Here is a 230,686-nt window from a genome sequence, read left to right as displayed (position 1 = left end):
ACAGCCGGCAGGCAGTCAGTGGTGAATTAAACCGGACAGGCATAATCAGGGAAAGATCAAAATGAGCGGAGGGAAACGCACTCAGAGAGGTTTAAACAAGGGGGAGTGTTTCTTGAACATCCGCATCGCTACACCGCACAGCATAAGGCTTCAGGATCGAAAAGGCGGTCTCTTATATTTTTTTTATTTTCTGAACCTTTTCGGAAACGCTGCATAACGAAAATTTTATGACAGGTAGATTAAGGCTTTCTTAAGATTTGATGAATATTCTATTGGATATTCGTTTCTATCGTTATGTTTCCCTCACATCAACGCTGCTACCACCATCCTGTTGGGAGTTTTCATTGCGCTCTATATTCCCGAAGATTAGCTACTTTACGCTGACTTTACTGCTGACCCTGTATTTTACCTTTATCGTTAATCTGCCGATTTTGCTGCATTTTTATCGCATCTTACAGGCACTGCCCGCGTACAACCTGGCTTTTGCCCTGAGCATTCCGGTTGCGCTGTTTGCCGCACTGAACTTTGTGTTCACCCCTTTCAGCTTTCGCCCATTGCTTAAGCCATTCTTTATTATCGTGCTGCCGGTCAGTGCCCTCGCCAGTTTTGCGATGATGACCTTCCAGGTCGTATTTGATCGCGGCATGATCGAAAATATTCTCGAGACGCAATCGGCTGAAGCGTCGTCTTACCTGAATCTGAAAGTGATACTGTGGTTTGTCTTCACCGGCGTTTTGCCCGCTATTTTGCTTTTCCTGACACCGGTCAGCTATGAAAAAACGCCGTTACGCCGTCTCGGTGTCCGTCTGGTGTCGATGATGATTTCATTGCTGGTGGTTGCCTCCATTGCCGGGATTTTTTACAAAGATTACGCCTCTGTGGGCCGTAACAACCGCACCCTGAATCTGGAAATTGTGCCGACAAACTACCTCTACAGCGCGTTCCAGTACATCAATCACCGTTACTTCACGCCGAAAATGCCGTTCCAGACTATTGGCAACGATGCAAAACTGGTGCAGCAACCGGGGCAGAAACCAAATCTGGTGTTCCTGGTGATTGGGGAAACCGCGCGGGCGCAAAATCAGTCATCTGAGGGGTACGCCAAACCGACTAATCAGTACACACAGGCTATTCCTGACGTGGTGTTCTTTAATAAAATGACGTCATGCGGCACGGCAACGGCGATTTCTGTGCCGTGCATGTTCTCGAATATGAAGCGCACCCGCTACGACGCCAACCGCGCCCGTAACAGTGAAGGCTTGCTGGATATCCTGCATAAAGCCGGTGTTTCAGTGTTCTGGAAAGACAATGATGAAGGCTGTAAAGGCGTGTGCGACCGCGTGCCGAATATCACCATCGATACAAAAAAAGACGGTAAATACTGTGATGGCGATACCTGCTACGACATGGCGCTGATGCAGAATATCGATGACGACATCAAACCTGACGGCAAAAATACGCTGATTGGCTTACATCTGATCGGCAGCCACGGCCCGACCTACTACAAACGCTATCCGCAGGAATTCCGTAAGTTTATACCTGACTGCCCGCGCAGCGATATTGAAAACTGTTCTCAGGAACAACTGGTGAATACCTACGATAATACCCTGCTTTACACGGATTACACGGTGTCGCAGGTGATTGAGAAGGCGAAGCAGTATCAGGATAAGTACAACGTGGCCGTGATTTATCTTTCTGACCATGGCGAATCGCTGGGTGAAAATGGCCTGTATTTGCACGGCACGCCTTACAGCGTGGCACCGGCGCAACAGACACACGTGCCGATGCTGTTCTGGTTATCCAGCGGTTATGTGAAAGCGCAGGGAATTGATCTGCAATGCCTGAAATCGTATGCCGTGAACAAAGACGTTTCGCAGGATAACCTGTTCCACACCGTGCTGAGCGCGATGGACGTGCAAACCTCGGAACGTGATCCGCAACTGGATATTCTGGCGGGCTGCCGTACATCACAAAGGTAATCACGTCCCTGTTGAAGCGGTTTGCTGCCAGAACGTTATGGCAGCAAACCGCACTCCGTCAGAATGCTTTTTGCCAGCGTGCTGACCGTTTTATCAAACCGCTCAGATTCATTATCCATCACCATATACAAAGCCGTTTGCCGCACCGTTCTGGCTGATAATTCCAGTCGTCGGAGTAAACCGCTCTCCAGCGCTTTTTCCACACTTTCCAGCGGCAGCCAGCCGTACCCCACGCCCACCGCAATGGCTTCCATCGCGGCCCCGACAGTGGTGAATGTCCAGCTGGCAACAGGGCCGGATGACACATTTTCTGCACGCGGCGCGTGCCGGTCGGCCACGCTAATCAGCGGAAAACGCGCCAGATCCTGCGCAGTCAGCGGAACGGTGAGGCTCATCAGCGGATGATCGCTTTTGGCCACCGGCACAAAATCCACGTCAAGCAGGAAGCGCCCCTGTATCGCATTTTCCGGTGCCAGCGTGGTGATGTATAAATCCGCTGATCGTTCATTTAATTGCTTAAGGCTTTCGCCGCGCAGAATTTCTGTCAGATGAACACGGGTATCGGGAAACTGCTGTTGAAAATTTTTGAGTGCGCGAAACAGACGGTATTTGGGAAAGACACTGTCGACAACCAGGCTCAGTTCGGTGCGCGTCCCGTCTTTCAGCCCGGCGGCGCGGTGCTCAAGTTGCAAAAAGGCGGAAATCAGCGGCGTGGCCTGCATCAGCAACGCCCGCCCCTGTTCCGTCAGCGTCGCTTTACGGCCATGAATCTCCAGCAACGGCAGACCGAGACGTTCCTGTAATCCACTCAGGGCATAACTGACGGAAGACTGACTGCGGTTCAGTACCTCTGCGGCCTGCGCGTAACTTCCTTGTTCAATCACCGTTTGTAATACCACCCACTGCTCAAGTGTGGTGCGTGGAAGTGCCATATTTTTACTCCCTTTAGGTAAAACACATCGGAATTTTAGATTATTTCCATCTGAAATCAGCGTTTTTTTATCAATTTTTTAGCGCGTAATATTCTCCTCATCGAAACAAAACATTTCACCTGTTACTGCGTTAAGGAGAATTACCATGAGCAACTTTGATAAACATGACCTGAGCAATTTCATCGGCAAACACGTTGTTTACACTTACGACAACGGCTGGAATTATGAAATCTATGTGAAAAATGCCGAAACGCTGGATTACCGCATTCATAGCGGGCTGGTCGGCAACCGCTGGGTGAAAGACCAGAAAGCCTATATCGTGCGTGTGGCTTCTGATGTGTACAAAATTTCCTGGACAGAACCGACCGGTACAGATGTCAGCCTGATTGTGAATCTGGGCGACAACGTGTTCCACGGCACCATTTTCTTCCCACGCTGGATCATGAACAATCCGGAAAAAACCGTGTGCTTCCAGAACGAACATATTCCATTGATGAATGCTTACCGCGATGCCGGACCCGCTTATCCGACTGAAGTCATCGACGAATTCGCCACCATTACCTTCGTGCGTGATTGTGGTGCGGATAATGACACCGTGATTGACTGCGCTGCCAGCGAGTTACCGGCTAACTTCCCGGACAATCTGCGTTAATCGTTAACCCGCAGACATAAAAAAACCGCAGTTCAGTCATGACTGCGGTTTTTTCATGAATACCGTTTCAGGGGGACAGGAACATCAGCGCGCCAGCGTTTTCAGCAGCGTCGCATTGAATCTTTCCGGTTCTTCCATCTGCGGTGCGTGGCCCAGACCTTTAAACTCAATCAGTTTCGCGTGCGGAATAAGCTTCGCAACCTGTTTACCCAGCACGTTGTAATGACCGATTTTTGCTTTTACCGCAGGCGGCGCAATATCGCTGCCGATGGCTGTGGTGTCAGCCGTGCCGATCATCAGCGTGGTCGGTACACGCAGGTTTTTGAATTCGTAAAAGACCGGCTGCGTGAAAATCATGTCGTATATCAGTGCCGAGTTCCAGGCCACCAGTTTATGCCCCGGCCCGTTGTTCAGCCCTGCCAGCATATCGACCCAGCGGTCGTATTCCGGTTTCCACTTATTCACGTAATAGGTTTTGAGTTCGTACTGTTTAATGCTTTCCGCCGAGGTTTTCAGCTCACGGTCGTACCACTGATCGACGGTACGATACGGCACGCCCTTAGCTTTCCAGTCTTCCAGACCAATCGGGTTCACCAGCACCAGTTTCGATACTTCCGGCGCATACATCAGGCTGTAGCGCGTCGCCAGCATACCGCCGGTCGAATGCCCGACAATCACCGCTTTGGTAATCTTCAGACTTTTAAGCAAATCATGCGTGTTGGTTGCCAGCTGCTGGAAACTGTACTGGTAATGCGAAGGTTTGGTCGACGAACAGAACCCGACCTGATCGGGCGCGATAACCCGGTAGCCTTTACTCACCAGCGCCGAAATAGTGTCACCCCAGGTCGCGGCACAGAAATTCTTGCCATGCATCAGCACCACGGTCTGACCATTTTTATGCCCGGTGGGCGGCACATCCAGATACCCCATTTGCAGCGGGGCACCCTGGGAATTAAAAGAGAATTGTTTCAGCGGGAACGGATAATCAAATCCCTGCAATTGCGGACCGTAAGAAGGCGCATCGGCAGCCATTGACGCGCCGGAGAAGGAGAACGATAAAACAGCAGCACAAAAGAGCAGTTTAAAACGGGGAAGCATGGGGTTGTCCTGGTGGTGTTCACGGAACCGACGGCGTAAAGCCTTATGCTACAAACTTTACGCCGTCAGGAAAACCACTTATCCAACATTCCGGATAATTGTGATATGGCGTTATTCTCAGACATATTTCACACCTTATGATTGACCCATCACTTAACGTTAATAAAGGTCTTTCGTCAGTGTGAAGCAAAGATATTTTTCATTTCTGACTTAAGACACCTGTTGAGATAATTATTCATAAGGACAGGGAATATTCCATCTTTCTTAACATAATAAATATCACATATTCCCCGGCGGGGTATAAACACAAACATAATGATATAAAAAACCCATCATTTAATTAAAAAATTATTTTTATATATTGTCAGGGTAGAAATATCGGTTCAGATAGGTATTTTTGAGCAAAACGTCACCTTTAAATCAGTGCCATAACGAATCTTCTTCGCAAAGCTCCACAACGCAGAGCGGGATTATGAGGTATATTAACGGGACAAAATGCCGCTCTCTGACTCTCACTGGGGGATACCCTTGGCCCTAAACTGGTTAACCCGACGCTCTGTCCGAATATGCCTTTCACTACTCGCATTCCTTGTTGTTGCTGCTCTCGGCATACTGGCGATCTCGTGGCAAACTTCTCAGGGATTACGCCGTGATACCAGTGCAAACCTGCAACAGTCGGTGAGGCTGGTGGATATGACGCTGGATAATGCCGCCATTGCCACCAGCGCCGTTGAGAATCTGATTGGCGTCCCCTGCGATGCCAACACCGTGCAGGCGCTACGCTGGCAGGTAGCCAAAGTGCCCAATGTCCGCACGGTCAACCTCTACCGCCAGAATACGATTTACTGCGCCTCCTTATTCGGCCCGCGTGCTGACAATATCTCGACCGACAAATATATCGACGGACGGTTAATGCTGATGCGTGGCAACAGCATCACGCCCGATCATCCTCTTATTGCGTATCGTCATGACGTCAACGGCAGCGGCGTGCTGGTTGGTGTGGATGGCTATTTTCTGCACAATATCCTGTCGTTGCTCAGCACTCACGCTTATCTGGTATTGCAGGTAGGCGACCAGTGGATGGACAGCAATGGCAGCATTCACACCGGTGAAGGCTGGCCGGATGGTGAACGTATGGAGCTTGCTTCTCAGAACTACCCCTACGCGATTCGCTTAGTGATCCGGCCCAGTGACCACTGGGGTTATGTTTTTGATTACGCCACCGTCAGCCTGATATTGTTCCCGCTGCTCAGCTTATTTATCGCTTTCATGACCTACAGTCTGCTCGGTCGTGTCGGCAGCCCGACGGCGGCGCTGAGAGAAGCGCTGGAGAAAAAACAGTTCATTCCTTATTTACAGCCGGTGGTGGATGGCACCACGCATGAGGTGACTGGCGCTGAAGTGCTGATGCGCTGGCAGCATCCGCAATCAGGGCTGATCCCGCCTTATCAGTTTATCCCGCTGGCAGAAGAGAGCGGCCTGATTGTGCCCATGACGCGCCTCATCATGACGCAGGTACGTGAACAGTTCGGCCCGCTGGCAGCACAGTTGCCTAAAAATTTCCATTTCGGTTTCAATATCTGCGCCAGCCATTTCAAAGACCTCTCACTGGCTGAAGACTGCAAAGCGTTTATTGATGCCTTCAGGGAGAACCCGATCAATCTGGTGCTTGAGCTGACTGAACGTGAATTAATCGAGCCGGGTGAAATCACCTCCAGCCTGTTTCACACACTTCGCCAGATGGGCGTGCTGATCGCGCTGGACGACTTTGGCACCGGGCATTCCAGCCTGGCGTACCTGCAAAAATTCCACATCGATATTCTGAAGATTGACCAGAGTTTCATAGGCCGGATTGGTACAGACGCGCTGGCCGGGCACATTGTTGATAACGTGATTGACCTGGCTAAACGTCTGCAAATGATCATCGTGGCCGAAGGCATTGAAACCCAGACACAGGTAAATTATCTTGCCCCGTACCGGCTGGAATTCCTGCAAGGTTACTTTTTCGGAAAGCCTGTACCGCCCGCCGATTTTATCCGGAAATGGCTCTGATTTTCATGCTGCCTGTGGCGGGCGCTATCTCTTCATGCTGCAGGCACATTCGTGACTCAGTGACTAGACTAATAACGTGAGCTGCGTCTTATAAGATGTCTGTGCTTTTTGCTAAAAAACTGCCGGTGTGTAACATCCATACAGGATGAGTCCGATAACTAAGCTAACTTGTTGAAGTTACTTGTATTGGAGTACTCTGGCGGAGAACCCTGCTGACAATCAGAATGATCACTTTGCGAGCAAGATGATGATTAAGTGGCCGTGGAAAGCGAATGAACTGAAAATTGAGAAATCAGACGCCTGGAATGACGCGCTGAATATCCCACTTTTATCTTGCCTCAACGAAGATGAGAAACTGCGTCTGATTCAGGTCGCCAGCCAGTTGCTGCAACAAAAAAGGCTGGTTCCTCTGCAAGGCGTTGAGCTGACTGAACTGATGCAGGCGCGTATCGCGCTGCTTTTTGCGCTGCCGGTGATGGAACTCGGCGCTTCCTGGCTCGATGGCTTTCACGAAATCCTGCTCTACCCTTCCCCGTTCGTGGTTGATGCTCCCTGGCAGGATGAAAACGGGCTGGTGCATGCCGGTTCACAAATTCATGCCGGACAAAGCTGGGATCAGGGCCCGATTGTGCTCAACTGGCAGGACATCGAGGACTCATTCGACAATTCTGGTTTTAACCTGATCATCCACGAAGCGGCGCATAAACTGGATATGCGCAACGGCGGCGAAGTCACGGGTATTCCGCCTATTCCGCTGCGTGAGGTGGTGTCATGGGAACACGATTTACACGCCGCGATGCAAAATCTGCAAGATGAAATCGACACTGTCGGCGAAGAAGCTGCCAGCATGGACGCCTACGCGGCGACCGATGCGGCCGAATGTTTTGCGGTACTGTCAGAGTATTTCTTTAGTGCACCAGAATTACTTTCAGAACGTTTTCCGCTGGTATACGGCCATTTCAGCCGTTTTTATCAACAGGACCCGCTGGCAAGGCAACTTCGCGGTCAGCGCTGCGATTGTTAAATTCCATTTTGACGGACGTTTTTCCGCAGTAAAGTACCCTTTTATGGCGACATTGATTAGTTGCTGAGCAGTCGGACGTTTTTGACGAATTTAGCGTTGACACTCCGCAGCCCTCTGGATATTATGCGCCCCGTTCCAACGATTCCTCTGTAGTTCAGTCGGTAGAACGGCGGACTGTTAATCCGTATGTCACTGGTTCGAGTCCAGTCAGAGGAGCCAAATTAGAAAGGCCCGCTTAAGGAAACTTAAGCGGGCCTTTTGCTTTTTATACGCCGGAGCCCATGCCTGTATGGCGTTGAGGCAATCAGTGAGCATGAAAACCTTCCCGATGCATTTTCAGTTTTCCCTCCGCATCGGGAGCATTTGGTGGTCAGATTTGGGGTCATGTTGGTTCGATGACGGAGTGACCCCCAAATATCTCTTAACGACACAAAAATCCGCAACTTAAAACCATACGCAAAAATCCTTTAAACACGTTGCCCCGGCATCCGTAATTTCTATAAACCAATGAGTGAAAATACGGTTAATAAGGCGCTGAGGCTGATTGAACTCACAAGTGAACCAGTCCGCCATCCACAGCGTACTGGCTTCCGGTTACGTAAGACGCATCATCTGAGAGCAGAAAAAGTGCGACGGCAGCCGCTTCATCAGCTGTACCGGCTCGTCTGAGAGGCACCTGGCTTACTACAAAATCTTCAAACTGTTGCCGCGACTCCTCGGGCATGAAGTGTCTAAAATTAGTCTCGACAGGCCCTGGCACCAGCGTGTTGGCGCGAATGTTGCGCGCAGCCAGCGAGGCGGCCCAGCTTTTTACCATGGCGACAACGGCACCTTTTGTTGCAGCATATAAGCTCGTCATTGGCGCACCTTCATAGACTGAAGACGATGCAGTGACCAACACTGATGCACCTGGGTTCAAAATGTTGGAAAGTGATGCAAGCTGGAGCATAGGCCCGCGAACATTGGCATTCATCATGCGATTAAAGGCGTCGGCCGTAACGGATTCCGGTGCACCAACCTCTGCGTAACCCGCATTCAGCCACAACCCGTCGAGATGCCCCCAGCCGCTGACTGCCGTTGCGAGCGCATCAATATCTGCCTCACTTGCTGCATCACTTTTCAGGATCAGTGCAGTGTCCGGCAACAGCTTACGGGCCCGGGCCAGACGTTCTTCACTCAGCCCTGTGATGGCAACTTGTCCACCCTCTTTCACAATTCGCAGCGCTCCTGCCAGCCCCATACCGCTGGTGCCCCCCGTTATAAGTACACGTTTACCGTGAAATCTTCCCATAATGACTCCCCTTTAATCGTTATAACCGCCATTTACCTTACGAAAGAACTCCATTACTGCCCATCCCTTCTGAGGGCTTCACAACTACCGGCAGTTAAAGCCGGAGAAGTACTGTTTCCTTTGCTTAATGATCTGAAAGACTGAATTCCAAATACCCGGGCGATCCGCAAACCAGCAACATAACAGATGCGGACACCCGCAATCTGATTTCAGCTCCTCTCACTGCACTCGCAGAAATGAGCACGACAGGAATGAGGTCGAGGCCTTTCTCGGTCAGCGTGCAGAAATCTTTGCGCCTGTCGTCGGGGCCGGGCACCCTCGCAAGAATGCCCTGCTGCTCAAGAAAAGCCAGCCGGGACGGGAAAAACCACAGACCCTTGCCCTGTGACAAGGATCTGTGGTGAGACTGCACGACAAAAATACGCTTCAGCCATTCGTCCGGGACTGCTTACGCTAATTCCGTCCGTGCGTTCTGCTGCTGTTCATCGGGCTGTATCCTGAACCAGATGGCATACATTGCCGGCAGGAAGACCAGCGTGATGATGGTGCCACCAAACGTCCCGCCAATCAGCGTATAAGCCAGCGTTCCCCAGAACACCGAATGGGTCAGCGGGATAAACGCCAGAATGGCCGCCATCGCCGTCAGCAACACCGGTCTGGCCCGCTGCACCGTTGCCTCCACCACCGCATGGAATGGCGGCAGCCCTTCCTGTTCGTTGTGATGGATCTGCCCTATCAGGATAAGGGTGTTACGCATCAGGATGCCCGACAGCGCGATTAAGCCGACCAGCGCATTGATGCCAAACGGCTGGTTAAAGAGCAGCAGCGTTGGCACCACCCCAATCAGCCCCAGCGGCGCGGTGAGGAAGACCATCACCATCGCCGACATCGACCGCACCTGCAGGATAATAATCAACAGCGTCATGGCAATCATGATCGGGAACAGCGGTGCCATCGCCTGGGTGGCTTTCCCGGATTCTTCAATAGAACCCGCCTGCTCGATACGGTATCCGGCCGGGAGCGTATCAATGACTGGCTGTAACGCTTTGATCATTGCCGTGGAGACATCCGGCGGCTGCAGGTTTTCGGCAATGTCCCCCCGCACGGTAATGGTCGGCGTACGATCGCGACGGCGCAGAACAGGATCTTCCATTTGCACCTCAACCTCCCCGATCTGCGACAGCGGAATGCGCTGGCCGGAAGAACCCACTAAGGTAAAACCGGCGATTTTTTCCGGATCAAGCCGGATATCTCCTGCCGCCCGCCCCATCACCTGCACCGAACGGATATCTTCACGCACCGAGGTGATCGGAACCCCTGAAAGCAGGAACTGAAGCTGCTGTGCGACCGCATTCGATGTCAGCCCCACCGCCTGAAGACGGTCCTGATTGAGCGTGAAATGCAGCGCCGGTACACGCGGCCCCCAGTCGGTGTTGACGGTCCTCATCATCGGGCTGGCCTGCATCACCTTTTCGACCTTGTCTGCAATTTCGCGCAGTTTATCAGGATCCGGCCCCATCACCCGGTAGGCCACCGGATAAGGAGAATACGGACCGAACACCAGTTGGGTCACACGCACGCGCGCCTCAGGTGCCAGGCCGCTGGCCGCCGCCTCACGTAGCCTGAACTTGAGCGCCTCGCGTGCTTCCTGACTGTCCGTCAGCACGACAATTTTCGCAAACGACGGATCGGGCAGCTCAGGCGCCATAGCCAGATAAAAACGCGGTGAACCCTGCCCGATATAAGACGTGACGATTTTTGCCTCTTTCTGCTTTCTCAGCCAGGCTTCGATTTTCGCCGTGATGGCGCTGGTCTGCTCAATAGAAGTGCCATAAGGCATCTGCACTTCAACCAGTACTTCCGGGCGGTCAGAGGTCGGGAAAAATTGTTTTTTCACCAGCCCCATGCCGAGGATAGCGACCGTAAAGACGGCAATAACGGTACCGGCGACTATCCACTTGCGCGCGATGACGCGGGTCAGCACCCGGCGAAAACGGTTGTAATGACGGGTGTCGTAAATCGCCGCATGCCCGCCCTCCACCGTTTTGATTTTCGGCAACATTTTCACGCCCAGATAAGGCGTAAACACCACCGCCACAATCCAGGAAGCAATCAGGGCGATACCGACAATCCAGAACATGTTGCTGGTGTATTCACCAGCAGTGGACTGGGCAAAACCGTTGGGCATGAACCCGACGGCGGTGACCAGCGTGCCTGCCAGCATCGGGGCCGCCGTGTGACTCCAGGCATAGGCCGAGGCTTTGATGCGGTCGTAGCCCTCTTCCATTTTCACCACCATCATCTCGATGGCGATGATGGCATCATCGACCAGCAACCCGAGCGCCAGGATCAGCGAGCCCAGGGTAATACGGTCAAAGTTTTTGCCGGAAGCCTCCATCACCACAAAGACAATCGCCAGTGTCAGCGGCACCGCGGCGGCCACCACCACGCCCACGCGCCAGCCCATACTGACGAAGCACACCACCATCACCACCAGCAGCGCGACGAAGAATTTGATCATGAACTCGTCAACGGCGGAGCTGATGTTGACTGACTGATCGGTGACCTTGGTCAGGGTCATGCCCAGCGGCATGCCCTCATTGATTTTGGCCGTTTCCGCATCCAGCGCCTTCCCCAAATCCAGACCGTTCCAGCCGTCGCGCATAACGATGCCCAGCAGCAGCGCCGGTTCACCCTGATTGCGGATCAGGAAGGTCGCAGGATCTTCGTAGCCCCGCTCAACGGTTGCCACGTCAGAAAGCTGCAAGGTTCTGCCCTGAACGACGATGGGCGTTTCGCGGATTTTCTCCAGTTTATCGAAGGCGCCATCCAGGCGGATAAAGACCTGCGGCCCCTGGGTATCAATCGAACCGGCGGGCGTCAGGACGTTCTGGCTGTTGAGGGCGGAGAAAATATCCTGAGGCGAAATACCCAGCGTGGCCAGCCGGTCATGCGAGAACGACACAAAGATGCGTTCGGCCTGTTCGCCGATGATATTGACCTTCTTGACCCCCGGCACATGCAGAATTTGCTGGCGCAACGATTCCGCATCGCGTACCAGCAGTCGCTGTGGCTCCCCTTTGGCCTTCAGCGCAAAGAGCGCAAAGGTCACGTCGGAGAATTCATCATTGACCATCGGCCCGATGACGCCTGCCGGCAGGTTTTTGGTCTCATCCCCCAGCTTCTTACGTGCCTGATAAAACTCTTCCTGCACCTGTGAAGGCGGTGTGCTGTCCTTCAGCGAAAGCATGGTAAAAGCCAGACCGGGACGCGTGTACGTCTCGCTGCGGTCATACCACTTCAGCTCCTGCATACGCTTTTCCAGCGGTTCAGCCACCTGATCCTGCATTTCCTGTGCGGTGGCACCCGGCCAGGCAGAAATAATGGTCATCTGCTTGACCGTAAACGGCGGATCTTCAGCCCGTCCCAGTTCAAAAAACGAAAGAATACCGGCCACGGTAATCAGGATAATCAGGAACAGCGTGATTGAGCGCTCACGCACGGCGAGCGCTGAAAGATTGAATCGCCCCCCGCTCATGGCTGGCTCCCGGCGACGCTGGCATCGCTTTGTTCGGCCAGGCGTACGGCCTCACCGTCATGCAGCAGATGCGCCCCGAGAGCGACCACCTGCTCTCCCGGCTTAAGGGAACCGGTCACCCTCGCCGCATCGTCACCCAATCCCTGCACCTGCACGGGCCGCCATGACACTTTGGCGGGCTTACCCGAAATCTCCCAGACCCCCGGCCCTTTGCCCGGATCATAGATGGCCGCTAAAGGCACCTGCATCACCTGGCCCGGTAATTTATCGTCTGCAATATGCAGCGTCACGGTGGATCCCAGCGGGGCATTCGCCAGTGCTCCCTCAAGTACATATCTCGCCTCGAAGGTACGGGTTAGCGGATCTGCCGCATCGGAAAGGAGCCGCAGTTTCGCAGGGACAGCCTGTTTACCCGTACCGTACAACGTTGCTTCGGCCTCGCTTCCGGCAGCCGGGCGTAACGTCTCAGGCAACTGCACGATGGCCTCGCGCTGCCCTGCTCTGGCCAGCCTGACCACCGGCTGCCCGGCACTGACAACCTGACCGGGTTCAGCCAGCGTATCCATGACCACGCCGTCGGCGTCAGCCAGCAGCACGGCGTAGCCCGTGGCGTTTTGCGCCACATTGGCCTGGGCCTGAGCCGCACTGAGTTCCGCTTTGGCCGTATCGGCGGCGGCCTTTATCTGATCGTAGGCCGATGCCGACACTGCGCCTGCCGCGACCAGACCGCGATAGCGCACCTCGTCATCAGTCGCTTGTCTTGCACGAGCCCGTGCTGCGGCGACGGTCTGTTGCTGAGCCTGTGCCTGCAGACTCAGGTCAACCGGATCCAGACGCATCAATGGCTGACCGCGTTTAACGGTCTGGCCGGTATCGACCAGGCGTTCAAGGATTTTTCCCTGCACTCTGAAACCGAGGTCGCTTTGAATCCGGGCGACAACAACGCCGGTAAATGCGCGGGAGGCATCGGCAGCACTCACCACGGTCGCAGACCTGACCAGAGGAGGCTGAGTACGGGGATCGTCGGTGCCGGAAGAGTCGCCGCAGGCCACAAGGGCAAGCGGCAACAGGCAAACAGCAAAGGTGGCAGGATTAAGCCTGAGCATGGGTTCCCTTAATTGAATTAGCAGGACAGTAACCGCATTCTCAGACTAGTGACCAATAATGTCAATAGTCACCACTCAGGGTGACAGACTTCTCAGTATCAGTGAGGACAGGAGTGCCGCAGCCGCCGGTGCCGTTTCCAGATTGTATTGCAACTGTACCGGACTGATGTAAGGCCGCATGACCAGATATATCGCGTGCGCCGCCTCATCCAGCGGCGTTTTTCGTTCAAACTCGCCCGCCTGCCGCCCTTCAACAATGATTTGCTCAATCAGTGTTCTCAGACGCTCTTCATGAGCCTCTGCCGACGGCCACTTATCCCGCGCCGCCACGGCAGCAATGTCATAAAGCTTGCGATCGTGAAAAAACAAATCACTGCCGGCTTCAGTCAGTGCCCTGAATAAACGCCGCAATTTTTCGGAGGCCGACGGGGCATCTGCAATCGCTGAATTGACAATCGCCATGATCATCGCCAGCCGGTTAGTGCAGATCACCTCGCCGATCGCTTGCTTGGAATCGAAAAATTTATAGATGTAGGATTTTGAAAAACCTATAGATTTAGCCAGTTCTGACACCGTGGTTTTCTCGTAACCAAAATGCCCGAAATGCTCTGTGGCAGCGTCAACGACCTGATCACGCACACTGTGATCTGATGGCCCCCTTGGGGGATGTACATTTATGTGTTTAGTCATTTTTCCAGCTTAGCTCAATGAGCCCTGATTGACAACGAGTGACCACTTGGTAATGTAGTCACACTTCAAAACTGACTCAAGGAATATCAATGTTCCCCCTCCGAACTCTTGCACTGGTGGTGAGCAGCGTCTTACTGGCGGGTTGCGCCGTCGGGCCGGATTACCATCGCCCGGATGCCCCCCTTCCTGAACGCTATCAGGCACAGTCTGCCGTCCAGCAGAGAAGCGCCTCCAGACCCGCCAGTTTTGCCGTCTGGTGGGACGGCTTCGGCGATCCCCTGTTAAGTCAGTATGTTACCGACGCCCTCGCGCAGAATCTTGATCTCGCGCAGGCCACCGCCCGCATGGCCCAGTCCCGCGCCGGACTGGGCGCGGCCACAGCAGCGCTGTTACCTTCAGGGAACGTCAGCGGGCAAGCGGCACGCGCGTATCAGTCGGCCGAAACCCCGCTGGGTCAGGTTCTCAGCGCAACGCCGGATTATAATCGCTACGGCAATAGCTATGAAACCGATCTCAACGCAAGCTGGGAGATTGACGTATTTGGGGGGCTGCGACGCGGGCGTCAGGCTGCACTGGCTGACTATCAGGCTTCCGAAGCGGGCGTCGCCGCAACCCGTCTTGCCGTCGCGGCTCAGACTGCCGATACCTATATCACCCTGCGCGGATTACAGACCCGGCTGTCCATCGCGGAGAAACAGGTCAGTACGCAGCAGGAGCTGCTGGAAAAGGTACAACTCCTGAATGCTAAAGGACTGGCTCCGGCGTATCAGGTTCGCCAGACCGAAGGGGAACTGGCGCAGGTTCAGGCAACCGTACCGGTTCTCCGTACGGGGCTTGATGCGGCCATGAATGCATTAGATGTCATGCTTGGCACGCCTCCCGGCACCCATCGCAGTCAGTTAGCGTTGCCGGGTGCCATACCGCAGGCTCCGCAGATAGCCTCAACGGGCACACCTGCCGACCTGTTGCGTCGCAGACCCGATATTATCGTGGCGGAGCGCCATCTCGCGGCGTCGAGTGCACGTATCGGCGTGGCCGTCAGTGAGTATTATCCGAAGTTTTCACTCAGTGCCCTGCTCGGCAGCGCAACGGCTGTGTCGGGCGACAACCTGTTCTCCGGCGGTGCCAGCCAGTCGGCAGCCGTGCTGGGACTGCGCTGGCGGCTCTTCGATTTTGGTCGCATCAACGCCCAGATAGATCAGGCGAAAGGCCAGGAAGCCGAAGCGCTCGCGGCCTATCGCCTGTCGGTATTACGCGCCACCGAAGACGTCGAAAATGCTTTCTCTGCCCTGGTCAATCGTGAAACACAGGCCGCCACGCTGACCCGAGGTGAAACCGCCCTGGCCAGCGCCCGCCAGTCATCTTTTATCGCTTACCGGCAGGGAACGGCCAGCCTGATGGACGTCCTGCACAACGATGAAACCCTGTTACAGGCTTCCGACGCCAGGGCGCAGGCGCAGACAGAATCTGCGCGCGCGGCTGTTGCAACGTTCAGGGCGCTCGGCGGAGGCTGGCAGCCGCCGGAAACGGCCACACCATAAGATGCCGCGGATCTTCCCTTACTTGTGTCACAGACGTGACGACCTTTTTACCGTTGATAACACGACAGAGCCGTACTGATAACCGGGGGACTGGGGCAAGATATGTCATCTGCGGCACCCTGTAGTCACAGGGGATTGGAGTTCTTGCGCGACTGGGGGCGATTCACCTGAACGATTATCTCCTGTCGCAGATGTCACCCCCTGTTGTTATCACGCGTGAATATTCCGGTTGGGATCATGTTATCAATCGGGTTCAGACCCACAGCGTAAACGTTAACCAGCATTTCATCAGCAGCGGGGGCTGGATAATCGATGTTATCGAATCCCGGCTCAGGAGATTTACCGTAGCGTTTAAACGTAAATGCTTACATCGTCTTATTCTTCATTTATTTTTTCGCATCAAGCTGAAGACTTTTGCGCACCACCTTATCCAGGAATGATGCAGGGGCGAATCTGAGAATAAAATTCAACTGACCAGCCAGCTTTCCCGCCGTATAGCGAATCTTCGGACGTGAAGTCTGAGCCGCTTTAACCACCACGTCAGCCACCACCTCCGGACTTTCCGCTTCAGCCATTGCCTTGCTCACCACTTTCGTCAGCTTAGCCCGGATCTGGTCATACTCCTGAAGCCTGGCATCCGGCTCGATGTTATTGGTTTCAAACTGTGTTTTCATGTAAGCAGGTTCGATGACCGAAACTCTGATGCCCTGCGTGCGCAGTTCATGATCCAGTGCGCCCGAATACCCTTCCACCGCATGCTTACTGGCCGCATAAAGTGCCACATACGGCAACGGAACGATGCCGAGTATCGAACCGATATTGATGATGCGCCCGCTGCCCTGACGGCGCATATAAGGGATCACTGCCCGGCTCAACCTGACGATGCCCAGAAAGTTGGTGTCGAAAATGTGTTTGGCCTGATCGACAGAACTTTCTTCCGCCGCCGCCGGAGCGACCCCAAAGCCCGCATTGTTCACCAGAACATCGATCCGCCCCTCCAGACCCAGCAACTCCTCAATGGCGGCCCCGACAGAAGCGTCGTCGGTCACATCCAGCGTCAGTAACGGAAACGGATGTTTTCCCGCCTGTGAACCACGCCGGCTCGTGCCATATACAGTAAATCCAGCGGCTAAAAGTTTACGGGCAGACGCTTCGCCAATACCTGAGGACGCACCGGTAACCAGTGCTACACGTTTTTTTGTCATGCTGAATAAGGCCTTCATGATGTGTTTAAGGTTTCTCATCGCTGATGAGAGGACAGGCTGTAAGGGATTTATGTTGGATTTACCGCTGTGCAGAACAGCCGGAAGACCGTTCTGCACAGTGCACCTCATTGATTACTGTGCTTTATATCGTTCAGCGGCTTCATCTTGTTTGATGTCTGAAAGCAGCGCCTGACGTGAAGCATCGAGGGTGTCCCAGCGGGCAGCATTATGTAAAGGCGGGATGGTGACCAGTTCACGACGGTCAAAGCCCACCAGTGCGGCATCCACTAACTCGCCCACTTCCATGAATTTTGCCGAGTTAGTGATGTCGATACCCGCCCGGTCCCAGATTTCCGTGTAAGTGCCGGCAGGGAGCACCGCCTGGATATAAATGCCTTTAGATGACAGCTCGACATTCATTCCCTGAGACAGGAAAAGCACAAAGGCTTTGGTTGCACCGTAAACCGTCATGGCAAATTCCGGGGCGAGTCCGACGATGGAACTGATGTTGACGATCGATCCTTCCCCCGCTTGCACAAAGCGTGGTGCCACGGCGCTGGCCAGTCTGGTCAGGGCGGTGACGTTAAGTGCGATAAGGCTTTCTATCGAATCAGGCGTCTGCTCGGTAAAACTGCCGGACTGCGCGATACCCGCGTTATTGATAAGGATGCCAATCCGTGTGTCTTCACGCAGACGGGATTCGACCGCGGCTAAATCACGCGTTTGCGTGAGGTCGGCAGGCAGAACGTCGACAGAAATGCCATTTTCCTGTCGCAGACGCGCGGCCAGTGTTTCTAACTTCGCTTTGTCGCGGGCGACCAGAACCAGGTCGTGGCCCCGGCGGGCAAACCGTTCCGCGTAAACAGCACCAATACCCGTGGATGCGCCTGTGATGAGAACTGAAGCTTTAGTCATAAGTTGATCTTCTTTCTTAATGTGTAAACAGAATCCGCAATGTGCGATGTATGTAGGGCTTTACTTGCTGGTCTCCGTCAGCGACGGGTAATCGGTATATCCCGCTGCGCCACCGCCATAAAGAGTTTCAGGATTGAGTGAGGCCAGAGGCGCGCCCGTCTTCAGCCTTTCGACCAGATCCGGGTTGGAGATGAACGGACGACCGAACGCGAACAGATCGGCTTTGCCTTGCGCAAGCTGAGCGGACGCCAGTTCCAGGTCATAGCCATTGTTACCGATGTAGGTGTTTTTAAAACGCCGGCGCAGGGAGTCGTAATCGAACGGTGATACATCACGCGGGCCGCCCGTCGCGCCTTCAACCACATGGAGGTACACGATGCCCAATGCATCGAGTTGTTCAGCGAGGTAATCATATTGTGGCTGCGGATCACTGCATGAAATCGCATTAGCAGGTGACACCGGTGAAATGCGTACGCCAGTACGTTCTGCGCCGATCTCATCTTTTACGGCCGCCGTGACTTCCAGCAGCAGGCGCGCACGATTCCCGACAGAGCCGCCGTATTCATCTGTACGCTGGTTTGCGCCGTCTTTCAGGAACTGTTCCAGCAGATATCCATTCGCGCCGTGGATCTCTACGCCGTCAAATCCGGCGGCAATGGCATTGGCTGCTGCCTTTCTGAAATCGTCGATAATCCCCGGTATTTCCTGCAACGCCAGCGCACGTGGTTCAGAGACATCAGCAAAACCGTTATTCACAAAGGTCTTGGTCTCAGCACGGATGGCGGACGGCGCAACCGGCGCAGCGCCACCGGGCTGTAAATCGACATGCGAAATTCGTCCTACGTGCCATAGCTGTACAAATATGCGCCCGCCTTTGGCATGCACGGCGTCAGTCACTTTGCGCCAGCCATCGATCTGAGCTTGTGTATAGATCCCCGGTGTATCCTGATAACCCTGCGCCTGTGGAGAAATCTGCGTCGCTTCGGTAATCAGTAATCCTGCGGTGGCACGCTGGGCGTAGTAGGTCGCCGCCAGTTCGCCCGGCACCAGCCCCGCTCCGGCCCGGTTACGTGTCAGCGGTGCCATCACGATGTGGTTGGCCAGTGTTATTGAGCCAAGATCATAGGGTTGAAATAGTGGTCGGTTGGTCATGTTTATTCGCCTGCTAAGTGGTGGGTCAAAGGTCAATATAATGATGATGATCATCATCTATAAAGTCAACCGGTTTGATTATGGTCATCATCAATGTATACTTAAACCCTATTTTTGAGAGGGGCAGGAAAGCATGAAAGTGTCAAAAGAGCAGGTTCGGGAAAACCGGATGCGCATTGTAGAAACGGCCTCAGAACTTTTTCGTGAGCGCGGTTACGATGGCGTGGGCGTGGCGGAACTGATGTCTGCGGCAGGCTTAACCCACGGCGGGTTCTACAAACACTTTGGTTCCAAGGCTGATCTGATGTCGGAGGCGATGAGCTGCGGTTTCAGGCGATCCGCAGAAAGCACGGCAGGTGTGGACCGGGAAAAATTTATTGAATACTACCTCTCCCGACAACATCGGGCTGATATGGGAAAAGGTTGTGTGATGTCGGCACTGGGCGCCGATACAGCCCGTCAGTCTGCGTCAATCAGGGCGGCATTTGCCGCCGGAATTGAACGTCAGCTGGCAGTTTTAGGAAACGAAAAAGAGGTGGAAGGCAGCACGCGTGCCGACCTGATTGACACGATTGCCCATCTTGTCGGTGCGCTGGTGTTATCCCGCGCCTGCCCTGATGATTCGTCTCTTGCGGATGAGATTCTGGAGGTTTGCCGCAGCCGGATTTTAAGCACCGGGATGTCTGGTGACTCATGAGCCTGAACTGAAACCTATTTCCCGTGGCTTATGCGAAATGTCACCCGCTGGGGATGGTTTACTGACACTAAATATTCAACCGGTTGATTCAAGCGGTCAGTAATCCCCCCCGATGAGAGTACCTGGCCTGGGCGATAACGGGCAAGCGGAACTACCACATCAAATCATCAGGCACTTTGAAATCAGCATACGGATCTTCTTCATCCTGCTCTTCCTGACTCAGCGCGCTGTTTAATACAATACTGCTGGCATCGCGCTGGGCAATTTTATCCGCAACGCTTGCGGGGATAATGGCATATTGCGTCTCGCCGCTGTGATCAGCAACCAGACGCGCGATGGCAAGACGACCACTAATCAACTGAGACTGGGTGGTCTTATCCACCACCATTTTTTTAATCAGATTATTATCGGTGAAGTTAAAATCAATATTGCCTGTTGAAATGACGATTTTGTTCATTTCAATCAGTTGCTTCACCTGCGCTTTATACTCTTTAGATAAGGCAGCTTGTTTTTGTTGTTCGCTCAGTTGCTTATCACGCTCCATCTGCGCTTTTTTATTTTCTTCCACCGCCTCTCTGGCCTCGCGCGCCTGAACGCGTGATTTTTTCGCCGTTCTCTGCACTTTGTCCATTTTTTTGCTGGTGACTAATCCTGCTTTCAGCAGTTGCTCTTGTAAGGAGAGTTTTGTCATTTTCGTTTCTAAATCCGTTGAATAATTTGTGCGATTATAACCGTAATTCCTGAGGCGATACAGGCTACGGAGCCTTTTCCACTTGCGTGCGGAATCGGAGCGTCTTTAAGCGGCTGCTCCGTCAGCAGTATTTATCGCTACAGTTATTACGGAAACTGCCGATAACCTTTCAGTTTCACGCCCGCATCAGTTCCTTTTATGTTGTACCGAACAGGAGAACAAAATGGATGTTTCGCAAATTGCATCGCTGGCGACCGGCCTTAATAGTCTGGATACCAGCACTCAGGTCAACAATATCCTGCTGAAAAAGTCGCTGGATAGTCAGCAGACGGCAGTGACCAGCATGATTGACTCGATCCCCGCGTTACCTGCTAATCCGGCAATCGGTCGCAATATCAATACCACCGCCTGACAGAGACAAAAAAGCCCGCGTGAGTAAACTCAGCGGGCTTTTTGTTTTTTATGAACGCTTACCCTTTGGCGAAGTTCGCCTGAATACGCTGTTGCAGATAGTCTTCGGCACTGATGGCCGGATACTTCGCCTGCGGCCCCAGAATTTCGACGTCTTTATTAGCCTGACAGAAAAACGCCAGGCTGTAGCGCGCGCCCTGATATTCGCCGGGCAGCGGACTTCTCACCCGATGGAAATTGGAGGGTAACTGATCGTCGCTCCAGCGCATCAGCATGTCGCCGATATTACAGGTGATCACGTCTTCGCGCGGTTCGATACTGGTCCACTGCTGGCTTTCGCGATCCTTGCCCGGACAAACCTGCAAGCCGCCCTGACCGGGACGCTGGAACAGCAGCGTCAGACAGTCAAAATCCGTGTGCGCACCGGCACGCCACATCCCTTGTTCCGATTGTTCAGTGGCATAGTAATGCAACATGCGCAGCGTACTCTGATAGGTTTGCTGATCAGGATTGTGCGCCTGCTCGAAAAAGTGTTCGGGGAAACCCAGTCTGAGCGCAAAACAGGAAAGCAATTTCATGCCCAGTTGCCAGCATTGCGATTCAAAACTCAGCATGGTGTCTTTAAAGGCTGGCAGTTCCTGTTCGCCCGGCCACAGCGACTCCATCAGCGGACGAGTGATCTGATAGGACTCTTTCTGATCCGGCGTTCGGGTTGACGGGCGTACCTGAGACTTATTTTCCCAACCGGCGTTACGCGCCAGCGGATACTGCGCTTTAACTTCGTCGGGCAGCGAGAAGAAATCTTCTGTCATGCTGAATGCCTGACGGATATCGTCCAGCGCAATGCCGTGATTGCTCACCTGAAAGAAGCCGATTTCCACCGCTGCACGCCAGAGTTCGTCGGCGATCTCACTTTTACGGTTTTCGAAATCTGAAAGATCGATGCAACGCACTTCGCGGGTAAATGTCTCTTCGCCCATCGCGCCCATTCCCGCTTCTTTTTCCAGTTCCTGCAATGCATAGCCTTGTGTTTCAACTGATGATGTGTGAGTGGATTGTGTCATTTTTTTATCCTTCAGAATCAATTAGGTTGACCCGCAGCGCGCTGTTGCAGGGTACGAACGGCAGACATTGCCTCATAGCGCATGGCGTCCAGATCGAGACCGGGAATGACGTCGTTTTCGACGATAACGCGGCCATTGACCATCAGCGCCTTCAGTGAGGCGCGACCGCCGCAGGCCACCGGACCGATTGCCATGTCGTGCAAACCGAAGTAACGCGGGTCGTCCAGCCGGTAAATGGCGATATCCGCCAGCATGCCCACCTGCACGGTGCCGCTCTGTTGCAGGCCGAGGATCTGCGCCCCGCCCGCGCTGCCCCAGCGCACTACGTCTTCGATGGATGCCGCATCGCCGCCGCCTTCAAAGGTGCCGCCGTCATAGCGCGGCTTCGCCAGCATGCCTTTTCGGGCGCGCTGCAACAGCCAGGCGGCATGCGCTTCACTTTGCATATCCGCGGCTTCGTTGGATGCCGCGCCGTCAACACCCAGCGAAACCGGTACGCCTGCCTGTTCCAGCGCCAGCAAATCAGCGATGCCGCTGCCCAGACGCCCGTTACTTTGCGGGCAGTGCGCGATACCGGTACGGGTTTGCCCCAGCATCGCAATCTCCTGCGGCAGTAACTTAACCAGATGCGCAAACCACACGTCGTCCCCCAGCCAGTCGTGTTCCGCACAAAACTGCACCGGCGTCATGTCGAATTTAGCGCGCGCCGCATCGAGATAATCCACGGTTTCTGACAAATGGCTGTGCAGCCGGATACCTAAACTGCGCGCCAGTTTCGCCATTTCACGCAACTGCGCACCGGGCGCAGAATGCAGCAGCGTCGTCGGTGCCATGACCACCCGGCGCAGAGACGTCGGTTTCGGATCGTGATAGCGGCCAACCAGCCGTTCCATATCCGCCATGTAATCATCGAAATTTTCAGGTCGCAGCGCCTGCGGTAAATCCTGCTCAATCGACCGTCCCTGCGTTGCGCCGCCCCGGCACAACACAATGCGCATGCCCAGCGCCTCCCCTTCACTGAACAGGATTTCCGAGGTATCGAACGGCATATCCGGCCAGTAAAGATAATTGTGATCCGCCACGGTGGCGCAGCCGGAACGCAGCAGTTCGGTCAGGCCGATACGCACCGAGAGGCGAAAGGTGGATTCATCAAACGTGGCGCGAAAGCGGTAAGGCGTCGCGCTTAACCATGCAGTGAGACTTTTGTTCAGCCCCTGCGGTTCGCCTTTGAGCAATGACTGAAACAGATGATGATGCGTATTGACCCAGGCCGGATAGACCACACAATCGCGGGCATCCATCAGGCGCTCGCCGGGCAACGCCGTCAGGGAACCGATCGCCTCGATGACGCCATCACGCACACGGATATCCGGCCCGGCGTGACGCGCGGCTTCTCCCGGCAGACCGGTGAGGATGGCGTGCGCATTTTTAATCAGTAAAGAGTCAGATGACATCGCAACACTCCTCAGGGTTTAACCTGCATGTGCTCAACAAATTCGGTGGTATACGCCTGCTTCCAGTCGGTATCCGCGTTTAGCAGTTTGGCGTTCACCATGAAATCACGGGTTTTCTGCCAGCGGGCTTCGGTCATGGTGCCCCAGCCCTGCGTCGCCGCGTCGCCGCCATCAATCAGGTGGTGCGCCTGGATTTGCTCAACACCCCAGGCCAGCAGGTCGTCGGTCATCTTCGGGTTATCCTTTTTGATCAGCGCATTACCCGCCGCCGGGTTTTGCAGATAACTCACCCAGCCTTCCATCGACGCCTTTACGAACTTCGCCATCGCGTCTTTCCGGCTGCTGATAAGTTCCGGGCGGGTGATCAAAATGCCACCGTAAGGCGGATAGCCGTGCTCCGAGAACAGGAAGAAATTGGATTTCACGCCAGCCTTCTGCGCCTGAAACACTTCAGAGCTGACATACGCCTGTTGCGCCACGTTCCCGTCGGCGACGAAAGGCTGAATGTTGAAGGTATACGGACGAACCTGAGAATCACTGAGCTGATAACGCGCCTTAAGCCACGGCCACCAGGTCGATTGCCCGGAGCTGGACACCAGAATGGTTTTGTCTTTCAGGCCGTCGAGCGACGTCACGGACGCATGCGTCAGTAAACCCTGCGGGTCGAACTGGAAAGGGGCGGCGATAGCTTTGGCCTGAAAACCACGCTGCACGGATTCGAGCAACTGGAGGTCATAACCGATGATCACATCCGCGCGTTTTGACAACAGTAACTGCATGCCGTTGATCTGCGGGCCGCCGGACTGAATACTGACATCCAGCCCGTAACGTTTGTAAATGCCTGTCGCCAGCGCCTGATAATAGCCGCCCTGTTCAGCCTGCGCGTACCAGGAAGTCAGCAGCGCGATTTTCTCATCGGCCTGCGCCGACAGTGAGAAAGCACCAGCAATCAGCGTGCTCAGCACGCAGCAAGACAGGGGAATGCGGGAAATTGACTTCATTGCTCCTCTCCTAATCATCGCCGGAGGGAGGATAAGCAAACGCGGCTCAGCCCCCCTGACCGGCTCAAAATGAACCGCGAAATGGTTGCTGAGCAATGTCCCGCGCAGTTGCCTGCACTGACCGCTTCTACTCACGTTTAACTATACAAAAACGATGCCAACTTCGCAGACCCGCTTTCCCTGCGCCTTGTCGGGATAAACAGACATCACACCCTGCAACCTTTGATTCATCACAGAGCGCCAGGCACCAAATCAGTGCAAATCAGTGCCGGTCGCGCCCCGGCGTCTGGATCTGGCTGAATAACATCTCCAGTTGTTTGAGCATCATCGAAGCGGCCAGAGAAAGCTGCCGTGAAGGGGCAACGCACAGGGACAGCGTAAAGGTTTTTAACTGCGGATCGGTCAGCGGAATAAACTGCAGTTCGTCGCTTTCCACCTCATCCATGATATCGAGCCAGCACAGAATACCGATGCCCATTCTCTCCTTAATCAGCGAGCGGATCATGTGGATGTTATTCGATACCGCGACCTCATGAATCATGTCGCCGTTGATATTCATCAGCGCCTGTACCGGCTCGGCCAGCATCAGCGGCGCGGCGGGCAGGATAAACGGATATTCCATGCACTGATTAAAACGCACGCCGCTTCTGCCCCCGAGCGGATGCCCTTTGGGCACAACAACACCCAAATCGATTTCGGCAAAAGCCCGCACCTGCAACTCGCGGGAGCTTTGCGGATTCAGCATCAGTCCGAAATCAGCATCGCCCGACATCAGCGCCTGCTGGATGTCCACGTTGTTCATGGTGGTCAGTGTGAATGAAATGTTCGGATACTCGAGATGCACCTTTTTGAGCATCGACGAGAAAAACTGCCGGTTGATGGCATCGATGGTGGCAATGCGCACGTGTCCGCGCCGTAACCCGCGCAGATCGTCGAGCTGTTCGCAGACACGCGAGAAATCCTTTTTCCAGTTATTGGCAGCATGCAGTAACAGCTCGCCCGCCGCCGTCAGCCGCAGCCCGGTGGGATGTCGCTCAAACAGCGGCATGGCTAATTCTTTTTCAACCCGCAATATCTGCCGGTCAATTGACGATGCGGCAACGTGCAGGGTTTCCGACGCCTTACGGAACGATCCCTGGCGGGCAACCTCAGTGAAGTACAGCAGAAACCGGGAGAATGCGAACATAATGAGTGCTCTCTTTTATGCAACGGGACGTGCGAATCAAAGCGCTGGACGCAACAGTTTTATAACAATAACGTAGCTTTCATTGCAACGGGAACAATCGTTTCACCGCTCATCAGGCCGGCTCCGCGCAGTAATGCGCGTTAGGACAGCGGGTTATGCGGCAAACGGACCGACTCCCCTTTTTATGAATGTTTCACCCGAGTCAATACGGTAAATGACGATGAAAGATGCCGGATTAATCCCTGTCAAAATTAAAACCGCCAATATCAACGGTGTCGGGAATATTTCCCTGCAGCTGGTTGCGCAGCAAGGAAGTTTATTACCGGCTTATTTACCGGGAGCACACATTGACGTTTTTATTCCCGAACTCGGCCCGCGCCAGTATTCTTTGTGCAGTGAAAACAGCAGCGGCGAATATTATGAAATTTGCGTCAAACTGGCGGAAAACTCCACCGGCGGCTCGCACTTCATTCATCATCATTTCCGCCCCGGCGATAACCTGATGATCTCGGCACCGCGCAATCATTTTCCGCTGCCACAGGCCGGGCGATATTTACTGTTTGCCGGGGGGATCGGCATCACGCCGTTGCTGGCGATGGCGGAACACCTGGCTGAGCAACAGATTGAATTTGAACTGCATTACTCTGTTTCAGACAGGGAGCACATTGCGTATCTGCCGCGTTTAACCGCGCCTGCCTTAGCGAAACACGTCTTTTTTCATGACAGCAGCGCAAACGATTCCCTGCGCCATACCACGCCACTGAGTTTGTTGCAGCCGGATGAGAATACGCGGGTGATGGCCTGCGGCCCGGACGGATTTATTCAGCGGCTTAAAGACATTATGCAGACCCATCACTGGCAGGAAAATCAATTATCTTTCGAACGGTTCAGTAATGCGAATCTGAATAATGAAGCCGACAGCCAGGCATTTCACATTCAGCTTAACTCCACCGGACAACGTTATTTAGTCGGCCCGCACCAGACGATTGCTGAAATCCTATTAAGTGCCAGAGTCGATATTATGCTGTCGTGCGAACAGGGTATTTGCGGCTCCTGTATTACTGACGTGATCGACGGTATTCCCGATCACCGCGACTGCGTGCTGACTGAAGAAGAGAAAGCGGAGAATACGCAGATAACGCTGTGCTGTTCGCGATCCAAAAGTCCCGTTCTGGTCCTCGACCTGTAATGTCCACGCGGAGCCTGACGATGAACATTCCCACCCCCGCTGCAACACTTAATGGCATCGCTAACGTGCGCCTCCCCGCGTGGTTGCTGCCCGCGAGCTGGCCTTTGCAGGCAGGCGAACCGGTGACGGCAGATGTGCGTTTTGATGCAGGCAAAATTGCGTCCGTGACGCCTTATCAGCCAGAACAAGATGATTTGTGGAACGCACACGGCGCACTGGCGTTGCCGGGGCTGGTGGAACCCCATGCGCATCTCGATAAAACCTTCACCCTTGCCCGCAGCCGCCCGTCAAAACCCGGTCTGCTGGCGGCCATTGAAACCCTGCATCAGGACCGTCAGCACTGGACGGCGGCTGACATTCGCCAGCGTGCCCGTAAGGCACTGACCTGGGCGGCCACGAATGGCGTGACCCGTTTGCGCACTCACATTGACTGGTTTGACGTGGAGCCACCGCAGGCCTGGCCTGAGCTGGGCGGGATGGCGCAACCGGGTGTCACGCTGGAGCGGGTGGCGCTGGCACCACTGAGCTTTTTCGCCGATGCCGAAGCGGCTGACCGCATCGCCCGCGCGGTGGCACAAAGCGGAAAAGACTGCCTGCTGGGCGGATTTATCCACTCCTCGAACTGGGATCCGGCGGCGATGACTAACCTGATGCACAGCGCCGCACGCTGGCAACTGAATCTGGATTTGCATATCGACGAGGAGCTTTCGCCGGTGGCATACGGCCTGAGCTGGCTGGCGGATTACCTGTCGGAGAGCACATTCAGCGGCCATATCTGTTGCAGCCACGGCTGTGCGCTGGCTTCCGGCAGTGAACAACAGGCGCAGGAGATTTTGAGTGTGCTGGCGGCGCAGCGCGTCACGCTGATTGCGCTGCCGATGACCAACCTGCTGTTGCAGGACGCCGTCACAAGTCGCACGCCGCGCCAGCGCGGTATCACCCTGCTGAAAGAAGCACAGGCGGCGGGTATTCCGATGCTGCTTGGCTGCGATAACGTGCAGGACGCCTTTTGTCCGGCGGGCAGTTATGACCCGCTGGATACGCTGAGCTGCGCCCTGTTCGCGCTTCAGCTTGAAAACGTTTTTGATCAGCAGTCACGGCTTATTTGCGATGTCGGCGCGCTGACCGGTGAGGCTCAGAACGTCCTGCCGCTTGCGCCCGGCAGCGACGCCACGTTGGTTCTCTTTCCGGGCAGCGACAGCCTGACCTGGCCTTTACACAGCGCGGCCCGTCTGGTTATTCACCACGGCAGGCTGACGCACCAACGTACCTGGAATCAGGAGTTATCCCATGAGTCTTGAAGCGGGAGCGGGAAAACCGCTCGCCAAATATGCCGCGTGGCGTCGTGCCGGTGATTTCGTTTTTCTCTCCGGCATTATTCCCGTTAACCCGCAGACGGCGACCATCGTGCGCGGTTTTCAGGATATCCCCGCCGAAGCACGTCTGCTGCTGGGCGAAACCGGCGAATTCTCCACTGACGCCAAACAGGGGCCGGTTCTGGCGCAAAGCTGGTATGTGCTCGAAAGCATCCGCCACACCATTGAAGACGCAGGCGGGCAAATGAGCGATGTGATCAAGCTGGTGCAGTATTTTCGCAATCTCGATCACTTCCCGTATTACAGCCGGGTCAGAAAACTCTTTTATCCCGGGCAGCCGCCGGTTTCCACCGTGGTGCAGGTCAGCGAAATGCTGCCAGATGCAGGGGTGCTGATTGAGGTGGAAGCCACCGCCTGGTTACCCCAGTCCCGCTAACCCTAAAATGTCCGACCACGAGGCACAGCATGATTAACGGTTATATTCCCGCAGCGCGTTTTCTCCCTTTTCTGAGCTGGACGGCCATTGCCGCTCTGCCCGACAAAGCCAACACCGTGATCGTCTTACCGACCGGTGCAATTGAGCAGCACGGGCCGCATCTGCCGTGTTCGGTTGACAGCGTAATCTCCTCCGGCGTGGCGGGCCATGCCCTGGCGCGGCTGCCGGAAGATATTCCGGCTTACGCTATTCCGCCCATCACCTACGGCAAATCTGACGAACATTTAAATTTCCCCGGCACGCTGACCTTAACCGGCGACACGCTGTTGCAGACGGTTTTAGAAATTGCCGAATCCCTGTATCGCGCCGGATTCCGCAAGCTGCTGATGATTAACGGTCACGGCGGACAACCGCAGGTGCTGCAAATGGCTTCGCGGGAAATGCGCCTGCGTCACGGCGACATGATCATGATCCCTCACGACGTGTTCCGCGTGCCCAACGTGGAAAATCAGTTCCTGAGCGCGCAGGAGCAGAAAATGGCGATGCATGCCGGTCACAGCGAAACCGCTGTAATGCTGGCGCTGGCACCGGAATGTGTTCACATCGAACATGCCGTCGCCAATTATCCGCCGGAATTCCCGTGCCCGACGCTGTCATCGGGCCGCCCTGCCGCTGCCTGGGCTTCCTATGATTTTGGCCCGAGCGGCGTCATTGGCGACCCGACCGGCGCAACCGCTGAACAGGGTCACGCGATCCTCGATTCGCTGGCGGCAAGCTGGGCGCAGGCGATCACCGAAATCCATCACATGCAATGGAAAGCCCGCAGCGAGCCAACCTGGGGAAAACACCACTGGAACGGCTTTGTGCAAACCAGCTTCACTCCTCCTTCGTCTTCTCTGGCCTCTGAATAAAGGAATTCTCAAGATGAAAACACAGCGTCCCTTCACTTACAGCCTGCTGGCCGTGCTGCTGGCCGGGGTTTCTACCACCAGCATGGCGGAAGAGAAATTTACCTTCCTGACCAACTGGTACGCGCAGGCGGAGCACGGCGGTTTTTACCAGGCGCAGGCCAAAGGGTTGTACAAAACCGCCGGTCTGGATGTCAGCATCAAAATGGGCGGCCCGCAGGTCAACGTGATGCAACTGATGGCCGCCGGACAGGCTGACTGTACGCTTGGCGATAACGGCCAGGCGCTGGAAACCTGGCAGGCAGGCGTGCATGCGGTGACCGTCGCGACGGTATTCCAGCATTCGCCGACGGTGTTTATCAGCCACGACAAAGTGGAGAAAGGTCAGGAACTGAAAGACAAAACCTTCCTGCTGGCCACCGAGGCATATACCTCTTTCTGGCCGTGGGCGAAGAGTGAACTGGGGCTGGGGAGTGCCAAAATCCGCCCGTACACCTTCAGCGTGCAGCCGTTCCTGGCGGACAATAATCTGGTGCAACAGGGTTATGTCACCTCCGAACCTTTCTCGATCGAAAAAGGCGGCAAACCGTTCTACGTCTACATGCTCAGCGACTGGGGTTACCCGCCGTACGGCAACTCGATTATCTGCATGGCGGATACCGTTAAAAAACGCCCGGCAGCGGTGGCCGCTTTCGTGAAAGCGTCGATGCAGGGCTGGAAGGAATACTTGCAGGATCCGGCCGCAGGCAACCAGCTTATCACTCAGGCCAACCCGCGTATGGGGGCAGACCAGATTGCCTTCGGCATCGCACAGATGAAGAAGTATGAGCTGGTGACCGGCGGCGACGCACAAACCGGCGGTATCGGCATCATCACTGAACCGCGTCTGAAAAAGACCTGGGACATGCTGGTGAAAAACAAGCTGATCGACGCGGATAAAGTGCCGTTTGAGCAGACTTATACCCTCGACATGATCAAAGACGCGAAGGTTATGCCATGAATTCAGCCCCTAAACTGACCGTGATGAGCGATGTCCGCTCAGCCAATCCGCCGCCCGTGCCTGCTATCGAAGTGCTGTCGGCGGAGAAAATTTACAGCAACGGCACCCGCGCCCTTTTGCCGGTCAATCTGACCATCAATCAGGGTGAATTCGTCACCCTGCTCGGCCCGTCGGGCTGTGGCAAAAGTACGCTGTTAAAAATGGTCGCCGGGCTGACGGAACCCAGCGACGGCAAACTGGTGCTGTGGCGGCGCGACAGCCGTGAAAAAGCGCAGGTGCCGCTGTCATTCGTGTTTCAGGAAGCCACGCTGATGCCGTGGAGCAACGTGCAGAACAACGTGCGTTTGCCGCTGGATCTGGCGGGCGTGCCGCGAGCCGAAGCCAATACCCGCGTCAGTGAAGCGCTGGAACTGGTGGGGCTGGGGAAATTTGCCAAAGTCCTGCCGCGCGAACTGTCAGGCGGCATGCAGATGCGCGTCTCCATTGCCCGCGGGCTGGTGACGCGTCCGAAACTGCTGCTGATGGATGAACCTTTTGGTGCGCTGGATGAAATCACCCGCAACAAGCTCGACAGCGATCTGCTGCGCCTGTGGCGGGAACAGGGGCTGACGGTGGTGTTCGTCACGCATTCGATTCACGAAGCGGTATTTCTGTCGCAGCGGGTGATCATGATGGCCGCCCGTCCGGGGCGGGTAGTGGAAGATATCGCCATTAACGAACCCTTCCCGCGCAGCGAAGATTTCCGCGTCAGTCCGGCATTTTCACGCTATGCGAAGCAGTTGCAGGACAGCCTGCTGCAAGCCAGCCAATCGGGTATGGAGTAACGCTATGCAAACTCAAAAATCCTCTCCGTGGATCAATAACCAGACCTTTCGCAAGGTGCTGTATCCGGCTGTGGTCGCGATTGTGGTGGTCTTACTGTGGCAGGGCTGGGTGAGTTATTTCAAAATTCCCCAGTTTCTGGTGCCTTCGCCGGTAGTGATGCTGGAAAGCCTGTGGACCAACTTCGGTACGCTGACCATGTCACTGCTGTTTACGCTGAAAATCACTTTGATCTCGTTTTTACTCTCTATCGTCATCGGTTCGGTCGTGGCTTTCGTGCTGGTGCAGAACCGCTTTGTTGAAACCGCGTTGTTCCCGTACATCGTGTTTTTACAAGTGACGCCGATTGTCGCTATCGCGCCGCTGATCATCATCTGGGTCAAAGACACCACGTTGTCGCTGGTGGTGTGTTCGACGCTGATGGCGGTGTTCCCGATCATTTCTAACACCACGCAGGGGTTGCGCAGTGTCTCGCCCGGCCTGCTGAGTTATTTCCAGCTCAGCCGCGCCAGCCGTCTGCAAATCCTGATCCGCTTACGCATCCCTTCTGCGCTGCCGTATTTTTTCGGCGCACTGCGCATTTCCAGTGGCCTGTCGCTGATTGGTGCCGTGGTGGCTGAATTCGTGGCGGGCACCGGTGGCAATAACACCGGTCTGGCCTACCAGATATTGCAGGCGGGCTATCAGCTCGACATCCCGCTGATGTTTGCCGCCCTGCTGTTAATTTCACTCACCGGTATCGCGCTGTTTGGTGTGATGTCGTGGATTTCGAGACGCGCCCTGAGCGCCTGGCATGAAAGCGAAGTCGTGCAATCTCATTAATCTCATTCATTTTGGCAGGAAGAATATGGACAGCGAACAACGTCAACAGGCGCTCGCCCTGATTCAGCAGGCGCTGCCTGATCTCGACTGGACTTTACAGGCACCGAAGGTTAAACGCCTTTCCCGTGATTTTCACTGGTTCAGCCCGGTGCTCAAGCGGCAACTGGAAGACAAACACGCCGATGCCGTGGTCAGGCCGCGCAGCGAAGAAGAGCTGATTTTGCTGGTGAAAGCCTGCGTTCAGCACCAGTTACCGCTGATTTTGCGCGGCGGCGCGACCGGCAACTACGGCCAACTGGTGCCGCTGGAAGGCGGAATTCTGGTGGACATGACCGGGTTTAATCAGGTTTGCGAACTGGCTAACGGCGTGGTGCGGGCACAGGCGGGGATCCGGCTGGCGGAGATTGAAACCCTGACCCGTCCGGCAGGCTGGGAACTGCGCTGCATGCCCTCCACTTACCGGCTCGCCAGCCTGGGTGGCCTTTACGGCGGCGGCTTTGGCGGTATCGGCTCCATTAACTACGGCCCGCTCGGCGCGCCGGGCAATGTGCTCAGTGTAAAAGTCATGACCATGGAAGCCGAACCGCGCATTCTGCATGTGCCCGCTCCGCAGGCGCTGCTGCTGCATCACGCGTATGGCAGCAATGGCATTGTGCTTGAGGTTGAACTGGCGCTGGCACCGGTTCATCAGTGGATTGAACGGCTGGACGTGTTCGACGACTTCACCGACGCACTGGATTATGCCAACGCCTTTGCCCGTTCACCGGGGCTGGTCAAGCGCCAGCTCGCGCTGTTTGCCGCGCCGATCCCGTCTTATTTCAGTCATCTGAACGGACATTATCAGGCCAGCCAGCATGCAGTGATCAGCGTGATTGCGCAGGAAAGCGAAGGCTTCTGCGCCCATCTTCTGGAAAAGTACCACGGGCACAGCGCAGTGCGTCAGTCTGCCGACGCGGCGCGTGAGGCTAATGCGTCGCTGATGGAATATTGCTGGAACCACACCACGCTGCACGCGCTGAAAATTGACAGCACCCTGACCTATTTACAGACGGCGTTTAATTATACGAATTATCGCCAGCAGATTATCGATATGGCGGCTTTGTTCGGCGACGAGGTGATTTCGCACATTGAGTTCCTGCGTGACAATGACGGCAATATCACCGCCAGCGGTTTACAACTTGTGCGTTATTCCACCGAAGAAAGACTGAACGAAATAATGAAAATCTTCCGTGATAATGACGTGAAAATAAATAACCCGCATGTTTATCGCATTGAAGAGGGTAAACAGGGAGAAATTAAACCTGACGTCGTTTCGGTTAAAAAGTGTCTTGATCCCGACGGATTACTTAACCCCGGCAAGCTCAGGGGCTGGGATGTCCGCGACACCCTGGTATTAGATAACGATCCCCTGTTATTGCGTGACTGAAAAAAAGCCCGCTTAATAAAATTTAAGCGGGCTTTTGGCTTTCAAACGGTCAGTTCAAACAGTTCAGATCAAAGCTCGAATCTGTCCAGATTCATCACTTTGGTCCAGGCGGCGACAAAGTCTTTCACGAACTTCTCTTTGGCGTCACTGCTGGCGTAAACCTCCGCGTTGGCACGTAATATGGCATTCGAGCCGAACACCAGATCGGCACGCGTGGCGGCGAATCTGACTTCTCCGCTGACGCGATCACGACCTTCAAAACGCTCACCGGAGCCATCAACAGGTTTCCATTCGGTACGCATATCCAGCAGATTCGCGAAGAAATCCGTGTTCAGCTCACCGGTTTTTTCCGAGAACACGCCCAGATTGCTGCCGTCGTAGTTAGCCCCCAGCGCACGTAATCCGCCGACCAGCACCGTTAATTCCGGCACGGTCAGGGTCAGTTGCTGAGCCTTGTCGATCAGAAGATTTTCAGTCGATGTATTGGCCGTTTCGCCACGGTAGTTACGGAAACCATCCGCTTTAGGCTTAAGCAGTTCGAACGACTCAATATCCGTCTGATCCTGACGCGCATCCACCCGACCCGGCGTGAAAGGCACGTCGATGTCGATATGAGCCGCTTTCGCCGCCTTTTCAACACCAACCGAACCGGCTAAAACGATCACATCCGCCAGAGACACCTTCTGGAATGACTGCTGGATAGCTTCCAGAGCAGGCAGTGCGCGGGCAGCAATGGCATTCACTTCCCAGTCTCTTTGCGGACGCAGCGCCAGACGCGCACCGTTCGCACCGCCGCGTTTGTCGCCGCCACGGAAGGTCGACGCTGACGCCCACGCCACCGAGACCAGTTCACTGACGCTCAGGCCGGAAGCGGCAATTTTCTCTTTAAGCTGCGCGATATCGCCAGCCGTCGGGTGATAGACCGGCACCGGCAACGGATCCTGCCAGATTAAGTCTTCCTTTGGCACTTCCGGCCCGATGTAACGCGCTTTCGGCCCCATATCGCGGTGGGTCAGTTTGTACCATGCACGGGCAAAAGCTTCGTTAAAGGCCTGCGGATCGCCGTGGAAACGACGGGAAATTTTCTCGAATTCCGGATCAAAACGCAGCGTCAGATCGGTCACCAGCATGGTCGGTTTGCGTTTTTTTGAGGTATCGAACGGATCAGGAATAATGTCCGGCGCATCGGCGGCTTCAAACTGAATCGCCCCTGCCGGGCTGCGGGTCTGCACCCATTCATATTTGAACAGGTTCTCGAAGAAGTAATTGCTCCACTGCGTCGGGGTTTGCGACCAGATAACTTCCAGGCCGGAGGTGATGGCATCTGCGCCGACACCGGTTCCGTGACTGCTTTTCCAGCCCAGGCCCTGCGATTCAATCGGTGCGGTTTCCGGGTCAACACCCACATTATCGGCCGGACCTGCGCCGTGCGTTTTACCCAGCGTATGCCCCCCGGCGATGAGCGCGACGATCTCTTCATCATTCATGCCCATATTACCGAACGTGGCACGAATGGCCGGCGCAGCCGACGCCGGATCACCACTGTGATTCGGCCCTTCCGGGTTGACGTAAATCAGCCCCATTTCCGTTGCGCCCAGCGGAGATTTGGCCAGCTCTTCAGGATGGCGGTGTTCCAGCCAGGTGGTTTCATCACCCCAGTTAATGTCCAGATCCGGTTCCCAGACGTCTTCACGCCCGGCACCAAAACCAAAGGTGCGGAAACCGGAGTTTTCCAGCGCGACGTTCCCCGCCAGAATATACAGATCGGCCCAGGAAATTTTCTGACCGTATTTTTGTTTCACCGGCCACAACAGACGGCGCGCTTTATCCAGACTGACGTTGTCCGGCCAGGAGTTTAACGGGGCGAAGCGCTGCTGACCACGACCGGAACCGCCGCGTCCGTCGACGGAGCGATACGTCCCGGCGCTGTGCCATGCCAGACGAATGAACAGACCGATGTAGCTGCCCCAGTCCGCCGGCCACCAGGGCTGCGACGCAGTGAGCACCCCTTTGAGGTCGGCTTTCAGTGCGGAGTAATCTAATTTGGCAAATTCTTTACGATAATCAAAGGATTCGCCCAACGGGTTTGAGCGATTTGAGTGCTGATTCAGCAGGTCAACCCTGAGCTGGTTAGGCCACCAGTCACGGTTAGTTGTCCCGCCGCCAGAGGCTTTATTTGAGTTTCCTTCATGGAAAGGACATTTACCGGCACCGGCTTCTCTGTCTGCTTCAACAATTGGCTTTGCGTCGTTTGCTTCTTCATCAATAGAACTGCTCATGCTCACACTCCTGTTATGTAGTCTCATTGCTACTCTATACGCGGATTGAAACCAGTCACATCTGAATCACCCTATGTATTTGATAGATTTTGCCTTAGGACTTATACGCGCTTTTTGCGGGTTTTATCACCAAAATGCCACCCGCTCTGATTATAGAATAGCCCCTGACTGACAGAGGTTTCTCTGTCAGCGTCTCAAAATGCAAAAAGCCCGCCTGAGTTTCCTCATGCGGGCTTTGGGTTTCTGAAACTTTCTTCAGCGATTATTCACGCCAGCCCATTTCAGGGGCGACATATTTGAGGATTGACTCAATCACATGCACGTTGTAATCGACGCCGAGCTGATTCGGAACGGTCAGCAATAAGGTGTCGGCTTCGGCGATCGCTTCATCCTGCTTCAGCAATTTGATCAATCTGTCCGGTGTCGCCGCATAGCTGCGGCCGAAAATCGCCCGGGTTTTCTCATCGAGGAAGCCGACTTTGTCGCCATCATCGCCGCTGCCGCCAAAATACGCGCGGTCGCGGTCATCCATCAGGGCGAAAATACTGCGGCTGACGGACACACGCGGTGTACGCTCATGCCCCGCCTCAGCCCAGGCCTGACGGTAAGCGCGAATTTGCTGCGCCTGCTGAATATGGAACGCCTCACCGGTTTCATCATCTTTCAGCGTGGAGCTTTGCAGGTTCATGCCCAGTTTCGCCGCCCAGACGGCGGTAGCATTCGAGCCCGCGCCCCACCAGATACGTTCACGCAGCCCGGCAGAATAGGGTTCAGGGCGTAACAAACCCGGCGGATTCGCAAACATCGGTTGCGGATTAGGTTTCGCAAAACCTTCGCCGCGCAGGACATCAAGCAGTTTCTCTGTATGACGGCGCGCCATATCGGCTTCCGTTTCGCCTTCTTCCGGCTGATAACCAAAATAGCGCCAGCCGTCGATGACCTGCTCAGGCGAACCACGGCTGATACCGAGCTGTAAACGCCCCCCGGAAATCAGATCCGCAGCGCTGGCGCTTTCCGCCATATACAACGGATTTTCATAGCGCATATCGATAACGCCGGTACCGATCTCAATCTTGCGGGTTTTCGCGCCGATGGCTGCCAGCAACGGGAAAGGCGACGCAAGCTGGCGCGCAAAATGATGCACCCGAAAATAAGCGCCATCGGCCCCCAGTTCTTCGGCTGCGACAGCCAGATCGATAGATTGCAATAAGGCATCAGCCGCCGAGCGCGTGCCCGACTGGGGGGATGGCGTCCAGTGCCCGAATGATAAAAATCCAATCTTTTTCATAGCGTCTTCATCCTCATAATCTGTAAACCGGTGCCCTGTCTCTGTCATGCGGAACAGGGCTTAGTGATGGGTTTACTTTACGCGACTCAGGATGAGAATAAATATCATTTGTTTAACATACTGATTCAGTTTATTTGATTAACAACAGGGGATTTTTGCGGGTTCTGGCAACAGATGCCTCGCCACGGCGCATTGAAGGTCATCGTCCGCGGGCCAGACCGCCCACAAGGTAGTGGGTTATTTTGAGGAAACGAAAATGCAGCGTATTCATATCGGTAGCACGGCAAAAATCGTGCTGATGGGATATGCACCTGCGCTGACAGGCCACGTGGAAAGCATTGGTCGCGGGATAGATGATAGCAATGACGCACCCGGTAGCCAGGGCCTGCCGGATGTAGAGTCCACGTTTAGCTGGGTGCGACTCGCTCAGCGTATTCCGGTACGCATCCATATTGATCATCTGCCCAACGGGTTACCGGTGCAGGCGCAGCATACTTGAGACAGAAGATAGCGCAGAGATAAGACAGGCCAGCCCGAAGACATAGACGGCGAACTGTGCCCCCGCCTGCCCCGTCAGTCCGTTCAACAGTGCAATAACCATCGCGACCAGCGCCGCACCAATGGATTGCCCTGCTGTCCTGGCGGTCGACAATACCCCCGAGGCCGTGACCGTTCGGTTCGGTGCCACATTCGAGAACATCTCTTTATTATTCGGCGGCAGGAACAGTCCATAGCCAATCCCGCAAACCGCCACGCGCCAGAGAAAATCATTCACCGTCGCTGCTTGCGGCAACAGAGCCAGAGATCCTAAACCCAGAGAGAAAATCACCACGCCGGCTGTCGATATCTGGGTAGGATTTAAACGATTGGACAGCCTGCCCGCCACCGGGGCGCAGATTGCAACGGCAACCGGCCACGGTGTAAAGATGAACGCCGATTCCAGCACCGAATAGTGATAGGCATGCTGCAGTACAAAGGGCAACCCCACCAGCGCCATCCCCTGTGCCACAAACATTGAGACAGAAGAGATCACCGCAAAGGTATACCGCCTTGAACGGAATATATCGAGCGGCAACAACGGGCTTTTTGAGCGCGTCTGCACGCTGACAAAGATGGCCAGCAGCAGCACCGAGGCGACGCCGCAAAGCATGAGTATGCGGCTATCCCAGCGCCCGATCTGATCCACAGCAATGACCATCAGCCCTAAAGCGACGGCTGAGGTCACCGCACCTCCCCAGTCGAAGCCTTTTTCCTTCTCAGTATCGACGCCCAGGGAGATCAGGGAGAAGACAATGGCAAGTGCACCCAGCGGGAGATTGATATAGAACAACCATGGCCAGTCCAGATAAGAGATGATCAGGCCGCCTAACGCCGGGCCGATGGCCGTCCCCACCGCAAAAGCCAGCGCGTTCAGCCCTAAAATGGTGCCCAACGTATGCGGCGGAAAGATAACCCTGTACAGACCCAGCCCGACGCTGATCATGACCGCATAGCTCACCCCCTGAAGTATACGCATGGCAACCAGCATGCCGAAGGTCGGGGAGAGGCTACAGCCCAGCGATGCCAGCGTAAACAGCACCATGCCCGCGGTGTAGAAGCGCCGCTCCCCTATCCTCGAACCCAGCGATGCACAGATCAACATCGTTGCAGCGCTGGCAACCTGATAGGCGTTGGTCACCCAGATGACAGAGGCTGAATCTACCCGTAAAGCCTCCGCAATAGAGGGCAAGGAAATATTGACGATGGAACTGTCCAGCGCCGCCATAACCACGCCAATCAAAATGGCGGCAGCCGCCAGATAGCGCCTTGGCGCCTCAAATCCTTGCTCTAAGGGACTACTGCTTACCAGCGACATATCCTTATCATCCTATATTGAATTGAAATTACGCACAGAGGCTTTCAGCCTCAGCAACCGGTCCTTCGAGGTAGGCCAGCAGGCCCAGCATCAGCACTTCTTCCGGGCTGGCAACAACGGGAGAGCGCGGCGCTTTCCAGGGCTGTTTACTGCCGTTGATGCGGATACTCCTCAGGAAACAGTAGGTGGTGAGAACATAGAACCGGTTGCGCATACTTTCCCCCATCAGCGGCAGCAGGCCGGAAATACCGCCTAACTCAGGGATCTCGCTAAGAATGCTGCCGTAGTCCGGTTTCGCCAGCACGAACATCAGTGCATCCGCCATCGGGACCATTTTGACTGCATCCTTTACCTCTGCCGCAAGCTCATGCCAGAACGAAAAAGCAAACCGCGAGAAGCCGAAAAGCGGATCCAGCCCGCGTACGGAAAAGTCAGGGTCAATGAAACGTGTCTGAGCATGCTCCTCGTTATAGAGCACATTGCCGAAGTGAAAATTGAAATGGGCTTTTTCTACCGATCTGAACTCTTCAGTCCGGGCCAGCTCCAGCGCTCTTTCATAGACTTCCCGGGCCGTGGTACTGAAACGCACCCCGTTAAGCAGAATAGGTTTATCAAACAGCTCATGAGCGAAGCGCGTGCCTTCCCACTCTTCCTGTAATCTGGCGGGCATCTCGTGGGTTATTGCCGACGAGGTTTCTGATTCCAGGCTGATCGCTTTCTGTACATTCTCCAGTGCGTTTCTGACGATCATCCTGCGCTCAGCCAGCGACCGTTGTTCGTCAAAGACGATCCTGGACAGCGGAAGGGAATCCATCTTCTCGAGAATATAAAATTGCCGCCCGGCGGCCAGTCCGTCGTGCAAGACCGGCACCATCAGTTCCGGATAAATATCGTGCAATGCCCGGATCTGTTCGACTTCGGCTTTCAGTTTGCCATTGAACATTTCGGACATGGCCGTCTTCACAACGAAGCCTGAACTCAAAAAATCTACAGTATGTGAGCTTGTCATTTTTCAATCCCCTGGAAAGTTGCCACTGGCAGGCCAAGCGCGAGGCTGCGCGCTACAGCACGTACCACAGCGCTGTAGCCGACGGTGTTGTTAACAAACGACTGGATGATGACCTCACTCAAATTCTGACTGGCCAGATAGGCTGGCCGGAGAATGAGCAAGTGATTCTGATCGGAAAGAATGGTTGAACACCGGCGCTCGAAGGCATATGCACGGCTTCCTAACGGCGACCGCGATGCTTTCACAACATGAGGATGCGTCCCGCTCACCCGCTCAATCGCCGCCTCAATGAGACCGGGGGTTAACGCACCGCCATCCTTAACGATGAAACGGTTAATCTGATAGCCGGGGGCATGCACAGGCGCGCGTAATGAAACGGTATTCACTAACGGTGCCCAGGGCATCACCTTGTCCTGACTCATGGCAATTTGTGAGAAGCTCGGACGGAGATTGTCGCGCGCATCCTGCAGGCGTCCTTCAAACGATCGGGTGCCGAGTACACCGTTAGGCGTATCCGGATGCACAATATCGGTTTCAACCGACACAATATGCGAGGCGTTGCATTGGATAGATCTGAGCGCCTCGGTGAGTACACGCAGTGAGGCATGCATACCATTGGTCTGGCAGGAGCCGAGGCAATACATGCCCGAACCGACCACCTGGCGTTGTATCGTGTCGATATCATCGCGGGTCAGATCTTCCAGACAGCCATAGATACTCGGCAGTTCGTTGGCCTCTGCAACGCCCAGCACCACGTCCGCGAGTTCTTGCATGTTGCGGGCGACAGGGCTGTTTTTGTCCATATCCAGCTTGCTGGTTGCGATAAAGCCAATGTCGAAGCGACCTGTCTGCGGAGGAAGATCCTTGGCAAGATCGCCAAAGAAAAAGTGAACCTCACGACCGTCGATCCGCAGGGTGTCATTATCGATAATGTCGATGTGAGACTGGATGCCGGGATGCGCCATCGCCAGACGGGCCACGATGCCATCTATCGGACGCAGTTCAGGATAATGTTTATCTAAAGAAGGAGGATTCGTGACGACGGTTTGAATAACAAAACCATCCTTCGCCGGATCATTCTGAATCAGCAAATTCGCGCCGATCTCCGCTCCGCAACCCACTAATATGGCTTTTTTCACTTCATCACCTCGCGCTAAATGAATATAGGTAAGTGTGTTAAATGCGGCCTAGTCCCAGGAGAACATTTTCAGCAAATCAGTGACGGACATGGCATCAAGCTTCGATTCCGAAATCAGGGTTTCGGCCAGAATATGGGCGCGGTCACGCAGCGGGCTGTCTGAAAGATTCAGATGGAATTTCGTCAGCAGCGCCCCGAAACACTCTTCACGGCGACGAACATGGCCGAGCGGATATTCAATGGTTTCGGAGATCTCTTCAGTCATGCCATGACACTTCAGATAGAGCGCATTGGGAATGGCGCGCTTATCAGGGTCGTAATAGCTCTCTGTAAAGGAAGGGCGTTCAGTGCAGGTGATTTTCAATCGCAGTGCATCCAGTTGAGGATCGCTGGCGAGCGGTTCGTGGAAATCTTTAATCGTCAGATTTCCGGTCTGCAGCCCCACGGCAACCATGTACTGGAGACAGTGATCGCGATCGGCGGAGTTATTCAGCGGCCCTGATTTATCAATAATCTGAATCGCCGGTCGGGTTGTTTCTACCCGCACATACTCGATGCTCTCAGGCGTAAACCCGGCTGCCAGTATCCGTTCCCGAAGGTTAATGGCCGCTTCTACAGCAGTCTGGGCGTGGTACTCAGCGGGATTGGGAACCTTGAACAAGATGTTCTTAATGACAAAATCTGACAGGTTGCGCGACAGATTGAAGGGTTTGCCCCGCAAAACAGCATCATTGAATCCCCACCGGCTGACCGTCAGCGCGGTGGGATAACCCATTTCGCCGGTTTGCGCGAACAGCGCCAGTTGCAGGCCACGCGCCGTGGCGTCCCCGGCGGCCCATGACTTACGGGTACCGGCATTTGGCGCATGCCGGTAAGTTCGGAGAGAGTGACCGTCGATAATAGCGTTGGACAGTGCACTCAGTGCCTGGTCTTTTGACAAGCCGAGGAGTTGAGCTGAGGCGATGGCAGAAGCCACTTTAACCAACACCACATGGTCAATCCCCAGCGCATTAAAACAGTTCGACAGACACAGCACGCCGTGGATCTCATAAGCACGAATCATCGTATTCAGGACGGCTGTCATATCAGCGGGCGGCTGATTACCGTCAGTCAGGCTATGCCAGGTTGCGGCAGCCAGGATGGCCCCCAGATTATCGGACGGGTGCCCCCACTCCTGCGCAAGCCAGGTGTCATTGAACTCCAGCCAGCGGATCATCGAACCGATATGAAAGGCCGCCTCGATCGGTCCCAGTCTGAGTCCGGTACCGACAACCGGGACACCAGCCTGACTCTTGCTGAACTGAGCGCTGCCCATTAGTTTCAGACAGTCGTGATCGGCAGAGGCGGCAATTGCGCAACCTATCGAATCCAGCAGACAATAACGCGCCAGGCGTAAAGTCTCATTATCAAAGGTTGTCTGCTCATAGGCGTAGTCAACCAGCTCAACCATTACCTCATCAAACTTTGCATGCGCCATATTTCACCCCATAAACAAAAATGAATTGTTGAAATACACGTAATTGAGATCCGGTAATATATATATCCAGATAATAGAAATAGACAACGCGTTGATTTATATGAGAATACTCTCCATCACTCATAAAATCGTAATGGGCATGGCAATAAAAGACCAGCGAATAAAATCGAGGCATTCATCGAAAGTATTGATGCCCTGACAAAATGCCTGCTGAGGAGGACGGGAAGTTCAGGGAAATGAGCATGAGTTACAGAGCGTGAAAATAAGCACAGTCTGTTGTTGAAATTCGTAATTCAGAATTAATGTCTGCCGGAAAGGTAATAATAATGACACGCACCCTGATGTGGCCACGCAGTGCCCGCAGTTGTAGCCCGGAGCGGAGATTTTAAAACATAGTGACAAACTCACTAATACAGAATATAAATAATTGTTGTGACGGTGAACTAATTTTTAGCATGAGGTCTCAAATGAAGCTAAGTGAACTTCTTGCGTTCGTGACAGTCGTGGAGACAGGGAACATAACCCAGGCAGCCGAGCGTCTGAATCGCGTGCAATCGAGTATTTCCCACCGAATCAGGAGCCTGGAAGATAATCTGGATGTCACCCTGTTAGATCGAAAAACCGACGGGTGCTCACTGACTGCGCAAGGCCAGATACTTTATGACTACGCACTTAAAATATTGAATCTTGCGGATGATTGTAAAAACAACATTTCCCACTCCAAAAATAGCCAGCTGAATATGCGTATTGGCATAATCGAATGTCTACCCCCCTATATTGTCAGTTCACTGATCGATTTAGGTCATGATTTGGGCTGGAATATCGATATTTCGATTGGGAACACTATAAGCTTGCTTAATGCCTTCGACCAAAACGAATTTGATGCGGTAATAATCGGTGCAGGTTTTTCAAACACGCAACATGCGCGCTCCATATTACTCTCCAGCGAACTGGTTATTATTACAGAGAAAAATTACCCCACCATTAAAGACATCTCCAGTCTGGATGGCGAAGTTTTTTTACTCAGCAGCAAAAAATGTGCAACCACTACCCGCAATTATAATGTTCTGTTTAATGAAGGGCATATCACGCCTAAGCGGGTGGTAGAATGTGGTTCCTATCCCGTACTGTTCTCCAGCATTGCCGCCGGCAAAGGCGTATCGTTAGTTTTACGTTGTTCGATCAGCGGCGAGGTACAAAATAAGATAAAAATTCATGAACTCAGTGGCCAGTTCAATGACTTCAAAATAGAGCTTGTTTATCGTACAGATTCACCTTATCTGGATAGCACTAAATTCAGAGGCATAATGACCTCACTTTTTCAGGATCCCCGGCTGCACAATATCGGTTATTAGGGCATTCGTAGCCCACACGTACACTCCCCATGTTAGTGAAATTCCCTCATCTCAAATACAAATGGGAGAGCATACATCTGCCGTATGCCCTCCCATCCCATAAGCCTGCGCTCCCCCGTTCGTCGTATTCTGACGACAAGATGATCAATACTCCGTTATCCGTTATGAAGGTTTACGCAGAGCCACTAAGGCTTTCGCTCTGCACTTCTCCAGTATTAATTTCATCACGGGCACTTCAAAGTACTTATATAAAAAAGAGGCAAATGAGACGGATAAAACCAACGCGACGGCGATAAGCGCAATTCCCTCCGGTAAGCTAAACTTTCTTCCGGCCGTAAGATTCAAAAAATAAAAGAGCACTAAGAAATGAACCATATAGAAGGAATAGGATATTTCTCCTAACCACACCGATGTTTTACTGTTTAACAGAGTGTTTCGGTATTTTAAATCATCACCCGCAATCGAAACGATTAATAAACACACCGGGATGATGAAAACCACGCTCATACTGAACTGGTAAGGGATATACATGGAACCGATGTAAGTTGCTGCAAGCAGGGTAAACGACGCCATTTTCGTCAGCACGAGCATACGTCCGTTCATCAGCAACCGGGCTGCAAACATACCGGCAAGGAATTCAAATATGCGTGATGGGGGAAAAATATACGAAACCCAAAAGTGTTGCTGAGAAATCGGAAACGCCCCCATCATCTTGTCCGGCTCAACCCAGATGTAAATATATGTTTGAACCAATAAGGATGCCGCCGTTACTATTATTAATCCGGGTATATCGAATTTTTCAGGTATTGTCTTCATTACCCTGAAAAGAAAGGGGAAAGAAAGATAAAACATCGCTTCTATACAAAGAGACCAGCTGGGTCTGTTACCGACGAAAAAATAGTGAACATCATCAACCCAGGTATTCAATAACAGAAGGTTTGATGACCAAAGTTTATATTGATAGATACTCATGGCACCAATAATGAACGCTATAGCCCAGGTCAGACAATGCGTAGGGTAAATCTTTGCAAAACGTCGCAGGTAAAAATCTCCCACGGTGTCATTATCTCTCGCAGACCACACCATAATGAATCCACTGAGTATGAAGAAATATGAAACGCCGAGCCAGCCCGCTTTACCCACAATAACGGTGAAAATGTGCTGTATGGTTGGATCTGAAAAGGGAGCGAGATCGCTGGGTAGCGATGAATGAAATAAAAAAACTAATAAAGCCGCCCAGAATCTGCTTCCGGTAAGCGACGGAAGTTTGGTCTGCGGGGGTAATTTCCCGGTTGTTATTGGCTGACTCCCCGCCATTTCAATGGCGTCAGCATGAATAGCATCAATACTTATTTCTCTGTTTATTGCAGGATTCATGGTGTTCCCCCTGAGGATAGTATTTTATACCGGAAGATTTATTCAGTAGCATAGCGACAATGTTACACAGCAAAAATAAATAGCGGCAAAGCAACTTAAGCAGAGCCTGACCGGTTACCAATAATTAACCGTGCGTTGCCGGTCAGGAAATAAAGTATTTTCAGAGCAGAACGTTCTGATGAAAGTTTTAACTAGTGGATATCGACGGTCACGTATCCGGATTTACGTTTTTCAATATAACCAAATCCTTGTTCGCCAAAATGCATACCACCGACAAGAACGCTGTCCGAGCTCACGCTTTCAAGTATGCGGGAACGTGTCTCTGCCGCCATTTGAGGGTCATAGTCAAAGGCAATGGCAACATCCGGTTTTAGCAGTTGAATATGAGGAAAATGAACAATATCACCCCAAATCAACAGGCTATCTCTGTTACCCTCAATCCGGTAACCTGTATGACCCGGCGTGTGACCTTTCAGCGGGATCGCAAAAACACCAGGAAATACCTCGCCTTTATCGATGAGACGAAGATTTTTCTGATACTTTTTGAATATACTTCGCGCCAGCAGGAAATTGCCTTTTACGCGGTCACTGACGGCAGCGAAATTTTCATCATCTTGCAGATAATTAAATTCATCGCTGCTTATGATCAATTCGGCATTAGCAAATACAGCCTCACCTTCTGCGTTTAACAATCCGCCAATATGATCAGGATGGGCATGTGTGAGTAATACCGCGTCAATATTGCCAGGTTGTATCCCCAGCAGGTCGAGATTAGCAACCAGTTTGCCGCCCCAGCCTTTAACGCCTCCTGCCCCGCTATCGATAAGAATATTTTTACCCTTCTGGCGGACTAAAAAAGTATTAATATGCACCGCATTGAGTTCACTGACTTGTGCACTGCGCTGAATTTCCTTGCACTCGTCCTCATCCACATTTGAAAGCATCCCGAAGTCGACATGCAGATATCCATCACTTACCGCAGTAACTGATATATCGCCGAGATCTCTTGTTGGAAAATTAACATTCATAATCCGTTCCTTAGTTCTTTGCATAAATATTACCCGCTTCAAAAGAGAAACAGCGAATTCTCGCTATGACTCCTGTCTTCTCCTTAATTAATAAATCAACCTGATGCATGAATTCATCCAACACCGACAGGGTTCGGAAAACTTCCTGTCGTAGTCTTGCTTCGAAATAGACCGGTGTGCCAAAACCTATCTCTGCGGTGAGGTAGCTGATGTGAATATTATTTTCTTTCGCTTTCAGGATCTCTATGGCGAGACGGGCTAAAGCCGTTGAAAATTCCGCAAAAGCCTCTGCATCTAACCGGTGGCTTGCAGCGGTATAGAGAGTAATACTGGGCATCTTCGACTCCTTCGAATGGATATTTACGCCGTCAGGTTGTTTTATACGGCTCTGACAGACACTAATCGCATGCTTTTTATGACATCGGGATTGACCACCGTGCCAATGTCCGAAGCCCCCCGGCGGAGTTGGTCAATTAACTCGATGCCACTCGTGACTTTCCCAAAAGCAGTGTAATTCTGGTCTAAAAAACCTGCCCTTGCGGAGGTGATGAAAAACTGATGACGGGCGCTGTGCGGATGCCGTGATCTGGCCATGCCGACGGTACCGCGTTCAAAAGGCAATCGGTTAAACTCTGCGGCCAGCGCCGGTAATTTCGTGTAATCCAGCCCTGTATCTTTTATCGGGTCACCCGTTTGTGCCATAAAGCCTTCTATGACCCGGTTAAACGGCATGCCATCATAAAATCTGGCCTGTACCAGCGATTTTATGCGTTCAACATGCCCGGGGGCCAAATCGGGAAATAAGCTGATGCTCACGGTTCCACTCTCCAGTTGCATCTCGATAATATCTCTCTGAGCCATTACCCCTTTGAAGGCAGCCGGAAGCATTGCAACACCCGCGCACAAGCCCAGGCTTCCACCAATAAATAACCGACGATTCATAGAATTTACTCCGTTCGCGCATCAGACTTTTCATCGTCTGCCATGCCAGATTTGCTCATTAACAGCGCCCGTACGTCCTTACAGGTGCTGACTTACTGCGCTGATTGTTAATGCGTATTCTTGTTATCAATGAACGAGATGATTTCATCAGTGAGCGCTTCGGGTTGCTCATAATTCGGTAAATGGGCGGCGCCGGGTAGGGTATGCAATTGGGCATTGCGCTTGTCGGCCAGACGTTGCGCGTAGTCCGGAGGCGTAAGTTGATCCTCACTTCCTCTGACCACCACAGCCCTTACCCCCGGAATATTCATATCGGTCAGATCGGTGTCGGCGATGGCATAAGAGCAACCCGCGAAGGCTTCAACCGAAGTGCGGCGCAGCATCTGTTTCATACCCTCCGCGTAGGGCGAGTCGATAAATTTCGGTGTGACCCATTTGCTCAGAATCCCCATTTCGAGATGCTCAACACCGTGGTGAAATACATCTTCAGCCCGGGCGCGCCAGAGCGAAGGCGGAGCGGCATTCACCAGTGCAGTATCCACAATGATCATTCCCTGAACTCGTTTGGGGATCTTGAACCCAATCCATTGCGCTATTGTTCCGCCGATTGAGACCCCGGCAACATAGAACTCGTTAATGTGAAGATGATCCAGCGCCGCCACGACATCGTCGGCCAAATCTGACATTGAAAACTGCAGAGAATCGACTGCGCTTAATCCATGCCCACGGATGTCCAGGCGAATAACACGATAACGCTCACTCAGACGCGGCATTTGCAAATCCCAAAGGTGCAAATCCGTCCCCAAAGAATGAAGAAGTACCAATGTCGTTGCATTTTCAGAACCCTGCACATCGACGTGCTGAGTTAATTTAAGTGGCCGGATAAACATTTAATACTCCATATTCTTTATGCTTCTGTTTCGTCGGCTCTCCGTCACGCATTACCTGATCCGACGTCTCGTCCTGCTTATAGAACCATGAATTCTGCTACGCCATAGTCGTAACGTATCCATAACGACATGCTGATATTATTTTTTCAGTTTCATGCAAATAAATTTTTTCGTTATGAGGGTCAGCCTTAAATACGTTGTTAACGCTGTTATTATTAAAACAATTCTTATCGTCGCTCTAATGGATAATTTCGATATCACTATCGAAATTGTAGATACGGGGCGGATCTTAATAGGGGAAAACGTGGCGAAGGAACAGACTGACCGGGGAAATGCTGCGCAGCAGGAAATGCAGGCAATAATTTTTCTGCACGTTGTTCGGTATGCCGCTGATAATAAAAAGCCCGCACAAGAGAACGGGCCTTTTATACATCAGTGTTTGATGAAATTACACATGGGCGATTTTCTTCGCATCCAGCGCTTTATGAATAGCCGCTTCCAGTTCGTTGATTTCAAACTTCGCCACGTAACCGTCTGCGCCCACTTTACGCACGTGATCTTCGTTGGCGCTGCCGGATAATGAAGAGTGAATGATCACCGGAATATTTTTCAGGAATTCATCACGCTTGATATTGAGTGTCAGCGTAAAGCCATCCATTTCCGGCATTTCCAGATCAGTTAAGACAAAGGAGATTTTATCGGAAATGGGCAGCCCCTGGGCTTTGCATTCTTCGGCCATTTTGCGGATTTTATTCCAGGCTTCCAGACCAGTGACATGCATCTGCGCCGGAATCTCCATCATGTTCAGGCCTTTTTCCAGCATCTGACGGGCAACTTTAGAGTCTTCGGCGACAATCGCCACCGTACCCGGCTTGAGTTTAAACGCGCTGGTTTTCTTCTTATCCATGTTGATATTGCTGTTGGGAATAATGTCATGGAGAATTTGTTCAACGTCGAGCACCAGCGCCAGACGGTTACTGGATTTATCGCTGTCCAGACGCGCAATACTGGTGATGTTGCGGCTCTTCACACCGGCTTCGGCGGCCAGCACCTGACTCCATTCAAGACGCACAATGTCGTCTACGGATTCCACTGCAAATGCCTGGGTGCTGCGCGCATATTCGGTGACCAGCAAAATGTTCAGGCCGGTTTTTGGTACGCATCCCACCACCGCAGGCAGGTCGATGACCGGAATAATTTCGCCACGGATGTTCGCCATGCCCATCATCGGCGAGACCATTCCGGCGGCTTTGGTCAGCGTGGGCATCGGCACGATTTCGCGCAATTTAAAAACGTTGATACCAAAAAGTTCAGATTGCTCATCATCCGGAGAGGTCCCCAGACGGAACAGCAAAAGCTCAAACCGGTTTGATGAAGTGAGATTGGTTCTCTCATCAATTTCTTTCTGAAAATTATCCATACTTTCCCCATGCCTGTTGTTATTCGTTTTTGACTATGTTCGCGCTGTACGTCATTCGGAAAATAAGGAATTCCATTCTCTTTTTTCTCAGAGGGACATTCTTTATATCGGCCGCTCAGGAGGAATTCTTTATAGCGGGGAGAAAATTGAAGGGAAAGCACCCGGTATCACGGAAATACCGGGCAAAAAGGGTCAGCCGCCGATTTTCACCAGCGTCCGGCCCTGAATTTTATTGTTCAGGAAATCGGCTGCGACAGCCGGAGCTTGTTCCAGGGTAATTTCCGTCGCGGCCTGCTGATAAAAATCATCCGGCAGTGTATTCAGTAAACGCTCCCAGACGGCAGCACGGCGTTCAGCGGGAACCGAAACCGAATCCACCCCCTGCAAACGGACGTTGCGCAGAATAAACGGCATCACGGTCGTCGGCAAGTTGAAGCCCCCGGCCAGACCGCAGGCCGCCACGCAACCGCCGTAGTTGGTTTGCGCCAGCAGTTTAGCCAGCACTTTGTCACCGACGGTATCGACCGCACCGGCCCAGACTTGTTTTTCCAGCGGACGGGTCTCTGCAAAATCATCGCGGGAGAGAATTTCGCTGGCACCCAGTTTACGCAGATAGTCATGCGTAGATTCACGGCCCGTCACCGCAGCCACGGTGTAACCGAGTGTATGCAACAAGGCCACCGCCGTACTACCCACGCCGCCGCTGGCACCCGTCACGACCACGGTGCCGCTTTCGGGTGTCACGCCCGCTTCTTCCAGCGCCATGACGCACAGCATGGCAGTGAAACCGGCGGTGCCGATAATCATGGCATTGCGCGCAGCCAGACCTTCCGGCAGCGCGACCAGCCAGTCACCTTTGACGCAAGCCTGCTCCGCCAGACCGCCCCAGTGCGTTTCGCCAACGCCCCAGCCGGTGAGAATGACGGATTGCCCGACGGAGAAACGCGGGTCGTTGCTGCGGCTGACATGGCCCGCAAAATCAATGCCCGGCACCATCGGAAACTGACGAATGATTTTGCCTTTCCCGGTGATGGCCAGTGCATCTTTGTAATTCAGCCCTGACCAGCTGATATCAACCAGTACGTCGCCTGCCGCCATGTCCGGCAGCGCAATCTCTTTCACTTCGGCCAGCGTGGCCTTGTCTTGTTGTTCCAGAACCAATGCTTTCATTTTTTTCCCTTTATGATTTCAGGAGATTAAAGTTTTTGTCATGAGGTATGCGATGACTCACGTAATGATTGCAGGTGCTATTTTTTGAATTTATGACCGACGAGTTTATGGATGAACAGGTGACTGCAGCGTATGACGGAAATACGCCCAGAACTGATCCAGCGGTTCGGCCGAGCGGTACAGTTTTGCGCGCATCACCGCGCCTTCCCAGCCAGACCAGAAAATCTGCGCCAGTTGCGCAGGCGGCATGTCTGATGCGATATCTCCGGCCTGCCGGGCTTCTTCCAGACAGGTGGCAACACGGCCTTCCCATTCGCCCAAAATCGTTTTGAGTTGCTGCGAAAAATCTTCCGGCAACAGCGGGGATTCCTGCAATAAATTGCCGACCAGACAGCCGCGTCTGAACTCAAACTTCGCCATTCCCTCACCGGCATGGGTCACAAACGCACCGATGCGTTGCAGCGGTGACAACTCAGCCCTGAGCAGAAACTTGTCGAGTTTGTGGGCGAAAAATGAGCCGTAAGCCGTCAGAACGGCCATGCCGAAATCCTGCTTACTTTTGAAATAGTGATAAAACGATCCTTTCGGCACCGCGATGTTTTTAATCACCGCGTCGATGCCTGCTGACAGGTAGCCCGTTTCGGTGATCACTTCAAGCCCCGAACGGATCAGCGCTTCACGCGTATCATCAAACTCGCGTGCCGTTCTCGGCGGACGCCCGCGGCGCGGTTTGACTGGCACGTCAGGTTCAGTAGAAAACTCAGCACTCATCATTTAGACCGATCGTTTTTTAATTGCAGAAAGCCTACGCCCAATTTTTTAGACGGGCAAGTCCGTGAATGTTTTTACAGGGTAAAAAGTCCCGGACCTAAAAAACCTGCAAAGCAAAAAGCCCGCCCGGAGTTACCGGAGCGGGCCTGTGATACAGCATGAGTATGTTGTAACTATTTTTCGTTCACTGTCTCGCGGCGGGTTTCCTGCACGCTATAACGGTTGGTTTTGAACGGAATATTCAGGCGCTCACGCAACGTCGTTGCCTGCGAGGGATGCCAGTAGCCACGGGCTTCCAGCACCGGTAACACCAGCCGGGTAATGTCGTCCAGCGCTTCGGTCAGTACCGGTCCGCTGATGATAAATCCGCTGGCACCGCCCTCTTCCACCCAGCGGATCAACTGGTCGGCGACCTGTTCTGGCGTGCCGAAGAATTCGCCGCGCGGCAGCGTGGTCTGATACGCCACTTCACGCAGCGTCAGGTTTTCCTCCCGCGCCAGCTTCTTGATGCTGTCGGTGGTGGAGCGGAAAGTGTTTTGGCCTAAATCGCCCAGTTCAGGGAACGGGCCGTCCGGCGGATACTGGCTGAAATCATGGTGATCGAAAAATCGCCCGAGATAGGCCAGCGCATCGTCAAGTGACAACAGCGACAGAAGATACTGATATTTGGCCTCGGCTTCCTCTTCGGTTTTGCCGACAATCGGGCTGATGCCAGGGAAAATACCCACCGGATGGCGGCCATTTTTGCTGACCTGCGCCTGTAATTTTGCCGAATATTCCTGTGCTTCTTCCAGCGTCCGGGCGTTAGTGAAAACGGCATCGGCAGATTTACCCGCCAGCGCGATACCGGCATCCGACGCGCCAGCCTGGAAAATCACCGGCTGCCCTTGCGGTGAACGCTGGATATTCAGCGGCCCTTCGACCGAGAAAAACTGTCCCTGATGATTCAGTTTATGCAGCTTCGCCGCGTCGAAGAACACACCACTTTCGCGGTCACGCACAAACGCGCCGTCTTCCCACGAATCCCACAGTCCCTGCACCACGCTGATGTATTCTTCGGCAATCTGATAGCGCAGCGCATGTTCAGGATGGTCTTTGCCGAAGTTTTTCGCCGAACCGGCCAGCGGCGAAGTCACCACGTTCCAGCCCGCCCGTCCCTGACTGATGTTATCTATTGACGCCAGCTGACGTGCGACGGTAAAGGGATCGCTGTAGGAAGTGGAAATAGTGCCCGCCAGCCCGATGCTGTGGGTAGCCGAAGCCAGCGCAGACAGCAACGCGACAGGTTCGAAACGGTTGAGGAAATGCGGCAGTGATTTTTCGTTGATGTGTAATCCGTCGGCCACAAACAGGAAATCAAAACCAGCCGCTTCGGCGCGCAAGGCTAAATCACGGAAATAGGGGAAATTGACACTGGCATCCGCAGGCGCTTTTTCGTGACGCCACGAATTCATGTGGCCGCCGGCACCGTGCAACATCAGACCCAGCTTGATACTTTTTGAATGGCTCATGAAATCTCCTTAAAGCTGGCCAGCCAGCAATTCGATGGACTTCAGCCGCACACCGGCTTCAGTCAGTGGAGTGTGAATAACAAATTCGTTCACGCACAGGCGGCGCTGAATATCGCGCAGTTGCTCGTGGATATCGCCCGGCGTGCCGTGCAGCACGCTGATTTGCTGCTGTTCGATATGGTATTGCGTCGCACCTGACTGCCGCACAAAGGCTTCAGCCTGTTCGCGGGAACCCACCGTAACGTGCCGGTCGCCCAGCGTGACGCGAAAATTATGCTGGCCGGTCACCAGTTCAGCGGCCTGCTCGCGGGTTTGTGCCGCCAGGGCCGCCAGACTGACCAGCGCCTGCCCTTGTCCGGCGGAATATTCGTGGAAGGCCAGCACCGATTCGGTCATCACTTGCGCTGAAGCATTGATAAAACCGGCGAAGACAAAGTTCCAGCCCAGTGACGCGGCCAGACGCGCGCTTTCTTTGCTGGCACCGAGTAAAAATCGCTGCGGTGCCACCGGTGGACGCGGCAACGCACGGGCTTCTGTGCCCGCCAGATGGTCATCCAGATGCGTGAGATAATGCGTCAGTTGCTGTAACTGCGCCGGGAAACCAGGCGATGATTCGGCCGGTGCATGGGCACGCAGCGCTTTGGTTGACAGGGGTAAACCACCGGGCGCTTTGCCGATGCCGATATCCACGCGATCCGGCGCCAGTGATGACAACAGATGGAAATTCTCTGCCACTTTATACGGGCTGTAATGTTGCAGCATCACACCGCCGGAGCCGATCCGCAGCCGGGAAGTGCGCGCCAGCAGCCAGGCGATCAACACTTCCGGCGAGCTACCGGCCAGCTTTTCAGTATCGTGATGTTCTGACACCCATAAACGGTGATAGCCCAGTTTTTCTGCTGCCAGCGCAAAAGTCAGCGTGGCGTCTAGCGCCTGCGCAGCGGTCTGCCCGTCATTAATCGGGCTTTGATCTAATAAACTCAGTCGGTAATTCACCTGCGCATCCCTTTTTATCCGTTGTGATAAAAAGAGTTCCACGAAATAAGTTCAAAGCTAAATAATAAAAACACGTTTCTATAGTCAGTATTTTGCTATGCAAGGCACTGTGCAAAACGACTATAAATTATAGCGACTGAGTATTTAGTGATTGGCTTCTGTCTGACTAGCATGGAATGACTTGCTACATATCTTTAACAATCATTTTCAGACAATAAGGTTATTTCGCCATGAGCATTTCACTTGCCGAAGAAACAAATAGCATTGCCCCCCGACATGAGACAGGACTGGAAGAACAACTCATCGCTTATCGCCGTGAATTACATCAGCATCCTGAATTATCCAATCAGGAATTTGTGACCACGCAAAAAATTACCCAATGGCTGAATGCTGCCGGGATCCGCATTTTATCGCTCGGGCTGAAAACCGGCGTGGTGGCTGAAATTGGCCCGGAACACGGCCCGGTTGTTGCCCTGCGCGGTGACATCGATGCCCTGCCGATTGAAGAAGCCTCCGGTGTGCCGTTCAGTTCGCAACAACCCGGCGTGATGCACGCCTGCGGCCACGATTTTCATACCTCTGTTATTCTCGGCGCGGCCCATCTGCTTAAAGCAAGGGAAGACCAGCTACCGGGCCGCGTACGGTTGTTTTTCCAGCCTGCTGAAGAACGGTTTGGCGGTGCGTCGCAACTGATTAAAGCCGGTGCACTGGAAAACGTTGATGCGATTTTCGGCCTGCATAATGCGCCAGAACTGCCGGTCGGCACCTTTGAGACAAAAGGCGGCGCATTTTATGCCAATGTGGACCGCTTCCAGATAACCGTGACCGGCAAAGGCGCGCACGCCGCACATCCGGAAGAAGGTACCGACAGCATTGTCACCGCCAGCCACATTGTGACCGCGCTGCAAACGGTAGTCAGCCGCAACGTCAGCGCTCAGGAGGCGGCGGTAGTCAGCGTCACCCGTATTGAAGGCGGCAACACCTGGAACGTATTACCCCAAACCGTGGAACTGGAAGGCACGGTGCGCACCTACAGCAACGGGATCCGCGAGCAAATCCCTCAGCGGATACGCAAGGTGATCACCGGGGTGGCAGATGCGCTGGGGGCGAAGGCTGAACTGCACTGGTTTGGCGGGCCGCCAGCGGTGGTGAATACACCGCGCTGGGCAGACTTTGCCTTACAGGCCGCTGCGGAATTTGGCTATAACGCGCAAGTAGCGCAGGCACAAATGGGGGGCGAGGATTTTGCATTTTATCTGCATCATGTGCCGGGTGCGTTTGTCAGCATCGGCTCTGCCAGCGATTTCGGCTTGCATCATCCGCAATTTAATCCTGATGAGTCGGCTATTTACCCGGCGGCGAATTATTTCCAGCAACTGGCAGAAAAAGCGCTGAGTGAATTAACCGGAAAATAACCTTTTCATACCTGACTTTATTTCCTCACGCCCGGATATTCCGGGCATTTTTCGTGCAAAATTTCCGGCGCAATGTATTTCCACTTTATCTCTTTGATTATTTAATTTTGTTGTTTTACATCCCTGTAACACTCGGGAATAGTGAAAGCGTCACCTCACGGTCATCACCACTTAAAATAAGAATGCAGGGTAAAAATAATAATGATGAAACATAGCGTAACCATCACAGCCACCGCCATCGCGGCAATATTAAGTTTTTCATCAGCGGCATACGCCGCGCCAGGTATTGATCTGATTGCCAATGAAACGCCGGTGAATACACCGAAAAGCCCGGAAGCCGTGGCAAAAATCCCGGCCAACTTTAAGTTTGTCGAACCGGGTACGCTGACCGTGGCGCTGGCTGTGCTCGGCAGCGCCCCACCCTTCGGGCTGTACGCCCGTGACAATAAAACCGTGATCGGCAGCGAGGCGGATATCGCCCGTCTGGTCGCCGACGGTTTAGGTCTGAAGCTCAAAGTGGTTCCGGCTTCGTGGGAAGACTGGCCGCTGGGCGTGACGTCGGGGAAATACGATGCGGCCATCTACAACATTACCGTCACCAAAGACCGCAAAACCAAGTTTGATTTCGCCACCTATCGTCAGGACACGCTGGGCTTTTACGTGAAAAGCGACAGCAAAATCACATCCATTACTTCTGCACCGGATATCGCCGGTAAACGCATTATTGTCGGCTCCGGCACCAATCAGGAAGCCGTGTTGCTGGCGTGGGACAAAGAGAATCAGGCCAAAGGATTACCGGCGCTGAAACCGCAATATGTCACCGATGACGCTGCCGCGACGCTGGCTATCCAGTCCGGTCGCGCCGATGCCACGTTCGGCCCGAACGTCACCGGCGCGTATAAAGCGTTGCTGACCGGCAAAACCAAACTGGTCGGCACGGTGCCGGGCGGCTGGCCGAAAACCGCCAATATCGCTGTGACGCTGAAAAAAGGGAATGGCCTGGTGGATGCCGTGCAGGCGTCGCTGAACAGCGCCATTGCCAGCGGGGCTTATATCAAAGTGCTGGACCGCTGGGGCGAAAGCGTCGAGAAAATCGATCACTCTGAAATTAACCCGCCGGGGCTGGGCGACTGATCAGGAGCAGAAACGATGAGCGAAGATATTTTCATTCAGACCGTGCCGGAAGACCCGCTGATTGCGCCGGTCATCGAAGGATTATTCGGTGAATACCGCGACCGTTACGGCGATTTCTTCTCGAGCCAGCCGCCGGAAGATGACAGCGTGTTTTCCGCGCCCGATGGCACCTTCATTGTTCTGCTGAGAAACGGCGCGCCCATTGCAATGGGCGCGTACAAACGCTACGACGAGCAGACTGCCGAACTCAAACGCATCTGGACTCACCGCGCGCTGCGCCGTCAGGGACTGGCACAAAAAATCCTGCATGAACTGGAACGTCGCGCAGCCGCGTACGGTTACCGGCGGGTATTTCTCACCACCGGATTCCGCCAGCCCGAAGCGGTCGGATTGTATTTGTCCCGCGGTTATCAGCCGCAATTCGACACCCGCCTCGATCCGGAGGTCTATTCCCGGCCACCGTATGACGGGCGCCTGCCGTTTACCAAAACGCTGAAAGCGGACGTGCCGGTCACGTCATCTGCAACGTAACAGAAAGAGAAAATGATGAGCGAAAATGCCCCTTCATCTGTGAATCATCCGCCGCTGAAAGTGGTGCCCGCGCGCTATCCGTGGCGTCTTGCCGGTGCGGTTTTTTCGGCGTTTATTCTGCTGGGCATCATCCAGTCGATTGCCACGAATTCCCGCTGGGAATGGGGCGTATTTCGTCAGTGGTTTTTTGATCCGGTGATCCTGTCCGGGCTTGGCAAAACCCTGTTGCTCACGCTGCTGGGCACCCTTTTTGGGGTGATTTTCGGCACGGCACTGGCCCTCGCCCGCCTGTCGAAATCCTATTTACTGAACGCACTGGCCTGGGGGTATATCTGGCTGTTCCGTTCCCTGCCGTTGTTGCTGGTGCTGATCATTCTCTACAACTTTTCCTATCTCTACGACAACCTTTCGCTCGGCATTCCGTTCACCACGATTTCCTTTTTCAGTACCCCGACGGTGGATTTGCTGGATCAGTTTTCCGTTGCCGTGCTCGGTCTGTCGCTGGTGCAGTCGGCCTATACCGCCGAGATCATTCGCGGCGGTATTTTAGGGGTAGAACACGGCCAGCATGAAGCTGCGGCCGCGCTGGGATTACCGGCCTACCGCCGGACCTTCCGCATCATTTTGCCGCAGGCGTTACGTTCAATTCTGCCGACCGGTTTTAACGAAGTGATCAGCCTGGCGAAAGGCACATCGATTGTTTACGTCCTGTCGATGCCGGAACTGTTTTACACCGTGCAGGTGATTTACAACCGCACACAGCAGGTGATCCCGCTGCTGATGGTCGCCACCATCTGGTATCTGCTGATCACCACCGTGCTGTCGGTTTTGCAGTATTACGTCGAACGCTATTTCTCCCGCGGCACCGTGCGTCAGGTCGCGCCGACACCCTTGCAGCGCCTGCGTCAGTGGCGCGTCGCCCGTTCTTAATAAAGGGAAAGCACTATGTCAGAAGCCTTTGATTTATTCGTTAACCGCCCGCAGGAAGCGCCTGTTGAGCAGCTGTTTCCACGCAAACCTCAGGCTGCTACCGTCGGGCGCATCGAAATCAATAATTTGAGCAAATACTACGGCGCGCACAAAGCGCTGGATAACGTGAGTCTGTGCATCGAACCGGGCACCGTGACCGTGATCCTCGGCCCGTCCGGCTCGGGGAAATCGACCCTGCTGCGCACGATTAACCATCTTGAGCGCGTCGACGAAGGTTTTATTCAGATTGACGGCGATTACATCGGCTACCGCCGCAAAGGCGATACGCTGTATGAACTGAAAGAGCGCGCCATCCTCAAACAACGCACACATGTCGGTTACGTTTTTCAGAATTTCAATTTATTCCCGCACATGACGGTGCTGGATAACATCATCGAAGCGCCGGTGGTTCACGGTCTGCTGAGCCGCAAAAACGCCATCGCCCGTGCCTATGAACTGCTCGACACGGTCGGTCTGCGCGAAAAAGCGCACGCATGGCCGCGTCATTTGTCCGGCGGACAGCAGCAGCGCATCGCCATCGCCCGTGCGCTGGCGCTGAATCCTAAAGTCATGCTGTTTGATGAACCGACGTCCGCCCTCGATCCCGAACTGGTTGGCGAAGTGCTGGATGTGATTAAGAAGCTGGCGCAGTCGGGCGTCACGCTGGTGGTCGTCACCCATGAAATCGGCTTCGCGCGCCAGGTGGCGGATCAGGTGGTGTTTATGGTGGATGGTCGCGTGGTTGAAAGCGGCGCTGCCGCACAGGTGCTGGAACGGCCGGTTCATGCCAGAACCCAGGCTTTCCTGGAGAAGGTGCTTTAAGACTGGCAAATTTAGTATTTCTTAAGACCGGGAATATTTCGGTTTCTTACGTGCAGTGCTCATTTGACGCGCTGCGCCGAAACCGCCCGGGAGGGAGAAGTGCTTTTCCCTCCCGGATCTCCCTTCGCTTTTTCAACCAGCGCTCCGCTCGCTGGCTATGTTTCAGGTATCACCGCGACAGGCTGGAACCTCTCATTCAGCAAGCTTTCTGAATCGCCCGCAACCCACAATCCGTATTTTCCCCGTTTACCAAACGCCATTTTGGAATACACTTCATTCCTAAATTTCATACTCCGTTTTGTGGCGCAGATCACATCTTAATTGTATGATGAATACATTATTCAACTGGGTGATACACCATGAGCACCGCAATCTCTCTGTTATTCCAATATGTTCGGGCGTTTATTCTGATTTATCTCTGTTTATTCGCCGGGAATGCGATTTCATCTCTTTTACCGCTCACCATTCCCGGCAGCATCATCGGCATGCTGATCCTGTTTGGTTTGCTTTCAACCCAAATTCTGCCGTTCAAATGGGTCAAACCGGGCTGTAATGTTCTGATTCGCTATATGGCGTTACTGTTCGTCCCTATCGGCGTCGGGGTCATGAATTATTACGAGCAACTGCGCACGCAGTTCGGGCCGCTGGTGGTGTCGTGTCTGGTCAGTACTCTGATTGTATTGCTGGTTGTCGCCTACTGTTCCCACTATATCCATGGCGAACGCGGTGCGGTGACGGATAAAGCGGAGGATAAAAATGATTGATATATTGTGGTCGCTGCCGCTGACGCTGGTGGTGTTTTTCGCCACCCGTAAGCTCGCTATTAAACTTAAAATGCCGCTGCTCAACCCGCTGCTGATGTCGATGGTGGTGATCATTCCGCTGTTGCTGGTCACCCATATCCCTTACGCGCGCTATTTCGCGGGCAGCAAGATCCTCAATGATCTGCTGCAACCCGCCGTCGTGGCGCTGGCGTTTCCCTTGTACGAACAACTGCATCAGATCCGCGCCCGCTGGAAATCCATCATCAGTATCTGTTTTATCGGCAGCGTGGTGGCGATGGTGAGCGGCACCGCGATTGCATTATGGATGGGAGCAACGCCGCAAATTGCCGCATCGGTATTACCGAAATCCGTCACCACGCCGATTGCCATGGCCACCGCGCAGTCGATCAATGGTATTCCGGCCATCAGCGCCGTATGTGTGATTTTCGTCGGCATCCTCGGCGCGGTCTTTGGTCATACAATTTTGAATGTTCTGAAGATCACCACCAAAGCCTCACGCGGGCTGGCGATGGGTACCGCATCACACGCACTGGGTACCGCCCGCTGTGCAGAAATGGATTATCAGGAAGGCGCATTCAGTTCACTGGCGCTGGTGATTTGCGGCATCATCACCTCCCTGCTCGCCCCGTTCCTGTTCCCCGTCCTTCTCGCCCTCTTCGGTCATTGACCAATAACAATAACGAGCACAGATTCCTCTAACGGATTCAAATTGTATCAAGGCGGCAACTGAGCGAATCCCCGGGAGCTTACAATAAGTAAGTGACTGGGGTGAACGAAGGCAGCCAACGCAGAGACAATTTGAAGCAGGACGAGGAAAAAGTGTATGTCACTTAAACCTTAGAAAAAGTGACATACAAAGCTGAAAGTACCCGGTTTAAGTACAGTCAGAAAAGAATCTGCCGGTCTGCCGTAAAAGCAGACAGGCAGCGATAACGAAGAGATGGAGCCTGGCGCGTAAGCTTACGCGCCGGAGAGTATTACGAATTCATCTGGAACAGTGACATACCCTGCATGGCGCTGTAGGTCTTATAGGATGCCTGAAGCGCAACCTGCTGCAAGGTGTAGGTCGAAATTGCTGAGGTCCATTCGGTATCGACCAGATTACTGAGTTTGGTCGAGTTCGATACATCGCGGTTGTCGCCCAGTGTATCGAGATTATCCAGTTCGGACATCTGCGTACCCAACTCTGAACGCACGGAAAGCACGTTGTTGAGTGAGTTACTCAGGCCACGGTTAGCTTTATCGATGGCATCGGTGTATTGCGTATCCGTGGTGTTATCCGCCGATGGCGTTCTCAGCGCAGTCAGCGCACCGTCGATGGTTTTGAATAAATCTGATTCGCTCGGAGAACCGTCCGGTTCGGCTTTCGCATCACCGGTTAAGGCATTAAAAATCTGGTTACCGGTATGGTTGATGGTCATGGTACGACTGGTATCAACCTGCTGAGTAATCGACGTCGTGCCCCCGGAATAGGTTACCGCACCCGTTGTGGCGTCCTGTGTATAAGGCGGAGTATCACTTTTGTAACCGGCGAAGATGAAGCGGCCGTTACCGTCGGTGCTGTTCGCCAGGTTCACCAGTTGCGATTTCAGGCTGTCCAGTTTAGTCGCCAGAGAAGAACGGTCGTCATCGCTTAAAGAACCGTCACCGGCCTGAACGATCAACGTCTGTGCATCCTGAATCGTCGAGGTCACGCTGCTTAAAATCGACTCTTCCTGACTCATACTCTGGTTAGCAAAGGTACGGGCCACGGAAAACTGGCTGTTCTCCGATTGCGCCTGCCGTACCAGCACCGCCTGCGACGCCGCCAGCGGGTCATCCGAAGGCTTGCTCACTTTGCTGCCGGTCGACAACTGTAAACCGGTCGCCTGGAAACGGTTCTGACCATCCAGTACCGCATTCATGTTTTGGTTGTAAATCATATTGGTACTAAGACGCATGGCATCAGTTCCTTATCAGTTCTGGGATCAGCGAATGTTGATGATCGCGTCGAATATCGTCGAAGCCGTCTGCACGACCTGCGCGTTCGCCAGATAATATTGCTGGTAACGTTGCAGATCGCCGTATTCTTCATCGAGGTTAACCCCGGAGATAGACTGCTGTTGAGCGGTGAGCTGCGTGACGATATTCGCCTGTGAGGTGCTGGTGGTGGTCAGCGTGGAAACCTGGTTACCCACGTTACTTACCATGCTGGCGTATGCGCCCGACAGGGTGGATTTACCTTCCACCAGTTTCGCGGTTTGCAGATTCAGCAGTTTCTGCGCGTTGGTGTTGTCACTCACGCCGCTGTCTGCCGCACCCGCTGCGGCGATCAATGAAGAATCACTGATAGCCAGATTCATGCTGCCCGCAACATTGCTGACCGTTTTGATGGTGATGCTGTCATTGGTATTCGGCGTGCCGGTGACGGAAACCGACAAGCCATCGAAATTCATCGTCGGATCACCGTTGCTGTCGGTGCCCGCCGTCGGGGTGATTTTTGCCCCGTCGGAAACGCGGGTTACATCCCAGCTGGTGCCGTTGTAAGCCATGGTGTAATCGCTGGCCTTCACCGCTGCCGTGTCGGTATATGCCACGCTCAGTTGGGCGCTGCCGGTATTTTTGGTGTTGCTGACCGTGGTAGCACCGGTGAAGGAGAAGAAGTCCGTCCCCGCGTCACCGTTGAGGTCAAAACCGGCTTTGTTGGTGGTGTTGAAGCTGTCAGACAGCGCCAGCGCCAGTTGCCCGAGCTGGTTAATGGCCGGTTCCAGGTTGTCTTTACGGAAAGTCAGCGTGCCGCCGAGCGAACCGGTGGTCAGACGGCTTTCCTGAATTTCAGAAACCGAACCGTCCGGTTGGGTCATGCCGACCGTCAGTTTGGAAGGATCGGCACTGGACGGCATCGCAACCACCGTTTTGGCGTTGCCGCCGCTCACCAGCGGCGTGCCGTTGGCGAATGAAATATTGTAAGTATCGCCGTCCTGCTGGGTCACGACCACACCGGTGACGTTGTTCAGCTGACTGACCAGTTGGTCACGCTGATCGAGCAAGGCGTTAGGTTCCTGTCCGGTGCTGCCACGGGTCGCGGTGATCTGACTGTTCAGTTTGGCAATCTGCGACGCATAGGTGTTGATCTGGTCAACATTCTGCGTGACTTGCTGGTTAACGGCGGTATTCATGTCGTTCAGGTATTTGGCTGAACTGTTGAACTGCGCGGTTAAACCCTGTGCCTCACCCAGCACTGCCTGACGAGCCGCACTGTCGCTGGCATTGCTGGTCAGCGTTTGCAGGCCTTTAAAGAAGGTCGACATGGTGGCATCGATACCTGTGGAACTGTCGCCGAGCAGGTCATCGATAGAGCTGGCCTGATCAAGCTGCGTTGACAGCGCGCTGCCGGTTGCGCTGGCACCCAGAAGCTGCTTCACCACGAAAGAGTTGTACTCACGATTCACACCGGTCACCGTCACACCGTTGCCGATATAACCGGCAGGAGTAGAGATGCCATTACTTTGCGTAATAATGGCGGTCTGGCGGTTATAACCGGCCACACTCACGTTAGCGATGTTGTTCCCGGTGGTACTGAGCGCCGCCTGCGCTGCGTTCAGTCCGCTCATTGCGGTATTAATTAAGCTACTGGACATGAGTGACCTTTTGGCTGCCGGTGACTTTTTACCACCGTGTAATTAAGGAAGCTGAGCCGGGGGTTTCCCCTTTTCCCATTCTGATCGTGTTATCGGCCTGCACCGCTAAAACTTGAGAAAAAAAACGAGGATTTGCGGGTCTAGAAGATATCTTTTAAATCATGGCTATAGGCTTTCACCGCCTGCTCGCCCGCGCCTTTGATTTTCTGGATCACACTCACCAGTTTGTCGGCATAATTCGGGTCGGTCGCGTAACCTGCACGTTGCAAGGCATGCGCGGCTTGTTCAGGAGTACTGGCCGAGGCAACCTGCGCATAACGCGGGTTGTTGGTGAGCAATTTGATGTAGTCGCTGATGGCTTCCACATAGGAGCCGTACACGCGGAAACTGGCCTGCACTTTTTTCGCCACGCCGCTGGTATATTCCGTGGTGGTGATTTGGGTGGTCGGACCGTCCCAGCTGCTGCCCGCTTTGATACCGAACAGGTTGAAGCTGCGTTTGCCGTCGGCAGTCGGGATCTCGCGCTGCCCCCAGCCAGATTCCAGCGCGGCCTGCGCCATGATCAGCTGATGCGAAATCCCGCTGTCTTTACTGGCGACCTGTGCCGGAATGGTGAGGCTGGAAACGAACTGTCCGCTGTCGGCTGGCAACGGTGCGCCGCCGGTGGTGCGGTCCGGCGCAGTCGGAATGACTTTGCGCAGATACTGTTCCATCGCCTGCAACGGCATGGTTTTCAGCACTTCGCCGTCCAGCGCCATCGGCACCGTTCCCGCCAGTTCTGACGGTTGCTTGCTGCCACCGGTCAGTTGTTCGACCATCATGTCGGCCATCCCCAGCCCTTTGTCGGACATGTCCTGAGCAATTTGCTGATCGTACATCGATGTATAAAGTTTGGTGGATTCGTTATCCAGAATCCCCCCTTGCGGCAGTGCCTGACGCATGCTTTTCAGCATCATCTGCACGAACACCCCTTCAAACTGCTTCGCCACTTCTTTGATGTGCGCCTGAGGATCCTGCGCCACATCCCGCTTCAGTTTGTTAAGGGATTGCGTGTCATACGCCGCCCCTGACATCGACATCAGATCGCTCATCAGATAATTTCCAAATCAGCACGCAGGCATCCGGCTGTTTTCATCGCCTGCAGAATGGACATCAGATCGATAGGCGTCGCGCCTAACGCGTTCAGGGTACGGACAACGTTGTTCAGGCTGGCACTGGAGCGTACCTGCTGAATCGACCCGCCGGACTGGCGTACGGAAATATTGGTGTTCGGCGTCACTACCGTCTGACCGCCGCCAAATGGCGTATTCGGCTGGCTGACATCGTTCTGGCGATCAACCACCACAGACAGATTGCCCTGTGCAACCGCACAGTTATCCAGGGTTACATCGCGGTTCATGACCACCGAACCGGTACGGGAGTTGATGATGACTTTCGCATCCATCGGCCCGACGTTCACTTCGATATTTTGGATCTGCGCCAGAATGCGCACCTGAGAGGTGTTGCCACGCGGCACCACCACCTGAATATTGCGGGAATCCAGCGCTGACGCCACCCCCATTCCCTGACGGTTGATGGCGTCACTGACCTGCTGCGCCAGGTTGAAATCTTCGTCGTTAAGTTGCAGGCTGATCACGCCTTCGGTGCCGAACGTACTCGGCAATTCGCGTTCAATGGTTGCCCCGCCGGTAATACGCCCACCTGAAACCTGGTTAACTGTCACGCTGCTGCCACCGGAGGAAGCGCCTGCACCGCCGACCAGCACGTTACCCTGCGCCAGTGCGTAAACCTGATTATCCACCCCTTTCATCGGGGTCATCAGCAAGGTGCCGCCGCGAATACTTTTGGCATTACCCATGGATGAAACCACCACATCGATGGCCTGACCGGCACGCGAAAACGGCGGCATTTTGGCGGTGACCATCACCGCTGCCACGTTTTTCAACTGCATGTTGGTGCCTGCCGGTACTGTGATACCGAGCTGGGACAACATGTTAGTCAGCGTCTGGGTGGTAAAAGGTGTTTGTGTGGTCTGGTCACCGGTACCGTCAAGGCCCACCACCAGCCCGTAGCCGATCAGGGCGTTATCACGCACACCCTGTACCGTCGTCAGATCACGAATACGGTCGGCGGATGCGGGCAGTACCACCAGGGCGGACATCGCCAGACAGAGAATACCGGAAAGGAGTTTTCGCATGATTGCCTCGTTATAACGGCGATAAGTTTAAGAAGAACCGCTGCAACCAGCCCATGTTCTGCGCTTCATTGATGTAGCCATTCCCGACGTACTCGATGCGTGCATCTGCCACCTGCGTGGAGATAACGGCGTTCGAACCGCTGATGGTGCGCGGGTTGACCACACCGGAGAACCGGATAAATTCAGTTCCCTGATTAATTTCGATTTGTTTCTCTCCGACAACTTTCAGGTTGCCGTTTGCCAGCACTTCCCCAACCGTCACGGTCAGGGTGCCGCTGAAGGTGTTATTGGCCGCTGCGCCGCCTTTACCGGCAAAGGTGTTGGCACCGGTCATATCGAGGTCGGCACGGGCATTACCGAACAGACCTTCCAGATAACGTGGCGCTGTCGCTGCGCCAAAGCTGGTCGCGCCGTTGCGGCTGGCGTTCGCTGAGGAGCTTTTGCTTGCACTGACATTTTCCTGCAAGACAATGGTCAGCGTGTCGCCGACATTACGTGGACGGCGGTCTTCAAACAGAGGCTGATAACCGTAGTTCATCGGCTGAACTGACTGGAAAATCGAACCGTTAGGAACCGGCGGTGCCGCAGGCGCAGGGGTCGCTGTGGTTGCTCCGGGTACCAGCGGGGTATGCGGCATATACGCGCAGCCATTCGCCAGTAACGTGATTAACAGCGGCAGCACCAGCTTGCCTGGTCGGTCTTTAGAAGAAGTCATTACCGACGTGTTTTTTTTGGTCACCACAGTTATCGCCTTTAAAAAATCGACCTGGTAGGGATCTGAACCGGTTCAGGACAGAAGCGTTTCCGCCCCTGCCCTCTTGTTTTCAATCAACCGCCAAACATTACAGCTGGGAAAGTTTCTGTAGCATTTCGTCCGAGGTGGACACGGCTTTACTGTTAATTTCGTAAGCACGCTGGGTCTGGATCATGTTGACCAGTTCTTCCGCCACGTTGACGTTAGAGGTTTCCACATAACCCTGATACAGCAGACCCGCGCCGTTCAGACCCGGTGTGCTTTCGGTTGGTGCGCCGGAGCTTTGGGTTTCCTGGTACAGGTTTTCACCGAGTGATTCCAGGCCGCTGTTGTTGATGAAGGTGCTCAGCGTCAGTTGCCCCACCTGCTGTGCCGCCGTCTGACCTTGCGTGGTCACACTCACGATACCGTCACGCCCGACCGTCATGCTCAGCGCATTCGCCGGAACGGTGATCGCAGGAATAACCTGATAACCACTGGAGGTCACCATCTGACCGTTCTGGTCAACCTGGAAAGACCCGTCACGGGTATAGGCCGTCGTGCCGTCCGGCAACTGAACCTGGAAGAAACCTTCCCCTTTGACGGCAATGTCTTTGCTGTTGCTGGTCTGCGACAGGTTGCCCTGCGAGAACAAACGCTCAGTAGAAACAGGACGCACACCGGTACCAATCTGTAAACCGGATGGCAGGTTGGTTTGCTCAGAAGACTGCGCACCAGGCTGACGGACTGTCTGGTAAAGCAGGTCTTCAAATACCGCACGCTGGCGTTTAAAACCGTTGGTGCTGACGTTCGCCAGGTTGTTGGCGATTACATCCATATTGGTCTGCTGGGCATCCAGACCGGTTTTCGCAATATACAGCGATGGGATCATGTCATTACTCCTCTGCCATCATCAGCTCATTGACAGCAGATTGTTGGCACTCTGTTCATTTTCATCGACGCTGTGGATGACTTTCATCTGCATCTCAAAGCGGCGGGCGTTGGCGATCATGTCAACCATGGTTGAAACCGGATCCGCGTTACTGCCTTCAAGCGTGCCGGGCATAACGTGAATCGTCGGGTCAGGCTGTAAAGCCGCACCCCGTGCCTGAACGGTCGCCGGCGTTGGCCGGAACATACCATCATCGCCACGGGTGACTTCATTGTTGGCCGCTTTCACCAGCTTGAGCTTACCGAGCTGGCCCATGGTGTTGGGGTCAGCACCGGCTTCAAGCACGGCAATGGTCCCGTCCGCAGAAACCGTGAGCTGAGAATTCGGCGGAACTTCAATCGGGCCGTTATCCCCCATCACCGGATGACCCTGAACGGTCAGCTGGTTAGTCGGTGACACTTGCATGTCACCGTTACGGGTATACGCTTCAGAGCCATCAGGCATCTGCACCGCAAGGAAACCGTCCTGCTGTAAAGCCACATCCAGCGGACGGCCGGTGTAGTTCAGCTTGCCCTGCGTCATATCTGCGCCCGGCGTGGATGCCGTGACCAGCGTGCGGGTTTGCAGGCTTTCACCGTCTACCGGCACTGCGCGCATCGCTAAAAGCTGCGAGCGGAAGCCCGGTGTATTGGCGTTAGCCAGGTTACTCGACGTCACCGACTGCTGAACCAGCGTCTGGCTGGCTGCGCCGCCTGCGGTGTAGATAGCGTGATCCATAATGCTGCCCTGTTCTCAGGTGATAAAACGCGTATTAACGCAGGTTAACCAGCGTGTTCAGGATGGAGTCCTGAGTTTTGATGGTCTGCGCATTCGACTGGTAGTTACGCTGAGCAACAATCATGTTGACCAGTTCCGCACTCAGATCGACGTTGGAAGATTCCAGCGCGCCGCTGGTCATTGACGCTAAACCGCCCTGACCCGCGATACCGGTTACAGCCTGGCCGGAAGACGCGGTAGCCGTCCACACGTTGTCGCCTTCAGATTTCAAACCTTCCGGGTTGGAGAAGTTACTCAGCACAATCTGGCCCAGTAACTGGGTTTTGTTGTTGGAGTAAGTGCCGGAGATTGTGCCGTCGTCATTGATGGTGTAACCGGTCATCTGACCCGCTGCATAACCATCCTGAGTCTGGGAACCGATGCTGTCGCTGCCGGTGCTCTGCTGGATACTGCCGGTGAAATCCAGGGAAACGGTTTGTGGCGTCACCGTCCCGTTAGTCGCGGTGTTCATTGGCAACGTCAGTGCCAGACCGGCATTGGCGACGCCTGCGGCGTTAGTGGTACTCACCAGCGCACCACTGGTATCAAATTGCATTGCACCAATTTTGCCGGCTGTTGAACCTGTGACGCTGCCGTCTTGCGCGTAAACATCCCAGTTGTTCGCAGAGGTTTTCACGAAGTAGACGTTGTTATCGTGGGCATTACCCTGTGAGTCATAGGTGGTGATGCTGTTCACGTAGTTGTAGCTGGTGTCATCGCTGCTGCTGAACGTTTTGGCGGCCGGGATCGCCGTATCCGTTGAGTTCAGGTTGGCCACCATCGTACCCACCGTGGTGGCTTTCGCGCTCATCAGAGTGGTCGGGATGTTCAGGGCAACCGGCTGTGCGCCTGCGGCGATAGTCGGGGGGGTGCCGGTGGCCGGAAAACCGGTGACACTCAGACCCTGCATGTTCACCAGATTACGGTTGGCATCCAGTGAGAACTGACCATTGCGGGAGTAATAAACCGCGCCACTGGTGTCCGTCAGACGGAAGAAACCGTTGCCGCTCAGGGCCACATCCAGACCGCGGGAGGTGTTGGTGGTCGTACCGTCATTGAAGTTCTGAGTGACAGCGGCGACTTTAACGCCCATACCGGTTTGGGAACCGGCAAACATATCGGCAAAAGAGGCGGTGGCTGTTTTAAAACCGACGGTCGCGGAGTTGGCAATGTTGTTACCAATCACATCGAGGTTAGTCGATGCCGCGCTCAGGCCGCTGACTGCTTGGGAAAAGCTCATGTTAGCTCCATTGTACTGTGTGTAGTGTTTTTAGCTCCTGCCCCGGCGAAGGGGAGGGAGCGGTCTGAGTGACTCACTTACAAAATCTGGCGTACAGAATCGACTTTCGCGGTTCCGCGTACGCCCAGATCCAACGCGGTATTCCCGGCTGAATCTGTCGTTACACCATTGACCAGCGCATAGTTCAGCGGTGTTGCCACCATTTGCTGACCATTGTTCAGGGCATTGATGCTGAAGGTGTAGCTGCCATCCGGTGCTTTGGTGCCATCGTCCTGTGTACCGTCCCAGGTATAGCTGTGCACACCGGCAGTCTGGGAGCCCAGCGTGATGGTTTTCACCACTTTACCGGTGGCGTCGCTGACTGTAGCGGTGGTGGTATCGGAGGCCGTTTCCAGTTCAAATCCGAATGGCGTGGTGCTGACAGTGCCGTCAGTGTCGCTGCCGACCAAAATTGCGCTGCCGGACACCATCACGCCGTGACCGATCAATGAACTTGCCTGAACAGATGAACCACTGGTGATTTGTCCGGAAATGCTGCCCAGCGTGGTATTGAGTTTTTCAATCCCGCTGACGGTGCTGATCTGCGCCAGCTGACTGGTCAGCTGACTGTTATCCATCGGATTGGTGGGATCCTGGTTTTTCAGCTGGGCGACCAGCAGAGTCAGGAAACTGCTGGATAAATCATCCGCAGAACTGGTTCCGGTTGTGGACGAACCACCGGAACTGGTGCTGGCGATCGTGGTGTTATCAGTGGTGTCATTAATCGACGTGGTAATTGCCATGATTCGCTCCGCTATTGCCCCAGAGTGAGGGTTTTCATCATCAACGACTTGGTGGTGTTAAGCACTTCGACGTTGGCCTGATAACTGCGGGAAGCGGAGATGGTGTTCACCATTTCGCTGACCACATCTACGTTTGGCATCTGCACATAGCCTTTTGCATCCGCCATCGGATTGCCCGGCTCATACACCATGCGCATGGGTGCCGGGTCATCAACGACCTGCGCCACTTTCACGCCGCCGGTTTCCTGACCCGGTGCCGCATCCACCTGGAAAACCACCTGCTTCGCTTTATACGGCTTACCGTCCGGGCCGGTGACGCTGTCGGCGTTGGCCATGTTACTGGCGCTGACGTTCAGGCGCTGAGACTGCGCGGCCAGCGCAGAACCGGCGATATCAAAAATACCAAGCATTGACATGGGCTATTATCCTTGCAGCACCGACATCATCCCTTTGATTTGCCCGCCGAGAACGGTCAAATCGGTCTGATAGCGCACGCTGTTATCCGCAAAATTGGTACGTTCACGGTCCATATCGACCGTGTTGCCATCTGCCGATGGCTGGTCAGGGATCCGGTACATCAGATCCATATCAGCAGGCTGTACGTTGGACGCCGGGATATGGCGGTCAGACGTCAGAGACAAGGAGATGCCGCTGCCGCTCGCACGTCCCTGCTCCATCACCTTCTGCAACTGACTGGCAAAATCGATATCGCGCGCCTGATACCCTGGGGTGTCGGCGTTAGCGATATTGGCTGAAAGAATTTCTTGCCGCTGGGCGCGCAGGTTGAGCGCTTCCTGTTGGAACTGTAGTGCGGCGTTCAATTTGTCGAGCATGCGCCCTCCGCAAAGTGAGATTTTGGAGTCGACAGCATAAATGCGAGTGTCAACTGGCTATCGTCTGAATAAGCATGAAATCGGGCGCTATTTGTCCCTTTAGGAATTGCAAAGTGAGCGTAGACTTGTGGCCAGTAGTAGGTTGGCACAAAGGTAAAACGCGAATGAACATGCTGAAAATATGTCGTACAGGCATTACGCTGGGCTGCATCATGACCGGTGCGACGTCTGGTGCTGTGAGCTATGCGCAGTCTTTGCCAGTGCAAGTCAAAAGCGTGCCGGCCTCGTCCAATAGCGATACACTGCTGTCCTCGCAAATTCAGCAGTTCTTCCGCCAGCAATATGCTGAAAGCGGAATGCAGGTGACCGTGGTCGTGAACACCCCGGCGGCGCGTCAGCCCCAATGTTTATCACCACAATTTATGCTTTCACCGAACAGTCGCACCTGGGGCAATGTCTCCGTGGCGGTGAACTGTAACGGCAAGAAAAGTTACGTACAGACCAAAGTGCAGGTCAGCGGAACGTACTGGGTGGCGGCGAAGAACGTGCCAGCGGGCGCTCACCTGACACAAACCGATATGCAACAAAAAACCGGGCGACTGGATCTGCTGCCACCGAAAACCATTCTTGACAGTCAACAGGCGGTGAATGGCATCACGCTGCGAAACATCAGCATCGGCCAGCCGTTAACCTTATCCATGCTGCGCCGTCCTTGGATGGTGCATGCGGGGCAGGAAGTTCAGGTTCAGGCAACAGGCAGTGGTTTTAATGTATCGAGTGCCGGTAAGGCGATGAACAATGCTGCAGCGAATGAATCAGTGCGGATCAGAATGCCGTCAGGTGCAATTGTGAACGGAACAGTAGGCTCAGATGGGTCTGTGACAGTGACGATATAATCCTAAAGTGCAGCCGTTGTTCTGCAAAAAGCTGCAATAAAAGCTAAAGTTATTTCGCCACATGTCGATAACACACGTATCAGAGTCGTCCGCGACGGCATTTTTAAGGGTTTTCATGAGATGTTCAAAACCCTGATCCCCATACTGGAGAAGAAATTTATGGCTATCGATCGTACTCAAGGTGTTTCACCTTTAACCTCGATCCAGCAACGCGAACCGTCTGAAGCTTCAGTACAGAACACGCGTAAAGAAGGCACTGTTTCTGGCACCACCACCAGCGGTACGGCGGTGACCCTGAGTTCAGCACAGGCATCTCTGACTCAGTCAAGTGCGCAGGACATTAACACGGCACGTGTCGAAGAACTGAAACAAGCTATCCGCGACGGTAAACTGACGATGGATACCGGCAAAATCGCTGATGCTTTGTTACAGGACACGCAGGATTATCTCAAAGGTCTTTAAGCTGAAGACCTCAGTGTGAAGACAAAAAGTTGGAAGGTAATAAGGCCCGATGAAGAACTTTATCAAGACCATGACTACCTTGGTTGAAACGTTGCAAGCGCTGGATCAGGTGATTAATCACGAACAAACGATACTGTGCTCAGGCCGCGTAAATGGTGCAGCCTTGCAGCATATAACCGAGCAGAAAAGTTCATTGTTAGCCACGGTAGACTATCTTGATAAACAGCGTCGTCAGCATGACGAACGCCTCAGACAAACCGCACCCTACTCAGATCCACAAGGGCAGAGTCAGCCGGAAATCGCCGCGATGTGGCAAGATATTGTGCAAATGACCGCCAGGCTGAGTCAGATAAATCGTCACAACGGCATGTTACTGGGCAAACAAATCGCCTATAACACCGAGGCGCTGGCGATCCTTAACGCCAGTCAGACGCAGAAATTCTACGGACCGAACGGGCAGGAAACCGTATCGGGGCAAACCGTCAGGAAGATCTCCGTTTAACGCCAGACGAGGGGAACGGTTTCCCCTCCGTATTCGTATTTCCCCCGCGATTCACATCCCGACCTCTGCTGATACCTCTGTCAGATTAGCCAGTCTTCTGATTTATCCCGATCTGTTTCCACCCGTCTGATGAGCAGAATGGCTTGCCTGCTGGGCTTTGCCCTGCCCCCGGTTCAGATAAGTTGTCAGCGCGGCTTGCCTGGCTCCTCCCCCTGCGAAGGGGGAGGTTGGGAGGGGGTTTTAAGGGCTAACACCTGGTCAGTGCAAACTTCAACATATTGATTTTTATTTAATACCCCACCCCAACCCTCCCCTTCGCAGGGGAGGGAGCCGTTCTCAGTTACAGGTGATCCTGGTGTAGCGACCCGGCCAGATGAGTTCCGGTGATAGCTGAACATCCATACAGATAAAATGGGCAAACATTGAGAATGGGAGACGGCGTCCGGAAGGTTTTCAGGGATTACTAGAGCCGGTGGAGGGCTTACTGATAGTTCACGATCACTTCATTACTGATCACCCGCAGCGGCGTATTCATTGCGCCAGCGCCGGGGACAAAATAAACCAGTCTTAATGGTGAAGTGGCGGACTGGCCGTAAAACGATTTTGTCACCCCGCCTTCGGCGTCCAGATTGATGCAGTGATTCATGGTGTTGCAGAGTCTGACCTGTAAACCGGCGGGTCTTGCGCCGAGCACTTCATATTTCCAGCTTAGGGTTGTGATGGTTGCGGAACCTGAACTGCGCACGGGCGCGGATGCCGGCGGTGCTAACGCGCCCGACGACATCATCACGCCACGGTTTTGCAGCACCACGCCGCGCTGGGTATCGGACCATGAACCGGACGCGGCCAGCGCGGGCAGGCTCAGTGTAGTCAGCAACAACAGTGTGGCGCGGCGCATGTTATTCACCGCCGATGGTGGCGGTCATGCGGATCTGGCGGCTGTCGCTCATTTCCAGATTCGACATCACGACGATATTGGGCAGTGAACGGCGCAGGAAGCGTGACAGCAGCGGACGCAGTGCGTGGTTCACCAGCAGAACCGGTGGCGCACTGAGCATATCCTGACGTTGTAATGCCGCCTCGGACTGGGTCAGCAAACGTTCAGCCAGACCCGGTTCCAGACCACCGCCGCTTTGCAGCGCCTGTAACAGCAGACGTTCCAGGGAGGTATCCAGTCCGATAACCTGCACTTCACCGCTGCCCGGGAACCACTGCTGGGTAATCGCCCTGCCGAGCGCAACACGCACCACGGACGTCAGTTCGTTAGGATCCGGCTGGTTCGGGGCATATTCCGCCAGTGTTTCAACAATGGTGCGCATATCGCGGATCGAAACGCGTTCAGATAACAGGTTCTGCAACACTTTGTGCATATTGGTCAGGGAAATGATGCCCGGAATGAAATCTTCCGTCAGCTTCGGCATTTCTTTAGTGACACGTTCCATCAGTTCCTGCGTTTCCTGACGGCCAAACAGTTCTTTGGCGTGCATGCTGATCAGGTGATTCAGATGCGTTGCGACCACGGTACTGGCTTCCACCACGGTATAACCCTGAATTTGTGCCTGCTCACGCATAGCAGGTTCAATCCAGACCGCCGCCAGCCCGAATGCCGGATCAACCGTCGCTTCGCCTGGCAATTCGCCAATCGCGCTGCCCGGGTTGATCGCCATCCAGCGGCCCGGATGCGCCGCACCCGTGCCGATTTCCACGCCTTTCATCAGGATACGGTAGCCCGCTGGCGGCAGTTCGAGGTTATCGCGAATATGAATAACCGGCGGCAGATAGCCCATTTCCTGTGCGAATTTTTTACGGATACTGCGGATACGTCCCAGCAGCTCGCCGTTTTGGGCGAAGTCCACCATCGGGATCAGACGGTAGCCCACTTCCATACCCAGCGGGTCTTCAAGCTGAACATCCTGCCAGCTGGCTTCTACCATTTGTTTACCGTTGTCTGCCACGGCCGGTGCGGCCGCTGCGGTGGTCGGTTTTTTCAGCTCCTGACCGCGAGTCCACCACGCCAGCGCCAGCAGCCCGGCGGTGAACATCAGGAAGACAAAGTTCGGCATGCCCGGCACCATACCGAGTAACCCCAGAACACCGGCACTCAGCATCATGACGCGCGGATTGCGGAACAACTGGGTGACCATCTGCTCGCCGACGTCTTCGTTGGTGCCGACGCGGGTGACGATAACACCGGCTGCAGTAGAGATAACCAGCGCCGGGATCTGCGCAACCAGACCGTCACCGATGGTCAGCAGCGTATAGCTTTCAGCCGCATGGCCGAGATCCATACCGTGTTGCAACACACCCACCAGCAGGCCGCCGACGACGTTGATGATCATGATCATCAGACCGGCAACGGCGTCACCCCGCACGAATTTACTTGCACCGTCCATTGAACCGTAGAAGTCCGCTTCCTGCGTCACGTCGCTGCGGCGTTTTTTCGCTTCGTCTTCGCCAATCAGACCGGCGTTCAGATCCGCATCAATCGCCATCTGTTTGCCGGGCATCCCGTCAAGCACAAAACGCGCGCCCACTTCGGCAATACGCCCGGCACCTTTGGTGATAACCATGAAGTTGATCAGCACCAGGATGATAAACACCACGATACCGATGGCGAAGTTGCCGCCGACCAGGAAGTGACCGAAGGCTTCAATCACCCGCCCCGCGGCCGCGCCGCCGGTATGCCCTTCCAGCAGGATCACACGGGTTGAGGCAACGTTCAGCGACAGGCGTAATAAGGTGGAAAACAGCAGAATGGTCGGGAATGCCGCGAAATCCAGCGTGCGCTGGGTAAACATTGCCACCAGCAACACCATGATGGATAACGCAATGTTAAAGGTGAACAGCAGGTCAAGGATGAACGGTGGTAACGGCAACACCATCATCGACAGGATGATCAGGATAAGAATTGGGCCTGCCAGTACCTGCCATTGTCCGGACTTAAAGTTGGCGGGTAAACGCAGTATCGCGGCCAGATTAGCCATGGGTATCACTCTCTCCTGCTGCAAAATCCAGACCTTCAGGGACTGGTAAATGTTGAGGTTTTTTCGGGATCAGCCCGCCTTCGCGCTTCCAGCGTTTCAGCTGATAAACCCAGGCCAGAACTTCAGCCACGGCGGCATACAGCGTCGCCGGAATTTGCTGACCAATGTCACTGTGCCGGTAAAGCGCACGCGCCAGAGGCGGCGCTTCCAGCATCGGAATTTTGTGCTCGACACCGAGTTCCCTGATGCGCAGCGCCACGTCTCCCGCGCCTTTCGCCAGTACTTTCGGTGCACTCATTTTGTTTTCACTGTATTGCAGCGCAACGGCGTAGTGCGTCGGGTTGGTCACGATAACGTCCGCTTTGGGCACATCGGCCATCATGCGGCGCCTGGCCATCGCACGTTGCTGCTGGCGGATACGCCCTTTAACGTGCGGGTCACCTTCCTGACTTTTATGTTCGTCGCGGATATCCTGCTTGCTCATGCGCAGCTTTTTCAGGTTGCTCCAGATTTGCCAGAACACGTCGAAACCCACCATCGGCGTTAATCCCAGTACCACCATCAGCCCGCAGAACACCACCATGTTCAGCGCTTCACCCAGTGCGGGAATGGTCGGTTGCGCCATGAGGCGCATCATGTCCGGCCATTTATGCCACAAATACAACCCGGCGACGGTGCCGACCAGCAAGGCTTTCAGAACGGCTTTCAGCAGTTCCGCCAGCACCTGACCGGAGAATAAACGTTTCAAACCGGCAATCGGATCCATACGGCTGAACTTGAACTCAAAGGATTTGCCGCTGAACATCAGGCCGCCGAGTAACAGCGGCGCGGCGAGTGCGATCAAAATCAGGCCGCCGATCACCGGCAATAATGCCCAGACTGCGCGGCCCAGCAGCGTCGCCATCTGCTGCAAAACCTGCCGGTCATCGCTGACCATGCCGTGATCAAACTTAAGCCCTTGCGAAATCATCACGCCAAGCTGCCGCGCCATGGATTCGCCCGACATCCACAGCAGCGTTAAGCCGCCTCCCAGCATCAGAATTGAGGTCAGTTCGCGCGAGCGCGGTATCTGCCCTTCCTCACGCGCTTTTTCAAGCCGGTGTGCGGTGGGGGCCTCACTTTTTTCGAGATCGCTTTCTTCAGCCACCGGCGGTTCCTGTCAGGGTTTACCCGGCATGTAAAACACGACGGGCACAATTTCATGCAAACTCCCAACGTCACTGGAGTTGTAGCAAGGCAGCAAGCGAGAGGATCCCGATGAGCTGATATGAGTCAGTGATTCGGGTGAACGAACGACGCTACAGATTCAATGACGCAGGGATAGCATGACAAAAGCGGCGAAGTCTTATTGGTGAATTAGAGAGGAAAAATGGCGGCTATTCAGCAGATGAATTTATTTGTAAAAATTCCAGATAAGGAAAACACCCCTCAGTGCGAGACGGAGAGGTGTTTATTGCTGACGTGCTGGCACATCAAAAACCTAATGAATCCAGCAGATCGTCTACCTGTTCTTGTGAGGCCACAACACCGACACCGTTGGAATCGAGTTGCGGGCCGTTCAGCAGGCTGTCATTTTCACGCTTCGCTTTAGCCTGTTGTTCAGGAATATTTTCCATCAGCACCATTAACAGCTGATTTTCGATTTCCTGTACCACGGTCATCATGCGTTTAATGACCTGACCGGTCAGATCCTGGAAGTCCTGTGCCATCATGATTTCCATCAACTGAGCATTGGTAAAACTGGTGTGCTCAGGGATTTCTTTCAGGTAGCTGCGGGTGTCCGTGACCAGCTCGCGGGCATCCGATAATTCAATCGGATTTTCAAACCATTCATCCCAACGCTTATCAAGTTTCTTCGCGGCAGATTCAAGTTTGTTCTGACGAGGCTGCGCAGCCTCAACACAGTTCAGGGCGCGTTCAGCCGCCTGAGCCGTCATGGTGACAACATAATCAAGACGATCGCGGGCATCCGGAATTGCTTCGGCTGCCTGAGCAATGGCCTGATCCAGACCAAGTTCACGCATGCTGTCACGCAACATACGGGTCAGTTGCCCAATGCGGGCGATAATTTCGCCCGCGGTTGCTGCATCATTTGCAGGCATTGGTATCTCTGCCATATACGGACTCCTACATGCCCAGTTTTTCGAAGATTTTGCCCAGTTTTTCTTCCAGCGTGGCGGCGGTAAAGGGTTTAACCACATAACCACTGGCCCCGGCCTGTGCGGCGGCGACGATGTTTTCTTTCTTCGCTTCTGCGGTTACCATCAGCACCGGCAACTTGCCCAGCGCAGCGTCAGCACGGATGGTTTTCAGCAGATCCAGACCGTCCATGTTGGGCATGTTCCAGTCGGATACCACGAAGTCAAAGCCCCCGGCGCGCAGTTTGTTCAGCGCATCAACACCGTCTTCTGCTTCTTCAACGTTGTTGAAGCCCAGCTCTTTCAGCAGGTTGCGCACGATACGACGCATGGTAGAGAAATCGTCTACTACCAGAAATCTCAGATTTGGATCGGCCATGTTTTATCTACTCCTAAGGTTTGCTACCCAGCACAAGGCTGAAAAATTAAATACGTAATGCCTGACCGGCTGATATTTGCGCCAGCATCCGCTGGCTGATTTGGCTGAGATCCACCACTTCGTTTACGCCACCGGTGGCGATAGCCTCACGGGGCATACCGAACACCACACAACTGGCTTCGTTTTGTGCAAGGGTGTAAGCCCCTGCGCGGTGCATCTCAAGCATGCCGGCGGCGCCGTCATTGCCCATTCCCGTCAGGATCACCCCAACGGCATTGCGTCCGGCAAACTGCGCCACCGAACGGAATAAAACGTCGACCGACGGACGATGGCGGTTCACCGCCGGACCGTCGTTCAACTTAACCTGGTAGTTGGCGCCACTGCGCGTGAGTTCCATATGTCTGTCACCCGGTGCGATATACGCATGGCCCGGCAAAACACGCTCTCCGTCTTCCGCTTCTTTCACCGTGATCTGACATAACTTGTTCAGACGGTCGGCGAAAGAACGGGTGAAACCCGGTGGCATATGCTGGGTAATCATCAGCGCCGGACAGGTCGGCGGCAGCGGTTGCAGCACGTGGCGGATAGCCTCTGTGCCGCCTGTTGATGAACCGATGGCAATCAGTTTTTCACTGCTCAGCAGCGGCGTATGGCTGAGAATACGCGGCTGATCAATGTTGACGCTTTTGTTCAGACGCGCTTTTGAGGCCGTGCGGATTTTATCGGCAATCATCTCGCTGTAGGCCAGCATACCTTCACGGATACCCAGTTGCGGTTTGGTCACAAAGTCAATCGCGCCAAGCTCCAGTGCACGCAGGGTAATTTCCGAGCCTTTGCCGGTCAGTGAGGAGACCATCACCACCGGCATCGGACGCAGACGCATCAGCTTTTCGAGAAAATCCAGGCCGTCCATACGCGGCATTTCAACATCCAGCGTCAGCACGTCCGGGTTGAATTTCTTGATGAGATCACGCGCCACCAGCGGATCGGGGGCGGTCGCGACCATTTCCATATCCGGATGGCTGTTGATGATTTCCGTCATCAGCTGACGCATTAACGCCGAGTCATCGACGCTCAACACTCTGATTTTATTCATTACCTCTCCTTGGCGAGGCCATAGACAGTCTGACCGCGCAAATAAAATTCCCGGCTGATTTGGCTGAAGTTTTCGGAGTGTCCGGCAAACATCAGGCCACCCGGTTTAAGTAACGGAACAAATCGGCGTAAAATTTTCTCCTGCGTTTCTTTATCGAAATAAATCATCACATTACGGCAGAAAATTGCATCAAACGGACCGTTCAGCTGCCACTGGTTCGCCAGCAGATTCAGTTGCTGGAAAGCCACCATCTGCGCCAGTTCGGGACGCACACGCACCAGGCCACTGTGCGGGCCTGTGCCTTTGAGGAAAAATTTCTGTAACTGCTGCGGGCTGAGCGTGCGCAGTTCTTCGAGGCGGTAAACCCCGGCGGTGGCTTTCTCAAGCACCTGCGTATCGATATCACTGGCCTGAATGCGGCAGCTTGCCATCCGCGGCCCCAGCGCTTCACTCAGCGTCATGGCGATGGAATAGGGTTCTTCGCCGGTCGACGCCGCCGTGCTCCAGACGCTGTAACTGTTCGGACGCGAACGGGCATGCTCTGCCAGGATCGGGAAGTGATGCGCTTCGCGGAAAAACGCCGTCAGGTTAGTGGTCAGCGCATTAATAAACGCCTGCCATTCCGGACTGTTGCTGTCGTTTTCCAGCAGCGCCATATAGCTGGTGAAATCATTAAGCCCGAGTATCCGCAACCGCCGGACCAGGCGGTTGTAGACCATTTCGCGTTTGTGATCCGCCAGCACAATACCCGCGCGCTGATAGATAAGCTCACTTATCCGGCGAAAATGGGTATCGGACAGCGGTAAACGCTGGATCATCTGTGCCATGATCGAAGTGTTATCAGCACTCATTGGCGAGCCTGGTTGATTCATGGTGCAGCTCCATTAGAGGGACAGGTGGTGTAACGGGTACCCAATTCACTCTTCATCTGGTATCAGAATGTTTCCCAGTTATCTGCCGATACCGCGCCTGCGGTTGCCGGAAGTAATGCGGGTTGGGCCACCTGGCGGGATGTCAGGCCCTGAGCCTGTCCGCTGCGGCGTTGACCTGCGCCGTCAGTGGTGGCAAGGCGAAACACCGATACCGCACGGGTCAGATTTTCAGACTCGATTTCCAGCGCATGCGTGGAAGAAGCGGCCTGCTGAACCAGCGTGGCGTTTTGCTGTGTAACCTGATCCATTTGGGTCACGGCAATCGATACCTGTTCGATGCCACGACTTTGTTCGTCAGACGCCGAGGCGATTTCGCCCATGATGTCAGTTACGCGGGTGACAGCACGAACGATGTCATCCATGGTATTTCCGGCGGATTCAACCAGTTGGGAACCCTGACTGACGCGGCTGACAGATTCATCTATCAGTGCTTTGATTTCTTTCGCGGCCTGTGCGCTGCGTTGTGCCAGGGTTCGTACTTCACCGGCCACGACCGCAAATCCACGGCCCTGCTCACCGGCACGTGCCGCTTCAACCGCCGCGTTCAGCGCCAGAATGTTGGTCTGGAATGCAATGCCATCAATAACGCTGGTGATTGCGCTGATTTTCTTCGAGCTGCCTGCAATATCATTCATGGTTTTCACCACGTTGCCGGTCAGTTCACCGCCTTTTTCTGCGGTATTCGACGCATCACGTGCCAGTTGTGTGGCCTGACGGGCATTCTCGGCATTCTGTTTCACGGTGGCGGTCAGTTGTTCCATGCTCGCTGCGGTTTCTTCCAGCGCCGACGCCTGCTGTTCAGTCCGTGAAGACAAATCAGTGTTGCCCGCCGCGATCCCTTTCAGGCCGGAGAACATGGTGTCAGCGCCGTGACGCACGGTGCGGACGGTGTCTGCCAGCGACGTTTGCATCTGCTGCAGGCTTTCCAGCATGACTTTAATTTCGTAGCGCCCTTCTGCAACGATGGGCGAAGAGATATCACCGGCCCCGATGCGGTCGAAATGTCCGCGCATAATGGTCAGCGGGGTAAACAGAATGCGGCGGGTCACGACCAGCGCCAGTGCCGTCAGGGCAATCAGCAGAACCAGGGCGACGGAGGTGTTGATCATGACATTCTGGTAAGACGCTGCGGTTTGCGTTTGCGCTTCCCCGAAGCGGGCACTGACGTAGGCAGTGTAATCACCGACATCTTTCTGGAACTGATCCTGATACTTTTGCGCCGGACCGTTCAGAAAACCGTTCATGTCGCCGCTGGACAGCAGTTCAGTCAGCGTCTGCAACATATCGTGCAGTTGCTGATAACTCGCCTTGTTCACAGCGGTCAGTGCCACCGCTTTTTCTGTTCTGCGGGGCAGAGCCAGAAATGCAGCGTAAGCGTCTTCGGCCTTTTTCAGGCTGGCTTTGGCATCCGACATCAGCTGAGTGATGTTTTCCTGGGGCTGTTTCAGCGCCAGACGCGTTGCCGCGCGGTTAAGGGTATTACGGGTCTGCAACAGATAAGACCAGGACTGGCTGAGCGCATCACGCTGTTCAGCGGTGTTGGATATCTGCTCAAAATTCAATTTATCCGTGTGGGCGGCCTGCAGCGATAACCCGCTGTTAACCAGTTGCATAACAAAGAACACTATCAATAACAAAAACATGCAGGTGGACACACGGATGTGCTTAAACATGGATAACCTCATTAGGTGCCAGCCCAGACCGGCACCTTTATTCTTATACCCTTCAGACTCGGGACTGCCTTTGCGTTAACGGCAAACCTGACTCTTTCGGGTCGCGATGTTATGTACGTGCTTAGAAGGTTTCCCAGTTTTCGGTTAAATCTGTTCCCTGCGCTCCACCCTTACCGGCTTTAGAACCAGAAAGGTTCGGAGTCAACAGAGACAGCCTCGCCGAAGATGCCGGATTCTGGCGCACGTTGTTATTTGCGGTCTGGCTCAGCGTAAACACGGCCACTGATTGCGTCAGCAGGCTCGCCTGCTCTTCCAGCGCCGCAGAAGCGGACGCGGATTCTTCAACCAGTGAGGCGTTCTGCTGCGTCACCCGATCCATTTCAGTGATGGCTTGTGCGACCTGCTCAATCCCGCGGCTTTGTTCATCCGATGCCGAGGTGATTTCGCCCATAATGTCAGTCACACGCGTAACGGCATTCACCATGTCATGCATGGTTTCACCGGCACTTTCCGCCAGCACTGAACCGGTATTAATGCGGCTGACAGAATCATCAATCAGCCCTTTAATTTCTTTTGCTGCCTGCGCGCTGCGTTGCGCCAGGGTACGGACTTCACCGGCCACGACCGCAAATCCACGGCCCTGCTCACCTGCACGCGCCGCTTCAACGGCGGCGTTCAGCGCCAGAATGTTGGTCTGGAAAGCAATCCCGTCGATCACACCGGTAATGTCGGTGATCTTTTTCGAGCTGCTGGCGATGTCATTCATGGTATCGACCACGTTTGCTACCACTTTCCCGCCCTTCTGTGCGGTTTCGGACGCGCTCAGTGCCAGCTGGCTGGCCTGACGGGCGTTTTCGGCGTTCTGTTTCACGGTCGCAGTCAGCTGTTCCATACTGGCGGCGGTTTCTTCCAGCGCAGACGCCTGCTGTTCAGTACGTGAAGACAAATCACTGTTGCCTGCGGAGATCTCGCTCGCACCGCTGTAAATTGCATCAGCGCCATGACGTACACCGGAGACCGTGCGGATCAGTTCGTCCTGCATGTACTTGAGACTATCGGCAAGCTGGCCGATTTCATTACGGCTTTTCACGACTATTTCGTGCGTCAGATCACCGGTTGCAATTTTACGGATGGTATCGACGATATTTTTCAGCGGATGGATCAGGATGCGTTGCACGCCAGTCCAGGCCAGCAGGATGAAAATCGCCAGCACAATCAACACGGTACCCAGCATCCATATGGCATGCGTAAAGGAATTCTCGCTCACTTTCACCGCCTCGTTATACAGACGGTCGTTCTGATCGATATAGGTGACGAAAGCTTTTTCGAAGTTGTCCTGATACTGCTGAGTCGGTTGTTCGAAGAAGTCATTGATACGCCCCAGACCAATCAGCTCAATCAGTTCCGAAAGCGCGTCATGCAGCACCTGATATTGCTTTTTGGCGTCGGCAGCAAATTGCGGGTTCTGGCTGGCATCAGCGGGGATTTTTTGATAACTGGCAAAGTGCTGATCGGCGATTTGCAGATCTTTGGTGGCGGTATCAATCAGTTCTTTGACCGTTGCACCGCTGCCCATCTGGTTGGCGTCGAGCATGAAACGGATACCCGCGCGGTTCAGGGTGTTGCGGGTTTGCAGCAGATAAATCCAGCTGGCGTTAAATTCTGCCTGTTGTAAACGGATTTGCTGAGACGTGGTGAAATTATCTTTGTCTGTCTTTAACGATTTAAAGAACAGGCCACCGGATACCAACTGTAAAGCACCGAAGACCACCAGTAAGATCACGATGCCCGTGACCACTTTCATACGGTTAAACATGTTGTTCCTTTTCAAATGAGAATTATCTGGAACAGTTATCGGCAGGAAGAACAGGAACTTTATGTGATGGGGGTCAAATTTTTTCGGGGGAAGTGATCAGGCAACGGTGGCGACAAAACTCTTTAAAACTGCGATGCGATGGGCATCCGGATTGACCAGAAGGTCGTGATGAATCATCAGCACCACGCCTTTAAGTAACTCTGTGGTGTTGTCGATCTGGGACAGGGATTTGAGTTTTTCGATATCATTACCGATCTCGCGCCCTTTCAGGGAAAGGCGCTTATTGGCCAGACCGGTCGCCAGTTCGGACGTCAGCAAGGTCACCAGGCGCAGGGCCGCTTCAGGGTTTGATGCCAGCTGATGAATATAATATTTGAGCAGTAACGGCACGAAATCAGGGGTTGCCCCCAATTCCGCACTCGCCATATTCAGCAGATCAATCATGTGCGCAGGCACACGGGTTTCCACGGCTTTGCGTTGTATCTGCAACTGTTTTTTGATGGCAGGCACAGACTGAAAAGGGATCACCGCAACGCTGTCGCAGGTTTTACATACGCCCGCGATGATATTTTTCACCATACCGCTGCCGTCATCAAACGGCACATCGCGCAGCTGATAGCTGACAATGCGAAAAGCCTCACAGACGCCACACATCGCCTTTTTCTCGTCTCCGACTTTATAAATAATCATATTCTTCCTTAATGATGAACGCTGATAAAAACACTGGTGGGCTCTGTAAAATACCACTTGATGTACTAGGGTACTCCGGCACTACTGACGGTGATGATGTGGACATCAATACTGCTGTCAAAATGGTAGGGGCGAACCTGATAATTATCTCCGGATGCCCTGCCGATTAAGGCCGCCACTTCAAAGGGCGAGATGTCACCCGTACTTAACAAATTCTTAAGCTGAATCCCGCGTCTTGCCTCAAATTCAATATTTCCATTCTTCAAACATTCGATCACCTTCCATTTGATCTCTCTCAAACTCATGAGCCCTCAATGTACGCCAGTTGTCGTACTTAATCAAATTATCATTTTGCATCACGACTATTTCCGTGAAGCCCCGTCCCGCAGGGCTATCACGCCATATTCAGTAAAAAGATGCGCAGGAAAAATGATTATTTTTCAGGTAAATGGAAGACATTACGCAAAAACGCGCTGCACGATATGCAACGCGGATTTGTAAACTCAGGACGGCTCGCAAGACACCGTTTTACGCCGCCCCCTGCCGTTAAAAAGCAAATAACTGAGAAGTGCCAGTACCCAGACGCCTGCCGCGCCATAGAGCAGAATGCCTGCAAAGCCATCAGTCAGTGCCTGCGCAATCAGTCCGCTTTGCAGGGTTTCAATGGCTGAGCCGCCTGCAATACGTTCTGCCAGCAAAGATAGATCCCCTGCTGCGGGCATGACTTTTTTCAGGCTCCCGGCAATTCCCGCCACCAGCAGGTTTCCCATGAGCGCAATGTTGATCGCCAGGGTAATCAGGCGCGCACTGATATCAATCCCCGACGCCATTCCCGCGCGGTTGGCCGCAACAGAGCCGGTTGTGGTGTTGGTGACCGGCGTATTGGTCAGCCCCAGCGCAATGCCTGCCAGCAGCGCGCCCGGCAATAAGCTGAGGTGATGAACGACGGCGATTTGCATCAGCATAAAACCTGCGCCTATTGTGAATAATCCCAGCGGGATCAGACGTGACGCGCCAAAACGTGTTGTCAGTTTTTCACCGAGCGGTGGCATCAGCAACGTGGGTAACGTATAAGCCAGCAGGGCCATACCGGTAGCGACACTGCCATAACCCAGCCCGCCCTGATAATACACCGGCAGATAAATCATCAGCGGCCAGAAGCTGAAATTCATCCCTACCGACCCCATCAGCGCACCAGAAAATGCCCGGACGCGGAAGACCGAAAAATCAAACATCGGGTGCGGATGGTGTTTTTCAATGCGGATGAACATCACCGCGCTGACGGCGGTAGCCAGCAGAACGGCGCCTGCTGTGACACTGTTCCAGCCCAGACTGCTGCCCTGAGTAATGAGGAACGTCGCGCCCAAGACCGTGACCGAAAGGGTAATCAATCCCCCCAGATCCAGTTTTTTAGCCTGTCCGTCACGGGATTCCACCACGTTTTTCAGCGCCAGAATCAGGGTCAGTACGGCGATAACAACGTGGATCAGAAACACCCATCGCCAGCTCAGCCAGGCGACCAGCGTGCCGCCGATGATCGGGCCGAACCCTAACCCGAAACCAAACGTAATCCCCCATGCGGCAAACGCCTGACTGCGCGCTTTACCTTGCGGAAACTGCGACGAAAGGATCGCAATCAGGCAGGTCAGCATTGCGCCGCCGCTCAGTCCCTGAAGAAAACGTCCTGCGATAAGCCATTGTGCGCTACCGGCGAGACCGCACATCAGCGAGGTCAGCCCGAACGCTGTAATGCTGATGATAAAAACACGTTTCCGTCCATAGCGGTCTGCCAGCGTACCGGTCGCCATCAGTACCGTGGTGCAGGCGAGCGTGTAAGCGTTCATGATCCACTGAAGCTCGCGGAAACTGGCATGCAGTTCCTGTTCGAGTACCGGTGATAATACGGGGACGCTGGAAATTTCCAGCCCCGACATCAGGGCGGCCAGACAAACCGCCATCAGTGCGAGTGTGTTTTTCATGATTAAATCCTGCGGGGATAAGAGACGCATAGCATGGAAGATTGGCGTCAGAGTAGAAATCTGCCGGTATGCCATGTATCGTCAAGATCGTGCCAACCTGAGGGTTATCCTTTCATGCAAAAAGTTGATCTGCCGCTGATGTCTTCCTCCCGCCATCCCGCTGCGCCCAACCGGCGACTGGTGCTGCTGGCTTATGAATGTCTGTGTACCTTCGAGTTTGGCATCGCCGTCGAAGCCTTTGGCCGTGCCGATGAACTCACGGGCGAACCGCTGTACGAGTTAGCCGTCGCGTCGGTAGAAGAAGGGACTTTCGGCGCGCAAGGTGGCGTGCGGCTGGTGGTGGATGGCGGGCTGGAACTGCTGGAAGACGCCGGTACGATTGTGATCCCCGGCTGGCGAAGCATTCACGAACCGGCGTCTGAGCGGCTGATTGCTGCGCTGCAAAAAGCCCATCACAACGGGACAAGAATTGTGTCGATCTGCGCGGGAAGTTTCGTGTTGGCCGCTGCGGGTTTGCTGGACGGTAAACGCGCGACGGCGCACTGGAACAGCACCGATGTCCTGGCGCAAAAATTCCCTGACGTGCAGGTTGAGCACGGCATGATTTATGTCGATGAAGGCAGCATCATCACTTCTGCCGGAGGTGCGGCGGGCGTCGATTTGTGTCTGCATCTGATCCGCCGTGATTATGGTATCGAAGTCGCTAACCGTACGGCGCGCCGCATGGTGACGCCGCCGCTGCGCGAAGGGAATCAGGCTCAGTTGATCCAGCAACCGGTACCACGGCATCAGACAAAAACGCTGGCGCCCTTGCTCGATGACTTACGCGGCCATCTCAATACACCGCTGGTGATTGATCAGCTCGCCAGACAAGCCGGTATGAGCCGCCGCACCTTCCTGCGCCGCTTCCATGATGCTACCGGCACCACACCGGGAGAATGGATGCTGACCGTGCGGCTGGAAAAAGCCTGCGCCCTGCTGGAAAACGGCACACTGAGTATTGACCGCGTTGCCGAACAGGCCGGTTTCGGATCGCCGGAAACTTTACGTCATCATTTCCGCCAGCGGCTGGGCATGTCGCCGACACAATGGCGCAAGACGTTTGTTGAACGGGATTTGGTGGGGTGAGTTTTGGGGGGCTGGCGGCAGTGGACTTCCGCCGCCCTGGTGATGCATTTCTAAGCTGCCTGTCCGGCAGTGAACTGGATTCTTCTTTTGTGCGCGTGCTTGTCGTTTTTCTAAGCTGCCTGTGCGGCAGTGAACGCAGGGTTTCGTTAACAAACGATTTGCACACTTTTCTAAGCTGCCTGTGCGGCAGTGAACCGTTATCCGGCTGTTCCATCTTCGCCACTGAGTTTCTAAGCTGCCTGTCCGGCAGTGAACTGTTGGGTTTTCAGGTTTACGCTTTGAACGGCAAGAGATTATCCCTGTTTTAGCAGAAATACCCTCTTTTTTTGTGTGTTCGCGTGCACTCATTAAATCAATGAGTTAGGAGCAGTGCAAAAAAGAGGGTCAGTCTGGAGATGTCATTAATACCCCATCCCGGCCTTCCCCTTCGCCGGGGAACGAGCAAGAAAAAAACTTCTGCCCTTATTTTTAACAGGAAGAATCAGAACGAGGGTTTTATTCGATCGAGACTGGCGTGATCAAAAATCTTGCTGAACGGAGCGGCCTGAAGACCGGGGGCTTCAGGACCGGGAGAAGGCATCGCGGAGCGACAAGATTTTGCGCCACACGCTACGGTGACAGAACATGTCCGTCGTGCCTGCGACAGCGCGCAGTGAAAAAAACGTGGAGTCCAGAGGCCCGCGCGATTGCGGGTCTCTGGGCCAGTGTGGGCGGCGAGGCCACGACCTTGACCTTGACCTTAAAAACGAAAATCAAATTTTCGTCACACTATCAACGAGTGCCATTTCTTCACTGCTCAGCAGCTTCTCAATATCCACCAGGATCAACATACGGTCACCCAGCGAACCCAACCCCGTCAGATACTCCGTCGACATGGTCACGGCGAATTCCGGTGCCGGGCGGATCTGATCCTGGCTCAGCGACAGCACGTCTGATACGCCATCAACCACGATCCCGACAACGCGGTTTTCGAAGTTAAGTACAATCACCACCGTGTTTTCGTTGTAAATCACATCTTCCTGAGCGAATTTCACCCTCAGGTCGAGGATCGGCACGATGACGCCGCGCAGGTTGGTGACACCTTTAATAAAGGCCGGGGTGTTAGCAATACGGGTTACCTGATCGTATCCACGGATTTCCTGCACTTTGAGGATATCGATGCCGTATTCTTCATCGCCTAAAGTAAAGATCAGAAATTCCTGACCTACTGTTTCGCCCGCAATTTTCGCCACGGTTGCAAGTCCTGCCATGTTGTTCACCTTTGCTTTTATCTTTAAATCGGCCTGAGTTTTTCACACCCGGCAACCATGCGGTCACCGGCAGCTTTGCTTGTTATGCGGCGGAGGAGCCTGTTGCTAATTTATCGCGGTTCAGTGACTGCAGTGCAGACACGTCCACGATCAGCGCCACACTGCCGTCGCCCAAAATAGTGGCGGCGGAAATGCCCGGTACTTTGCGATAGTTGCTTTCCAGGTTTTTCACCACAACCTGATGCTGACCAATCAACTGATCAACCAGCAACGCGTAGCGACGCCCTGCACTCTGCAAAATCACCACAATGCCCTGCGTGGCTTCGGTTTTGGCGTCTTCAACATCAAAGACGTTGTACAACTCAACCAGCGGCAGGTATTCACCGCGCACCTGCAGAACACGTTCGCCACCGGCCATCGGATGCAAATCCTCTGACAGCGGTTGCAGAGATTCCATCACCGCGTTCAGTGGCAGAATGAAGACTTCTTTACCGACTTTCACTGACATCCCGTCGAGGATCGCCAGCGTCAGTGGCAGCAGGATACGGATGGTGGTGCCTTTGCCCTGCTGGGAATGGATTTCAACGTGCCCACCCATTTCCTGAATGTTTCGTTTCACCACGTCCATGCCGACACCACGGCCTGAAACGTCAGTGACTTTTTCTGCGGTCGAGAAGCCAGCGGCAAAGATCAGCATGCCGACTTCTTCATCGCTCATGTTGTCATGGACGTTCATGCCCTGCGATGCGGCTTTCGCCAGAATACGTTCGCGGTTCAGACCGGCACCATCGTCGATCACTTCGATGCAGATATTGCCACCCTGATGTTCCGCAGAAAGCGTCAGGTTACCGGTGGGTTCTTTACCATTGGCAATACGCACATCCGGCGTTTCCACACCGTGATCCAGACTGTTACGCACCAGGTGCGTTAACGGATCGATGATGCGTTCGATCAGGCTCTTATCCAGTTCGGTCGAGCTGCCAAGCAGTGTCAGTTCGATTTGCTTATTCAGTTTGCTGGCCAGATCTCGCACCAGACGCGGGAAGCGGCTGAACACGAATTCCATCGGCATCATACGAATCGACATCACCGATTCCTGCAAATCACGGGCATTACGTTCGAGCTGGCCCATGCTGTTGAGCAGGTCACTGTGGACAACCGGATCCAGCAGATCTGAACGCTGTGCCAGCATGGACTGGGTGATCACCAGTTCGCCCACGAGGTTGATCAACTGGTCAACCTTTTCAACAGCAACACGGATGCTGGTGGATTCAGGGGCTTTAGGTGCACGGGCTTTCGCCGGTTCGCTGTTCGGCACTGCCGTCAGTACCGGAGCCTGACGGGCGACGACCGCCGGTGCTGCGGCCACTTCCGCCACAACAGGCGCGGATGCGGCAACCGCAACGGCTTCAGAAGCAACCGCTGCCGGGGCGTGAGTGAAGCTGATTTGTTCCGGCTCCAGCACAAAACACAGCACGGCAATAATGTCGTCTTCGCTAACCGTGGTGACCAGGGTGGCTTCCACGCTGTCATCAGTCTGAACCGGATCTTTTATCTCGCCAAGATTGCCGAGTTCCTCCAGCATCACAGGAATTTCCTGTGTTTTCAGGCCGGAGAGACGAACGCGCAAATCGCCCTTCCCGGCAGCGGGTGCAACCGGCGCTGTCGCGACAGATTGTGCCGCTGTCTGGTCTTCAACCACGTGAAGATCAGGCACAGGTTCACGCGCCTGTTGCGCTTCGAGGGCCAGTTGTCTCAGGGCCGCACAGATATATTCAAAGCTTTCTGCGTCAGGATCCCGGGAAGATTTATAGGCGTCGAGTTGCTCCTGCATAATGTCTTTTGTTTCCAGAAACAGGTTGATGATGTCGGTGCTCAGGCTCATTTCAGCGCGACGAGCACCGTCGAGCAGGTTTTCCAGTAAGTGAGTCGTTTCCTGTAAAACCGTAAATCCAAACGTGGCTGCACCGCCTTTGATTGAGTGCGCTGCGCGGAAAATCGCATTCAGTTGCTCAATGTCAGGCGCCTGCGGATCAAGTAACAACAGATGTTGTTCCATGTCCGCCAGCAACTCGTCTGCTTCATCAAAAAATGTCTGATAAAAATCAGTAATATCCATGCTCACGTGATCACCTCTGCTGTGAATCGCGGCTTGTTAATGTGTCGCAGGTGCCGTGCCCGCCGCGGCAGCCGGAGCTGCCGTCGCAGGTTGAGCGCCTGCCGAGGGTGTCACTGGCGTCTGCGTCTCAATCCCGGGTATTGATGGTGCTTTCTCTGGTGTGGCCGGTGCCGGGTTTGCCTGTGGCGCTAACGCCGGAGCTGCCGGAGCCGAACTCATTTTTGGTGCTAATGCCGGCACTTTTTGTGTGCCTTGTACTTGTCTTTGCAGCTCGCCAGCGTCACTGATCGTGATCGCCTCGCCCTCGCTGTTTTCCCGTTCAATCGCTTCTTCCGCGTGTTTGTTCAGGACCAAAATACTGATACGACGGTTGATGGCGTCACCTGCCGGGTGGTTTTTCAGTTGCATGGAAGACCCCATGCCCATCACCCGCAGGACTTTCCCTTCGCTGAGGCCGCCGCTCATCATCTCGCGACGTGAAGCATTCGCGCGCTCAGTCGACAGTTCCCAGTTGCTGTAGCCACGTTCACCTGTGGCATACGGCATGTCATCGGTATGCCCCGCCAGACTGATCTTGTTCGGAAAACCATCCAGTACCGGGGCAATCGCCCTGAGGATATCGCGCATGTACGGCTCAACAATCGCGCTGCCAAGCTGGAACATCGGGCGGTTTTTGCTATCGATAATCTGAATGCGCAAACCCTGCTCGGTCAGGTTAATCATCAGGTGTGGACGTAAATCTTTCAGCCGCGGATCCGACGCCAGCATGTCTTCCAGCTTTTGCTGCAACCGCTGTAAATCGTCCGACTCACGCTTACTCGCCCCCTGCGACTGCTCCATTTTATGGACTTCCCCGTCCTGTACGGTCGGGTCTTCGCCACCGCCCGGGATCGGGCTGGTAGCATCGCTGCTGCGCGGCCCGCCGGTGATCGCCACCGCAAGGGGGGTACGGAAGTATTCGGCAATTTGCACCAGTTCTTTAGGGCTGGAGATCGAAATCAGCCACATCACCAGAAAGAAAGCCATCATCGCTGTCATAAAGTCAGCGTAAGCAATCTTCCACGAACCGCCGTGATGCCCTCCGCCGTGCTTATTCTTTTTCTTGCGTACAACAACGATTGGATGGCTCTGATGCTTCATACTTTTTCTTCTTCAGTTTGTTTCTGACCCGGCGACTTGACCTGGCGAACGTGTTCCTCCAGTTCAATAAAGGAAGGCCGCTCCGAGGTGTACAACGTTTTACGGCCAAATTCGACGGCAATTTGTGGCGCATAACCGTTAATGCTCGACAGCAATGTCACCTTGATGCACTGCATCATTTTGGCGTTTTCAGCACTCTTCTGGCGTAACACGCTGGCCAGCGGAGAAATAAAACCGTACGCCAGCAGGATACCGAGGAAGGTGCCGACCATCGCGTGGGCAATCAGTGCCCCGAGTTCTGCGGCAGGTCGGTCAGCAGCGGCCAGGGTATGTACGATCCCCATTACCGCAGCGACGATACCGAATGCCGGGAGTGAGTCACCCACCAGCGCCAGGCTGTTCGCCGGCACTTCACTCTCGTGCTCGTAAGTTTCGATTTCCTCGTCCATCAGCGCTTCAATTTCAAAGGCATTCATGTTGCCGCTGACCATGAGGCGCAGATAGTCAGTCAGATATTCGACTAACTGTTTATCGGCAAGGATGCGCGGATAATTAGCAAAAATGTCGCTTTCGGCCGGATTGTCGATGTCATTTTCCAGCGACAGCATCCCCTGTTGGCGTGATTTGGCTAATACCCGGTAAAGCAGCGCCATCAGATCCATATACAACGCTTTATTGTATTTTGATGCGCGGAACAACTGCGGCAGCGCGCGCATGGTGGATTTGATCGCTTTGCCGTTGTTACCGACGAAGAAGGCACCGATGCCGGCACCGCCAATAATGAGCAATTCTGCGGGTTGGTATAACGCGCCCAGCTCACCGCCGACGAGCATGAAACCGCCGAACACAGAGCCCAACACCACGATGTAACCTATTATCACTAGCACGATGAATCCTTAATTCGATGTGGTTTTAGGGCGAGGTTAAGCGCGCGCCATGTGCCTGACCGATTTGTGCCGTAGAAACGTGCATAAAAAGTGTCAGAGAATGGCTGAGATGTTAGGGGGGAATTGATGAGCGGTGGTAGCCACCGCTCAGAACGACTTACTGCAACCCAACTATCTCAAACTGCGTGCTTGACCTGTTCGTCCAGCTCTTGAGATGTTATATCGGCAACCTGCGGGGAAAGTTTACGTTTTTTTACTGCTCGGGACGGGGGCTGGCAAAGACTGCAAACAAACCCGTGGCGGGGTTGGTGTGCATGGGTAATAAATGAGCCATCACAGCAGTTACACGCTGAAAGCTGCAACATGCCGCTGTCGACAAAACGTACTAACGTCCAGGCACGGGTCAGCGCAAGGATCGGCGCTTCCCCCGGCTGCTCAGGACACTGTTCCAGATATAAACGATAAGCCTTGATCACCGCCTCCACGCCATTACAGTGGCCGCTCTTTAGCAGGAAAGAGTAAGCGTTGTAAAACATGGAGGAATGGATGTTCTGTTCCCAGGTCATGAACCAGTCAGTAGAGAACGGCAACATGCCTTTCGGGGGAGGACTTCCTCGCAACTCTTTGTACAATTTAATCAGTCGGCCACGACTTAATTGCGTTTCGCTTTCCAGCATCTGCAATCTGGCACCCAGCGTAATCAGTTCCATAGCCAGCTGAATGTCCCGTGCTTCCTGAACAATACTTTTTTCTGCTGGCTTGGTTGACGCATCTTTACCAGACATAGCTACGCCCTTTTCTTCATCGCGCCGCTTTCTTTCGCGGCCAGGCCTTTCAGCAGATGGCTGGACAACAAGATACCGGTATGGATTTGTTGTAAGTCATCCACCCGCGATTCCTGGGTCAAGCGTTCAATTGTCTTGCTGTCATCAAAGCGGAACTGACACAAAAGCTGGTTCGTTTCAGCTAACTTCACCATCTGAGGCAGCGTCAGCTGTCTCAGGGTATCTGCCATAACGTCATCGATCCCCAGGCGAAACATCGCCGAGGCCTTTTCGTCGTTAATCAAACGCTGTGCCAACAGTAAATATGACAGGTTGATATCATATATGTGCTTAAGCAATTCGGACATTCTGTTCTACCCCATTACCGATGCCGTTTTTTTAAGACGGCGGATTGATAGACATATTCCATGCAGCAAGAGTTTTACCCGGCGTGACAGGAGTATTTTTTACTATCAAAACAATTGGATCATTGGCTGATTAATAAATCTCACGATGATTATTAGATTTATCACGCGGTATTTACTTCACCGCCAATACAAAGTTGTTCCTGATGTAAACTAAATTAATTGTGACAATTGCACTGCTAAGTAATCGAAAAACACTTTAGTTTTGGTGTACTGGCAGAGTCCGTTGCTGTGATGGCGCCTCATTCAGTGAAACGCTTTTACATACATTATTAGGAATAATCTTACTACGCTGCAACTCTAACCCCGTTTCCTTTATACATACAATCTTACCGTTGACGAATTTTGAATAAAGTGTGATGGAGATCACACTTTATGACTTTATTTTGCTTCTGAAAGTGCAATTTATCGTAAAAATTTGCGCATTTTTAAGCCAAAAGTAAAAAAGCGTCTAAAAAGCTCTCTTCAGACAGCCTTTTTTAGCCTTTTTTAGATCAATTTGTACAAAGGCCAACCAAAGCCAAATGAACAGCACAGATAATAATTAATAACTTCTCATGCAGCTATTTATGCTGGAAATTTCAAATAGCATGATCATTGTGCTAAATACACTCAACCCAGTCAGCACAAGGGTTTTCGGGGAGTTGTCCTAATGGTTTGTGAGGAAATTAAGCGCGAATTGTTCTTAAACCGTGAGCAAGCACGCGGTTTAAGAAATAAAAAGACAATTATTGTAATAATTTATGATCGGACATGCGGAAACATCCAGCAACAAGGCCGGATTGATAAGAAGAAGTGATGGAATGGCATAGTGGTGCCGAACTTAACCTATCGGCAACTGTTCAGGAAAACTTTAATCATTGTGCTTAAAAAAGTGCTTTATACCGCGCAATAGCAAATAAAAAGCGCGTGACTAGGAATTTTATTACCAGACCAGCATCTGTCGCCAGTTTCACCTGCAGATTAGCGATTAAAACGCATTTTTAACTACGCTGTCAGAAGAATATTAGACAGCAAGCTTAAAAAATGTACCGCCATTAAGCCGGCTAATTAAACGGAAGGATAAAATAGGCGTTGCAGGATAAATGAATAATTTCCTGCACATGAGAAAGGGGTTTTCCGAACGTTAATGCAGCAGACACTTAACAACCTGCCGAAATTTCCGGCAGGTCATAACGTGAAATTATCTACACCGCGTTTGGTGATTAAAAAGGCATGGTTCGCGGATCAGGATGCTGATATTCAAAGCCAAGTTCTTTGCAGATCCGCTCACCATCGACGATTTTGCCCTTCTCTGCTGAAGCTTGTTCAGCAAAAGTCGGCGGCTCCAGCCCCATCTGTCTGGCCAGCGCCGGATAAAACTCCGCTTTGGCAGGATGAGCAGGTGCGCACAGGTTATATGTATGGCCGCCTTTCGGCAGACTGAGTAACAACGCAATCGCGGCAATCACATCATCCTGATGCACCAGGTTGACGCCATGCTGACCGCCTTTCACCTGCGTCTTTCCGGCCATAAAACGTCCCGGATGGCGATCGCCGCCGACCAGACCGGCCAGACGCAGTACATCGACAGACGTATTGGGTAAACCATGGAGCCAGGTTTCGAGTTCTTTGAGCACCTTTCCGCTGGTCGTGACCGGTTCAAGCGACGACCCCTCACGCACCACCCCCTCTCCTTCGCCATAAACAGATGTCGAGCTGGTGAAAATAATGCGTTTGACGTTATGCGCCAGCGCGCTGTCGGTTAACAGCTGTACCGCCTGGAAGTACAGTTCACTGCCTTCCACCGTCCGGCGCGCAGGCAGGGTAATGATCAGCGCATCGACATTCAGCAACTGATCGAGATCTTCCGCCGCACATTCCATCTGCGGCGTAAACACCAGCGGGAAACACTCGATCCCCACGGCTCTGGCGGCATCTACCCCATCCGGCGTGGTTTTACTGCCGACCACCTGATAACCTTTTGAAGCCAGCGCCATCGCCAGTGGCATTCCCAGCCAGCCCAGTCCGATAATCGAAACCTTCTTCATACTTCGCTCCGTTGTTTCATTGGCATGTGGCATCACATCACCCACTGCTGATACTGCTTCCTTTATACTAGCAAATGTCACCTTTTCCCGGTTCAGCCTGCGTAAGGTTTTCTCTGCCTCTGTTAACAGATCATTCATTTATTCGATGAAAACCCTGCTGCGGATAAGAAAAACTCATCATCGGAAAAAAAGGTTGCGCTGTTACCGCCCGATAGTTTAGTTTTATTGGCAGCGAATTTGATATGTGTGGCGAATGATTCAAATCTGAATCACGCGGCATATAAATGAACATACTGAGACACTGACATGACAAACGTTCTGATTAACCACCGTCATCACCATCACCCTGACTAGTCTTTCAGGCGATTGGTGCTGGGAGACTGTTTAGATCTTCCAGTGGCGCAGAACGCAGAGATAGCCCCCGGAAGATTTCTTCCGGGGGCTTTTTTTTGGCCTGACGGATTGAAGTTAACGCCTTTAAACAAACGATTTTTACGATAAATAATTAAGAAACTGAGGTCATCATGCTGGATAAAACACGTTTACGGATAGCAATGCAAAAGTCAGGTCGCCTGAGCGATGAATCACGCGAACTGCTGGCCCGCTGCGGGATCAAAATCAACCTGCAGGAACAGCGTCTGATCGCCTTCGCAGAAAACATGCCGATCGACATTTTGCGCGTGCGTGATGACGATATCCCGGGGCTGTTGATGGACGGTGTGGTGGATCTGGGCATCATCGGTGAAAACGTGCTGGAAGAAGAGTTGCTGAGCCGCCGCGCCCAGGGCGAAGACCCGCGTTATTTCACCCTGCGTCGTCTGGATTTTGGCGGTTGCCGTCTGTCACTGGCGACGCCACTGGACACGGAGTATACCGGTCCGCAAAGCCTGCAAAACGCCCGCATCGCCACCTCGTATCCGCACCTGCTCAAGCAATATCTCGATAAAAAAGGCGTCGATTTCAAATCCTGCCTGCTGAACGGTTCTGTGGAAGTCGCCCCGCGCGCCGGTTTGTCGGATGCGATTTGTGACCTGGTCTCTACCGGCGCCACGCTCGAAGCCAACGGCCTGCGTGAAGTGGAAGTGATTTATCGCTCCAAAGCCTGTCTTATCCAGCGCGACGGCGAAATGCCACAAGAGAAACAACTGCTGATCGACAAAATGATGACCCGTATTCAGGGCGTTATTCAGGCACGCGAATCCAAGTACATTATGTTGCACGCGCCGAGTGAGCGTCTTGATGAGATCGTTGCCCTGCTGCCGGGCGCTGAGCGTCCGACCATTCTGCCGCTGGCAGGCGATCAGCAACGTGTGGCCATGCACATGGTCAGCAGCGAAACCCTGTTCTGGGAAACGATGGAGAAACTGAAAGCGCTCGGCGCCAGCTCCATTCTGGTTCTGCCAATCGAAAAAATGATGGAGTAAGCCATGAAGCCTGACGCGTTCACTACCCCGATTGACTGGCAGCAATGCGACGAACAACAGCGTCGCGAGCTGCTGACACGCCCGGCAATTTCGGCGTCTGACCGTATTACCGAATCTGTCAGTGAAATCCTGCGCCGCGTGCGCAGTGAAGGTGACAGTGCGCTGCGCGAGTTTTGCGCCCGCTTTGATAAAACTGAAGTCCAGGAATTGCGCGTCACTGCACAGCAAATCGGGGCAGCGGCCGCGCGTTTAGGTGAGGATGTTAAACAGGCGATGGCACATGCCGTGCGCAATATCGATACTTTTCATCAGGCACAAAAACTGGCTGTGGTGGATATCGAAACCCAGCCAGGCGTACGTTGCCAGCAACTGACCCGCCCTATTCAGTCCGTGGGCCTGTATATTCCGGGCGGTTCTGCGCCGCTGGTGTCCACCGTATTAATGTTAGCGACCCCGGCGCGTATTGCCGGATGCCAGAAAGTGGTGCTGTGTTCTCCGCCGCCGATTGCCGATGAAATTCTGTATGCCGCGCAACTGTGTGGCGTGGAAGAGGTGTATCAGCTTGGCGGTGCGCAGGCAATTGCCGCGCTGGCCTTTGGCACCGAAACCGTGCCGCGCGTGGCGAAAATCTTCGGGCCGGGCAATGCCTACGTCACCGAAGCCAAGCGTCAGGTCAGTCAGAGCCTGGACGGCGCGGCAATCGATATGCCAGCCGGGCCTTCAGAAGTGCTGGTGATTGCCGACAGTGGCGCAACACCTGACTTTGTCGCCTCTGATTTGCTTTCTCAGGCAGAACACGGCCCCGATTCTCAGGTGATTTTGCTGACGCCGGATTTGAAAATGGCGCAGGCGGTCGGCGAAGCCGTTGAACGCCAGTTGCAGACATTATCCCGCAGCGAGATTGCCCGTCAGGCACTGGCAAGCAGCCGTCTGATTGTGGCGAAAGACATCGCACAGTGTATCGAAATCAGCAATGCGTACGGTCCGGAGCACTTGATTTTGCAAACCCGTGAGCCGGAGCAACTGGTCGACAGTATCACCAGCGCCGGTTCAGTATTTCTCGGTGACTGGTCACCGGAATCCGCAGGCGATTACGCTTCCGGCACCAACCACGTCTTGCCGACTTACGGTTACACGGCCACCTGTTCCAGCCTCGGTCTGGCAGATTTCCAGAAACGCATGACCGTTCAGCAGTTAACGCCTGAAGGTTTGCTCGGTCTGGCAAATACCATCGAAACCCTGGCGCAGGCTGAACAACTGACCGCACACAAAAATGCCGTGACTTTGCGCGTTAACGCTTTAAAGGAGCAACGCTGATGAGCAATGAAAACACCCTCAGCGTTCAGGCGCTGGCACGTAAGAATGTGCAGGAACTGACCCCGTATCAGTCCGCACGTCGTCTCGGCGGCAACGGTGATGTGTGGCTTAACGCTAACGAATACGCCATCGCGCCACAGTTTGAACTGACGCAGCAGACCTTTAACCGTTATCCGGAATGTCAGCCTGCGCTGGTCATCAACCGTTACGCAGCTTATGCGGGTGTTGACCCGGAACAGGTGCTGGTCAGCCGTGGCGCAGACGAAGGCATTGAACTGTTGATCCGCGCATTCTGTGAACCGGGCAAAGACGCTATTCTTTATTGCCCGCCGACTTACGGCATGTACAGCGTCAGCGCCGAGACAATTGGCGTGGAAGGCCGCACCGTGGCCGCAAAAGCCGACTGGTCTTTGGATCTCCCGGCCATTGAAGCCGCGCTGGATGGCGTGAAACTGGTTTATGTGTGCAGCCCGAATAATCCGACCGGCAATATCATCGATCCGCAAGAGATTCGTGCTGTGCTGGAAATGACCCGCGGACGCGCCATTGTAGCGGTCGATGAGGCCTATATTGAATTTTGCCCGCAGGCGACAGTGTCGGGCTGGTTGCAGGAATATCCGCACCTGGCGATTTTGCGCACGCTGTCCAAAGCGTTTGCCCTCGCCGGTTTGCGCTGCGGCTTCACGCTCGCCAACAGCGACCTGATTGGGTTATTAATGAAAGTGATCGCGCCTTATCCTTTATCTACGCCTGTAGCCGATATCGCTGCACAGGCGCTGAGCCCGGAAGGGCTGGCGATAATGCGTCAGCGGGTGACTGAAGTGACGGAAAACCGCGCGTGGTTGCGGGAAGAAATGGAAAAATGCGCCTGCGTTGAAGAGGTTTTTGCCAGCGACACTAACTACGTCCTCGTCCGCTTCTACGCTTCAAGTGCCGTCTTTAAAAACCTCTGGGATCAGGGCATTATCCTGCGTGACCAGAACAAGCAACCGGGACTTTCCGGCTGCCTGCGGATCACAATCGGTACCCGGGAAGAACTGCAACGGGTGATCACCGCCCTGCAGCCTTTACCTGGCGCTACCGCATTCACTCTTAATGATAATCAAAATAGCCCCCGCAAGGAGCACATGTGAGCCAGAGTCCGTTATTGCAAAAAACACTGTTTATCGACCGCGACGGTACCCTGATTTCCGAGCCACCTGAAGATTTTCAGGTCGACCGTCTGGACAAACTGGCCCTCGAGCCGGGCGTCATTCCGGCACTCTTAGCGCTGCAAAATGCCGGTTTTAAACTGGTGATGATCACCAATCAGGACGGTCTGGGCACCGCCAGTTTCCCGCAGGAAACCTTCGACCCGCCGCACAACCTGATGATGCAGATCCTGACTTCACAGGGCATCGTTTTCGACGAGGTGCTGATTTGTCCGCACCTGCCAGCCGATCACTGCGATTGCCGTAAACCAAAAACCAAACTGGTGGCGGGTTATCTGGAAAGCGGCGTACTGGACACGGCAAACAGTTATGTGATTGGCGACCGTGACACTGATATCCAGCTGGCGGCCAATATGGGTATCGCCGGGCTGCGTTATCAGCGCGATACGCTGAACTGGGCGACGATTGCAGAGCAACTGACTCAACGTGACCGCCATGCAAAAGTTAACCGCGTAACGCGTGAAACGGCCATTGATGTGGATGTCTGGCTGGATCGCGAAGGTGAAAGCAAAATCCGTACCGGCGTCGGTTTCTTCGACCATATGCTGGATCAGATCGCTACGCACGGCGGTTTTCGTATGAACATCGAAGTGAAAGGCGATTTGTATATCGACGATCACCACACGGTGGAAGATACCGCACTGGCGCTGGGCGAAGCGCTGAACAAAGCGCTGGGCGATAAACGTGGCATTGGCCGTTTCGGATTCGTACTGCCTATGGATGAATGTCTGGCTCGCTGTGCACTGGATATCTCCGGGCGTCCGCACCTGGAATACAAAGCTGAATTTAACTATCAGCGCGTCGGCGACCTGAGCACGGAAATGGTCGAACACTTCTTCCGTTCACTGTCTTATGCGATGGCCTGTACCCTGCACTTGCGTACTAAAGGCAAGAACGATCACCACCGTGTTGAGAGCCTGTTCAAAGCCTTTGGCCGCACACTGCGCCAGGCAATTCGTGTGGATGGCAACACCCTGCCGAGCTCGAAAGGAGTGCTGTGATGAATGTCGTTATCCTTGATACCGGCTGTGCCAACCTCTCTTCCGTGAAATATGCAGTTCAGCGTCTGGGCTATGAGCCAACGGTGAGCCGTGAACCGGAGATTGTGTTGCAGGCTGACAAATTGTTTTTACCGGGCGTCGGCACGGCGCAGGCGGCGATGGAACAGCTCGAACAGCGTGAGCTTATTGACCTGATCAAAGCCTGCACCCAACCGGTGCTGGGGATTTGTCTGGGCATGCAACTGCTGGCTTCATCGAGCGAAGAAAATGGCGGTATCGATACGCTGGGTATTATTGAGACGCCGGTGCGGCGCATGCCAGACCTTGGTTTGCCGCTGCCACATATGGGCTGGAATCAGGTCACCGCCAACGCCGACAGCCATTTATTCCGCGGCATTGATGAAAATGCTTACTTCTATTTCGTCCACGGATTTGCCATGCCGGTATGCGAAAACACGGTCGCTCAGACACTTTACGGCGAGCCCTTCAGCGCCGCCGTACAAAAAGACAACTTCTTCGGCGTGCAGTTTCATCCCGAACGTTCCGGTGCCGCGGGCGCACAGTTGCTGAAAAACTTTCTGGAGATGTAAACAGCATGATTATTCCCGCTTTGGATTTGATCGAAGGCAGCGTGGTGCGTTTGCATCAGGGCGATTACGGTCAGCAACGTGACTACGGCAATGATCCGTTACCGCGTTTACAGGATTATCAGCAGCAAGGTGCGCAGGTTCTGCACCTTGTCGATTTAACCGGCGCGAAAGATCCGGCTGCACGCCAGATCCCTTTGCTGACGAAATTACTGGCCGGTGTTTCCGTGCCGGTGCAGGTCGGTGGCGGCATCCGTAATGAGCAGGACGTTGAAGCACTGCTTAACGCTGGCGCAACCCGCGTGGTGGTCGGTTCGACCGCAGTGAAAGATCCAGCGACCGTGCAGGGCTGGTTCAGCCGTTTCGGCGCGGATGCGCTGGTGCTGGCACTGGATGTACGCATCGATGCCGAAGGTAGCAAAAATGTGGCCATCAGCGGCTGGCAGGAAAACTCCAATGCCACGCTGGAACAGGTCGTCGAGCAATATCTGCCGTTCGGCCTGAAACATGTGCTGTGCACCGATATTTCCCGTGACGGTACGCTGGCCGGTTCCAACGTCGAACTTTATCGTGAAGTGACAGCGCGTTATCCGCAGGTGGCGTTTCAGGCTTCAGGCGGTATCGGCTCACTGGATGATATCGCTGCATTGCGTGACAGCGGTGTGGAAGGCGTGATTGTCGGGCGCGCATTGCTCGACGGTAAATTTAATGTGACGGAGGCAATTTCATGCTGGCAAAACGGATAATCCCCTGCCTCGACGTTAAAGACGGTCAGGTCGTCAAAGGCGTACAGTTCCGCAATCACGAAATCATCGGCGATATCGTACCGCTGGCGCAGCGCTATGCGCAGGAAGGCGCGGACGAACTGGTATTCTACGACATCACCGCCTCAAGCGACGGCCGCGTAGTGGATAAAAGCTGGGTATCGCGCGTGGCTGAAGTTATTGATATCCCTTTCTGCGTGGCGGGTGGCATTAAGAGCCTTGAAGATGCCAGCCAGATTTTACAGTTTGGTGCAGATAAGATTTCTATTAATTCCCCTGCCCTGGCGGATCCGACACTGATCACCCGCCTTGCCGACAGGTATGGTGTACAGTGTATCGTCGTGGGTATCGATACGTGGCACGATACAGAGACGGGAACTTATCAGGTTCATCAGTTTACCGGTGATGAAGCGTGTACTAAGATCACCACCTGGCAGACTATCGACTGGGTGAAGGAAGTGCAGGAACGCGGCGCAGGTGAAATTGTGCTGAATATGATGAATCAGGACGGCGTGCGTAACGGATATGACCTTGAGCAACTGAAGATGATCCGCGAAGTGTGTCATGTTCCGCTGATCGCTTCGGGCGGCGCGGGGACCATGTCACACTTCCTTGACGCCTTCCGCGAAGCACAGGTCGACGGCGCACTGGCCGCCTCCGTGTTCCACAAACAAATTATTAATATTGGCGAGCTGAAAAGCTACCTGGCCGAAAATGGCGTGGAGATCCGCTTGTGAGTAATCAGGATGTAAAAACCGGTCTGCTGACCGATGAACAGATTAGCCAGCTCGACTGGGAAAAAGTGGATAACCTGATGCCAGCCATCATCCAGCACGCGGTGTCGGGTGAAGTGCTGATGCTCGGATATATGAATCAGGAAGCACTGGGCGTTACGCAGTCTTCCGGCAAGGTAACGTTTTATTCACGCACTAAAGAGCGTCTGTGGACCAAAGGCGAAACGTCAGAAAACTATCTGAACGTCGTCAGCATCACCCCGGATTGCGATAACGACACGCTGCTGGTGTTGGTCAATCCGGTTGGCCCGACCTGCCATAAAGGCAATAACAGCTGCTTCCACCCTGCTGAAACCGACTGGGCGTTTCTGTATCAGCTCGAAGAACTGCTCGCCTCGCGCAAAACCGCCGATCCGGAAAGCTCGTATACCGCCAAACTTTACGCCAGCGGTACCAAACGCATCGCACAAAAAGTCGGTGAAGAAGGCGTTGAAACTGCGCTGGCCGCCACCGTCAACGACCGCTTTGAACTGAAAAACGAAGCCTCAGATCTCATTTATCACCTGCTGGTATTGCTGCAGGATCAGGATCTGAACCTGAGTGCGGTCATTGAGAATCTGCGTCAGCGTCATAAGAAATAACGTCGAAAATTCAAAAGTAAAAGTTCAGACGTAAAAAAGCCGCCTTTGCTGATGCATTGGCGGCTTTTTTTGTCTCGACGTGACAACACCGGCACGCTTAACACGTGCCGGTCAGGCAATTAATCCAACCATTCGGTATGGAATACGCCATCTTTGTCGGTACGTTTGTAAGTATGCGCACCGAAGTAGTCACGCTGTGCCTGGATCAGGTTGGCGGGCAGAACCGCAGAACGGTAGCTGTCGTAGTAGTTGATCGCAGCAGAGAAGGTTGGCGTCGGGATACCGTTCTGAACGGCATAAGACACGACATCACGCAGCGCTTGCTGATATTCATCAGCAATGTTTTTGAAGTACGGAGCCAGCAGCAGGTTAGCGATAGAGGCATTTTCAGCATACGCATCGGTAATTTTCTGCAGGAACTGTGCACGAATAATACAACCCGCACGGAAAATCTTCGCGATTTCACCGTAGTTCAGATCCCAGTTGTTCTCATCTGATGCGGCTTTCAGCTGTGAGAAGCCTTGCGCGTAAGAAACGAGTTTGCCCAGATACAGAGCACGACGCACTTTCTCGATGAACTCCGCTTTGTCGCCAGAGAAAGGTTTCACCGCCGGGCCGGACAGTACTTTAGAAGCCGCAACACGCTGGTCTTTCAGGGAAGACAAGTAACGGGCAAACACAGACTCGGTGATCAGCGTCAGTGGTTCGCCCAGATCCAGTGAGCTCTGGCTGGTCCATTTACCGGTGCCTTTGTTCGCTGCTTCATCCAGGATCACATCGACCAGGTATTTACCTTCTTCGTCTTTCTTAGTGAAGATGTCTTTGGTGATGTCGATCAGGTAGCTGCTCAGCTCGCCTTTGTTCCAGTCAGCAAAGGTGGTCGCCAGCTCTTCGTTGCTCAGGTTCAGGGACTGCTTCAGCAGAGAATACGCTTCTGCGATCAGCTGCATGTCGCCGTATTCGATACCGTTGTGCACCATTTTGACGTAGTGGCCAGCACCATCTGCACCGATGTAAGCCACACAAGCGTCGCCATCTTCAGCACGGGCTGCGATTTTTTCAAGAATAGGTGCTACCAGCGCGTAGGCTTCTTTCTGACCGCCAGGCATGATAGACGGGCCTTTCAGCGCGCCCTCTTCACCGCCGGAAACGCCGGTACCGATGAAGTTGAAACCTTGCTCGGACAGTTCGCGGTTACGGCGAATGGTGTCTTTGTAATAGGTGTTACCGCCATCGATCAGGATGTCGCCTTTATCCAGGTGCGGAGTCAGGGATGCGATGGTTTTATCAGTTGCTTCACCGGCTTTCACCATCAGCAAGATACGACGAGGTTTTTCCAGCGAGTCAACAAACTCTTCGACGGTGTAGTGCGGAACCAGATTTTTACCCGGATTTTCAGCGATGACTTCATCAGTCTTGTCGCCTGAACGGTTAAAAATGGAAACGGAATAACCACGGCTTTCAATGTTAAGCGCGAGGTTACGGCCCATGACCGCCATACCGACAACGCCGATCTGTTGTTTGGACATTAGCAACTCCTGTCTGAAATAGTTGATCGCCCAGTTTTTAGTCTAAACCCCTGTAAACAGTGAGTTTAACTGCACTGAGCCATACAAATGAACACAAGCATTGTACATGAGAATGGCGAAGGGTGAACCTATTGCAGCCATAACAATATTCTGATCGCACATGCCAGCAATCCCCTGCTTCGCCCTTCTCAGAGGCCAGCTTTACTTTACCGGTAACATGTGGGGAATGCAGGTAAAAAAGAGCTTTCGCGGGCACACTTTAACGACTTATGTCTCAACGGCCATTCTTAGTCGGTAACTGGCTAAGGCATTTCTGGTTAAGCTGTGCTCTCTCTTTGTCGCAGAACCAACCCCATTTATTGAAATATTTAATTGCGGAAACAACGTGATAAATCATAAATTTTTTATTCTGGTATGAGGAACGCTGAGCCTCATGGACGACAACAGAGTCAGGGCAATATCGTACAGCGAATTCTGATTGGCTCACCCTTCGAGATAAATCAACATCTTCCAGGTAAAGGAAAAAACGGGGATCAAATCCTTTTGTTTCCTTCAGGGCATCCCTGCTCATGAGCATGAAGCATCCGGATAAAGAGGGGGCGAAAAATGCCTGATTGAGATCAGCCTGATGTAGTTCATAAGTCTCGTTAATACCGCTGGAAAGGCGGGTAAAAAAACGTCTTATAAAAAGCTGATACGGTGTCGGCAATAGTCGACAGCAATGCTGCAAGGAACCATCTGGGTAAATGACTTTAGGAATGCTCAATCCGATCTTATTAATGACACAGTAATGATAGAGTTTGTCAACTTCGCCGGATTTGAAAGCAATATCCGGATTACAGATCAGCGTAAACTCATACTGCTCTGCATAACGCCTGAATACTTCATTATGACCTGTCCCGAAACCACAATTGGTCTTTAAAATTAGGATCTCGATTTTAGGGTGGCTATAGTCTTTTAACCAGCGGCATTCCCCGCCATTATCAACAATGACAATTTTTGATATAGTTTCCTCATTAATCAATGAGTTAATCGTTGGCTCGATATCCGCATACTGGTGTTTATAGAGCACTAAGGAAGCGATGATTTTCACTATTTATACCAGTCTTATATTTTATTCAGCAGCACATAAGTCAGTGTGGTGAAATAGCCGATGGCCTGTTGATGATAGATACCGGAACTTTTCATCAGTTTTAACCTCATCGAAAGGCTACTGTTCCTGATGCTTTTAAAGTCGTGCAGAGTCGCCGCAGACTCCGGCGTAAGGTGTCGACTGACCCTGCCCAGCACTTCAAAATTCATATTATTCCAGATAGCCGCTCTCCCACTGTGAGCCTGCAAAAAATTTTGTATTCGCTTACCCAGCCCCATACTATTGCCAATAACATTATTATGGTGTTGTCGATAAAATACAGTAGGAATAGTGTCAAAAAAAACTTTCCCACCACATCCGCTGACAATCTGATAGAGAGACCAGTCATGCGCAACCATAGGAGCGCCATAAGCCAGAGCAAGAAGCTCTCTGGCCTTATGATTGAAAACCATCGTATTGCCACTGGCAATGTTTTGAAGGATTGAATTTGCGAAAGCCGGGGGACGCTTATAGTTAGGGGAGGCCCCGATGATTTTTCCTTCAGCATCCGTCAATGTTGTCCTGGAACAATACAGCGCAGGGACATCCTCAGGGATCTCAGAAAGCCAATTAATCGCCCGCTCCAGCTTGTCAGATTTCCAGACGTCATCTTGATCAGAAAAGGCATAATATTTCGCGCATATTTCTTCATTGTTAACCATATGCATGAAGTTTTCTACAAACCCGCGTTTTGGACCTTTTAAGAGTGTGCCTTCAAAGTGGGAGCAATCAATAAATGAACGGGCTATTGCGCAGGTTTCATCGGAAGAACCATCGTCAGAGATGTAAATATGTACATTATTGACAGATTGATTTTCAATAGATTCTAGTTGAGATAGCAAATATGGTGCACCATTGTACGTGCACATCATAACTGCAATTTCAGGGTCCTGCATATTGGGATAACCTTATTCTGATACTGAGAAAAAGTCTGCCCCACAGGGGCAGACTTTAGAAAAGAAAACCAAAAACTCAGTTGATCAAACCTCTTCCACAATAGTCATCATCAAGAACCATTTTTTCCAGGACACTGTTCTTATTCTCAAGCGTTGCTTCAATGAAATCAGCATACAGTACATCAGCAATCTCTACCGAAGGTACAAAGCTATTGTAAAATTTATTTCTAATCTCAACGGACTGATTCACGAAGTCCATCGCACCTTCTTGCAACGCGTTTCGGGTGGGTTGAGTGGACAATTCTGCTTCACTTAAAACCTTAAAGCGTGGTTTAAATAAATTATCTTCATCAAAGACATACTTCGTCACCTGAGGGTCATTAGCGCTTAATAATTGCTCCAAGCAGAAACTGTTACTGAATATGCGGGAGCCAATATTTTTAGCCTGCCCCAATTCAACATAACAGCCTTCGGCAAATGCATTTTCTGGCATGCCCTCGCGAATGTTATGTGCGGTCGCGAAATAGAATCCGTGAATTGGACCAGATAATAATTTATTTATAGATTTTTGGATCGTCCCAGAATATCCCACATCCACTACCGCTACATTTTCGCTGCTGGTAAGCCCAACAGAGTCAAAATACTGTAAAAGGATGTTCTTTTCAGCTGAAGCTTCAGCCAAAATATCAGGTGTAAGAACATGCAATAAGTCATTAATAGCAGACAAATCCCCGTCTTTTACCTGGAGTAAAGTATCTTTATTCCAGACACCTGAGGCATAAATCTCATTCCAACGATCATCTGAAAGTTCTAAACCAAACCGTTCGTAGAAAAAGCTCTGTACTTTATTAGGATAATAATTAGACAGCGCGATTGCACAAATATCTTCAAATGACGCAATATTTGGGACATTAACCGCTCTGCGGGAAACCTGTAGATAGTGGCTATTTGGAGCATCATCAACTGTTTTGGACCATGCATCATAAACTTGCTTGATTAGCTTACCCTCACGAGCAAGGAAATATAGATCCGTCACATTTTGCGCTTTTGCTCTCTCAGCAAGCCATGCGCAAAATGCTGATATTGTCGGCCCCACGAGATTAAAGCCAAGTTGACGAGGGGCAGATGAAAATATAGCAATATCATTAGCATCAAAGTTATAGCATTTATTCAGGTTTTCTCTGACTAACATCCCAATGGTCAATTCTCGATTGAGATTGTTCTCATAAACTTCTGGTCGAATAAGAGTCTCATATTCAGGCAAAGATTTGGCGAGATCTGCAGCACGGAGTATGTGTAAAGCACGCAATTTGAACTCATCACAAGGCAGTTGCAAATCGGAGCGCTCATTATCACCAAACATAACAACTTCCTCACCCTTCACGCCTTCTTCATCAAGCATGAATGAATAGAGTTGTCCGGTATCTTTCCTTATGCCCAAATCTGAGGAAAGGTATAGGCGATCATAATTATCAATCCCATTGAGCTCTAACATCGTTTCGATAGTTTGTATTGATAAAAACATATCGCTGATGAGAACAACACGTTTGCCCCATTCCTTGGATTTATTGAGGAGGTGTACCATATCTTTTCGAGGTGATACTGATGCTAATTCAACAATTTCTTCAATGCGTTGAATTTCAGCACATTTCTCGGCAGACAGTTTAGTTAGCAAGCCAAACTGCTCATATATATCAGAGATGGAAATATCTTTCCCTTTAATATTGCGTGCATTAACCTCTGCCATTGCTCTGAAATTAGCAAAGAGCTTGCCCTCGGACTCATTCAATCTCTGACGAATGATTTCTTTAGTATGATCGGCAACGAGTAATGGACGAACAAGTAATGTATCAAAAATATCGAATGCTATAACTTTAGTTTTGGAATCTCTGATCAAATGGCTGTAAGTTTCATCAGCACGATTTAAATATTGCTGATCAAAGCGAAATGGTGACCAAGAAGGGCTGCTATGATCTTTTATAATAATGGACTGATAGCCTTGAGATGTAGGTACAATCCCGAGCATCCTTTCCAGCGCATGCGCTAATGTACCATCAGTTTGGCCCAATTCTTCCGGGAATTCTTCCCATTGAAGATTTAGGTCAAAAAGAGGTTTCATTGCTGACATTTTTGCCCAAAACATGGAACCCGCTGGGAAATGGTAATAACTTTCAGGCATCGGTATACCAATACGTTGACAAAGCATTGCCCCATCTTGCTTATTAGCCAACCATGTAAATGCCGGATACGGCACCTGAACAAAAGCTTGGGGGAAAATGATCCCTACCGTAGGATTATCTTGGAATAATCCAAAAATACGATTTGTATTTTTTTCAGTACCTAAAAGAGTATTAAACAAATACTCACGCCATCCCAACGTTGTCCCACCATTATAGAGAGACTTTTTGCTCTGTATATGACAGACATAATCGTATTCTTTTAGCCGTTCACCAAACTGACAGAACATCGGCGCAATGTCTCTGCCGCGATTCGGTACAATTTCAACATATAAATTAGAAATGTTTTTTATTTTCTTCAGCGCATTAGTACAAACGTCTCTCCCTTCCTCAGTAGTAACTGATACATAAACGTCAAATGAGAACGGGATAACTGATAGATGGGCACTAAACTCATTTATTAAATCATGATAAAATATGTGGCAGTGTACAGCGACCTTGCCTGGTGTTCCTTTAAAATTGTCTCTGCAGGTATTAATATCAACCATCCAGTCAGTTTTAGCTTGTCTGATCCCTGCAATGCTCTCGTTAGTACGGATAAAAGATGGATGGTCATAGAACCATTCTGGTTTTAATTTCATCGCAACTTTTAAAGCACTAAGCTTATATCTATCTGGCAGAGCATGATAAACACGCTGTGCATATGTTCTACTGCGCTGATTCACTCGTGTGGTGAGCAATTTAGCAGGGCGTATAACGTTCCGCACAACTTGGCCAGATTTAACCTTAACACTTTGTCCAATATAGAAAAATTTTCTAAAAATCACGCGCGCTGGATTGCGTAAATAAGAGGGAGTGCGTCTTGAAATTACGCGGATAGGAGCTGAAAATTTCCAACTGGAAGAATCGTAAATACCATTTAGTTGCTGTTGCAATAAATGATTTTCATGGCGGCACTGTCCCAAAAGCTGCTCATTGAGAGCAGCATCGTTATAAAGCTCAGTGAGTTGCTTATCACGTAAAGATATTTTATCCAGTAGTTCTAAATGAGAATTATTTAATTTATCAACATTTTCTCTGTTGGCATCTTCTAATGTTTTAATAGTCATCTCTTTGCCGGCAATATCTAATTCAAGTGACTGAATTACGCTTGCGCGTTCATCAGCTACAGTAAGCAATTCTGCAATATGCCCCTGTAAATGTTTCTGTTCTTCAATTGCAGTGTTTAAGTCGTTGACAATAGCCTTTGCAGAATCCCTTCTGACATTTAATTTTACCTCTTTAAGAACAGAGAGTATAGCAACAGCATCTTTAGACTGAACAGATGCCAGAAAATCTGCTTCTGCTTTCAACCAGGTATTTTTTAAATCATCGTCACAGCTAAAGCCTATTGCATTCATAATAGATAATGAATAATCAGCAATACTTTCTCCCCGATAAGACGGGCTTGATGAAATTGACGTCAATCGCAATAGAGAATGGAAAATCCCTCTGAAGACTATATATCCCAGAGTAATCTCAGCAGGTGAATTCCACTCTTGGTCAAAAAGTTTCTTATCACCATTATCTAATGTAATAAAATTGAAAGGCATTGCATCCAAAAACTCAGAAGGCAAAACCGTCAGGCTATTGAATTCTTTGGAAAGACTGGCTCGCTTTTGAATTTCATTGATCCAGATACTGGACCAGCAAACGATATCTTGAATTGTCCAGTTGGGTTTGTTCACAGTATGAACGAGAGAAAGCCATAAACTCTCGCCGTCATGGAAAACACCACTTTCAACAATTGAATGTTCATTAACTGATGATGGAATTGAAACATCACCGCCACTGGTGAGCACAACTAATTCATCATTTAAATTAGTTTTGAATAGACTTGTTTTTTTGAATTCATTAGCTCTGCCATCTGAAAAATGATAAGCAGCGATCGTTTGATCGATAATTTCCTCATCAGGTTTTATCTGACTACTTACCATTAAAAAAGAGTTACTCAAATCAGGTGCAAGATCATTATTCCAAATATTATAAAGACCTTCCTCAATAGAAAAATAATTTTCTGAATTTTTCTGCGGGTCCTGATGTGCACTTTCGATTGCCAGTTGCGAAAATTGTGATGAAAAGTTTTTCCATCCACGCGGGCAAATAATGCTGACGGGTAATTTATAATCAGGAAGTGGCAAAAACTCTTCGTTATGCAAAAAACCTGAATTAGCTAGCACAGCTTTAAGTTCACTACGGCCAAAAGTAACGACGCTTTTTTCAGTGTAAGAGTTGTTGATACCAAACATTGGCATATTTACATGATCTTCATTGACTCCTGAAAAATACTTTATACCTAATTTATTTTCGATTGCGACGAAAAGCTTGCCGGTCTCAGTCATTCTGTCCCGACATGAATCTAAAAGAGTTTTTTGACCATCGTGTCCAAGAAATACTCGCGCATACTCCAATACGCCTACAAGTATAACTGCATCAAAATGACCAATGTCAGGTATAATATCACTCGGTGCACAAATGACGTCTACATTAGACAAATCCCGGGTTCGTGCTCTTGCAATTTGAGCACGTCGAAGGCTTCCTTCTACCGATACAACATCAGCGCCACTTTCTCCCAAAAAACGCGTTATTGCGCCGCAACCGCAACCTATTTCGAGAACCTTTTTACCTTTTAACCACTGCTCAAAAGGACGCAATAAATTCGAGCGTCTGGAGGAAAGATGATAAGTGGATGGCCAATCCTTCATCTTATCTGACAGCTCTTTTGAATTTATGCTTACATCAGCTGATTCGGTAACAGACTTCAATACGTAATTCTCAGCCTCATCACCGTCATTATATGCAAAAGCTGGCAATTCAACAGGACGCCAAACATTGGTCGTTTTATCAATAAAGAAGTCATTATTTAATAAAATTTCATGTATGTTATTCTGTTTCAAAATTTATTCTCGCATTCAAATTGGCTAAGCCAGTGAAAGATTTTACAGGCCCGACAGCCAAGTGTATTGAATCATACCGGCGATCGTGCGGTATGATCTCACCATCAAGAGAACTACTGGCAATACCGACAGAGATAAAGAAATCACCTTCATATACCATCATCGGCAATGTAACAGAAACCACCATTTCAGTATCAATTTCCGCCACATCAACCAAGTCTACAGATTGCCATTCACTATTCGTGTTATAGATTGTCACGCCTTCTTTAGTTTTAATAGCGAAACCAAATATTGGCCTCACGACAACGTCGCGAAATCTTACTTTAATAGCCAGGGTTAATTCTTTTCCAGGTGTAACTGTGCTTGGATAATCTTCACCATCTTGACAGATGTAAAAATCTATCAGTTCCGCTGCACGGTCTCCCCATCGGTACTCTGACGGATTATAGTTAGGGCGTTCTGAGTATTCTCCCGTCAATAATGAGCTGAAGCTACCAGGTGAGAGGTTAGATTTCGATTCCCGGTCCCGAATCTGAACTTCACGGGAAACAGCCTTCTCAAGTTTATCGTCTTGATCTTTTCTAATGGATGAGCCGTTTTTCTTACCAAAAAGAACATCCAAATACCTGTTAACCACATCGTTAGGGCTACCCTGAACTTGTACCACTCCATGGTCTAACAACAGTGCACTATCACAATGTGTCACAATTTGCTCTGTGGCATGTGATACAAAAAGAATTGAAGTACCGTCCTGTTTAAGCCTTTTCAGTCGTGAAAAACATTTCGCCTGAAATTTTGCATCCCCAACTGCCAGGGCCTCATCAACAATAAGAATCTCTGGGTCTATTTGCGCCTGAACTGCAAATGCCAGGCGGACCAACATCCCACTCGAATACGAACGGACCGGAGAGTTGATAAAACCGCCAATGTCTGCGAAAGATAATATGTCATCTAATTTATTCTCAGTTTCCTCTTTAGATAACCCCAAAAGAGAAGCATTTAAATAAACATTTTCCAGACCTGTGAAATCAGAATTAAAACCTGCCCCCAGTTCCAGTAAGGCTGCAACACGACCATTGACGGCTACATTTCCCGCTGTCGGCGTTAAAGTCCCAGCAATTATTTGCAAGAGTGTGGACTTGCCAGAACCATTTTGGCCAACAATCCCCATCGTCTGGCCACGTGGTAAATTAAAAGACACATCTTTTAACGCCCAGAAGTCCTGATGATAGATGCGTGCCTCTTTCCCTAATTTACGGTCAATTTTAGGCATAACGAATTGCTTAAGCCTGCGTGCAGGACTTTCATAGACCTGGAAACATTTATCAACATTTTCAATTCTAATGGCAAAATCATCAGAGGACATCTGCGAATCCTTTTCTAGTCTTTTGGAACCAAGCATAGCCTAACCACATAATGAAAATTGCAATCAAGGAATATATTGCCAGCCCCGTAAAATCAGGTAATTTCCCCCAAATAATGACAGCCCTTCCTTGCTCGATAATAAATGTCAATGGGTTAAGTAAAATTACTTTTCTCATTGCAACAGGCACAGCTGTAATAGGATAAAACACAGGGGAAAGAAACATTAATACAGTGACTACAATCGAAATGGTTTGACTAACATCACGGATAAACACCCCTAACGAGGCAAGAAACCAAGTTAAACCCAGCGTCAGTAAAATCAAAGGGAACAGGACTAATGGAAAGAAAACTATAGTCCAATGAAGGTAACCATTAAATATGACAAAAGCCGCAGACAAAACAAATGTGCTAACAAAACTATGGAAAAGCACATTACCCAGCGCGACCAGCGGCAATATTTCAAGAGGAAAAACTACTTTTTTAACATAATTTACATTATTTAAAATCATGGAAGGGGCACGACTGAGCATTTCAGCTAACAGTGTGTGGATGATCAAACCGACGAAGAGAATTATCGCAAAATCGGCTTTAGATTCATTTCCAGCAGCCTGAGTGCCCCAGCGGGCTTTAAAAACAACCGAGAACACCAACGTATATACAACCAGCATAAAAATTGGGTTGATGAATGACCAGAAGACCCCCATCACTGAACCACGATATCGGCCAATAATTTCACGCTTAGCCATCTGTAATATTAAATTTTTATTATTCCACGCGCTATTAAATAGCGAAAGCAGTGAAGTGGGTTTTCCTAAATGAGGATTCATAGACTTCTCTTTTTGCTTCACATTTGAAAGTTAACAGTTTCTTTGAGTTGAGGTTTTTTAAAACTCAACTCAAATTAATTGACACCTTGAAAGTTGCCTGAATCAATTTTCTAATTTCACCCGTGGTACGCACCGATATTTTCAAGTGCTTTCTGCCAGTCACTTGGTGCAATATTGAATTTTTTCAATAACTTGCCACAATCAAGTTTGGAGTTGGAGGGACGTTTGGCAGGCGTCGGGTATTCAACAGTTTTAATATCCAGTATTGAAGGCGATTTAGCGAGAACTGAATGTTTTGTAGCTGAGGTGAAGATTTCTGCCGCAAAACCTGCCCATGATGTATAAGGATACCCTGAATAGTGATACACGCCCCAACGTTCGTCTTCAGGCTTAAGTTGACCAGCTATTGCAAGCAGAGTTTCCGCGATATCCCCGGCATAAGTTGGACTTCCGAATTGATCCCCAACAATAGATAATTGCTCTCTGTCTTTCGCCAGTCGCAGCATTGTTTTTACAAAATTGTTGCCATACTCACCGAATACCCAGGCAGTACGCAAAATAATGTGTTTTTTACAAGCCATGGCAACAGCTTGTTCACCTGCCAATTTGCTTGCACCATAAACACCGGTAGGCCCTGTGGTATCTGTTTCCACATAGCATCCCTCATGGTCCCCAGAAAAAACATAGTCAGTCGATATATGGAGAAAAGAAGCATCAACCTGTTGCGCTGCAATAGCCAAATTTTCAGCGCCTGTGCTATTGATTAAATAGGCAAATTCACGTTCAGATTCTGCACGATCGACAGCGGTATAGGCAGCAGCATTAATAATCGAGTTAGGGCGGAACTCGCTGACAACACTCATTACTTTCCGGTGATCGGTAATGTCAAGCTCTTGCCTGTCAACAGCTTTTACCTCCCAATCAGCCGGAGCTCGTCGCACCAATTCTCTACCAACCTGGCCCGCGCATCCTACGATCAACAATTTCATTTGGTTAAAGTACCTATAGAATTTTACAGTGTTCTTGTATTGATGCCTCAAGCCAAAACCCGAGGCCTTTGACAGCACATCAAATTTTAAAAAGTTCTGAAAAACCTTGACCCAATGCATCTTTTGCAGAGAGCAACGGTTCACTAACAGGCCATTTTACCCCGACTTCAGGATCGTTCCAGATCAAGCAACCTTCATTTTTCGGATCATAGTAATCAGTACATTTATACTCAAAATCGGCGAAGTCTGAAATCACCACAAAGCCATGGGCAAGACCGGGTGGTACCCACAGCTGATTCTTATTGTCTTCCGAAAGATATACACCTACCCACTTACCGAAAGTTGCGGACTCTGGACGGATATCAACCACAACATCAAATACTTCACCACGGACAACACGAACCAACTTGCCCTGCGGTTTAGACGTTTGAAAATGTAAGCCACGAAGAACGTTTTTCGATGAACGGGAGTGGTTATCCTGAACAAAATCCAGATCGATTTCTAACATTTCCTTGTAGCGATTTTGCTGAAATGTTTCCAAAAAGAATCCGCGATCATCACCGAAAACTTTAGGTTCCACTAATTTTACGCCAATAACTTCTGTGTCAATAACATTCATTTTTATAGCTCACTCGTTATGCAATTATCCAACGACACGTTACCTTTGCTGTATAAACGGTTGTTGATGCCGTTCTTACAAATTCCATTTATGAAGCATTCAGCCATTCCCATTTTCTAAAAAATCGTACCACAAATGCCTATTGTGGCTCACTCAGAATCTGGCTAAAAGTTCATTTCTCGGCTAACTGTATCTTTACTATACGGTTCGTTGCTTACAAACTCATCCGCAATTTGCAATACACTGACCAGCAGAGCACCGTGACCGATAATGAGACAGCCATCCCCCTCTCTGAAACCAAGTTTTTGCTGCAAATTGGACAATTCCTACAAGAACCCTGAGTCACAAGTAATATGATACGTATCCAGTTCTGGCAGAAGATTTTGTGTGTGTGCCCCCCACAACAGCAGGGTACTTTTTAAACAGACCGTTGATATATTTTAGTTAAACATAGCTTGCAGAAATATTTAGCATGAAAATGCAGGAATCACCTGATTATAGCTGCGCTTACACTAACTCTGCGCTACGCTATGTTCTTATTCGCGACAAAAGCGAAATAGCTGATTTTTTGGGCATGTGAAAAAGCTAACACTTAATAAATGAGTACGTATATATGAAAATTTTGATCACCGGTGGTGCCGGTTTCATCGGTTCAGCAGTTGTTCGTCACATTATTGATAATACAAAGGATAGTGTCCTGGTTGTCGATAGCCTCACATACGCGGGCAATCTTGAGTCACTCCTTCCCGTATCATCTGATCCCCGCTATCAGTTTGCGCAGGCAAATATTTGTGATCGCACAGAACTGGATACTCTTTTTACTGACTTCCAACCGGATGCTGTTATGCATCTTGCTGCTGAAAGCCATGTTGATCGCTCGATTGATGGCCCGGCTGCCTTCATCGAAACCAACATTGTTGGCACTTATGTGCTTCTGGAAGCAGCCCGACATTTTTGGCTTTCTCTGCCTGAAGAGAAAAAATCGGCTTTCCGCTTCCATCATATTTCAACGGATGAGGTGTATGGCGATTTGCACGGCACAACGGATCTTTTCACTGAAACGACGCCATATGCGCCAAGCAGTCCCTACTCTGCATCAAAGGCCTCCAGCGATCATTTAGTGCGAGCCTGGCAGCGCACTTACGGCTTCCCTACGATTGTGACAAATTGTTCGAATAATTACGGTCCTTATCATTTCCCGGAAAAACTCATTCCACTCATCATTCTGAACGCACTTTCAGGTAAAGCATTACCGGTATACGGTGATGGCGCACAGGTGCGCGACTGGCTGTATGTTGAAGATCATGCCCGTGCACTTTATAAAGTGGTTACCGAGGGTGTCGTAGGCGAAACCTATAACATTGGTGGTCACAATGAGCGCAAAAATATTGACGTCGTTAAAACCATTTGTGAGTTGCTCGATGAACTGATTTCCGCAAAACCAAATGGGATCGCCAAGTTCTCCGAACTGATTACATTTGTGAAAGATCGTCCTGGTCACGATATGCGTTACGCCATTGATGCCAGTAAGATCGAGCAAGAGTTAGGCTGGAAACCACAAGAAACTTTCGAAAGCGGAATTCGTAAAACGGTTGAATGGTATCTGAACAATGAAAATTGGTGGCGCCGGGTTCAGGATGGTTCTTATGCCGGTGAACGTCTTGGCTTGACTAACTAATTTTAAGGAGAAGAATCTAGTGAAAGGTATCGTTTTAGCTGGCGGTTCAGGCACACGCTTGTACCCCCTAACCCGCGGTGTATCGAAACAGCTGTTACCGATTTATGATAAACCGATGATTTATTATCCAATATCTGTGCTTATGCTGGCAGGTATTAATGAAATATTGGTGATTTCTACCCCTGAAGATATGCCATCCTTTCAACGCTTACTGGGTGATGGTTCTCAATACGGCATTAAACTCGAATATGCAGTACAGCCATCTCCAGATGGCCTTGCCCAGGCATTCATCATCGGTGAAGAGTTTATAAACGGCGAACGTTGTGCACTTGTTCTTGGCGACAATATCTATTTTGGTCAAAGCTTTGGCAAACAGCTTGAAGCCGTTGCTAAACGAGAAACGGGCGCAACAGTCTTCGGCTATCAGGTTCAAGACCCCGAGCGTTTTGGCGTGGTTGAATTTGATAAGGACTTTAAAGCACTTTCCATTGAGGAAAAACCATTAAAACCAAAATCTCAGTGGGCAGTGACCGGACTCTATTTCTATGACAAAAATATCGTTGAAATGGCTAAACAAGTTAAGCCATCTCATCGTGGTGAGCTTGAGATAACGACATTAAACGAAATGTATCTTGAGAAAGGTCAATTGCAGGTGGAGCTTCTGGGCCGAGGTTTTGCGTGGCTCGATACAGGAACACATGATAGCCTGATTGAGGCTTCACAATTCGTCCACACCATTGAAAAACGACAAGGTTTTAAAGTAGCTTGTCTGGAAGAGATTGCGTTTCGTAAAGGATGGTTGAGCAAAGAGCGTGTTGCTGAACAAGCTGCATTAATGAGCAAAACTGCTTATGGCGCGTATCTGACCCAACTACTTAACGAACATAACTGATTATAAATTCAGGCTGATGGGCTAGTCCGGCCTGAATTATTTTCTAAATATCACTTCAGATAAAAAAAAAGCACCGAAAATTCGGTGCTTTTTATTGCTCGAAATAAATTAATTTTTACTCTTCGGCAAACTCTTTCAACCATGCCTTGAACGCTTCGCCCTGCGTGTTATGGCGAATACCATACTCAACAAACGCCTTCATGTAACCGAGCTTATCACCACAGTCATGTGAACGGCCAGTCATGGAGAAGGCTTCAACAGTATGTTTTTTCATCAGCATGGCAATGGCATCAGTCAGCTGAATTTCATTACCTGCACCATACGGTGTCACTGCCAGCAGTGGCCAGATAGCTTCGGACAGAACATAACGGCCGACAACCGCGAGGTTTGATGGCGCGTCCTTCAGTTCCGGCTTTTCAACGATAGCCGTCATTGGCGCGCTTTCGCCCGGTTCAACTTCTACGCCGTTGCAGTTAACAATACCGTACTTGGAAACGTCTTTCTCCGGCACTTCTTCAACCATGACCTGGCTGTTGCCAGTTTCCTGGAAGCGACGAAGCATAGCAGCAAGGTTATCTTTGCGCAGATCGCTGGTGGAATCATCCATCAAAACGTCTGGCAGAATAACCGCGAAAGGAGAATTACCAATCAGAGGTTTTGCACACAGAACCGCATGCCCAAGGCCTTTTGATTGCCCCTGACGTACGTTCATGATGGTCACGCCTTTCGGGCAGATAGACTGCACTTCTTCCAGCAGCTGACGTTTCACACGGGATTCAAGCATACTTTCCAGCTCGAAAGAGGTATCGAAGTGGTTTTCGATCGCGTTTTTCGAAGAGTGTGTGACCAGAATGATTTCTTTGATGCCCGCCGCAGCACATTCATTAACGATGTACTGGATCAAAGGCTTATCGACGATAGGCAGCATTTCTTTTGGAATCGCTTTCGTCGCTGGCAACATACGTGTGCCCAGACCGGCAACAGGGATAACAGCTTTTAACATTGTAAAGGATACTCCTTGAAACCTATGGTGTGTAAATTCAGTCAGTTACCATCCAAACGCGTCAGGGATTTCTCTGAACTGAAATTGTAAAATTGATTTAAATTCCCAATCCGATAGTTCTTCCATGAGTATAGTCTCTGTGATTTGGTTTAGGGAGACCATACTCATGACTTTAGGACTCAAACACGATTATGTTAATTCAGTTACGATACCAGTAAGCCGCACCAAACAGTAAGCTAAAGGCTTATTTTTAGGAATGTTATACCTGTTCGGTGATTTAATAATCGTAACTTGCTGCTTTCCAAATCAGTCCTGACGGCTTTTTATCACATCTCATCCTTCTTCCCCTGGGCCCCCTTGCCAGTTTGCCTAGACCGCTGTTTTAGATTTGAAATTTGTAGCGCTGACGCCCATTATTCACCATGCGACAGCTGTCGTGTAACCAAAGGTGAAAAACGCAATATGGAATGGATCGCCGATCCCTCGATTTGGGCCGGGCTTGCGACCCTGGTAGTTCTCGAAATTGTCCTGGGGATAGACAATCTCATTTTCATTGCCATCCTGGCAGAAAAACTTCCGCGTCAGCAGCGTGACAAGGCTCGCGTCACCGGGCTTTTACTGGCCCTCGTCATGCGCTTACTTCTGCTGGCCTGCATTTCCTGGCTTTCGACACTGACCCGCCCTCTTATTGCCGTGCTCGGGCATCCGTTCAGCGCTCGCGATATGATTATGCTCGCGGGGGGGATATTCCTGTTGTTCAAGGCGACGATGGAGCTTAATGAACGACTCGAAGGCAAAGATGAAGAACAAAGCCATCAGCAGCGCGGTGCTAAATTCTGGCCGGTCGTTGCTCAGATTGTCGTGCTGGATGCGGTCTTTTCACTCGACTCAGTGATTACCGCGGTCGGAATGGTTGAGCATCTGGCCGTCATGATGGTGGCCGTGTGTATCGCTATCGGCCTGATGCTGCTCGCCAGTAAGCCACTGACACGCTTCGTGAATGCGCATCCGACTATCGTCATCTTATGTCTCAGTTTCCTGCTGATGATCGGCTTCAGCCTGGTTGCCGAAGGTTTTGGCTATGTTATCCCGAAAGGGTATTTGTATGCCGCGATCGGTTTCTCCGTGATCATTGAAGGGCTGAATCAGCTGGCACAGTTTAACCGCAAACGCTTTTTATCCTCGCGCCGCTCTCTGCGTGAACGCACTGCAGAAACCGTATTGCGCGTCTTGCGTGGCAAACATGAAGAAGCCGAACTTGATGCTCACTCCTCAAACATGATTGCAGACAGCGCTGACGAAGAAGATGCAATTTTCAACCAGCAGGAGCGTCACATGATTGAACGCGTGCTGGGACTCGGGCAACGCACCGTCAGCAGCGTAATGACCTCCCGCCACGACGTAGACCATCTTGAACTTAATGACCCTGTCGACGTGCTGACGCAGCAAATCGCTGATAACCAACATACCCGTATGCTGGTCACCGAAGACAGCTCCACCGACGAACCGCTGGGCGTTGTGCACGTTGTCGACCTGCTCAAACAACAACTGCTGCAAAATGAACTGGATCTTAAGGCGCTGATCCGCCAGCCCCTGATTTTCCCGGAACAGCTTTCTCTGCTGATGGCCCTCGAACAATTCCGCCAGGCAAAAACGCATTTTGCTTTCGTGGTCGATGAATTTGGTTCTGTCGAAGGAATCGTGACCCTGACGGATGTGATGGAAACCATTGCCGGTAACCTGCCAGAGTCTGACGAAACGCCTGATGCACGGCATGATATCCAGCAGCAGGAGGATGGAAGCTGGATAGCCAACGGCTACATGCCGCTTGACGATCTGGTGATGTATATTTCCCTGCCGGTGGATGAAAAAAGGGAATATCACACCCTGGCCGGTCTGCTGATGGAATATACCCAAAGTATCCCGCAGGTGGGCGCGCAGATACACATTAATGACTATCTGTTTGAGCCTTTAGAAGTCAGCAGTCACCGCATTTTAAAAGTGAAGATCACGCCACCTGATACCGCCTCTGAAGACGATTACGAAGTCTGACTCAATCCTGTAAACAAAACGGGGTGCCTGCGATGGCACCCCGTTTTGTTTATGCTCAGAATTGGCTTAGAAAAGAGATTATTTGTTGAGTAATTTCTCAACATCGCTTTTTTCTTTACTGTCCTTACGCTTGTCGACCCAGTTCTGAAGGGCGCTGCGAGCGCTTTGTTCAAACGTACGCCTCAGTATCTGGTCCACCTGCAGCTGATATCCCATCTGAGCCCAGGGTCCGTAAACCCGCAACGGGATGTCTGTCGTTTTCAGGGTATTGATCAGATTATTGTCACCTTTCCAGCCACCGGTAACGCGGATCAGCAGGTTCATATCCACCTTTTGATTCGACATATCGATTGTTCCGTCACCTTTCGCAGACACCATTGGCGACTGACCTTCAAGATTATTCAGCGTCAGTGTACCTTCGGCCAGATGTCCCTGCGCTTTCAGCGTATCGATCTGGCTATAGTGCTCATACTTTTCAAGTCCCTGAACATTACTGGTATTACGGCTGACCGCCTGCTGAATGAGTTGCTGAATATTAAGGCCATTCAGACGCGCGTTATCCATTGAAAGCTGCCCCTCACCTTGCCATCGCCGTGCAAAATCAACGGCCGACAACCCTTCTCCGTTAACATTCCCTTGCATAGAGAAGCTCCCGGTCAGGACTTTCGGTAACCCGTAAGCTGTCAGTAAATCACCCAGTTCAATGCTGTCCACATCCGGTGTCAGATGGACCTGAATTTTATTCCCCGTGACATCCAGTGTGCCTGGCAGAGAAAAGCGCCCTGTTCCCAGATTGCCGCTAAATGTCGGCAAGGAAACCTGGCCCTGATGATTGACCGCATTCAGGGCCAGGTTCTGGATTTTCATACCGCGATAAGTGAGATCAGCAACTTTAAGCGCCAGGGTGGCATTGAAGGTTTGCAAATCATTCAGCCCGTTTGGCTGTTCATCCACATCACGGGCGATAACGGGTGCTGACGTCACAGACTGCGCGGTTTGCGACGATTGTTCCTGCGTATCAGGCTGCCAGCCGGAAAGCGCATCAAGATCAAGCTTATCAGCGGTTAAATTGAGCTGATAATCCGCCAGTTCTCCCAGCTTCGCAGAGGCCGTGCCGGAGATCTGATTATCATTGGCCGACAGGGCCAGCTGGTTCAGCGTCAGCATATTGTTATCACGCTGATAGCTCACCTGCATGGAACCATTCCCCTGAAGGCCTTTCACCGGGATATCGGCACCATTGAGTTGATAAGTGAACTTGCTGATGCTGGCAGAGACAGCCTGCGGATAGTGCTGCATATCCAGGTCGGCTTTCATGGTGAACGACAGATCGCGCTGGTCGCGGTTTATGCGACTTGAAAGCTGGATACTAGCCTGACGGTTGTCATTCTTTTCCATTTCCAGATTGATATCACGCACGTTGATCTGCTCGTCATCACCGCGCTGCCAGATGAGTAAACTGTCAGCCACGCTGATTTTATCAATATCAAATTTCCAGCCCGCTTCAAGTTCGGATGCCCCTGGCGCAACAGGCGTTGGCGTAGAAGGTGCGACCGGTGCATTGGGCTGATTCTCTTCCGTTTCCGGCGTTAAACGAATGACGGCGTTTTTCAGCAGAACCTGCTTGACCGCGAGCTGATGAGAAATAAGAGGCCAGAGTTTGACATCCAGCCGCATGTTCTCAGCGCTGACAACCGGTGCCTTAGCCCCAGGCGCGGTCAGAGAGGTCTGTCCGGCAATGATGCTGAGCTGCGGCCAGACATGCCAGCGCAGGGAACCGTTGATAGCCAGTTGATAGCCGCTTTTCACCTCGACCCTCTCTACCATGTACTGGCGGAAATCGTTCGGGTTAATCAGGAATACCAGCGAAGTCATACCGGCAATGATAACCACCAGTAAAATCACCAGTGTTGTCAGGAGTCTTCTCATGCCTTCCTCACGTTTTTATCCGGAAAACGGATAAAAAACAGAATCAGTCTTTATCAATACGACTGGCAATAGCGCTTTGCTGGTCGCGGTATTTCGCATCCTGACGGCTATTGTATGGCCGTGCAGCAGAACCGGATAACGGTTCAAAACTCAGCGCGCCAATCAACATTCCCGGGCGAAGCGCCAGCGGGAGCTTACCTGAATTATAAAACTCGAGAACAATACGCCCTTGCCAGCCCGGATCAATGCGGTGTGCGGTCACGTGCACCATCAGCCCGAGACGCGCCAGTGAAGAGCGTCCGTCCAGCCAGCCCACCAGATCGTCAGGAATGGTGACAGACTCAAAGGTCACCGCCAGTGCCAGTTCGCCCGGATGCAGGAAGAACGCCTCGCCTTCCGGCAACACAATCTCATCACTCATCACTTTATCGAGTGCAGCGCTGACTTCGTCTTTAGGGCCACTCAGATCGATATAACCCGCATTGTGCCCGAGGAAAACGCGAAATCCGTTACCCAGACGCACATCTACCGTTGCACCATTAATCCGTTCGACCGGAGGACGGGGTGAAATACCTAATTTGCCGCTGTCCAGCCAGGCCTCTATATCTCGGTCGCAAAGTCTCATCGTATCTCCGGTATGGTTTTAACGGATTGTTCCGCGATTAATTGAAGAACTGGCTGATTTTAGCCTTGAGGATATCAATCGCAATCCGGTTTTTGCCGCCGCGCGGCACAATGATGTCTGCGTATTGTTTTGAAGGCTCGATAAATTGCAGGAACATTGGACGAACCGTTTTCTGATACTGCGCCATCACAGAATCCATCGAACGACCACGTTCATTGACGTCACGCTTCATACGGCGCATCAGACAGATATCCAGCGGAGTATCGACGAAAATGGAGAAATTCATTTCGTCACGCAAACGTGCATCGGTCAGGAGCAGGATCCCTTCCAGGATAATCACTTTCTTCGGTTTAAGGGTCACCGTCTCAGGCAGACGGGTATGCTCAATGAAGCTGTAGCTTGGCAATTCAATCGCCTGACCAGACTTCATTGCCTGTAAATGCTGGAACAGCAAATTGTGGTCCATCGCACTGGGATGGTCGTAGTTGGTTTTGACCCGCTCTTCCATGGTCATGTGACTTTGGTCTTTATAGTAGCAATCTTCCGGGATCACCCCGATATGCTCATCACCGACCTGATCACGAAGTTCACGGTATAACGTACTGGCGATGAGGCTTTTTCCCGAAGCAGATGCGCCAGCGATACCCACGATGACACACTGATGGAATTTGTCAGACATAAAATTAAAGACCTGATTTGGAAGTTGGAAGGCAAGCACAGATATATGCTTTGAACGCGCCAATTATAAGTACAACACACTGCCCGATGCCAGCGTTAAGGCTGTGTAATCGCTGACATCAGGCAATAATTCACAGAGTTGGGGGATTAAACGGCTCTGAAGGCAATTTCTATCGGGATGGCATCGCCTTTCCAGAACAGTTGTGACGCAATTTTTGCCGCCAGCTCACGGTAAATTGCCGTGAATTCACTTTCGGGGTTGGAAACGACTGTTGGCTCACCACGATCTAAATCTTCACGCAGCGAAATATGCAGCGGCAATTGCGCCAGTAAATCACAGCGGTATTTCTCAGCCAGACGTTGTGCGCCACCGGTACCGAAAATCGGTTCGTGATGCCCGCAGTTGCTGCATACATGCATACTCATGTTCTCTACAATCCCCAGAACCGGCACATGCACTTTTTCAAACATCACGATGCCTTTCATTGCATCGAGCAGCGCAATATCCTGCGGCGTCGTGACCACTAAGGCGGCGGTAACCGGGATGTTTTGCGACAGCGTCAGCTGAATATCACCCGTACCCGGCGGCAGATCGATGACCAGATAATCCAGATCCGGCCAAAGCGTATCCTGAAGCATCTGCATCAGCGCTTTACTGGCCATCGGCCCGCGCCACACCATGGCATTTTCATCCGTCACCAGATAGCCAATCGAGTTGGTCGCCAGGCCGTGTGCCATAATCGGCGACATGTGCACGCCGTCCGGCGAGGTCGGACGTTCTTCCTCAGTGCCCAGCATATTCGGCACTGACGGGCCGTAAATATCGGCGTCCAGAATACCGACTTTGGCACCTTCTGCTGCCAGCGCCAGCGCCAGGTTCACCGCCGTGGTCGATTTCCCTACCCCGCCTTTACCCGAACTGACCGCCAGAATATTGCGCACACCTTTGATACCCGGCTGATCGTTTGCCCGTTTGATGGTGGCAATATCGTGGCGCAGATTCCACTGAATGGCGGAAGCACCGGTCACCCGCAACAATTCGCTGCTGGTTTGTTCTTTTAATACATCAAAACCACTGTTCCAGGCGAACGGCAGGGTCAGATCAATATGTAAAACGTCATCCATTAACACGCAGTGATGCAACGCTTTCATCGCGGGCAAATCTTTTTGCAGTGTGGAATGGCGGAAGGTGGCCAGTACGCCGGTCACGAGTGCGCGCAGCCCTGCGGGTGTGGTCTGCTGTGGGGATTGAGATGTCATCCCGGCTCCTTGAAAGGGGGTTATCAGACTATTTATCTATCCATAAGCATAACAGAACACACGTAAGGAGATCCCCCGTTTGTTTACGCGGGGCGGCGCTTTCGGTTAACATCAATGCCCCTGATTTCAACTACAGAAAGCAAGCTCTTACTATGGCTCAAGTCGCGAAAAAAATTTTGGTAACCTGTGCACTTCCGTACGCCAACGGATCCATCCATCTCGGTCACATGCTCGAGCACATCCAGGCTGACGTCTGGGTCCGTTACCAGCGAATGCGCGGCAATGAAGTGCATTTCATCTGTGCGGACGATGCACACGGCACCCCGATCATGCTGAAAGCGCAGCAGCTCGGTATCAGGCCGGAAGAGATGATTGCCGAAATGAGCCAGGAGCATCAGAAAGATTTCGCCGGCTTCGGCATCAGCTACGACAACTATCACTCCACGCACAGCGACGAAAACCGTGAGCTGTCTGCGCTGATTTACGGTCGTCTGAAAGAAAACGGTTTTATCAAAAACCGCACCATTTCGCAGTTGTACGATCCTGAGAAAGGCATGTTCCTGCCAGACCGTTTCGTTAAAGGCACCTGCCCGAAATGTAAATCACCGGATCAGTACGGCGATAACTGTGAAGTGTGTGGCGCAACCTACAGCCCGACGGAACTGATTGACCCGAAATCGGTGGTCTCCGGTGCGACGCCGGTGTTGCGTGATTCCGAGCACTACTTCTTTGATTTACCTGAATTCAGCGCGATGTTGCAGGCATGGACCCGTTCGGGCGCGTTGCAGGAGCAAGTGGCAAACAAAATGCAGGAGTGGTTCGAGCATGGTCTGCAACAGTGGGATATCTCACGCGATGCGCCATACTTCGGCTTTGAAATTCCTGATGCGCCGGGCAAATATTTCTACGTCTGGCTGGACGCGCCAATCGGCTACATGGGTTCATTCAAAAACCTGTGCGACCGCCGCAGTGACCTGAATTTTGACGAGTTCTGGAAAAAAGATTCCACCACCGAGCTGTATCACTTTATCGGTAAAGACATCGTTTATTTCCACAGCCTGTTCTGGCCAGCCATGCTGGAAGGCAGCGGTTTCCGCAAGCCGACCAACCTGTTTGTGCACGGTTATGTCACCGTCAACGGCGCAAAAATGTCCAAGTCGCGTGGCACGTTTATCAAAGCCAGCACTTATCTGAACCATCTGGATGCGGACTGCCTGCGTTATTACTACACCGCGAAACTGTCTTCACGCATCGACGATATCGACCTGAATCTGGAAGATTTCGTGCAGCGCGTTAACGCTGATATCGTGAACAAAGTGGTTAACCTGGCCTCACGTAATGCCGGTTTCATCGCCAAACGTTTTGACGGCAAACTGGCTGACACGCTGGCCGATGAAACGCTGTACAAAACCTTCACCGATGCCGCTGAAAGCATTGCTCAGGCGTATGACAGCCGTGAATCAGGCCGTGCAATCCGCGAAATCATGGCGCTGGCTGACCTGGCAAACCGTTATGTCGATGAACAGGCACCGTGGGTTGTCGCAAAACAGGAAGGCCGTGATGCCGACCTGCAGGCCATCTGCTCAATGGGCATCAACCTGTTCCGCGTACTGATGACCTATCTGAAGCCGGTTCTGCCTTCACTGTCAGAGCGCACAGAAGCCTTCCTGAATACCACACTGGACTGGGACGCGATTGCCCAACCGCTGTTGTCGCATCAGGTAAACCCGTTCAAAGCGCTGTTTAACCGTATCGAACTGGATAAAGTCACCGCGATGGTTGATGCCTCGAAAGAAGACATCGCAGCCGCCAAAGTACCGGCAACCGGTCCGCTGGCCGATGACCCGATTCAGGAAACCATCACATTTGATGATTTCGCCAAAGTGGATATGCGTATTGCCCTGATCAAGAGCGCTGATTTTGTGGAAGGTTCAGACAAACTGCTGCGTCTGCAACTGGATCTGGGCGGTGAAACCCGTCAGATTTTCTCCGGTATCCGCTCTGCGTATCCTGATCCGAAAGCACTGGAAGGCCGTCTGACCATCATGGTCGCTAACCTCGCACCGCGTAAAATGCGCTTCGGCATCTCTGAAGGGATGGTGATGGCGGCGGGCCCTGGCGGAAAAGACATCTTCCTGCTCAGCCCGGATTCCGGCGCACAGCCGGGTATGCAGGTGAAGTAAAACTCATGACTGCTCCTCCCCCTGCGAAGGGGGAGGTTGGGAGGGGGTTTTACAGACAAAATAAAGAGTTGGAGAAACTTCAGCTTATTTTTTTGACCTTAATACCCCACCCCGGCCCTCCCCTTCGCAGGGGAGGGAGCATAATCACTTCGGCCAGTTCGGCCAAATGGCTTTCGGATACTCTCTGTCGATATCCGATTTCGCCAGCCCGATATCTTTCAATTGATCAGCACTCAGCGAATGTAAAATCTTGCGGCTGACGCGGCGCTCATTCCAGCTATGCACGATAGCAAACAACTGTTTTATCCATCCGCTCTTTTTTTGCGGCATCTGTACTGCCCTGTCCGCCCCCAAGATATCAGCACAAACGCGTGTCTCACATCCGGCAAACTGCCGTTCTTCAATGATATTTTTCATATTCTGCTCCCGTTGACGACCTGACATCAGGATCTTACAAACAGTAAAAACATTACAGATTCAGTTTTTTTATATTTCGACCATACAGATCTGGATCTGATGACAGATTCAGCGTTAGATTGTGTCCATCTGTACTGCTTTCTTTGCGCAGGCGTTGAGGAAAAGATAATGAATCGTTACGAAAATCTGGCAAATGTCTTGAGTGACCGTATTGAGCAGGGGCTGTATCCGGCAGGTATCCGGCTGCCTTCGGTGCGGGTGTTAAGCAGTGAACATGGCGTCAGCGTCAGCACGGTTCAGCAAGCCTACCGCGTGCTGGAAGAAAAACAGCTGGTGGAGGCACGACCAAAATCAGGCTACTTTGTCAAAGATGCACGCTTGCAGGCAGCGCTTCCGGCGGTTTGCCGCCCGACGCAACGTCCGGTGGATATTTCCCAGTGGGATCAGGTACTCGAACTGATTACTTCCCCGCACCGTCCCGGCGTGGTGCAGCTCGGGCGGGGCTCGCCGGATGTTACGGCTGCCACGCTCAGGCCCCTCAGCCGCCTGATGGGGCGCGCCGGCCAGCATCAGAATCTCAACGCGTTTCATTACGACAGCATTTACGGCTCGGAAGAATTACGCGAACAGATCGCCCGTCTGATGATTGACAGCGGCAGCCATATGGATGCCAGCAATATCCTGATCACCACCGGCTGTCATGAAGCACTGTCTATCGCCATCCGTTCGGTCTGTGAACACGGCGATATCGTGGCGGTGGATTCGCCGAGTTTTCACGGGGCGATGCAAACCCTGAAAGGTTTTGGCATGAAAGCGCTGGAAATCCCGACCGATCCGGTGACCGGGATCAGCCTCGAAGCACTGGAGATGGCGCTGGAACAGTGGCCGGTCAAAGCCATACAACTGACGCCCAACTGCAATAATCCGCTCGGTTACAACATGCCTGATGACCGTAAGAAAAGCCTGCTGCGTCTGGCGCAACGCTACGATATCGCCATTATCGAAGACGATGTTTATGGTGAACTGGCGTATCAGTATCCGCGCCCTGCCACCATTACCTCTTTCGATGAAGATGGCCGCGTATTGCTGTGCAGTTCGTTTTCCAAAACGCTGGCGCCCGGTTTACGCGTCGGCTGGATCGCGCCGGGTCGCTATCACGACCGTGCGCTGCACATGAAATACATCACCACCGGCGCCTCGGCTACGCTGCCACAAATCGCTATCGCGGATTTCATCAAACAGGGGCATTATCTGCAGCACATGCGCCGGATACGTAACCAGTACCAGCGCAATCTGTGCACCATGACTGACTGGGTGATGAAATATTTTCCGTGCGGCTCCCGGGTTAGCCGCCCCCAGGGCGGTTTTTTGCTGTGGATCGAACTTGATGAACGCGTGGATACACAGCGGCTGAACCGGCTGCTCGAAGAGCATTTAGTGCAAATTGCCATCGGTTCGATATTCTCTGCTTCTGGCAAATACCGCAATTGCCTGCGCATCAATTACGCACAGCCCCTGACAGCAAAAACTGAACGCGCCATCCAGCAGGTGGGCCTGACGATTTCTCAGATGCTGGAAAACTGCTAAACGTCCATCCGGAGACACTTTTACCGTGCAGATAGAACCGTTACCGCCACTGAACACGCTGGTGGCTTTTGAATGCGTGGCGCGTTATTGCAGTTTTTCCCGGGCAGCCGACGAGCTGAATCTTACCCAAAGCGCCATCAGCCGCCAGATCATTCAACTGGAGGAAATGCTCGGTTGTAAGCTTTTCCAGCGCGCCCAGCGTAAAACGACCCTGACGCCGCGCGGTGAAACCTATGCGCAACAAGTGCGTAAATTACTGGGCGATATTTCGCAATCCACGGCGGAAGTCATGGGCTGGAACGGTTTGCCGCAGGTCACGCTGGCCTGCACCAGCGCCATGAGCGGCCTGTGGCTTTCGTCGCGTCTTTCCTCGTTGCGTCAGTTGCTGCCCGACCTGCAAATCCGCATGAAGATTTCCGACAGCTTTTCAGATCTCAAGTCATCAGAATTTGATCTGGCTATCTTCTATCTGCGCGAGCCACCGCCCGGTTATCACGTACAGGCGCTGTTTGACGAAGTCTGTTATCCGATGTGCTCGCCGTCATTCCTCAGCCGTATGCCACCTGACGCCAGCGCCGCCGATTTACTTGAACAGACATTGCTTATTCAGGATGACCCGCAACGCGAATGGACCGGCTGGCGCGACTGGTTTGCGTCGCAGGACGTCAGCTTCGTCACGCCGCGCAGAACATGGCGGGCCAACAACTATCCGTTTCTGGTGCAGTCGGCGGTACTGGGTGATGGGATTTTGCTGGGCTGGGAAGGACTGGTGCAGGATTACATCAATAACGGCCAACTGGTCGCCGCACATCCCGGCAAACTGGCTGCCGCGGGAAAATGCTACATGCTGACGCCGCAGGACCGGTTCCTCAAACCTGTGGTGCATAAAGTCATTAACTGGTTAAAACAGCCGTAAAGTGAATGAATTTGCCAGGCCGGATATCCGGTCTGGCAATGAATATTCAGCAGGATTGACGAGATCATGTTCACAGTGATTTATGAAAAATAATAATAATCCGACATCATAATAAAATATTATGAATTGACATCGGCTGGCGGTATTTTGTTTTTCTCCAGATATCTGCGTTTTCTCGCAGAATTCATACCAATTAATGTGAATAACAGCCAGCATGACTGCGAAATACAGGATGCAAGGTTGAAATCATGACTTAACGAATACAGGCCAAACACGCCGCCGATTATATTAAGATAGGCGTAACTGTTAGCATCAACCGCTAGCCTGCGCATTTGAACCAGCGCATAAGCCAGAAGATAGCAAAACACGCCAATTAAACCGACAACCGTATGCAGTTCCACCGGTCACTTCCCTTTCCAGACGTTGATAGCTGAGAAAAATAAAGCTTTTCAGGGTGTTCTGCCGCGCATTTTTCGCATACCCTCATGATAAATTCTCATGCAAGTTCAACAGGGGGTTTTGATATAAATCATCAAGGCAATCCATTGCGCCAATTTAGAAACACCCGGGGTATTTCGCCTGCACCTATAAAATTCCAGCACGTACTATGGAGATAATTAATGAAAGATAATAATTCCCCTTTGACGAAATTAATGCAGGATGCACAACTTAGCCGTCGCGGCTTTATTACCAGCGTTTCTGCTGTGGGTATTACCAGTGCTATGGGCTTTTCACCGTTCTCTGCTTTTGCTGCTGAGCCGAAAAAAGGCGGCATATTAAAACTGGGTATGTCAGGGGGAAATACCAGTGATACGCTGGACCCGACATTATTCAGCGACTGGGTGCCATTAAATCAGGCATATATGCTGATGAACGGCCTGATTGAAATTGATGAAAATAACAAAGCCACACCTGAATTGTTCTCCGCCTGGGAAGCCAAACCCGGTGCCACCGAGTGGGTGTTTACCGTTCGTGATGGCGTCACCTTCCATAATGGTAAAAAACTGGATGCAGATGACATTCTTTATTCCATCAACCTGCATCGCGGCGACAAATCCAAAAGCGCCATCAAAACTCAACTGGCCCCGATTACAGGTCTGACCAAACAGGGCGACAACCAGATCCTGATCACGCTTGAAAGTGGCAACGCCGACCTGCCGTATCTGCTGGCGGATTACCATCTGGTGGTGGTACCCAACGGCTTTACCGACTGGTCGCATCCGATCGGTACCGGCGGTTTTATCTTTGATCAGTACGAACCGGGCGTGCGATCGCTGTTCAAGCGCAACCCGAACTACTGGAAGCCGGATCGCGCCTTTGTTGATGCCGTGGAAGTGCTGGTCATCAACGACCCGACCGCCCGCACCAATGCCCTGATTTCCGGCCAGGTTCACGCGATTAACCGTGTCGATTTCAAAACCGTCGATTTCCTTAAACGCAGCCCGGCACTGAACATTGTGCGTTCATCCGGCGGTCAGCATTTCACCTTCCTGATGGATTGCAGCGTCGCGCCGTATAATAACAACGACGTGCGCATGGCAATTAAACACGGCATAGATCGCCAGAAAATCCTCGATACCGTGCTGCGTGGCTACGGTTCGCTGGGCAACGACCATCCGATCCCGAAGACAGACCGCTTCTTCAATCACAGCCTGGAACAGCGCGTTTACGATCCGGACAAATCGAAGTTCTACCTGAAAAAAGCCGGTCTGACGGATCTCAACATCGAACTGTCCTCCTCTGACGCCGCTTTTGCCGGTGCGCTCGACGCGGCCGCCCTGTTCCAGGGGCAAGCACAAAAAGGCGGCATTCAGGTCAACATCAAACGCCAGCCCGCCGACAGCTACTGGGACGATGTATGGATGAAAGCCCCGTTCAGCATGGGTTACTGGGGCGGACGTCCGACGGCTGACCAGATGTTTTCCACCGCGTATCAGTCGACTGCCAAATGGAACGACACCCACTGGAAAGATGAGAAGTTTGATGCCCTGCTGTTGCAGGCACGCTCACTGCTCGATGAAGGCAAACGCGCTGAAATCTATGGTGAACTGCAAAGTATCGTGCGCGACGACGGCGGTGCAATGATCCCGCTGTTTGGCGATTATCTTGATGCAGCCAGCAAAAAAGTCGGCGGTATCAGGCCACATCCGATGTTCAACTTCATGGGTGGTCGTCTGGCCGAGCGCGTCTGGCTGGAGGCATGATGAAAAAACGGATTTTACAGCGGATCCTGTTAGGCATTATCACGCTGTGGCTGGTTTCTGTGCTGATTTTTATCGGCACGGAAATGCTGCCCGGCGACGTCGCGACGGCCATTTTAGGCCAGAGCGCCACGCCTGAAACCGTTGCCGCGTTGCGCCTGCAACTCGGGCTGGATGAACCGTCGGTGCTGCGCTACCTGCACTGGCTGGCGGGCATTATGCACGGCGACTTAGGGCATTCGCTGGCGAACGGTCGCGCTATCAGTGACGAATTGCTGCCACGTCTGGCGAACACCTTGTTCCTCGCCGGATACGCTGCGGTGATCGCTATTCCGCTGGCTGTCGGTTTGGGGATCGCATCAGCTATCTGGCGCGGTTCCGTTTTTGACCGGCTGGCAAATACCCTGACGCTCATCAGCATTTCGGTGCCGGAGTTTTTTGTCGGCTACATTCTGGTGATCGCCTTCGCCATTCGTCTGACCTGGTTCCCGAGTCTGGCAATGGTCGACAGCAGTTCGTCGTTCATCGACCGGCTTTACGTCTGCACCCTGCCGATGCTCACCCTGACGCTGGTGGTGCTGGCACACATGCTGCGCATGACGCGTGCCTCAGTCACTGCGGTGATGGCCAGCCCATATATTGAAAGCGCGGTGCTTAAAGGCATTCCGCGCTGGCGTATCGTGGTCGCGCACGCGCTGCCAAACGCCCTTGCACCGATCATCAACGTGGTGGCGTTCAATCTGGCCTATCTGGTGGTCGGTGTGATCCTGGTGGAAGTGGTGTTTGTCTATCCGGGCATCGGGCAATACATGGTGGATGCGGTAACCAAGCGCGACCTGCCGGTGGTTCAGGCCTGTGGCCTGCTGTTTGGCGGCACTTACATTTTCCTCAACACCACCGCCGACTTACTGGCGATCTGGTGCAATCCACGCCTGCGCCATGCGCGCTAAAAGGGGGACACATGAACCGATATTTCATTAACATCCCGCTGTCGGCCTGGATAGGGATTATGATTATTGCGGTGAATCTGCTGGCAGCTATTTTTGCGCCATGGCTCGCCCCGCACAGCGAAACCGAACAGGTCGGCGACATCTGGCTGCTGCCTTCCGCCGCCACGCCGTTTGGCACTGACAGTCTCGGGCGCGACATGCTTTCCCGCATTCTGTTTGGCGCACGCACCACCATTGCCATCGCGCTGACCATCACTTTCAGTTCTTTTATCATCGGCATTATCACCGGCTTTACGGCGGCAATTTACGGCAAATGGGTGGATGTGGTGCTGTCACGTATCGTCGATACCGTGATGTCGATTCCGGTGCTGATTTTCGCGCTGATCGTATTGTCGGTGATGGGCACGTCCATTCCCGTACTGGTGCTGACCATCGCCCTGCTCGATGCCACACGCGTTTTCCGTCTGGCGCGGCTGGTGGCGCAGGCGATTGTTTGTCAGGAATATGTTGAAGCAGCGCGTCTTCGTGGCGAAGGGTTGCGCTGGGTGCTGTTCAAAGAAATTCTGCCCAACGCCCTGCCGCCGCTGCTGGCGGAGTTCGGGATGCGTTTCTGCTTTACCTTCCTTTTTATCGCGGGCTTAAGTTTTTTAGGTCTCGGCATTCAGCCGCCATATGCCGACTGGGGCAGCATGGTGCGCGACAACGCGCAGGCGATTAACTTTGGTCAGTTCGCGCCGTTATATCCGGCAGCAGCGATTGCCCTGCTGACGATTGGCGTCAATCTGGTGGTCGACTGGCTGCTGGCGCGGAATAGTCTGCCGCATGGAGATGAAGCATGACACGCACAATTTTAGAAATGCGCGGGCTGCGCATCGAAACCCTCGACGGTTCGCCGCTGGTGCAGGATATTTCCCTGAAACTGGCGGCGGGTGAAGTGCTCGGTCTGATTGGTGAATCCGGGGCGGGGAAATCCACTATTGGTCTGGCAGCGTTAGGCTATGCGCGTCAGGGCTGCCGCATTGCCGGTGGCGAAGTTTTCCTGGATGGCACCGATATCGTTTCTCAGCCTTCCAGCGTAAAGCGCGAATGGCGCGGCAGGCGCGTGGCGTATGTGGCGCAAAGCGCGGCGGCGTCATTTAATCCGGCGCTGACCATCGAAAAACAGGTCTGCGAAGGCCCGATCCGCCACGGTCTGATGAACAAAGAAGAAAGCCGCCAGTGGGCAATTTCACTGTTCCGCTCACTGGATTTGCCGGATCCGGAAAACATCGGCAAACGCTATCCGCATCAGCTTTCCGGCGGCCAGCTTCAGCGCGCAATGGCCGCGATGGCGATGTCCTGTAAACCTGATTTGCTGATCATGGATGAACCGACCACCGCGCTGGACGTCACCACGCAAATTGAAGTGCTGGTGATGCTGCGCAAACTGGTGCGTGAATTCAACACCGCCGCGCTGTATATCACCCACGATCTGGCCGTTGTCGCACAACTTGCCGACCGCATTATGGTGCTGCGCCACGGCAAAGAGGTGGAAACCGGCAGTACGCAAACCATTCTGGAAAACCCGCAGCAGGAATATACGCGGCGTCTGGTGGCAGAGCGTGAACACGCACTAACACCACTGGCCGATGGTCATGAATCTGCCGGTCAGCCGCTGCTGACCCTGCGAAAACTGAGCACCGGCTACAATGGTAAACGGGTGGTACACGACGTCAGCCTGCAACTACCGCGTGGCAAAACGCTGGCGATTATTGGCGAATCCGGCAGCGGTAAAAGTACGCTGGCGCGGGCGCTGGTCGGATTGCTACCCGACACCGAAGGCACGGTGGATTTCGACGGCATTGCGCTTTCGCATAATTTTCACCAGCGCAATAAAGAAACGCTGCGCCGTATGCAGATGATTTATCAGCTGCCTGACGTGGCGCTGAATCCGCGTCAGACGCTGCTGGATATCATTGGCCGCCCTCTGACCTTCTACTTTGGCATGAACAAAAAACAGGTGCGCGAGCGCGTCGAAGAGTTACTCCGCCTGACTGAACTGCCGCTTAAACTGATCGACCGTCGTCCCGGCGAGCTTTCCGGCGGGCAGAAGCAGCGCGTCTGTATCGCCCGCGCACTGGCCGCACAGCCGGAACTGATTATCTGCGATGAAGCCACGTCGGCGCTCGATCCGCTGGTAGCGGAAGAAGTGTTGAATCTGCTGCGCCGCTTACAGCAACAGCTCGGGCTGTCGTATCTGTTTATCACGCATGATCTGGGCACGGTAAAACGGATCGCCCATCAGGTGGCGGTGATGTATCAGGGTCAGGTGGTCGCCAGCGGCGATACCCACGTGGTCTTCAGCGCGCCAATGCACAGCTACACTGAAAAACTGCTGACCTCCGTACCGGAAATGCGCACCAGCTGGCTGGACGAGGTTCTCGCCCTGCGCGGCACGGCGCTTCCTGCGGCAGCCATTTCTTCGACAGGAGTTTTATGAGCACCAAACGCATCGTGACTGAATTCCCTCACGCCGTCACCGTGACCGAACATCTGTGGATCCCGCTGAGTGACGGCACACGTCTCGCTGCCCGCCTGTGGTTGCCGGATGACGCTGAACACCAGCCGGTTCCGGCCATTCTCGAATACATTCCTTACCGCAAACGCGACGGCACCCGCACCCGAGATGAACCGATGCACGGCTTTTTCGCCGGTAACGGCTACGCCGTGGTGCGCGTGGATATGCGCGGCAGCGGCGAATCCGACGGACTGCTGGCGGATGAATATCTGTTGCAGGAACAGGACGATGCGCTGGAAGTGATTGAGTGGATCACCGAACAACCCTGGTGCAGCGGCAACGTCGGCATGATGGGGAAATCCTGGGGCGGATTTAACGGTTTGCAGGTTGCCGCCCGCCGCCCTGCCGCGCTGAAAGCCATCATCACCGTGTGTTCAACGGATGACCGTTACCGCGACGATATTCACTACAAAGGCGGCTGCCTGCTTAATGACAATCTCTGGTGGGGCGGCATTATGCTGGCGTACCAGAGCCGACCTTCCGACCCCGCACTGGTCGGTGAAAGGTGGTACAAAGACTGGCTGAACCGTCTGGAAAACATGCCATTCTTCCCGGCATTGTGGATGGAACATCCGCTGCGCGACGCATACTGGCAGCATGGTTCGGTGTGCGAAGACTGGTCCGCCATTCAGTGTCCGGTGATGGCCATCGGCGGCTGGGCAGATGCCTACAGCAACGCAGTGTTCCGCCTGATGGACAATCTGAAAGTGCCACGCCGCGCCATTCTCGGTCCGTGGGCGCATATTTATCCGCAGGACGGCACGCCGGAACCGGCGATCGGTTTCCTGCAGGAAGCGGTACGCTGGTGGGATCACTGGCTGAAAGGCGAAGACAACGGCGCGATGGCAGGCCCGATGATCCAGACCTGGTTGCAGGACAGCCAGCCGCCCTCGGCGATGCGTCCGGTCAGCCGTGGTGAATGGGTGGGATTTGATCGCGGCACCGCCAGCAATATCAATCACATCCCGCGCTGGCTCACACGAGGCCAGCTCAATACTCAGCCGGACGTTGACGCAGGCGTTATCAACATCTGTTCACCGCAGAATCACGGTCTGATGGCCGGCGAATGGATGGGTGCCGGTGTGCCCGGCGAAATGCCGCCGGATCAGCGTGTCGATGACGGCATGGCAGAAATCTTTGATGGCGAACCGCTGGCCGAGCCGCTGACCATTTTTGGCTTCCCGGAATTTACCGTCGAACTGAGCAGCGATAAACCGGCTGCGATGTTGTACGTCCGGCTTTCTGACGTTGCACCGGACGGTTCGTTAAACCGTGTCACGCACGGCTGGCTGAATCTGTCGCATCTGCACGGCCATGATCAATCTGTGCCGCTTATCCCCGGTCAGAAAGTCAAAGTACCGGTACAACTGGATGGTATCGCACACCGCTTTGCCACCGGTCACCGGATTCGACTCTCGCTGGCGACCACCTTCTGGCCGATGATCTGGCCGATGGCGGAGGTCGCCACGTTGACGCTGGATTTGCACAGTGCGCAGCTCAGCCTGCCGGTGTGCGAACAGCCGGTATCCATCGACGGCCCGATTGCTGAGCCACAAAGCGCGCCGCTGACACCGCAAACTGTGCTGTCGCCAGGGCGCGTGGATCGCAACATCACTTACGATTTCCTCACCGACAGCTGGACCAGCGTGACCAACGGCGTGGGTGGCGTTTTCGGTGAAGGCGTTTACCGCTTCGATGATATCGACACGACGGTCGACCACAATCTGCGGCGCGAGCTGACGGTCAGTAACAGTGATCCGTTATCCGCGCGCTATCTGCTGACGCAGACCATGAAGATGGGACGTGAAGGCTGGTGGATGGAAGCAGAAATCACCCTCGAATTGCGCAGCGACCTGACACACTTTATCGTCAGCGGCGATATGGTGGTCAGCCTGAACGGCGAAGAGGAATTCACGAAATACTGGCACGAGAGGATTGCGCGGTAACCGTGCTCCTCCCCCTGCGAAGGGGGAGGCCGGGAGGGGGTTTTAAGGGCTGACACCTCTTTTAAGTAAACTTCAACTTATTGATTTAACTTTAATACCCCACCCCAACCCCCCCTTCGCAGGGGAGGGAGTCGACCGAATTCTCGATCAAGATTCAGGAATAATCGCCTTTATATCCCGGCTTTCCAGCACCCGCCCGTCCTGCGCATGGATTTCCAGCTTACGCAGCGGCTGGCGATTTTCGATATCTACCAGTTGCGTGCAGGCTTCGCCAGCTTCAAACAAATATTCACTTCCCCACTGCCCCAGCGCGACCAGCACCGGTTGCAGCGCCAGCCCTTTTTCCGTCAGCACGTAATCCTGATACGCCGAACCATCTGCCGCCGGTTCAATCTTCATAATGCCTTCGGCAACCAGCGCTTTCAGGCGGGAACTGAGAATGTTCTTCGCCGCCCCCAGACTGCGCTGAAATTCACTGAATCGTGAGAGGCCGTACATCGCATCGCGGACAATCAGCAACGTCCACCAGTCGCCGATTAAATCCAACGCACGGCCAGCCGGACAAGGCGTGTTTTCCAGACGGGTTCGTTTCATGGCACCTCCTGCTTAAAGAATCTGGTTGCATTATAAAACCACCGATGCTAAAAATCATCTGGTTTTATTATTAAACCACCCTATCCAACACCGAGGTTCTACTATGTCAGATACAATTCGCACTCAGTCCGTGGCCTTAATCACCGGTGCATCAAGCGGCATCGGGGCCACTTACGCCGACCGTCTGGCGAAACGCGGTTATGATTTAGTGCTGGTTGCCCGTGATGCAACGCGCCTGAAAACACTGGCTGAACGCCTGCAGGATGAAACCGGCGTAAAAATCACCGTGTTACCCGCTGACTTAACCCGCAGCGAAGATCTGGCACGCGTGGAGGATTTTATCCGTGCAACACCGCAGATTTCCCTGCTGATCAATAACGCCGGGGCTTCGCTGAAAGCCGGTTTTGAAAACAGCGATGCCGACGCCATCGGGAATCTGATTACGCTGAACGTCACCTCGGTGGCGCGTCTTTCCCGCGTGGCCTTCGACGGTCTGATCAAGCATAAAGACGGGGCGATTATTAATATCGCCTCGGTAATGGCGCTGACGCCGGAACTGCAATCTGCGGTGTATTCCGCCACCAAAGCCTTTGTGCTGACTTTCAGCCAGACGCTGCAATTTGAAATGGCCGAGCGCGGTCTGTACGTTCAGGCGGTGCTGCCTGCCGCAACACGAACGGAAATCTGGGAACGTTCGGGCAAAAATATCGATGAAGTGCCGGGTGTAATGGAAGTGGGTGAACTGGTGGATGCCGCCTTGCTGGGCTTTGACCGCAAAGAAAAAATCACCATTCCACCATTGCAGGACGAAAAACAATGGGATGAATTTGATGCCCTGCGCAGTGCAATGGTACCGAACTTCCTGCAGGCTCACGCCGCACCGCGTTACAAGGCCTGACAGTGACACATTGACCAGTAACATAAATTTACTGGTCAATGTTGATTCGCTTTGCAAATATGTTAATTCGATAACTTTGTGAAGTGAATACGATGACTGAATATGTAATTGCTGCACCCGAAGTTCCGTCTCTCGCCGTCGAAGGCCAGAGCGCCCGCTTTCCGTTGCGCCGCGTGTATTGTGTTGGCCGTAACTATTCCGAGCACGCCCGTGAGATGGGTCATGACCCTGACCGCGAACCGCCTTTCTTTTTTGGCAAACCGGCTGATGCCGTGGTTCCCGCCAGCGGCAATGTGCCGTACCCGACGCTGACCGACGATCTGCATTATGAAGTAGAACTGGTCGTTGCGATTGCCAGAGGCGGTAAAGATATTGCCGCTGAAGAGGCGCTGTCACACGTCTGGGGTTATACCGTGGGCGTGGATTTAACCCGTCGTGATATTCAGGCGCAGGCCAAGAAACTGGGACGTCCGTGGGACTTCGCCAAAGGGTTTGATGATTCCGCACCGGCGAATCCGCTGCAACCCGTGAGTCAGACAGGTCATCCGGCTGCCGGTAAAATCTGGCTCGATGTGAACGGTGAAAAACGTCAGCGCGGTGATTTGAGCGACCAGATCTGGCAGGTAGCGGACGTCATCAGCTATCTCTCTCAGGCGGTTGAACTCAAGCCCGGTGATCTGATCTATACCGGTACGCCAGCAGGTGTGGGTCCGGTAGTGCGCGGTGATGTGATCACCGGCGGCATCGAAGGTCTGAGTGATTTCAGCTTCACTATCGTGTAATGCATGCAGGACGCCTTATTTCAGGCGTCCTTCTCACCAATTTTCCGGGCCATTTCTTCTTCAACCAGCGGAATAAGCTTCTCGAACGCACAGGCACTTGACGGGTCAAACAGCGACAGCGTTTCTATCTGGCTCAGTAAAATCACCTTACGAAACTTCAGCGCGCTCACCGGATCTGACACCGGCGTGATGCCATGTTCCTGATAATAGCGGGCATAATTATGCTCAACGCGCAGCTCCAGTGTGTCTTTATCGCGATAACCGCTGACCATCGGGATCACGACCACATTGTCCGACGAACTTGTTTCACACCTTGCGGTATGCACCATGCCGATATAAACACGCCGCGACTGCAGGGTGATGAATACCATATCGCCCTCTTCCATACACTGATACAACAGCCCTTCCACGCCGTTGGCGCGGGTAAGTTGTTTGTATAACTCTCTGCGTCCGGCAGTATTAAGGCGCAAGCCCGGTGACCAGGTAGTGCGGACCAGACACAGCATCACGGAGACGGCAAGCATAATCACCACCGGTGCCTGAATGCCTAAGAAACTCCAGTTAATGAAATCACGCTGGTAGTGCACATCCTGATGCAAATGCGGCAAGGCGGGCAGCCAGTTGATGACACCGGAAATCCCCCACAGCGCCAGATATAGCAGTGCTATGACCAGTACGCCCTGCAGGACAAAAATACAGCCATACAGCGCCACCAGAAAATAGACGTCCCAGCCAAAGGTGCGTTTAAGTTTGAAGCGCGATGAAATGTCGCGGGTGGTATACCAGTAGCCGCAGACCATTAACACCATGAAAACGGCTGTCGCCATTACAGCACGCTCATGCGTTTGACGTGGCGGGCAAAGTCTTGCTGCATCTCCTGATTAGCCGGATTGACTGATGCCGTACCGTTTTCATCAATCAGAATACGCTCGCCCTCTTCCAGCGTATTTTCCATGTCTGCGGCACTGAACAGTCCGAGAAATTTTTCCGGGCTGGAAAATATTTGTAAAACAATCTTCAACATAGGTTTGCCTCTCCTCATAAAAGAATAAGCCTAGTCAAAGGAAAGAGACATTGTGGCTGTTTCAGATTTTTTACGGGCAGGAATGAAAAAGGGCCGCCATGACGGCAGCCCTTTGCTGGAATCTGCGAAACGAATTACTTCGCTTCAATACTTTCCTGATGCGCTTCTTCCTGCGCAGCCTGTTCGGCATGCACTTCAGCAGCACGTTTGCGCAGACCTATCCAGCCCAGTACCAGCAGGATGATCAGCACCGGAATGGTCGCCACCGTGTAGGTGCCGTTCGGGTAGTCAAACGCCATCAGGATCAGAACGCCCGCCAGGAAGGCCAGCGTCAGCCACGAGGTCACCGGTGCCCACGGCATTTTGAAGGAAACGTCTTTCGCACGACCTTCTTTGATTGCAGTACGCAGTTTCATCTGACAGACGATGATGAAAGCCCATGAACTGAGGATGCCGAGTGAGGCGACGTTCAGGACAATCTCAAACACCTGCGAAGGCACGTAATAGTTGAGCACTACACCGATCACATAAATGCCGACAGTGACCAGAATACCGGCGTACGGCACCTGCTGCGCACTCATCTTCGACATGAATTTCGGTGCTGAACCGCCCATCGACAGGGAACGCAGAATACGACCGGTGGAATACAAGCCGGAGTTGAGGCTCGACAGCGCTGCGGTCAGAACCACGATATTCATGATGGTACCGATGTAAGGCACGCCCAGCTTGCTGAAGAAGGTGACAAACGGACTTTGGCCCGCCTGATAGGCATTCCACGGCAGCAACAGCACCAGTAACACCACGGAGCCGACGTAGAACAAAGCGATACGCCAGATCACGCTGTTAATGGCTTTCGGCAGCACTTTCTCAGGATCTTTGGTTTCGCCCGCCGCCGTACCGACCAGCTCAATGGCCGCGAACGCAAAGACCACGCCCTGCACCAGAACCAGCGCCGGTAACAAACCGTGCGGGAAAATACCGCCGTTGTCGGTGATCAGATGCAGACCGGTGGTGTTACCGTCCAGTTGTTTGCCGGTGCCGAGGAACACCACGCCAACCACCAGGAAGATAGCAATCGCCGCCACTTTGATCAGCGCAAACCAGAATTCCATCTCAGCGAACCACTTCACGCCGATCATGTTCATGGTTGCCACTATCGCCAGTGCGCCCAACGCAAACATCCATTGCGGAACATCACCGAAGGTTCCCCAGTAGTGCATGTACAGAGCCACTGCGGTGATATCGACAATGCCGGTCATCGCCCAGTTCAGGAAGTACATCCAGCCTGCTACGTAAGACGCTTTTTCACCCAGGAATTCACGGGCATAGGATACAAAGCTGCCACTGGTCGGACGGTGTAAAACCAGTTCGCCCAGTGCACGCAGGATAAAGAATGAGAAAATACCACACACCGCATACACGATAGCCAGCGCCGGACCCGCCATCTGTAAACGCGCACCCGCGCCGAGAAACAGACCGGTACCGATAGAACCACCAATGGCAATCATCTGAACCTGACGGTTGCCCATACTCTTGTGATAACCATGATCGTGAGAGTCCAGCCAGCGCCGTTTAGCCGCGTGCTTCGCCTCTGCCGTTTTTTTATGAGACTTCATTATGAGTTGTTCTCCAAAATAACCTTCACCTGACGCCGGGTGCTGCAAGCAAACGATTGCAAGCCTCGCCGTTTATGGGGTTTACCCACTGTAGTTTTTTTAGCCGGAACTGTTTTGGTGCAATAACGGCGAAGGATGCTACCTGTTCTCACTAACCGTGGCAAAAAAAACCGTCATTAAAAATTGTGAACAGTCATATTTCGCGCAGCAAATTTTGCGCTTGCGTGCGCTCAGGACGATTCTTTCGGCAGACACTCTTTTCTCACCCGTTCGATATTAATGGAGAGATACATAATTTCTTCCGTGGTCAGTTCGCGCTGATATTGCGCGGCCAGATAATCGCCGATTTTTTCCGCGCACAGCCACGCCTGTGGGTAATTTTCTTTTACCGCCACGTGCAGGCTCATGTCATCGTCGGCTACCACCGTGCGGCTGAGCATCCGCTGGGCGAAGAATTTAAGATGGGTGACGAAGCGCTGGTAGCTCAGCGACTCCTCGTCGTATTCAATACGCAGCTGGTATTTCACCAGATTGAGGATTTCCTGCATCACGCGGGTAATCTGCGCCACTTCCGGCATTTCGCCGTTGAGCTGCGCATTGACCAGATGCAGGGCAATAAAACCGGCTTCATCCACCGGCAATCGCACGCCGAGGCGCGAATCGATGATATCCAGCGCTTCCAGCCCGAGGGCATATTCTTTCGGATACAGACGGCGGGTTTCCCACAGCAAGGCATTGCTGATCGGCACGCCCTTCTTCTGCCGTTCGATGGCAAAATTGCAGTGATCGGTCAGCGCGATATACAGATTTTCCTGTAATTTCCCCAGCCGTCCCCGCGCCAGCGAAATAATCTGATCACAGGTGGTCATCACTTCCATCGGAATATGCGACAGCAACTCCGTCAGATGCGCGACCAGTTCGTCATTCTGCAGGGCAAAAATTTTCTCGATTTTGCTTTCATCCAGCTCATCCCCGGCTTTCTTCATAAACGCCAGCCCGCGTCCCATCACCACCTGTTCGCGTTGCTGCCCGCTGACGACAACCACCACATTATTATTGAGTATTTTGGCGATTTTCATTGTAACTCCCTGAAAAGAAAAACCTGATCGTCCGTATGGATGATCAGGTTTTGTCTGCCGCAGTCTTGGGATCTGCCTGATGATTTTACCAGATCCGATCCTCAGTCAGACGTAAATTTTGCCCTCAAAACGTGACGATCGCCTTAAGTCCCTACAGACAGGATCAGATCAGGATGTTAATGACGCACCGTTTGAATTAATCACTTCCTGATACCAGAAGAAACTTTTCTTACGGCGGCGCTCCAGCGTGCCATTGCCCTGATCGTCGCGGTCTACATAGATATAACCATAACGCTTGGAGAATTCCGCTTTCGAGGCGCTGACCAGATCAATCGGTCCCCAGCTGGTGTAACCCATCACTTCCACGCCGTCTTCAATGGCTTCACGCACCTGAACCAGATGGTCATTGATGTACTGAATGCGGTAATCATCATTAATGCTGCCGTCAGCTTCGACTTTATCCCGCGCACCCAAACCGTTTTCCACAATAAATAGCGGTTTCTGATAACGGTCATAAAGCTCATTCATTAAGAAGCGCAACCCTTCCGGGTCAATCTGCCATCCCCATTCAGAACTTTGCAGATGCGGGTTCGGCACCATATTTAATATATTGGCACGCGCTTTAATATTTTGTTCTTCATCCGTGGTGACACAACCGGTCATGTAATAACTGAATGAGATAAAGTCGACGGTTTCTTTCAACGCAGCTTTATCTTCAGAAGTAATATTAATTTCCATGCCGCGGTCTTTAAAGAATCGTTGCATATAGGCCGGATACGCGCCGCGCACCTGCACATCGCCGAAGAATAACCAGTCGCGGTTTTGCTGCAAGGTTTCCATCATATCGGCCGGTTTGCAGGTCAGCGGATATAACATGCCGCCAAGCAGCATATTGCCGATTTTGCCGTCAGGAATGATCTCGTGACAGGCTTTTACCGCTTTGGCACTGGCAACCAGCTGATGGTGAATGGCCTGATAGATGTCCTGTTTGCTGCTGTCTTCCGGCAATCCAACGCCGGTGAACGGCGCATGCAGCGACATATTGATTTCGTTAAAGGTCAGCCAGTGTTTGACTTTATCTTTATAACGGCTGAACACCGTGCGGGCGTAATTTTCAAAGAAACCGATGGTATCGCGGCTGCCCCAGCCACCGTGTTTTTTTACGATGCCGTACGGCATTTCGTAATGGGAAAGCGTCACCAGCGGTGTAATACCGTATTTTGCCATCTCATCAAACAGTCGGTCGTAGAATGCCAGACCCGCTTCGTTCGGCTGCGATTCATCCCCCTGAGGGAAGATACGCGTCCAGGCGATTGAGGTACGCAGAACGGTAAAACCCATTTCAGCGAACAATTTCATATCTTGCGGATAACGGTGGTAGAAATCGATGGCGACATCTTTCACGCCGAAATCCCCTTCCGTGCGTTCCTGCACCGGGCCGAAAACACCCTGCGGTTGCAGATCCGATGTGGATAAGCCTTTACCGTCGGTCAGGTACGCACCTTCCACCTGATTAGCGGCAACGGCTCCGCCCCATAAGAATCCGTTTGGAAATGGCTTGTTCATATGAACCTCCTGGCTCTGTTCGTTAGCGTAATAAAGTCAGTAAAAGGGTTTGTTCGCTGGCGTCCTGTCCGACACAGGCCGGAATGACGTCGAGATAATCGTCGCTGTTGGTGACAAGCACCGGCGTTGTCAGGTCGTATCCCGCCTCCGTAATGCCCTGTATATCGAACGCCAGTAACAGATCTCCCTGCTTCACCACCGCATCAACCGCGACGTGTGGTGTAAAGAATTTGCCGTCCAGCTTCACCGTATCGATGCCGACGTGGATCAGAATTTCTGCGCCGTCCTCCGATTCAATTCCGATGGCGTGATGGGTTTTGAACAGTGAAACCACGGTGCCGTTCACCGGTGAGACCACCCTTCCGGCGACAGGCACAATAGCCACACCTTTACCCAGCAGGCCGCTGGCGAATGTCGGATCTTTCACTGTGTCGAGTGCGATACACGGTCCGATCATCGGGCTGGCAATCAGCGTTTTGCCGCGCGGCGCCTGTAACGCATCGGCCTGAGCCTTTTCGCTGACTTCCGGCGCGACCGCTTCTTGTTTTACACCGAAGAAATAAGTCGCCAGTGCGGCAAACAACAGCGCAATCAGGGTGCCGGCAATCCCGGCGGTCACCGTTTTATCAAAACCAGTGGGCGGAATAATCTGGGTAAACGTGAAGACACTGGGGAAACCGAAGGAATACGCCGTGGTCTGGAAGTAACCGAGCACCGCAGCGCCGAGCGCACCGCCGACGCAGCCAAAAATAAAAGGACGCCGATGCGGCAGGGTGATGCCATACACCGCCGGTTCCGTGATACCGAAAATCCCGGCGCTGATCGCCGACCCTGACAATGCTCGGGTACGGGCATCTTTGCTCCGCAGCATCACACCCGCGACCGCACCAACCTGTCCCATCACCGCAGGCAGCAACAGCGGAAGCATGGTGTCATGGCCGAGCACGCTGAAGTTGTTGATCATCAACGGCACCAGCCCCCAGTGCAGACCGAAGATCACACAGACCTGCCACAGTGCGCCCATAAAGGCACCGGCGACCATCGGGCTGACGTGATAAACAAACTGGTAGCCATGGGCCAGTTGCTGACTGGCCCAGGTCGCGACCGGCCCGATAACCAGGAATGTCAGCGGCACAATCACCATCAGGCAGATCAGCGGTGTGATGAAGTTACGCAGCGCGCCGGGTAAAATTTTCATCGACTGCTTTTCCAGCCAGCTTGATGCCCACGCGGCCAGAATCACCGGAATGACCGAAGAGGTATAATTGATAAAGACCAGCGGGATGCCTAAGAAATGCTCGCTGTGCGCGCCGGACTGCTGCACATCAAATGCGGCGATCATCAGCGGGTGCACCATCGCGCCGCCAATCATCATGGTCACAAACGGATTACCGCCGAATTTTTTACCGGCGGTATAACCGATCACCAGCGGGAAGAAATAAAACATAGCGTCGCTGGCGGCGAACCAGACTTTATAGGTACCGCTTTCCGGCACCATCCAGCCACAGGCCAGCGCCAGTGCCAGAAAACCTTTGAGGATCCCCGATGCCGCCATAATGCCGATAAACGGCGTGAATATGCCGGAAATGACATCAATGGCACGGGCAAACACACTGCCGTTATCACCCCTGTCGTCATCGCTGCCGTCTGAAAGCGCGCTGCCTTTCACCAGCGCTTCATAGACGGCACCGACGTGATTGCCAATCACCACCTGAAACTGACCACCGCTCTCGACCACCATGATCACGCCCGGATTTTCTTTCAGCCCGGCAGCATCGGCTTTGCTTGTATCTTTTAGCTTGAAGCGTAAACGGGTGGCACAATGCACCACACTGTTGACGTTTTCCTTTCCGCCCACTCCGCGGAGAATTTCGTCGGCTAATGTTCTGTATTCCATAGTGTCATCTCATCAGAGTAAGGGCGTCGTGCACGACATTGCCGTTGCGTTGCAAAGGGGCGGCCGGCCCCTGAATTCAGGCCAAAAAAAAACCTAAACGTCCGGTCTCTTCGTCATACACGAAGAAACGAGAAGTTTAGGTTTTGCCTGTCAGACAGTAACAATCCTGCTTTCTGAACCGGATTCTCTGGCGAATCGGAAACAGAAACAAGTCGTAATATCCGCCGGATGATGAAACTGTGATCGGCTTCAGACTTTGTGCAGACTGACGCCCGTCCCTGAGCCTCGGTCTTTTTTGTCCTGACTAACGCAGCCCCGCCACCGTAAATCCGCCATCGACCAGCAGATTCTGACCGGTCACAAATCGCGCTTCATCACTGCACAACCACGCCACAACGTCCGCGACATCTGCCGGTTCGCCCACGCGCCCTGCGGGTGTCAGGCGCACAAAAGGGATCAGCGTTTCTTCATTTGCGCCCATCCGCCGCGCCATCGGGGTATCGATAATGCCGGGATTAACGTTATTGATGCGGATATTCTGCGCACCGGTTTCCAGCGCTATAGCGCGAATCATCGCGTCAAGCCCGCCTTTGCTGGCGGAATACGCAGCAGAGCCAATACTGGCTCCGTGCGCCAGCCAGGAAGAGGTATTCACAATCGCGCCGCCACGCCCTGCGGCGGTCATGGCTGCCAGCTGATATTTCACTGACAGCCAGACGCCTTTCAGATTGGTGGCAATCACCCGGTCAAATTCCGCTTCTGTCATGTCACTGACTGGCGCAAAACCTTCCACACCCGCATTATTAAACGCGGCGTCCAGTCGCCCGTAATGCGCCAGCGTCGCGGCAATAAGATGCCGGACCTGTGCGCTGTCTGACACATCGGTCGGCACCGCCAGGGCATCACCGCCCCGTTCACGGATCATCATCACCGTTTCCTGGAGCGCCGTTTCCCGTCTTCCTGCCACCACGACTTTCGCACCATCGCGTGAAAACGCCAGTGCGGCCGCCCGCCCGATGCCTGAGCCACCGCCCGTGACCAGCGCAACCCGCCCCTGTAACCGTAATGTTTGCGACATATTTTTCCCCGTTGATGAATTTCCCAAACCGAGGCCTGACTATAAGCGCATTGATTGTTGTGAATAAGCCATGTTATATCGCATGCTTTACTGGCTTTTATTCATCAATAGGAAACTGATGCGCACCCACGAATTCGGAGAACTGAGAGCATTTGTCGCCGTAGCGGAAGAGAAGAGTTTCCGCAAAGCCGCGGCGCGGCTGAATTTAACCGCTTCAACGCTGAGCCATTCCTTACGTTCGCTGGAAGAGCGTCTGGGCGTCAGATTGCTTAACCGCACAACGCGGCAGGTATCGCCCACCGAAGCGGGTTACGCATTGCTGGCGGAAGTGGTGCCGGCATTATCAGTCATCTCTGATGCGATGGAGAAAGTGAACGCTTTGAGGGGGATACCCAAAGGCACGGTGCGTATTAATACGCCACGCATCGCTGCTGACATGGTTTTCCTGCCGCAGTTGCCCAAATTTTGTCAGGCGTTCCCGGATATCACGCTGGAACTTGCCACCAATGACGGTTTCGTGGACATCATCAGTGAGGGGTTTGATGCAGGCGTACGCATCCGGGGCGATGTTCAGCAGGACATGAGTGCGGTACGCCTGACCGCCGATTTTCACTCTGCGGTGTACGGTTCGCCGGATTATTTCGCCCGCTGCCCGCAACCACAAACGCCTGCCGATTTGAAAAACCATGCCTGCATTGGGCGTCGGGAAATTGCCAGCGGTTCGCTGTACCGCTGGGAGTTCGAAAAAAATGGGCGACAGATTACCGTGCCCGTCAGCGGGCCGCTGGTGGTCGACAGCGTCAGCATGATGACCCGCATTGCGCTCGATGGAATCGGGCTGGTGTACAGCGCGCAGAGTGCTGAACATGATGCGCTGGTGGCGGAAGGTAAGCTGATCCGGGTGCTTGAAGACTGGTCGGTCACCTTTCCCGGATTCTTTCTCTATTACCCCGGCCACCGCCAGTTGCCCGCCGCATTAAAAGCAGTGACCGGTTATTTCCGCTGGCGGGAAGAGTGATAACCCCCCTGTCTCAGCCCATTCAACGGAGATGGCATCCCGCTCAACGCGGGCCTTTGCCAGTCCGGATCCCCGCGCCGATGAAGCAAACACCACCGTCAGTTTGATCCCGTTCACAAATAAAAAACAAAATCAAAAAACGTAAATTGCATATTCATTTCCTCAATTGTTTACCTGAGTTCTATTCACAATACTTTTGGCACCATTTTACTTCCCAGGCTGTTTATCTTTTTTTCCGTTAAAGACATGAATTATTTTCCGTCGGTTATCTCTCCTTACAGAAAGCAGGTAACAAATAATGGTGATCACTCCGGTTCTTTCAGTAAAAGATAAGATTGGCTACGGACTCGGCGATATGGCCAGTGCGCTGGTCTGGCAAACTGCGACTTTATTTCTCGCTTATTTCTACACGGATGTTTTTGGTTTACCCGCCGCGATCATGGGCACACTATTTTTAGTGGTACGCGCCGTGGATGCCTGCGTAGATCCCTGCATCGGTGCGCTGGTTGATCGCACCACAACACGCTACGGGAAATTCCGTCCGTGGCTGCTGTGGTTTGCAATACCGTTTGGGGTCTGTTGCCTGATCACATTTTATGTACCAGACATATCACCGACCGGTAAAATTATTTATGCAGCAGTCACTTATACATTACTCAGCCTGGTGTATTCCGCCATCAATGTGCCGTATTGTGCCATGCCGGGGGCGTTAACACTCGACCCGCGCGAACGCCATTCGCTGCAGTCGTGGCGCTTCGGACTGTCATTTGTCGGGGGTCTGGTGGTGACAGTGATCGCCCTGCCGCTGGTGGCAAAACTCGGCGCAGGTAACCCGCAGAAAGGCTATTTCTATGCCATGAGCCTGATGGGTTTGCTCGGTATCGTATTATTTTTCTGTTGTTTCGCACTGACGCGTGAGCGTTATCAACCGCGCAATGACACCTCCGGTTCAATGCTGAGCGACCTGAAATTACTGTGGAATAACTCACAATGGCGCATTGTTTTTATTTTTAATATCTTACTATTATGTGCCGTCGTTATCCGTGGTTCCGCCACCATGTATTATGTGAAATATGTGCTAGGCCGCCCGGATCTGATTTTTAATTTTATTGTTTTTGGCATGATCGCCTCGTTATTTGGCGCACTATTGTCTGAGAAAATACTGGGTAAATTCGACCGGATTAAATCCTATCAATGGACAATTCTGACTTTTGTGATGTGTAATGCAGCGATTTTCTTTATTCCCTCCCCTTCCGTCAGTCTTATTTTCGCCCTCAATCTTGTGTTCAGTTTTATCCAAAACCTGACCACGCCGCTGCAATGGACGATGTTCTCCGACGTTGTGGATCACGAAGAATCCCGCACCGGCCGCCGGCTTGACGGGCTGGTATTCTCCACTGCGCTGTTTGCCATCAAATTCGGGCTGGCACTGGGCGGTGCCATCGTCGGCTGGGTGCTTGGTATGGTCGGTTACCTGCCAAACGGCGCCACGCAAAGTGCTTCGGTGATGTTGACCATCAATTCACTGTTCACACTGGTGCCCTGTGCGTTATTCCTGCTGATGGCCGCGCTGCTTTTTACCTACAAACTCAACAGCCGCACCATGCAAACTATCGCCTCATCCCTCGCAACGCGACGTTCTTTCGGGGGCGACGATGACCCCGTGCTCAGCGGTTCGCGCCCTTTGATTAATCAAGGAGATGTAAGATGACTTATCTTTATCAGGATGCTTCACAGCCCGTTGCCCGCCGCGTCGCCGATCTTCTGGCACGCATGACGCCGGAGGAAAAATTCGCTCAGATGCATGCGTTCTGGTTGATCCTCGACAGCAACGGCAATCACAAAGAACGTACCGATCTGAGCGATGATTTTTCCGGTCACAAACAGAGTCAGGCGCTGGAACAGCAACTGGCATCTGGCGCAGGGCAAATCACCCGTCCGCTCGGCACGCACGTGGTCAGCCCGGCAGAAGGCGTACAGGCGCTGAACCGGCTGCAAAAAACGCTGGTAGAAGACACCCGGCTGGGTATTCCGGCGATGTTCCACGAAGAATGTCTGGTCGGCTTATTGTGCAAAGACGCCACACTGTTTCCCTCGTCCCTGAGCTACGCCTCAACGTGGGATCCGCAACTGATGGAGCAAATTGCAGGTGCTATCCGTCAGGAAGCACAAAGCGTTGGTTGTCATCAGGGACTGGCACCGGTTCTGGATGTGTCGCGCGATGTGCGCTGGGGACGTACCGAGGAAACCTTTGGTGAAGACCCGTATCTGGTCGGCGTGATGGCGACCGCTTACGTGCGCGGATTACAGGGCGAAGCGCGGGACCTGCTGGCCACGCTGAAACATTATGTCGGGCACTCTTTCAGCGAAGGGGCGCGAAACCATGCGCCGGTTCATCTTGGTTTTCGCGAGCTGAATGACACTTTCCTGCTGCCGTTTGAGATGGCGGTGAAGCTGGCGAATGCCGGTTCGGTGATGCCGGCATATCACGACATTGATGGTCAGCCTTGCCACAGCGATCACTTCCTGCTGACCGAAATCTTGCGTGAACAATGGGGGTTCGACGGTCTGATTGTTGCCGATTACGGTGGTGTCAGCCTGCTGCATCAGCATCACGGCGTCAGCCATGACGATGCCGAATCCGCCGCGCTGTCGTTCAATGCGGGTCTGGATATTGAATTACCGAAAGGCGACTGCGCACAACATCTGGCGGATGCCGTTTCGCGTGGCCTGATTGATATGGCGAAAATTGACGAAATTGTCGCACGCGTGCTGACTGAAAAATTTCGCCTTGGCCTGTTTGAACAGCCTTACGCCATTGAGCCTGAGCCGCAGCTTCAGCAACCTGCCACGCGGGAACTGGCCTGGAAAGCCGCGGTCCGCTCAATCACTCTGCTGGAAAATAATGGCATCCTGCCGCTGAAACCCACATCCGGCCAAAAAATCGCGGTGATCGGCCCGACGGCAGATGATCCGCTGGCGTTGCTCAGCGGTTACAGTTTCCCGGTGCATCTGATCATCAGCGAAATGGAAGCGCAGACGGAACAGATCATTACGCCATTACAGGCCTTGCGTGACGCCTACGGCGAGCAAAATATCCGTTATACCAAAGGTTGCCATATTCTCGAAAAACGTACGGCAGGTGCGCCGGTATTCCCCGGCGATGCCGCAACACCCATGCAAAGCTCGCCGGTGTCTCAAAGCACCGCGCTGATCCCGCAGGCCGTAAAACTGGCGCAGGAAAGTGACGTCGCACTGGTGTTTGTCGGCGATCTGGCCGGTTTATTCCAGAGCGGTACTGTCGGCGAAGGCTCTGATACTGACAGTCTGCAACTGCCGGGCGTTCAGCAGCAGTTGCTGGAAGCCGTGATAGCAACCGGCAAACCGACCATTGTGATAATGACCGGCGGTCGTCCGTATTCCCTTGGCGGACTGGAGGAAAAAGTCGCCGGGTTCCTGATGGCATTTGCGCCCGGTCAGGAAGGAGGACGTGCAATTGCCGATATCGTCAGCGGCAAAGAAGCACCGTCCGGGCGGCTGGTGGTTTCCGTACCGAAAAGCGCCGGCGCGATGCCGTATTACTACAATCACAAACTGAAAAGTGGCGGCACGCCGATCGCCTTCCACTTTGGCGCAAAATACCCGTTTGGCTACGGACTAAGCGGCACCACGTTCCGCTATCATGATTTACAACTGAATCAGCAGCCGGTCGCCATCGAAAACGGAGATATTTCAGTACAGATTCAGGTGACCAACACCGGCAGTCAGACAGGCAGCGACGTGGTGCAGGTTTATCTGCGTGATTGCGTGGCGTCAATGGTGCGTCCGGTGCAGGAACTCAAAGCCTTTGAACGCGTTGAACTGGATGCCGGACAAACTGCGACGCTCAGTTTCAGCATTCCGACCGACATGCTGAATTTCACCAGTCACGCCGGTAAGCGCATCGTCGAACCGGGTTCTGTTGAAGTTCAGGTGGGCTCTTCAAGCGCCGATATTCATGCAACAGGAAAGGTGATTCTGGCGGGTGAAGTACGCGAGTTGCCACGTAACTGGCGGATGGTCAGCCGCTGTGAAGTTAGTCGTTAATACCTGATGAGGGAAAGCAAAACGGACGCTCAGGGCGTCCGTTTTTTATGCTCAGGAGATCTGTTACTCAGATTCTCTGGCAATACCGAAATGCTTATACGCATGATTGGTCGCCATACGCCCGCGCGGTGTGCGCTGAATAAATCCCTGCTGGATCAGGAAGGGTTCGATGACGTCTTCAATCGTCTCGCGCTCTTCGCCAATCGCCGCGGCTAAGTTATCCAGCCCGACCGGCCCGCCGCTGAACTTATCGATAATGGCCAGCAACAGTTTGCGGTCCATGTAATCGAAACCTTCGGCATCAACATCCAGCATATCCAGCGCGCCGTTAGCCACATCACCATTAATGGTACCGTCGCCTTTCACTTCCGCGAAGTCACGCACGCGGCGTAATAAGCGGTTAGCGATACGCGGCGTTCCGCGTGAACGGCGGGCTATCTGATGCGCGCCCTCTTCCGACAACTCCAGCCCAAGGCAGGAGGCGCTACGTCCGACGATGTGCTGCAAATCAGCCACCTGATAGAACTCCAGACGCTGTACGATACCGAAACGATCACGTAACGGTGACGTCAGGGAACCGGCGCGGGTCGTCGCACCAATCAGGGTAAACGGCGGTAAATCGAGTTTGATAGAGCGTGCCGCAGGACCTTCCCCAATCATGATATCCAGCTGATAATCTTCCATCGCCGGATAGAGAATTTCTTCGACGACCGGTGAGAGACGGTGGATTTCATCAATAAAAAGCACATCATGCGGCTCGAGGTTGGTCAGCATCGCGGCCAGATCACCGGCTTTTTCCAGCACCGGCCCCGACGTGGTACGTAAATTCACGCCCATCTCGTTCGCCACGATGTTAGCCAGCGTGGTTTTACCCAGTCCCGGCGGTCCGAAAATCAACAGGTGATCGAGCGCATCTTTGCGTTGCTTAGCCGCCTGAATAAAGATTTCCATTTGCGAACGCACATGCGGCTGTCCAACGTATTCGCTGAGCAACTTCGGGCGGATCGCACGGTCAATGACCTCTTCTTCACTGAAAACTTCGGAAGAAATCAGGCGGTCAGCTTCAATCATCGTTTACCTCACAGCGCTGCGCGCAGCGCTTCTCTAATCAACGTTTCAGATTCTGCGCCCGGTTTGGCCACCTTGCTGATCATGCGGCTGGCTTCCGGTGGTTTATATCCGAGGGATATCAGGGCTGCAACGGCTTCGCCTTCGGCGTCAGATTCTTTAACTTTCGACGCCGATGCAGGTAGCGTGATATCAGTATGATTGTTAAATAGATCACCGTTTAATCCTTTAAACCGGTCTTTCATTTCGACGACCAGGCGTTCTGCGGTTTTCTTACCGACGCCAGGTAACTTAATTAATGCGGTGATTTCTTCCTTTTCTACCGCACTGACAAACTGCTGCGCCGACATGCCTGACAGAATCGCCAGCGCCAGCTTCGGCCCAACGCCGTTGACTTTAATCAGCTCGCGGAACAGCGCGCGCTCTTGTTTATCGTTAAATCCGTAGAGCAACTGGGCATCTTCACGGACGATAAATTGCGTGAAGATGATAGCTTCCTGACCCAGTTCCGGCAATTCATAAAAACAGGTCATCGGCATATGCACTTCATAGCCCACGCCGTTGGTTTCAAGCAGCACCAAAGGGGGCTGTTTTTCCAGAATAATGCCTCGTAGTCTGCCTATCACGTTCATTTTCCTTATCAGGTCAAAAGCAGCGATGTTTATATCATAAAAAAGGCTGGATGGATATCCAGCCTAATGGACTTGCGGCGTCTATCGCATCCGTCCGCGCGCCATCTGTAATTTGTCACTGCTGAGCCGGATAGCATTCTGACTCATATGACAATGCGTTATGGCAATTGCCAGCGCATCGGCGGCATCGGCCTGCGGGTTAGCCGGTAATTTCAGGATTGACCGCACCATATGCTGAACCTGCGCTTTTTCTGCCGCACCGGTACCGACGACGGTCTGTTTGACCTGCCTCGCCGCATACTCAAACACCGGCAGATCCTGATTGACAGCAGCGACAATTGCCGCACCGCGTGCCTGCCCGAGCTTTAACGCGGAGTCGGCGTTCTTCGCCATAAACACGGATTCGATGGCAAAAAAATCAGGCTGAAATTGCGTAATGATTTCCGACACACCGGCGTAAATCAGTTTCAGACGTCCCGGCATATCGTCCACCACGGTGCGGATACAGCCGCTGCCGAGATAACTCAGCTGACGCCCTGTCTGGCGGATAATGCCATAGCCGGTAATACGCGAACCGGGGTCGATCCCCAGAATAATAGCCATAGCCAGTCAACGCCTTGTGTTGTCGTTTTTTTGGAAAGTTGGGGAGAGTATAAACTGCTGAGGGACAACAGGATAGCCAGCCGGTGGTAGCCACCGGCGGCACTGAGATTACAGGGTTTCTGCGATCTCGTCGGAGATTTCACCGTTGTGGTAAACCTCCTGCACATCGTCACAATCTTCCAGCATGTCGATCAGGCGCAACAGTTTAGGTGCAGTTTCTGCATCCATGTCGGCTTTGGTCGATGGGATCATCGTGACTTCAGCGGAATCGGCTTTGTAACCGGCGGCTTCCAGCGCATCTTTCACTTCGCCCAGATTTTCCCAGGCAGTGAACACATCGATAGCGCCATCATCGTAAGAAATGATGTCTTCAGCACCCGCTTCAAGCGCGGCTTCCATCAGCACGTCTTCATCCAGACCAGGAGCGAAAGTGATCACGCCTTTTTTGGAGAACAGATAAGCCACGGAACCGTCAGTACCCAAATTGCCACCGGTTTTGGTGAAGGCATGACGCACTTCTGCCACGGTACGGTTGCGGTTATCACTCAGACATTCAACCATGATGGCTGAACCGCCAGGACCGTAACCTTCATAAATGATGGTTTCCATGTTGGTGTCTTCGTCACCGCCCACGCCACGTGCGATAGCCCGGTTGAGGGTATCGCGCGTCATGTTGTTGGACAGCGCTTTATCGATAGCCGCACGCAGACGTGGGTTTGAACCCGCATCGCCGCCACCCAGACGCGCAGCGGTAACCAGCTCACGAATGATTTTGGTGAAAATTTTGCCGCGTTTAGAATCTTGCGCCGCTTTGCGGTGCTTGGTATTGGCCCACTTACTGTGACCTGCCATAAATATCTCCAAAAAGTCTAAAGTCTTAACAGACCGAATAGTTTACAAATTCTTCAATCGCCTGCTGGTTGCTCGGGGAGACAGTCAGCGCTGCCGCTGCCAGCTTATCGAGCCACCGGTACGCATGATGTTCGGTGAGAACCACATCACGCTCGTCGGGTAACGCCAGACAGAACCAATGTTCTTTATTGCGGGTTACACCGGGAGCATAGCGATGGCGCAAATGCGCAAATATTTCAAAGTCCTCGCAGCGATGGCAGTCCTGCAGAGTCAGGTTTTCACCTGCAATGTCGATACCGACCTCTTCCATGACTTCACGCTGCGTGGTTTGATTTGGGGATTCCCCGTCTTCCAGACTGCCGGTCACCGACTGCCAGAAATTCGGGTCATCCTTTCGTTGGAGCATCAGCACCCTGCCGGTGTTTCTGGCGTAGATGACGCACAGTATCGACTCAGGACGCTTATAGCTCATTAGTTATTCTCTGTATTTGTGTCTGGTGTCACTTCTTTTTTCGCCACAACCGCAATGCCCAGTTCCAGCAGCGACGCAGGGTTGGCAAAACTTGGCGCTTCGGTCATCAGACACGCCGCAGCGGTAGTTTTCGGGAAGGCGATCACGTCACGGATGTTATCCGTGCCGGTCAGCAACATCACCAGACGATCGAGACCAAATGCCAGACCGGCGTGCGGAGGCGTACCGTATTTCAGGGCGTCGAGCAGGAAGCCGAATTTCTCGCGCTGTTCGTGCTCGTTAATACCCAGAATGCTGAACACGGTCTGCTGCATTTCGCTGCGGTGAATACGCACAGAACCGCCGCCCACTTCGTAGCCGTTGATCACCATGTCGTAGGCGTTAGCGATAGCAGAAACCGGGTTCGCTGCCAGTTCTTCTGCGCTCATGTCTTTTGGTGCAGTGAACGGGTGGTGCATAGCGCTCAGGCCGCCTTCGTCAGTGTCTTCAAACATCGGGAAGTCGATCACCCACAGCGGAGCCCACATGTCTTCTTTAGTGATTTTCAGGTCACGGCCGACTTTAAGGCGCAGTGCGCCAATCGCGTCAGTCACAATCTTCGCGCTGGCTGCGCCGAAGAAGATCATGTCGCCATCCTGTGCACCAGTGCGTGCGATCAGGGCAGCCAGCAGTTCTTCATTCAGGAATTTAGCCACCGGGCTCTGGATACCTTCCAGGCCTTTCGCCACTTCATTCACTTTGATATAAGCCAGGCCTTTCGCACCGTAGATTTCGATGAATTTGGCGTATTCGTCAATTTGTTTACGGCTCAGGGAGGCACCGCCCGGAACGCGCAATGCAGCCACGCGGCCTTTCGGATCGTTGGCCGGATCAGCAAACACTTTGAACTCGATGTTTTTCATCAGGTCCGCAACATCCACCATTTCCATCGGGTTGCGCAGGTCCGGTTTATCAGAACCGTAGCGACGCATGGCCTCTGCGAAGGTCATGATCGGGAAATCGCCCAGATCCACGCCTTTCACTTCCTGCCACAGTTCACGGGCCAGTTTCTCCATCACTTCGCGCACTTGTTCGGCGCTCATGAAAGAGGTTTCCACATCGATCTGGGTGAATTCAGGCTGACGGTCAGCACGTAAATCTTCGTCACGGAAGCATTTTACGATCTGATAATAACGATCAAAACCAGACATCATCAGCAGTTGTTTAAACAGCTGAGGAGACTGCGGCAAGGCGTAGAACTTGCCTTTATGCACACGGCTCGGCACCAGATAGTCACGCGCGCCTTCCGGTGTAGCTTTGGTCAGCATCGGAGTTTCGATGTCGAGGAAGTCATGGCTGTCCATGAAACGGCGTACGAAGCTGGTGATTTTTGCACGCGCTTTCAGGCGGTTAGCCATTTCAGGACGACGCAAATCCAGATAGCGGTATTTCAGACGCGCTTCTTCAGTGTTGACGTGGTTGGAGTCCAGCGGCAGCGATTCGGAACGGTTGATAATGTTCAGATTACTGGCGAACACTTCCACTTCACCGGTCGCCATGTCTTTATTGAACTGGCTTTCCGGGCGTGCACGCACGGTGCCGGTTAACTGGATGCAGAACTCGTTACGCAGTTCAGACGCCAGCTTGTAGGCTTCTGCCTGATCGGGGTCGAAGAAAACCTGAACGATGCCTTCGCGGTCACGCATATCGATGAAAATCAAACCACCCAAATCGCGGCGACGGTTAACCCAGCCACACAATGTTACTTCCTGGCCCACATTGGACGCATTCAGTTTTCCACAATATACAGTACGCATAACGGTATCCTTTTGATCCCACTACCCGGCCTCATGGCTCACAGGCACAGAAACGGTTATTGACTCTGGTCGCCCGCCGCAAAACTCAGCAGCGCGCGGAATGGGTTTTATTCAGGTCGAAAAAAGGCGGCTATTATAAAGGAATTTCCGGCGAAGGATAAGTGCGAACACGTCAACGCTGGCGCGGAAATTCACTCGTGTTGCTGGCTACACATAATTTAACAAAATTATATCTTTTTGCTCCTCGCGCTAGCATAGACTCACGCAATCCCCTTTGTACACGCAGTAAATGATTCCTTTCTCTCATTACCCATTTTGAAAACCGGGAGCTAAACATGAAACTTGATCCAAAAAACACCGCGCTGGTACTGATTGACTTACAGAAAGGAATTTTACCGTTCGCAGGCGGCCCGCACACCGCACAGCAGGTGCTGGATAATGCCACTGAACTGGCAACCCGTTTCCGTAAACTGGGTGCGCCGGTCGTCATGGTTCGCGTGGGCTGGTCTGACTCTTTTGACGAAGCGCTGAAACAACCGGTTGATGTCCCTGCGGCTGCGCCGGAAGGCGGTTTACCGCCAAGCTGGTGGGAATTCCCGGAACAACTGGGCGTAACCGACAGCGATCTGCTGGTGATCAAACGTCAGTGGGGCGCGTTTTACGGCACCGATCTGGATTTACAACTGCGCCGCCGCGGCATTAAAAGCATCGTGCTTGCCGGTATTTCCACCAACATCGGCGTGGAATCTACGGCCCGTAATGCCTGGGAACATGGCTATGAACTGGTGATCGCAGAAGATGCGTGCAGCGCACACAACAATGACCATCATCAGTCCAGCATGCAGTTTATTTTCCCGCGTATCAGCCGTGTCCGTTCCACTGCCGAAGTGCTTGCCGCGTTGCCAGAGTAACGTTACCCTGATTTTCATGCCTGAACGCCGCCCGCTGAGGCGGCGTTTTATTTGGGATTTGGCCCGGAAAAGGGAGCATCGATATGTATATTGGTTTACCGCAATGGCATCACAGCGCCTGGGCAAAGATGGGTTTACGTGATCTGGCGGATTACGCGCGGTACTTCAATTGTGTCGAAGGCAACACGACTTTTTACGCCCTGCCCAAACAGGATGTGGTGATGCGCTGGCGCGACATGACGCCGGAGACCTTTCGTTTTTGTTTCAAATTTCCTTCCGCCATCAGCCATAAAGCCGCGCTGGCGAATTGTCAGGAAGACGTCGATATGTTTTACCGCACGCTCGCACCGCTCGGTGAACGTATCGGGCAACTGTGGCTGCAACTTCCGGCCACGTTTGCCCCGGTGCATCTCGACCGTTTATGGCAATTTCTGGATGCCCTGCCCGCCGGTTTTGATTACGGCGTTGAAGTGCGCCATGCGGATTTCTTCAATAAAGGTGAGGAAGAACGGGCGCTGAATCAGGGATTGCATCAGCGCGGCATTAACCGTGCGATCCTTGACAGTCGCCCGGTTCACAGCTCAACCTCCACCACCGAAGCGGTGCTCGAAGCCAAACGCAAAAAACCGATATTGCCGCTGCACGCGCTGGCGACATCCTCCCGCCCGATTGTCCGCTTTATCGGCGGCGACAGTCTTGAGGCAAACCGTCCACTTTTCGGCCAGTGGATTGCAAAACTCAGCGACTGGCAATCACAGGGATTGTCACCGTATCTGTTTATTCATACGCCCGATTGTTCCGACGCGCCCCAGCAGGCACGCTACCTGTGGCAGGATCTGCGTCAGCACATTCCTTCGGTCCAGCCCGCGCCGGACTGGCCGGAGCAGGATGCGTTGTTCTAAGAATATTCAGGTTTTTCTGACGACAGTTTTATGCCTTCCCGTTATCATGGCTACGCAGCGGAAAATCAGTGCTGTTCCGCCGGGATACAGGGAATAACCAAGGAAGTCATCATGATTAGCGCGTTATATGTCGTGCTTGCCGCCATACTTTTGATCAAACTCTCTTTCGATGTTGTCCGTCTGCGGATGCAATACCGTATCGCCACCGGCGACGGCGGATCCTACGAATTACAAACCGCAATACGCGTACACGGCAACGCTGTAGAATATCTGCCGATTGGCTGTTTATTATTGTTGTATATGGAAATGAACGGCGCGGCGATATGGACTGTACACGCCTGCGGCCTGTTACTGATCCTCGGCCGGTTATTCCATTATTACGGGCTGAAAAACCGCGAATTTGCCTGGCGCCGTAATGGCATGGCCGCCACGTATATTTCTCTGGTGCTGATGGTGGTGATCAATATTATCTATCTGCCGTGGTCGCAATTCCTCAACTTTGACTGAGCACTGAACATTTGCCAGACAGATTTGATGCCCTTTTGAAACAACTCCCAGGCGCGCAGGTATCTGCCTGCGCCAGTATCTGCTAAAATCTGCCCTCAACTTTTTACCCACATTCTTTTTGGCCTGACTCACCGCTATGGCAAACCACGATACGCTGTTTTCTGCACCTATAGATAAGCTTGGCGACTGGACGTTCGATGAACGCGTCGCGGAAGTTTTTCCCGACATGATCCAACGCTCTGTTCCGGGCTATTCCAACATTATTTCGATGATTGGCATGCTCGCCGAGCGCTTCGTTCAGCCCGACTCCAATGTCTATGATCTGGGCTGTTCGCTGGGTGCTGCCACGCTGTCGATGCGTCGTAACATTAAGGTGCCGGGCTGCGAAATTATTGCTGTCGATAACTCTCCCGCCATGGTGGAACGCTGCCGTCGTCACATTGATGCTTTCCGTGCGGATACACCGGTCAGCGTGATCGAATCCGATATTCTCGATATCGAGCTGAAAAATGCCTCGATGGTAGTGCTCAACTTTACCCTGCAATTCCTCGAACCGGCTGACCGCCAGCGTTTGCTGAATCAGGTGTATCAGGGCATGCGTCCGGGCGCGGCGCTGGTGCTGTCAGAAAAATTCAGCTTCGAAGACAAAGACGTCGGCGAACTGTTGTTCAATATGCATCACGACTTCAAACGTGCAAACGGCTACAGCGAGCTGGAAATCAGCCAGAAACGCAGCATGCTCGAAAACGTTATGCTGACCGATTCCGTCGAAACGCATAAAGCCCGCCTGCATCAGGCCGGTTTCCAGCACACGGAAGTCTGGTTCCAGTGTTTTAATTTCGGTTCACTGATTGCGCTGAAAGCCGGAGAAGCACAATGATTGATTTCGGTGATTTTTATCGCGTTATTGCCAAAGGGCCGTTAAGTCCGTGGCTCAATACTTTGCCTTCGCAACTGACCGCGTGGCAGAAAGAATCTCTGCACGGCAAATTCAAACTGTGGTTTAACTCGGTGGATCGTTTACCGCTGTTGCAGCCGGAACGTCTGGATTTGTTGCACAGCGTCAGCGCCAATATGGAAGTCCCTTTGCCTGCCGGTCAGCGCGAAGGGATTGAAAACCTGCTGCGTAATATGATGCCATGGCGCAAAGGACCATTCTCGCTGTACGACGTTGAAATCAATACTGAATGGCGCTCTGACTGGAAATGGGATCGCGTTTTGCCGCACATTTCTTCCCTTGCTGGCCGCACGATTTTAGATGTCGGCTGCGGCAGCGGTTATCACATGTGGCGCATGATTGGTGCAGGCGCACATCTGGCGGTGGGTATCGATCCGATGCAGTTGTTCCTGTGTCAGTTCGAGGCCGTGCGTAAATTACTGGGGGGCGATCAGCGCGCACATTTGTTGCCGCTGGGCATCGAACAATTACCCGAGCTGAACGCTTTCGACACCGTTTTTTCCATGGGCGTGCTGTATCACCGCCGTTCGCCATTAGATCATCTTCTGCAACTGAAAAATCAGCTGGTCAGCGAAGGGGAACTGGTGCTCGAAACGTTGGTTGTTGAAGGTAACAGCGAGCAGGTCCTGGTGCCGGGTGACCGTTACGCGCAGATGGGGAATATTTATTTCATCCCTTCTGCTGAAGCCCTGAAAAACTGGCTGATCAAATGCGGCTTTGTGGATGTGCGTATTGCGGATGTCAGCGTCACAACACTTGAAGAACAGCGCCGTACCGACTGGATGACCAGCGAATCACTGGCTGAATTCCTCGACCCGAATGATCCGACCAAAACTATCGAAGGTTATCCGGCTCCTCGCCGCGCCTTGCTCATCGCCCGCAAACCATAACGACCTTCCTCCTCCGCCAGACATCTTCCTGTCTGGCGGAAGTCATTGCTCACACTTTATCCTCACTTTCAGTCACGTCACTCTGTACATCACGCTGTAAAAAGGTCTAACCTTTCAGAAGGCTATCGGTTTGTTATGACGGAGATCGTCGTTCGCATTACGGGAGGAAGTATGAAGTTCCCTAAAGGCAGCATCGTTAAACACAGATCTGGCGATATCAAAGGTACCGTGATGAATACTTTTGAATCAGAGCACGACATCGTGTCGTATTACGTTTCCTGGGAAGATGGCAGCAGCAGTCTGCACAAGGAAAACGAATTGCACTGGGCAAATATTGACGTCGCTATCAGAATAAAAAACTTTTACGAGAAGTAATAATTTCCGCGTCAGCCACAGTCCTTTGTAAAGCTCCACGTTTTGACGCTATATCATTGGATTGATTCATAGCATTTCGTGTATAAATTCGGCCAACCAATTTATCCGTACGCGAGTATTTCGTGGAGAAATCAATGCGCAGAAGAATTCGATTCCTCATGGATCGGGCTGTTATTGTTTTAGGCCTTTTCGTGATGTGCCTGGTGGTGAAAGCAGGAATGTTCGGTGTGGCGCTGCTGACCTGGGGCTGAAGTGTTGCCCGTCATAAAAAGCGCCGCCCGGGCGCTTTTTCAGACCAAGAAAACCGGATTAATGGTCATCTTTAAATTTTGGTTCGGGTAATACCGCTGGCGTTGAATCCTGATATTGCAGCCAGTTGCTCCAGATATCTTTAACACGCAACTCGATGAGTTCCATTTTCCGCGACAGCGACATCACGCCTCTGATCGTCCCGCCCTGATAGTCGGTGTACGTCGCAAAAGTGGCTTTCTCTTCAAACGCATCCCACGCCTGAGTTTCCTCATCAAACGCTTTCAGCACGGCTGCTGCGTCAGGATCCGGGTTCGGACCTGTAGCCGTTTGCTCAATACGTTTTCTGGCCGCCACAAGGTACGTCTGTTTCACCCAATTCAGCTTGTCGATTTTTTCCGCATAACAATCGTTCATATCCAGCGTCGTTTGCTGAGGGTTGCCTGCACAGTCAATGGCAAATGTCTCAGCACCATTATCCAGAACACTGCTGGGTTGTTTATCAGCGGCAAATAATGAGTGCGTAAATCCCAACAGCGCGAGAGTAATCACTAACTTTTTCATGTCCCTGTCCGGCGGTAACAATTTGATGAGCAGACAGATTATCCGAATCAATTACGCAACGACAGCAGAATCAGGAGCACAAAAAAAGCCCCGCCAACATGACGGGGCCTGGTACTTGCGCAGGGCGACGCAATAAGGGTCGTGTGACCCGGTTAAATCTTTGAGTTATTACGCCGTGCGGGATATTTCATCGTCAAACTGCAATGTGCTTTTCATTGCGGCAACAATATCGCCATCCACGCAATAACGACTGAATTCATCAAAGTCAGTATCAGAACTCATAGTGACACCGGCTTTCCGGTAGCGCATGGCGGATTTCACCTGACGCCCTGCTGAACTGTGTAACTCCGTCAGCCCGATATCCACAAACTTCTGCAAATTCGTCAGACGCACACCCGCGCCAGCCATAATAATTGGACCACGCGTCAGCTGATTGAGTTCCCGAAGCATCGGTAAACCGACTTCAGCATTTTGTTGTTGCCCGGAGGTCAGAATGCGCGCCACCCCTAACTGAGTCAACTGCTCCAGTGCAATCTTCGGGTTAAGGCACATGTCGAATGCGCGATGGAATGTTACGGCCATATCGCCGCACAGCGCCATCACTTCCCACATTCTCGCCATATCAATATGCCCTTCGGCATCCAGCATGCCGACCACCAGCCCCGGATAACCGAGATCGCGAATACAAGCGATGTCGCTTTTCAACACCTCAAATTCACTCTGGCTGTAGCAAAAGTCACCCCCCCTTGGACGGACAATCGGATGTACAGGGATGGTCACTTTTTCCCTTGCCAGTTTAAGGGTACCGTAACTCGGCGTAATGCCCCCGTCAGCCTGACTGGCGCACAATTCAACACGATCGGCCCCGGCTTGTTCTGCTGTCAATGCACAGTCCACGCTGTAACAACACACTTCTAATTTAGTCATGTGATCTCTCCTGATTACGGCATTATGCTACAACACTTGTCTGTAGCGGGCCATGTCGCGTAGGCTTTGAGATAAGCATCCCCACCCAATCTGTTTGCTTAGGAAAGCTAACTATGACACTCAATTTTGATTTATGGGTAGACCGCAGTCACAGTGATAGCGTTAAGTGGAATAAATACAATAATCAGGATGTGATACCGCTTTGGGTTGCCGATACCGACTTCACTTCTCCGCCTCAGGTTATCAAAGAGTTGCAGCAACGTGTCGCAGAAGGCGTATTTGGGTATGGTTTCACACCGCCGGAACTCATTGATTTAGTGGTAAAACGTCTGGCGAATCGTTACGAATGGGCTATTAAGCCCGAATGGATCGTCTGGTTACCAGGCCTGGTGTGCGGATTAAACGTCGCCGTCCGCGCCACTGTTGCACCACAAAACTCCAGTCTGATGCCCATGCCCATTTATCCGCCGTTTATGCAGGCGGCTCAGGCTGAAGGGCGTCAGTTTAAATCCATTAATGTAACTGAGCAGCAACAGCGCTGGGTGGCCGATTTTTCCACGGCCGACAATCTACTGGATGGCAGCGAAAAGCTGCTGATGCTCTGCAACCCGTATAACCCCGGTGGCACGGTGTATCGTCGCGAGGAATTACTCGAACAGCAGGCCTTCGCGCAACGTCACGATCTTGTGGTGTGTTCGGATGAAATCCACTGTGACCTGATCCTCGAACCGGGCCTGAAACACATCCCGTTCGCCTCACTCAATGCCGATGCCGAACAGCGTTCGATCACGCTGATGTCGCCGTCCAAAACCTTCAACCTTGCCGGTCTGGGCGCGTCGATGGCGATTATTCCTAACCCGGAACTACGCCGGAAATTCCTTGAGGCCAGTCACGGCATTGTGCCGCACGTCAATATTTTGGCGTATGTCGCCGCGACCGCCGCTTACCGCGATGGCAAGGAATGGCTTAACGCACAGCTCGAATACCTGCGAGGTAACCGCGAACGGGTGACAGCCAGAATCAACGCTATGCCAGGATTGCGTATGCTGGCGCCGGAAGGCACATACCTTGGCTGGATTGATGCCAGCGCACTGCCGGTGCAGGACCCTTATCATTTCTTTGTGGACGCCGGGGTCGGTTTCTCAGGTGGGGCTGATTTTGGCGCACCGGCTTATGTGCGTATCAATCTGGGTTGCCAGCGCGCGTTACTGGAAAAAGCGCTGGATCGCATGGAAGCGGCGTTACTGACGCTGCAACGTTAACCGTCTTCCCTTTCGCTGGCGACAATCGCCCGCAGGCTGTGCGGGTGAAATTTGATGGTCACAGAGCCGTCAGTGATCGCCAGCGTCGGGTTAGGCAAACGCTCGTTCTCCCCTTTCGGAGCACTTTGTTTCAGCTTAATACCGGGCGTCATTAGCGCTTCATCAGCAATCAGCGCCAGCGCCCGTGTATATAATTCGTCTTCAGCACCGGGCAGGACAATCTCAATATGTTCCCAGCCTTCGTGCGGGTAACGTTTATCGCCGGGATATGGTAACTCGACCAGATCAATACTCAGCGGCCCGACCTGTAAAGGTTCGTTGAGCGAAAACAGACAAATTGGCCGGCCGTTAATCAGGGTCTCATTCAACAGACTGCCGCACTTTTCCAGGCCGGTTTTCCAGCGATCCGCCGTCGTGTTCTGATGACAACGCACTGAAATATGATCTGCGTGAAACCCACCCAGATTAATGTGCAATTTTGCAGCGAACGCCGTCATTACGTCGACAAAGCGCGGTAAATCATCAGTTAAATCCTGTAACTCCGGCACGTGATTCATGGCGGTCATCCTATCTTGTTTTCGTTTGCAGATCTTCAGGGTCGGGTAATTTACACAGCCTTTCATCCGGTTGCCAGAGACATGCCGCACAATCGCGTTTTCCTTAGCCCGGATGTGCGGTGATACTGACGCCGCAAGGCTAATATGATATAAACACGCATCATTTTAGGTTCGTCCACCATGGGATGAACAGCAAACAACCACATTCCTAAATAAAGGTACTTCGGTGAATATTCAGTCACTTCTTTCAGATAAAGTCAGCCAGGCGCTGATCGCTGCAGGCGCTTCAGCCGACAGCGAAGCGCAAGTCCGTCAGTCCGCTAAAGCTCAGTTTGGCGACTATCAGGCTAATGGTGTTATGTCCGTGGCAAAAAAACTCGGTATGCCACCGCGACAACTGGCAGAGAAAGTCGTTGAACTGTTAGACCTGAGCGGCATCGCGAATAAAGTCGAAATCGCCGGGCCAGGTTTCATCAATATCTTCCTGGATCCTGCTTTTGTTGCTGCGCATGTAGACAGCGCCCTGAACGATGAAAAACTGGGCATCACACCGGTTGAACCCCAAACTATCGTCATCGACTATTCTGCGCCAAACGTGGCGAAAGAAATGCACGTTGGCCACATCCGCTCCACCATTATCGGCGACGCGGCTGTGCGCACCAATGAATTCCTCGGCCATAAAGTGATCCGCGCTAACCACGTTGGCGACTGGGGTACACAGTTCGGCATGCTGATTGCCTATCTGGAAAAAGTACAGAACGAAAACGCCGGTGACATGAATCTGGCTGATCTGGAAGAATTCTACCGCGCGGCGAAGAAAAACTATGACGAAGACGAAGCCTTCGCCGAGCGGGCGCGTGGCTACGTGGTGAAACTGCAAGGCGGCGATGAATACTGCCTGCAGATGTGGCGCAAGCTGGTTGATGTGACCATGAAGCAAAACCAGCTAACCTACAATCGTCTGAACGTCACCCTGACCGAAGACGATGTGATGGGTGAAAGCCTGTACAACAGCATGCTGCCGGGCATCGTTGCCGATTTGCAGGCCAAAGGTCTGGCCGTCGACAGCGAAGGCGCGGTTGTTGTCTATCTTGATGAATACAAAAATAAAGAAGGCGATCCGATGGGCGTCATCATCCGTAAAAAAGATGGCGGCTACCTGTACACCACCACCGATATCGCCTGCGCGAAATACCGCTACGAAACACTCGGGGCCGACCGCGTGCTGTATTATATCGACTCCCGTCAGCACCAGCACCTGATGCAGGCATGGACCATCGCACGTAAAGCTGGTTACGTGCCGGATTCTGTGGCGCTGGAACACCATATGTTCGGCATGATGCTGGGCAAAGACGGTAAGCCGTTCAAAACCCGCTCAGGTGGCACGGTGAAACTGTCTGATCTGCTGGATGAAGCGATTGATCGCGCACGTAAGCTGATCACCGAAAAAAATCCGGAAATGAAAGACGCCGGGGAGCTGGAAAAACTGGTTAACGCGGTGGGTATCGGCGCAATCAAGTACGCTGATCTGTCAAAAAGCCGTACTACCGATTACATCTTCGACTGGGACAACATGCTGGCGTTCGAAGGTAACACCGCGCCGTATATGCAATATGCCTATACCCGCGTAGCCTCTATCTTTAAACGTGCAGACATCGACGTGAACAGTCTGACTCAACCGGTTGTACTGAGCGAGGAACGTGAAGCTGCGCTGGCGACCCGTCTGTTGCAGTTCGAAGAAGTACTGACCGTTGTCGCCCGCGAAGGCACGCCACACACCATGTGTGCGTATCTGTACGACGTGGCTGGCCTGTTCTCCAGCTTCTACGAGCATTGCCCGATCCTTAATGCAGAAGATGAAACCAGCCGTAACAGCCGCCTGAAACTGGCACTGCTGACACAACGCACGCTGAAAACCGGTCTGGATACGCTGGGTATCGAAACCGTAGAACGCATGTAACTCACGGTTGTGGATATTAAAAAAGGGCGCTTTTGCGCCCTTTTGTGTTTCTGTAATCTGCGTCAGTCCAGCTTACGGGCAAATTCTTTCACCCTGAAGCCCAGCAGGCCAAGCACGGCAAAGTAAGCGACTACGCCGACAGCAACCACTGCCGCCAGACGCGCCAGACGATACGCCATTCCCCCCACATCCCATGCAGGCATCAGCCACATCATGCCGAGCAATGCGGCTGACATGGCAACCACCGCGACAATCAGCTTAATCAGGAACACTCTCCAGCCCGGCAAAGGCTGGAAGATATCCTGCTTCCGCAGTTGCCAGTAAAGCAGCGAAGCATTCAGGCAGGCGGCCAGACCAATCGACAGGGAAAGCCCCGCGTGTTTGAGTGGGCCGATAAAGGCCAGGTTCATCACCTGCGTCATCAGCAAGGTAATGATGGCGATTTTCACCGGTGTTTTGATGTTCTGACGTGAATAAAAGCCCGGAGCCAGCACTTTCACCACGATCAGCCCCATCAGCCCGACGGAATAGGCCACCAGCGCACGTTGCGTCATCGAAGCATCAAACGCGCTGAACTTGCCGTACTGGAATAATGCCACCGTAAGCGGTTTGGCCAGAATCCCCAGGGCGACGGAACTTGGCAACGCCAGCAGGAAACACAGACGCAAGCCCCAGTCCATCAGGCGATTGTATTCACCGTGATTTCCGCTGGAAAAGCTTCGCGCCAGCGAAGGCAGCAAAATCGTGCCCAGCGCCACGCCCAGCACACCGGAAGGAAACTCCATCAGGCGGTCAGCGTAATACATCCATGACACGGAGCCGGAGACCAGAAACGAGGCAAAAATCGTGTTGATGATCAGTGAAATCTGGCTGACGGAAACACCCAAAATCGCCGGTCCCATCTGGCGCATTACGCGCCATACACCGGCATCTTTCAGGTTCAGGCGCGGCAGCACCAGCATGCCGATTTTCTTCAGGTGTGGCAGCTGATAACCGAGTTGCAGCAAGCCACCGGCCACCACGGCCCAGGCCAGCGCCAGCACCGGCGGGTGAAAATACGGCGCGGCGAATAACGCAAAACCGATCATGCTGACGTTCAGGAAGGTCGGCGCAAACGCCGGTATCGAGAAGCGGTTCCAGGTGTTGAGTATCGCTCCGACCAGCGAAGCCAGAGAAATAAGCAGGATATACGGGAAGGTGATCCGCAGCAGAGAACTGGTGAGCGCAAATTTGTCCGGTGAATCCACAAAACCCGGCGCAGTGATATAAATCACCCACGGCGCCGCGAGCATGCCCAGCAGGGTGACAATCGCCAGAACCAGCGTCAGCAACCCGGAGACATACGCAATAAAGGTGCGCGTAGCTTCTTCGCCCTGCTGAGTTTTGTACTCGGCAAGAATTGGCACGAACGCCTGTGAAAATGCGCCTTCGGCAAAAATACGGCGCAACAAATTGGGCAATTTGAACGCCACAAAAAAGGCGTCGGTGACCATTCCGGCGCCAAATACACGTGCCACAATGGCATCGCGGGCAAAACCTAATACACGTGAAAACATCGTCATGGAACTGACGGCTGCCAGAGATTTAAGTAGATTCATGTCACTTTTCTTGTTTACCGGTTTACATGTATATCAAATAGTTAAACCATCACGCCTGCATCAGCAGGCGTGAGAGATGAAGCCGCATGGCTCAAAGATGCGCTTAGTCTACGCATCCGCAATACAATAGCCACCGGCAGTTGTTTTATGTTGTTATAGAGTGTTAACCACGCCATCCCGCGCGGCTTTTTTGTTAAGAATTCAGAATCTTCTCGATCATTGCCTGCGCATAAATCGCCTGCTCGCCGCTGGTTTCCGGCGCCGTCTGATTACTCACGCAGGCCACAAAGTGTTCAATGGCACCGACAAATCCGCGCTGTGTCAGGGTACTTTGCCAGCCCGGTACCGGCAGTTGTGTGAGAATATCCTGCTGTTCCTCGCGCCAGATTTGCATATTGTCCAGCTGATACACCGCGCCTTCAGTCACCGCCTGCACGCTCTCGCGGAAGGTCCCTGCCCGGCGATGCATCGATGTCGTCACCAGCGTTTCGCCACAGAGGAAATGATGTTCGCCGTACAACATCTGATTCGCTTCGTTAATCTGAATCAGACCGCTTTCCAGACTGGCATTACCGCCCGCCAGCCACAGCGCGGTATCGACCACGTGCAGATAATCGTCCAGCAAGGTGAATCGCAGATCGTTTGGCCCCACGCTATCGGTCCGGTGTTTGTCCATGCGCAAAGATGCGGCGCTCTGCATGTTATCTTTGAGCTGACGATACAACGGTGCAAAGCGACGGTTGAAGCCGACCATCAGCGTTTTGCCTGTCTTGCGCGCCTGTTCAACCAACTGCTCAGCCTGCTCAAGTTCAGCGGCCAGCGGTTTATCGACATACACATGCACGCCCTGCGCCAGCAATTGCCCGACCACTTCAAAATGGCTGGCGGTGCTGCTGTGCACAAAAACGGCGTCACACTGCCCTGCCAGCTCGTCCATGCGGGAAAAACACGCCATACGATAACTGTCGCAAATGGCCTGCGCCTTTTGCTGATTCGGGGAAAACCCGCCGACCAGCGTCCAGTTTTCAGCGTGACTCAGCACCGGCAGATAGGCTTTTTGCGCAATCCCACCCAGCCCGATAACACCAATACGTAATTTACTCACAACCCGCTCCTGTTAATCAGCCAGATGTTGCAACAAATTTTCCAGACGCTGTTTTAGCTCCGCCACTTCAGCTTCCAGTGTTTCCACGCGCGCGGTCAGAGTCAGATCAGCGCTTTGTGCCTCGGCGCTGAACAGCGGTTCTTCATGGGTACTGGCCACATTGCTGACTTCGCCGCTGAACAGATGCATATAGCGGCTTTCACGTTTCCCCGGTTCACGGGCCAGACGCACGCAGAACGGGCCGTCTTCGCGGTTTGTCAGTTCAGTCAGCGTTTGTTCAACTTCGGCAACGTCCGAGAAATCATGCAGACGGTTAGTGCGGGTACGCAACTCGCCCGGCGTTTGTGCGCCGCGCAACAACAGCGTGGTCACTACAGCCACTTCCTGCGGGGAAAATTTGAGATTGCCGAATTCAGAATTACAGAAACGGTGCTCATACTTCATGGTACGTGAGCCGCTCAGGGTGCGGATAATGTGTTTGCGCAGCAGCAAATCCAGCGTTTGCTGAACGTCACTTTCGCTCAGTTCCATCACCGGCTCGCGGTTCGTCTTCTGATTGCAGGCCGTAGTCAGGCCGTTAAGGGTCATCGGATACTGTTCTGGCGTGGTGAGTTGTTTTTCCAGTAAACAGCCCACAACACGGGCCTCCCGGGCGCTGAGTTCGTGTTTCATGTTGCTCTCCTTATCGGGACGGGGGTGTCCATTCTTGCCAGGTTAATGCCGTCAGCACGTGGTCCTGCCATTTGCCGTCAATCAGCAGGTAATCTTTGGCGTAACCTTCGCGTTCAAAGCCGAGACGTTCGAGAAGCTGGCCGCTGCGTTTATTGTGCGGCATGTAATTGGCCATGATGCGGTGCATTTTTTGCTGGCGTTGCATATAGCGGATAAGCGTCTGCAACGCTTCCTGCATCAGACCTTTACCCTGCCATTCCTGGCCGAGCGAATACCCGAGGAAACAGGCATGGAAAGAACCGCGCAGCACATTGCTGAAATTCGCCACGCCCATCACGCGATTTTCATCGGGGTCGAGCAGGATGAAGTAATACGCACTGCCTTGTTTTTGCATCTCGGTAATCAGCCCCAGACGCGCCTGCCATCCTGAGGGATAACAATGGCTTTCATCCCTGACCGGTTCCCACGGTTTCAGAAACGCGCGGTTCTCAGCGTAGTATTCAGCCAGCCGGTGCGCATCACGGTCATGAACCAGGCGCAGGACCATCCGATCAGTGGTAAGCCGCACCTTTGGCACGGCAGATTTGTAGCCAAACATCCCTTCCCTCCACATCCCGCATGGGTCGATAAATAGAATTTATAGGAAACGACAGATCACCGCTAATTCTGCCAGTCAGAGCGCGGCTTGACGATAAAAAAATATTATCAATAGCGCCCTATCTAAATGCCTGTTTCCGGTTCAGACTGGAACGGTCTTTTCTCCTTTCTGTATCTGCCGGACAGGATACATATAATCGCTCATGGTGAAGCATGTCTCTGGTATCACAAGCTCGGAGCTTGGGTAAGTATTTTCTGTTATTAGACAACGCGCTGGTTATTTTAGGCTTTTTCGTGGTTTTTCCGTTGATCTCGATCCGATTTGTCGATCAGCTTGGCTGGGCGGCAATGGCCGTCGGCCTGGCACTCGGCGTTCGTCAGCTTACGCAACAGGGACTGGGCATTTTTGGCGGGGCGATTGCTGACCGGTTTGGGGCGAAACCCATGATTATCACCGGCATGTTATTGCGCGCAGCGGGCTTTGCCACGATGGCGATGGCCGATCAACCGTGGATCCTGGTCTGTTCGTGTATTCTCTCCGGTCTTGGCGGCACGTTGTTTGATCCGCCGCGTACCGCGCTGGTCATAAAACTGACCCGTCCGCACGAGCGCAGCCGCTTCTTCTCCCTGATGATGATGCAGGACAGCGCGGGTGCCGTCATTGGCGCACTGATCGGTAGCTGGCTGCTGCAATATGATTTCCATTACGTCTGCTGGACCGGAGCCGCAATCTTTTGTCTGGCCGCGGCCTGCAACGCCTGGCTGTTACCGGCTTACCGCATTTCCACCCTGCGCACCCCTATGCGCGAAGGCATGATGCGCGTGCTGCGCGACCGCCGTTTTCTGGCCTACGTACTGACGCTGACTGGCTATTACATGCTGACCGTGCAGGTGATGCTGATGTTGCCGATTGCGGTCAATGATGTCGCGGGCAGCCCGTCGGCGGTGAAATGGATGTACGCCATTGAAGCCGTACTGTCGCTGACGCTGTTGTATCCGATTGCCCGCTGGAGCGAAAAACGTTTCCGTCTTGAACAGCGCCTGATGTTCGGTCTGCTGATCATGACACTGAGCCTGCTGCCGGTCGGGCTGGTTACCTCAATCAATCCGTTATTGTTGCTGATTGGCTTTTTCTACATTGGCTCTATCATCGCCGAACCGGCGCGTGAAACCCTGGGGGCATCTCTGGCCGACGCCCGCGCACGCGGCAGCTACATGGGCTTCAGCCGTCTGGGACTGGCTCTGGGCGGCGTCATCGGTTATACCGGTGGCGGCTGGATGTACGACACCGGCCGTGCGCTCGAACTGCCTGAATTGCCGTGGTTATTACTCGGCGTCGTTGGCTTCATCACCCTCACCGGTTTGTACTGGCAGTTCAACCTGCGCCGCATCGAACCGGCCATGCTCAGCGGCGGTTGATCTTCCGTAATTTCTTATGCAGTACCCTGATGGAAACCGCGTTCCAGGGAATGCGGTTTGATCTCACATCCATCTATACCCATACTGAATCATAGCGTTAGACAAAATCCGAACCTACATCCGGCAGTTTTCATGCACCCTACAGGTCACCGCCGGCGATAACAGGAGCTACGTACTATGAGACTTTACGTTTACGAACATTGCCCTTTCTGCGTGAAAGCCCGCATGATTTTCGGTTTGAAGAACATCCCGGTTGAGATCAAGGTGCTGCTCAACGACGATGAAAAAACGCCCATTTCAATGGTGGGTAAAAAGATGGTGCCTGTCCTGCAAAAAGAGGATGGCGGCTTCATGCCGGAAAGTATGGATATCGTGCATTACATCGACAAAAGTGACGGTAAACCGCTGCTGACCGGCCCGCTGAACGCGTCTGTTGCCGCGTGGTTGCGTCAGGTTTCTGAATATACCGGACGTCTGTTGTTGCCGCGTTTTGCCACCGCACCACTGGAAGAATTCTCCACGCCGGAAGCCCGTAAATACTTCGCCGATAAAAAGCAGGCTGCCAGCGGCAGTTTTCAGGAGCATCTGCAACATTCCGAAGGTCTGGTGAAGAAAATCAGTCAGGATTTGCGCGCACTCGACAAACTGATCGTCGAGCCGAATGCGGTGAACGGCGAGCTTTCCGAAGATGATATTAATCTCTGGCCGTTGCTGCGTTCACTGTCGATTGTGCAAGGCATCGACTGGCCTTCACGGGTTCAGGCCTACCGCGATAATATGGCGAAACAGACTCAGGTAAATCTTCTCTCCCGTCTCGCAAGCTAAGCCCGTTATACTTTTTGCCGGAAGTCCGCTTCCGGCAATTTTCCCTTTTATTCCCTCCCTTCAGCACTTAGGCTAATCAGCGTTGTCTGATTGGAGCCATGATGCTTTACGGTCATGCTGACGAAATAGTTTTTACGTAATGAGGGAAGAATGACAAAGCGATTTCTGGGTGCCGCAGTACTGATGTGTGCCAGCTTACTGGCAGGCTGTAATCAACTGACGCAGTACACCATCAGTGAGCAGCAGGTGAATGATTACCTGCAAAAGAACAACAACTTTGAAAAACAGTTGGGTGTTCCGGGACTGGTGGATGCAAAACTGGTGCTGACCAATCTCAGCAGCCAGATTGGCCGGGCTGAACCCGGTATCGTGACGCTGACCGGCGACGCCCATGTCGATGTATCCTCACTGTTCGGCCCGCAGAAAGCCGATATGCGCCTGACCCTGAAAGCGCATCCAACGTATGATCGCGAGAAAGGCGCCATTTTCCTGCGGGATATGCAGGTGGTGGATTACACCATCAAGCCTGAGAAAATGGACAACGTGATGAAAGGCCTGATGCCTTATCTGAACAATTCGCTGAACACCTATTTCAACCAGCGTCCGGCTTATGTGCTCAATGGCGATCACAGCAAAGGTGAAGCGATGGCGAAGAAACTGGCGAAAGGAATTGAAGTGAAACCGGGTCAGTTGGTGATACCTTTTACTGATTAGTCTGAGTAAACCGATAATAAGAAAGCCCGGCGTGATGACTCACCGCCGGGCTTTTTACATGCTGTGTTCAGGCTTACTGGTCGTCTTCTTCCGCGTTATCCAGATCCGGCGGCAGTTGCTCTTCCAGTTCGTCGCGCATCGCCTGCAAGGCTTCGCGGCTGATTTCAGACAGCGTGCGGTAGAAACCGCTGGTGGCATGGGCTTCCACTTTACCGAGGAATTTACCGCACCACGGGAACAGGTAGTCATCAAACAGCGTAATTTGCGCGCTGACTTCATCTTCCTGCGACTGATCTTCCAGCCAGGAGGCGGCCAGTAACATGGCACCGAAATGATCAGCAGGCGTTTCGCCCAGCGGCATACCGCGCTGTTGCAGGAATGTGCGCACATCCATTTCATTTGCGCCGTCAACATAATCACTGCGGAACGGCGATACCGCACATTCTGAACCGACAAACAGACGGTTAAATTCAGCGGCCAGCGCTTCAGGATTGGCGCTTTCCTGCAAACGGATCAGCAACGCATCTTGCTCCAGCGGCCAGTGTTCACGCAGCTTTCCGTCCTGAATCAGGCCAAATAGCGGAACCAGCAACGGATCCTGCGGCTGACGGTAAAACAACGTGCCCAGCACGCGGCAGACAATCGAAAATTCATTCATAACAGTAACCTGATCAGATAATGAAAAGGGTTAATCCCCCGCAATTTGGTCGCGACAATGTCACAGTTCGCTTAATTCAGCAATGGGCGCACGACCCCGGGCCTCGAGAAAATCGAGGAAACGACGCGGGCTGACATTAAGAATAAGGTCTTGCGGAAAATCAATTTCACGCAGGATACGTTCGCAGTGTTCAAAGCCCCCGAGTGAATAAGCGATGTGCGAATCTGACCCCAGCGCCAGCCAGCCACCGGCTTCTTTTACTGCCAGCGCAATAGCACGGCAATTTGGCTCGCTGCCCGCACGTGAATGAATAAACGATGAGTTATTCAGCTCCAGCGCGACGTTATATTTCGCGGCAGCCGCCGCCACAGCAGGAATATCAATCGGGTATTTCGGGTTACCCGGGTGCGAAATAATATGCACTTCACCGCCCGCCATCGCTGCAATCATCGCAGCGGTATGGGTTTCTTTATCGACGGGCTGCATCACCGGCTCATGGAAACCGGCAATAATCACGTCGATTTCTTTGAGCATCGGGCCGGTACAGTCGATATCACCATGAATGTTTTTAATATTCGACTCGATGCCACGCAGAATACCGATGCCATTCACCAGACGCGGCCAGACCCGCATATTCATAAAATGCCAGTAGTGCGGCGCATCAGCCATATCAGGACCATGATCAGTGATGGCAAACAGCTTAATGCCCTTTTCGGCGGCTTCATCAATGTAATCATGTAACGTGCTGTAGGCGTGGGTGCTGGCAACGGTATGCATATGTAAATCAACCGGGTAAGGCATGTACTCTCCTTGAAAGTATTCCGCTGCGGCAACATAACCGCAGCATTTATAATGTTAGCAGATGAATATCAGTAACCCCGGCCGGGATCGACACGTCCCGTTGGCTCGCGCCCTGCCTCTATCGCCAGAATATTGCTGACGATGCTGTCCATCGCTTCTTCCGGCAGCGTATCCGCACCGACGTGCGGCGTAATGCTGACCCGCGGATGCGACCAGAACGGGTGCATGCCCGGCAACGGTTCTTCAACGAAAACGTCGAGCGTGGCAGCGGCAATCTGCCCGCTGTCGAGCGCACGCAGCAAATCGCCTTCCACCAGATGTCCGCCACGACCAAGGTTAATCAGGTACGCATTATGCGAAAGATTTGTGAACAGTTTATGATTGAGAACACCGGCGGTATGCGGCGTGTTGGGCAACAGATTGATCAGCACTTTGCAGCCGCTGGCAAAAGTCGCCAGTTGATCGTCACCATAGAAACTCTCTACGCCTTCCTGCGACTTGGCGCTGCGGCTCCAGCTACGCACGGTGAATTGCATATCCACCAGTGCTTTCGCCACGCTGCTGCCGAGCACACCGGCACCAAGAATACCGATGATGAATTCACTGCGTGAATGCGGAGCAAGCGGGCGCCATTGTTTTTGTTGCTGGAACAGCTGATATTCATCCATCCGGCGGAAATAACGTAATACCGTCGCCAGCGCATATTCCTGCATCTGCAACGCCATGCCGGTATCTTCCAGGCGCAGCAACGGTACGCCAGCGGGCAATGTGCCCGGCTGACGCTGTTCCTGTGTCAGGATGGCATCCACTCCCGCCCCCAGCGCGAAAATACCTTTCAGCATCGTGCGCGGCGCGAGCATGGCATGCGGTGGCCGCCAGACCAGCGCGTAATCCGCCGGGTCCTGATCATTCGCCTTCCACGCACGCACGTTGGCCTGCGGTAATCTTTTTGTTATTCCGTCAATCCAGGGTTTTGCATCAGATGTAGGGTGGTAAAAAATAATGTTCATCGGGGAAGCCTCCTGTGAACAGATAGATTTCCCTGAATATCATCGGGATGCAACCCTGTGGCGTAAAAAAGAACAAGCCCCGGAATTCGGGGCTTGTGAAGTGAGTGACGGAGACTGCGAATAAATCAGGCGGCAACCGGCTCACGGTGGATCATCCGGCGCAGCAGCGGGATAAGCACCAGCAGCACCACACCCGTGATAACGGAACCCCAGCCCAGCGCATTAAACACCTGACTGTAGCCCGGATTGGTCAGCGCTGGCGTACTGCCCGCGTTCTGCGGCATCAGCCCGGAAATGTAACTGGCCAGCACCGACGCCACGCCGGTGACCATCATCCAGCAGCCCATCATCACACCCTGATAACGCGGCGGTGCCAGCTTGCCGATCATCGCGTAACCGATCGGTGAAATCAGCAGTTCGCCGATGCTTTGCAGCAGATAGCTGAGGGCAATCCATTTAAACGCCACCAGGCCGTCGCCGCCCGCCAGATGAATACCCAACGGCAGCACCAGCATGCCCAGCCCCATACAGAACAGGGATGCTGAGAACTGCGCCGGAATATCGATGTTCCAGCCGCGCTGACGCAGGCGGTTGAACCACAGTGCCATCAGCGGCCCCCCGATCACGATAACCACGGTATTAATGTTCTGGATCCACTGCGGTGCCACGCGGATACCATATACATTCAGGTTGATGTTGTTTTCAGAGAACAGCATCAGCCCCATGGGTGCCAGCTGATACAGTGTCCAGAAAACTAACGAACCCAGCGCCAGCAGCAGATACGCCTTCATGCGGCGGCGTTCATCCGCATCGCGATGGCGAAAAGTGACCAGCGCCATTAATGCGAAAATCACAATGCCCAGCGCGACCACAAAATAACTGCTGAATTCTGCGTGGGTCAGCAACATGCGGATAACCGGCACCAGTACAATCAGGATGGCAATACCGACCGCCATCCGGCGCAGTAACTGGCTGCGGCTGGCCTCTTTCAGCGGCGTACTGATATCGGCCAGAATCGACCAGCGGGAAAGTGTCACCACAATCGCCGCGACATTCCCTAACGTGGCGAACAGGAACAGCGCGCGGTAGTTTTCACTGAGCTGGAAATAACCGGCGACTGCAAAGCCTATAAAGAAGCCCAGGTTCATCCCGGCATAATTCCACAGGAAAGCCGATTCACGGCGGTCATCGTCCGGTGCAAAACGCTGGGTCAGCATCATATTCAGACAGGTCACATTCAGTCCGCTGCCGGTCAGGAACATGGCTAATCCCCAGTACAACCCGGTCACACCTTCCAGCGCAATCAGCGCACAGCCAAAGACCTGCAACACCATGCCGAGCACGAACAGATTACGGTTGCTGAGATAACGCCCGCCAAGGTAGCCGCCGAACATATGCAGCCCGTAGTTGAATGCGCCGAACACGCCCATGATGGCGTTGGCGTTATCTTCACTGAAACCGAGTTTTTTGGTGGCGTACAGGACCAGCGTGGAATACAGCACCGCAAAGCCGAGCGTTGCGAATGTCTGAACGAAGAATAATGTGCCCGCTCCGGCAGGAATTGCCGTCCGGTGTTGCGACGCGGTCGCGTTATTTGACTGACTCAAGAATAACCCTGCCCTTATGTGATAAATAACCCTGCTTCAAAGGATGACTTGTACAGTTCTTATGCGAAGCATTTTTTCAGAGTGCATTGTTATACCGCTACCATGAATGATTACCACAACATATCTTGCTATTTAGCCGTAACAAAAAGTGTTTGCGGGATAATTGTGCTTTCATGCAAAAATTCTACTTATTTATGCATTCTGATAAGCAATTTTAATCACGCCCTGCAACCAGATACCGGCTGTTCATCCTTAACGCATTTTTTGCTCTTTAAATCATCAGATTGCTCTAAGTTTGTCTAAACGGCATGGAACCTGCAAAAGAGTGTTGACGGTGAGGCGACTTTTCCCTACATTAGCGCCGGTCAGCAGCACTGCGGTGCAGCCGGCGACTGGAGAGGTGTCTGAGTGGCTGAAGGAGCACGCCTGGAAAGTGTGTATATGAGCAATCGTATCGAGGGTTCGAACCCCTCTCTCTCCACCACATTAAACAAAAAAGGTTCTGATGAAAATCAGAGCCTTTTTTGTTTTTGGACGCTTTCAAAATCCGCCAGCCACGGCATTCTCCCGGCGAACAGACTCTGAGCACCTGACACAAAACGCTGAAAATTTTCTTGACCCTTCGCGGCGGTCTCCCTATAGTAGCGCCCCGTTGCAACGCGCGCGCTGTAACGAACACGGTGAGGTGTCTGAGTGGCTGAAGGAGCACGCCTGGAAAGTGTGTATACGAGAAATCGTATCGAGGGTTCGAACCCCTCTCTCACCGCCAAATTAAAGAAAAAGGGTCCTGATGAAAATCAGGACCCTTTTTCTTTTGGTGCAACGCATCCCGATAAAGGGAATGAGTTGTGGCTGAGATGCCATTAATACCCCACCCCAACCCTCCCCTTCGCAGGGGAGGGAGCTGATCGCGTTCTACTCTGCGCGCACCGTAAGCGGGTTTTTGCCCTGCTCCTCCCCCTGCGAAGGGGGAGGTTGGGAGGGGGTTTTGCAGCTACTGCGGTGCTTTTACTCATCAGATTTTCATCAGCATCAGCCCTGCCCTTAACCCCAGCGCCACATTCGGATTCGGGAATAACACGACTTCTTCCTCTGCTTCAACCTTGTAGGTTTTACCGCTTTCTTTAGCAATGACAAAACCCTGCCTGAACGCCGTAAAATTCAGGGCATCTGCCGGGACAAATAACTCGAAATCTTCCTGTGACCGGATCACATCCTGCACCACACGGTAATGCACCAGCGGTGCGGCGGCGTCACGGGCAGGCATCGGTTCGCCACTCACCAGCGTTTGCAGCGCGCGGCGGATACCGGTGAACTGCGCGTGATCGTTACTGCCGAACGGCAGCGCTTTGCCCAGTTCCAGCGTGCAACTGTCGGCCTGAAAAACGTCGCTGCTGAAATGCGTAAAAGTACCGCCCGGCGATCGGTGATGCACCAGCGCATCCAGCCCGGCGGCATCGAGCCAGGCGAGCATCGCTTCGCTTTTCGGACGACTTTGTAAAGGCAGCAGCCCGAAGCGCACGTGTTTTGATCCGCGGATCGCCGTGTGCAAATCATAGTGGAATCGCTGCGTGGTTCCCGCCGCCGTGGCACTGCGGTAAAACAACGCCATCACCTGTTCGAGTTCCTGTGCCCGGCGGGTTTCATCATTCGGTGTATAACGCGCATGACGCCCGCCGAACATGCGGTTCATGTCAGCCTCCACAAACCGCTTATTGACACGCATTGACGGCGGATTGCCCAGTAACACCAGCAGCCGGACCCGCAACAGCCTTTCGCCAGACAGCAGCTCGCTGACCAGTTGATTGAGCAGTTCAACCGGCGCAGTTTCATTACCGTGAATACCGGCGGAAATCACCACCGCCGCCTCACAGGACTGACGCGGTAAAAGCTCGAGAATGCCCTCACCACGCCATTGCCAGTCCAGCGTTTCGGTTTGTCCGGCAGGTTCTTTCACCGCATCACCGGCAAGCGTCGTCGCCAGTAAATCAAACATACTTTCACTCCTGTGATGGCTCAGCGCTGGAACGGATAAATCGCACCCAGCCCGAGAATATTGGTCAGTTCGTCGAGCGCAGTACGCACTTCGGTCAGAAGCTGTGGATCGGCCAGATCTTTGGCCTGCATCCGGTCACGATAATGCGTGTCCACCCAGGTATTGAGCCGCGTGAACTGACTGTCACTCATCAGCGAAGCCACATTGATTGCATTAAGTTCGTTGCGGTTGAGCGCGACACGCAGGCGCAAACACGCCGGGCCACCGCCGTTGCGCATGCTTTCACGCAGATCAAACACTTCAATCTGATCAACCGGGCCACCGCTGTCTTTCAGTGCTGAAAGATACGCCCAGACGCCGGTGTGCTGGCGGGACTCTTCCGGCACCACCAGCATCATTTTGCCGTCGGATTTGGTCAGGAGCTGGCTGTTAAACAGATACGTCGCGACCGCATCGTCGAGAGACACTTTTGACCGCGGCACTTCAATCGGGTGGAAATCCAGCTCAAGCGCCGCCATTTTGCGACGAATTTCCTCCAGCGCTTTGCCTGAATTCACAAACGCCTGCTCGTGATGGAAAAGCACGTTGCCGTTGCTGACAGAAATGACGTCGTTATGAAAAACGCCGCTGTCGATGGCTTGCGGATTTTGCTGAATAAACACCGTGCGTTTTTCATCAAGCTGATGCAAACGCGCTACGGCATCACTGGCTAAACGGGTCTGACGTGCCGGATAACGCACCGGTTCGTTGTCGCCGGTCGCCAGCCCGTCGCGTCCGTAAACAAACACCTGTACGCCGGGTTTATCGTACTCACCGCATAACCGGTTATGATTCGCCGCGCCCTCATCCCCCAGCGCCGCCACCTGTGGCAGCGCATCGTGATGGGCAAAATATTTATCGGCATGGAAGGTCGCGCGTAAAATGGCAGACGTGGTTTCTGCCTCAATGGCCCGGTGAAATTTATTATTCAGGTTGGCAACCGTGAAATGCACACGCCCGTCTGCACTGTCTGCCGAAGGCGACACCGTGGCCGCATTCGCCACCCACATGGAAGACGCCGAACTCAGTGACGACAGCAAACGCGGCGAATAAGCCTGCGCTTTAGTCAGCACTTCGCGATCGCTGCCACCAAAACCCATTTTGCGCAATGTGCTCAGATGCGGACGTTCATGCGGCGGCAAAATCCCCTGCGCAAAACCGAGATCGGCCAGCGATTTCATTTTCAGCAAGCCCTGTTTTGCCGCCAGACGCGGGTTCGCCACCGCATTCTGGTTTTTAGTCGAGGCTTCATTGCCAAACGACAGCCCCGCGTAATGGTGCGTCGGCCCGACTAAGCCGTCAAAATTTGCTTCACATCCAGACATTGCTGTCTCCTCAGGTTGTACGGAAATCAATACCAGGCGACAGCGTCGCAGGGAGTTCCAGCTTGTCTGTTTCCAGCGAGGCCATCGGCCAGGCACAATAATCCGCCGCATAATAAGCACTTGGACGGTGATTGCCTGAAGCACCGACACCACCAAAAGGCGCGTTGCTCGATGCGCCGGTCAGCGGTTTGTTCCAGTTCACAATGCCCGCCCTTGCTTCCAATAATAGCTGCTCAAACTGAGAGCGCTCAGCAGAGATAAGCCCGGTGGCCAGCCCGAAACGGGTCTGATTGGCGAGGGCGACGGCATTATCGAAATCGCTGTAACGGTAAATGCTCAGCAACGGGCCGAAGTATTCTTCATCGGGAATGCCCGCCACACCGGTCAGATCGATAATCCCCGGCGTCAGCAGGGTATTGAGCGGATCCGGGCGCGTCAGCAACAGCAGAGGTTTACCGCCCAGCGCCAGCAGTTCGTCCTGTGCTTTGAGCATATTGCGTGCCGCCACGTCAGAAATCACACCGCCCATAAACGGCTGCGGATCATCGTTCCAGCCGCCCACGCGCAGTTGCATGGTGACATCGAGCAAACGCGCGATAAATGCATCACCTGCCGCGCCCTCTTTCACCAGCAGACGGCGCGCACAGGTACAACGCTGTCCGGCAGAAATAAACGCCGACTGAATAGTCAGATTAACTGCTGCATCAATATCTTCTACCGGCTCGACAATCAGCGCGTTGTTGCCGCCCATTTCCAGCGCCAGAATTTTTTCAGGCTGACCGGCGAGCTGGCGGTGCAACTGATAGCCGGTGCCCGCGCTGCCGGTAAACAGCAACCCGTCGATATTGCCGCAGGCCGCCAGCGCCTCACCGGTGCTGCGACCGCCTTGTACCAGATTCAGCACACCTTCCGGCAGCCCGGCCTGTTGCCACAATTTCACCGTTTCCTCGGCAGTTTTGGGCGTCAGTTCGCTCGGTTTAAACACCAGCGTGTTGCCCGCCAGCAAGGCCGGAACGATATGGCCGTTCGGCAGATGTCCGGGGAAATTATACGGACCAAAAACCGCCAGCACACCATGCGGCCGGTGGCGCAGCACGGCTTCACCGTCGGGCATGGCGGTGTGTTTCTCGCCAGTGCGTTGCTGGTTGGCTTCCAGTGAAATCGACACTTTGCCGATCATCGCCTGAATCTCGGTCAGCGTTTCCCAGCGCGGTTTGCTGGTTTCCAGACTGATAATTTCCGCCAGCCGTGCTTTATGTTCCGTCAGCAAATCCGCAAAACGTTGAATCACTTCGGCGCGTTCGGCCACGGTTTTACGTGCCCAGGCGGGAAATGCCGTGCGGGCGGCTGTACAGGCAGCATCGACATCTTCCGCATTGGCGCTCAGTGCCGACCACAACAATGTATTATCTGCCGGATTGGTTTTGTTCAGTTGCGCGCCTTGTCCGCTGCGCCACTGGCCCTGAATAAAAAGTGCAGGTTGCATCATGCGAGACTTTCCTTTTTGAGAATAGGGGTTGCAGGAGCCGGTTTATCGCCGGGGAAAAGCGCCACCGCGCGCAGGGTATCGCCCTCGCGCAGGCCAAGCATGTCAGCCTCGCGGGAATTAAGCGTCAGCGAATCTGCTGAATCTCCGCCCGGCACCAGCAGGGCGCGGAAATGCTGATATTGCTCGTTGGCCACCAGGTACAGCGGCTCATCACGACCGCTGCGGTGTTCCGCCAGCCGCACCGGCAACAGACGGCTTTCTTTGACGGCGCGTAACTGATCGATTTCACCTTCGAGCGTCGGACCGGCATCGAAGATATCCACATAACCTTCGTAACGCAGCCCTTCACCTTCAAGTACGGCACGCGCCGGGGCGGTTTGCGGATGTACTTCGCCGATCACTTCACGGGCCTCATGGCTGAGCAATTCGGTATATAAAGGATGCTTTGGCATCAGTTCGGCAATAAAGGATTTCTGTCCCATGCCGGTCAGACGGTCAGCTTCGGCGAATTCCATACCAAAAAAATGACGCCCGACACTGTCCCAGAACGGGGAATGGCCGCTGTCGTCAGACATGCCGCGCATCTCCGCAATTACCTTGCGGGAGAAATACTCACGAAATGCCGCCAGAAACAGGAAACGGACCTTCGACAACAGTTGCCCGTTTTTGCCGTGACGGCAGTCCGGATCGAGGAACAGCGTGCAAAGTTCGGTATAACCGGTGTGATCGTTACTCAGAAACAGCGTCGGCACCGGCTTATAAATATTCAGGCTTTTGGAGGCGTGCACCAGCGTGCCAAGGCGGAAGTTGTACCACGGCTCACTCAGCCCGACCGCCACTTCAATAGCGCTGACGCCGACAACTTTTTGCTGTTCGGTGTCTTCGAGCACGAACAGATAGCCCTGTTCGCCTTTTTCCAGGCGACCTTCCCAGGTCGCCACTGAGCGCTCAATGCGCCCGCGTAAATGCGCTTCATCCTTGGGCAAAGACGTTAAACCGATGCCGGTTTTGCCTGACAACTGCAGGATATCGGCGAGATCGCCGGGCCGCACAGGTCGAATCAACATCATGATGCTCTACCTCATTTATCCCAAAGAATCACACGCACAGGCGCGCGACAGCCCGCTCAAGGCGGTTCAGCCCTTCTTCAATATCCGCGCCCGGAATAATCAGTGATGGCGCAAAGCGCAGTACATTTGGCCCGGCAATCAGGGCGATCAGTCCTTCTTCTGCCGCCAGCGTGTTCAGCTGTTTGGCCTGATCTTTATACCGTTCGCTCATCACAGCGCCGATCAGCAGCCCCTGCCCGCGCACTTCGCTGAACACCTTATAACGGTCATTGATGCGTTTCAGACCATCGGCAAACCACTGATGACGCTTTTGCACACCGGACAACACCTCCGGCGTGTTAATCAGCTCGAAGACTTTGCCCGCCACCGCCGTCGCCAGCGGGTTACCGCCGTAAGTGGTACCGTGTGTGCCCGGCTGGAATAACGCCGCATAGCGGTCAGTGGTCAGCATCGCGCCAATCGGGAAACCGCCGCCCAGCGCTTTGGCGCTGGTCAGAATGTCCGGCACCACGCCGTAATGCTGATACGCATACAGCTCGCCGGTACGCCCGACGCCGGTCTGTACTTCATCGAAAATCAGCACAGCCTGATGTTTGTCACACAGCTCGCGCAGACCTTGCAGGAATCCGGCCTCTGCCGGCACCACACCGCCTTCGCCCTGGATCGGTTCGACAATCACGGCACAGGTGCGGGAAGAAATCTGGCTGGAAACGGCGGCCAGATCGTTAAACGGCAGATGGGTAATCGCCTGCGGTAAAGGCGCGAAATCTTCTGAATATTTCGGCTGACCGCCGGTCGTCACCGTAAACAGCGTGCGGCCGTGGAACGCGTTTTTGAAGGCGATGATTTCATTCTTTTCGCCGCCGGATTTATTACCGTACAGCCTGGCCAGTTTCAGCGCCGCTTCGTTGGCTTCCGCGCCGGAGTTACAGAAAAACACTTTGTCCGCAAAGGTGGCGTCGATCAGTTGCTTCGCCAGACGCAGCACCGGTTCGTTGGTGTAACCGTTGCCCAGATGCCAGACTTTATCCGCCTGTTCATGCAGGGTTTTACGAATTTCCGGATGCGCATGTCCCAGCGCATTCACGGCAATCCCGCCTGCGAAATCGACATAATCTTTACCCGTCTGATCCCACAGCCAGGATCCTTCGCCACGCACAGGAATAAACGCCGCCGGGGCATAAACCGGCACCATCCAGTCATCAAAGTTCTGGCGGCTGACGTTTTGTGGTTGCTGTTGGTGTTCCATATAAACCTCTTTTTCGCTGATTTCAGGGTGCACACCCCCGTCCCCCATACAGACAGGAAGTGCACCGGGTTCCGATGTTTTTGCACATTTAGCGGGCAATCGCGCTGGCGAGAAATGGCAGTTACTAATTTGTTATTTAAAAGTTAATAAATGATTTCACTCAGTCTCATCATAGATTGCAGTCTTCATGCCAGCAAAGGAAAAAAGTGAATAAAAAAAATGACATCGAGAAAAAACAACCACTTAATATCGCCTGTTATTCACTTTAATTGCATAAAAAATGAATAAAAGAAAAAATCCCCTTTTGCAGCAACGAGGGCACAAGAATGAGTATGCAGGGAAATATTTTGATTTCGGGTGGAATGTTTTATGCAGGATTGTGATCCGGCGCGGATCACCCGCGCTTCAATGCAGAGCAATGCCAGATAAAGGTGCAACAGCGCACGATTTTGGCGCACCCGCGTCCCGTGACGCTGCTCACAGTCTGTGCAAATAAAAAAAACCACGCGGTCTTTCTTTCAGGAAAAAGACCGTTATTACTTTCTAATGTTTCTTAATTGTTAAATGTTAGTTATTTTTTGTTTAATTGTTATCGGTAACATTTATAAAATCCCAGGCAATGATGGTTTTTATGTTTTTAATTAACTTAATTTTTACATATAAAACCACTTAATTTAACATTTTAGGGCTTTGATCACATTCCGTTCACGACCACGCGAAAACAGCTTTCCCCTTAAGTTAATCTCTGAATGTGGAATAAATAACCACCACCCGTTCCCTACACCAAAACAGAACCTCATAAGAAAGGTACAGACATGAAATTTAACCTCGCATTAGTCAGTGCATGTGTGGTTTCAGCATGCATGTTATTCACAACACCGTCGTTCGCCGCCAAACCCTATGACATTGCCGTCGTCGCTAAAGTCACCGGTATTCCCTGGTTCACCCGCATGGAAGTCGGCGTAAAAGAAGCCGCGCAGAAACTGGATGTCAACGCCTACCAGGTAGGCGCATCCACGCCGGATCCGGCACAGCAGGTCAAAGTGATTGAAGATTTGATCGCCAAAAAAGTCGACGCCATTATCGTGGTACCGAACGACGCCAAAGTGCTGGAGCCGGTGCTGAAAAAAGCCCGTGATCAGGGCATCGTGGTGTTAACACATGAATCTCCCGATCAGCAGATTGGTCAGTGGGATATCGAAACCATCGACAGCCAGAAATATGCCGAAGCCAATATGGACGAGCTGGCGAAAGATATGGGCGGCAAAGGCGGTTATGCGATTTATGTCGGTTCCCTGACCGTGCCATTGCATAACGCGTGGGCTGATGCCGCCATTAAATATCAGAAAGAAAAATACCCGGACATGCATGAAGTCACTTCACGCCTGCCGGTCGCAGAAAACATCGATAAGTCTTATTCCACGACGCTCGATTTAATGAAAACCTACCCTGACCTGAAAGGGATTATCGGTTTCGGTTCGCTCGGCCCGATCGGTGCCGGTCAGGCCGTTCAGCAGAAACGTGCGAAAAATAAAATTGCCGTTGTCGGTATCGCTATGCCAGCTCAGGCCGCGCCTTATCTGATGCGTGGCGATATTAAGAAAGTGCTGTTGTGGGATCCGAAAGATGCCGGTTACGCCTTAGTCACCGTTGCTGACCAGATGTTGCAGGGTAAAGAAGTGACTAAAGATCTGAGCATTGACGGGCTGGGCAAAGCTGATGTGGATATGGATAAGCATGTGATCCGCTTTAATAAAATTCTGGAAGTCACACCAGAGAATGCGAAATCACTTGGCTTCTGATTTAACTTTTTAATGCTTTTATTTACCGGAGATAAATTTATCTCCAGCGCCACACCAGGCAAATAGAAACAGATACGGCGATGTTTGCTGTGCCGTATCTGAATTTCTAATCAGACATTGAAAACTTATACCCTAAATAATTCGAGTTGTGGGAAGGCGGCAAATGAGTGAATCCCGATGAGCTTACATAAGTAAGTGATTCGCGTGAGCGAGTGTAGCCAACGCATCCACAGCGCGAAGTATGAAGGGTATGTTGTAAGGATAATGTGATGAATACTCTCACTCCGTCGTCCAGTTCGCGCACGTCCCCTGCCCCTGCTGAGGCCTTTATCAGCCTCGAAAAAATCAGTAAAAAATTCCCCGGCGTATTAGCGCTGGATAATGTCAGCCTGACGCTGAATAAAGGCGAAGTGCATTGCCTCGCGGGTCAGAATGGCTGCGGCAAGAGCACCATTATTAAAGTCATTTCCGGGGTCTATCAGCCGGAAAAAGGGGCGGCAATTACCCTCGACGGGAAATTATTTCATACCCTGACACCACAACTTTCTTCTTATTACGGCATTCAGGTTATTTATCAGGATTTATCTTTATTCCCGAATTTATCGGTGGCTGAAAATATCGCCATTCACCGTTATTTACCGGGCGGCGATTTCTGGGTACATCGCGAGGCAATGCGCAAAAAAGCGGTCGCGGCGATGCAACGCGTCGGCGTCTCTCTGGACCCGGATCGTAAAGTCGAAAAGCTGTCGATCGCAGACCGTCAGTTAGTGGCAATATGCCGCGCAATCGCCGCTGACGCCAGTCTGGTTATCATGGATGAACCAACCGCCTCACTGACCCGCACCGAAGTAAACGGTCTGCTGCGGGTGGTGAATGAGCTGAAAGCCGCCGGTATTTGCGTGGTGTTTGTCAGCCACCGTCTTGATGAAGTGATGGAAGTCGCTGACCGTATCAGCGTGATGCGTGACGGCAAACTGGTCGGCACCTATCCGGCCAGCGAACTCGACAGCAATGAGCTGGCCTTCCTGATGACCGGACAGCGTTTTACCTACAGTCATCTGCCGCACCGTGCGCCCGCAGACGTGACGCCGCTGCTGGAAGTCCGCCGCCTGAGCCGCAAAGGCCAGTATCAGGATATTTCGCTGTCGCTGCGTCAGGGCGAGATCACCTCGATTATCGGTCTGCTCGGTTCAGGGCGAACGGAGCTGTGTCTGAGCCTGTTTGGCATGAGCCAGCCGGACAGCGGGGAAATCCGCGTTAACGGCAATGCGGTAAAATTCCACAGCAACCGCGACGCCATCCGCCACGGTATTGCTTATGTGTCGGAAGACCGTCTGACACAAGGGTTGATCATGGAGCAATCCATTTACGACAACACGCTGGTGTCGATTTTCGACAAGTTGCACACCCGCGCAGGGCTGATGGATCACCGCAAAGCAGCGTCAGTGGTGAAAGACCTGATCCGTGATCTGAACATTAAAGTGTCGGACAGCGGCCTGCCGGTGAAAACCCTGTCCGGCGGCAATGCGCAGCGTATCGCTATCGCCAAATGGGTGGCGACGCAACCGCATATCCTGATCCTCGACTCCCCCACGGTGGGCGTCGATATAGCCAACAAAGAAGGGATTTATCGCATCGCACGTGATCTGGCGGAGTCCGGCATGGCGGTGCTGATGATTTGCGATGAAATCCCGGAAGCTTATTACAACAGTCACCGCGTGCTGGTGATGCGCAAAGGCGAACTGGTGGCGGAATTCGCCCCACACCAGAGCAGCGAAGCGCAGATTGCGGAGGAGATCAATGGATAATAAATCTCTCTCGAAACTGTTTTCTCAGCACGAATTCTGGCTGGGATTACTGGTTCTGCTGCTGGTGATTGGCCTGAGTGTCAGCACCAGTGAATTTATGACGCTTGGCAACCTGACCGATGTCGCCACCAGTTACGCCATTCTCGGTATTCTGGCCTGTGGCCTGTTTGTGGTGCTGATCGCCGGTGGCATCGACATCTCCTTCCCGGCCGTCACCTCCATCGGTCAGTACGTGATGGCGAGTTACATCATTCATCATGGCGGCAGCTTTCCGCTGGCGTTTGCCATGTCGATGGGTACCGGTTTGTTACTCGGGCTGGTGAACGGTTTTCTGGTTTACTGGCTGCGCGTTCCGGCCATTATTATCACCATCGCCACGCTGAACCTGTTCTACGGTTTGCTGGTGTATCTGACCAACGGCACCTGGCTGTACGGTTTCCCTGACTGGTTTATGAACGGCATTAACTGGTTCTCCTTTACCGCTGCCGACGGCTATGACTATGGCCTGACGCTGCCGCTGCTCAGCCTGCTGGGCGTGATTATCGCCACCGGCGTGCTGATGAACCGCACCCGCGTAGGGCGTCAGATTTACGCGATGGGCAGCAACCGTGACGCCGCGTCGCGTCTCGGTCTGAACATCCTGTGGCTACATTTTTACGTCTACGGTTTTATGGGATTGCTGGCGGGTATCGCCGCCGTGGTGCAGGCACAAATTACGCAGTCGGTGGCACCTAACTCACTGCTCGGTTATGAGCTGACGGTACTGGCGGCGGTGGTCTTAGGCGGCACCAGCATGACCGGCGGACGCGGCTCGCTCACCGGCACCATTCTCGGTGTGATGCTGCTGGCCTTCCTGCAAAACGGTCTGACACTGCTGAGTATTTCGTCTTACTGGCATCAGGTTTTCAGCGGCGTGATCATTCTGGTCAGCATCAGCAGCACCGCGTGGAATGAAAAACGCAAACTGGCAAAGGGGATGTGACATGACAACCTTAAACCGATTCTTCCCCGGCGACCGCATCATCCGTTTGCAGTTGCTGATCATCGTCGCCGTTGCCGTGTTGTTCTCATTCACGCTGGGCGGCAGTTTCTACAGCGTTGGTAATTTCCAGTCGATCTCTTCGCAGTTGCCGATTCTGGGCATGCTGGCGCTGGGGATGGGCATCACCATGCTCACCGGCGGTATCAACCTTTCAGTCATTGCCGGTGCCAATGCCTGTTCGCTGGTCATGGCGGCCATTCTGGTGGCACATCCGGATCAGCCGCAATATTTCGTGCTGGCGATGCTCGCCGGTCTGGCTGTCGCGGTTGTCATTGGCGTACTTAACGGCGCGCTGATTGCGTATATCGGTGTCTCGCCGATTCTGGCAACGCTTGGCACCATGACACTTATCGCCGGGCTGAATATTCTGCTGACCAACGGCGCGGTGATTTCCGGCTTCCCGGCGGCGATTCAGTATCTGAGCAATGGCAGTCTGCTGGGCATTCCCGTCGCCCTGCTGCTTTTCCTGCTGGTGGCGCTGTTGTTGTGGGTTTTACTCGAACACACCACGCTTGGCCGCAGTTTGTATCTGATGGGTTCCAACGAACAGGCCACGCGCTTCAGTGGCGTCAATACGCACAAAGTGACCATCGCGGTGTATGTGCTTTCCGCCCTGCTCGGCTGGGGCGCGGCACTGCTGATGATGTCCAAATTTAACTCGGCAAAAGCAGGCTACGGTGACTCGTATTTGCTGGTAACCATTCTGGCCTCCGTGCTCGGCGGAATTAACCCCGACGGCGGCTTCGGGCGGGTCATCGGACTGGTACTGGCGCTGATCGTCCTGCAAATGCTGGAAAGCGGCCTGAACCTGATGGGCGTCAGCAGTTACCTGACAATGGCTCTGTGGGGCGGCGTCCTGATCCTGTTTATCGCTCTGCAAAACAGAAAATCTTAAGCGAAAGCTTTTTACCGAAGGGAAAGAACATGGCGAGTTATTTTATTGGAGTAGACGTAGGAACCGGCAGCGCCCGCGCGGGCGTCTTCGACATGACCGGCCGCATGGTCGGCCAGGCCAGCCGTGAAATCACGTTGTACCGCCCGAAAGCCGATTTCGTCGAACAGTCTTCCGATGAAATCTGGCAGTCCGTTTGCAACGCCGTGAAAGACGCGGTGAATCAGGCGGACATCAACCCGATTCAGGTGAAAGGTATCGGGTTCGACGCCACCTGTTCGCTGGTGGTGCTGGATAAAGAAGGCAAACCGCTGACCGTCAGCCCGTCCGGGCGCAGCGAGCAAAACATTATTGTCTGGATGGATCACCGCGCCATTACTCAGGCTGAGCGCATCAACGCCACCGGCCACCGCGTGCTGGAATTCGTTGGCGGGATTATTTCGCCGGAAATGCAGACGCCAAAATTGCTGTGGCTGAAACAGCATATGCCCACCACCTGGAACAACGTCGGCCACCTGTTCGACCTGCCGGATTTTCTGACCTGGCGCGCCACACAGGACACCACCCGTTCGCTGTGTTCTACCGTCTGTAAATGGACCTATATCGGCCATGAAGACCGCTGGGATCCCAGCTATTTCCGTCAGATTGGGCTGGAAGATTTGCTGGAAAACAACGCGGCGAAAATTGGCAGTGAAGTGAAAACCATGGGGGAACCGCTCGGACACGGTCTGACCCAGCGCGCCGCCGCAGAAATGGGGCTGATGGCTGGCACGGCAGTCAGCGTTTCCATTATCGATGCCCACGCAGGCAGCCTCGGTATTCTCGGTGCCAGCGGCGCCTCCGGTGAATCGGCCGATTTCGACAACCGCATCGCGCTGATTGGTGGCACGTCCACGGCACATATGGCGATGTCCCGCAGCGCACGCTATATCGGCGGTATCTGGGGGCCATACTATTCGGCCATTCTGCCAGATTACTGGCTGAACGAAGGTGGACAATCCACTACCGGGGCGCTGATTGACCATGTGATTCAGTCGCATCCGTGTTATCAGGATTTACTGAAACAGGGCAAAGACAGCGGCAAAACCATCTATGAAGTGCTCAACGGCATTTTGCGAAAAATGGCCGGTGAACCGGAGAATATTGCCTTCCTGACCAAAGACATTCATATGCTGCCCTATTTCCACGGCAACCGTTCACCGCGCGCTAACCCGACGCTGACCGGTACGCTGACCGGCCTGAAACTCTCGCGTACGCCGGAAGACATGGCGCTGCATTATCTGGCCACCATTCAGGCGCTGGCGCTGGGCACCCGCCACATTATCGAGACCATGAATCAGAGCGGATATCGCATTGATACCATGATGGCAAGCGGCGGCGGCACCAAAAACCCGGTGTTTGTGCAGGAGCATTCCAACGCCACAGGCTGCGCGATGTTATTGCCGGAAGAAAGCGAAGCGATGCTGCTCGGCAGTGCCATGATGGGCACCGTCGCGGCGGGCGCCTACGACTCTTTGCCAGAAGCGATGGCCGCCATGAGCCGCATCGGCAAAACCGTGACACCGCAAACCAACAAAATTAAAGAGTATTACGACCGTAAATACCGCGTATTTCATGAGATGTACCACGACAGCATGAAATATCGCCGCCTGATGCAGGGGGAAACCCAATGAATGCGGATGAAGAATTTACCCTGGCGTGTCAGGGCTGGCAGACCTACAGTCAGGAATTACTGGCGTTACAGCATCATCTCGATGCTGATATATGGCAGCAGTTACTGACGCTGGTCACTGGCTGTACGGGCAAAATTGCCGTCACAGGCGTCGGCACGTCGGGCATTGCCGCGCGGAAAATAGCCCACATGCTGGCGTGCGTCGAGCAACCGGCGGTGTATCTGAGCGCCACCGATGCCGCCCACGGTGACTTAGGATTTATGCGCAGCAACGACCTGATGATCCTGATTTCCCGTGGCGGCAATTCTGAAGAGCTGACGCGCCTGTTACCGACGCTGAAAGCCAAAGGTGTGGCAATCATCAGTGTGACGGAGAATCTGGATTCGGCGATTGCCCGCGCCGCCACGCTGGTGGTGAAAACGCATATCCGGCGGGAAATCGACCCGCTCAATATGCTGGCCACCACGTCTGTCGTGCTGGTGCTGGCGGTGTTCGATGCATTGTGCGGCAATATCATGCTGCGCAACGGTTTCGATCAGCAAAGCCTGCTGAAAGTGCATCCGGGCGGAAATGTGGGCAAGACGCTGCGTGAGCAGGATCTGTGAACAACATCCTCAACCTTTAATCTCTTCCGCCACCAGCGCCGCCAGAATGGAGATGGCGCGCGCGGTGTGCGGCCCCCATTCGAAAGAGGTATTGATACGGATGCAATGGCTGAAGCGCTCGTCGGCAGAGAACATGGTGCCGGGGGCGACGCTGACGCCTTTTGTCAGCGCGCGCTGATAGACCCGCGCCGCATTCACATTGTCACCCAGATCCAGCCACAGAAAATAGCCGCCTGCAGGTTGCGTCACCGACACCTGCGCCGGAAACTCCGCCAGAATCGCATGACGCATCGCCATCTGCCGTTGTTCGAGTACGCGCCGTAAGCGTCGCAGATGGGTATCGTAACCTCCCTGCTGTGCCCCCTTTTGCAGATAATCGGCTAACGCCAGCTGAACCGGCACGCTGGCCGATAACGTGCTCATCAGTTGCAGGCGCTGAATACGTTCAGCATAAGCCCCCGCCGCCACCCAGCCCACGCGAAAGCCCGGCGCGAGGGATTTCGAAAACGATGAGCAATGCAGAATGTCGCTGCGATAATCTGACGCCTTCAGCGGCACCGTTCGTTCGCTGCCAAAATACAGTTCGCTGTATACGTCGTCTTCGATCAGTGCCACTTTATGCGCCTGCAAAATACTCACCAGCCGTGCTTTTTTCTCCGGCGGCAAACTGCATCCGAGCGGGTTCTGAAAACTCGACATCAGCCAGCAGGCTTTGATCGGATAAAGTTTCAGCGCCTGTTCCAGCGCATCGGGATCCATGCCGTAACGCACGTCAGTCGGAATGGCGATGGCTTTTAATTTGCGCCGTTCAATCGCCTGCAATACGCCGTAAAAAGCCGGCGATTCGATAGCAACCCAGTCACCCGGCTCTGTCACCACCTGCAAACTTAACCCGAGCGACTCCATCGCTCCCGACGTAATGACGATTTCATCGGGCGCGACTTCAATGCCATTTTGCGCATAGCGCTGTGCAATGCTGCGGCGCAGTTCTTCATTACCCGGTGGCAGATTCGCAATGGCGCTGTGCGGGGACATCCGGCGCACCGCGCTGGCCAGGGAACGCGCCAGACGTGGCTGCGGAAAAAGTGTCGGATCAGGAAACGCGGAACCGAGTGGCACCACGGCGGGATCTTGCCCGGCTTTGAGAATGTCGAAAATGGCGTCATTGACGTCCACCTGCTCTGCAGCATGCAAATACCCGTCGGGAGATGGACGCACCGGCCGCTGTATGCCCGCGGCCACGTAATAACCAGACTGCGGACGCGCGACAATCACCCCCTGACTTTCCAGCAACTGATAGGCCTGCAAAACCGTCATCAGACTCAGGCCAGACTGTTTGCAGGTATCACGTAGGGAAGGCAGCCGGTCGCCCGGCAACCAGACCTGCGTATCAATTTGTCTGCGCAACGTACGCGCCAGCGTTTCATAACGGGATTGAGTCATAATTCATCAGCACTGTTATAGGAAGTGTTAATCAAATGATAACTATTATGCCTGATTTTGCGCTTTTCCCCGGAGTAAACTGTTCATCAACAGCAATCAATGTTTACCCGGGAGGTATGGCGGCGAAACATTCGCCATGGTAATGTGTGAATTCATCGCATTACTCAGATTTATCTGAGCTTCCCTTCACACCTGTTCGCGCAACCTTACGCTTTCTAAACACTTTCTCCACGATCGCTGGAAAAGTAACACCACGCCTTTCACTCTTTTACATCCACACCGCATTACTATTCATTGGATTGCGTAGACTTGTTTTCGTCGAAACAAAACGGGCGAATTGCCTGAATCTCCAATGAGGAATTTAATTATGCGTAAACTTACCGCAATGATTGTGGCTTCAACTCTGGCTTTGAGCTCTGCTTCTTTCGCATTTGCTGCTGAAACCGCAGCCACACCGGCCACTGATGCCACGACCGCGACGCACGGCAAAATGCTGCATCATAAAGGACCGCAACATATGAACCCGTTTGCGGCGCTGAACCTGACTGAGCAGCAGAAAACGCAGATGAAAGAAATCATGAAAGACAGCGGCGCGCGCCCTGACCGCGCAGCGATGAAAGCCCAGATGGATCAGATGCACAACCTGGTGGCTTCCGACAGCTTCGATGAAGCCAAGGTGAAATCGCAGATTGATACCATTACCAAAGCACAATCTGATCGTATGCTCGACCGTGCCCGCGCAGAGAACAAAATGTATAACCTGCTGACACCAGAGCAGAAAAAACAGTTCAATGAGAACTACCAGAACCGAGCGGCCAAAATGGAACAGATGCGTGACCACAAACCGGGTCAGGAAAAACCAGTAACCGCTGAATAATTGACTGACCAGACAGGAGAACCGGCCCCCGTGGCCGGTTTTTTTTGCTTTTTTACTTACCCGCCACAACTTTATTGTCATCCGACCAGTCTTCTCTGCGCAAAGCGTCAGCCCCATCACAAATTCATCTTTAACTTCATACTTTTCTGTATAAACACATTATTTTTAAACAGTAATTCAACAAAGTCGCAACCGCATTCGGCCATGCGACCCTTACCTCTCTACATCACACTCTCTACATAAAAAGTGGCTGGCTATCACCGGACCACTCATAAGGAGTTGTACATCATGAAAAGCGTCAAGTCCGGGATAACCTGGCTGGTGGTGGCGTTAATCGGGGCTTTTGCCTTTGGAATGCTGGCCCTGAGCCGGGGCGAACACGTTAACGCCCTGTGGCTGGTGGTCGCTGCCGTTGCCTGTTACAGCATTGCCTACCGTTTCTACAGCCTGTTTATCGCAGAAAAAGTCTTCGAACTCGATGACAAACGCATGACACCTGCCGAGCGTCGTAACGACGGGCTGGATTATGTGCCGACCAATAAATGGGTCTTGTTCGGCCACCACTTTGCCGCCATCGCAGGCGCGGGTCCGCTGGTCGGCCCGATACTGGCTGCGCAAATGGGTTTCCTGCCGGGCACGATCTGGATCCTGGTCGGCGTGATGCTCGCCGGTGCGGTGCAAGACTTCCTGATCCTGTTCATCTCCACCCGTCGTGACGGCCGTTCACTGGGCGAAATGGCAAAGCAGGAACTGGGCAGTTTCGCGGGCGTGATCACCATGCTCGGCGCGCTGGGCGTGATGATTATCATTCTTTCCGCGCTGGCGTTAGTGGTTGTCAAAGCGCTGGCCGATAGCCCGTGGGGTCTGTTCACCATTGCCGCGACCATTCCCATTGCCCTGTTTATGGGCATCTATATGCGTTTTCTGCGTCCGGGGAAAATTGCAGAAGTGTCGGTGATTGGCTTCGTGCTGATGATGCTCGCCATCGTTTACGGCGGCAACGTCGCAGCGGATCCTTACTGGGGACCGTTCTTTACCCTGCACGGCACCACGCTGACCTGGGTGCTGGTGATCTATGGGTTTATTGCCTCGGTATTGCCGGTCTGGCTGCTGCTGGCGCCGCGCGATTACCTGTCGACATTCCTGAAAATTGGCGTCATTGTCGGGCTGGCGGTCGGTATCGTCTTCGCGATGCCGGAAATGAAAATGCCCGCCGTCTCCCGCTTTATTGATGGCAGCGGCCCGGTGTTCTCCGGCAGCCTGTTCCCGTTCCTGTTTATCACCATCGCCTGCGGCTCGATTTCGGGTTTCCATGCGCTGGTGTCCAGCGGCACCACGCCAAAACTGGTTGAGCGCGAAAGCCATATCCGCTTTATCGGTTACGGCGCGATGTTGATGGAATCCTTCGTGGCGATCATGGCGCTGATTTGTGCGTCCGTTATCGACCCGGGTGTGTATTTTGCCATGAACTCACCGGCAGCCCTGATCGGCACCACGGTGGAAAGTGCCTCGCAGGTGATCAACGGCTGGGGCTTTGTCATCACGCCGGAAATCCTGACCCAGATCGCCAAAGATGTCGGCGAACAGTCGGTACTTTCCCGTGCCGGTGGCGCACCGACCTTCGCCGTCGGGATGGCGCACATTATTACCGAGGTGTTCAACAGCCGCGCGATGATGGCTTTCTGGTATCACTTCGCCATCCTGTTTGAAGCCTTATTTATTCTGACCGCCGTGGATGCCGGCACCCGCGCCTGCCGCTTTATGGTGCAGGATCTGGTGGGCGTCGCCGTCCCTTCTCTGGCCAATAACCGTTCCTGGATAGGCACCTTCGCCGGTACGACCGTCGCCGTCGCAGGCTGGGGCTTCTTCGTATATCAGGGCGTGGTCGATCCGCTGGGCGGCATAAATACTCTGTGGCCACTGTTTGGTATCGGTAACCAGATGCTGGCGTCGATGGCGCTGATCCTGGGGACCGTCGTGCTGTTCAAAATGAAAAAACAGCGTTATGCGTGGGTGACTATTTTGCCGACCGTCTGGCTGTTTATCACCTCCATGACAGCGGGCTGGCAGAAGATTTTCCATGAAAAACCGTCAATTGGCTTCCTCGCGCAGGCGAAGAAATTCTCTGCCGGGATCGACAGCGGCGAAATCATTAAACCGGCCAAAACGCTGGCGGACATGCAAACCATCGTGCTGAACAATCAGATCAACGCCATCCTGTGTGGATTCTTTATGCTGGTGGCGGTCACCATGCTGATTTCAGCGTTCTTCGTTATCCGTCGCGCGCTGCAATCGAGCACACCGACAGTGCATGAAACGGCTGTTGTTCAACGTCGCGAGGCCCGCCATGTCTGATTCAAGAGCATTATTTAAAACCGCGCGCCCTGCGGCGTTACACGTCATCCGCTGTCAGCCGTTGTTCACCGTGCAGCCAAAACCACACAATGTGACCGGCTGGCTGAAACTGGCGATAAAACGCACTGCTCAGAGTTTTCGCCTGATGGTCGGCGTGCAGGATTATCAGAATTATGTCCGGCACATGAAGGTCAGACACCCGGAAATGACGCCGATGACGGAACGCGAATTCCACCGGCGATGCCTTGAAGCGCGGTTCCCGAGCGAAGGCGGGAAAATGGGGAAATGTCCGTGCTGACATCAGAGTGACCCCTCCGGCTCAGTCACGATGTCGTGTTTTACACCTTCCTCTTCGCACAGGGGAAGGTGTCGTCACACCACCTGAAATGCAAAACCTTTTATATTTTTTAATTGCCCGGTGATGTCAGCCTGAAACCTCACAGTGAAATGTGTTGTCTTGTGATTTTAGCCCCCTCGTATCTGGTGATAATTTAGCCGCATTAGTTTTATTGAGAATTCATTTTTACTTCTGAGGGCATCACTATGATCGAGGCAACACATATCCGGGACATCCTCCTGATGGATCACCGTATTGTACTTTGCGTCATTGGAATGGCGGCGTGGGGCGGGATTGTTCGCTATATCATGCTCAGGCAGCAGAAACCCATCCTGGATGAAATCAGGGCATGCCTGTTGCAGATTGTTGTTTCCTGCTTCAGCGGAATGCTGTTGAGTATTTTCGTTCTGTCACGCAACGCCAACGATGACCGGTTACTGGTCATTGCCGGTTTGGGCGGGGTATTTGCCGGGCCACTTCTCACCCTTATCGGTAAGAGAATCGCTGGCTTTGTTGACAACTACAGTCCGGCGTCTAAATAAGCGCATTCACCTCTTCCCCGGCAAAATCTATACGCCGGGGATTTTTTTACCTTGCTCTGGTTGGCTGAATGTTAACGCCCCGCTTAACTCGCCACTAACATCGGCTCTGCCACCGGAGCCGTCTGTTCGAAAACCAGAGACAGCAGGATCTTCTTCACCGCCATGGCTTCCTGCGATAACGCCAGCGTTTCACAAACACACAGCGAAAGCGGAACCTGAATCGCCGGACTGCTGATGCATGACATCCAGGCTTTAGCCGGACCCGTCATGGTGCGGGCAGCGGATTCAGGCAAAATAGTCGCCCCCAGACCGCTGGCAACGGCGGCAGTCAGCGTGGCGGAAGATTCAATTTCACCAATGATATTGGCACTTAAACGGCGCAACGCCATCGCATCATCCACCAGACGGCGGGTGACATTGTGGGAACGCGGCATGAACAGGTTTAGTTTTGCCACCTCAGCCAGTTCGACATATTTACCCGGATTCGGCACAGAATGCGCGCCGACCAGATACAAATCTTCTTTCATCAGCGGCTGACTGCTCAACCCTGAGGCCACGCTGGTGCCATAAAAGACCGCCATATCCATACGCCCGTTGAGCACTAAATCGCCCAGCGCAGTGCCGAAATTCTCGTTGAGATACAGCAGAATGCCCGGGTGCTGCTTGCGGACAGCCTGTAGCAACGGCAGCGCCAGTCCGGAGGCGGCAGTGCCCGGCGCAAGGCCGACAGAAACCTGTCCGCTAAGCGATTGTCCGGCGTTATTCACGGCACTGTGGATTTGGTCGCACTGGCGCAAAATGGCCTGGGCGTGGGAATAAAGAATATTACCTGCTTCGGTAGGAGTGACGCCGCGCTTGGTGCGAATCAGCAATTGTTGCTGCAATTCCCCTTCCAGTGTCGCCAGTTGCTGGCTTAATGCCGGTTGGGCGATATGCAGAACATCAGCGGCCTGTGTCAGGCTGCCAATATCGACGATTTTCACAAAGTATTTCAGACGTCTGAGATTCATCTCTGTCTCCATTTTGCGCGAAAAGGGATAACCCTGGACTGTTGTTATGAAGGTAAGTTATCTACGCAAACGATTAGCGTGACTGATAAAAGCAAGATTTACGCCAATCTCCGGCATGCAGATTAAAAACGCCTGCTTCAGAGGCTAATACCTCAAAATATAAGAGAAAACTATTACGCGTGACGTATGGGAAACAGAGGGCGCGGGGAATCTCAGAGGGAATTCACTGCGCTGATAAAGAAGGATGCACCAATATCATGCATTCTTATAGGTCACCCTTATAAATTAGCAGGGTTAATAACAGCGATGCCACGAAACAGATTCGCAGCATCACGTCCTGACGTCGCGTTTATATTGACGGGATCATGCCGCCATCGACGCGGATCACCGAACCGGTCATATAGGACGCCTGCTGGCTGGCAAGAAACGCCGCCACAGCGCCATACTCTTCCGGTTTACCGTAGCGTTTTGCCGGAATGCTGGCGGCACTTTTTGCTGCTACCTCTTCGACCGATGTCCCTTCCCGCCCGGCGCGTGCGGCATCGAGCTGGCCCAGACGCTGCGTGGAAATACGCCCCGGCACCATCACGTTAACCGTGATGCCGTCACCCGCCACTTCGGAGGCCAGCGTTTTCGACCAGCCGACCAGCGCCATGCGTAAAGTATTCGACATGCCGAGGTTGGCAATTGGCGCGATCACGCCCGACGACGTGCTGGTAATAATCCGCCCCCAGCCCGCATTGTGCATATCCGGCAGCACTTTATCGGTCAGTTGAATAAGCGAACTCACCATCGTGGAGAACTGAGATTGCCACGCATCCGGCGCGACGCCAGCCGCCTTCGTCGGCGGTGGCCCGCCTGAGTTGTTTATCAGAATACCCACCGGTCCGAATGTGCGGCGGATTTGCATCAGCACATCATCAAAGCTTTCCGGTGCTGTCAGATCCAGCACCCACGCCTGCGCGGTACCGCCCTGTTTTTCAATCAGGCTGACAGTTTCCTGCAACGCACTGAGCGTTCGCCCGCAAACCGCCACCTGAACGCCTTCGCCTGCCAGGGCAATGGCCATCGCACGGCCTAAACCGCCGCCTGCGCCACTGACCAGCGCCACGTGGCCCTGAATACCAAAATCCATCACTTTTTCCTCTGGTTTATGTAAGACAAAAACAGCGGATCACCCCACTTTGCTGACTTTGTTAAGCACCATCTGATAAGCCGATTGCAGGTGGCTGCGCATCATGTCCGCCGCCGCTTCCATCCGCCCTTCCAGCACGGCGTCGATGATGGCGACATGTTCCTCGCACCATTCGCGCACACGCTGTTTATTGGTGTAACTGCCGAACTCCAGCAGGCGGCGCAGCCGGTTTTGCTGCTGAATTGCCTGTAAAACAAAAATATTGCCGCTGAACTCCGCCAGCATTTCATGAAAGGTGGCGTCCGTTTCGAAAATCTGACGGCCATCAACGGCCAGAATATCCGGATGCGTAATCAGATAAATATGCTGCATCCGCAGGCGGCGCAGCGCGCTTTTATCGGCGTGAAAACCTGCCGCCATTAGCGCGCCCGGCTCAATCATCAGACGGAATCCGTAGCCGTTACTCAGCGCTACATCGGTATTCAGGGTCGGTAAGAATGACCAGCCATGCCCCTTATTGCGGGCGATCAACCCGTCTTCCGCCAGACGCAGCAACGTGCGCGCCAGCACACCACGATCGACGTCATAGCGCTGGGCGATTTCCGTCTGCGTCAGGGAATCCGGCAACTTTCCGGCGATACGGTCTTTCACCAGTTGCTCGTATAAATCCTGATCATTACTGGCGGGGATATCAATGCTGATGCGCTGAAGTTCATCGAAGGCTTTCAGCAGGAAAAAACCCTGATTGCGTCGCGCTTCGATAATGCCTAATTCACACAGTAATTTCAGGGCAGTACGCACCGGCGTACGCGACACACCGAGCATATCAGCCAGTTGTTGCTCCCTGAGATGATGACCTGGCTCAAATTTTGCTTCACGTATCAGGTCAAGGATTTGGTTTGCCAGACGCCTTCCGCTGGCTGTCGTAGTTTGGGTCATGGAATAGCAGCACCTGAAAGTATTTGTTGTTTAGGTTTGTACAATATCACAAGCCTTGAGGATGGTGAAGTCTGGTTACAAAGCCCCCAAATCGTGCAATTAATGCACCAAAAAAGAGCCTTGACTCACAAATTTAATTGTATTTAATGAGACACAAAGAGCAATCCTGCTCATGGGAAACTGGAGTCTGTCATGTCAAAAAAAGCTTTTTTGCGTCGATATGCCGCCGTCTCTCTGGCCGCTATTTGCCTGAGTGCCCCGTTGTTCAGCCAGGCTGCTGCGCCAGTTCTGGTCAGTAAAGGTCATCTGACGTATGGCACCGCCGCCACGTTCATGCCGTTTGAATTTACGAAAGACGGCAAGCTGACCGGTTTCGATATCGATCTCATCACCGCCCTGTCGAAAAAACTGGCGCTGACACCGGAACCGATGTCGATGGAGTTCAAAGGACTGATCCCCGCGTTGCAGGGTAAACGTCTCGATATCATCAACTCAGCGATGTACATCAACCCGACCCGTTCTGAGCAGGTGGATTTTGTGCCGTACCTGAAAATCGGCAGCCGCGTCATTGTGGCGAAAGGCAATCCGGAAAAAATCACCGGCCGTGATTTGTCCCTGTGCGGCAAAAACATCGCCGTGACGCTGGGCGGCATTGAAGAAAGTCAGGCGCGTGCAGACAACCAAAAATGTCTGGATGCGAAAAAACCGGCGCTGACCGTGCTGACCTTCCCGGCTGCCACGGATTCCGCCGTCGCAGTGGCACAAAAACGTGCTGATGCAGAATTCCTGTCAACGCCGGGTGCTGTGGCGCTGCTGAGTGAAAAAGGCGATACCTTCGAAGCCGTCGGCGCTGAGTTTGAAGCAGACACGCACATCGGTTTTGCCGTGCGTAAAGGCGATACCGAAATGAAATCGCTGCTGGAAAAAGGCCTTCAGGACGTGGTGAAAGACGGAACTTATCAAAAAATCATCAGCAAATGGCAGTTCCCGGCTTCGGTGTCCATTTTCTGAAACCGTGATGTTAAGTAAAGCGTTGCCCTGACGTTGAGGAAAGTTCATGTCACTTGATCTTGTTTGGCAATACCTGTTCTCACCGGCGTTCTTTCAGGGCGCATTAATGACCTTGTTGTTAACGGTGTGCTCGTTGTTCTTTGGCATTATTGCGGGGCTGGTGCTGGCCCTGCTGCAGGAATCCCGCTTCCGGGCGGGATCCGTTCTGGCCTTCTTCTATCTCTGGTTATTTCGCGGCACACCGGTGCTGTTCCAGATTATTTTCGTTTACAACGTCCTGCCAACCTTCGGCCTGCGCTTCTCCGCTTTCACCTGTGCGGTGATGGCGCTGTCCTTAAATGAAGGGGCGTATATGGCGGAAATTTTACGCTCCGGCTTACAGGCCGTGCGCAGCGGACAGCGCACGGCGGGGATGGCCCTCGGCATGACTCAGAGCCAGATCATGCGCAAGATTGTGTTGCCACAGGCCGCGCGCATCGTGTTGCCGCCGATGGGCAATCAGATGATCAGCATGCTGAAGTCGAGCGCACTGGTGTCGGTGATTGCCGTGCAGGAACTGCTGCTTATCGCCAATCAGACCGCCAGCGCCAGCTTCCGATATTTCGAAGCACTGTGCGCCGCAGGGATTTACTACCTGGTGCTGACTTCCGTATTCATGGTCGGACAGGCCTGGCTGGAACGTTCGCTTGATCCGAAAAAGCGCAAGAAACCCGCGCTGTCACTGACTGAACGCCTGCTGCGCAGCAGCACGCCAAACTGAGGAGAAGTCCGTGAGTCAATCCAAACCGGTTCTGGAAATCATCGGCGTCGATAAACATTTTGGCGCACAACACGTGCTTAAAAACTGTTCCCTGAATGTGGTTCAGGGCGAAACCGTGGTGCTGATTGGTCCGTCAGGTTCAGGCAAATCTACCCTGCTGCGCTGCATCAATTTGCTGGAGCCGATCCAGGGGGGGGCGATCTTCTTTCGCAATCAGGACATCACCCACGCCAGTATCGAGCCGCATAAATTACGCCGTGACATCGGCATGGTGTTCCAGAACTACGAACTGTTTTCCCATCTGACGGCGGCCGAAAACATCATGCTCGCGCCGATGACCGTGCTGGGCGTCAGCCGCAGTGAAGCCGAGGCGCAGGCACTGGAACTGCTCGGCAAAGTACGAATTCCTGATAAAGCCGATTCGTTCCCGGATGAACTTTCCGGCGGCCAGCAGCAACGTGTCGCCATTGCCCGTGCACTGGCGATGAAACCCAAACTGATGCTGTTTGACGAGCCGACTTCGGCGCTCGACCCGGAAATGATCCGCGAAGTGCTCGACGTGATGGCCGATCTCAGCGCCGAAGGCATGACCAGCATTGTGGTCACGCATGAAATGGGCTTCGCGAAACGTGCAGCCAATCACATCGTCTTTATGGAAAACGGCGAAATCATCGAAAACGCGACCGGCGAAAAATTCTTCGGCGGCGATGTCAGCCTGCGGGCGCAACGTTTCTTAGATCAAATCTTACATTGATCCTTTTCAGCATTCTCAAAACACCTATTGCGCCCTCACCAGGGGCCTGACTTTTGCCACAACACTGTTTTCAGGAGACACCGATGAGTCTTTCATCGCCCGATATCAGCAGAATGAAACGCGATCTTGCCGCACTGGTGGCGATCAACACCGAAAACCCGCCGGGACGTGAACGCGAGGCCGCAGAGCTTATCAGCGCCATGCTCAGCGACATCGGCTTCGACCTGACGCTCAGTGAGTACGCACCGGGACGCACCAACGTGATTGGCAGGCTGGAAAATGGCAGCGGCCCGTGCTTTGCCTTTAATACCCACATCGACGTCGTACCGGCCGGTGAAGGCTGGCAGCAGGATCCGTTCACCCTCACCGAACGCGACGGGCGGTTGTATGGCCGCGGAGCCTGCGACGCTAAAGGCCCGCTGATCGCCATGATCGAAGCCATGCGCTGGCTCGCGGCCAACCGCAATGACTGGCGCGGCACGCTGATGGCGATTTTTGTCGCCGACGAAGAAGTCGCCAGCGAAGGCGCGAAGTTTTATGTGCGCGAAGCCCCGGCGCATATCGATTACGTGGTGATCGGCGAACCGACGTCCAACACCACATACTCGGCGCACAAAGGCAGTTTACGTCCGCTGGTTCGCGTTCATGGCGTCACCGCGCATTCCGGCACACCGGAGCTGGGCGAGAACGCTATTTTCCGTGCCGCGCAACTGCTCGGTCTGGTGGAAGAAACGCATGAACATACCGTGCGTTGTCGCTGCCATCCGCTGGTCGGTAACGCCAGCCTGACGGTCACGCGCATTAGCGGCGGACATGCCGATAACGTGCTGCCGGGCGCCTGCGAATTATTGCTCGACCGGCGTATGGTGCCGGGCGAAGACGAAAACGCCGTGAAACAGGAAATTCAGGATTTACTGCAACTGGCGCAGGAAAAATTCGGTGTGCGCAGCGAAATCATCACCTACAAACCCACCACCGGCGGTGCGACCGAAACCGATTCTGACGATCCGATTGTGCGGGCGGGCGTTGAAGCCTGCGCCGCCCAGGGCAATCCTGAACCCGGCCCGTTCGGTTTTCAGGGGGGATGCGATCTGGTGCATTTTCGCAGTCTGGGCACTAAAGGCATCATCATCGGCCCCGGTTCGCTGGCCGTCGCGCATAAACCTGATGAGTTTATCCCCATCGATGAATTCGTGGCAGGCAGCAAAATTTACTGCGATGTTGCCTTAAAAATGCTCAAACGCTGAGGGGAAAACGGTGAAAGCGACATTATATCGCGCCGACCTGCGGTATCCGCATCTGCAACTTTATACCGCCTCGTCGGGCAGTGTGCCGGGGCTGGACACCTTGTATCTGCTGCTTGAAGACAAAAACTTCAACGGGCTGGGCGAAGTGCGCATCAACATGGCGTATCTCAATGGTTACAGCGCCGAACGGGTGTTGAGTGATGTGATCCGTGCGTTGCAGCAACTGGATCTCAGTCAGCCTGCCAGCACAATTTTGCTCAATCTGCCGCAACGGCTGGCGGATTTTCTGGCACCGACACGCATGCTGCTGGATATCGCGCTGCATGATCTGATTGCGCGTCAGGAAGGCATCAGCGTGGCGCAACTGGCGGGCGCAGATAATAGCGAAACGGTGAGTTATCACACCAACCAGACGCTGTTCTGGACGCCGATGGCGCAGATGCTGCAACAGGCGACGGCGTATGTGGATCGCGGTTTTACACAGCTTAAACTGCGCGTCGGCGTGGCTTCGTTCGAAGAAGATGAAGCACGGCTCAGTGCGCTGCGCCGACGTTTCGGGCACGAAATCAGTTTGTCCGCCGATGCCAACGGCCAATGGCAGCCGGAAGTCGCCCGCAGCCATTTAATCTCGCTGGCGAAGTTTGACATGCGTTATCTCGAACAGCCGGTTTCTGACGCTAATGCGCACTATTATCCGGCGCTGGCCGAAGCCAGTCCGGTGCCGCTGATGCTCGATGAAAGCATGAGCAGCGAGGCGGATTTAGAACGCATTTTGGCGCTGAACGGCAAGATTATGGCGCATCTCAAACTGGTCAAAATGGGCGGCATTGCACCGACAATGGCTGCCGCACGACGTCTTACGGCCGCGGGCGTGCCCTTCATGATTGGTCAGATGAACGAAGGCGGTGCCGCTACCGCCGCCGCCCTGCACGTCGCCCGCGCCTGCCAGCCCGCTTACGCCGAACTTTACGGTGCCGACGGGCTGGGCAACGACCCGGTTCACGGCCTTTCCTATCATCAGGGGTTACTCAGCAGCCCGCCGGGCGCGGGGCTGGGTATCCGCTTCACCCCTTCCCAGGCAGAATTTATTCAGGAGTTTGAACAATGACAGCAACATCATTACCCGATACGGGCCGCGTCGTGCCAGGCGCAGAATCTGCGTTTCACGAAGAAGAATATCGGCAGCGCATGGCGAAGGCGCGTCAGTTACTGGTGAAAGCCGGTCTGGACGTGATGGTGATCACCGGGCCGGAAAACATCTTTTACCTGACAGGTCAGCAAACACCGGGCTATTACACTTTCCAGACGCTGGTACTGCCGGTGGAAGGCGATCCGGTGTTTGTTATCCGCCAGCTGGAGTATTTCAACTTCATCTCCAACACCTTTATCCGCGATGCGGCGATTTATACCGATGGCGATAATCCGGTGAATTTCCTGCTCGATGTGCTGAAAACGCGTGGCTGGATGAAGAGCCGGATCGGGATCGATAAACGCGGCTGGTTTCTGCCGATCGCAATATACGAAGCCTTACAGGCTGAAATCGGCACGATCCACGAAGCGGCTGGTGTTATCGAGCAACTGCGCGCCGTGAAATCAGCCGCAGAACTGGAAAAAATGGCGCACGCCGCCCGTTACGTTGACGCCGGCATGCTGGCAGGCCGCGCGGCGATTGCCGCAGGTGCGACAGAAAACGATCTGGTTTCCGCCATGATGGGGGCAGCGATTGCCGCCGGTTCCGAATATATGGGCATGGAACCGCTGGTCTCCAGCGGTCCGCGCACCGGTGTGCCGCACGGTACATGGCGACGCCGTAAAATTCTCGAGGGAGACCCAATTTTCCTTGAAATGGCCGCCACTCATGACCGTTATCACGCGGCCCTGATGCGCTCCGCCTGGCTCGGCAAACCGCCAGCCGTGGCGCTGGAAATGGAAAAAGTCTGTCAGGAAGCGTTGCAGGCTGCACTCGATGCCATCCGTCCGGGCGCGACATGCGAAGCGCCACATCTGGCCTGTCAGGCCGTTATCGACCGCGCTGGCTATACCGATAACTTCAAAAAACGCACCGGTTATTCGATTGGTATTTCGTTCGCACCGGACTGGGGCGAAGGCGCGATCCTCAGCCTTTACAGCGGCATCACCACCGAATTACAGCCGGGAATGACCTTCCACATTCCGCCTGCATTGCGCATTTACGGCGAATTCACCGTTGGTGTTAGCGAAACCATTGTTGTGACCGAAACCGGCTATCGCGCCCTCGGCACAGTGGATCGTCCGCTGACCTTACTTTGATTTTGCTTTTAACCAGATGATGGGAATTGAATAAATGAAAGACATCAGTGAAAGTCAGGCGCGCCTGAAAGGTATTTTTAATATTACCGTGACGCCTTTTACGGCGGGCGGCGAGTTTGATTTTGCCGGGTTATCCCGCAACATTGAGCGGGTCATCGGCCTCGGTTATGACGGCATTTTGATTGGCGGCACGTACGGTGAATTCCCGGCGATGACCGCCGACGAACGCGCCACGCTGTTCCGCCATGTGATGGAAGTGGTGGGTGACCGCGTGCCGGTAATGTTGTGCAGCGCAGGGTCAGATGTCCGTGTCGTGCGCGATTTAACGCAACTGGCGGGCGATCTGGGTGGCCTGCCGATGGTCACGCCGCCGTTTGTTTCTGAAGTGACCGACGCGCAAATTATCAGCTTCTTCAAACAGATGGCACCGTTATCACGCACCGGTATTCTGGTGTATAACGCACCGGGTATCGGCATTACGTTGCCGCCGGTAGTGCTGGAGCAACTGGCCGACATCGACGGCGTGGTGGGTATCAAACAAGGTGATCTGAACCCGACCGCCATCGACCAGATTGCCAACCGTCTTGGCGGGCGTCTGCGTCTGTTCTGCGCCTCCGATCTGGCATTTTTAGGGCCGATGATGTGTGGTTTTGACGGCATCAGCACCACCAACAGCGGCGCTCTGCCGGAAATTATTCTGGCAACCTATCGTGCGCTGGAAAGCGGCGATGCCAGCACCGCCCGCGAACTGCACCGTCTGTGGTATCCGTACCGGGCGCTGGCCCGCCGTTTCGGTCAGCCGCAACTGGTGAAAGCGGCCATGAACCTGCGCGGTTTTGACGGCCACCATGTGCGCGCCCCGCTGATTGATCTGCAAGCTGACGTCATCGGGCTGGTGGAGCAGGAACTGCGCCGTCTGGCCGCCGATCCGCGTTCCGGCGTCACCCTGAAGTAACCCGCTTTAAGCAAAAATCCCCGTCTTTGCAGGCGGGGATTTTTCATGGTGCCGTCAATTTATCCGTGCTGAGCTGACGCCGCTTTCAGAAAAGCTATCAGCAACGGGTGAGGTTTCACCGGCAGTGATGACAACTCCGGGTGGCCCTGCACGCCGAGATAAAACGGATGGCGGGTGAATTCGATTCCGTCAGCAATCTTGCCGGTGGCATCGGTCCCGCTGATCAGTAATCCGTGATTTTCCAGATCCGGTTTCAGTTCAGGTGCAAGGTGAAAACGGTGGTTGTAGCGTACGATAAATTCATCGCCAAGAATCTCATGCAACCGGCTGCCGGGGCGGGAATGCATCCGATGATCCCCGAGGCGGTGAACCGGCAATGTTGGCGTATTCGTCAGCGGCACAAAAGTTTTAATATCAGCATCAGGATCCGCTTCCGCCAGATTGGCTTTCGCAGAACCCATCATGTTCTGCACGATGGCCGTAGTCATGGTTTGCATGCCCAGGCACAAGCCGAGAATGGGAATATGGCGATTCAGGGCGTAATGTGCGGCACAAATCTGTCCGGTAACATTACACATCGCGGATCCGCCCGGCAGTAAAATACCATCGACGTTTTCCATCACTTCATGCAGATGATCTTCCAGCACCTGGGGCGCGGCATACACCATATCAAGCGACACTGATAAAGCATCCGCGGCATCACCCAGCGCAGCGAGCGTGGCCGGATAGGTCGTGCACTGCTCGGACTGCGCACCGACCAGCGCGATACGCAGCGAAGTGGTGGTTTGTGGCGGCGTATCGTGGTTTATCCAGCGCCCATAACGATCACGCCACCAGCATCCGGCGGCTTCATCCGTCAGTCCGTGCCGCCTGAACATATACCCCTGATTTTCGCGCTCAACCGTAATCAATTCATAGTCAAACGCGTTTTCGCGAACCTGCCGTGCAATTTGAGTGAACTGAATGATCTGCATTGGCCCGAGGGGGATCACCACATCCCCGGTGCCATACGTCTTCAGCAATTCTTCCAGCTTCATCACTTTACCGGCACTTTGCAAAATCAGCCGTTCTGCCCAAAGCAACCCGCTGGTTACCCGTTGCCCTTCACCAACGACGTGCTGGCAGGCATCAGGGTAGCGTGCGGTATCCCAGCTCACCGGCAGATGCGCCAGCGGTAAATCCTTTTGTGCCGCCAGTATTGCCGCCATCGCACCGTACAGCGACGGCTCAGGTGTGTCATGTGCAACAAAAATAAAAGCCATAAGACAACCTTGAAATATAAATGAAAAGTTCAGACAGCCCGCAGGCTCACCGCCAGCAATACCCGCTGCCCTGCCGTTTCCGTCAGTAAAATACCGCTCAGCACGAAGAAATTATGAGCAAAGCAAAAAGAAGAATGGTAAGTTTAAATTGGTTTTAATGATTCACATAATACAATTTTGTTATTGTTCATACAGGGGAAACAATGTCTGCTGAATTTCTTGCACCTCGTTTGCGTCGCGTGCGCCCTTCGCCGACAGCGGCGATCTCCGACCAGGTTCGTGCGCTCAGCGCGGCAGGTACTGATGTCATCAACCTGGGCGAAGGTGAGCTGGATTTCGATACTCCCGCACATATTAAGCAGGCCGGCATCGACGCGATTGTACAAGGTGACACAAAATACACTGCCGTTGCCGGTACCGCCGCGCTTAAACACGCCATCATGACTAAGTTTAATCGTGAAAATAGGATCAGCTACCGCCCGGACGAAGTCATCGCGGGCAGTGGCGCCAAGCAACTCATTTTCAACGCACTTTTGGCCACCGTTTCGTCTGGCGATCAGGTGATTATTCCTGCTCCTTACTGGGTGTCTTATCCGGATATGGTGGCACTGGCGGAAGGTGAACCGCGGATTGTTCATTGTCTGGAAAGTGATGGCTGGAAATTGCAGCCGGAAGTTTTAGCCGCCGCAATCACCCCGAAAACACGTTGGGTCATCCTCAACTCCCCGAACAATCCGACCGGGGCAGTCTATTCAGCTGACGAACTCCACGCACTGGCCGCCGTTCTGCTGCAGCATCCGCAGGTGCTGGTGATGGCAGACGACATCTACGAACAAATTTGTTTTGTGCCCGGTATTTTCGCCACACTCGCCGAAGTCGAACCTCGTCTGAAAGAGCGTATCCTGACCGTAAACGGTGTTTCTAAAGGCTATTCAATGACCGGCTGGCGTTTGGGTTATGCGGGCGGCCCCGCGTGGCTGATTTCTGCCATGCAAATTTTGCAGTCGCAAAGCACTTCCAACCCCAGCTCCATTTCTCAGGCCGCGACTGTTGCCGCTCTGGAACAGGGCAATGCATTCATCGCGGACTGGATCGACATCCTGACGCACCGTCGCACCCTGATCATGAACTGCGTGAATGCCATTGACGGCCTGAGTGCCGAAACGCCGCCGGGCGCATTTTACGTTTTCGCTAATTGTCAGGGGATGTCAGGTAAAACGACACCTTCAGGCGATATTCTCAAAACAGATGAAGATTTTGCAGCTTATCTGCTGAAATCAGGCCATGTCGCCACGCTTCAGGGTTCTGCTTTTGGTGCGCCGGGTTATTTGCGTATTGCTTATGCCATCGATGACAACCGGTTGCAGGAAGCCTGCGAGCGGATCACCCGCGCTTGTCGTGAATTGCGTTAAGACCGATAAAGGCCTGCTTCAATATGAAAACGAGCCTTTTTGACTCTATTCTCAACAACTTGGCTAAAGTATCAGCAAACGCACACATTTATTCAGTTTCCCCTTTGACATGCCACGGGGCAGTCGCTATTATTCGCCCCGTTCCAACGATTCCTCTGTAGTTCAGTCGGTAGAACGGCGGACTGTTAATCCGTATGTCACTGGTTCGAGTCCAGTCAGAGGAGCCAAATTCTTGTTTTCATGCCTCTTTGCGAATCCTTATGTGATTTAGATTCAATAAGTTAGCGTGAAAAATATTCCCGATGCATTTTTAGTTTTCCCTCTGCATCGGGAGAATTTGGTGGTCAGATTTGGGGTCAAGTTGGTTCGATGACGGAGTGACCCCCAAATGTCTCTTAACGACACAAAAATCCGCAGCTTAAAACCATCCGCTAAACCTTTCAAAGTTTCCGATTCTCATGGCCTGTACCTTTTAGTCAATCCAGGCGGTTCACGTCTCTGGTATCTCAAATATCGAGTCAATGGTAAAGAATCCCGCCTCGGCCTAGGTGCCTATCCCGATGTTTCTCTGGCTTACGCTCGTCAGCAACGTGATGGCATACGCAAACTGCTGACGCAGAATATCAATCCATCACAGCAACGTATCGCAGAGAAAGCTGCCCGCTCACCGGAAAAAACATTTAAGCACGTTGCATTGAGCTGGCATAAAAGCAACAGAACATGGTCAGAGAACCACGCCTCCCGTCTTCTTGCCAGCATGAACAATCATATATTTCCTGTGATTGGACACTTGCCAGTAGCTGAACTGAAACCTCGTCACTTTATCGATCTGCTGAAAGGCATTGAGCAAAAAGGTCTGCTGGAAGTCGCAGCACGTACCCGGCAACATATGTACAACATCATGCGGCATGCCGTGCATCAGGGGATGATTGAGAGCAATCCGGCGTCGAATCTCGAAGGTATCATCGCAGCACCGGTTAAACGACACTATCCCGCCCTTCCCCTTGAACGACTACCCGAACTGTTGAGCCGAATTGATGGTTATCATCAGGGACGGGAATTAACCCGGCTGGCTGTTTCTCTCACCCTGCATGTCTTTATTCGCTCCAGTGAACTGCGGTTTGCCCGCTGGACGGAAATAAGTTTCAGAAACAAAATCTGGACTATCCCCGCCACACGAGAGCCGATCCCCGGAGTCCGCTATTCCGACAGGGGGACGAAAATGCGTACGCCACATATTGTCCCGCTGTCACATCAGACCATCGACATACTGAAGCAGATAAGAGAAATCTCCGGTGATCAGGAGTTGCTGTTCCCCAGCATCCGGAATCCATCCAGACCAATGAGTGAAAATACGGTTAATAAGGCGCTGCGGCTGATGGAATATAATACTAAAGAGGATGTCTGCGGCCACGGGTTTCGGGCAATGGCCTGTAGTGCCCTGATTGAATCAGGTCTCTGGTCACAGGATGCGGTTGAGCGTCAGATGAGCCATCAGGAGCGCAATAGCGTTCGGGCAGCATACATCCACAAGGCGGAGCATCTGGAAGCCCGCAAGGCGATGATGCAGTGGTGGTCAGATTATCTGGACAGATGCAGAGAGGAATTCGTGCCATCCTATATTTTGGGCCATCAGCAGTCCAAAGTCTGAACTTCGGTATATACCGATTGATAAGCTTGAAAAAGGGCTCAGCTAATGGGCCCCGTTTAAGACTAAATACTTCGCATATAGAGTTAAAATACCGTCAACTTGATACAGAGTTTGGTTTTTAGTCACAGAATGGAGCAGGATATTGAATTTGGTCCCTCACAAATCAAGCGCAATTGCATCTGTGTTGGGGGTCAAGTATTTATTCCTAACGCCGCCAGCAATGTACTGATTTTAGGCGAACGATGGCGCGATTTTGCATAAATTAATGAAAGCGGAATCGAAGCCTCGGAGTATTCTTGTAGTATCTCGACCAGTTTACCGTTTTCCAGATATTTACCGACCGCAAAATCCATTATTTGAACAACTCCCATCCCGCTAAGTGCTGCCTCTAACAGTACATCCGCAGTATCGACGACCAGATTACCTTTAATATCAAACGCCTGCTGTTCTCCCGCTATATAATAAAACCACTTTGTGCTACGCCCAGTTTTCTGTGCTTTAACAGCCAGACAGTTATGCTGTACCAGTTCCGCTGGCTCTTTAGGAATTCCGTGGCTGTTTAAATATTCCGGTGACGCAACGGTGACAAAACGTAAATGCTTGATGGTTCTTGCGATAAGCCGTGAGTCCTGTACGCTGCCAATTCTAATCGCCGCGTCAAAGCCTTCTTCCACCAAATCAACCAATCGGTCAGTCATAACCGCGTCAATTGTTAATGCCGGATATCTGTCCAGAATCTCTTTGAGCATAGGAATAATTACCAATCGGCCATAGGCAGAAGGTGTCGTTATTTTTAGTTCGCCTTCAGGGAATACCGTTCTGCCGGTAATCGAATGCCCAACCTCATCCATTTCATGAATCAGGCTTCTTGAGGATTCATATAAAAAAACGCCATCGGTAGTCAGACTTACAGAGTGTGTATTGCGGTTAAGCAAGGTAACACGGAGGTCGAGCTCAAGTCTGGTAATTGCACGTGAGACCCCTGATTGGGTGAGGCCCAATGCCTGCGCAGCTTTGGTAAAACTCTGCGTTTCCCCTACCTTGATAAAGATTTTAAGCGCGTTTAAATCCATAAGTCTTCTCTTACATCTCTTACACGAACATCTATGCCTCGTGGAGGTATCAAGATACAAAAAAACTGACAGAAGTTAAATATCAATGTGTTATTAGTTAAAAGATAACGCTATGTCGCCACAATTATTGCAATATCCTTGCGTGGCGACATCATAGAAGGACTATGTACGAGTTGAGCTTAGTCCTGAGGTACGTTGAGCGTGACTTTGCCTGGAGCGAGAAGATGCATGAAATCCTGTTTAATGACTTTATCCCAACTACCAATATTATCCGCGTATACTTTAATGATCTTCTCGTCAACGAGAGTGAGCAAGGTTTTTAAATCTTCTCCGGCCGGGGAATAATCCTTATAAGAAATCAGATCGATTCCTCGTGATACCAAAATTGTGGTGTCTATGCTCGCCACCTGTCCCGAGGCAACGCCCAGAATGAGAACTGTGCCATTAGGGACAACATTGTCTAATAGATGAGCCAGTAAATCGCCACCTACGGTATCGACCAGTGCATCAAAGGTTCCCTCAAAAGGATATTCTTTAGCCAATAGTACCTCGTTGGGTTTAACGTCGCTGGCTTGCAGCCAATCGAATCCACGCTGACTGTGCGCCACCGCCGAAACTTTAATACCGGCATGCATTGCCAACTGAACCAACAAATGCCCGACTCCGCCCGTTGCGCCGGTAACGGCCAGAGACTGGCCCGGCTGCAAATGAAGGGATCGCAGAGAACGCAGCGCCGTTAATCCTGCCACCGGCAACGCTGCTGCAACCGATGCTGATACACTCTCTGGCACGATAGCGACATTGGCACGATCGACAACGCGATATTGGCTCCAAGCACCCGAAAAACTCCATGTTAATACCCGCTCCCCAATTTTTGGTCCCTGACCGTCGGTGCTGGTCTCGAACACAATACCAAATGCATCCCATCCGGCAGGCTTATCCGATTCCCAGGGAAAGTCTAATTCTCCCCGATTAAGTGATATATTGGAAACTCTGATTAAAATATCACTTTTCGTCCTTCTGACTGGCCGCTGTACATCGGTAAATCTAAAACCACCAGTATCTGATTTCACAATTGCTTGCACGTATTCACTCATTGTTATTTTCCTTTTCGATATTTACACATTCAGAAAAATCAATTAAATAACATTTAAATAAATAACATTATCTATTTTTAAGATAAGCCAATGATAATTCAATTACCAAAATTCGATATCTTAACCTCCTAACCTAACACGACAACTTGATAAACCACCCGATTATATTGGTGAAAAATGTCATAACAATTATGATTCATATTCTGTTTACAAAAGCTGATAATCGAGGGTATTAATTTCAGTACTGTTAATCACATCGAGTGAATTCTTATGAACAAACCACTTCCAGCGGCAATATATATTTTAGGTTTTACTCTATTTGCCATGACAACATCTGAATACATGGTCGCAGGATTAATCACATCCATGTCATCTGATTTAGGTGTTTCCATTCCTAAAGTTGGATATTTAATTACCATTTATTCATTAGGTATGGTTTTCGGTGGTCCCTTGCTTGCTACATTTTTAGTTAAACTTAGCAATAAAGCAGCATTATTGACTATTACTGGCATATTTCTTGTCGCCCAAGTCGTCGCAACCGTTTCTGCAACTTATGATCTTTTAGCAGTAGCGAGGTTTGCGACCGGATTATCTTCGGCAGCCTTCTTCGGTTTTGCTCTGTTGACAGCGGCAAAAATGGTTCCACCGGAACGCTTTGGCGTTGCAGCCTCCATCGTATTGGGCGGGATGATGATAGCGACGGTGGCGGGACTGCCACTATCAGCAATACTTGATCAGTATTATGGCTGGAGAGTTTCCTTCGCATTAATTATTGTCCTTACAGCTTTAGCCGGAATAGGTATTATACTGATTGTTCCTAAATTCAAGGCGGAGGCTAAGGGTAGTATTAAGGCTGAATTTGGTTCAATTATAAACAGATCAATCTGGGGGGCATTTATTACGAGTTTCTTTATTATTGCTGCAACATTCGCGACATTCAGTTACTTCGTTCCCTATTTTGAAAACACTGTCGGTTTCGATACTCCATATATCCCGGCTATTCTTTTCGCTTACGGTGCATTCACGGTAATTGGTAACTTCTTTGTAGGTCGACTAGCAGATAAATCGCCGATTAAAGTTGTTTTCACCGGTAGCGTCGCGCTAGTACTTGCACTGTTTGGGCTTTATACCTTCTACGACAATAAAATATTAGTGCTGATATCTGTAATGATTTTAGGACTTACTGGTATTACTCTCACTCCTGCCATGTCCTCACGCGTGTTTAAAGCAGCACCAAATACCTCATTGATTAACACCATGCATACTTCTGTCATTTGTCTTGGTGTAGTGATTGGCTCTTGGGCCGGTGGCTATGCAATCGATCAAGGTTATGGTTACCGTGCACCGGCGCTCATCGGCATTTTTTTAGCCGGATTGGCGATTGTCACCCTACTCCCTGTTTTGAGGAATAACCGTTACGATGAGCCTGCTGTTAATCCTCAGGCAAATATCTGACTATATCTATAGGAATAGACCATGAACAGTGAAATTAATTCATTAGGCTATGAAAATAACATTCAAACTATTCCGGAGTCACATTTATTTTCCGAAAATAATTATAAACAAGGAATCCCGATTATTTACCACAGCGAGAGTGATAAAATTATTGACCAACGCTGCGAGACAAGGTTATTAGATGAGACACCCTACAAGAAGTCAATCACACATAAAATTCATGTAATACGAAAATGCAAGCCAGAACACATCGGGGATATTTTCCTGCGCTCATCAGAAAATGATGAGAACAGTATTGTTTTGGATATTAACATTCATACACCCTTAGGAGAAAAAATAAAAACTGGACTATTCCGAACACTTTCGATGCTTTTATTTAAAAAATATAAAGCACTGAGAATTGAGACGCGAACTCTGATTGACAATCATAAAGTTATTAATAGTCTTGTATTGAGTGGGTACAGTTTTGAAGGCATTTCACAAAAACTCAATTCAAAATCAGAATTACAGGAATTCGCAGTTTTTTCCTTATTGATGGATCACAGTAATGCGGCAAAAAGTCTATTATTTCCTGCAGTGGATAGCAATATTTATCGCGATGAGAAAATTGCACTGCGTTTGGCTGAACCAAAAGACACATTTTGTATGTGGCTAGAGCAATCAAATCCTGAATCATCTAAGTGGGGTTTATTCGAAACAGCATCGTTTGATGAAATTAAACAAAAAATTAGTCGTTGTGGGCTTAATTCAGCCGTAGGCCCTAATATTTTGCTCACTATTATAGAATGCTCAACTGGTAATGCTGTAGGAAAAATTGTTATCCGTAATGTTGTACCACCTCATGTAGGTGATGTTGGTTACGGGATATTGCCGGAATACCGTGGTTTGGGCTACGCCGTAAGGGCACTGAATCTTTTGAAAAAATGGGCCTTTAATGAAGCTGGTTATGTACGTTTAGAACTTGGTGTCAAAGAAGGCAATATCGCGTCAGAAAGAGTCGCGCAAAAGGGAGGGTTTGAATTTGAGGGGATGCGTCCGGGACGATTGAAAAATCACGATGGTTCATACAGTAATGAAATGCACTATTTCTTTCTGAACCCGAATATTAGCTATCGCAAAATAGAGGATTAATTAAATGAACAAAAAGTTCATCTCCTTTCTCGAACAGCATTTAGATCATAAAAACGTCGTCGCCTATGTAAACACACCGAATGATGTTGGCGAATATACTTCCCCATCGGTTTCTGGCCGAGTGGATGTTTCCAGTATTGAACAAGTAATTCGTATTGTTAAGCTTGCAGATCAATTTGACGGGGAAACAGCGCTTTATCCCTACTCAACTGGATACAATTGGGGGTTAGGTTCAACAAAACCTCCGTCAGACAACGCCGTGCAGTTAAAGCTGACCGGATTAAATAAAATCCGCGAGATTAATATCGCAGAGGGTTATGCTGTCATTGAGCCAGGTGTGACGCAGGGAACATTATCGCAAAAATTACTGAACACCCATCGCTTTATTAATGTGACAGCCTCATCTGCAGAAACGAGTTTTTTAGGTAATGCTCTCGATCGGGGCGTAGGGTTGAGGCACCAGCGTACAGAAGATCTTCTCGGCCTGGAAATTGTTCTCGCCAACGGGACACTGCACCGAGTGGGCTGGTGGCCGGAACAGGGAAAACATAGCGCATTATACTCCCACGGGATTGGCCCTTCACTGGTACAGTTATTCACCCAATCGAATCTCGGAATTATAACCGGTGGCGTTGTACGACTACTTAATCGACCAGAAAAATCTCGCGTCGCCTATATTTCCTTTTCTCCCGAAAACTTAGAGTATGCTATCAATACCTTCCAGCGTTGGTCAGCACAAGGGTTAATTCACGGTGTACTTAAGGTTTATGATGAAACCTCAACACTGACGTATGGTGCGAATAAGGGCGAGTTTCTCGTTCACCTGCCCCTTTCGGGAGCCGCCTCAGTAGTGTCGGCACTTTCCACCGCGCTGGAAACCGAGTTTGTAAAAGCTGGCGAGAAATTCATCTCTTTGATCTGGAGCGACAGCCCTACGAATCCTTATCAAGATGATATCGTCGCCAATCTAGTTACCGCTGCCTATCAAGGGGATACTAAATATCATGATATCCTTCTGGAGAAGACGCTCGGTACTACACCGGCTGAAATAGATGCCGAAGGCAAAGGCTGGATATTTTTCTTGCCTCTGCTTCCTTTTACCGGTCAGGCTATTAAAGAGGCTTATCTACATTTTGACGATATCTTCGAGTCTACTGGCGTGCGCTGCGGCGCCACAATTAATACGCTGAGTGATCAGATTATTGATCTCGTCGTATCCATTCGTTTTGAACGCGTGGAAGAGGAAATAAAAAAAGCTCATCAGGCTCTGAAACTTCTTCATGAAAAATTCAGTGCTTCAGGTTTTTATCCTTATCGTTTGGACGTCGAACATCCTCTCGCCAATAGTCGTAATGCCAGAACGCTTCGTGAAGGCGAAATCATCAGAAGTCTGCAAAAAACTTTAGATCCAAAGGGAATTTTCGCATCCGGGCGATATAGTTATTAATTCTACCTAATATGTACTTTTAATATTTAATTATATAGATTCATTTATTGAGGTGTATCCATGATAACTCATGACATTAATACATTTAGCAATATATTAGTTAATCTAAGAGATTTACGCGGTGAATTACGTAACTCCTCTCGTGAAATAGAAGAGCATCGCAGGATACCACTCAATATTATTGAAAGACTACGTGGCATTGGGATATTTGGAATGTGTTTCCCACAATCATGGGGCGGTGCCGGACTGACGTCGATTGAGCAAATCCTTGTGCTGGAAGAACTCGCCCAGGGCGATACGGCTACCGCCTGGTGCGCCATGATCGGTTGTGACTCAGGTATTTATTCAGGTTTCTTGGAAGAAAAAATCGCCAAAGAGATCTTTCCACACGCCAATCTGGCCGTGGCGGGTTGGATACACCCGCAGGGAAAAGCCGAGATAGTTGATGGCGGCTACATCGTCACTGGCAAATGGCGTTTTGCCAGTGGATCGCCTCATGGCGATGTCATCTCGGCAGGTTGCTTCCTCTACCGTAACGGCAATCTTATACTGGATGATAACGGCAAGCCCCTTTGGCGAGTCATGCTGGCGCGTCCTGCCGATTACCTTTTTTCCGATACCTGGTTCACCACCGGGCTGCGCGGAAGCGGCAGTCAGGACTACTCCACGCAAGGATTGTTCATTCCCGAACAGCACGCGTTCAATTTCTCGGCACCAAAACGTCAAGGGCCACTGCACAAAACGCCGGATGCAATTTTACGCAAAATGGCCGGTATCCCGCTGGGGCTTGCGAGAGGCTGTCTGGACTATATCTACGACGTCGCCGACGACCGCACAGACAGAATCAATGATGTGAAATGGCGAAACTCAAAGCGCATACAGACGGCGGTGGCTAACGCAGAGAATCAGTTATTTATCACCAGAAACGCGGTTCTCACCAGCGTAAGTACATTATGGCAGGCGCTCGAAGCCGATGCCGCTCATGACGATATTACTCATTGGCGCGTGCAGTCAGCTTTGAGTCGAAGAAATGCCTTTCAAACCGCGCGAACCATCGTTTCAAGCTTGTATGACCTACAGGGTGGGGGTTCTATCTACACCCATGAAACACCTTTTGACCGCGCATTACGTGATATCAACACCATTTGCCAGCACGCTGTCGCGCAGGAAAAAGTCCTGCAGGTGTGCGGCGATATTCTCCTTGGTGGCAAAGTCGAAGATTACTTTATATAAGGAAGAGAACCGATGAGTGGTATTTTTTCGCAAAAGAAAATTCTTGTAACCGGCGCAGGCAGTGGACTTGGCAGAGAAATAGCCTTGGCATTTTCACGACTTGGCGGAACCGTTATTCTTGCAGGTCGAAATACGCAGAAACTCGAAGAAACGGCACAAGCGATCTCCGAGACCCCTGGCAAATCATGGGTTATTCCTTTCGACGTAAATAATAATCAATCAATAGATAACCTGTTTGATGAAATAAAAAATAAAGTCGGCGCTCTTGATATTGCCGTTAATAACGCCGGAGTATTTTCTTTTGGTTTTGTCGATGAAACCTCCAGTGAAGACTTTAATCACGTATTCACTACTAATGTCATTGGTTTGTTTGAAAGTCTGAAGCGCGAACTTCAGTCGATGAAAGAAAACCGGGCCGGGACTATCGTTAATATTTCATCAAATATGTCTATCGGACTGAATATTTCGGGCACGGCGGCCTACACCGCTTCAAAGGCTGCCGTCGATGCATTGACCCGCGTCTCGGCAAAAGAGGCTATCACGCACGGCGTGCGGATTTTCTCAATAAACCCTGGCCCATTGGCCACCGAAATGACCCAACTTCCCGGCGAATCGGCGGCTGACCGTGACAAAAGATGGCGCGATTTGATCCCCATTGGGCGTATTGGCGATGTTAAAGAGATCGCTGAAGCCATTATTTGGTCCTGCTCAGGCCAGTCTGACTACTTAGTGGGTTCACGAATAGTTATCGATGGTGGCCATTCTCTTTAAATTATTATTTCTGAGGTATAGATCATGCAGCCATTTATTGTTAGAGACAATGAAGGCGTTCCGCTTTGGTTAAATAACGACACTTATACTATAAAACTGGATAAAGAAAACACCGGGGGAAATATTTCTATTATCCAGGGATTTGTGGGTCCAGGTGGGGGGCCGATTTGGCATCTTCATGAAGACGCTGATGAGATTTTTTATGTACTAGATGGACAATTAACAGTAAGAGCCGGAGAAATTATTTTCCATGCCAATCCAGGCGATTTTGTTTATGTTCCCAAGGGGATTTATCATCAATTTAGAAATAACAGTATTAAACCTATCAAGATATTACTCATGTTCTCTCCTGCTGGATTCGAAGGGTTCTTTAGGGAAACAGGAATCGTAGCAAAACAGGGCGTTATACCACCACTACATATTCATGATGCCGAAGCAAACAGACGGGCCATTAAGATTGGTGGGAAATACCTTTCTTTTGTTCCAGACTTTGAAAACCCCGATGTTAATCCAAATTTGTAAGAAACCAAAATGCCGCGGAGTCTTTGCGGCATTTTTATATTACAAATAAATCTGAACGGGTGTTACTTAAAAAACCATCTAACCTTTCATCAACCATCATTATTTATTCATCTTATGAGAGGGCATTATATTTATCAGCACGAATATGTAAAAGGAGATATGTTATGTCAGACAGACTCGCTTTTTTTAAGAATAAAAATGTACACTCAGACTGGTTAACTATCAAAGAAGCAGTTAAAGCATCAAAGAAAAACGGCATTAGGAAAATACAAGAAAGTGATATCTATCGATATGCTCTGCAGGGAAAAATCCTCCTTTCGATATACTTTCAGTCTCCAATAACCTTGAGGAAAATAAAATCCTATAACCATAAATTAAAGCTAAAACCTAAAGATAATAACTTACCGGACGACAAAATTACGTTGGATGAAATCGATTTCTTTAGCGAGAGTAACTTAACTTTCAGCACCGAAGGTAAATATTTTCACACTGCTCATGGCGTCATTGATACAAGTCTTTTTGGATATGAATATTTTCTCATACAATGCATACTTGCTCACAATCTAAAAATACCATCGCCTGTACTTAGAGGGAACAATAACTATGGCATCACTGTTTCCTTATCAGGGGAAACCTTTCTAGTTCACAATAGAATTTCATTACGCAATGGAATCTCATTAAACGGCATAGATTTAAGCTTTAATGATGCCTATTTACCTATTTATAACTTACCGAAGGATGCATGTTTTGTTATCAGGCAAACTGAGTTAAATAAACTATTCAACTGGCTGGCTGGAAAAAAAATCACCCTCGGATTCTTCCACACGCATATCATCCCCTCTATCAAGACTATTTTGGCTTGCCTGTAGAAATAATGAAACTATCAGCCCGTTGATAGGAAAGCCTTACAAGTTGCTATCCATTTTTGAACAATGGGCATCTGAGGAAGGCATTACTGATCGATTCAGTGGCGACACGCTCAAGACTGCGCTTGAGCGCGGCTCGCCCCCTTCCCTACCAACACAAAAGTAAGATGATGCCCTTCGCTATGAAAACCCGTATTAAGGATTGTATTTTCCGTAATACGGGTTCATCAACTTTCTCTACACCACGACTTTGTGTTGTCGTGTGTTCTCCCGGCTAGCGCTATATCTGCCACAGGAGAATACCGTGACATCTCATCAGTTATTGCGTCTGAAACAGGTTGAAGAAAAAACTGGCCTGAAGCGCTCTCAAATCTATCTATATATGAAAGACGGCACCTTCCCCCGCTCAATCAAGATTGGCCCGGCCAGTGTCGCCTGGCTCGAATCGGAAATTGACGAATGGATCAATATTAAATTAGTCCGCCGCTCAATAGGCTGAAGTGAGAAAATACCATGATTATCCCATCACTTAATTACGCCGTGTTAACCGATGCCCTGCATGCATTGAAGGATGGCAATATTCGTTACTGTGAATCGCTAGGATTCACTTTCGACGAAATGAATGCCCTCAACCAATTATCACTAGACGAGCTGTTTATCCTCAGTCGGGAGTCTGCACAGTTTTTGGCTGTGACGGTTCATCACGACGCATTACACCTGCTTCTGGCGAAATCACGTGAGGAGGTTCTGCAGCAACAGCGCATCAACCACGCCATCCGGCTCGGCGGGTCAATTGCGCTACTCAACAAGTATTTTGGCCTCACCTCCAACGAAGTTTGCCTTCGCCGCCGGTTGCTGGGCGTCCGTGTGCCTTATGGCCGGACGCCAGAGCCGGACGAAGATACGGATGCGGCTATCTGGCGGCAATGGCAGCAATGCCGGGTGGCCAACCTGGAATCAACCGATGCGCTGGCCGCCATGATGCAGGTAACGCAAACCCTGCTGCCGAAAGTCGAAGGGTTGTCACTGACCATCGTCTGGAAGCGTATCGCACTTTGCGAACAGGAGGCGTCAGACCGGAGGGCCGCCCATGCCAGATGAGATTGACCGCGATCAGGAATTTAACGAGCAACGACTGGAGGATATGATTGAACAGAGTCGTTTTAAGCCAGGGTCTACGCCATCATTATTCCATTGTCGCGTATGCGGTAAGCCCATTCCTGAAAAGCGACGGCAGGCACTTCCGGGCATAACCACCTGCACGGAATGTCAGGAAAAACTAGAACGCCGAAGACGTTAATAATGGTCACAGAGACATGCAGGAATATTTCCCCTGCATGTCTCTATCATTAACTATAAATCCACAGTCGTCTTTATTAACTATTTCACTTCCTTTTATTTACCCCCAATGCTTATCCCCCTCCACCGCTCATTTATCTCTCTCATTTTAACTTTGAATTTATCGTGTATATGCCGCCCCGGATATCTGATCATGAAAACGTCATTACATAATAGTTACCCGTATTGACGTTAATTCACCTGGTTCGGGTGCTGCTCTTTAAAAATAAGGTTCGGGCTGTCACGAAACCACAATTCAGGGTGCCGCTGAATGTTCTCGCTGACCCGTTAAAACCGGAATGCAGAATTGGGATGTGACCTATTTATTTCATGCACTGTTATTTTAATTAAAGGATATTCCATGCGAAAACCCATTTACCACGTATTTGTCACTCAGGAAAGTCAGCCCGACCCACTGGGTGAAAAAAACACCTAGTGGACTAAAGTCGGCGTGGCTTTTGCCCATCACGGTAAACCCGGCCTGAACGTGGTACTGACACCCGGCATTGCTGTCTCCGGCAAGCTGGTGCTCCTTGAGCCCAGGGATGACGGCGACGCGACACAGGATACTCAACCCGTTTAATCGCCCTTTCTTCTTTCCGGCCCTGTACCGTCTGATGGCGGTACGCGTTGGCCGCCGGTTCGACCTCCATCGCACCGGATTTTGCCTGGGACGATGGTCGTTTTGCATATATCGGTTTTTCCCCCATCAGAACCCTGCCTTCCGTTTTCCAGGCGGTTAACGGACGGGAGCAGGCGGTCACGCCCAGGACGGTTAAACAGGGTAACTACATCGTGATGGTGGTTCCTGCAGCGCCACAACTGGTGTTGCGTTACGGCACCTCGGTGGTGGGGATCGAAAACGACGGATTCGGGCGCATCCCGATAACCCGCAGCGACACTGTTTCACCGTCCGTTACGCTGGAGGCGAAATGACCGATAAAGCTGTCCCGGACGAACCGGAAAAAACCACCGCAGAGCGGGAAGCGGAAGCCCGCGAACGCGCCCGTGCGGCAATGGCGTATCAGGAGCCGGAGCAGAAAACACCGCCCGGCCAGCCGGAAGTGACCCGTTTTCGTAAGGCATCCGGTCGCCGCACGCTGATCGTCAGCCTGCTGAGTCTGGCGCTGGTGATCGCCCTGGCATCCGGCGGCGATCGTCTTTTCAGTGCATTGAAAGGGGGTAATGAGAAAGAAGCCGACACCGCGCCGCCGCCCTCCGCCGGGAAGACGCTGCATGAGCGTCAAAATCTGGGCATGGATAGTAACCCGTTTGGCCTGTTCGGGCCGCACACACAGGACGGAACAGACCCTGTCAGCCAGACCGTCTCCTCCGCACCCACCCTGCCAACAGCCCCACCCGCCCTGAACAAGGCAGCCGCGCTGGCTGAAGGGCTGAACAACGCCCGAACAATGCCGGGCGATAATACACGCACGTCCCCGGGCCAACTTCGCAGCAACGCAGAAACGTCCGACAGTCCGTCATCATCCACGACGTACACATCCTGCCCGTCAGTACTGACCCGAGGAAAGGATGGCCGCCTGCGCTGCCCGGAGACTGCCGCGCCGGAAACGGGTAACAACGACAATCCAGACGTCGCCCGTGTCACCGGCGTCAGACGGTTGGGTCTCAATCCTGATCTCTATATCCCGGTGGACCGCTATATCCCTTGTTCGATGATGTGGCGCTTCGTGTCCGATGTCGGGGGGCATATTTCCTGCCTGATCAGTGAAGATGTTTACAGCGCCAGCAACCATGTGACGCTGATCCCGGCGGGAACGGTCGCCCGTGGCATCTACCGCGCCGGGGCGCTGCAACACGGACGCAGCCGGATGTTTGTGCTGTGGACGGAGCTGCGCACGCCTGAGCCCGGCAGCCTGCAAATCCCGCTCAGCAACACGCAGGCCAGCGGCCCGCTCGGCGAGGCGGGGATCTCAGGCTGGATCGACAATCACTTCTGGGAGCGCTTCGGCAATGCCCTGATGCTCAGTACGGTGCAGGACGTGGCAGCGGCGGTGTCGGATGCTGCCCCGGGGAAAGACCGCAATACCGACTACACCGAAAACACCCGCGCCGCCACGGCTGAAATGGCGAAAACGACGCTGGATAACAGCATCAATATTCCGCCCACCCTGTACCTGAATCAGGGTGATGTCATCGGCATCATGACCGGTACCGATATTGATTTCTCATCCGTCTGGCAGCTGCGAGTGAAAAAGAGGTGGTATGAACGCTGAAAACCTGTCGCTGGATTTTATGAAAAACCAGCTGTTTGGTGATTTTATTGCGCAGGACGGCCTGACGGATATTGCCGTTAACCGGCCGGGTGAACTGCATACCAAAATCCGGGGGAAATGGCGAAGACATGAAGCCCCGATTACGCTGCGTCAGTGTTACGCCTTTGCCAGAGCGCTGGCGTCGTGGCAGGAAGATAATATCGACGACATATCGCCGATCCTTTCCGCCACGCTCGAGTCAGGCGAGCGCATTCAGGCCATTATTCCCCCGGCCTGTGAGCGTAATACCGTGTCTATTACGCTGCGCAAGCCCTCATTCGGGCAGAAAACGCATCAGTCATGGATTGATGCGGGATTTTATAACCGGGTAAGCGGTCAGGAGCGAACGGAAGGCAAAGATGTTGAACTGACCCGCTATTATCAAGATGGGGATATTTCCCGCTTTATGGAAAAAGCGGTGGAATATGGCAAGACGATTTTTATCGTTGGTGAAACCGGATCCGGCAAAACCACCTATATGAAAACGCTGCTGCACTCTATTCCCCGGCACCTCAGGCTGACCACCATCGAGGACAACCCCGAAATCCGATTCTATCATCACACCAATTATGTCCATCTCTTTTATCCGGCGGACGCCGGGGATAATGCCATTGTCACGCCCGGCAGACTGATACGTGCCAATTATCGTATGAACCCTGACCGGATATTACTGGCAGAAATTCGCGGTCGGGAAGCCTGGGATGCGCTGAAAATCGTCGGTTCCGGGCATGAGGGATTGATGACCTCCCTGCATGCGGGCAGCCCGGAAGAATGTATTGAAGGGTTAATTGACCGCTGCTATGAAAACCCCGACTGCCGGAACATGCCTTTCGACGTGCTGTTACGCAAGGTGCTTAAGAGCATTGATGTGATCGTCAGCATTGATATTCACGGTGACATACGCCGCATGAGTGATGTTTATTTTAAACCCCTTCATCTTAATGGCATGAGAGGTGTATTCAGCAAAGGGCTCCAGTAAATAACATATCGAATTACGCAACCCTCGTTTAAAGATGAAGGTGACCGAAATGAAAAAAACACTATCCTGCGCATTATTACTCAGCGCGTAAGCATTAAGTGAGCACCGTATTGACGATTATTTATTGGTGAGATCTACGTTCCATGGCAGCAGTTCCGCCACTTTGTTGCTGGGCCACTCCGGCAGTACGCTCAGGACATGGCGAAGGTAGGCT

Annotated in this window: 208 protein-coding genes, 4 tRNA genes, 4 pseudogenes and 1 other annotated feature; of the genes and pseudogenes, 101 read left to right on the top strand and 115 right to left on the bottom strand. The window is 52.7% G+C overall.

Features of this window, described 5'->3' with window-relative positions; genetic code table 11:
* Window positions 1–344: 344 nt before the first annotated feature.
* Complete coding sequence (locus tag AACU55_RS23225) at window positions 345–1,979, top strand: phosphoethanolamine transferase (protein ID WP_134706212.1); 1,635 nt, start codon at window positions 345–347, stop codon at window positions 1,977–1,979.
* Window positions 1,980–2,014: 35 nt separating this feature from the next.
* On the opposite strand, the gene AACU55_RS23220 is transcribed toward AACU55_RS23225, so the two are convergent.
* Entirely contained in the window at window positions 2,015–2,911 is an 897-nt protein-coding gene (locus AACU55_RS23220) for a LysR family transcriptional regulator (protein WP_112197703.1), read from the bottom strand.
* A gap of 145 nt (window positions 2,912–3,056) precedes the next feature.
* On the opposite strand from AACU55_RS23220, the gene AACU55_RS23215 reads away from it, so the two are divergent.
* Window positions 3,057–3,563, top strand: coding sequence for a phenolic acid decarboxylase (locus AACU55_RS23215; RefSeq protein ID WP_013575234.1), 507 nt, complete (start codon window positions 3,057–3,059; stop codon window positions 3,561–3,563).
* 84 nt (window positions 3,564–3,647) lie between these two features.
* On the opposite strand, the gene AACU55_RS23210 is transcribed toward AACU55_RS23215, so the two are convergent.
* Window positions 3,648–4,661 (bottom strand): alpha/beta fold hydrolase, encoded by a 1,014-nt coding sequence (locus AACU55_RS23210; protein WP_013575233.1) that lies wholly within the window; start codon window positions 4,659–4,661, stop codon window positions 3,648–3,650.
* Window positions 4,662–5,189: 528 nt separating this feature from the next.
* Here AACU55_RS23210 and AACU55_RS23205 point away from each other — a divergent pair.
* The 3 genes from AACU55_RS23205 to AACU55_RS23195 all read left to right on the top strand — a co-directional run bounded on the left by AACU55_RS23205 (window position 5,190) and on the right by AACU55_RS23195 (window position 7,956).
* Window positions 5,190–6,713: an EAL domain-containing protein gene (locus AACU55_RS23205; protein ID WP_112151862.1), complete on the top strand. Its 1,524-nt coding sequence runs from the start codon at window positions 5,190–5,192 to the stop codon at window positions 6,711–6,713.
* Between the two features lie 247 nt (window positions 6,714–6,960).
* Window positions 6,961–7,737, top strand: coding sequence for a DgsA anti-repressor MtfA (gene mtfA, locus AACU55_RS23200; RefSeq protein ID WP_013575231.1), 777 nt, complete (start codon window positions 6,961–6,963; stop codon window positions 7,735–7,737).
* 143 nt (window positions 7,738–7,880) lie between these two features.
* Window positions 7,881–7,956: transfer RNA gene (locus AACU55_RS23195), tRNA-Asn, on the top strand.
* A 331-nt stretch (window positions 7,957–8,287) separates the two neighbouring features.
* Here AACU55_RS23195 and AACU55_RS23190 read toward each other — a convergent pair.
* From AACU55_RS23190 to AACU55_RS23175, 4 genes are all read right to left on the bottom strand, one after another.
* The gene (locus AACU55_RS23190) at window positions 8,288–9,028 is read right to left on the bottom strand and encodes an SDR family oxidoreductase (RefSeq protein WP_013575230.1); all 741 of its coding nucleotides are present in this window, start codon (window positions 9,026–9,028) and stop codon (window positions 8,288–8,290) included.
* Between the two features lie 448 nt (window positions 9,029–9,476).
* Entirely contained in the window at window positions 9,477–12,566 is a 3,090-nt protein-coding gene (locus tag AACU55_RS23185; protein WP_134706211.1) for an efflux RND transporter permease subunit, read from the bottom strand.
* Window positions 12,563–13,672, bottom strand: a complete 1,110-nt coding sequence (locus AACU55_RS23180; protein ID WP_134706210.1) for an efflux RND transporter periplasmic adaptor subunit — start codon at window positions 13,670–13,672, stop codon at window positions 12,563–12,565. Before AACU55_RS23180 ends, AACU55_RS23185 begins: the two co-directional genes overlap by 4 nt.
* Window positions 13,673–13,747: 75 nt before the next feature.
* Window positions 13,748–14,362: a TetR/AcrR family transcriptional regulator gene (locus AACU55_RS23175; RefSeq protein ID WP_013575227.1), complete on the bottom strand. Its 615-nt coding sequence runs from the start codon at window positions 14,360–14,362 to the stop codon at window positions 13,748–13,750.
* A gap of 89 nt (window positions 14,363–14,451) precedes the next feature.
* On the opposite strand from AACU55_RS23175, the gene AACU55_RS23170 reads away from it, so the two are divergent.
* Window positions 14,452–15,903: an efflux transporter outer membrane subunit gene (locus AACU55_RS23170; RefSeq protein WP_134706209.1), complete on the top strand. Its 1,452-nt coding sequence runs from the start codon at window positions 14,452–14,454 to the stop codon at window positions 15,901–15,903.
* 218 nt (window positions 15,904–16,121) lie between these two features.
* On the opposite strand, the pseudogene AACU55_RS23165 reads toward AACU55_RS23170, so the two are convergent.
* The 4 genes and pseudogenes from AACU55_RS23165 to AACU55_RS23150 form a co-directional block, all read right to left on the bottom strand.
* A pseudogene (locus tag AACU55_RS23165) lies at window positions 16,122–16,289 on the bottom strand (NADP-dependent oxidoreductase); the annotation flags it as partial.
* Window positions 16,290–17,108, bottom strand: coding sequence for an oxidoreductase (locus AACU55_RS23160; RefSeq protein ID WP_134706208.1), 819 nt, complete (start codon window positions 17,106–17,108; stop codon window positions 16,290–16,292).
* Between the two features lie 132 nt (window positions 17,109–17,240).
* Window positions 17,241–18,023 carry an SDR family NAD(P)-dependent oxidoreductase gene (locus AACU55_RS23155; protein ID WP_134706207.1) on the bottom strand — a complete coding sequence of 261 codons (783 nt, stop codon included), beginning with the start codon at window positions 18,021–18,023 and terminating at the stop codon, window positions 17,241–17,243.
* A gap of 60 nt (window positions 18,024–18,083) precedes the next feature.
* Entirely contained in the window at window positions 18,084–19,175 is a 1,092-nt protein-coding gene (locus AACU55_RS23150; protein ID WP_134706206.1) for an alkene reductase, read from the bottom strand.
* A gap of 133 nt (window positions 19,176–19,308) precedes the next feature.
* On the opposite strand from AACU55_RS23150, the gene AACU55_RS23145 reads away from it, so the two are divergent.
* A complete protein-coding gene (locus AACU55_RS23145) occupies window positions 19,309–19,872 on the top strand; it encodes a TetR/AcrR family transcriptional regulator (protein ID WP_015689776.1) in 564 nt (187 codons plus the stop codon).
* A gap of 151 nt (window positions 19,873–20,023) precedes the next feature.
* Here the strand turns inward: AACU55_RS23145 and AACU55_RS23140 are convergent, their stop codons facing one another.
* Complete coding sequence (locus AACU55_RS23140) at window positions 20,024–20,563, bottom strand: DUF2058 domain-containing protein (protein ID WP_134706205.1); 540 nt, start codon at window positions 20,561–20,563, stop codon at window positions 20,024–20,026.
* Between the two features lie 223 nt (window positions 20,564–20,786).
* Between AACU55_RS23140 and AACU55_RS23135 the strand changes: the two genes are divergently transcribed.
* A complete protein-coding gene (locus AACU55_RS23135; RefSeq protein ID WP_037034781.1) occupies window positions 20,787–20,975 on the top strand; it encodes a YjfB family protein in 189 nt (62 codons plus the stop codon).
* 58 nt (window positions 20,976–21,033) lie between these two features.
* Here the strand turns inward: AACU55_RS23135 and AACU55_RS23130 are convergent, their stop codons facing one another.
* The 4 genes from AACU55_RS23130 to AACU55_RS23115 form a co-directional block, all read right to left on the bottom strand.
* Window positions 21,034–22,038 (bottom strand): isopenicillin N synthase family dioxygenase, encoded by a 1,005-nt coding sequence (locus tag AACU55_RS23130; protein ID WP_134706204.1) that lies wholly within the window; start codon window positions 22,036–22,038, stop codon window positions 21,034–21,036.
* Between the two features lie 17 nt (window positions 22,039–22,055).
* Window positions 22,056–23,492, bottom strand: coding sequence for an amidohydrolase family protein (locus AACU55_RS23125; RefSeq protein WP_134706203.1), 1,437 nt, complete (start codon window positions 23,490–23,492; stop codon window positions 22,056–22,058).
* An 11-nt stretch (window positions 23,493–23,503) separates the two neighbouring features.
* Complete coding sequence (locus AACU55_RS23120; protein ID WP_112151852.1) at window positions 23,504–24,493, bottom strand: ABC transporter substrate-binding protein; 990 nt, start codon at window positions 24,491–24,493, stop codon at window positions 23,504–23,506.
* A gap of 262 nt (window positions 24,494–24,755) precedes the next feature.
* Window positions 24,756–25,679, bottom strand: coding sequence for a LysR family transcriptional regulator (locus AACU55_RS23115; RefSeq protein WP_134706202.1), 924 nt, complete (start codon window positions 25,677–25,679; stop codon window positions 24,756–24,758).
* 214 nt (window positions 25,680–25,893) lie between these two features.
* Between AACU55_RS23115 and AACU55_RS23110 the strand changes: the two genes are divergently transcribed.
* The 8 genes from AACU55_RS23110 to AACU55_RS23075 all read left to right on the top strand — a co-directional run bounded on the left by AACU55_RS23110 (window position 25,894) and on the right by AACU55_RS23075 (window position 33,598).
* On the top strand, window positions 25,894–26,868 hold the full coding sequence (locus AACU55_RS23110; protein ID WP_037034786.1) for a PDR/VanB family oxidoreductase: 975 nt from the start codon (window positions 25,894–25,896) through the stop codon (window positions 26,866–26,868).
* Window positions 26,869–26,888: 20 nt separating this feature from the next.
* Window positions 26,889–28,169 carry a cytosine deaminase gene (locus AACU55_RS23105; RefSeq protein WP_134706201.1) on the top strand — a complete coding sequence of 427 codons (1,281 nt, stop codon included), beginning with the start codon at window positions 26,889–26,891 and terminating at the stop codon, window positions 28,167–28,169.
* Complete coding sequence (locus tag AACU55_RS23100; protein WP_013575208.1) at window positions 28,159–28,620, top strand: RidA family protein; 462 nt, start codon at window positions 28,159–28,161, stop codon at window positions 28,618–28,620. Before AACU55_RS23105 ends, AACU55_RS23100 begins: the two co-directional genes overlap by 11 nt.
* Before the next feature lie 29 nt (window positions 28,621–28,649).
* Entirely contained in the window at window positions 28,650–29,531 is an 882-nt protein-coding gene (locus AACU55_RS23095; protein WP_134706200.1) for a creatininase family protein, read from the top strand.
* A gap of 82 nt (window positions 29,532–29,613) precedes the next feature.
* Window positions 29,614–30,528: an ABC transporter substrate-binding protein gene (locus tag AACU55_RS23090; RefSeq protein WP_223509501.1), complete on the top strand. Its 915-nt coding sequence runs from the start codon at window positions 29,614–29,616 to the stop codon at window positions 30,526–30,528.
* Window positions 30,525–31,352 (top strand): ABC transporter ATP-binding protein, encoded by an 828-nt coding sequence (locus tag AACU55_RS23085; protein ID WP_134706199.1) that lies wholly within the window; start codon window positions 30,525–30,527, stop codon window positions 31,350–31,352. Before AACU55_RS23090 ends, AACU55_RS23085 begins: the two co-directional genes overlap by 4 nt.
* Before the next feature lie 4 nt (window positions 31,353–31,356).
* Window positions 31,357–32,172 carry an ABC transporter permease gene (locus AACU55_RS23080; RefSeq protein ID WP_134706198.1) on the top strand — a complete coding sequence of 272 codons (816 nt, stop codon included), beginning with the start codon at window positions 31,357–31,359 and terminating at the stop codon, window positions 32,170–32,172.
* A gap of 25 nt (window positions 32,173–32,197) precedes the next feature.
* Complete coding sequence (locus AACU55_RS23075) at window positions 32,198–33,598, top strand: FAD-binding oxidoreductase (RefSeq protein WP_134706197.1); 1,401 nt, start codon at window positions 32,198–32,200, stop codon at window positions 33,596–33,598.
* 68 nt (window positions 33,599–33,666) lie between these two features.
* Here the strand turns inward: AACU55_RS23075 and katG are convergent, their stop codons facing one another.
* Window positions 33,667–35,877: a catalase/peroxidase HPI gene (katG, locus tag AACU55_RS23070; RefSeq protein ID WP_240785661.1), complete on the bottom strand. Its 2,211-nt coding sequence runs from the start codon at window positions 35,875–35,877 to the stop codon at window positions 33,667–33,669.
* 262 nt (window positions 35,878–36,139) lie between these two features.
* Window positions 36,140–37,165: an LLM class flavin-dependent oxidoreductase gene (locus AACU55_RS23065; RefSeq protein ID WP_013575201.1), complete on the bottom strand. Its 1,026-nt coding sequence runs from the start codon at window positions 37,163–37,165 to the stop codon at window positions 36,140–36,142.
* Window positions 37,166–37,394: 229 nt separating this feature from the next.
* On the opposite strand from AACU55_RS23065, the pseudogene AACU55_RS23060 reads away from it, so the two are divergent.
* Window positions 37,395–37,664, top strand: a pseudogene (locus AACU55_RS23060) (efflux transporter periplasmic adaptor subunit); the annotation flags it as partial.
* On the opposite strand, the gene AACU55_RS23055 reads toward AACU55_RS23060, so the two are convergent.
* From AACU55_RS23055 to AACU55_RS23040, 4 genes are read right to left on the bottom strand one after another with little or no spacing between them, the layout of a single operon-like run.
* Window positions 37,638–39,020 (bottom strand): DHA2 family efflux MFS transporter permease subunit, encoded by a 1,383-nt coding sequence (locus AACU55_RS23055; RefSeq protein ID WP_013575196.1) that lies wholly within the window; start codon window positions 39,018–39,020, stop codon window positions 37,638–37,640. The pseudogene AACU55_RS23060 and the gene AACU55_RS23055 sit on opposite strands and share 27 nt — an antisense overlap.
* Before the next feature lie 28 nt (window positions 39,021–39,048).
* A complete protein-coding gene (locus AACU55_RS23050) occupies window positions 39,049–39,972 on the bottom strand; it encodes an aminoglycoside phosphotransferase family protein (RefSeq protein WP_240785660.1) in 924 nt (307 codons plus the stop codon).
* A gap of 53 nt (window positions 39,973–40,025) precedes the next feature.
* Window positions 40,026–41,168, bottom strand: a complete 1,143-nt coding sequence (locus AACU55_RS23045; RefSeq protein ID WP_134706195.1) for a hypothetical protein — start codon at window positions 41,166–41,168, stop codon at window positions 40,026–40,028.
* Window positions 41,169–41,216: 48 nt separating this feature from the next.
* Window positions 41,217–42,644: a bifunctional 2-methylcitrate dehydratase/aconitate hydratase gene (locus AACU55_RS23040; RefSeq protein ID WP_134706194.1), complete on the bottom strand. Its 1,428-nt coding sequence runs from the start codon at window positions 42,642–42,644 to the stop codon at window positions 41,217–41,219.
* A 467-nt stretch (window positions 42,645–43,111) separates the two neighbouring features.
* On the opposite strand from AACU55_RS23040, the gene AACU55_RS23035 reads away from it, so the two are divergent.
* Complete coding sequence (locus AACU55_RS23035; RefSeq protein WP_037034802.1) at window positions 43,112–43,999, top strand: LysR family transcriptional regulator; 888 nt, start codon at window positions 43,112–43,114, stop codon at window positions 43,997–43,999.
* A gap of 162 nt (window positions 44,000–44,161) precedes the next feature.
* On the opposite strand, the gene AACU55_RS23030 is transcribed toward AACU55_RS23035, so the two are convergent.
* The 10 genes from AACU55_RS23030 to AACU55_RS22985 form a co-directional block, all read right to left on the bottom strand.
* Window positions 44,162–45,376, bottom strand: a complete 1,215-nt coding sequence (locus AACU55_RS23030; protein ID WP_134706193.1) for an acyltransferase family protein — start codon at window positions 45,374–45,376, stop codon at window positions 44,162–44,164.
* Between the two features lie 191 nt (window positions 45,377–45,567).
* Complete coding sequence (locus AACU55_RS23025) at window positions 45,568–46,404, bottom strand: MBL fold metallo-hydrolase (protein WP_134706192.1); 837 nt, start codon at window positions 46,402–46,404, stop codon at window positions 45,568–45,570.
* Between the two features lie 10 nt (window positions 46,405–46,414).
* Window positions 46,415–46,741 (bottom strand): hypothetical protein, encoded by a 327-nt coding sequence (locus tag AACU55_RS23020; protein WP_013575189.1) that lies wholly within the window; start codon window positions 46,739–46,741, stop codon window positions 46,415–46,417.
* 41 nt (window positions 46,742–46,782) lie between these two features.
* Window positions 46,783–47,346 (bottom strand): peptidylprolyl isomerase, encoded by a 564-nt coding sequence (locus tag AACU55_RS23015; protein WP_134706191.1) that lies wholly within the window; start codon window positions 47,344–47,346, stop codon window positions 46,783–46,785.
* A 107-nt stretch (window positions 47,347–47,453) separates the two neighbouring features.
* Entirely contained in the window at window positions 47,454–48,236 is a 783-nt protein-coding gene (locus tag AACU55_RS23010; RefSeq protein WP_112198312.1) for an alpha/beta fold hydrolase, read from the bottom strand.
* A 448-nt stretch (window positions 48,237–48,684) separates the two neighbouring features.
* Complete coding sequence (locus AACU55_RS23005; RefSeq protein ID WP_013575185.1) at window positions 48,685–49,656, bottom strand: chemotaxis protein; 972 nt, start codon at window positions 49,654–49,656, stop codon at window positions 48,685–48,687.
* 192 nt (window positions 49,657–49,848) lie between these two features.
* The gene (gene acuI / locus AACU55_RS23000; RefSeq protein WP_013575184.1) at window positions 49,849–50,826 is read right to left on the bottom strand and encodes an acrylyl-CoA reductase (NADPH); all 978 of its coding nucleotides are present in this window, start codon (window positions 50,824–50,826) and stop codon (window positions 49,849–49,851) included.
* A 105-nt stretch (window positions 50,827–50,931) separates the two neighbouring features.
* On the bottom strand, window positions 50,932–51,600 hold the full coding sequence (gene acuR, locus AACU55_RS22995) for an acrylate utilization transcriptional regulator AcuR (RefSeq protein ID WP_134706190.1): 669 nt from the start codon (window positions 51,598–51,600) through the stop codon (window positions 50,932–50,934).
* 170 nt (window positions 51,601–51,770) lie between these two features.
* Window positions 51,771–53,108 carry an LLM class flavin-dependent oxidoreductase gene (locus AACU55_RS22990; protein WP_121019420.1) on the bottom strand — a complete coding sequence of 446 codons (1,338 nt, stop codon included), beginning with the start codon at window positions 53,106–53,108 and terminating at the stop codon, window positions 51,771–51,773.
* 9 nt (window positions 53,109–53,117) lie between these two features.
* A complete protein-coding gene (locus AACU55_RS22985; RefSeq protein WP_134706189.1) occupies window positions 53,118–54,104 on the bottom strand; it encodes an MsnO8 family LLM class oxidoreductase in 987 nt (328 codons plus the stop codon).
* Window positions 54,105–54,334: 230 nt separating this feature from the next.
* Between AACU55_RS22985 and AACU55_RS22980 the strand changes: the two genes are divergently transcribed.
* From AACU55_RS22980 to AACU55_RS22950, 7 genes are all read left to right on the top strand, one after another.
* On the top strand, window positions 54,335–55,519 hold the full coding sequence (locus AACU55_RS22980) for an amidohydrolase (RefSeq protein ID WP_013575180.1): 1,185 nt from the start codon (window positions 54,335–54,337) through the stop codon (window positions 55,517–55,519).
* Window positions 55,520–55,720: 201 nt separating this feature from the next.
* Entirely contained in the window at window positions 55,721–56,653 is a 933-nt protein-coding gene (locus AACU55_RS22975; RefSeq protein ID WP_013575179.1) for an ABC transporter substrate-binding protein, read from the top strand.
* Between the two features lie 15 nt (window positions 56,654–56,668).
* Window positions 56,669–57,184, top strand: a complete 516-nt coding sequence (locus AACU55_RS22970) for a GNAT family N-acetyltransferase (RefSeq protein ID WP_131638827.1) — start codon at window positions 56,669–56,671, stop codon at window positions 57,182–57,184.
* Window positions 57,185–57,199: 15 nt separating this feature from the next.
* Entirely contained in the window at window positions 57,200–58,114 is a 915-nt protein-coding gene (locus tag AACU55_RS22965; RefSeq protein ID WP_013575177.1) for an amino acid ABC transporter permease, read from the top strand.
* A 15-nt stretch (window positions 58,115–58,129) separates the two neighbouring features.
* Entirely contained in the window at window positions 58,130–58,975 is an 846-nt protein-coding gene (locus AACU55_RS22960) for an amino acid ABC transporter ATP-binding protein (protein WP_013575176.1), read from the top strand.
* Window positions 58,976–59,334: 359 nt separating this feature from the next.
* Window positions 59,335–59,739: a CidA/LrgA family protein gene (locus tag AACU55_RS22955; protein WP_134706188.1), complete on the top strand. Its 405-nt coding sequence runs from the start codon at window positions 59,335–59,337 to the stop codon at window positions 59,737–59,739.
* Window positions 59,732–60,427, top strand: coding sequence for a CidB/LrgB family autolysis modulator (locus AACU55_RS22950; protein WP_013575174.1), 696 nt, complete (start codon window positions 59,732–59,734; stop codon window positions 60,425–60,427). Before AACU55_RS22955 ends, AACU55_RS22950 begins: the two co-directional genes overlap by 8 nt.
* A 310-nt stretch (window positions 60,428–60,737) precedes the next feature.
* On the opposite strand, the gene flgL is transcribed toward AACU55_RS22950, so the two are convergent.
* From flgL to flgB, 11 genes are all read right to left on the bottom strand, one after another.
* Window positions 60,738–61,700, bottom strand: a complete 963-nt coding sequence (flgL, locus tag AACU55_RS22945) for a flagellar hook-associated protein FlgL (protein ID WP_013575173.1) — start codon at window positions 61,698–61,700, stop codon at window positions 60,738–60,740.
* 27 nt (window positions 61,701–61,727) lie between these two features.
* On the bottom strand, window positions 61,728–63,380 hold the full coding sequence (gene flgK, locus AACU55_RS22940; RefSeq protein WP_037034827.1) for a flagellar hook-associated protein FlgK: 1,653 nt from the start codon (window positions 63,378–63,380) through the stop codon (window positions 61,728–61,730).
* A gap of 140 nt (window positions 63,381–63,520) precedes the next feature.
* Entirely contained in the window at window positions 63,521–64,471 is a 951-nt protein-coding gene (flgJ, locus tag AACU55_RS22935; protein ID WP_013575171.1) for a flagellar assembly peptidoglycan hydrolase FlgJ, read from the bottom strand.
* The gene (locus AACU55_RS22930; protein WP_013575170.1) at window positions 64,471–65,577 is read right to left on the bottom strand and encodes a flagellar basal body P-ring protein FlgI; all 1,107 of its coding nucleotides are present in this window, start codon (window positions 65,575–65,577) and stop codon (window positions 64,471–64,473) included. Before AACU55_RS22930 ends, flgJ begins: the two co-directional genes overlap by 1 nt.
* A gap of 10 nt (window positions 65,578–65,587) precedes the next feature.
* The gene (locus AACU55_RS22925) at window positions 65,588–66,292 is read right to left on the bottom strand and encodes a flagellar basal body L-ring protein FlgH (RefSeq protein ID WP_071823641.1); all 705 of its coding nucleotides are present in this window, start codon (window positions 66,290–66,292) and stop codon (window positions 65,588–65,590) included.
* A gap of 127 nt (window positions 66,293–66,419) precedes the next feature.
* The gene (gene flgG, locus AACU55_RS22920; protein WP_134706187.1) at window positions 66,420–67,202 is read right to left on the bottom strand and encodes a flagellar basal-body rod protein FlgG; all 783 of its coding nucleotides are present in this window, start codon (window positions 67,200–67,202) and stop codon (window positions 66,420–66,422) included.
* A 21-nt stretch (window positions 67,203–67,223) separates the two neighbouring features.
* A complete protein-coding gene (locus AACU55_RS22915; protein ID WP_013575167.1) occupies window positions 67,224–67,979 on the bottom strand; it encodes a flagellar basal body rod protein FlgF in 756 nt (251 codons plus the stop codon).
* A gap of 34 nt (window positions 67,980–68,013) precedes the next feature.
* Window positions 68,014–69,258 (bottom strand): flagellar hook protein FlgE, encoded by a 1,245-nt coding sequence (gene flgE / locus AACU55_RS22910; protein WP_013575166.1) that lies wholly within the window; start codon window positions 69,256–69,258, stop codon window positions 68,014–68,016.
* Between the two features lie 77 nt (window positions 69,259–69,335).
* On the bottom strand, window positions 69,336–70,040 hold the full coding sequence (flgD, locus tag AACU55_RS22905) for a flagellar hook assembly protein FlgD (RefSeq protein WP_013575165.1): 705 nt from the start codon (window positions 70,038–70,040) through the stop codon (window positions 69,336–69,338).
* 11 nt (window positions 70,041–70,051) lie between these two features.
* On the bottom strand, window positions 70,052–70,456 hold the full coding sequence (gene flgC / locus AACU55_RS22900) for a flagellar basal body rod protein FlgC (protein ID WP_013575164.1): 405 nt from the start codon (window positions 70,454–70,456) through the stop codon (window positions 70,052–70,054).
* Between the two features lie 6 nt (window positions 70,457–70,462).
* Complete coding sequence (flgB, locus tag AACU55_RS22895) at window positions 70,463–70,873, bottom strand: flagellar basal body rod protein FlgB (RefSeq protein ID WP_013575163.1); 411 nt, start codon at window positions 70,871–70,873, stop codon at window positions 70,463–70,465.
* 164 nt (window positions 70,874–71,037) lie between these two features.
* Here flgB and flgA point away from each other — a divergent pair, with 164 nt between their 5' ends.
* From flgA to AACU55_RS22880, 3 genes are all read left to right on the top strand, one after another.
* Entirely contained in the window at window positions 71,038–71,769 is a 732-nt protein-coding gene (gene flgA / locus AACU55_RS22890) for a flagellar basal body P-ring formation chaperone FlgA (protein WP_015689767.1), read from the top strand.
* Window positions 71,770–71,928: 159 nt separating this feature from the next.
* The gene (gene flgM / locus AACU55_RS22885; protein ID WP_013575161.1) at window positions 71,929–72,231 is read left to right on the top strand and encodes a flagellar biosynthesis anti-sigma factor FlgM; all 303 of its coding nucleotides are present in this window, start codon (window positions 71,929–71,931) and stop codon (window positions 72,229–72,231) included.
* A gap of 49 nt (window positions 72,232–72,280) precedes the next feature.
* Window positions 72,281–72,733 carry a flagella synthesis protein FlgN gene (locus tag AACU55_RS22880; protein ID WP_013575160.1) on the top strand — a complete coding sequence of 151 codons (453 nt, stop codon included), beginning with the start codon at window positions 72,281–72,283 and terminating at the stop codon, window positions 72,731–72,733.
* A 481-nt stretch (window positions 72,734–73,214) separates the two neighbouring features.
* On the opposite strand, the gene AACU55_RS22875 is transcribed toward AACU55_RS22880, so the two are convergent.
* The 12 genes from AACU55_RS22875 to AACU55_RS22820 all read right to left on the bottom strand — a co-directional run bounded on the left by AACU55_RS22875 (window position 73,215) and on the right by AACU55_RS22820 (window position 86,420).
* Entirely contained in the window at window positions 73,215–73,631 is a 417-nt protein-coding gene (locus AACU55_RS22875; RefSeq protein ID WP_134706186.1) for a flagellar protein FlhE, read from the bottom strand.
* 1 nt (window position 73,632) lies between these two features.
* Window positions 73,633–75,717, bottom strand: a complete 2,085-nt coding sequence (gene flhA / locus AACU55_RS22870; protein ID WP_037034835.1) for a flagellar biosynthesis protein FlhA — start codon at window positions 75,715–75,717, stop codon at window positions 73,633–73,635.
* Window positions 75,710–76,864 (bottom strand): flagellar biosynthesis protein FlhB, encoded by a 1,155-nt coding sequence (gene flhB, locus AACU55_RS22865; RefSeq protein WP_013575156.1) that lies wholly within the window; start codon window positions 76,862–76,864, stop codon window positions 75,710–75,712. The genes flhA and flhB overlap by 8 nt, the downstream gene beginning before the upstream one ends.
* 325 nt (window positions 76,865–77,189) lie before the next feature.
* Window positions 77,190–77,834, bottom strand: coding sequence for a protein phosphatase CheZ (gene cheZ, locus AACU55_RS22860; RefSeq protein WP_013575155.1), 645 nt, complete (start codon window positions 77,832–77,834; stop codon window positions 77,190–77,192).
* Between the two features lie 10 nt (window positions 77,835–77,844).
* Window positions 77,845–78,234, bottom strand: a complete 390-nt coding sequence (gene cheY, locus AACU55_RS22855; RefSeq protein ID WP_013575154.1) for a chemotaxis response regulator CheY — start codon at window positions 78,232–78,234, stop codon at window positions 77,845–77,847.
* 46 nt (window positions 78,235–78,280) lie between these two features.
* A complete protein-coding gene (locus tag AACU55_RS22850; protein WP_013575153.1) occupies window positions 78,281–79,330 on the bottom strand; it encodes a protein-glutamate methylesterase/protein-glutamine glutaminase in 1,050 nt (349 codons plus the stop codon).
* A complete protein-coding gene (gene cheR / locus AACU55_RS22845; RefSeq protein WP_013575152.1) occupies window positions 79,330–80,202 on the bottom strand; it encodes a protein-glutamate O-methyltransferase CheR in 873 nt (290 codons plus the stop codon). Before cheR ends, AACU55_RS22850 begins: the two co-directional genes overlap by 1 nt.
* A gap of 62 nt (window positions 80,203–80,264) precedes the next feature.
* Window positions 80,265–81,935, bottom strand: coding sequence for a methyl-accepting chemotaxis protein (locus AACU55_RS22840; protein WP_134706185.1), 1,671 nt, complete (start codon window positions 81,933–81,935; stop codon window positions 80,265–80,267).
* Window positions 81,936–82,056: 121 nt separating this feature from the next.
* Window positions 82,057–83,751: a methyl-accepting chemotaxis protein gene (locus AACU55_RS22835; protein ID WP_013575150.1), complete on the bottom strand. Its 1,695-nt coding sequence runs from the start codon at window positions 83,749–83,751 to the stop codon at window positions 82,057–82,059.
* 96 nt (window positions 83,752–83,847) lie between these two features.
* Complete coding sequence (locus AACU55_RS22830; protein ID WP_037034841.1) at window positions 83,848–84,441, bottom strand: hypothetical protein; 594 nt, start codon at window positions 84,439–84,441, stop codon at window positions 83,848–83,850.
* A 65-nt stretch (window positions 84,442–84,506) separates the two neighbouring features.
* On the bottom strand, window positions 84,507–84,746 hold the full coding sequence (locus tag AACU55_RS22825; RefSeq protein ID WP_134706184.1) for a hypothetical protein: 240 nt from the start codon (window positions 84,744–84,746) through the stop codon (window positions 84,507–84,509).
* A gap of 198 nt (window positions 84,747–84,944) precedes the next feature.
* Window positions 84,945–86,420 carry an MFS transporter gene (locus AACU55_RS22820; RefSeq protein ID WP_134706183.1) on the bottom strand — a complete coding sequence of 492 codons (1,476 nt, stop codon included), beginning with the start codon at window positions 86,418–86,420 and terminating at the stop codon, window positions 84,945–84,947.
* 114 nt (window positions 86,421–86,534) lie between these two features.
* Between AACU55_RS22820 and ftrA the strand changes: the two genes are divergently transcribed.
* Complete coding sequence (ftrA, locus tag AACU55_RS22815) at window positions 86,535–87,548, top strand: transcriptional regulator FtrA (RefSeq protein WP_037034847.1); 1,014 nt, start codon at window positions 86,535–86,537, stop codon at window positions 87,546–87,548.
* A 752-nt stretch (window positions 87,549–88,300) separates the two neighbouring features.
* On the opposite strand, the gene cheW is transcribed toward ftrA, so the two are convergent.
* The 7 genes from cheW to AACU55_RS22780 all read right to left on the bottom strand — a co-directional run bounded on the left by cheW (window position 88,301) and on the right by AACU55_RS22780 (window position 96,163).
* Entirely contained in the window at window positions 88,301–88,798 is a 498-nt protein-coding gene (gene cheW, locus AACU55_RS22810) for a chemotaxis protein CheW (RefSeq protein ID WP_013575095.1), read from the bottom strand.
* Window positions 88,799–88,880: 82 nt separating this feature from the next.
* Window positions 88,881–90,917 (bottom strand): chemotaxis protein CheA, encoded by a 2,037-nt coding sequence (gene cheA / locus AACU55_RS22805; protein WP_205960137.1) that lies wholly within the window; start codon window positions 90,915–90,917, stop codon window positions 88,881–88,883.
* A 36-nt stretch (window positions 90,918–90,953) separates the two neighbouring features.
* Complete coding sequence (gene motB, locus AACU55_RS22800; RefSeq protein WP_013575093.1) at window positions 90,954–92,057, bottom strand: flagellar motor protein MotB; 1,104 nt, start codon at window positions 92,055–92,057, stop codon at window positions 90,954–90,956.
* The gene (gene motA / locus AACU55_RS22795; protein WP_013575092.1) at window positions 92,054–92,944 is read right to left on the bottom strand and encodes a flagellar motor stator protein MotA; all 891 of its coding nucleotides are present in this window, start codon (window positions 92,942–92,944) and stop codon (window positions 92,054–92,056) included. The genes motB and motA overlap by 4 nt, the downstream gene beginning before the upstream one ends.
* 176 nt (window positions 92,945–93,120) lie before the next feature.
* Window positions 93,121–93,729 (bottom strand): flagellar transcriptional regulator FlhC, encoded by a 609-nt coding sequence (flhC, locus tag AACU55_RS22790; RefSeq protein ID WP_013575091.1) that lies wholly within the window; start codon window positions 93,727–93,729, stop codon window positions 93,121–93,123.
* A 2-nt stretch (window positions 93,730–93,731) separates the two neighbouring features.
* Window positions 93,732–94,076 (bottom strand): flagellar transcriptional regulator FlhD, encoded by a 345-nt coding sequence (flhD, locus tag AACU55_RS22785; protein ID WP_013575090.1) that lies wholly within the window; start codon window positions 94,074–94,076, stop codon window positions 93,732–93,734.
* A gap of 1,262 nt (window positions 94,077–95,338) precedes the next feature.
* Window positions 95,339–96,163: an SDR family oxidoreductase gene (locus AACU55_RS22780; RefSeq protein ID WP_134706181.1), complete on the bottom strand. Its 825-nt coding sequence runs from the start codon at window positions 96,161–96,163 to the stop codon at window positions 95,339–95,341.
* A gap of 329 nt (window positions 96,164–96,492) precedes the next feature.
* Window positions 96,493–96,614, top strand: a sequence feature (His leader region).
* Window positions 96,615–96,687: 73 nt separating this feature from the next.
* Between AACU55_RS22780 and hisG the strand changes: the two genes are divergently transcribed.
* The 8 genes from hisG to hisIE are packed head-to-tail and all read left to right on the top strand — an operon-like array spanning window position 96,688 to window position 103,842.
* On the top strand, window positions 96,688–97,587 hold the full coding sequence (hisG, locus tag AACU55_RS22775) for an ATP phosphoribosyltransferase (RefSeq protein WP_134706180.1): 900 nt from the start codon (window positions 96,688–96,690) through the stop codon (window positions 97,585–97,587).
* Window positions 97,588–97,590: 3 nt separating this feature from the next.
* The gene (gene hisD, locus AACU55_RS22770) at window positions 97,591–98,904 is read left to right on the top strand and encodes a histidinol dehydrogenase (RefSeq protein ID WP_037034855.1); all 1,314 of its coding nucleotides are present in this window, start codon (window positions 97,591–97,593) and stop codon (window positions 98,902–98,904) included.
* Complete coding sequence (gene hisC, locus AACU55_RS22765; RefSeq protein WP_134706179.1) at window positions 98,904–100,037, top strand: histidinol-phosphate transaminase; 1,134 nt, start codon at window positions 98,904–98,906, stop codon at window positions 100,035–100,037. The genes hisD and hisC overlap by 1 nt, the downstream gene beginning before the upstream one ends.
* Before the next feature lie 14 nt (window positions 100,038–100,051).
* Window positions 100,052–101,116 carry a bifunctional histidinol-phosphatase/imidazoleglycerol-phosphate dehydratase HisB gene (gene hisB, locus AACU55_RS22760; protein ID WP_015689709.1) on the top strand — a complete coding sequence of 355 codons (1,065 nt, stop codon included), beginning with the start codon at window positions 100,052–100,054 and terminating at the stop codon, window positions 101,114–101,116.
* On the top strand, window positions 101,116–101,706 hold the full coding sequence (gene hisH / locus AACU55_RS22755; RefSeq protein ID WP_134706178.1) for an imidazole glycerol phosphate synthase subunit HisH: 591 nt from the start codon (window positions 101,116–101,118) through the stop codon (window positions 101,704–101,706). The genes hisB and hisH overlap by 1 nt, the downstream gene beginning before the upstream one ends.
* 5 nt (window positions 101,707–101,711) lie before the next feature.
* The gene (gene hisA / locus AACU55_RS22750; RefSeq protein WP_121019429.1) at window positions 101,712–102,449 is read left to right on the top strand and encodes a 1-(5-phosphoribosyl)-5-[(5-phosphoribosylamino)methylideneamino]imidazole-4-carboxamide isomerase; all 738 of its coding nucleotides are present in this window, start codon (window positions 101,712–101,714) and stop codon (window positions 102,447–102,449) included.
* A complete protein-coding gene (gene hisF / locus AACU55_RS22745; protein WP_134706177.1) occupies window positions 102,431–103,204 on the top strand; it encodes an imidazole glycerol phosphate synthase subunit HisF in 774 nt (257 codons plus the stop codon). Before hisA ends, hisF begins: the two co-directional genes overlap by 19 nt.
* A 23-nt stretch (window positions 103,205–103,227) precedes the next feature.
* Window positions 103,228–103,842, top strand: coding sequence for a bifunctional phosphoribosyl-AMP cyclohydrolase/phosphoribosyl-ATP diphosphatase HisIE (gene hisIE / locus AACU55_RS22740; protein WP_037034927.1), 615 nt, complete (start codon window positions 103,228–103,230; stop codon window positions 103,840–103,842).
* A gap of 119 nt (window positions 103,843–103,961) precedes the next feature.
* On the opposite strand, the gene gndA is transcribed toward hisIE, so the two are convergent.
* The 8 genes from gndA to rfbC form a co-directional block, all read right to left on the bottom strand.
* Window positions 103,962–105,371, bottom strand: coding sequence for an NADP-dependent phosphogluconate dehydrogenase (gene gndA / locus AACU55_RS22735; protein ID WP_013575079.1), 1,410 nt, complete (start codon window positions 105,369–105,371; stop codon window positions 103,962–103,964).
* Between the two features lie 274 nt (window positions 105,372–105,645).
* Complete coding sequence (locus AACU55_RS22730) at window positions 105,646–106,464, bottom strand: glycosyltransferase (RefSeq protein ID WP_112151822.1); 819 nt, start codon at window positions 106,462–106,464, stop codon at window positions 105,646–105,648.
* Window positions 106,465–106,478: 14 nt separating this feature from the next.
* Window positions 106,479–107,399, bottom strand: coding sequence for a glycosyltransferase family 2 protein (locus AACU55_RS22725; protein WP_134706176.1), 921 nt, complete (start codon window positions 107,397–107,399; stop codon window positions 106,479–106,481).
* 76 nt (window positions 107,400–107,475) lie between these two features.
* Window positions 107,476–112,512: a rhamnan synthesis F family protein gene (locus AACU55_RS22720; protein WP_134706175.1), complete on the bottom strand. Its 5,037-nt coding sequence runs from the start codon at window positions 112,510–112,512 to the stop codon at window positions 107,476–107,478.
* Window positions 112,499–113,878 (bottom strand): ABC transporter ATP-binding protein, encoded by a 1,380-nt coding sequence (locus tag AACU55_RS22715; protein ID WP_112151819.1) that lies wholly within the window; start codon window positions 113,876–113,878, stop codon window positions 112,499–112,501. Before AACU55_RS22715 ends, AACU55_RS22720 begins: the two co-directional genes overlap by 14 nt.
* On the bottom strand, window positions 113,868–114,704 hold the full coding sequence (locus tag AACU55_RS22710) for an ABC transporter permease (protein ID WP_112151818.1): 837 nt from the start codon (window positions 114,702–114,704) through the stop codon (window positions 113,868–113,870). Before AACU55_RS22710 ends, AACU55_RS22715 begins: the two co-directional genes overlap by 11 nt.
* Window positions 114,705–114,820: 116 nt before the next feature.
* Entirely contained in the window at window positions 114,821–115,693 is an 873-nt protein-coding gene (rfbD, locus tag AACU55_RS22705) for a dTDP-4-dehydrorhamnose reductase (RefSeq protein WP_134706174.1), read from the bottom strand.
* A 79-nt stretch (window positions 115,694–115,772) separates the two neighbouring features.
* The gene (gene rfbC / locus AACU55_RS22700; protein ID WP_112198264.1) at window positions 115,773–116,312 is read right to left on the bottom strand and encodes a dTDP-4-dehydrorhamnose 3,5-epimerase; all 540 of its coding nucleotides are present in this window, start codon (window positions 116,310–116,312) and stop codon (window positions 115,773–115,775) included.
* Between the two features lie 613 nt (window positions 116,313–116,925).
* Between rfbC and rfbB the strand changes: the two genes are divergently transcribed.
* Window positions 116,926–117,990: a dTDP-glucose 4,6-dehydratase gene (gene rfbB / locus AACU55_RS22695; protein ID WP_121019431.1), complete on the top strand. Its 1,065-nt coding sequence runs from the start codon at window positions 116,926–116,928 to the stop codon at window positions 117,988–117,990.
* Between the two features lie 19 nt (window positions 117,991–118,009).
* Entirely contained in the window at window positions 118,010–118,882 is an 873-nt protein-coding gene (gene rfbA, locus AACU55_RS22690; RefSeq protein ID WP_121019432.1) for a glucose-1-phosphate thymidylyltransferase RfbA, read from the top strand.
* A gap of 115 nt (window positions 118,883–118,997) precedes the next feature.
* On the opposite strand, the gene galU is transcribed toward rfbA, so the two are convergent.
* The gene (gene galU, locus AACU55_RS22685; protein WP_013575068.1) at window positions 118,998–119,885 is read right to left on the bottom strand and encodes a UTP--glucose-1-phosphate uridylyltransferase GalU; all 888 of its coding nucleotides are present in this window, start codon (window positions 119,883–119,885) and stop codon (window positions 118,998–119,000) included.
* A gap of 462 nt (window positions 119,886–120,347) precedes the next feature.
* Between galU and AACU55_RS22680 the strand changes: the two genes are divergently transcribed.
* On the top strand, window positions 120,348–121,937 hold the full coding sequence (locus AACU55_RS22680; protein WP_013575067.1) for a TerC family protein: 1,590 nt from the start codon (window positions 120,348–120,350) through the stop codon (window positions 121,935–121,937).
* Between the two features lie 78 nt (window positions 121,938–122,015).
* Here the strand turns inward: AACU55_RS22680 and asmA are convergent, their stop codons facing one another.
* The 4 genes from asmA to apbC form a co-directional block, all read right to left on the bottom strand.
* Window positions 122,016–123,866 (bottom strand): outer membrane assembly protein AsmA, encoded by a 1,851-nt coding sequence (gene asmA, locus AACU55_RS22675; RefSeq protein ID WP_037034877.1) that lies wholly within the window; start codon window positions 123,864–123,866, stop codon window positions 122,016–122,018.
* A gap of 43 nt (window positions 123,867–123,909) precedes the next feature.
* Complete coding sequence (gene dcd, locus AACU55_RS22670; protein WP_013575065.1) at window positions 123,910–124,491, bottom strand: dCTP deaminase; 582 nt, start codon at window positions 124,489–124,491, stop codon at window positions 123,910–123,912.
* A 37-nt stretch (window positions 124,492–124,528) separates the two neighbouring features.
* Window positions 124,529–125,170 carry a uridine kinase gene (gene udk, locus AACU55_RS22665; RefSeq protein WP_013575064.1) on the bottom strand — a complete coding sequence of 214 codons (642 nt, stop codon included), beginning with the start codon at window positions 125,168–125,170 and terminating at the stop codon, window positions 124,529–124,531.
* 146 nt (window positions 125,171–125,316) lie between these two features.
* The gene (gene apbC, locus AACU55_RS22660) at window positions 125,317–126,429 is read right to left on the bottom strand and encodes an iron-sulfur cluster carrier protein ApbC (protein ID WP_134706173.1); all 1,113 of its coding nucleotides are present in this window, start codon (window positions 126,427–126,429) and stop codon (window positions 125,317–125,319) included.
* Here apbC and metG point away from each other — a divergent pair.
* Window positions 126,423–128,612 carry a methionine--tRNA ligase gene (gene metG / locus AACU55_RS22655; RefSeq protein ID WP_255611161.1) on the top strand — a complete coding sequence of 730 codons (2,190 nt, stop codon included), beginning with the start codon at window positions 126,423–126,425 and terminating at the stop codon, window positions 128,610–128,612. The genes apbC and metG overlap by 7 nt on opposite strands.
* 144 nt (window positions 128,613–128,756) lie before the next feature.
* Here metG and AACU55_RS22650 read toward each other — a convergent pair whose 3' ends face one another.
* Window positions 128,757–129,029, bottom strand: coding sequence for a DUF1127 domain-containing protein (locus AACU55_RS22650; protein ID WP_134706172.1), 273 nt, complete (start codon window positions 129,027–129,029; stop codon window positions 128,757–128,759).
* 168 nt (window positions 129,030–129,197) lie between these two features.
* Here AACU55_RS22650 and AACU55_RS22645 point away from each other — a divergent pair, with 168 nt between their 5' ends.
* A complete protein-coding gene (locus tag AACU55_RS22645) occupies window positions 129,198–130,616 on the top strand; it encodes an aminotransferase-like domain-containing protein (RefSeq protein WP_013575060.1) in 1,419 nt (472 codons plus the stop codon).
* A gap of 25 nt (window positions 130,617–130,641) precedes the next feature.
* Entirely contained in the window at window positions 130,642–131,532 is an 891-nt protein-coding gene (locus AACU55_RS22640; protein WP_013575059.1) for a LysR substrate-binding domain-containing protein, read from the top strand.
* Between the two features lie 119 nt (window positions 131,533–131,651).
* Here AACU55_RS22640 and AACU55_RS22635 read toward each other — a convergent pair whose 3' ends face one another.
* Entirely contained in the window at window positions 131,652–131,933 is a 282-nt protein-coding gene (locus AACU55_RS22635) for a CBU_0592 family membrane protein (protein WP_013575058.1), read from the bottom strand.
* A 219-nt stretch (window positions 131,934–132,152) separates the two neighbouring features.
* On the opposite strand from AACU55_RS22635, the gene AACU55_RS22630 reads away from it, so the two are divergent.
* From AACU55_RS22630 to AACU55_RS22610, 5 genes are read left to right on the top strand one after another with little or no spacing between them, the layout of a single operon-like run.
* Window positions 132,153–133,736: an ABC transporter substrate-binding protein gene (locus AACU55_RS22630; RefSeq protein WP_013575057.1), complete on the top strand. Its 1,584-nt coding sequence runs from the start codon at window positions 132,153–132,155 to the stop codon at window positions 133,734–133,736.
* Complete coding sequence (locus AACU55_RS22625; protein WP_013575056.1) at window positions 133,736–134,683, top strand: ABC transporter permease; 948 nt, start codon at window positions 133,736–133,738, stop codon at window positions 134,681–134,683. Before AACU55_RS22630 ends, AACU55_RS22625 begins: the two co-directional genes overlap by 1 nt.
* 11 nt (window positions 134,684–134,694) lie before the next feature.
* The gene (locus AACU55_RS22620; protein WP_134706171.1) at window positions 134,695–135,522 is read left to right on the top strand and encodes an ABC transporter permease; all 828 of its coding nucleotides are present in this window, start codon (window positions 134,695–134,697) and stop codon (window positions 135,520–135,522) included.
* A complete protein-coding gene (locus AACU55_RS22615) occupies window positions 135,519–137,162 on the top strand; it encodes an ABC transporter ATP-binding protein (protein ID WP_134706170.1) in 1,644 nt (547 codons plus the stop codon). Before AACU55_RS22620 ends, AACU55_RS22615 begins: the two co-directional genes overlap by 4 nt.
* Window positions 137,159–139,186 (top strand): CocE/NonD family hydrolase, encoded by a 2,028-nt coding sequence (locus tag AACU55_RS22610; protein WP_134706169.1) that lies wholly within the window; start codon window positions 137,159–137,161, stop codon window positions 139,184–139,186. The genes AACU55_RS22615 and AACU55_RS22610 overlap by 4 nt, the downstream gene beginning before the upstream one ends.
* Before the next feature lie 147 nt (window positions 139,187–139,333).
* Here the strand turns inward: AACU55_RS22610 and AACU55_RS22605 are convergent, their stop codons facing one another.
* On the bottom strand, window positions 139,334–139,780 hold the full coding sequence (locus AACU55_RS22605) for a winged helix-turn-helix transcriptional regulator (RefSeq protein ID WP_013575052.1): 447 nt from the start codon (window positions 139,778–139,780) through the stop codon (window positions 139,334–139,336).
* A gap of 103 nt (window positions 139,781–139,883) precedes the next feature.
* On the opposite strand from AACU55_RS22605, the gene AACU55_RS22600 reads away from it, so the two are divergent.
* The gene (locus AACU55_RS22600; RefSeq protein ID WP_037034883.1) at window positions 139,884–140,678 is read left to right on the top strand and encodes an SDR family NAD(P)-dependent oxidoreductase; all 795 of its coding nucleotides are present in this window, start codon (window positions 139,884–139,886) and stop codon (window positions 140,676–140,678) included.
* Between the two features lie 92 nt (window positions 140,679–140,770).
* The gene (locus AACU55_RS22595) at window positions 140,771–141,460 is read left to right on the top strand and encodes a fumarylacetoacetate hydrolase family protein (protein ID WP_134706168.1); all 690 of its coding nucleotides are present in this window, start codon (window positions 140,771–140,773) and stop codon (window positions 141,458–141,460) included.
* Between the two features lie 20 nt (window positions 141,461–141,480).
* Here the strand turns inward: AACU55_RS22595 and AACU55_RS22590 are convergent, their stop codons facing one another.
* The 7 genes from AACU55_RS22590 to AACU55_RS22560 form a co-directional block, all read right to left on the bottom strand.
* Window positions 141,481–142,287, bottom strand: a complete 807-nt coding sequence (locus tag AACU55_RS22590) for a hypothetical protein (protein WP_015689685.1) — start codon at window positions 142,285–142,287, stop codon at window positions 141,481–141,483.
* Complete coding sequence (locus tag AACU55_RS22585; protein WP_013575048.1) at window positions 142,287–142,484, bottom strand: hypothetical protein; 198 nt, start codon at window positions 142,482–142,484, stop codon at window positions 142,287–142,289. The genes AACU55_RS22590 and AACU55_RS22585 overlap by 1 nt, the downstream gene beginning before the upstream one ends.
* A 134-nt stretch (window positions 142,485–142,618) precedes the next feature.
* Window positions 142,619–144,100 (bottom strand): L-asparagine permease, encoded by a 1,482-nt coding sequence (gene ansP / locus AACU55_RS22580; protein ID WP_013575047.1) that lies wholly within the window; start codon window positions 144,098–144,100, stop codon window positions 142,619–142,621.
* A 230-nt stretch (window positions 144,101–144,330) separates the two neighbouring features.
* Window positions 144,331–145,179 carry a transcriptional antiterminator BglG gene (bglG, locus tag AACU55_RS22575; protein ID WP_134706167.1) on the bottom strand — a complete coding sequence of 283 codons (849 nt, stop codon included), beginning with the start codon at window positions 145,177–145,179 and terminating at the stop codon, window positions 144,331–144,333.
* A gap of 168 nt (window positions 145,180–145,347) precedes the next feature.
* Window positions 145,348–146,745 carry a glycoside hydrolase family 1 protein gene (locus AACU55_RS22570; RefSeq protein ID WP_134706166.1) on the bottom strand — a complete coding sequence of 466 codons (1,398 nt, stop codon included), beginning with the start codon at window positions 146,743–146,745 and terminating at the stop codon, window positions 145,348–145,350.
* Between the two features lie 22 nt (window positions 146,746–146,767).
* Complete coding sequence (gene bglF / locus AACU55_RS22565) at window positions 146,768–148,642, bottom strand: PTS beta-glucoside transporter subunit IIABC (RefSeq protein ID WP_134706165.1); 1,875 nt, start codon at window positions 148,640–148,642, stop codon at window positions 146,768–146,770.
* A 304-nt stretch (window positions 148,643–148,946) separates the two neighbouring features.
* On the bottom strand, window positions 148,947–149,720 hold the full coding sequence (locus tag AACU55_RS22560) for an SDR family NAD(P)-dependent oxidoreductase (RefSeq protein WP_134706164.1): 774 nt from the start codon (window positions 149,718–149,720) through the stop codon (window positions 148,947–148,949).
* 118 nt (window positions 149,721–149,838) lie between these two features.
* Between AACU55_RS22560 and AACU55_RS22555 the strand changes: the two genes are divergently transcribed.
* The 3 genes from AACU55_RS22555 (at window position 149,839) to AACU55_RS22545 (ending at window position 154,824) form a co-directional block, all read left to right on the top strand.
* The gene (locus tag AACU55_RS22555; RefSeq protein WP_013575042.1) at window positions 149,839–150,738 is read left to right on the top strand and encodes a LysR family transcriptional regulator; all 900 of its coding nucleotides are present in this window, start codon (window positions 149,839–149,841) and stop codon (window positions 150,736–150,738) included.
* A 298-nt stretch (window positions 150,739–151,036) separates the two neighbouring features.
* Window positions 151,037–152,449, top strand: a complete 1,413-nt coding sequence (locus AACU55_RS22550; protein WP_037034897.1) for an MFS transporter — start codon at window positions 151,037–151,039, stop codon at window positions 152,447–152,449.
* Window positions 152,446–154,824, top strand: a complete 2,379-nt coding sequence (locus AACU55_RS22545; RefSeq protein WP_134706163.1) for a glycoside hydrolase family 3 N-terminal domain-containing protein — start codon at window positions 152,446–152,448, stop codon at window positions 154,822–154,824. The genes AACU55_RS22550 and AACU55_RS22545 overlap by 4 nt, the downstream gene beginning before the upstream one ends.
* Before the next feature lie 63 nt (window positions 154,825–154,887).
* Here the strand turns inward: AACU55_RS22545 and ruvB are convergent, their stop codons facing one another.
* The 6 genes from ruvB to aspS all read right to left on the bottom strand — a co-directional run bounded on the left by ruvB (window position 154,888) and on the right by aspS (window position 160,247).
* Window positions 154,888–155,895, bottom strand: a complete 1,008-nt coding sequence (ruvB, locus tag AACU55_RS22540) for a Holliday junction branch migration DNA helicase RuvB (RefSeq protein ID WP_037034899.1) — start codon at window positions 155,893–155,895, stop codon at window positions 154,888–154,890.
* An 8-nt stretch (window positions 155,896–155,903) separates the two neighbouring features.
* Window positions 155,904–156,518 (bottom strand): Holliday junction branch migration protein RuvA, encoded by a 615-nt coding sequence (gene ruvA, locus AACU55_RS22535; protein WP_134706162.1) that lies wholly within the window; start codon window positions 156,516–156,518, stop codon window positions 155,904–155,906.
* 87 nt (window positions 156,519–156,605) lie between these two features.
* Window positions 156,606–157,127, bottom strand: a complete 522-nt coding sequence (gene ruvC / locus AACU55_RS22530; protein WP_013575036.1) for a crossover junction endodeoxyribonuclease RuvC — start codon at window positions 157,125–157,127, stop codon at window positions 156,606–156,608.
* Between the two features lie 108 nt (window positions 157,128–157,235).
* Window positions 157,236–157,979 carry a YebC/PmpR family DNA-binding transcriptional regulator gene (locus AACU55_RS22525; protein WP_013575035.1) on the bottom strand — a complete coding sequence of 248 codons (744 nt, stop codon included), beginning with the start codon at window positions 157,977–157,979 and terminating at the stop codon, window positions 157,236–157,238.
* Window positions 157,980–158,004: 25 nt separating this feature from the next.
* The gene (nudB, locus tag AACU55_RS22520) at window positions 158,005–158,451 is read right to left on the bottom strand and encodes a dihydroneopterin triphosphate diphosphatase (RefSeq protein ID WP_013575034.1); all 447 of its coding nucleotides are present in this window, start codon (window positions 158,449–158,451) and stop codon (window positions 158,005–158,007) included.
* A complete protein-coding gene (gene aspS / locus AACU55_RS22515) occupies window positions 158,451–160,247 on the bottom strand; it encodes an aspartate--tRNA ligase (RefSeq protein WP_112151804.1) in 1,797 nt (598 codons plus the stop codon). The genes nudB and aspS overlap by 1 nt, the downstream gene beginning before the upstream one ends.
* A 335-nt stretch (window positions 160,248–160,582) precedes the next feature.
* On the opposite strand from aspS, the gene AACU55_RS22510 reads away from it, so the two are divergent.
* The 6 genes from AACU55_RS22510 to AACU55_RS22485 all read left to right on the top strand — a co-directional run bounded on the left by AACU55_RS22510 (window position 160,583) and on the right by AACU55_RS22485 (window position 164,790).
* Entirely contained in the window at window positions 160,583–161,158 is a 576-nt protein-coding gene (locus tag AACU55_RS22510) for a hydrolase (RefSeq protein ID WP_037034903.1), read from the top strand.
* An 83-nt stretch (window positions 161,159–161,241) separates the two neighbouring features.
* On the top strand, window positions 161,242–162,060 hold the full coding sequence (locus AACU55_RS22505) for a DUF72 domain-containing protein (RefSeq protein ID WP_134706161.1): 819 nt from the start codon (window positions 161,242–161,244) through the stop codon (window positions 162,058–162,060).
* A 111-nt stretch (window positions 162,061–162,171) separates the two neighbouring features.
* Complete coding sequence (locus AACU55_RS22500) at window positions 162,172–162,567, top strand: MAPEG family protein (RefSeq protein ID WP_013575030.1); 396 nt, start codon at window positions 162,172–162,174, stop codon at window positions 162,565–162,567.
* 136 nt (window positions 162,568–162,703) lie between these two features.
* Complete coding sequence (gene cmoA, locus AACU55_RS22495; RefSeq protein ID WP_013575029.1) at window positions 162,704–163,447, top strand: carboxy-S-adenosyl-L-methionine synthase CmoA; 744 nt, start codon at window positions 162,704–162,706, stop codon at window positions 163,445–163,447.
* Window positions 163,444–164,415, top strand: a complete 972-nt coding sequence (gene cmoB / locus AACU55_RS22490; protein WP_013575028.1) for a tRNA 5-methoxyuridine(34)/uridine 5-oxyacetic acid(34) synthase CmoB — start codon at window positions 163,444–163,446, stop codon at window positions 164,413–164,415. The genes cmoA and cmoB overlap by 4 nt, the downstream gene beginning before the upstream one ends.
* Window positions 164,416–164,586: 171 nt before the next feature.
* The gene (locus tag AACU55_RS22485; RefSeq protein ID WP_013575027.1) at window positions 164,587–164,790 is read left to right on the top strand and encodes a hypothetical protein; all 204 of its coding nucleotides are present in this window, start codon (window positions 164,587–164,589) and stop codon (window positions 164,788–164,790) included.
* 309 nt (window positions 164,791–165,099) lie between these two features.
* Here the strand turns inward: AACU55_RS22485 and AACU55_RS22480 are convergent, their stop codons facing one another.
* Together AACU55_RS22480 and cutC are read right to left on the bottom strand one after the other, a co-directional pair.
* The gene (locus AACU55_RS22480) at window positions 165,100–165,603 is read right to left on the bottom strand and encodes a lysozyme inhibitor LprI family protein (RefSeq protein WP_013575025.1); all 504 of its coding nucleotides are present in this window, start codon (window positions 165,601–165,603) and stop codon (window positions 165,100–165,102) included.
* Between the two features lie 168 nt (window positions 165,604–165,771).
* Window positions 165,772–166,530, bottom strand: a complete 759-nt coding sequence (cutC, locus tag AACU55_RS22475) for a copper homeostasis protein CutC (RefSeq protein WP_013575024.1) — start codon at window positions 166,528–166,530, stop codon at window positions 165,772–165,774.
* 113 nt (window positions 166,531–166,643) lie between these two features.
* Between cutC and AACU55_RS22470 the strand changes: the two genes are divergently transcribed.
* Window positions 166,644–167,792, top strand: a complete 1,149-nt coding sequence (locus AACU55_RS22470; RefSeq protein WP_134706160.1) for a MalY/PatB family protein — start codon at window positions 166,644–166,646, stop codon at window positions 167,790–167,792.
* On the opposite strand, the gene AACU55_RS22465 is transcribed toward AACU55_RS22470, so the two are convergent.
* The gene (locus tag AACU55_RS22465; RefSeq protein WP_134706159.1) at window positions 167,789–168,358 is read right to left on the bottom strand and encodes a VOC family protein; all 570 of its coding nucleotides are present in this window, start codon (window positions 168,356–168,358) and stop codon (window positions 167,789–167,791) included. The two genes, AACU55_RS22470 and AACU55_RS22465, sit on opposite strands and share 4 nt — an antisense overlap.
* Before the next feature lie 217 nt (window positions 168,359–168,575).
* On the opposite strand from AACU55_RS22465, the gene argS reads away from it, so the two are divergent.
* The gene (argS, locus tag AACU55_RS22460; protein ID WP_037035847.1) at window positions 168,576–170,309 is read left to right on the top strand and encodes an arginine--tRNA ligase; all 1,734 of its coding nucleotides are present in this window, start codon (window positions 168,576–168,578) and stop codon (window positions 170,307–170,309) included.
* 62 nt (window positions 170,310–170,371) lie between these two features.
* Here the strand turns inward: argS and murJ are convergent, their stop codons facing one another.
* The 4 genes from murJ to rimJ all read right to left on the bottom strand — a co-directional run bounded on the left by murJ (window position 170,372) and on the right by rimJ (window position 174,282).
* Window positions 170,372–171,907, bottom strand: coding sequence for a murein biosynthesis integral membrane protein MurJ (gene murJ / locus AACU55_RS22455; protein ID WP_134706158.1), 1,536 nt, complete (start codon window positions 171,905–171,907; stop codon window positions 170,372–170,374).
* Between the two features lie 193 nt (window positions 171,908–172,100).
* A complete protein-coding gene (locus AACU55_RS22450) occupies window positions 172,101–173,012 on the bottom strand; it encodes a Gfo/Idh/MocA family protein (RefSeq protein WP_013575019.1) in 912 nt (303 codons plus the stop codon).
* Window positions 173,013–173,024: 12 nt separating this feature from the next.
* Window positions 173,025–173,684 carry a DUF480 domain-containing protein gene (locus tag AACU55_RS22445; RefSeq protein ID WP_112151800.1) on the bottom strand — a complete coding sequence of 220 codons (660 nt, stop codon included), beginning with the start codon at window positions 173,682–173,684 and terminating at the stop codon, window positions 173,025–173,027.
* A gap of 10 nt (window positions 173,685–173,694) precedes the next feature.
* The gene (rimJ, locus tag AACU55_RS22440; protein WP_013575017.1) at window positions 173,695–174,282 is read right to left on the bottom strand and encodes a ribosomal protein S5-alanine N-acetyltransferase; all 588 of its coding nucleotides are present in this window, start codon (window positions 174,280–174,282) and stop codon (window positions 173,695–173,697) included.
* Window positions 174,283–174,494: 212 nt separating this feature from the next.
* On the opposite strand from rimJ, the gene mdtH reads away from it, so the two are divergent.
* From mdtH to AACU55_RS22425, 3 genes are all read left to right on the top strand, one after another.
* Window positions 174,495–175,700 carry a multidrug efflux MFS transporter MdtH gene (gene mdtH / locus AACU55_RS22435; RefSeq protein WP_037035854.1) on the top strand — a complete coding sequence of 402 codons (1,206 nt, stop codon included), beginning with the start codon at window positions 174,495–174,497 and terminating at the stop codon, window positions 175,698–175,700.
* Between the two features lie 177 nt (window positions 175,701–175,877).
* Complete coding sequence (gene grxB / locus AACU55_RS22430) at window positions 175,878–176,525, top strand: glutaredoxin 2 (RefSeq protein WP_013575015.1); 648 nt, start codon at window positions 175,878–175,880, stop codon at window positions 176,523–176,525.
* Window positions 176,526–176,675: 150 nt separating this feature from the next.
* On the top strand, window positions 176,676–177,239 hold the full coding sequence (locus tag AACU55_RS22425) for a lipoprotein (protein WP_013575014.1): 564 nt from the start codon (window positions 176,676–176,678) through the stop codon (window positions 177,237–177,239).
* A gap of 73 nt (window positions 177,240–177,312) precedes the next feature.
* Here AACU55_RS22425 and AACU55_RS22420 read toward each other — a convergent pair whose 3' ends face one another.
* The 4 genes from AACU55_RS22420 to AACU55_RS22405 all read right to left on the bottom strand — a co-directional run bounded on the left by AACU55_RS22420 (window position 177,313) and on the right by AACU55_RS22405 (window position 181,315).
* The gene (locus AACU55_RS22420; protein ID WP_134706157.1) at window positions 177,313–177,897 is read right to left on the bottom strand and encodes a TorD/DmsD family molecular chaperone; all 585 of its coding nucleotides are present in this window, start codon (window positions 177,895–177,897) and stop codon (window positions 177,313–177,315) included.
* Between the two features lie 60 nt (window positions 177,898–177,957).
* The gene (locus tag AACU55_RS22415; RefSeq protein ID WP_134706156.1) at window positions 177,958–178,698 is read right to left on the bottom strand and encodes a phosphatase; all 741 of its coding nucleotides are present in this window, start codon (window positions 178,696–178,698) and stop codon (window positions 177,958–177,960) included.
* A 68-nt stretch (window positions 178,699–178,766) separates the two neighbouring features.
* Window positions 178,767–179,708, bottom strand: a complete 942-nt coding sequence (gene ghrA / locus AACU55_RS22410) for a glyoxylate/hydroxypyruvate reductase GhrA (RefSeq protein WP_134706155.1) — start codon at window positions 179,706–179,708, stop codon at window positions 178,767–178,769.
* Window positions 179,709–179,833: 125 nt separating this feature from the next.
* The gene (locus AACU55_RS22405; RefSeq protein WP_013575010.1) at window positions 179,834–181,315 is read right to left on the bottom strand and encodes a peptide MFS transporter; all 1,482 of its coding nucleotides are present in this window, start codon (window positions 181,313–181,315) and stop codon (window positions 179,834–179,836) included.
* Window positions 181,316–181,709: 394 nt separating this feature from the next.
* Here AACU55_RS22405 and AACU55_RS22400 point away from each other — a divergent pair.
* The 3 genes from AACU55_RS22400 (at window position 181,710) to AACU55_RS22390 (ending at window position 182,084) form a co-directional block, all read left to right on the top strand.
* A tRNA-Ser gene (locus AACU55_RS22400) sits at window positions 181,710–181,799 on the top strand.
* The gene (locus AACU55_RS22395) at window positions 181,757–181,900 is read left to right on the top strand and encodes a hypothetical protein (protein ID WP_156106989.1); all 144 of its coding nucleotides are present in this window, start codon (window positions 181,757–181,759) and stop codon (window positions 181,898–181,900) included. Before AACU55_RS22400 ends, AACU55_RS22395 begins: the two co-directional genes overlap by 43 nt.
* 94 nt (window positions 181,901–181,994) lie before the next feature.
* Window positions 181,995–182,084: transfer RNA gene (locus tag AACU55_RS22390), tRNA-Ser, on the top strand.
* Window positions 182,085–182,330: 246 nt separating this feature from the next.
* Here the strand turns inward: AACU55_RS22390 and astE are convergent.
* From astE to AACU55_RS22360, 6 genes are all read right to left on the bottom strand, one after another.
* A complete protein-coding gene (astE, locus tag AACU55_RS22385; protein ID WP_134706154.1) occupies window positions 182,331–183,311 on the bottom strand; it encodes a succinylglutamate desuccinylase in 981 nt (326 codons plus the stop codon).
* A gap of 20 nt (window positions 183,312–183,331) precedes the next feature.
* Complete coding sequence (gene astB, locus AACU55_RS22380) at window positions 183,332–184,675, bottom strand: N-succinylarginine dihydrolase (RefSeq protein WP_134706153.1); 1,344 nt, start codon at window positions 184,673–184,675, stop codon at window positions 183,332–183,334.
* Between the two features lie 10 nt (window positions 184,676–184,685).
* Window positions 184,686–186,164: a succinylglutamate-semialdehyde dehydrogenase gene (astD, locus tag AACU55_RS22375; protein ID WP_134706152.1), complete on the bottom strand. Its 1,479-nt coding sequence runs from the start codon at window positions 186,162–186,164 to the stop codon at window positions 184,686–184,688.
* Window positions 186,161–187,234 carry an arginine N-succinyltransferase gene (astA, locus tag AACU55_RS22370; protein WP_013575006.1) on the bottom strand — a complete coding sequence of 358 codons (1,074 nt, stop codon included), beginning with the start codon at window positions 187,232–187,234 and terminating at the stop codon, window positions 186,161–186,163. Before astA ends, astD begins: the two co-directional genes overlap by 4 nt.
* Before the next feature lie 28 nt (window positions 187,235–187,262).
* Window positions 187,263–188,483 (bottom strand): aspartate aminotransferase family protein, encoded by a 1,221-nt coding sequence (locus AACU55_RS22365; protein WP_134706151.1) that lies wholly within the window; start codon window positions 188,481–188,483, stop codon window positions 187,263–187,265.
* Window positions 188,484–188,743: 260 nt separating this feature from the next.
* Entirely contained in the window at window positions 188,744–188,941 is a 198-nt protein-coding gene (locus tag AACU55_RS22360) for a hypothetical protein (protein WP_126124174.1), read from the bottom strand.
* Between the two features lie 357 nt (window positions 188,942–189,298).
* Between AACU55_RS22360 and AACU55_RS22355 the strand changes: the two genes are divergently transcribed.
* The 6 genes from AACU55_RS22355 to AACU55_RS22330 all read left to right on the top strand — a co-directional run bounded on the left by AACU55_RS22355 (window position 189,299) and on the right by AACU55_RS22330 (window position 196,305).
* A complete protein-coding gene (locus AACU55_RS22355) occupies window positions 189,299–190,285 on the top strand; it encodes an autoinducer 2 ABC transporter substrate-binding protein (protein WP_013575004.1) in 987 nt (328 codons plus the stop codon).
* A gap of 269 nt (window positions 190,286–190,554) precedes the next feature.
* Window positions 190,555–192,093, top strand: coding sequence for a sugar ABC transporter ATP-binding protein (locus AACU55_RS22350; RefSeq protein ID WP_134706150.1), 1,539 nt, complete (start codon window positions 190,555–190,557; stop codon window positions 192,091–192,093).
* Complete coding sequence (locus AACU55_RS22345) at window positions 192,086–193,075, top strand: ABC transporter permease (RefSeq protein WP_134706149.1); 990 nt, start codon at window positions 192,086–192,088, stop codon at window positions 193,073–193,075. Before AACU55_RS22350 ends, AACU55_RS22345 begins: the two co-directional genes overlap by 8 nt.
* Before the next feature lies 1 nt (window position 193,076).
* Complete coding sequence (locus AACU55_RS22340) at window positions 193,077–194,030, top strand: ABC transporter permease (RefSeq protein WP_013575001.1); 954 nt, start codon at window positions 193,077–193,079, stop codon at window positions 194,028–194,030.
* Between the two features lie 29 nt (window positions 194,031–194,059).
* The gene (locus tag AACU55_RS22335) at window positions 194,060–195,700 is read left to right on the top strand and encodes an FGGY-family carbohydrate kinase (RefSeq protein ID WP_013575000.1); all 1,641 of its coding nucleotides are present in this window, start codon (window positions 194,060–194,062) and stop codon (window positions 195,698–195,700) included.
* Entirely contained in the window at window positions 195,697–196,305 is a 609-nt protein-coding gene (locus tag AACU55_RS22330) for a KpsF/GutQ family sugar-phosphate isomerase (protein WP_013574999.1), read from the top strand. Before AACU55_RS22335 ends, AACU55_RS22330 begins: the two co-directional genes overlap by 4 nt.
* Before the next feature lie 9 nt (window positions 196,306–196,314).
* Here the strand turns inward: AACU55_RS22330 and AACU55_RS22325 are convergent, their stop codons facing one another.
* On the bottom strand, window positions 196,315–197,748 hold the full coding sequence (locus AACU55_RS22325; RefSeq protein WP_134706148.1) for an aminotransferase-like domain-containing protein: 1,434 nt from the start codon (window positions 197,746–197,748) through the stop codon (window positions 196,315–196,317).
* 367 nt (window positions 197,749–198,115) lie between these two features.
* Between AACU55_RS22325 and spy the strand changes: the two genes are divergently transcribed.
* The 4 genes from spy (at window position 198,116) to AACU55_RS22305 (ending at window position 201,859) form a co-directional block, all read left to right on the top strand.
* Entirely contained in the window at window positions 198,116–198,625 is a 510-nt protein-coding gene (gene spy / locus AACU55_RS22320; RefSeq protein ID WP_037035864.1) for an ATP-independent periplasmic protein-refolding chaperone Spy, read from the top strand.
* A 288-nt stretch (window positions 198,626–198,913) separates the two neighbouring features.
* Window positions 198,914–200,980, top strand: coding sequence for a carbon starvation CstA family protein (locus AACU55_RS22315; protein WP_134706147.1), 2,067 nt, complete (start codon window positions 198,914–198,916; stop codon window positions 200,978–200,980).
* On the top strand, window positions 200,973–201,278 hold the full coding sequence (locus tag AACU55_RS22310; protein ID WP_013574995.1) for a YbdD/YjiX family protein: 306 nt from the start codon (window positions 200,973–200,975) through the stop codon (window positions 201,276–201,278). The genes AACU55_RS22315 and AACU55_RS22310 overlap by 8 nt, the downstream gene beginning before the upstream one ends.
* Window positions 201,279–201,523: 245 nt before the next feature.
* The gene (locus AACU55_RS22305) at window positions 201,524–201,859 is read left to right on the top strand and encodes a phage holin family protein (protein WP_015689658.1); all 336 of its coding nucleotides are present in this window, start codon (window positions 201,524–201,526) and stop codon (window positions 201,857–201,859) included.
* An 83-nt stretch (window positions 201,860–201,942) separates the two neighbouring features.
* Here AACU55_RS22305 and nac read toward each other — a convergent pair whose 3' ends face one another.
* From nac to AACU55_RS22290, 3 genes are all read right to left on the bottom strand, one after another.
* Complete coding sequence (nac, locus tag AACU55_RS22300; protein ID WP_013574993.1) at window positions 201,943–202,869, bottom strand: nitrogen assimilation transcriptional regulator NAC; 927 nt, start codon at window positions 202,867–202,869, stop codon at window positions 201,943–201,945.
* A 349-nt stretch (window positions 202,870–203,218) separates the two neighbouring features.
* Window positions 203,219–204,004, bottom strand: a complete 786-nt coding sequence (locus AACU55_RS22295; protein WP_134706146.1) for an SDR family oxidoreductase — start codon at window positions 204,002–204,004, stop codon at window positions 203,219–203,221.
* 39 nt (window positions 204,005–204,043) lie between these two features.
* The gene (locus tag AACU55_RS22290; protein ID WP_013574991.1) at window positions 204,044–204,943 is read right to left on the bottom strand and encodes a GntR family transcriptional regulator; all 900 of its coding nucleotides are present in this window, start codon (window positions 204,941–204,943) and stop codon (window positions 204,044–204,046) included.
* A gap of 192 nt (window positions 204,944–205,135) precedes the next feature.
* Between AACU55_RS22290 and AACU55_RS22285 the strand changes: the two genes are divergently transcribed.
* From AACU55_RS22285 to AACU55_RS22255, 7 genes are all read left to right on the top strand, one after another.
* On the top strand, window positions 205,136–205,954 hold the full coding sequence (locus AACU55_RS22285) for an ABC transporter substrate-binding protein (RefSeq protein ID WP_013574990.1): 819 nt from the start codon (window positions 205,136–205,138) through the stop codon (window positions 205,952–205,954).
* A 46-nt stretch (window positions 205,955–206,000) separates the two neighbouring features.
* Window positions 206,001–206,714 carry an amino acid ABC transporter permease gene (locus AACU55_RS22280; protein WP_013574989.1) on the top strand — a complete coding sequence of 238 codons (714 nt, stop codon included), beginning with the start codon at window positions 206,001–206,003 and terminating at the stop codon, window positions 206,712–206,714.
* A 10-nt stretch (window positions 206,715–206,724) separates the two neighbouring features.
* A complete protein-coding gene (locus tag AACU55_RS22275) occupies window positions 206,725–207,468 on the top strand; it encodes an amino acid ABC transporter ATP-binding protein (protein ID WP_134706145.1) in 744 nt (247 codons plus the stop codon).
* An 83-nt stretch (window positions 207,469–207,551) separates the two neighbouring features.
* Window positions 207,552–208,715: a M20 family metallopeptidase gene (locus tag AACU55_RS22270; protein WP_112151789.1), complete on the top strand. Its 1,164-nt coding sequence runs from the start codon at window positions 207,552–207,554 to the stop codon at window positions 208,713–208,715.
* 10 nt (window positions 208,716–208,725) lie between these two features.
* Window positions 208,726–209,823: a mandelate racemase/muconate lactonizing enzyme family protein gene (locus tag AACU55_RS22265; protein WP_134706144.1), complete on the top strand. Its 1,098-nt coding sequence runs from the start codon at window positions 208,726–208,728 to the stop codon at window positions 209,821–209,823.
* Window positions 209,820–211,004 carry a M24 family metallopeptidase gene (locus tag AACU55_RS22260; RefSeq protein WP_134706143.1) on the top strand — a complete coding sequence of 395 codons (1,185 nt, stop codon included), beginning with the start codon at window positions 209,820–209,822 and terminating at the stop codon, window positions 211,002–211,004. Before AACU55_RS22265 ends, AACU55_RS22260 begins: the two co-directional genes overlap by 4 nt.
* A 34-nt stretch (window positions 211,005–211,038) precedes the next feature.
* Window positions 211,039–211,959, top strand: a complete 921-nt coding sequence (locus AACU55_RS22255) for a dihydrodipicolinate synthase family protein (protein WP_013574984.1) — start codon at window positions 211,039–211,041, stop codon at window positions 211,957–211,959.
* A 59-nt stretch (window positions 211,960–212,018) separates the two neighbouring features.
* Here AACU55_RS22255 and AACU55_RS22250 read toward each other — a convergent pair whose 3' ends face one another.
* Complete coding sequence (locus tag AACU55_RS22250; protein WP_134706142.1) at window positions 212,019–213,221, bottom strand: glutamine amidotransferase-related protein; 1,203 nt, start codon at window positions 213,219–213,221, stop codon at window positions 212,019–212,021.
* A 203-nt stretch (window positions 213,222–213,424) separates the two neighbouring features.
* Here AACU55_RS22250 and AACU55_RS22245 point away from each other — a divergent pair, with 203 nt between their 5' ends.
* From AACU55_RS22245 to AACU55_RS22235, 3 genes are all read left to right on the top strand, one after another.
* Window positions 213,425–214,633, top strand: a complete 1,209-nt coding sequence (locus AACU55_RS22245) for an aminotransferase class I/II-fold pyridoxal phosphate-dependent enzyme (RefSeq protein ID WP_134706141.1) — start codon at window positions 213,425–213,427, stop codon at window positions 214,631–214,633.
* Window positions 214,634–214,784: 151 nt separating this feature from the next.
* A tRNA-Asn gene (locus tag AACU55_RS22240) sits at window positions 214,785–214,860 on the top strand.
* A 161-nt stretch (window positions 214,861–215,021) separates the two neighbouring features.
* Window positions 215,022–216,284: a tyrosine-type recombinase/integrase gene (locus tag AACU55_RS22235; protein WP_134706140.1), complete on the top strand. Its 1,263-nt coding sequence runs from the start codon at window positions 215,022–215,024 to the stop codon at window positions 216,282–216,284.
* Window positions 216,285–216,475: 191 nt separating this feature from the next.
* Here the strand turns inward: AACU55_RS22235 and AACU55_RS22230 are convergent, their stop codons facing one another.
* Both AACU55_RS22230 and AACU55_RS22225 read right to left on the bottom strand, forming a co-directional pair.
* Window positions 216,476–217,357 carry a LysR family transcriptional regulator gene (locus AACU55_RS22230; protein ID WP_134706139.1) on the bottom strand — a complete coding sequence of 294 codons (882 nt, stop codon included), beginning with the start codon at window positions 217,355–217,357 and terminating at the stop codon, window positions 216,476–216,478.
* A 179-nt stretch (window positions 217,358–217,536) separates the two neighbouring features.
* Complete coding sequence (locus AACU55_RS22225; RefSeq protein ID WP_134706138.1) at window positions 217,537–218,454, bottom strand: zinc-binding dehydrogenase; 918 nt, start codon at window positions 218,452–218,454, stop codon at window positions 217,537–217,539.
* Between the two features lie 270 nt (window positions 218,455–218,724).
* Between AACU55_RS22225 and AACU55_RS22220 the strand changes: the two genes are divergently transcribed.
* The 14 genes and pseudogenes from AACU55_RS22220 to virB11 all read left to right on the top strand — a co-directional run bounded on the left by AACU55_RS22220 (window position 218,725) and on the right by virB11 (window position 230,472).
* On the top strand, window positions 218,725–219,909 hold the full coding sequence (locus tag AACU55_RS22220; protein ID WP_134706137.1) for an MFS transporter: 1,185 nt from the start codon (window positions 218,725–218,727) through the stop codon (window positions 219,907–219,909).
* A 21-nt stretch (window positions 219,910–219,930) separates the two neighbouring features.
* On the top strand, window positions 219,931–221,040 hold the full coding sequence (locus tag AACU55_RS22215) for a GNAT family N-acetyltransferase (RefSeq protein WP_134706136.1): 1,110 nt from the start codon (window positions 219,931–219,933) through the stop codon (window positions 221,038–221,040).
* Between the two features lie 4 nt (window positions 221,041–221,044).
* Complete coding sequence (locus AACU55_RS22210; protein ID WP_134706135.1) at window positions 221,045–222,487, top strand: FAD-binding oxidoreductase; 1,443 nt, start codon at window positions 221,045–221,047, stop codon at window positions 222,485–222,487.
* 60 nt (window positions 222,488–222,547) lie between these two features.
* Window positions 222,548–223,720, top strand: coding sequence for an acyl-CoA dehydrogenase family protein (locus AACU55_RS22205; RefSeq protein ID WP_134706134.1), 1,173 nt, complete (start codon window positions 222,548–222,550; stop codon window positions 223,718–223,720).
* A gap of 12 nt (window positions 223,721–223,732) precedes the next feature.
* Window positions 223,733–224,491 carry an SDR family NAD(P)-dependent oxidoreductase gene (locus AACU55_RS22200; protein WP_134706133.1) on the top strand — a complete coding sequence of 253 codons (759 nt, stop codon included), beginning with the start codon at window positions 223,733–223,735 and terminating at the stop codon, window positions 224,489–224,491.
* Between the two features lie 24 nt (window positions 224,492–224,515).
* On the top strand, window positions 224,516–225,013 hold the full coding sequence (locus tag AACU55_RS22195) for a cupin domain-containing protein (protein ID WP_134706132.1): 498 nt from the start codon (window positions 224,516–224,518) through the stop codon (window positions 225,011–225,013).
* Window positions 225,014–225,177: 164 nt separating this feature from the next.
* Window positions 225,178–225,882 (top strand): hypothetical protein, encoded by a 705-nt coding sequence (locus AACU55_RS22190; RefSeq protein ID WP_335290039.1) that lies wholly within the window; start codon window positions 225,178–225,180, stop codon window positions 225,880–225,882.
* Window positions 225,883–226,183: 301 nt separating this feature from the next.
* Complete coding sequence (locus tag AACU55_RS22185) at window positions 226,184–226,378, top strand: AlpA family transcriptional regulator (protein ID WP_009635172.1); 195 nt, start codon at window positions 226,184–226,186, stop codon at window positions 226,376–226,378.
* A 14-nt stretch (window positions 226,379–226,392) separates the two neighbouring features.
* Window positions 226,393–226,980 (top strand): DUF2857 domain-containing protein, encoded by a 588-nt coding sequence (locus tag AACU55_RS22180; RefSeq protein WP_134706131.1) that lies wholly within the window; start codon window positions 226,393–226,395, stop codon window positions 226,978–226,980.
* Window positions 226,970–227,179: a TraR/DksA family transcriptional regulator gene (locus AACU55_RS22175; protein WP_009635174.1), complete on the top strand. Its 210-nt coding sequence runs from the start codon at window positions 226,970–226,972 to the stop codon at window positions 227,177–227,179. Before AACU55_RS22180 ends, AACU55_RS22175 begins: the two co-directional genes overlap by 11 nt.
* Before the next feature lie 399 nt (window positions 227,180–227,578).
* Window positions 227,579–227,800 (top strand): annotated as a pseudogene (locus tag AACU55_RS22170) (hypothetical protein).
* 35 nt (window positions 227,801–227,835) lie between these two features.
* Window positions 227,836–228,153, top strand: a pseudogene (locus tag AACU55_RS22165) (TrbG/VirB9 family P-type conjugative transfer protein); the annotation flags it as partial.
* Window positions 228,150–229,454, top strand: coding sequence for a VirB10/TraB/TrbI family type IV secretion system protein (gene virB10, locus AACU55_RS22160; protein WP_134706130.1), 1,305 nt, complete (start codon window positions 228,150–228,152; stop codon window positions 229,452–229,454). The pseudogene AACU55_RS22165 and the gene virB10, both read left to right, overlap by 4 nt.
* Window positions 229,444–230,472: a P-type DNA transfer ATPase VirB11 gene (gene virB11 / locus AACU55_RS22155; protein ID WP_134706129.1), complete on the top strand. Its 1,029-nt coding sequence runs from the start codon at window positions 229,444–229,446 to the stop codon at window positions 230,470–230,472. The genes virB10 and virB11 overlap by 11 nt, the downstream gene beginning before the upstream one ends.
* Before the next feature lie 117 nt (window positions 230,473–230,589).
* Here the strand turns inward: virB11 and AACU55_RS22150 are convergent.
* Window positions 230,590–230,686, bottom strand: a 97-nt coding sequence (locus AACU55_RS22150; protein ID WP_134706128.1) for a transposase domain-containing protein, incomplete at its 5' end; no start/stop codon positions are given.

Origin of the sequence: Rahnella sp. CJA17(1/100), from assembly GCF_963881615.1 — a bacterium.
Classification (GTDB): Bacteria; Pseudomonadota; Gammaproteobacteria; order Enterobacterales; family Enterobacteriaceae; genus Rahnella; species Rahnella aceris.
Note: the sequence above shows the minus strand (reverse complement) of the source record. Positions and strands in the feature narration are given on the sequence as shown.

Bases quoted from the DNA above. Each gene is read 5' to 3' on its own strand.
- AACU55_RS23220 (WP_112197703.1), bottom strand. From the start codon at position 2,911: ATGGCACTTCCACGCACCACACTTGAGCAGTGGGTGGTATTACAAACG.
- AACU55_RS23215 (WP_013575234.1), top strand. From the start codon at position 3,057: ATGAGCAACTTTGATAAACATGACCTGAGCAATTTCATCGGCAAACAC.
- AACU55_RS23210 (WP_013575233.1), bottom strand. From the start codon at position 4,661: ATGCTTCCCCGTTTTAAACTGCTCTTTTGTGCTGCTGTTTTATCGTTC.
- mtfA (WP_013575231.1), top strand. From the start codon at position 6,961: ATGATTAAGTGGCCGTGGAAAGCGAATGAACTGAAAATTGAGAAATCA.
- AACU55_RS23190 (WP_013575230.1), bottom strand. From the start codon at position 9,028: ATGGGAAGATTTCACGGTAAACGTGTACTTATAACGGGGGGCACCAGC.
- AACU55_RS23185 (WP_134706211.1), bottom strand. From the start codon at position 12,566: ATGAGCGGGGGGCGATTCAATCTTTCAGCGCTCGCCGTGCGTGAGCGC.
- AACU55_RS23180 (WP_134706210.1), bottom strand. From the start codon at position 13,672: ATGCTCAGGCTTAATCCTGCCACCTTTGCTGTTTGCCTGTTGCCGCTT.
- AACU55_RS23175 (WP_013575227.1), bottom strand. From the start codon at position 14,362: ATGACTAAACACATAAATGTACATCCCCCAAGGGGGCCATCAGATCAC.
- AACU55_RS23170 (WP_134706209.1), top strand. From the start codon at position 14,452: ATGTTCCCCCTCCGAACTCTTGCACTGGTGGTGAGCAGCGTCTTACTG.
- AACU55_RS23160 (WP_134706208.1), bottom strand. From the start codon at position 17,108: ATGACAAAAAAACGTGTAGCACTGGTTACCGGTGCGTCCTCAGGTATT.
- AACU55_RS23155 (WP_134706207.1), bottom strand. From the start codon at position 18,023: ATGACTAAAGCTTCAGTTCTCATCACAGGCGCATCCACGGGTATTGGT.
- AACU55_RS23150 (WP_134706206.1), bottom strand. From the start codon at position 19,175: ATGACCAACCGACCACTATTTCAACCCTATGATCTTGGCTCAATAACA.
- AACU55_RS23145 (WP_015689776.1), top strand. From the start codon at position 19,309: ATGAAAGTGTCAAAAGAGCAGGTTCGGGAAAACCGGATGCGCATTGTA.
- AACU55_RS23140 (WP_134706205.1), bottom strand. From the start codon at position 20,563: ATGACAAAACTCTCCTTACAAGAGCAACTGCTGAAAGCAGGATTAGTC.
- AACU55_RS23135 (WP_037034781.1), top strand. From the start codon at position 20,787: ATGGATGTTTCGCAAATTGCATCGCTGGCGACCGGCCTTAATAGTCTG.
- AACU55_RS23130 (WP_134706204.1), bottom strand. From the start codon at position 22,038: ATGACACAATCCACTCACACATCATCAGTTGAAACACAAGGCTATGCA.
- AACU55_RS23125 (WP_134706203.1), bottom strand. From the start codon at position 23,492: ATGTCATCTGACTCTTTACTGATTAAAAATGCGCACGCCATCCTCACC.
- AACU55_RS23120 (WP_112151852.1), bottom strand. From the start codon at position 24,493: ATGAAGTCAATTTCCCGCATTCCCCTGTCTTGCTGCGTGCTGAGCACG.
- AACU55_RS23115 (WP_134706202.1), bottom strand. From the start codon at position 25,679: ATGTTCGCATTCTCCCGGTTTCTGCTGTACTTCACTGAGGTTGCCCGC.
- AACU55_RS23110 (WP_037034786.1), top strand. From the start codon at position 25,894: ATGACGATGAAAGATGCCGGATTAATCCCTGTCAAAATTAAAACCGCC.
- AACU55_RS23105 (WP_134706201.1), top strand. From the start codon at position 26,889: ATGAACATTCCCACCCCCGCTGCAACACTTAATGGCATCGCTAACGTG.
- AACU55_RS23100 (WP_013575208.1), top strand. From the start codon at position 28,159: ATGAGTCTTGAAGCGGGAGCGGGAAAACCGCTCGCCAAATATGCCGCG.
- AACU55_RS23095 (WP_134706200.1), top strand. From the start codon at position 28,650: ATGATTAACGGTTATATTCCCGCAGCGCGTTTTCTCCCTTTTCTGAGC.
- AACU55_RS23090 (WP_223509501.1), top strand. From the start codon at position 29,614: ATGGCGGAAGAGAAATTTACCTTCCTGACCAACTGGTACGCGCAGGCG.
- AACU55_RS23085 (WP_134706199.1), top strand. From the start codon at position 30,525: ATGAATTCAGCCCCTAAACTGACCGTGATGAGCGATGTCCGCTCAGCC.
- AACU55_RS23080 (WP_134706198.1), top strand. From the start codon at position 31,357: ATGCAAACTCAAAAATCCTCTCCGTGGATCAATAACCAGACCTTTCGC.
- AACU55_RS23075 (WP_134706197.1), top strand. From the start codon at position 32,198: ATGGACAGCGAACAACGTCAACAGGCGCTCGCCCTGATTCAGCAGGCG.
- katG (WP_240785661.1), bottom strand. From the start codon at position 35,877: ATGAGCAGTTCTATTGATGAAGAAGCAAACGACGCAAAGCCAATTGTT.
- AACU55_RS23065 (WP_013575201.1), bottom strand. From the start codon at position 37,165: ATGAAAAAGATTGGATTTTTATCATTCGGGCACTGGACGCCATCCCCC.
- AACU55_RS23055 (WP_013575196.1), bottom strand. From the start codon at position 39,020: ATGTCGCTGGTAAGCAGTAGTCCCTTAGAGCAAGGATTTGAGGCGCCA.
- AACU55_RS23050 (WP_240785660.1), bottom strand. From the start codon at position 39,972: ATGTCCGAAATGTTCAATGGCAAACTGAAAGCCGAAGTCGAACAGATC.
- AACU55_RS23040 (WP_134706194.1), bottom strand. From the start codon at position 42,644: ATGGCGCATGCAAAGTTTGATGAGGTAATGGTTGAGCTGGTTGACTAC.
- AACU55_RS23035 (WP_037034802.1), top strand. From the start codon at position 43,112: ATGAAGCTAAGTGAACTTCTTGCGTTCGTGACAGTCGTGGAGACAGGG.
- AACU55_RS23030 (WP_134706193.1), bottom strand. From the start codon at position 45,376: ATGAATCCTGCAATAAACAGAGAAATAAGTATTGATGCTATTCATGCT.
- AACU55_RS23025 (WP_134706192.1), bottom strand. From the start codon at position 46,404: ATGAATGTTAATTTTCCAACAAGAGATCTCGGCGATATATCAGTTACT.
- AACU55_RS23020 (WP_013575189.1), bottom strand. From the start codon at position 46,741: ATGCCCAGTATTACTCTCTATACCGCTGCAAGCCACCGGTTAGATGCA.
- AACU55_RS23015 (WP_134706191.1), bottom strand. From the start codon at position 47,346: ATGAATCGTCGGTTATTTATTGGTGGAAGCCTGGGCTTGTGCGCGGGT.
- AACU55_RS23010 (WP_112198312.1), bottom strand. From the start codon at position 48,236: ATGTTTATCCGGCCACTTAAATTAACTCAGCACGTCGATGTGCAGGGT.
- AACU55_RS23005 (WP_013575185.1), bottom strand. From the start codon at position 49,656: ATGGATAATTTTCAGAAAGAAATTGATGAGAGAACCAATCTCACTTCA.
- acuI (WP_013575184.1), bottom strand. From the start codon at position 50,826: ATGAAAGCATTGGTTCTGGAACAACAAGACAAGGCCACGCTGGCCGAA.
- acuR (WP_134706190.1), bottom strand. From the start codon at position 51,600: ATGATGAGTGCTGAGTTTTCTACTGAACCTGACGTGCCAGTCAAACCG.
- AACU55_RS22990 (WP_121019420.1), bottom strand. From the start codon at position 53,108: ATGAGCCATTCAAAAAGTATCAAGCTGGGTCTGATGTTGCACGGTGCC.
- AACU55_RS22980 (WP_013575180.1), top strand. From the start codon at position 54,335: ATGAGCATTTCACTTGCCGAAGAAACAAATAGCATTGCCCCCCGACAT.
- AACU55_RS22975 (WP_013575179.1), top strand. From the start codon at position 55,721: ATGATGAAACATAGCGTAACCATCACAGCCACCGCCATCGCGGCAATA.
- AACU55_RS22970 (WP_131638827.1), top strand. From the start codon at position 56,669: ATGAGCGAAGATATTTTCATTCAGACCGTGCCGGAAGACCCGCTGATT.
- AACU55_RS22965 (WP_013575177.1), top strand. From the start codon at position 57,200: ATGAGCGAAAATGCCCCTTCATCTGTGAATCATCCGCCGCTGAAAGTG.
- AACU55_RS22960 (WP_013575176.1), top strand. From the start codon at position 58,130: ATGTCAGAAGCCTTTGATTTATTCGTTAACCGCCCGCAGGAAGCGCCT.
- AACU55_RS22955 (WP_134706188.1), top strand. From the start codon at position 59,335: ATGAGCACCGCAATCTCTCTGTTATTCCAATATGTTCGGGCGTTTATT.
- AACU55_RS22950 (WP_013575174.1), top strand. From the start codon at position 59,732: ATGATTGATATATTGTGGTCGCTGCCGCTGACGCTGGTGGTGTTTTTC.
- flgL (WP_013575173.1), bottom strand. From the start codon at position 61,700: ATGCGTCTTAGTACCAATATGATTTACAACCAAAACATGAATGCGGTA.
- flgK (WP_037034827.1), bottom strand. From the start codon at position 63,380: ATGTCCAGTAGCTTAATTAATACCGCAATGAGCGGACTGAACGCAGCG.
- flgJ (WP_013575171.1), bottom strand. From the start codon at position 64,471: ATGAGCGATCTGATGTCGATGTCAGGGGCGGCGTATGACACGCAATCC.
- AACU55_RS22930 (WP_013575170.1), bottom strand. From the start codon at position 65,577: ATGCGAAAACTCCTTTCCGGTATTCTCTGTCTGGCGATGTCCGCCCTG.
- AACU55_RS22925 (WP_071823641.1), bottom strand. From the start codon at position 66,292: ATGACTTCTTCTAAAGACCGACCAGGCAAGCTGGTGCTGCCGCTGTTA.
- flgG (WP_134706187.1), bottom strand. From the start codon at position 67,202: ATGATCCCATCGCTGTATATTGCGAAAACCGGTCTGGATGCCCAGCAG.
- AACU55_RS22915 (WP_013575167.1), bottom strand. From the start codon at position 67,979: ATGGATCACGCTATCTACACCGCAGGCGGCGCAGCCAGCCAGACGCTG.
- flgE (WP_013575166.1), bottom strand. From the start codon at position 69,258: ATGAGCTTTTCCCAAGCAGTCAGCGGCCTGAGCGCGGCATCGACTAAC.
- flgD (WP_013575165.1), bottom strand. From the start codon at position 70,040: ATGGCAATTACCACGTCGATTAATGACACCACTGATAACACCACGATC.
- flgC (WP_013575164.1), bottom strand. From the start codon at position 70,456: ATGTCAATGCTTGGTATTTTTGATATCGCCGGTTCTGCGCTGGCCGCG.
- flgB (WP_013575163.1), bottom strand. From the start codon at position 70,873: ATGCTCGACAAATTGAACGCCGCACTACAGTTCCAACAGGAAGCGCTC.
- flgA (WP_015689767.1), top strand. From the start codon at position 71,038: ATGAACATGCTGAAAATATGTCGTACAGGCATTACGCTGGGCTGCATC.
- flgM (WP_013575161.1), top strand. From the start codon at position 71,929: ATGGCTATCGATCGTACTCAAGGTGTTTCACCTTTAACCTCGATCCAG.
- AACU55_RS22880 (WP_013575160.1), top strand. From the start codon at position 72,281: ATGAAGAACTTTATCAAGACCATGACTACCTTGGTTGAAACGTTGCAA.
- AACU55_RS22875 (WP_134706186.1), bottom strand. From the start codon at position 73,631: ATGCGCCGCGCCACACTGTTGTTGCTGACTACACTGAGCCTGCCCGCG.
- flhA (WP_037034835.1), bottom strand. From the start codon at position 75,717: ATGGCTAATCTGGCCGCGATACTGCGTTTACCCGCCAACTTTAAGTCC.
- cheZ (WP_013575155.1), bottom strand. From the start codon at position 77,834: ATGGCAGAGATACCAATGCCTGCAAATGATGCAGCAACCGCGGGCGAA.
- cheY (WP_013575154.1), bottom strand. From the start codon at position 78,234: ATGGCCGATCCAAATCTGAGATTTCTGGTAGTAGACGATTTCTCTACC.
- AACU55_RS22850 (WP_013575153.1), bottom strand. From the start codon at position 79,330: ATGAATAAAATCAGAGTGTTGAGCGTCGATGACTCGGCGTTAATGCGT.
- cheR (WP_013575152.1), bottom strand. From the start codon at position 80,202: ATGAATCAACCAGGCTCGCCAATGAGTGCTGATAACACTTCGATCATG.
- AACU55_RS22840 (WP_134706185.1), bottom strand. From the start codon at position 81,935: ATGTTTAAGCACATCCGTGTGTCCACCTGCATGTTTTTGTTATTGATA.
- AACU55_RS22835 (WP_013575150.1), bottom strand. From the start codon at position 83,751: ATGTTTAACCGTATGAAAGTGGTCACGGGCATCGTGATCTTACTGGTG.
- AACU55_RS22830 (WP_037034841.1), bottom strand. From the start codon at position 84,441: ATGATTATTTATAAAGTCGGAGACGAGAAAAAGGCGATGTGTGGCGTC.
- AACU55_RS22825 (WP_134706184.1), bottom strand. From the start codon at position 84,746: ATGAGTTTGAGAGAGATCAAATGGAAGGTGATCGAATGTTTGAAGAAT.
- AACU55_RS22820 (WP_134706183.1), bottom strand. From the start codon at position 86,420: ATGAAAAACACACTCGCACTGATGGCGGTTTGTCTGGCCGCCCTGATG.
- ftrA (WP_037034847.1), top strand. From the start codon at position 86,535: ATGCAAAAAGTTGATCTGCCGCTGATGTCTTCCTCCCGCCATCCCGCT.
- cheW (WP_013575095.1), bottom strand. From the start codon at position 88,798: ATGGCAGGACTTGCAACCGTGGCGAAAATTGCGGGCGAAACAGTAGGT.
- cheA (WP_205960137.1), bottom strand. From the start codon at position 90,917: ATGGATATTACTGATTTTTATCAGACATTTTTTGATGAAGCAGACGAG.
- motB (WP_013575093.1), bottom strand. From the start codon at position 92,057: ATGAAGCATCAGAGCCATCCAATCGTTGTTGTACGCAAGAAAAAGAAT.
- flhC (WP_013575091.1), bottom strand. From the start codon at position 93,729: ATGTCTGGTAAAGATGCGTCAACCAAGCCAGCAGAAAAAAGTATTGTT.
- flhD (WP_013575090.1), bottom strand. From the start codon at position 94,076: ATGTCCGAATTGCTTAAGCACATATATGATATCAACCTGTCATATTTA.
- AACU55_RS22780 (WP_134706181.1), bottom strand. From the start codon at position 96,163: ATGAAGAAGGTTTCGATTATCGGACTGGGCTGGCTGGGAATGCCACTG.
- hisG (WP_134706180.1), top strand. From the start codon at position 96,688: ATGCTGGATAAAACACGTTTACGGATAGCAATGCAAAAGTCAGGTCGC.
- hisD (WP_037034855.1), top strand. From the start codon at position 97,591: ATGAAGCCTGACGCGTTCACTACCCCGATTGACTGGCAGCAATGCGAC.
- hisC (WP_134706179.1), top strand. From the start codon at position 98,904: ATGAGCAATGAAAACACCCTCAGCGTTCAGGCGCTGGCACGTAAGAAT.
- hisH (WP_134706178.1), top strand. From the start codon at position 101,116: ATGAATGTCGTTATCCTTGATACCGGCTGTGCCAACCTCTCTTCCGTG.
- hisA (WP_121019429.1), top strand. From the start codon at position 101,712: ATGATTATTCCCGCTTTGGATTTGATCGAAGGCAGCGTGGTGCGTTTG.
- hisF (WP_134706177.1), top strand. From the start codon at position 102,431: ATGCTGGCAAAACGGATAATCCCCTGCCTCGACGTTAAAGACGGTCAG.
- gndA (WP_013575079.1), bottom strand. From the start codon at position 105,371: ATGTCCAAACAACAGATCGGCGTTGTCGGTATGGCGGTCATGGGCCGT.
- AACU55_RS22725 (WP_134706176.1), bottom strand. From the start codon at position 107,399: ATGCAGGACCCTGAAATTGCAGTTATGATGTGCACGTACAATGGTGCA.
- AACU55_RS22715 (WP_112151819.1), bottom strand. From the start codon at position 113,878: ATGTCCTCTGATGATTTTGCCATTAGAATTGAAAATGTTGATAAATGT.
- AACU55_RS22710 (WP_112151818.1), bottom strand. From the start codon at position 114,704: ATGAATCCTCATTTAGGAAAACCCACTTCACTGCTTTCGCTATTTAAT.
- rfbD (WP_134706174.1), bottom strand. From the start codon at position 115,693: ATGAAATTGTTGATCGTAGGATGCGCGGGCCAGGTTGGTAGAGAATTG.
- rfbC (WP_112198264.1), bottom strand. From the start codon at position 116,312: ATGAATGTTATTGACACAGAAGTTATTGGCGTAAAATTAGTGGAACCT.
- rfbB (WP_121019431.1), top strand. From the start codon at position 116,926: ATGAAAATTTTGATCACCGGTGGTGCCGGTTTCATCGGTTCAGCAGTT.
- galU (WP_013575068.1), bottom strand. From the start codon at position 119,885: ATGTTAAAAGCTGTTATCCCTGTTGCCGGTCTGGGCACACGTATGTTG.
- AACU55_RS22680 (WP_013575067.1), top strand. From the start codon at position 120,348: ATGGAATGGATCGCCGATCCCTCGATTTGGGCCGGGCTTGCGACCCTG.
- asmA (WP_037034877.1), bottom strand. From the start codon at position 123,866: ATGAGAAGACTCCTGACAACACTGGTGATTTTACTGGTGGTTATCATT.
- dcd (WP_013575065.1), bottom strand. From the start codon at position 124,491: ATGAGACTTTGCGACCGAGATATAGAGGCCTGGCTGGACAGCGGCAAA.
- udk (WP_013575064.1), bottom strand. From the start codon at position 125,170: ATGTCTGACAAATTCCATCAGTGTGTCATCGTGGGTATCGCTGGCGCA.
- metG (WP_255611161.1), top strand. From the start codon at position 126,423: ATGTCATCCCGGCTCCTTGAAAGGGGGTTATCAGACTATTTATCTATC.
- apbC (WP_134706173.1), bottom strand. From the start codon at position 126,429: ATGACATCTCAATCCCCACAGCAGACCACACCCGCAGGGCTGCGCGCA.
- AACU55_RS22650 (WP_134706172.1), bottom strand. From the start codon at position 129,029: ATGAAAAATATCATTGAAGAACGGCAGTTTGCCGGATGTGAGACACGC.
- AACU55_RS22645 (WP_013575060.1), top strand. From the start codon at position 129,198: ATGAATCGTTACGAAAATCTGGCAAATGTCTTGAGTGACCGTATTGAG.
- AACU55_RS22630 (WP_013575057.1), top strand. From the start codon at position 132,153: ATGAAAGATAATAATTCCCCTTTGACGAAATTAATGCAGGATGCACAA.
- AACU55_RS22625 (WP_013575056.1), top strand. From the start codon at position 133,736: ATGAAAAAACGGATTTTACAGCGGATCCTGTTAGGCATTATCACGCTG.
- AACU55_RS22620 (WP_134706171.1), top strand. From the start codon at position 134,695: ATGAACCGATATTTCATTAACATCCCGCTGTCGGCCTGGATAGGGATT.
- AACU55_RS22615 (WP_134706170.1), top strand. From the start codon at position 135,519: ATGACACGCACAATTTTAGAAATGCGCGGGCTGCGCATCGAAACCCTC.
- AACU55_RS22610 (WP_134706169.1), top strand. From the start codon at position 137,159: ATGAGCACCAAACGCATCGTGACTGAATTCCCTCACGCCGTCACCGTG.
- AACU55_RS22605 (WP_013575052.1), bottom strand. From the start codon at position 139,780: ATGAAACGAACCCGTCTGGAAAACACGCCTTGTCCGGCTGGCCGTGCG.
- AACU55_RS22600 (WP_037034883.1), top strand. From the start codon at position 139,884: ATGTCAGATACAATTCGCACTCAGTCCGTGGCCTTAATCACCGGTGCA.
- AACU55_RS22595 (WP_134706168.1), top strand. From the start codon at position 140,771: ATGACTGAATATGTAATTGCTGCACCCGAAGTTCCGTCTCTCGCCGTC.
- AACU55_RS22590 (WP_015689685.1), bottom strand. From the start codon at position 142,287: ATGGCGACAGCCGTTTTCATGGTGTTAATGGTCTGCGGCTACTGGTAT.
- AACU55_RS22585 (WP_013575048.1), bottom strand. From the start codon at position 142,484: ATGTTGAAGATTGTTTTACAAATATTTTCCAGCCCGGAAAAATTTCTC.
- ansP (WP_013575047.1), bottom strand. From the start codon at position 144,100: ATGAAGTCTCATAAAAAAACGGCAGAGGCGAAGCACGCGGCTAAACGG.
- bglG (WP_134706167.1), bottom strand. From the start codon at position 145,179: ATGAAAATCGCCAAAATACTCAATAATAATGTGGTGGTTGTCGTCAGC.
- AACU55_RS22570 (WP_134706166.1), bottom strand. From the start codon at position 146,745: ATGAACAAGCCATTTCCAAACGGATTCTTATGGGGCGGAGCCGTTGCC.
- bglF (WP_134706165.1), bottom strand. From the start codon at position 148,642: ATGGAATACAGAACATTAGCCGACGAAATTCTCCGCGGAGTGGGCGGA.
- AACU55_RS22560 (WP_134706164.1), bottom strand. From the start codon at position 149,720: ATGTCGCAAACATTACGGTTACAGGGGCGGGTTGCGCTGGTCACGGGC.
- AACU55_RS22555 (WP_013575042.1), top strand. From the start codon at position 149,839: ATGCGCACCCACGAATTCGGAGAACTGAGAGCATTTGTCGCCGTAGCG.
- AACU55_RS22550 (WP_037034897.1), top strand. From the start codon at position 151,037: ATGGTGATCACTCCGGTTCTTTCAGTAAAAGATAAGATTGGCTACGGA.
- AACU55_RS22545 (WP_134706163.1), top strand. From the start codon at position 152,446: ATGACTTATCTTTATCAGGATGCTTCACAGCCCGTTGCCCGCCGCGTC.
- ruvB (WP_037034899.1), bottom strand. From the start codon at position 155,895: ATGATTGAAGCTGACCGCCTGATTTCTTCCGAAGTTTTCAGTGAAGAA.
- ruvC (WP_013575036.1), bottom strand. From the start codon at position 157,127: ATGGCTATTATTCTGGGGATCGACCCCGGTTCGCGTATTACCGGCTAT.
- AACU55_RS22525 (WP_013575035.1), bottom strand. From the start codon at position 157,979: ATGGCAGGTCACAGTAAGTGGGCCAATACCAAGCACCGCAAAGCGGCG.
- nudB (WP_013575034.1), bottom strand. From the start codon at position 158,451: ATGAGCTATAAGCGTCCTGAGTCGATACTGTGCGTCATCTACGCCAGA.
- aspS (WP_112151804.1), bottom strand. From the start codon at position 160,247: ATGCGTACTGTATATTGTGGAAAACTGAATGCGTCCAATGTGGGCCAG.
- AACU55_RS22510 (WP_037034903.1), top strand. From the start codon at position 160,583: ATGAAACTTGATCCAAAAAACACCGCGCTGGTACTGATTGACTTACAG.
- AACU55_RS22505 (WP_134706161.1), top strand. From the start codon at position 161,242: ATGTATATTGGTTTACCGCAATGGCATCACAGCGCCTGGGCAAAGATG.
- AACU55_RS22500 (WP_013575030.1), top strand. From the start codon at position 162,172: ATGATTAGCGCGTTATATGTCGTGCTTGCCGCCATACTTTTGATCAAA.
- cmoA (WP_013575029.1), top strand. From the start codon at position 162,704: ATGGCAAACCACGATACGCTGTTTTCTGCACCTATAGATAAGCTTGGC.
- cmoB (WP_013575028.1), top strand. From the start codon at position 163,444: ATGATTGATTTCGGTGATTTTTATCGCGTTATTGCCAAAGGGCCGTTA.
- AACU55_RS22485 (WP_013575027.1), top strand. From the start codon at position 164,587: ATGAAGTTCCCTAAAGGCAGCATCGTTAAACACAGATCTGGCGATATC.
- AACU55_RS22480 (WP_013575025.1), bottom strand. From the start codon at position 165,603: ATGAAAAAGTTAGTGATTACTCTCGCGCTGTTGGGATTTACGCACTCA.
- cutC (WP_013575024.1), bottom strand. From the start codon at position 166,530: ATGACTAAATTAGAAGTGTGTTGTTACAGCGTGGACTGTGCATTGACA.
- AACU55_RS22470 (WP_134706160.1), top strand. From the start codon at position 166,644: ATGACACTCAATTTTGATTTATGGGTAGACCGCAGTCACAGTGATAGC.
- AACU55_RS22465 (WP_134706159.1), bottom strand. From the start codon at position 168,358: ATGACCGCCATGAATCACGTGCCGGAGTTACAGGATTTAACTGATGAT.
- murJ (WP_134706158.1), bottom strand. From the start codon at position 171,907: ATGAATCTACTTAAATCTCTGGCAGCCGTCAGTTCCATGACGATGTTT.
- AACU55_RS22445 (WP_112151800.1), bottom strand. From the start codon at position 173,684: ATGAAACACGAACTCAGCGCCCGGGAGGCCCGTGTTGTGGGCTGTTTA.
- rimJ (WP_013575017.1), bottom strand. From the start codon at position 174,282: ATGTTTGGCTACAAATCTGCCGTGCCAAAGGTGCGGCTTACCACTGAT.
- mdtH (WP_037035854.1), top strand. From the start codon at position 174,495: ATGTCTCTGGTATCACAAGCTCGGAGCTTGGGTAAGTATTTTCTGTTA.
- grxB (WP_013575015.1), top strand. From the start codon at position 175,878: ATGAGACTTTACGTTTACGAACATTGCCCTTTCTGCGTGAAAGCCCGC.
- AACU55_RS22425 (WP_013575014.1), top strand. From the start codon at position 176,676: ATGACAAAGCGATTTCTGGGTGCCGCAGTACTGATGTGTGCCAGCTTA.
- AACU55_RS22420 (WP_134706157.1), bottom strand. From the start codon at position 177,897: ATGAATGAATTTTCGATTGTCTGCCGCGTGCTGGGCACGTTGTTTTAC.
- AACU55_RS22415 (WP_134706156.1), bottom strand. From the start codon at position 178,698: ATGCCTTACCCGGTTGATTTACATATGCATACCGTTGCCAGCACCCAC.
- ghrA (WP_134706155.1), bottom strand. From the start codon at position 179,708: ATGAACATTATTTTTTACCACCCTACATCTGATGCAAAACCCTGGATT.
- AACU55_RS22395 (WP_156106989.1), top strand. From the start codon at position 181,757: ATGAGCAATCGTATCGAGGGTTCGAACCCCTCTCTCTCCACCACATTA.
- astE (WP_134706154.1), bottom strand. From the start codon at position 183,311: ATGTTTGATTTACTGGCGACGACGCTTGCCGGTGATGCGGTGAAAGAA.
- astB (WP_134706153.1), bottom strand. From the start codon at position 184,675: ATGTCTGGATGTGAAGCAAATTTTGACGGCTTAGTCGGGCCGACGCAC.
- astD (WP_134706152.1), bottom strand. From the start codon at position 186,164: ATGATGCAACCTGCACTTTTTATTCAGGGCCAGTGGCGCAGCGGACAA.
- astA (WP_013575006.1), bottom strand. From the start codon at position 187,234: ATGATGTTGATTCGACCTGTGCGGCCCGGCGATCTCGCCGATATCCTG.
- AACU55_RS22365 (WP_134706151.1), bottom strand. From the start codon at position 188,483: ATGGAACACCAACAGCAACCACAAAACGTCAGCCGCCAGAACTTTGAT.
- AACU55_RS22355 (WP_013575004.1), top strand. From the start codon at position 189,299: ATGAAATTTAACCTCGCATTAGTCAGTGCATGTGTGGTTTCAGCATGC.
- AACU55_RS22350 (WP_134706150.1), top strand. From the start codon at position 190,555: ATGAATACTCTCACTCCGTCGTCCAGTTCGCGCACGTCCCCTGCCCCT.
- AACU55_RS22345 (WP_134706149.1), top strand. From the start codon at position 192,086: ATGGATAATAAATCTCTCTCGAAACTGTTTTCTCAGCACGAATTCTGG.
- AACU55_RS22340 (WP_013575001.1), top strand. From the start codon at position 193,077: ATGACAACCTTAAACCGATTCTTCCCCGGCGACCGCATCATCCGTTTG.
- AACU55_RS22335 (WP_013575000.1), top strand. From the start codon at position 194,060: ATGGCGAGTTATTTTATTGGAGTAGACGTAGGAACCGGCAGCGCCCGC.
- AACU55_RS22330 (WP_013574999.1), top strand. From the start codon at position 195,697: ATGAATGCGGATGAAGAATTTACCCTGGCGTGTCAGGGCTGGCAGACC.
- AACU55_RS22325 (WP_134706148.1), bottom strand. From the start codon at position 197,748: ATGACTCAATCCCGTTATGAAACGCTGGCGCGTACGTTGCGCAGACAA.
- spy (WP_037035864.1), top strand. From the start codon at position 198,116: ATGCGTAAACTTACCGCAATGATTGTGGCTTCAACTCTGGCTTTGAGC.
- AACU55_RS22315 (WP_134706147.1), top strand. From the start codon at position 198,914: ATGAAAAGCGTCAAGTCCGGGATAACCTGGCTGGTGGTGGCGTTAATC.
- AACU55_RS22310 (WP_013574995.1), top strand. From the start codon at position 200,973: ATGTCTGATTCAAGAGCATTATTTAAAACCGCGCGCCCTGCGGCGTTA.
- AACU55_RS22305 (WP_015689658.1), top strand. From the start codon at position 201,524: ATGATCGAGGCAACACATATCCGGGACATCCTCCTGATGGATCACCGT.
- nac (WP_013574993.1), bottom strand. From the start codon at position 202,869: ATGAATCTCAGACGTCTGAAATACTTTGTGAAAATCGTCGATATTGGC.
- AACU55_RS22295 (WP_134706146.1), bottom strand. From the start codon at position 204,004: ATGGATTTTGGTATTCAGGGCCACGTGGCGCTGGTCAGTGGCGCAGGC.
- AACU55_RS22290 (WP_013574991.1), bottom strand. From the start codon at position 204,943: ATGACCCAAACTACGACAGCCAGCGGAAGGCGTCTGGCAAACCAAATC.
- AACU55_RS22285 (WP_013574990.1), top strand. From the start codon at position 205,136: ATGTCAAAAAAAGCTTTTTTGCGTCGATATGCCGCCGTCTCTCTGGCC.
- AACU55_RS22280 (WP_013574989.1), top strand. From the start codon at position 206,001: ATGTCACTTGATCTTGTTTGGCAATACCTGTTCTCACCGGCGTTCTTT.
- AACU55_RS22270 (WP_112151789.1), top strand. From the start codon at position 207,552: ATGAGTCTTTCATCGCCCGATATCAGCAGAATGAAACGCGATCTTGCC.
- AACU55_RS22260 (WP_134706143.1), top strand. From the start codon at position 209,820: ATGACAGCAACATCATTACCCGATACGGGCCGCGTCGTGCCAGGCGCA.
- AACU55_RS22255 (WP_013574984.1), top strand. From the start codon at position 211,039: ATGAAAGACATCAGTGAAAGTCAGGCGCGCCTGAAAGGTATTTTTAAT.
- AACU55_RS22250 (WP_134706142.1), bottom strand. From the start codon at position 213,221: ATGGCTTTTATTTTTGTTGCACATGACACACCTGAGCCGTCGCTGTAC.
- AACU55_RS22245 (WP_134706141.1), top strand. From the start codon at position 213,425: ATGTCTGCTGAATTTCTTGCACCTCGTTTGCGTCGCGTGCGCCCTTCG.
- AACU55_RS22235 (WP_134706140.1), top strand. From the start codon at position 215,022: ATGTCTCTTAACGACACAAAAATCCGCAGCTTAAAACCATCCGCTAAA.
- AACU55_RS22230 (WP_134706139.1), bottom strand. From the start codon at position 217,357: ATGGATTTAAACGCGCTTAAAATCTTTATCAAGGTAGGGGAAACGCAG.
- AACU55_RS22225 (WP_134706138.1), bottom strand. From the start codon at position 218,454: ATGAGTGAATACGTGCAAGCAATTGTGAAATCAGATACTGGTGGTTTT.
- AACU55_RS22220 (WP_134706137.1), top strand. From the start codon at position 218,725: ATGAACAAACCACTTCCAGCGGCAATATATATTTTAGGTTTTACTCTA.
- AACU55_RS22215 (WP_134706136.1), top strand. From the start codon at position 219,931: ATGAACAGTGAAATTAATTCATTAGGCTATGAAAATAACATTCAAACT.
- AACU55_RS22210 (WP_134706135.1), top strand. From the start codon at position 221,045: ATGAACAAAAAGTTCATCTCCTTTCTCGAACAGCATTTAGATCATAAA.
- AACU55_RS22205 (WP_134706134.1), top strand. From the start codon at position 222,548: ATGATAACTCATGACATTAATACATTTAGCAATATATTAGTTAATCTA.
- AACU55_RS22200 (WP_134706133.1), top strand. From the start codon at position 223,733: ATGAGTGGTATTTTTTCGCAAAAGAAAATTCTTGTAACCGGCGCAGGC.
- AACU55_RS22195 (WP_134706132.1), top strand. From the start codon at position 224,516: ATGCAGCCATTTATTGTTAGAGACAATGAAGGCGTTCCGCTTTGGTTA.
- AACU55_RS22190 (WP_335290039.1), top strand. From the start codon at position 225,178: ATGTCAGACAGACTCGCTTTTTTTAAGAATAAAAATGTACACTCAGAC.
- AACU55_RS22180 (WP_134706131.1), top strand. From the start codon at position 226,393: ATGATTATCCCATCACTTAATTACGCCGTGTTAACCGATGCCCTGCAT.
- AACU55_RS22175 (WP_009635174.1), top strand. From the start codon at position 226,970: ATGCCAGATGAGATTGACCGCGATCAGGAATTTAACGAGCAACGACTG.
- virB10 (WP_134706130.1), top strand. From the start codon at position 228,150: ATGACCGATAAAGCTGTCCCGGACGAACCGGAAAAAACCACCGCAGAG.
- virB11 (WP_134706129.1), top strand. From the start codon at position 229,444: ATGAACGCTGAAAACCTGTCGCTGGATTTTATGAAAAACCAGCTGTTT.